Origin of the sequence: Streptomyces sp. NBC_01454, from assembly GCF_036227565.1 — a bacterium.
Classification (GTDB): Bacteria; Actinomycetota; Actinomycetes; order Streptomycetales; family Streptomycetaceae; genus Streptomyces.
This window is the reverse complement of the sequence record NZ_CP109460.1, coordinates 7,588,997-7,819,682: the sequence shown is the minus strand read 5'-3', so window position 1 is coordinate 7,819,682 and position 230,686 is coordinate 7,588,997. Positions and strand designations below refer to the sequence as shown.

Sequence of the window (230,686 nt, the reverse complement as noted above, 5' to 3'; positions counted from 1 at the left end):
CTCGGTGTGCCGGTCACCGACGCCCGGGACGACTTCTTCGCGATCGGCGGCGGCAGCCTTGCCGCCGCCCGGCTCACCACCCTGCTCCGCAACCGCTACCCGGCCACCGCAGTCCGCGATGTCTACCAGCGGCCCACGCTGCGCAAGATGGCCCGGATGCTGGAGCGTTCCGCGCAGGGCGGGAGCGGCACTCGCTGCGTGCTGCCCGTCCCGGCCCGGGCCAAGATCGGGCAGCTCCTCCTGGTGCTCCCGCTCTTCACCCTGGTCGGGCTGCGCTGGATGCTCGCGCTGCTGGCTCTGGGCAATGTGCTGGCGTGGTGCGGCAGCTATCCGTGGGCGCCGACGGCCTCGTGGTGGTGGGTGGCGGCCGGCGGCCTGCTGTTCTTCAGCCCGCCGGGCAGGCTGGCGATAGCCGCTGGTGGGGCCCGGCTGCTGCTCCGGGGGCTGCGGCCGGGCAGCTACCCCCGCGGCGGACACGTACATCTGCGACTGTGGACGGCGGAGCGGCTCGCGGAACTCAGTGGGGCCATCGGTCTGTCCGGGGCGTGGCTGGTCCGGTACGGCCGGGCGTTGGGCGCGCGCATCGGACCGGAGGTGGATCTGCACTCGCTGCCGCCGGTCACCGGGATGCTCAAGCTGGGCCGCGGGTGTGCCATCGAGCCGGAGGTGGACCTGTCCGGCTACTGGCTGGACGGGGACCGGCTGGAGATCGGTCCGGTGAAGGTCGGCTCGGGCGCGGTGGTCGGTACCCGCAGCACCCTCTTCCCCGGCGCCCGGGTGGGCAAGCGGGCCCAGGTCGCTCCCGGTTCCGTCGTCAGCGGCCGCGTGCCGACCGGCCAGAGCTGGGGCGGTGCGCCCGCCGCCGAAAGGGGCAAGGCCGAACGGCGGTGGCCCAAGCGGCGTCCCCCGCGCCAGGCCCGGTGGGCAACCCTCTACGGAGTGAGCGGCCCGGGGTTGGGACTGCTCCAGCTGATGGCGGGGATCCCGGCACTGGCGGTGGCGGGCCGCTTCGTCCACGCCGGGGCAGGTCTCACGGAAGCCGTACGCGGAGCACTCCTCGCTCTCGTGCCCGCCACGCTGGCCTTCGGGCTGGTGTACGCCGCGCTGCTGATCGTCGCCGTCCGGCTGCTGAGCCGTGGTCTGCGCCCCGGCTGGCACCCGGTGCACGGCGGGATCGCCTGGCGGGCCTGGACCGTGAGCCAGCTCATGGACCTGGCCCGTGGCACGCTCTTCCCGCTCTATGCCGGCCTCATCACTCCGCTCTGGCTGCGCACGTTGGGCATGACGGTCGGCAGACGCGTCGAGGTCTCCACCGTGCTGGCGCTGCCCACCTTCACCACGGTGCGCGACGGGGCCTTTGTGGCCGACGACACCCTGCTCGCCCCGTACCAGCTGGGCGGCGGGTGGCTGCGGATCGGTGCGGCCGAGATCGGCGAGCGAGGGTTCCTCGGCAACTCGGGCATGACCGCGCAGGGACGCGCCGTCCCGGAGCGGTCGCTGGTGGGGGTGCTGTCCGCTGCTCCGAAGAAGGCCAAGAAGGGCGGCTCGTACCTGGGGATGCCGCCCATGCGGCTGCCGCGCTCGGCCGACACCGCGGACGACCGCCGGACCTATGACCCGCCGCCCCGGTTGCTCTGGGGCCGAGGGCTGGTCGAAGGGTGCCGCCTGCTGCCGGTGCTGGTCTCCGCCGCCCTTGGCCTGCTGGTGCTGGCCGCGCTCGCCCAACTGGCCGCACGCGGCTCTCCTGCGGGGGCGGCGCTGCTGTCCGGCCTGGTGCTGTTGGCCGCGGGAAGCGCCGCCTGTGGGGTGTCCATCGCTGCCAAATGGCTGCTGGTGGGCCGCTTCCGGCCGGCGGAACGCCCGCTCTGGAGCGGGTGCGTGTGGCGGGCGGAGCTCGCCGACACGTTCGTCGAGGTGCTGGCCGTGCCGTGGCTGGTCGGTGCGGTGCCGGGCACACCGTTGATGAACCTCTGGCTGCGGGCCCTGGGAGCCACCGTCGGCCGGGGGGTCTGGTGCGAGACCTACTGGCTGCCGGAAGCCGACCTGGTCACGCTGGAGGACGGGGTGAGCATCAACCGGGGATGTGTGCTGCAGACCCACCTCTTTCACGATCGCATCATCCGGATGAACAGCGTGCTTCTTCGCGAAGGTGCCACACTCGGCCCCCACGGCATCGTGCTGCCCGGCAGCACTCTTGGGGCGCACAGCACCCTCGGGCCGGGGTCTTTGGCGATGGGCGCGGAAACCGTACCGGACGGCACCCGTTGGCTGGGCAACCCGATCGGGGCCTGGCGAGAATGAGGCACAGCACGACCATGGACCGTCAGCCCGCCGCCCGGGAGGAGGGAGACCGTTGAACCCCCGACAGGATTCCGCTCCCGGCCCGGACCCGTACTTCCCAGATCACGGGGACACCCGCTACCAGGTGCAACGCTACGCGCTCGACCTGGACTACCGGCCCCTGTCCAACCGGCTCAGCGGCTCGGCGCGGCTCAGCGCGCTGACCGGACCCGCCGCACTGAACGAGATCGCACTCGACCTGGCCCCGTTCAGAATTCACCGGGTGCTCGTGGACGGCCGCACCGCGCGCTACACCCACCGGGCGGGCAAGCTGCGCATCCGGCCGGCCCGCGCGCTCGCCCCAGGGGCACCCTTCACCGTCGAGGTGCGCTACACCGGCAATCCCCAGCCGCTGCGCAGCCCCTGGGGCGGCCTGGGCTGGGAGGAGCTGACCGACGGTGCGCTGGTGGCCAGCCAGCCGATCGGCGCGCCGTCCTGGTACCCCTGCAACGACCGGCCGGCCGACAAGGCGTCCTACCGGGTGTCGATCACGACACCGTCCCCGTACACCGCGGTGGTCGGCGGCCGACTGCTCAGCCGTACCATCCGGGCAAGCAGCACCACCTGGGTATACGAGCAGCCGGCCCCCACCTCCACCTACCTGGTCACCGTCTCCCTCGGCAGGTACACGGCCGTGCCACTCACCGCCCCCGCGCCGGCGGACAGACAGCCCCCGCAGGTGCCACAGACCGCCTACCTGCCCGCACGACTGCTGCCCCCATTCACCGTGGACTTCGCTCGGCAGACCCAGATGATGACCTTCTTCGAGGAGGCATTCGGGGCATTCCCCTTCGGGGAGTACGCGGTCGTGGTCACCGACGAGGAACTGACCGTCCCGGTGGAGGCCCAGGGAGTGGCCACCTTCGGGACCAACCACCTCGACGGCGCACGCACCTCGGAGCGCCTGATCGCCCACGAACTGGCCCACCAGTGGTTCGGCAACAGCGTCTCGGTCGCCGACTGGCAGCACATCTGGCTCAACGAGGGCTTCGCCAAGTACGCGGAGTGGCTCTGGTCGGAGCAGGCCGGCAGCACAACGGCGGCCGCGCACGCCGCCGCGGCGCACCGCACGCTGGCCGCGCTTCCGGAGGATCTGCTGCTGGCCGACCCCGGCAAACTGCAGATGTTCGACGACCGACTGTACGAACGAGGGGGGCTGACGGTCCATGTACTGCGCTGCGCCCTGGGAGATGACGCCTTCTTCCGCATGCTCAGGGACTGGACCAGGAAGCACCGCCACGGCGCCGTGACCACCGCTGACTTCACCGCGCACGCCCAGCGGTACGCCGCCTCGCCCCTCGACGGACTCTTCGATGCCTGGCTGCGCGAGCCGTCCTTGCCTCCGCTGCCGCATCCCACGGACCGCACCACCGCTCGACCCGACGGGGCAAGCCTCTCTCGCAAGGGTGATTCCCCGTGAGCAAGCGAACGTGACCGCCCCGTACGAAACCATCGGCACCAGGCGGGACGGCATCGTCCTGAGTGGCCAGGCGGTCCCAGCGGAGGTAGCAAGACCCGGCGCCGACCACAACCTGTGGTGCGCCCTGTGGCCCGACCGTGAAGACACGGTTGTGGACTGCCGTGATACTCGGCTGGGCTCCCACCGACTACAGGTGCCGAGGCCGGGCTCGATGGCACATCGGATGCCGACCGGTGGGTACCCGACCCGGAAGGCGGATGATGCGCCCCCGACTCAAGTCCGATGTCCTGTACGTGCCGACCGGCGACGGTGTCCATGTCTTCGGCGCCGGGGTCGACCTGGCCCTGCGCGGCAGGTCCGCCTACCAGTGGCTGGACCGGCTCGCGCCGCATCTCGACGGTTCGGTCGAGCTTGACGATCTGCTCGGGCGACTGCCGAACGACAAGCGGCAGGTGGTGCACGCACTCGTGGGCCAACTGCGCTCCGCCGGCTGCCTGGTCGACGCCGGGGTGGACCTGCCGCACGGGCTCACGCGGCGGGAGCTGGAGACCTATGCGTCCGAGATCGCGTTCCTCGAGTACCACGGCGACTCCGCCGCGCGGCGGTTCGAGACCTACCGCCACAGCGAGATGGTGGTGGTGGGCTCGGGTCCGGTGTTCGTCTCCCTGGTGTGCTCGGCGCTGCGCTCGGGGGTGCGCAGCCTGCGAGCGGTGTGCACGGACGCGTCCGGCACCCACGCCGAGCGCATGGCGGAGCTCACCGCCGAAGCCACACTGCGCGATCCGCAACAGATCGTGCACCACACGCCGCTGGACGACGGCACGTTGAGCCGGGTGGTCGAGCAGGCGGATGCCGTTCTGCATGTCGCGGACGGTGCGGGCGTCGACCGGGCCGTCCGCCTCGACGCGCTGTGCCGGGAGTCGGGCACACTGCTGGTGCAGGGGCTGGTGCTGGACGACATCGCGTGGCTGGGGCCATCCGGTGCCGCCTGGCGATCGGCGTGGCGGCGGCTCGCTGCACGCGGCCCGTTCCGGCCCAACGCCTTCCTCACCGGGCCGGCCGCCGCGGTGGTGGCGGCGCACCTGGGACTCGCGGCATTCACCGCACTCACCGGGATCGCCTCCGGTCAGGAGGCCACAGTCGGCGCACGGGAGGAGATCACGCGCATCGATCTGGAGACCCTGCGCACCTCCACGCACGCCTTCCTGCCCCATCCCACAGCGCTCCCCGCCCGTCCGGAGACACGGGAGGATTTCACGCGGCGGCTCGAACGGCTCAGCGCCACACCGCCGTTGGACGAGGACACCTTCTCCCGGCGCGCGGCCCGCTGTTTCGATCCGTACGTCGGTGTCCTGCGCGCCCTCGACGAACGGGAGTGCACGCAGGTGCCGCTCCACGTGACCGAGGCGGTGCCGCACGCGTCGGGCGCCGTGCCGGTGTACGGGGCGGGAACGGGCTTCGCCGAGGCGCGCCGGAACGCCGCATTGCGCGGGCTCGCCTCGTACGCCGTGCGCCAGGTCGATGACCGCCGGCTGGGGCCCGGAGGCACCGTGTGGGGGTGGGCGCTCGACGAGCGGCGCGCCGAGGCGGTGGCGGCCGGCCAGGTGTTCGCGGCGGACCACGAGGTCGGGGTGGCCGCCCGATTGAACTGGGACGACGCCGTGGCGGACGGCCTCGCCCAGCACTGTGTACGCCTGGCCCTGCGCGATGTGGCGGAGGGACGGGCGCGGCCACAGCCCCTGCATCTGGATCCCGGGGCCCTGCCCCCCGAGGCGCGGCGCCTCCTCGACCTGCTGCACGCCTCCCGCGGCTCGGCCGAGGTGGCCGATATCGGCGGGGCCCTGGGCCTGCCCGTCCTCGCCTGGTGGCAGGGGGACCGCCCGGTTGCCGTGACCTGCGGGCCTTCGTCGGTCGCCGAGGGTCTCCGTGCGGCCTTGCTCGACCGGCAGTCGGTGATGACGAACGAACCGGCCTATGCACCGGTCCAGTTGGGGAAGCTGCACGCCCCTGCCCCGGGCGGGCGGCACCTCGGGCGGGCGGAGCCGGCGGGAGACGCACGCATGGTCACGGCCCTGCGCTCGCGGGGAAGGCGTCCGCTCGTGGTACCGCTCGATCACGATCCGGCGGTGTACGAGGTGCTGCCCTTCCTGGTGCGCGTCGTCCTCGCCGACGAGGCAGGTGAGGCAGCGGCGGCAGCTGGGCCGCGGGCGGCGGTGCGGGCCCTTGACTAGCGTCGCCGACGACCTGCGGAGCTCTGTCGGCCTGCGGTTCTGGTGGCGGACGTTCGAAGGGGTCCAGGACCTCTTCGCCGAGGGGCACGGTGAGGAGGGCGGCGCGGACGACCCGCTGCCGGTCAAGACATACCGTGGGCTGCCCCGCCACGTCCTGCCCGAGCCGGCGCGACGGATCGGGGACGCGCGCTGGTCCTTCGAGGCGTTCCGCGCCGCTCACCCCCATGAGACCCCCGGCCTCGGCGCCCTGGACCTCCGCACGCTCTCCGCCCTGCTGTACTGGACGTACGGGGTCGGCCGGATCGAGCTCGGTCCGCATGCGGTGTGGCCGTACCACCGGATGGTGGCGTCCGCGCGCTGCTTCCATCCCGTGGAGCTGTATGTGTGGCTGGCCCGTCCGGCGGGCGAGCTGCCCGCCGGGTGCTATCACTACCACCCGGCGCACCACTCGCTGACTCGGTTGCGAGAGGGCGGCGTACCGGACGCCGTACGCGCTGCCGCGGGGGTACGGGCGGACCGCGGACTCCTGGTGGTGTCCGCATGGTTTCGCAAGACCGCCTTCCGTTACCGGGACTACGCGTATCGGCTGTGCGCACAGGAAGCCGGGATGACGGTCGGGAACGCGCTGTTGACCGGAGCCGCGCTCGGGCTGCGCGGGCGGGTGCACCACCGCTTCGACGACGCCGTGGTCAACCGTGCGCTGGGGCTCGACGGCAGGGAGGAGACGGCGTTCGCGGTGATCGACCTGGCCCCGGCCGGAGACGCGGAGCCACTGCCTGCCCCGGCGCGCCATACTCCCCTTCCCACTTGCGCGTTGCCCGTCCTTGACCCTCCCCACGTACGGACCAACCGCTCCCCCTCCCGCACCTGGTCCGGGTTGACCACGCTCGACCTCGCCGCCCGGCTCACCGGCCCCGGCCCGGCCATCGACCCCGACAGCTTTCCGCTGCCTGCCCGGGCACCGGACCCGGACGGTGCCCTTGCGCTCGCGCTGCCGGAGCCCGGTCCCGGCGGCGTGGAGCTGTCCGCGGCGCTGCGCGCCCGCGACTCGGGAGGGCGGATGTTCCTGCCGGCCGCCCGCCCCTTGGCCGCCGGCCGGCTGGCGGCCGCCTTGCGGTACGTGCTGGAGCCCGTGTCCTCGGACCACACCGAGGCGCCGTGCCGCCCCCTGGTGGACGCCTACGTGCTGATCCTCGGTGTGGACGGGATCCGCCCCGGGCTGTACCGGCTGACGGCCGGCGCGGGATCACCCGCGCTGGTGCGGCTGCCGGAGCGGGACTGGCGCGCCGTGGTCGACATGCTGTGCGATCGCACGCCCGCGGTGAACTCGGCGAAGGCGGACGCCCTCGTGTTCCTCACCGCCCACCGGCTGGCCGGGGACCGGTGGTTCGGGGCTCGGGGGTACCGCATCCTGCACCAGGAGGCGGGGATCGTCGCCCAGCGGGTCAGTGTGCTCGCTGCCGCGGCCGGGCTGTCCGTACGGGTCACCAACGGCTACCACGACGCGATGGTCAGGGACCTGATCGGAGTGAGCGCCGCCCACGTGCCCGTCTTCACGCTCGTCATGGGCAGGCGTCGCCCCACCGCCCAGTACGAGCCGCAGCTGATCTGGTGAGCCGCCCTGCGGTACCTGGTGGGCCGGACCTACGGGCGTCCTACGGGCTGCGACCGCGGCTCAGGCCACGGCCGTCCTGCGGTCGGACCGTGAAGACGCCGGACGTCCACGCGCCGCAGGATGCGGAGGGACCAGTGACTGGCCCAACTCTCACCCATCCAAGAAGAAGGGGGAATGCGATGAACGACGACCTCGTCCTCGACCTCGCCGACCTGAGTGTGGACGACCTGGACATCCTGCCGGCCTCGCCGGGCGCGAGCCTGGAGACCGTGAACGTGGGCCACGCCATGGTCGAGATCGGCGCATCCAACTGCACCTCCACCGGGACCCCGGCGAGCTGCTGTTCCTGCTGCTGCTGCTGAATCGAGCACCAGCACAGCCGTGTTCGGCGGGCCCTGGCCCGCCGAACACGGCATCCCGGCGATGACGAGGACGTGACGTTGACCGACGCAGTGACAGCCCCCCGCACCGGACGGCCGCCCGCACCGCTCCCGGCGCGCTCCGGTGACGCGACGACGGCCCCCGCGGCCCGCGTCGCGGTCGTCGGCGAGGGCGTCCTCGCCGCGACGATCCGCACCGCCCTGTCCCGTACCAGTCGGCTGGTACCGGAGGAGGCCCTCGCCTGCGAGGCGGTCGTCACGGCCGAGGATCACTGGGTGACCGCGACCGAGCCGCCGCGCGCCGACATCCGCTGGCTGCCGGTACGGGTCGAGCTCGGCCAGCTCGTGGTCGGCCCGACCACCGTTCCGGGCCGGACCGGATGCGCCCGATGTGCCCGGACGCGCCGGCATCGGGCCTTGGGCAAGGACAGCCCGCGCTCGGCTCTCCTGCAGCGCCACGGCGAACGGCTCGCCGAGCGTGCGTCGCCGGTCCTCACCACCTGGTCGTGCGAAACGGCCGCCACGCTCGTGGCGAGCGAACTGGGCGCCGCCACCGGGAGGTTGACCGACAATGCCCTCGTCTTCCTGTCGCTGACGACCCTCGCCGTCGGCGTGCATCCGTTCCTGCCCGACCCGGCGTGCCCCTGGTGCGGCGGGCTCCCCGAGGACCGGCCGCCCGTCCTCATGGAATGGCCCCGCCCCAAACCCGACCGGGACGTGCCCCGTGTGCGCGACCTGCGGGCCGGCTGGGACGGACTGGTCGCCCGGTACGTCGACGGGCGCACGGGGCTGGTCCGGCAGCTCGACGTGCGCACCGACTACCCCTACCCCATGGTCTCCGCCCCGTTGCACCTGCCGGGCGGCGAGCAGGAGGCCGGGTTCGGACGCGACCTGGGCTACGGGGCCTGCGCCCGCACCGCGCTGGCGGAGGCACTGGAGCGGCTGGGCGGGGCCCGGCCCGGCGGGCGGCGCACGACGGTGCGGGCCGGTTACGCGGAGGTGGCCGACCGGGCGCTGTGCCCGCTCGACCTGGGACTGTACCCACCGGAGCGGTACGCCGAGCCGGGCTTCCCCTATCCGCCGTACGCTCCGGACCTGGTGCTCAACTGGGTGTGGGGACACTCCTTCGCCCGCGATGCCCCCGTCCTCGTTCCGGAGGACTACGCGTACTACCGCACCCGGCACGACAATCCGGCGGCCAGGCCCCTGGCGTACGAGGTGTCCAACGGGTGTGCGCTGGGCGGCTGCCTGGAAGAGGCGGCGCTGCACGGACTGGTGGAACTCGCCGAGCGGGACGCGTTCCTGCTGACCTGGTACGCCCGCCTCCCCGCACCGCGGGTGGACCTGCGGTCGGTGTCGGACCCCTGCGTCGGTGCGCTCACCGAGCGCATCCGCCAGGACAGCGGTCACCGGGTGCTGGCCTTCGCCACCACCCCTGACCACGGCATCCCGACGGCCTGGGTGATGGCCGTGCGCCCCGGCGATGCGGGCCGGCACGACGAGCCCGCCGCGGTCTGCGCCGCGGGCGCGCACTTCGATCCCGAGCGCGCCCTGATGAACGGGCTGTTGGAGCTCACGGCGAATCTGGGATGGAACCGGTCGGCCTTCCGCGAGGAGCGCGACCGCATCGCGGCGATGGTCGACGATCCGGGCCTGGTGCGCGAGATGCGGGACCATGCGCTGCTGTACTGCCACCCGGCCGCGTTCGGCCGCTTCGCCTTCCTGCTCGGCGACGGCGGTGACGCCGAGACGGGCGGCCTGCCCGTCGAGGAGGCGTTCGCGCACGCCACCTGCCGGCCACGTCACCAGGACATGCGCGACGACCTGGCCGAGGCGGTGGCCCGGTTCACCGATCGGGGTCTGGACGTGGTCGTGGTCGACCAGACCACCGATGAGCACCGGGCAGGCGGGCTGGCCTGCGCGAAGGTGATCGTGCCGGGGCTGCTGCCGATGACGTTCGGGCACCGGATGCGCCGCACCCACGGGCTGCCCCGGCTGCTGCGGCTGCCCGCAGAACTCGGCCATCGTGCGGCGCCCCTGGCCGAGGAGGAGATCAATTCGCACCCGCACCCGTTCCCGTGACGTCGCCGTGCCCACGCCCCGCATTTCCGCACCTTCCGTGACTGGAGTCGGCCATGACCGATGAGTTCTCACCATCGGACGCCTTCGGCGTACGGATCGGCGGGCTGCCCGCGAACACGCTGGATGACATGCGCTCGCCGGAGCTGTGGCGCCAGGTCGAGACCGTACGCGACACGGAACGCCAACTGGACTGCCTGGCGGCCGAGTTGTCCGACCTCCTTTACCAGCAGATCGGGCGGGCCGGTTCCGGCAAGCCGCTCCTGGTGGCCGTGCGGCGGGCCATCCACAACCGCCGCCCGCTCGCCGAGCGCCACTGGAACGACGCCGTTCGTGCGCTGCTGCCCCACGCCATCGTCGCCCGGGTGGACACCTGGGCGCGGCTGCGCGCCGGCCATCAGGAGGCGCTGGCCCGACTCGACGACCTGATCGGCCACCACCTGCGCACCCAGCACACACTGCTGCGCAAAGCGGCAGCAGATCCCGGGTTCCAGCACGGCCTCGTCCTGAGCAGTCCGGTGCTCCTCGCCGAGGTTCGCAAATGGCTCGCGCACCCCGACGAGCGGGCACCGGAACGCTCGCTGGCGCTGCGGCTCGCGAAGTACCTCGGGCGGGTGACCATGAAGACCAGCCCGTTCAGCACGTTCACCGCGAGCGGCCTGGGTACCTGGAGCGACGGTGCACGGAGCAGCGCGTCCACCACCGGTCCGGAGGTGCGTACGGTCGCCGAGCTGAACGTATGGGTCGTCCAGCAGATCGTCCGCAGACTCGAAAGCCATCCCGAACTCGCCGGGCGCTGCAGGCTGCGTCTCAACCCCGGCGCCCTGCGCACCGAGGGTGGCTGGCAGTTCCTGGGGGCGGGGGCCGAGGAGCCGCTCCGGACGCTGCCCGAGGCGGCTGCGGTACGGGTGTGCGTGGAGGTGGTGCGCGAGGGCCGCCCCACCCGCGAGGAGGCGGCCCGGTCCGTCGCGCGCCGCACCGGCAGCGAACCGGCAGCAGCCGCCGCGTACCTGGCGCGCCTGGAGGAGCTGGGGCTGCTGGAGGCCGAGCGGCCCTTCGCCGACCAGAGCCTCGATCACGTCGCCGACCTGCGTGCATGGCTGGCCGGCGCGTCGAGCCCGGAGCTCGTCGGGGTCGAGCGGGAACTCGCCGTGATCGCCGGAACGCTGTCGGGCTACCCGGAGATGACGGATCCGGCGCAACGAGTGCGTGCCATCGAGGCCGTCGAGGGCACGCTACGACGGATCAGGGACCTGCTCGGCGCCGATCGCATCAGTCTGCCCGCCAAGAACAGCGTCATCGAGAACGCCCTGCTGGCGGCGCCCCTTCCCGGACCGGACCGAGGCGCGTGGCAACCGGTCCTGAGAGATCTGGACGCCCTGCGGCACTGCTACGCCGTGCTCGACCCGGCCCTGCCCGGCCGGGTCACGCTCGCCGACCTGTTCGCCGAGCGGGTCGGGGCCGGGGAGACAGTGCCGTTCCTGACCTTTCACCGGCAGGTCCAGACGTGGCTGCGCGAGGACCCCGCGCTGCCCGCCCTGCTCTCCGTCGCCGTGCACGGCTACCGGACGATGCACGAGCATCGGCTCCCACGGCTGGGCGAGCTGGCGTCACTGCGGGACGAATTGTGCGAGGTGGTCCGCGCCGCGCCGGCCGATGCGCACGGTGTGGCACGGATCGCCCCCGAGCGGCTCCTCGCGGTGGCCGGGCGCCGGCCCGCGTGGATGCGGGCGCCGGACTCCGTGGCGTACTACGGCCAGCCCCTCGGCACCGGCTCCGTGCCCGAGTTCGTGGTCAACGCCGTCAACTCCGGGCACGGCCGGGGGCGTGACCGTATCGGGCGGCTGCTCACCCAGGCGGGCCTCGGCACGTCGCGGGACGCGGCCGTGGACACCGCCCTCCCGCCTGCCGGCGTCCTCCACGCCGACACCTGCCGCCACTTCGGAAGCAACGTGGGCCTGCGCGCGTCCGCCGTGGCCGCAGAGATCGAGTACCCCGGAGGGCGCAGCCTGCGCGACCCGGAACACCGCATCCCCCTGGGGGACCTGTATGTGCGGCACGACCCCGCACTCGGCCTGCTGACCCTGCACGCCCGCGGGCACGCCGGCGAGCTGCGGCCGGTGCACCCGAACCTGATCGCGGAGCTGTGGCTGCCGCCGGCGCTGCGCCTGCTGATGCAGACCTTCGGCGCCACGTCCAATCTGCTGATCCCGGGACGACGGATGTTCGGCGACCCCTCCCTCGCCGAGGTGCGGGAGGTCCTGGCGGAGCCGCGGGTGGTCGTGGGCCATACGACGGTCAGCCGCCGGCAGTGGGTGCTGCCACCCGACGCCATACCGCGGCGGGCGAAGGGTGAGAGCGACCGGTCCCTGCTGTTGCGGCTCGCCGGGTGGCTGGCAGAGCACGGGATGCCGCAGCGCTGCTTCGTCCGCGCCTTGGACCCTCGGTCGGTGGTCAGCGGGGACGTGTGGCGGGTCAAGTCCCGCAAGCCGCTCTACGTGGACTTCGCCCAGCTGCTGCTGGTCGGGGTCTTCGAGCGGCTGCTCGCCGCCGGTGCGGGTCAGGTGCTCTTCCTCCAGGAGGCCCGGCCCGGCCCCTCGCAGATGCCGGACTACGGAGACAGCGGGCCCCGGGTGACCGAATTCCTCGTCGAGATCAACGAAGGACGGACACGATGAGCATGACGAACGGACATGGCGACGGCCTTCGCCCGGATCCGGCGACCGCGCGGTCGGAGGACTGGGTGTGCGCCCACGTCTTCTACGACACCGACCAGGACGCGCTCCTGACCCGCTGCGTGCAGCCGTTGGTGGCGGAGCTGGAGAAACACGGACTGATCCAGCGGTACTTCTTCCTGCGCTACTGGGAGGGCGGCCCCCATGTGCGCCTGCGCCTGCTCCCCGCCCGCGCCGGCGACCGCGCCGAAGTCGCGGAAGCGATGGAGCGGGGCCTGAGCGCGTTCCTCGCGCTGTCACCCGCTCCGGACGTGGTGGACCGCTCCCACTTCGCGCAGGTCGCGCAGGGACTGGCCGGGCTGGAGGGCCGCGCCGGACACGACGCCGTGGTGCGGGCCAACAACACCGTGGAGTTCCTGCCGTACGCACGCGAGCACGCCGACTACGGCCACGGCGCCGCCATCGCCGCCGTGGAGCGGCACTTCTGCGAGTCGAGCCGGCTGGCGCTGTCGGTGATCAGGGCGGGCACCACCGTGGAGCAGCGGGCGCTGCTGGCGTTCGACCTGGTGGTGGGCGTGTTCGCGCTGTGCGACGAGATCCGCGAGCGGTGGGCGCAGCACGGTGGTCCGCCGCTGCCGTTCGGGAGCGGCCCCGAGGCGGCCGACGTCGAACCGCGCTACCGGCTCCAGCGCGAGCAGCTGCACGCGCGCGCCCGGCGCACCTGGGAGCTCGCCGCCGAACCGGCCGGAACCGGCCAGCGCGGATACTGGCTCGCATCGGTGCGGCACCTGCGCGACGCGCTGCACCGCATGGAGGAGTCCGGCGAGTTCGCCGCCGACTGGGCGGCCTCTCCGCTGGCGGATCCGCTGGACCTGCCGGCGACCGCGCACCCGGCCACCAGCCTGGTGCTGTTGCGCTGCGCCCACCTGGTGAACAACCGGCTCGGGCTGACCCTGTGGCAGGAGAACCAGTTGCGGTTCCTGGTGGGGCGGGTGCTGGCCGAACTGCCCGAGGCGCAGGGCGTCGCATGACCGGGGCCGTCGAGGCGTCCTGGCACAGCCTGCACGTCCACCACCACGACGAGGCCGCGGAGCCGGAACTGATCCTTGAGGCGGTACGTCCCGCGTTCGCCGCGGTGCGGCCCTGGGTGCGTGACTGCTGGTTCGGCCGGCACTGGCTGCGCGGCCCCCACCTGCGCCTCAACTTCCTTACGGACGAGACAGCGTGGTGTGAGCAGGTGCGCCCCGTGGTGCGAAGGGTGCTCACGGACCACCTACGGGTGCGCCCGTCCACCGTCGCACTGGACGAGGCCGCGCTAGCGCCCGTGCACGAGCGGCTCGCGGAGCTGGAGATGGAGCCCGGGCCGCTCCGTCCGTGGGTGGCGGACAACACGGTCGTGGAGCGCCCGTATGACCACCGCCTGCAGGTGCTCGGCTCACTCCGCGCGAGCGAGCTGCTGGCCGGCTTCCTCTCCGACACGACCGACCTCGTGTTCCGGATGTACGAGCAGCTGCGCACCGCTCCCCTATCCGTGCTGGCCCTGGACCTGATGTGGACCACGGCGGCCGCGGCGGCGATCCCGTTCGAGGCCGGCGGGGCCCCGATCGAGAGGGGGGTGCTGTCGCTGCGCTCGCACGCGGACGCCTTTCTGTCCCGCACGAACGATCCAGCGGCCTACCGCACCCGCTTCGACGAGCGGTTCCGCCGGCAGGAAGCCGCCTTGAGCGCACGGTTGCGGGAGGTGGAGGCGGCCCTCGCGGAGTCGGACGGCACCGACGCCACGGGCTCCGGGGTGGCATTCGTACGGGAGTGGGCGCGGGCCGTGCATCGCCACCAGCGCATCGCCCAGCCACTGCTCGCCTCGGGCGAGGTGTCGATGGGCGGGGCGGCGGTGGCTCCGCGCATGCCGACCCGGCAGCTCAGCGAGTTCCACACGCTCCTGTTGTCCGACCACGGGCACCAGGACTTCCTCGTCGACGACGCCTGGTTCGCCTCGTTCCGCCTGGCCATGAACTACCTCTACCTCCACCTCAACCGGCTGGGACTGGCGCCCATGGACCGCGGTCTGCTGTGCCACCTGGCGGCGCGGACCGTGGAGTCGGTGCACGGCACCTCGGCCATCGCCAGCTTCGAGAGATACGTCGCCGCACCGGACGGGCGGGAGGAGCCCAGCTGGCGGCGGATCGGCGCCGAGTGGGCGGAGGGAACGCGATAGGGCCCGCGCCGCTCCGGGTCCGTGGTCAGCCGGCGCTGAACACCTCCGCGAGCTGGCGGCGGCCGGCGATGCCCAACTTGCGGTACGCCCCGGAGAGATGGAATTCGACGGTGCGGACGGCGACGAACAGCCGGCCCGCGATGTCACGGTTGGAGTATCCGTCCCGGGCCAGGTGAAGGATCTTCCGTTCCTGGGGCGTCAGGCTCTTCAGGAGCGGATGGGCGGCGTGCGCGGCGGCGTGACCTGCGGGCACCGGGGGCGCGGCGGGCGCCACCTCACCGGCCGAGCGGGGGCAGGGAGTGGCCGGGAGCGCCCCGGAGGCGGCGAAGGCTTCCAGGCACCTTGCCCGGAGCGGCCCCAGGGCCCTCTGGATGCGGTGCGCCAGCGGATCGGCACCACAGGCATGGGCGAGCTGGAGGGCCGGGAGCAACTCGGCGCGCGCCGCCTCCGCCCGGCCGGCCGCGGAAAGCTCCGCCCCCAAGGCCGCCTGCACCACGGCATGTTGCATACGGTCCGAGGACCGGGCGAGCGTCCTGGCCGCCTCTGCGAGCACACTGATGCGCTGCTCCCCGGTCTCGCTGAGTGCCAGGGCGTGCAGCGCGGTGCCGACGGATTCCGGGGTGCCCCAGCGGCGGGCGTCCGTCAGCTCGGCTCCCGCGAGTGCGGCGGCCTCTTCGCGTTCCCCGCACGCCGCGAGGACCCGAGCGGCACGGGAGCGCCAAGGGAGCACCGCGGGGTTGCGCACCCCGGCCTCGTCCAGGAGGCGCCCCGCCGCGAACAGGTCCTCCACAGCGCGGCCGGGATCGTCGCTCTCGTGGACCGCGGCCCGCGCGGCCAGGGCGTACGCCGAGTCCCGCCGCCAGGGCAGCTGGTGCCGGTCCAGCCTGCTCTCGGCGAGCAGGGAACGCGCCGAGTCCGTCGCGCCCCGCAGGGCCCGTACCTCGGCCAGGGCCGCCACACCGATCACGGCCAAGGGGTGCCCGGCGGCTGCGAAGGAAAGCAGGCGGTCAGCCATGGGGGTCAGGGTGGCGTCGGCGGCATAGAGGTCACCTCGGGCCCGCAGCACCGTCGCGCGCACCAGTGCCAACGTGACCTGCTCCAAGCGGCCGGCTCGGACACCGGAGACCTGGCGCCCGCGGCCGCAGTGTGTCCACGCCTCGGCGACGTCACCGGCCGCCACCAGCGCGCCGCAGGTGTGCCACAGCAGGGTGGCCGCACCGCACCCCTCGCCCCGGGGCAAGCCCTGCCGGGCGTAGCGGGCTGCCGCTCCCCGGTCGGCGCCGGCGTCGACCGCACGGACCGCGCGCAGCGCCGCGAGTTCCCGGCCGGCGACGCCCCGGTGGGGGGCCTGGCAGCTCAGATTGCCCAGCGGATCGGCGGCCCGTGCCAGCCACAGCGGGGCACGCCGGCAGACAAAAGCCTTGTGCAGGCGTAGCCGCAGTTGCCAGGAGCCGTCGCCCGGTGTGCGTCCGAGCCGGGCGGCGGCGTCGTCGAGGACGGTGACGGCGTCCTCGGACCGGCCACACCCGTCCAGCACGGCCGCCAGCGCCAGCGCGTACTCCACGACGATGCCGGGGGGATGGGACTCGCAGCGGGCGGCGTCCAACAGGTGCACGGCCCGCTCGGGGTCGATGACGGCGTACAGCTCGGCGAGTTCCCGGCGAATGGTCAACTTCTCCTGCGGACCGAGGGGTTCGCGAAGGACGCAGCGCCGGTACCGTGCCGCGTCGTGCGGCCTGCCCTCCCGCTCCAGCTGGCGGGCGGCCAGCCGCAGGCAGCGCTTCGCCCATTCCTCTCCCACGGGGCCGGCGGCGAGCAGGTGGTGGGCGACGGAGGTGGCTTCGGCCTGTCGGTCGCGCAGCAGGGCAGCTGCCCGCAGATGCAGGGCGGTTCGGGTGCCGGCGGCGATGCTGCCGAGAACCATCGCCTCCAGGAGCGGGTGGCGAAAGGCCAGCGGCGTGCGGTTGGCGAGCACACAGGCGTCGACGAGTTGATCGACGGCCGCGAGCGCCTCCTCAACCGTGAGGTGTGCCAGTTCAGCGCTGACCGCGACCTCGGCGCCGCCACCGAGCACGGCGACCGCCCGCGCCAGGTCCAGGGCGGGCGCGCCAAGCGGTGCCAGCCACCGGTCGGCTCCCGTCAGGACACCGGATGCCGCGGTGGCGCGGAGGGCGTCCTCCGTGGGCGCACTGTCGGAGTGCGGTGCCAGCAAGGCATGCAGGAGGGCGGGATTACCTCCGGTGAGGTCGCCGCACACCGCGGCGGTCCGGGCGTCGAGCACGACCCGAGACCGTGCGGCGGCCGCTTCGGGCAGATCCTCCGTGCGCAGCCCCGGCATATCGACGGGCTCGGCCGCGGTGAGGAGTACGGAGCCGGGCGCGTGGGAGATGCCCTTCATAAGGGCGGAGACAGCCCTGGCCCCGGTGCCGAAGGTCCGGTCCGTGAGCACGATGGCCAGTGGTACCGGCGGCACTGTCCGGGACAGATCCAGCAGCCATCGGAGCGACCAGCTGTCGACACGGGCCACGTCGTCCACGCACAGGGCGATGGGGGCATCCCTCCCTGTCCGCACCGCGGCAGCCCACCCCTGGACAGGGTCACCGTCCGGTGGGCAGTGCTGATCCACGACGAATGGGCCGTCCCCGGCCCGTAACTGGCCGATGAGCCGATGGACCGCCGCATACGGGCGCTCCCCCGGCCCTGTCCCGCGTACCGCGGCCACGCGGTACCCGACCGCGGAGGCTTCCTCTCCGAACGCGTCCAGCAGCGCCGACTTCCCCGCTCCCGGCTCGCCACGGATGACCGTCAGGTCCGCGCCGCGACGCCTACGGGACTGTTCAAGCACGGCACGGAGCCGCGCCGTCTCGCTCCCGCGGCCGATCTCCCCGAGCGCCATGAGCCCCTCCCGATCGCCGGCCGTCCCACACTGCTCGCGGCACAAAACCGGCGATCAGTCCACAGGATTCGCGATACACATGAAGGGGATACTTCCGCAATTGTCTTGAAAGAAATGCTCTATGGCAGAATGCCTTTACCTGTCCTCGCACCTGCGGTGCGGCGCTGACGCGCTCCGTACTGCCCCCCACCGCCCCACCGCCCTGGCGACCAGGACGGCCGCTCCACGCGATGGATCGCGCGGCACCCCCCTGTTCCGCACCCGCCCCTCGGGAGCGCTCTCATACGGCCTGAGCATGCGCGCACGCCCACAGGTCCACAAGCCACCCACCATGCCGATGAGGCCGATCCGGCCACTCTCGGCCGGCGCTGCTCCGGTACGCCATGCTCTGCCTGCCGGTCCTTGGTCGCGACGGAACTGGCGGCCGGCGCGAGCACGTCCGCCTGGGCGGCTTGGCGGCTGGGCATATAGAGCCCCCGCACTGGTCCGCCGCTTCCCTCGGAGCCGTCCACAGCCCTGACCGCTCGATGCGCCCCGCTGTCACGACTGGCCGCTTGCGCACGACACCACGATCAGGAGGTGACCCTGGCGGTCAGCCCATAGTCCAGCTCTGCACCATCGACGAGCAACGCCTCGACCGTACGCGTGCTGGGGTCGATGTCGGCCACGATCCCGTGCCCGACGTAGCGGGGGTAGCCCGAGGCGCCCATATCGCCTGTCGCCTCGACGACCGCCGATCGCACGGCTGAGTCCTCCACGGAGGCACCGCCTCTGTCCTCCACATGTTCGGGGACCAACAAGATCGTGAAGCGCTGCGGTTCTCTAGTCACACTCCGATATTTAAGCGCCTGTGCCACCAGCAGTGGGACAGGCACACGGCATCGGATGGCACATACGGGCTCCCCGAAGATCTGCCGCCGGGGAATCGGGGCTGGTAGCCGGCCCGCGGGCAGCCGCCCTTGTATGCGTGTTCCCCACCACTGACACGTGGTCCGTGCTGGTCCGTGCTAGTACGCGCTGGTCCGTGCTGGTCCGTGCTGGTCCGTGCTGGTACATGTCGAGCACGACACCGGCGAGGCCGCTCGACAGATGCGGCCGCTGCGCCGGCAGAGGGCGACACGGGCCGACGGTCCGCCTGCCGCGACGTTCCGGGCCTCGCACGTCCCTGCCCGGGTAGTCACCCGCACCAGTGCGGTGACCACGTCGAAGGGGAAGCCGACGGGGGCCACGTGCCGGGTGCCGTCAGGACGGAGAATGTGGCCGAGCGGGGCCGGTCGAGAAACGCCGTTGAGCCGGGCGGACGTTCGGTGATCGCCCGGCTCACTTCTTCTTCACCTCTTCTTCACCCCTTCGTTCCAGATGAGCTTGGCGATGTTCGGCTTGACGGCGGTGGTGATCACGCCCATGGCCGTACGGACGTAGCGCCGTTCCACCAGTTCGCGCAGCATGCTCGCGGCAACGTCGGCACGGGCGGTGAAGACGCCGTCCGCGCTCGTCTCCGCGGTGTGGAAGTCGGTGACGACCGGATGGTCGAAGAGCCCCGAGGGACGGACGAGGGTCCAGTCGAGGTCCGTCTCACGGATCACTTCCTCCATGCGCCGCATGTCTTCGTGGAGCGTGCGGCCCAGGCGCCGGTTCACCAGTGGGTCGAGCACATGGTTGAAGAAGTGCGCACCGGTGGGGCGCCAGTGCGGGTCGGCGATGCTGGAGCTGATGGCGAGCAGCCGCTTGACGCCGTGGCGGGCCATGGCCTCGGTGATGACGGCGGCGCTCGCCGAGTACGTGCTGATGGGCCCCTTGCTGAAGCGTGCGCCCAGCGCGGACAGGACGGCGTCCGTCCCGCCGATCGCGGCGTCGACGGCCGCCTGGTCGGTGGCGTCCGCGACGGCCACGGCGAGGCCCGTACGGGAACTGAGCGAGCCGGGTCGGCGGGTCACGGCGACGACTTCGTGGCCGGCGGCGAGCGCCTGGTCGGTGAGGTGGCGGCCGGTCGGTCCGGCTGCGCCGAAGACTGCGATACGCATGATGTCGGGTCATCCCTTCGTGGGGTTGCTGGAACGCCCTTGACTGTGCGGGTCGCTGAGCACAGGCTCAACGCCGATGAATAACGCCGCCCCTGCCCCCGCCCGCACCCGAGGCCGCCCGCGCGGCAATCCGCCGACCCGCGAGTCGATCGTCCCGGTGGCCCGGGCGCTGTTCCTGGAACACGGCTACCGAAGCACCACGCTGCGTGCGGTGGCCCAAGCAGCCGGCGTCGACCCGGCCCTGATCTCGTACCACTTCGGTTCCAAGAAAGGCCTGTTCGCGGACGTGATGCAGTTCCAGTGCGCCAATGCGCTGGCGGTGGACGACGTCCTCGGCGGCGATCCGTCCACCCTCCCCGAGCGGCTGGTCGACGCGGTGACGGACCTGTGGGAGGACGCCGACTTCCGTCTGCTCACCGCTCGGAACGACGAAGCCGCCGAGGCGGTCCGCGAATACCTGGAACACGAGCTGCTGGGCCGTCTCGTTGAATTTCTCGGCGGCCGGGACGCCACCGCCCGCGCCACGGCGGTGGTGACGATCCTCGGGGGACTCATCTACACCCGCTACCTCAACCCCCTCCCCACCCCCTCGGCGCTCACCCCGTCCCAGGCCCGCCATGTCCTCGCCCCGGCCCTGCACGCGGCACTGGCCCCGAGGCCACGCACCGGGGCGGTTCGCCGGAACTAGAGCGTGTCTTACAACCCGGAAGACCCGGAAGACCACTCCGAAGGACACCCGTGGTTCTGTTCACCCAATCTCGCAACTATGGCGAGAGGTGCCATCGACAGTGGAGACTCGCCGTCGCCGCAACCCGGCTCAGCCACCAAGCCATCTCCTGGTCCGACCGAACCCCATGTTCTGCCCCGCTTCACGCGCCCTCCAGATGGGCCTTGGTGGATTCAGCCAGCGTCATGGACCTTCAGCTCAAGGACAAGGTCGCCGTCGTCACCGGCGCGAGCAAGGACATCGGCCTCGCCCTCGCCGATGCATTCGCCGGTGAAGGCACACACGTCTTTCCCTCGCCTTCCCGCTCGCCGGCAACATCACAAGAGCCTGGGGCCGGCTTCACCCGTCCGGGGCTGATGTACGGGAGCGATCGGCGGCGTTCAGGTTGCGTTCAGGTGGGGGCTGGAAGCGTCAGACGGGGTGCGAGACGATCGCTGCGTGCGGTGCGTCCCGCACCCGCCCCATGCCACCGCTGTGCGCACTTCGCAGGCCTCACGGCACGACGTGAGGAGCGAAGGCGCCACCCAGGAGGGATCGACCTTGCCTGAGCCCAAAGTCCTGACCGACATCGACGTCGCCGGCACCGACAGGTACGTGCTGCGGAAGCTGCCGGAGGTCACGCTGGCCTTCTGGGTCATGAAGGTCGCCGCGACAACCCTCGGCGAGACGGCCGGCGACCTCTTCGCCCAGACACTCAAGCTCGGCTACTTCCTGACCACCATCGCGCTGTTCCTGATCTTCGTGGTCACCCTGGTCGTCCAGCTCCGGTCCCGGCGCTACAACCCCTTCTTCTACTGGACCGTCATCCTGTCCACGAGCATGGCCGGCACCACGATGTCCGACTTCATGAACCGGGACGCCAGCGCCAAGTTCCTCACCGGCGGCGCGAAGTCGCTCGGCTGGGGACCGCAGGGCCTGGGGCTGGGCTACCCCACCGGGGCCGCCCTCTTGATCTCGCTGTTGCTCGTCATCTTCGTCATCTGGAAGTGCACCGGGCTGACGTTCGCCATCCGCGACATCGTCACCTTCCGTGCGGAGGCCCTCTTTTGGGCAGCGATCCTCGTATCGAACACGCTCGGCACCTCGATGGGTGACTTCCTCTCGGACAGCTCCGGACTCGGTTACGCGGGCGGCGCCCTGCTCGTCACCGGTGTGCTCGCCGTACTCGTCGGCCTGATGCGGGTGCCCGCCGTGCCGAACGTCGTGTTGTTCTGGATCGCGTTCGTACTCACCCGCCCCCTCGGGGCCACGGCCGGCGACTTCCTCACCAAGCCGCTCGCCAAGGGCGGCCTCGACCTCGGCACGGCGGGTTCGTCGGCCGTACTCCTCGCGGTCCTCATCGGCCTCATGGGCTACGCCCACGTACAGGAGCGCCGCACCGCCGCCCCGAAGGACACGACCCTGACGGGCGCCTCCTGAGCGGCGGCACGAGGGCCCGGCGGCGCCCCCGCCCGCCGGCTACCGGGCGGGGGCATCGCCGGGCGCGGCCGGGTCATCCGGCGGGCAACCAGACCACGAAGCACGTACCCGGGGCGTGCCCGGCGTCATAGGTCACCTACCTCACCACCAGCCGGCCAGGCCAGGCGCCTCGCGAGCGGCAGCCCGAGGCCCGCGCGGCCATGTCCGTCCGCGGGGTCGGCGCGTAGGCCCGGCTGGAAAAGATCCGCGGGGAACGAGGCCGGGACGCCGGGACCGTCGTCGTTCCAGCAATGCGGCGGGCACCCCGGCCACCAGCGGGACCGGGGACCCACCCTTCGCGCACATGCTTGACGTGATGGCCTCGCACGCCGACGGGGTGGCCTGGTGCGCCGCATGCCTTCACCCAGTCGCGGAACTCCTTCTTCCGGTAACGCCATTCGGGATCCTCGCGATATACGCGAATGCTCTGCCAGACCTTCCACATTCCCGGCTGTCTCCTCAGTTTTTGTACGCGCCGTCCGGGTCGGTCAGCGCAGAGCGCGGCTCGTCGAACGGGCTGTCCGGATGTTCGGCGGTCTGATCGGTCTCGGGGTCGCGGTGCCCTCCTCCGCCGGGTCCGCCGCGCTCGTACCAGGAATCACCAGCGTGCACCGCACCTCCGCCCACCGCGCCGCCGAGGCCACTGCTGCTCAGATCAGGGATGACGCTGGCGCCCAGGGCTCGGCTCGGATCGGCGCGGCACGCGTTCGTCGAGGTCGAGGACGGCGACCCGCCGCCCGCTCCAGAGGGACTGTGCCGTCGGATTCCTTACCAAGCTTGGTGCCGTCACGTCATATACCGGCCGATTACATGTCCGCCAATGACCGGTTCTCACCTGGTTGGGAACGGCCGCTCCTGCGAGGCTCAGGTCTCCGCAGAAGGCCCTATGCCGCATAAATTCCCTTTTAGGGAAAGGAATCCGCATGCGCGTCAGACTCGTCACGGCCGCCGTGGCTCTCTCCGTCGCACTGGGTGGCACCGTGCTCGCCGCACCCGCCGCTCAGGCCTCGGCGCACCGATCCCCCGTAGCAACGGTGGCCAAGGCGGCCGCAGCCGGATTCAACGTCGGAGGGATCTGGACCCTGTACCAGAGCAATTCGTCCAACGCCACGCTCTCCGTGACCCAGGACGCCCAGGGCAAGCTCACCGGTATAGCCAGGACGGGAAGTGCGACAACGGGCACCATCGAACAGGGCTTCGTGGACGGGTCCTACGTCTACTTCGTCATAGCCTGGAGCGACGGCTCGAAGGGGCGCTACACAGGCTCCCGCGGCACTGACGGCCGCCTCAGCGGGGTCACCTCCGACCTGGCACATCCCTCCAGCCAAGCCACGTGGTACACCACCTGGACGTTCTGAAGCCCCATATCTCCCCTGCGGGCCCCGGTGCGGCGCACCGGGGCCCCGCCTCGTGCAGGACAGGGCTCGGTGCCGACATCAGCAACCAGCGGTATCGGCGGCGAGGTGGCCGAGCCGCGGCCCAGCTCCCGACCGCAGGCCGCTCGCCTGGCCCCAGGGGCCTGTACCGCAGCGACCTGGGACCGGGCAGCGTTCATCGTTTCACCAGGGAACGTAGCTGTGCGCCCCAAGCAAGTGCGGCCGGCTCGCATGAACATCCCGATGGGGCCAGGGCCAGGCCGAGCGGCGCCAGGCGGCAGCCAGACATCGGTAGTTGGGGGTAGCGAGTCCACCAGCGTGCCGCGCCCGCCCGCGATGAAGACGTCGTTTCTTATGGCGAGGGCCGGTCGTTGGGCAGCTCATGACGGATCTGGTTGAGCGACTGGTGCCGGACGAGTAGTGGGTAGGGGCAGGAAGAATCCGAACCGCCTGCCCATCACCCCGCCCCAGGTGGCGCACTCAGCCTGAGACATGCCGCGAACGTGGTGGCCGGCTGATGTGCGTTTCAGGCATCGCGTACATAGGCGGTCGGAGCTTGGCCGTTCTGCGCCTGCTGCGCCCGTTCAGCCATCATTCTCGCCAATACTTCCAGCCGTGATGTGGAGAAGGCCTGGTCGTCAGTGTCATCGCCATGGATAGTCACGAGAACGGTGCCGACACGCAGAGCCAGGTAGGCGCCGCCGGAGTACATACTGCTGGCGGGCTCTGTTACGGCCCAGAGTTCATCCCCGATTTTCGGCATCGGGACGCTGATGCCCTTCTTCTCCGCCTGTCCGTCCGGGTCATTCGACTTCTTCACGGCGCGGAGGAAGTCGCTGGCCTTGCCCGCGTCCGTGAAACCGGCGGCAATAATGGACATCTCGGCGTCCGGGTCCCCCATCAGGTAGCCGACGCTCTCGGCCGTGACCAGCCCTGGAGCTTTCCTGTTCATCACGTGCTCGGGCGGCTTGGGCCGTGTCCACTTTGCCGGCAGGCTTCCGGGGCCGGGGATTACCTGACGCAGATCTGCGGCGCTCAGCGCCGTCACAGCTCTTTCCTCACCGGGGTCACCTCCGGTGACCAGCCGTGCCCCACCGTAGATTCCCCAGATGACCAGGGCGAGAAAGACCAAGGCGGCACCGACCAGGGACAGCCGGACATTGCGTGTGTTGTGGAACGTCACGGGCCCGAGGGCGATTGTCTGCTTACCCCGCATCGTTGTGCCGTCAATCGTGATGCTGCCAGAGGCCGAGCGCCAGGAGGCGGCAGGCGGGGGCTCTTCCAAGGCGGCGGAGATCTTCCGGGCGAACTCCGGGTCGGCCTCCAACTCAGCTCGCAGCACGGATCTGAGTGAGGCAGCCGCCTCCGGGCTTCCGGGCTGGTCATCGACTGCCTGTACTGCCGAACGGCCACGTTCATCTGTCGCGAAACGCTCACGCACAAGGTCTGATACCGCTTGTCCCACCCCGGTACCCACCGAAGTCAGAGCCCCGCCAGCCATCTGCGCGAAGATCTGAACCACTGTCTCAACCATCAGCACCCCCAACTGTGTTTGCAACAAAGCCCATTGTTGCCGTGGGAGGGTCGCCCTGGTGCCAAAAGGCTCAGCCCGAGAGAGGAGCGCCACGGACCCGGTACGTATGTCGTGTTCGCCCCCGGCAGCCGGCATCGGCCCCGTACCGAAACGGGCGCACGGATGCTCGGGATCTCCCTGCTGACCAGCTGACCAGCTGACTGACGGGTCGGCGGGCCGGCGGGCTGGACAACCCGCGCTCCTCGCGCCTGCCCAGGGCGATGGCCGGACGCCGACTCGGTCAGTCTGCGGACGGCGCGGGTGCCGGCTTCCGGCTGTGGCGGCCGTTGCCGTTGGACGCCGGGTTCGCGGTCCCGGCCGCCTCCCTCCCCGCATCGCCGGAGTGCCGGCGCAGTGTTGTGGTGGCGATGCCCAGGAAGTCCTGCACGGGGCCCGCGGCGCTGCTCTCCGGTGCCGCCAGGCACGTCTCGACCGGGAGGGCATCGGTGACGGACAGATAGACGAGGTCGGGGCGGGAGTACGAGCCGGCGACGCTGAGAGGGACGAGTGCGATGCGCTGTCCGGAGGCGATGAGCTCGAACTTTTCCTCCAGTGAGGACGTACGCCGTGTCCTGACGTCGAGGATCGACTCACCGTCGAGATCGGTCGACGTGAGTGTGTGACGGCCGGCCAGCGGATGCGTCACGGGCAGGCACGCGACCTTGGTCTCGTGGCCGATGGGGACGGTGTGCAGCCCCGCGTCGTCGAAGGGGCGCCGGAGGTATCCGACGTGCGCGCGGCCGTCACGAAGCGGGGCATCCTGCTCCCACCAGCGCAGCGGAAAGACATCGATCTCGACATCTGGGTGGCTCGCCGTGAACGCCCGGATCGCGTCCGATACATGCAGGCCGGGCGAGAAGGCGACGACGAGCCGCTGCGCGCCCCGGTCCGCCTCGTGCACGCGCCGCAGGGCCGCCTCCACCACCGTGGTGATCCTTCGCGCCTCCTCGTACAACTGCCGCCCCGCGGGGGTCAGTTCAACGCTGCGCGTGGTCCGCGTGAACAGCAGGGACCCCAACTCCTGCTCGAACGCGCGGATTTGCCGACTGAGGACCGGCTGCGCGAGGAACAGCGCCTGTGCCGCCCGGCCGAAGTGCCGATGCTCGGCCACCGCGACGAAATAGCGGAGCTTCCGCAGATCCAAATCCAGATCCATACCTTAACGGTATCAATGTGGTCGGAAGAGTATTGGACGCCCGGCCGGACCACTCGGAGACTTGAAGCATGATCGTCAGCACCGCTCCGACAAACCGCATCGGCAGCCAGGTTCCTGAGCAATTCGCTGGAGGACGCTCCCTCCCACGGCGAAAGGCATAACGGTCCTCGTGCGCGTCCCCGCCACGTTCTCCGACGCCGCCCGTGAGCGCGTCGATGTCCTGGCCGGCTCACGCACACACTCGTCCCCCTGCCGCAGTTGCTCCCCGATGCGACCGTCCGCCGGCGAACGACCGCCGACCGACGACGGCCATGAACGAGGCCCCGCGACTGTCCTGACCCACGACCTGACGCACGACCTGACCCACGACCTGACCCACGATAGGAAGCAAGATGACCGACACCCGCAAGACCGCGCTCGTCGTCGGGGCCTCCCGGACCCTGGGCCTCGCACTCGCCGCCGAGTACCTCCGCCGTGGCTGGGACGTCATCGGCACGGTCCGCGGCAGCCGGCGCACCGGCCTCCACGACCTGGCCGAGGCGTCCGACGGGCGACTGACCATTGAGTCGCTGGAGATGACCGAGCCGGAGCAGATCTCGGCACTGCGCGACCGACTGGCACGGCGCACCCTCGACCTGCTCTTCGTCAACGCCGCCATCACGCGCGGCGATATCCCGATCGGCGAGGTCCCGACGGATATGTTCACCGAGGTCATGATCACCAACGCACTCAGCCCGATGCGCGTCGTGGAGTCCCTCCGCCCACTGGTCACACCGACCGGGACCATCGGCGTGATGTCCTCCGACCAGGGAAGCATCGCTCTGAACACCGAGGGCGGGCAGGACCTGTACAGAGCCAGCAAGTCGGCACTGAACCAGCTGATGCGCAGCTATGCCGCCCGCAATGCCGAGGACACGCGGACGCTGCTGCTCATCGACCCTGGCTGGGTGCGCACCGAACTCGGCGGGCCTGACGCCGATCTCAGCGTGGAGGAGAGCATCCCCGGGGTCGCGGAGACGATCGAGCGCCATCGAGGGAAGCCCGGTCTCCGGTTTCTCGACTACCAGGGGCAGGTCGTTCCCTGGTAGACGGGAGAGGGTGAGCGCGACGGCGGCCATCAACTCAGCAGCAGAGATGGCGATTTCAGCCTGCGGATGTGCGCCGTGACGTCTCATGAACGGAACGGTCCGTGCGCATGCCCCTTCGGTCGCGGCGGGCGAGCAGGCGCTGGGTGCGGCTGAGTACGCCGCTCGCCGACCAGGTGCGCAGGGCCGCGCGTGCGGCGTTGGCGCCCGGTGCGCCGTGCACCCCGCCGCCGGGGTGGGCGCCGGCCGAGGCCAGGTACAGGCCGTTGACGGGGGTCTCGGGGCGCCCGGTCCCGGGTGTCGGGCGGAAGACGAGTTGCTGGTGGAGGGCGGTGGTGCCGCCATTGATCGAGCCGCCGTGCAGGTTGGCGTTCATGGCCTGCAGAGTGGGCGGCGCGAGGATCCGGCGGGCCCGGATCCGGGAGCGGAATCCGGGTGCGTAACGCTCCACCTGGTGTTCCATGCGATCGGCCATGGCCTGCTGCTCGGCCTCGTTCCACTCCCCCGTCAGGCCGTCGTCGCCGGCGTCGCCGCGGACGTGATGCGGTACGTGGGTGTAGGCCCAGGCGGATTCCGTGCCGGCCGGCGAGCGCGTGGCATCGGCGGTGGTCATCTGTCCGAGCAGCGCGAAGGGCCGGTCCGGCACCTGTCCCATGGCGAGTTGGGAGGCGAAGCGGGTCAGGCCGTCGACCCCGTCGGCCAGGTGCACGGTGCCCGCGGTGGCCGCGTCCTCGGCGGTCCAGGGCACCTTGTCCCCAAGTGCCCAGTCGACCTTGAAGGTGGCGAAGTCCCACTGGAACCGGCGCAGATCCGCGAGGAGCCGGCCGGGAACGTACCGGGCGTCGAGGAGTTCGCCGTACAGGGCGGGTACGGAGACGTCCGCCATGACGGCCCGCCCGGCCGGGACCGTCTCGCCGCCGGCCGTGCGCACCGCCACGGCACGGCCACCGCGCACCACGATCTCGACGACACGTTCGTTGCACCGCACCACGCCGCCGCGCCGCTCCAGCCGCCGCACCAGGGCATCGGTGAGCGCTCCGGCACCGCCGGCCGGGACGGGGAAGCCGACGGACTGGCCGAGCATCGACATCAGCCAGCCCAAGCCGCCGCTGCCCGCCGCCTCCGGGGCGAGGTCGGCGTGCAGGGCGTTGCCGGCGAGCAGCAACCGGCCGGCCTCGCCGCGGAATTCCTCCTCGCCCAGGCGTCGTACCGGCAGCAGCATCGTCCGCGCCAGACGCAGTCCACCTGCCCCGCGCAGCCGGGCCAGGAGCCGGGCCCCGGCGCGCACCGGAGGGAAGGGCGTGAACAGGGCGGCGATGAGGTCGTTCCCGACGCGGTCCCAGACCTCGCACAGCTCGCGCCAGGCCGCGCCGTCGCCGGCGGCGAAACCGTCCAGGGCACGGGCGGTGTCCTGCACGTTCCGCTCCAGGAGCGCGCACCGGCCGTCCCGCAAGGGGTGAGCGAGGACCCGGGGCGCATGGCTCCAGGCGAGCCCTTCTTCTTCGAGGCGGAGCGCCCTGAGCACCGGTGAAGCGGCGGCCAGCGGATAGAACGAGCTGCACAGGTCGTTGACGTAGTCGGGGTGGACTCCGCGGTCACTGCGGACCGCGCCGCCCGGCTCCGGCTGGGCCTCCAGCACCTCGACCGTCCACCCGTCGTCCGCCAGCAGGTTCGCGGCGACCAGGCCATTGGGGCCGGCGCCGATCACCACCGCGTCGGGCATCGCTGTCTCCTTGTTCACGGATCAGTGTCTGGCGCTGCGCTCCCGTGGAGAGTTCTCGACCACCGTGGCGAGCCGGCTCAGCATGCTGCGGTGGCGCAGCTGGAGGAAGGCGTCCAGGGCCGCGTTGTGCAGCACCCCGCCGGGCCCGGTCAGGGGGTGCTCGTCGACGATGACGAGGGTGTGCTCGCCCCACGGGCGGACGTCGATGGCGATCCGGGCGGTGCCCAGCGAGCCGCTGTCGACTTCCAGTTCCAGCTCCCGGGGCGGGTCGCAGCGGCGGACGGTGGTGTGACCGTTCAGCGTCCAGGGCCCGACGCGGACGGTGTACGCGAGGGTGGAGCCCGGCTCGGGCCAGACCCCTTCATCGGGCCGTGAACGTGCCGTGCCGACGACCCAGTCCGCGTAACGGGAGGGGTCGGCGAGGACCGCCCAGACCGCGTCCGGAGCCCTCTTGATCAGCTGATGCCTCACAGCCATGCGCTTCGCCCTCCGGCATCTCGATGGAGCTGATCGTCAGCGGTCGTCGTCAGCGGTCGTCGAGTGTCAGCCTAGAGCGGCTCGGCGCACTCGGCCGTCCGCGGTCGACTGGCGGTGCACGCGCCTGCGGCAGGCGTGCGGGCTGCCGCGGGCGCCCCGCACCGGCCTGCTCACCGGCCGCTCACCGGCGTGCGCAGGAACTCCTGACGGTTCGGCATTACAGTGAAGATCCCCCTCACCCAGCCGGCCCTACGGGGTGGGCAGAGCCCGGCGGCAGGCGGAACACGGAGACGTGGCGATGGCCGAAGAACTGCCCCTGCGCGGGCGCATCGCCGTGGTCACCGGCGCCGCCCGTGGCCTGGGCGAGGCCATGGCGCGTGCCCTCGTACGACGGGGAGCCACGGTGGCCCTGCTCGGGCTGGAGGAGGGCGAACTCGCCCGCGTGGCGGCATCGCTGCCCGGCGAGAGCGCGCACTGGCCGGTGGACATCACCGACGAGGCCGCGATGGCACGGACGGCCGCCCAGGTGACCGAACGCCTCGGCCCACCGTCCGTGGTGGTCGCCAACGCCGGAGTGGCGGCGGGCGGGCCCTTCCTGGATACCGCCCCCGCGACGTGGCGTCGCGTCGTGGAGGTCAATCTGCTGGGCAGCGCGGTCACCGCCCGTGTGTTCCTCCCCGGCCTGTTGCGTACGCACGGCTACTACTTGCAGGTCTCCTCGCTGGCGGGGATCGTCGCCGCACCGATGATGTCGGCGTACTGCGCCTCCAAGTCGGGGGCCGAGGCGTTCGCGCACTCCCTGCGTGCGGAGCTGGCGCACCGCGGGGTGGGAGTGGGGATCGCCTATCTCAGCTGGGCCGACACGGAGATGATCCGAGCCGCCGAGGGCCACTCGGCCATGCGGGTGCTGCGCGCCGAGCTGCCGTGGCCCGCCTCGACGACGTATCGAGTGGACCCGGTGGCCGCCCGTCTGGTCCACGGCGTCGAGCGCCGCGCCGCCGTCGTCTACGCCCAGCCCTGGCTGCGGGCCGTCCAGGCCGTGCGGGCGGGCCTGCCGGGGATCATCACGCGCCGTTCCCGGCATCGGTTCGCGCGCCTCACCGGCCGCTCCGACCTCACGGCGACCGCTCTGCTCGGAGCGGGTGGCAAGGCGGCGGAGAGGACACCTGGACAGGGGCCTCCCGACGGCCCGGCCGGCTGACCGCCCAACCGACCGCAAAGCCCTGCTGACCGGCGGCGATTCCGGGATCGGACGGGCGGTGGCGCCGTCGTACGCCCGGGAGCTGACGTCGTCTTCACCCATCTGGCGGCCGAGGAGAACGGGGCGCGAGAGACGGGGCGACGGGTCGAGTTCGACCGGGTGGTGCGAACGCACCCGTACAGGAGGTTCTGGCTGTCGAAGAAGGCGCTGCCCCACATGCCCAAGGGCAGCTGCATCATCAACAACTCCGCGTCCGTGCGGGCCCACAAGCCGAGCCCGCGCCTGCTCGATCACGCCATGGCGAAGGGCGCCTTCGTCACCTGCACGCAGGGGCTCGCGCGGAGGCTCGCCTCGGACGGCAACCGCGTCCACGCGGTCGCACCCGGACCCGTCTGGACGCCCCTCATCCCGGCGACGCTGCCCGATACCGTCGCGGCCGGGGGCGCAGAGCCCGCCCCCGCCTCGGCCTCGCCGGCCTGTGAGGCAGCTGCCGTGCACGCCTTGCCGACGCCCGGGGGAAGCAGGATAAATGTAAGTCATGAGCGGACATTCGGGGCGATTCCGGCGTTGGCTGAGCCGCGCGCCCGGTCGTTCCGCTTTTCCGGGCACGGCCCCTGCCGGGAGCGACACCGGCAACCGCCGGGGTGACCCCTCCACGGAGGCTGGAGAGGGGCAGCGCATACGGCGCTCGTGGGTGACACGCAGCGTCGCCCGGGAGGTCTTCCTCCTCCAGTTGGTGCTCGTGGTGCTGCTCGTCGCGGCGGCAGTGGTGGCCTTCGTCGTGCAGACCCAGCGGGACATCATGACCGACGCCCGGCACCGGACGCTCGCCGCCGCGGAGTCCTTCGCGCACTCCTGGGGGCTCCAGCAGGCCCTGAACAGCGCCGATCCGACCGCGAAGCTCCAGCCGCTCGCCGAGGAGGCCCGGAAGGCCTCCGGCGTCGACGCCCTCATCGTGTACAAGCTCGACGGGATCACCCTCACCCACAGCGACCCGCGGCAGATCGGCAAGCACGTCATCGGCCCGTATGCCGAGGCCGCCCGGGGCAAGCCCTTCACCAGGACCTTCCAGGGCGCCCTGGGCCTCTCCGTGATCTCCGCGGCCCCCGTCAAGGACGCCTCGGGCAGGGTCATCGCCATCGTCGCCGCACCGGTCACGGTGGAGAAGGTGCAGAAGTCGGTCCACCGGCAGCTGCCGCTCTTCCTGGGCACCGCGGTCGTGGCGCTGGCACTCGCGGGAGGAGGCGCGGGGCTGGTGAGCCGTCGACTGCGCCGGCAGACCCACGGCCTGGGGCCGGCCGAGATGACCCGGATGTACGAGCATCACGACGCCGTCCTGCACGCGGTGCGGGAGGGCGTTCTCATCGTCGGCCACAACGGGCGACTGGTGCTGGCCAACGACGAGGCACGACGGCTGCTGGACCTGCCGGCCGACGCGGAGGGACGCCCCGTCGACGACCTGGGGCTGGACCACAGCACCGCCGAACTCCTGGCGTCGGACCGGATCGCCACCGACGAGGTGCACCTGGCCCAGGACAGACTGCTGGCCGTCAACAAGCGGTCCACCAGCCCGTACGGCACCCACCAGGGCAGCGTGGTGACCCTGCGCGACACCACCGAACTGAGGTGGCTGTCAGGGCGCGCCGAGGTGGCGCGGGAGCGGTTGCGGCTCCTCTACGACGCCGGCGTACGGATCGGCTCCACGCTGAACGTCGCGCGCACCGCCGAGGAACTGGCGCAGGTGGCGGTCCCCCGGTTCGCCGATATCGTCACCGTCGCGCTGCAGGACCCGGTCCTGAGGGGCGAGGAGCCGACCGAGGCAGGTACCGACATGCGCCGGACGGCCATCGCCGGCCTGACGCCGGACCATCCGCTGTACCCCGTGGACGAGCTGCTCACGTGCGTCCCGGGCACCTCGGCGGCGGCGAGCGCGGACCAGGCCGGCGCGACGGTGGAGCCGGACCTGGCGGGCTCGTCCGCCTGGCGGTCCCAGGACCCGGAACGCGCCCAGCGCATCCTGGACCACGGGGTGCATTCCCTGGCGGTCGTACCGCTGCGCGCCCGGGGGGTGGTGCTGGGGATGGTGAACTTCTGGCGGTCGGGAAGCTCCGCTCCGTTCGACGACGAGGACCTGTCCTTCGCCGAGGAACTGACGGGGCGGGCCGCGGTGGGGATCGACAACGCCCGGCGCTACACCCGCGAGCGCACGATGGCGATGACGCTCCAGCGCAGTCTGATGCCCCGCGGCCTGCCGGACCAGGACGCCCTGGAGGTGGCGCACCGCTATCTGCCCGCCCAGGCGGGCGTGGGCGGGGACTGGTTCGACGTCATCCCGCTGCCCGGCGCCCGGGTGGCGCTGGTCGTCGGCGACGTGGTCGGACACGGCCTGCACGCGGCGGCCACCATGGGCCGGCTGCGCATCGCCGTGCACAACTTCTCGGCCCTGGACCTCTCCCCCGACGAGCTGCTGGGCCACCTGGACGAGCTGGTGACCCATATCGACGTCCAGGACGAGGACGCCGAGGAGGCGCCGGCGATCACCGGCGCCACCTGTCTGTACGTCGTGTATGACGCCGTCTCCGGACGGGTCACCGCGGCCACGGCCGGCCATCTGCCGCCGGCCGTGGCCTACCCCGACGGGAGGGTGGAGTTCCTGCACTCGCCGGTCTCCCCGCCGCTGGGGCTGGGCACCGGGCTGCCCTTCGAGACCGCTGAACTGTCGCTGCCGGAGGGCTCCCGGCTGGTGCTCTACACCGACGGGCTGGTCGAGGACCGCAACCGCGACCTGGACGCGGGACTGGAAACTCTGCGCGCGACCCTCGCCGGGCCGGACCGTACGCCGGAGGCCACCTGCGCCACCGTCATGCGCGCGCTGCTGCCCGCCCGGTCGGCCGACGATGTCGCGCTGCTGGTGGCCCGGACCCGGCGGCTGGACCCGGCACACGTCGCCGAGTGGGAGGTGCCCCGCGACCCGGCGGCGGTGGGCCCGGTCCGTAACGCCTGCGTCCGCCAGTTGGCTGAGTGGGGTCTGCAGCCCCTCGCCTTCGGCACCGAACTCATCCTCAGCGAACTGATCACCAACGCCATCCGCCACGGTGCCGAGCCCATCCACGTGCGGCTCCTGCACACCCGCACCCTGATCTGCGAGGTCTCCGACGGCAGCAGCACCTCCCCGCACATCCGCCAGGCGAAGGACACCGACGAAGAGGGCCGCGGTCTCTTCCTGGTGGCGCAGTTCGCCGAGCAGTGGGGCACCCGCTACTCTCCCAGGGGCAAGACGATCTGGGCCGCTCAGGCGATCGGCTCCGACGCCCCGCCCCCGGAAGAGGAGCCGCCGGACCGAGGGGGCAGAGTAGGCTAATCCGGACCATTGCCGCAGAGCGACGCTTCGGGCGGTTGAACGCCCGGCGGACCGCCCCTCACCTGGTCCTGCTGGAGGCGTTGTGACGACACATCATCGGGTCCGCGCAGGCGCCCTCCTGTGCGCTCTCGGCCTGGTGACGCTCGGCCTCGGCGCCTGCCAGGAAGGGGGCCCCGCCCGGCCGGTCCCGCCCTCGCGGGCCGAGTCGGCCGCGGACGTGGGCGGGACAGCGGCACTGATCAAGGCGGCGAAGCGGGAGGGCAGGCTCAACGCGATCGCGCTGCCGCGCCAGTGGGCCAACTACGGCGGACTGATCGACGGCTTCGAGAAGAAGTACGGCATCAAGGTCGTCGTCAACGACCCGGACGACCACAGCGAGCAGGAAATCGAGACCATGAAGCGCTACCGCGGCCGGCGGAGTGCCCCCGACGTGATCGACGTCGGGGATTCCTTCGCCCAGTCCGCGGCGCGGCAGCATCTGCTGGCCCCCTACCGGGTCGCGCCGTTCGACCAGATCCCACCGGAGCAGAAGGACCCCAAGGCCCGCTGGTACAACAACTACGGCGGCTACATCTCCCTCGGCTGCGACGCCTCCCGCGTCCGGTCCTGCCCCGATTCCTTCGCGGATCTCCTGCGGCCGGAGTACAAGGGCCTGGTCTCGATGTACGGCCAGCCCACGATCGCGGGATCGGCCTTCGCCGCCGTGTACGCGGCGGCGCTCGCCAACGGGGGGTCGTTCGACGACATCCAGCCGGGCATCGACTTCTTCGCCCGGCTCAACAGAGTCGGCAACTACAACCGAGCCGCCCCCAGCCCGGTCCCGATCGCCAAGGGCAAGACCCCGATCAGCATCGAATGGGACTACCTCAACCTGGGGCACCTCGACCAACTGCGCGGGACCGGCGTGAACTGGAAGGTCTCCATTCCCTTCGACGGCAGCTTCTCGCAGTACTACGCGCAGGCGGTCAACAAGGACGCCCCCCACCCCGCGGCGGCGCGGCTGTGGGAGGAGTACCTGTTCAGTCCGGAAGGCCAGAACCTCCGCCTCGTGGACTACGCCCGCCCGGTGCTGATGGACGCCATGGCGAAGAACGGCACCCTCAACAACGCCCTGGCCGCACGGCTGCCGACGGTCGAGGGCACTCCGCAGTTCCCGACCGAGGCCCAGCTGAACAAGGCGGTGCGCACCGTCCGGGAGAACTGGGCCAAGGCGGTCGGCGGCTGATCCGCCTCTCCCTTTCCCCGGCCGCTAACGGGCTCCGCCCCCGGAGCTCACCGGTCCGGGCGGCCGGTCCCCGGGCTTCCCGAACCAGTCGACGCAGAGCACCAGCGCGTCGTCCGGCGATTCCGCGGCACGGAACTCGGCCAGGTCACGCAGTACGGCGCGGGGCACGGCGGCGGCCGGGAGCAGCCCGCCGGCGTGGAGGGCCCGGGCCAGGGCACGTTCCTCGTACGCCTCCCCCTGGGGCGACTGCGCCGCGTACACGCCGTCGCTGACGACGAGCAGCCGGTCCCCGGACAGCACGTCGAATTCCTGCGCCTTGTAGTGCGTCTCCTCGAACATGCCGAGCGGCATCTGGGGATCGAGTTCTATGCGCTCGACCGCTCTTCCCCGCATGCGCCACAGCTGGGGCGAACCGGCGTCCACGGCCTGGACCCGGCCCGTCGCGAAGTCGAAGCGCAGCAACAGGGTGGAGACGTAGGCGGCTCCCCGGTAGTGGGCGTAGAGGGCCTGATCGGCCAGTGCCGCCTGGTCCTCGATGCTGATACCGGCCCGGCGGGCGTTGCGCAGCGCGCTGACGGCGAGGTGGGTGAGCATCGAGGCATTGACGCCGGTGCCCATGCCGTCGGTGACGGCGAGGGTCAGCTCGTCGGCGTCGCAGGCCCAGTCGTAGTGGTCGCCGTTGGTGTCGTGGGCGGGTTCGAGCTGGGCGCCGATGGCGTACTCCTCGGCGGAACAGGCCCCGGCCGGGAGGAGTTGCCACTGCATCTCGGCGGCCAGGGTGAGCCGGTTGAGGCGCCGTGCCCGTCGGTAGACGTCGGTGTCGCGCTCGGCCACCAGGAGTTCGTGGCCGAGCAGACGGGCCGTGTGGACAAGGTCGTGGACGGCGTCGGGAACGGACCGCTCGGCGGGCAGCCACACCGTGAGGATGCCGGTGCGCTCCCCCCGGACGGCCACCGGGAGGTGGTGCTTGACGATGTCCCCGTGCCGGGTCTGCTGGTGGGGCTGCCGGCTGCCGAACGCTCTGCCCTCGGCGCTGTTGGCGACCGGGACCGGCGCGGCTGCCGCCCCCACGGCACCGAAGGGAGTGAGCGCCGTGGCCCCGTGGTCCGCGAGCAGCAACTCCACACAGAGCGCTCCGTAGCGTTCGGCGAGCACCTCACGAAGCGTGTCCACCAGAGCGTGCGGGGCCGATGCCCGCACGGCTCGTTCTACCTCACGAGGTTGAGTCACGGTCTCTCAGGCATTCTTCGTCCGTGGACGAGGGCAAAGGCGGGGGCTGACGGGGACCGCGCCACAGGACGGAACAGAATGGTCGGGTGGGTCCCGTTACCGTGGCCGGCCGGGCCGCCACGCGCGCGGAAGGGTGGGCGCCCCTTGCGCCGTTGAACCGAGGGGGGCGCATAGGGGTGGGCAGAGAGTCCTCCCGCCGGGAGGGGGCCTCGTGGTCACGGCCGCGTTCCCGTGTGGTGGCGGGGCTCGATGCGTTCCACGCGGCGGCCTCCTCCCCCTCACCGATGAGGGTGACAGCCCACGTGTCGTCGGCGGCCACGCTCATGTTCTGACAGCGTGCAGCGGATCTCAGGCCGCCTTTTCGTCCCCAGCCACGGCAGGCGCAGCCGCCTCGTGATGTGACGAGAACAGATTGTTGCCTTATGGCGAATGTTGTCAAACGGCAACTATCGCTTCTATCCTGGGCCCAGCTGGTCACTTGGTCGTGTGGAACGCCCGGCCCGCTGCATTGTTCCGACCGTCAGCCCCTACAGCGAGGTTCACCGTGCTGCCGCAGCCCAGTGGAGGCCGACCGATCGAGGGAGAGCCGGTCGTGCGGCAGGAGCGGAACGCTCTTGTCGTCGCCGTCACGGGACACCTCGATCTCGACAACATCGCGCCGCTGAGCGAGACCCTGCGGCAGGCGGCCGAGGACGGCGTCGCCCCGGTCGTCGTCGACCTGTCAGCGGTCACATTCGCCGACTCCACCACGGTCAATGTCCTGCTCCAGGCGCACAGCGCGCTGGGCCCGGCCCTGCGCCTCGCGGCACCCTCCACCGTTTTGGAACGGCTCTTCACCCTCACCGGGCTCGACACCGTCCTGCCGCTGCACGCGTCCGTGGCGCAGGCCATCGACGCCGAGCCGTCCACCCCCCTCGGAGCCGGCAGCGGCGACCGCGAAGGCTAGCTCTTTCCTCAGCTCCCTCAGTCCTCATCCGCTCCGCGAACGCCTCGCCCGCGACAGCCGGTGGTTCCGCGGCCTCGCGCCACACCTCAGCGCGCCAGGACCGCCTGGACCGTCTTGCCGCCGCCGGCCCCCGGGAGGACCGTGACGGCGAGGGCCAGCGTGTGCACCATCGGCCAGCCGAAGCCGCCGTGGCTGCCGGACAGGTCGGGGCTGCGCTCTTGTGGAGGCGTGGGGCTGGGGTCCTCGACGCACACCTCGATGCGCTCGCGGTCCGCGCGGAGGTGCAGGGCCGTGACGGCGCCGGCGTGCCGCAGCGCGTTGGCGACCAGCTCGGACACCAGGAGCAGCAGGTTCTGGGTGGTCAGTGCCGGTGGCTCGGGGCAGAGCAGCGCGGCGAAGCTCCGGACGAAATCGCGGGCGTCCGCCGCGGAATCCGGCCGGCAGACACGCTGCACCTGCTGTGACGGGTGGTCGTCAATCGCTAGCCGTCGTTGCATGGCCTTCGTCCCCCCGTTCGTCGGGTCCTGTTCCCGGCTGCTGTCCGAGAGGCGTCTACCCAGACAATCGAGCGGGAAAAGGGCGTGTTCGGTCCGCTGTCGTCCGCGGTGCTCAAGGCTGCCCCGCCAGGGGGTGTCCGCGCTGTGGTTTCTCCGCCCGGCGAACAGCCAGGGCGAGTGTGTCGTCCGGATGCAGGATAACGGTGTGCATGTCCTCCGCGACGGCGCCGGGGATCTCACGCACCGGGCGCCGGGCATGGGCCTGGGCGCTCTTGACGAGTCGCGCCTCACCTTCGATGGGGTCCCGTCGGCTCTCGGTCAGGCCGTCGGTGTAGAGCATGAGGAGGTCGCCCTCGTGCAGGGTGTCCGCCAGCACGGACTCGCTTCCGGGAAGCGGGAACCCGATGCCCCGGCCGCGGAGCTCCAGGTAGTCGGCGCTCCCGTCGGCGCGGACGACCAGGGCCGGCGGGTGGCTGCCGTTGGCCAGACGCAGTGCGCCGGTTTCGGGGTGAATCCGGGCAAGCAGGACGGTGGCCATGATCTCGGGGTCGAACGGCACGAGGATGTCGTGCGTACGGGCCACGATGGATTCCAGCGGATGACCTTCGAGGGCCAGCGTGCGCACGGCGTGCGTGACATTGAGCGCACTGCGGGTACTGCGCACGCCGTGGCCCAGCGCGTCCACGACCGTGATGTGCACCGTGCCGTCGGGAAGCAGGAGCCAGTCGTAGAAGTCGCCTCCCGTGGGTGCGTGCGGATCGGCCGGCGCGTAGTGAACGGCGAGATCCATACCGCTGGCGGCGATCGGCGGGGGCCGTAGCGCGTCCTCCAGCTCACGCAGGATCTGCCCGTGCGCCCGGCGCAACTGCTCGTCCCTCTCCTCCAGTTGGACGTAGAGGGCGAGCACGCCGCTGTTGGTCTCGGCGAGTTCGTCCTTGAGCCGGTGCAGTTCGGTGCTGAGGGTGTCGACGCGGGAGAGCGCGACACCGAGATCGCTTTCGAGCGCCGCGATCTCCGCCTCGTACACCTCGGCGGCCGCCGCCTCGCGGGTACCTCCCGGGGCCGGCGCGGCTCCCTGGGGCGCGGGCAGCGCGGCGGAGGGCGGCGGGCCCTCCCCGGGGCCCGCCCCTTCGCCGAGAGGGAGGTGCCAGGCAACGGTGCCGTCGGGCGCGGCCTGCCCGGGCAGCGGCAAGTCGGCCGGGCTCGGCGACGCCGGTGCCGGTCCGGCCTGCAGCACCACGGCCAGCAGCGACTTGCCACCGGGCGCGGTGTACTCGACGGCCTCCAGGCGGACGGAGCCGCCGGCGTCGAAGGCGGCCGTGGCCACCCGGGACACGGACAGCACCAGACGGGCCCCGTTGCGGGACAACAGCCGGTGCGCTCGGCAGATCCCGCGGACGGCTCGGCGCAGGCTCGGCAGGGTGTGGAAGGTGTGGGGGCTCACGGGAGTCTCTGGCTGGGTCGGGCCGCGATCACGGTCGCGTCGTCGCGGCTGAGGCGGTGGCTGTGGGCGAGGGAGGCGGCAAGGAGGAACGGCGGCAGCCGGTGCACGAAGGCCGAGGGCGACCGGGCCCATCGCTGGTCGATGCCGTCGGAGTGGAGCACCGCGGTGGCGCCGGGCGGTACGGGAAAGGCCCGCACCTGCGGCGTCGCCATGTTCATACCGGCTATACCGGGCTGGCCGGTCAGGCGGTGGCCCACGTCGAGCGGAGTCAGCGTCAGGACACGGACATTGCCGACGCCGCTGTACTCCGCACGGCCGGGGTGCAGGCGCAGCAGGCCCACCGCCGCGCCCCGGGTGCGGCGCAGCGCCCGATGGAGGGCCGTGAGGAGTTCGGGCAGGGGAAGGTCCGGTGCCCGGTGGAAGGAACGAAGGGCCGTCTGGGCGGCCTCGGCCGCCGGCGGGCCGTGACCGAGGCCGTCGACCACGACCGCGGTGCGGGCGGTGCCGTGGTCGACGACGGCGCAGGCGTCGCCGCTGACCTGCTCGCCGTCCGCCGGCAGACAGACGACGCCCACCTCCTGGCCGGCCGGGGCGGTGGCGTCGGGCCCGATGAGGCGTGCGCAGACGAGGGTGCCGGCCCCGGGCTCCGTACGGATGGTGAGGGCGGTGGCTATCCGCTGCACGGCGCCCAGCCCGGCACCGAGGGTGTTGCTGGTGGTGTAGCCGTCGGCGAGGCACCGCTGCAGTTCGACGATGCCGGGCCCGCGGTCCACGGCGACGATCTCCATCCCCCCGCCCAGGGGCAGGGGCTGGAGGTACAGCGAGCCGCCGCTCGCGTGTTTGGCCAGGTTGCTGGCCAGTTCCGAGGCGATGACGGCGGCCTGGTCGGGCAGGGCGCCGGGCAGGCGGCAGCGCCCGGCGACCGCACGGGCGGTCTCGGCGGCGAGATGGACGGCGCTGTAGTGGTCCACCGCGATGTGTGCGGTCGGCGCGCTCTCGGGGGACGTCACCGCCCCGCCCACCGTGTGGCGATCACGGTCGTGCCCTGCCCGGGCTCGGTGTGCAGTGCGAAGTCGTTCATCAGGCGTCGGGCGCCTCCCAGGCCGTGACCGAGTCCCGCGCCGGTGGTGAAGCCGTCGGCCAGCGCCGTGTCGGTGTCCAGGATGCCCGGACCGTCGTCCTTGACCGTCAGACGCAGCCCGGCGTTTCCCCCCAGCGTCAGATGGTCGATGGTCACGGTGCCCCCTCCGCCGTGGATGTAGGCGTTGCGCGCCAGCTCACTGGCGGCGGTGACCACCCGTGTCTGGTCGACGATGCTGAATCCGGCACGCAGGGTGGCCGCCCGCACGGCGTGCCGGACGGTCAGCAGGTCTTCTTCGGTGCGCACGTGGTGGACCGTCCGGTCCGGATTCACCCGGCGGTCGGCGGCGTCGGTCCCCATGGGGGCGAGCGCCACCGCGTGGTCAGTGTTCCGGGTGGAACTCACCCAGGCCCCCTCCGGATGCTTGCGGACTCTGGCGCCAGCCCATCGCAGCCATTCCTTGCTCCGCATTGAGTGCCGTCTCCACCCCGGTGAGCTGGATCCCGAGCTCGACCAGGGTGATGGCGACCGGCGGCCGCATCCCGGCAACGATCACCCGGGCGCCCAGCAGCCGCGCCATGGTGGTCAGCTCCATCAACGTACGGGCCACGAAGGAGTCGACGATCTCCAACCGGGAGATGTCGATGAGCACACCGCGGGCGCCGTCCCTGCTGATCCGGCTGGTGAGCTCCTCGGTGAACGCCACGGCGGTCTTGTCATCGAGTTCATTGAGGAGGCCCGTGACCAGCACGTCCCCCAGACGCAGGATCGGGACACTGCCCGAGGCGGGGGTGCTCATCGCTTGTCCAGCGGCGCGTGGTCCGACGCGGCGGCCTCGGTGAGCTTCACGGCCTCGCCGAGGGCGTCGGCGAGGGTGGCGCGGGTCAGGATCGTCGACAAGTCGATCCCGAGTTGCGCGATGGTCTGGGCGATGGGCGGCCGGATGCCGCTGATGACGCAGTCCGCGCCCATCAGACGCACCGCGTTGACGGTGTGCATCAGGTGCTGGGCGACAGCGGTGTCGACGGTGGGCACGCCGGTGATGTCGATGATGGCGACCAGCGCCTCGTGCTCCTGGATGGCCTGGAGAAGGTTCTCCATCACCACCTGGGTGCGTGCGGTGTCGAGTGTGCCGATGAGGGGGACGGCCAGGACCTGACGCCACAACCTGACGACCGGCGTGGACACCTCAAGCAGCTGCTGGCTCTGCCGGCGGATGATCTCCTCGCGGCCCTCGACGAAGATCTCGAACGCGAGCGCACCGGCGCTGTCCAGCAGCCGGTTGATCAGCACCGCGCTGCGGAAGAGGTCCTCCCCCTCGCGAGTCCGCCGCTGGACGGCCTCCAGCAGGGCTTCCTTCAGCGACAGCACCGCCAGGGAAGTCGCGGTGGGCGAGACACCCCGGCGGGCACGGCGCATGGAGATCTCGGACACCGTCCGGTGCATCTCCTCGTGGGAGGAGACCACGCGCTCGACCGGGAGCCCGAGATCCAGGCCGGACAGCAGGGCGCCGACCAGGGCGTCGGCCTCCTCACCGAGCTCGGCCTCGCTCACTTCCCCGTTCAGCGACGGCTGCGCCAGCTGCAACTGCACCCAGCGGTCCGAGATCTCATCGGCCTCTTCGCGCAGCACGCTCGTGACGCGCTCGCGTGCGGCAGCCTCAGCGGAAACCAACTCGTTGTCCTTTCGGTCCGGCCGGCCCGTGGTGCCCGGCGGACTGCTCGTCCGAGGGGCGGCCGGGCCGAGCCGCGTGCGTCAATAGTTGCCTTCCGGCAAATGTTATCGAGCACGATCAAGCCCCGGAACCCGCGGGCCCCTCTTCACCCGCCGAGGCGGGGAATGGCCGGACGGCCGGATCGGTGCGGTGTTTTTGCGGCCGGAGAGCGGATGTGCGGGCCCCTGCCTCGTCGGGGATCCGGCAGTGCGATCGTCCTGACGGTGGGCATCGGGCCGCCCGAGGTGAGTGATCTCACGGCAGCGACCGGCGACAGGAGCCATCGCCGGTCGGCAGCTACGGTCGGAAGGTCACCCGCGCTCAGTCGAGACCGTCGCCGAACCAGTCAAAACACAGCACCAAGGCATCATCCAGCGTCTCCGCCTCACGGTATTCGGCCACATCGCGCAGGAGCGCACCCGGCACCAGGGCGGCAGGCAGCAGACGCGTGGCGTGCAGCGATCGCGCGAGCGCCGCCTCGACATACTTTCCGCCCCGCGGCGAGGGCGCCTCGTACACCCCGTCGCTCACGAAGAGCAGCCGGTCCCCCGGCTCGACCGTGAAGCTCTCGGCCGCGTAGTGGGACTCCTCGAACATGCCCAGGGGCAGTTGCCTGTCCAGTTCGATGCGCTCGACGGACTTGCCCCGCAGCCGCCACATCTGCGGCGACCCCGCGTCGATGATCTCCATCCGCCCCGTCGCGAGGTCGACGCGCACAAGGAGCGTCGAGACGTGGGACGCGCCCCGGTAGTGGTCGTAGACCGCCTGGTCGGCCAGTGCCGCCTGGTCGGCGAGGCTGACCCCGGCCCGCCGGGCGTTGCGCAGCGCGCTGACGGCGAGGTGCGTCAGGAGCGACGCATCGACGCCCTGCCCCATGCCGTTGGTGACGGTGAGGGTCAGCTCGTCGCCGTCCGAGGCCCAGTCGAAATTGTCGCCGTGCACCGCGTAGGCGGGCTCCAGCTGGGCACCGACGGCGTACTGGGGGGCGGTGCACGCCCGGGCGGGAAGCAGCTGCCACTGCATCTCCGCCGCCAGGGTCAGGCGGCTGATACGGCGTACCCGCTGATAGACGTCGGTGTCCCGCTCGGCGACCAGGATCTCGTGCCCCAGCTGGTCGACCACCTGCCGGAGCGCATCGAGGACCGCGGGGGTGGAGCGGTCACCGGGAAGCCGGACCGTCAGAATGCCGATCCGGTCGCCGCGCACCGTCACCGGGAGATGGTGGTCGACGGCGTCCCCGTGCGGCACCTGCTGCGCGCGGCGCTCCTGGCTCCCCAGCGCGCGCCCTTCCGGGCTGCCGGAGATGGGCAGCGGGCCGTCCTCGTCCCCCGAGGAGTCGCACGGGCTGAGGACGGTGCCGCCGTAATCCGTCAGATACAGGCGCACCGAAGTGGCCCCGTAGAGGGTGGCGAGGTGGTCACGCACGGTGTCGAGCAGGGCGTAGGGTGCCGACGCGCGCAGCGCCCCACCCGCATCGCGGCATTCCGTCATGCTGTCGCGGACCCCCTTCGTGCCGCGCCAAGGGCAGGGTCGGTCTGACAACGGGACGCACAGGGTGACAGAGTGTTCGTGTGTCCCGTTTCACCAGTCGGTCCCCTTCCCGCGAGCAGGCGAGCGCGGCGGCCCTTGCCGCCTCCGAGCTGCTCGAGGTTTTGTGGGGACGTGGGCAGGAAGCGGCGCGCTCGGCGGAGGTCTCCCCTTCCCAGCTCCGCGCGCTCCTCGTGATCGAGAAGCGGGAGGGCACGAATCTGCGCACGCTCGCCGAAGCGCTCGCCTCGCGTCCACCGGCGGTCAGCCGACTCTGCGACCGCCTGGAGGCGATGGGTCTCGCCGAACGGGGTCCCAGCGCGACGAGCCGGCGCGAGGTCGAGCTGAGGCTGAGCCTGCGCGGCAGAGTGCTGCTGGAGGAGTACCGCGCGGCGCGGAGCCGAGAGGTCACGGCCACCCTGGAGCAGATGGAACCCGCCGATGTCGCCAAGCTCGCGGCCGGCCTGGAGGCGTTTCACACGGCGTTCGCCCGGCGCGCGGCCGACGAGGGCGGCGCCTCCGTCCGGGACGACAGCGTCGCGGACAGTGCCTAGCTTCACCTGAACTCCGCCTCTCGAGCCGACATCCCCACCGGAAAACGCTCTGCGCGGACGGGGCAAACGATCTTCGCCGCACGGGCGACGTTATCAAATCGCCATTCCACCACCCGCCGTTCGGACGAACCCAGCTCGGTGTGCGGCGCATCCGAGGTGCAAACCCGGACGGCACAACCGGCGATACCGGCCTTACCTGCCCGCCGGCGTGGGGCGATAGCACCGGTAATCCGGGGTCGGAAAGGAAAAGCGGGGTGCGGCAACAATTTCTGTTGCCGCACCCCTCGATTCCGGTGGACCGGCGCCGTTCGACGCATGGCTACCAGCGATACCACCGGCCGCGCGCGCCACCGGTTCCGGCGGAGCGCATCACGAAGCCCACCAGCCAGAAGGCCAGCACCACCACCGCGACGATCCACAGGGCCTTGAGCGCGAAGCCGGCACCGAAAAGCAGGAGAGCGAGGAGCAGGACGAGGAGCAGGGGAACCATGGTCATCAACCTCCGAACAGCCTTGCGCCCGCACCTTTTTCGCATGGTCCCGAAACCTGCTGTTTCCTCCACCGGAAAGCGGGCACCCGTGAATGCTCGCCTCACGGGCCGGTACGGGGGAGTTTCTCTTCTCCCGTCGCACGGTACGCCCGGCCACCGGAATCAGCGCCGGTCAGTTGGAGGTTTTCCGTGCGCCGGAGAGGCCCTGCGGGCAGAGCTGTCCGCCGGGTGTGCGGGTACTTTTTCCGCTGCGGCACCTCTCCCCGACGGAGCGGCCGGCGCGACGCCCGACGGGGCACCACGAGCCGGGGTCGGCCCGCGTCAAGGTTCTCGGCGGCGTCGTCCGCCCTGCGGCGGAGCTCGGGCCATCGCATGGTGGGAGCAGGGGGCGTAGGGATTCGCGCTCTGGCGCGGCTCGCCGCGAACGCACTCGTGAGGAGTAGCGATGAGGGCCCTGACCTGGCATGGAAAGCGCGACGTACGCATCGACACGGTGCCCGATCCGAAGATCGAGGAGCCGACGGACATCGTCGTCCGGATCACTTCCACCGGTATCTGCGGGTCCGACCTGCACCTCTACGAGGTGCTCGGCCCGTTCCTCGATGTCGGCGACATCCTCGGTCACGAGCCCATGGGCATCGTCGAAGAGGTCGGCCCTGACGTCACGGCCGTCTCCGTCGGTGACCGCGTCGTCGTACCCTTCAACGTCTCCTGCGGCACCTGCTGGATGTGCGAGCGGGGGCTTCAGTCGCAGTGTGAGACCACCCAGGTCAAGGATCGCGGCATGGGGGCTTCGCTGTTCGGCTTCTCCAAGCTCTACGGCCAAGTACCGGGGGGACAGGCGGAGTTCCTGCGCGTCCCGTTCGGGAACACCCTCCCGGTCAAGGTGCCGCACGGGCCGCCGGACCAGCGGTTCGTCTATCTCTCCGACGTGCTGCCCACCGCCTGGCAGTCCGTCGCCTACGCCGGCATCCGGCCAGGAGGGACCGTCACCGTCCTCGGTCTGGGCCCCATCGGTGAGATGGCGGCCCGCATCGCCCTTCACCAGGGCGCGAGCACAGTCATCGGGGTCGACCTGGTTCCCGAACGCCTCGCCCGGGCCCGCAGCCGGGGCGTCCACACCCTCGACCTCGACGAATACGGCAACGAGGTGGGTGAGGAGATCCGCCGGCTCACGGCAGGGCGTGGCACGGATGCGGTCATCGAAGCGGTCGGCATGGAGGCACACGGCGCTCCGCTGGCGAGAACCGCCCAGCGGTTTGCCGGTCTGCTCCCCGACGCGATCGGTGAGAAGGTACTGGGCCGGGCCGGCGTGGACAGCATGGCGGCGTTCAACACCGCTGTCGACGCCGTGCGACGCGGCGGCACGCTCTCTCTCATCGGTGTCTACGGCGGTTCCGTGGACCCCGTACCGATGATGACGCTCTTCGACAAGCAGGTCCAACTGCGCATGGGCCAGGCCAACGTCAGGCACTGGGTGAACGACATCATGCCGCTCCTCAATGACGAGGACGTCCTCGGAGTGGAGAGCTTCGCCACCCACACCCTGCCTCTCGAAGAGGGCCCCCAGGCCTATGAGACCTTCCAAGCCAAGGAAGACGGCATGATCAAAACCGTGCTGACGCCCTGACGGTTCGCCCCGCCACGATGCCTTTCCACGCTGCCGCCGTTCTCCTCACGTCGTGCGGTCGGCCGCCCCCGTTTCAGCCCCTGCCCCACGGGCACGCGTCACACTGATCGCCACGATGACATCTCGGGAAAAGGGACAGCTCGCGCACGAACAGCGGCCGGATGGCACGCTGGGAGAGCGTGCGGAGTGCGAGGCCGACGCACCACCCGACGAACGAGGCCAGCAGTTCGACACCGGGCTCCAGGAAAACGCCGTCCGCAGGTGAGGGCGGACGACAGGAGGATGACCGTGCGAGTGACTGCCCGATCCAGCGGAAGCGGACCTTTCGTACCGAGCGCGGACCAGGTGAAGGGGAACGTCACCCGTGCGGGCGAGGCGCTCCTGCATTCCCTCGATGCGCTCGGCCGCAGCAAAGCGCTGGACGTCATGATCACCCCGATGGAGCGGGTGGTGCGTGCTCTTCCCTTGGGGCGGGCGCGTGATGTGCTGCACGGACTGCCCATCGGCCATCCCCTCCACCCGGTGCTGGTACAGGTGCCGATCGGGGCGTGGCTGTCCTCCGCCGTGCTGGATGTCGTGCCCGGTCATCGCCGCGGGGCCCGCCTGCTGATCGGGGTGGGCGTCCTCGCTGCCGCTCCCGCCTCGTGGGCGGGCTGGGTGGACTGGGCCGAGCAGCACGCGGACCAGAAGCGCACCGGTCTGGTGCACGCGATGTCGACTGCCGTGGCCGTCGGCCTGTACGCGCAGTCATGGGTGCAGCGTGGCCGCGGCCGTACGGCGCTGGGCAAGGTGCTCGGCATGGCGGGCCTGTGCGCGGCGGGCGCCGGCGGGATGCTCGGCGGACACCTCGCGTTCCGCCAGGCCGCGGGTCCCAACAAGGCGGAGCCCGTACCGCACCTGCTGGAGGACACCTGGCAGACGATGGGAAGCGTGCTGGACTTCCCGGTGGGTGAGGCCGTGCGCCGGCAGCTGGGCGAAGTGCCGCTGCTCGTCGTCCGCCAGACGGGCGGGGACATCCGCGTCCTCGCCGACCGCTGCAGTCATCTGTCCGGCCCCCTGTCGGAGGGCACGGTCGCCGAGGGGTGCGTGCAGTGCCCCTGGCACGGCAGCGTCTTCCGGCTCGTGGACGGCGCGAATGTCCGCGGCCCGGCGACAGCTCCGCAGCCCTCCTTCCAGGTGCGCGTCGATGAGGCCGGAACCGTCCAGGTCCGGCTGCCGGGCGCCGGGTGAGGCAGCGAGGACCGCACCACCCGCCTCCCGCTGCCGGCGCACATGCGTGCCGGAGCGCCTCCGGGTAGCGTCGAAGGGGCGAAGCGCACGTCCCTACTGCGGTGCGGCCCGCCCGCCACCTCCGATGGCGGGCGAAGGGCTCGACGGAAGGGCTCCTCATGCAGGTGTTGCCGGCCGCTCCCTCGGTCGAAGGGCTCACCGCCGTGGTCACCGGCGGCTCACGCGGCCTCGGCTTCCTGATGGCCCGTCAACTCCTGTCCCGTGGCTGCGATGTGGTGCTGCTGGCACGCGACGCGGCCGAACTGGACCGGGCGGTCGGCAAACTCACCAGGGCGAGGGGCTGCGTGGTGCGCGGCGTGGTGTGCGATGTGCGCGACGGCGCTGCGGTGCGGGAGTGTTTCGCCGAGATCGCGCGGCCCCACGGCCGGCTGGACATCGTCATCGCCAACGCGGGCATCATCCAGGTCGGCCCGGCGGAATCCCTCGGGGCCGAAGGGTTCCGCGACGCCATGGACGCCATCTTCCACGGGGCTCTGAACACCGCGCTCGCCGCTCTTCCCTACCTCCGGCGCAGTCCGGCGGGCGGCCGGCTGGCGCTCGTCGGGTCGGTCGGCGGCCTGCTGGCGGTGCCGCATCTGTTGCCGTACTCGTGCGCCAAGTCGGCGGTCGCCGCACTGGCCGAAGGGCTGCACGCGGAGGAGGCCGCACACGGGGTGACCGTCACCGGGGTGCATCCCGGACTCATGCGGACCGGCTCGCATCTGCACGCCCGGTTCGGCGGTGACCGGCGGCGCGAGTACGCCTGGTTCCAGGCGCTGGCCGGTGCGCCCGTCCTGTCGATGAACGCCGAGCGGGCGGCGGAGCGCATCGTCTCCGCGGTGCAGCGACGCCGGTCGCGGATCGTGCTCACCCCCGCGGCGAAACTGGGTGCGGTGGCGCACGGCGTGGCACCGGTGTTCACCACTCGGCTGCTGTCGGCGGTGAGCCGGCTGCTGCCTCGCGACGGCGGCTCCGGCACGGCGGAGGGCCTGCGGATCGAGGCGGAGGAACAGCCGCCCGCCCGGCGGTTGCGCGGGGTACTGGGCGTACTCAACGAACGGGCAGCCGGGCGCTTCAACCAGCGGGGGTGAAGCGTCGGCCGGGCGGGGGCACAGGCGGCTCGTCCGCACGGCGGCTCGCCGTCCCTCTCCGCCCCGGAAGGCCAGGACACCGGAAGGCCAGGACACCGGACGGTCAGACGATCAGGGCTCCCAAGAGCGTGACGCCCGCCAGGAACGCCTTGACCCCGGCATGCGCCAGGACGTACAGGGCCACTCCCCCGATGCCCGCCGCGTCGAGCTGCGCCAGGCCGATCAGGAACAGCCCGGTGTGCGCGACCGTGGAGTAGGCGAGCAGCCGCTCGAGGTGGCGTTGCCTCGCCTCCGGCACGATGTGGTTCAAGGGGCAGCAGATCGGCACCGGCCAGGCACCCGTCAAGCGCCACCACCGTGCCCCCGCACCCAGTTCACGGGAAGCACCGTTCAGGGCTGGCAGTGCGGACACCAGACGGTGCGGCGTCCGGCCGTGCGGCCGGAGTTCAGCGGCCGGCCGCACCGGGGGCACAGCGGCGTGCTGTCGTCCCTGCGCCCCGTGAGCCAGGTACGCCGCGGCGGCACACAGCCGGCGCGCACGGAGGTACGCAGGACCCGGCCCATCGCCGCGTGGAGGCGCCGGTCCTCCGTGCCGCTCAGCTCGCGCGCCGGTGTCCGGGGATCGATCCGGGCCCGCCAGAGAATCTCGTCACACAGCAGATTGCCGAGACCCGCGAGCACGGACTGGTCCATCAGCGCACTCTTGACGGCGCCCCGCCGCCCGGACAACAGCTCCGTCAACTCCGCCCGGTCCACGGCCAGCGCGTCGGGCCCCAGCCGGTCCAGAATCCGTTCGACGGCCGCCTCGTCGGCCCACCGCACTCCCTGGAGCTTGCGTTGATCGCGGTAGCGCAGGCTACGGACGTCGTCGAGGGTGAATACGAGGCGGTCATGGGTGGCGTACGGCTCGTCGGGGGAACAGCACCACAGTGATCCCGTCATCCCGAAGTGAAAGACGAAAGCGGGGCCGCCCTCCGTGGGCGCGAACAACCACTTGCCGTGCCGCCAGGCCCTCCCGAGCCGGCTTCCCTCGCCTTCCTTGCACAGCCGCTTCTCGGTGACACCCCGCAGCACCCCGGCGTCACGCACCTCGATGTCGGTGACACACCGTCGGCCACAGGCGACCAGCACCCGACGGAATCCCTCAACATCCGGCAGCTCGGGCATCATTCCTCCGGGTCAGGACACTCCCCGCGGGGACGGACCCAGTGCGGGCCGCCACGGTACGTGTCCGGCCCGTCCCTTTCGGTCATGGTCCCGACCGCCCTTCTTGGCGCCTTCTTCGAAAGCCTCCTCTCTCACTCTGGCGCGCGGCCGGCGGCGGCGCATGTGCACCTGCGGGCTCGCGCCGCCTGCCTCCGGCCGCGACGTCTCAGGCTGCCGTGGGCCGGGTCACCAAGCGCAGTTGCGCCTCGCGCTCCTGGTCACCTGACGTGGAACCGACTCGCTGGACCGAGAACACGGAGGTCAGGCCCGCGTGCAGCCGGTCGACCGCCCACTGGCTGCCCTGGAGGGTGACGGTAACCGGTGCCGTCAGCAGGAGAGGCGCAGCCTCGGCCGGCTCCTCCGATACGTCGGCGGTCGCAGTCCACACGATCGGCCGCTTCCCTTCCGAAGGGCGAGGTGCGTCGTCCTGCGAACGGTCGGACGTGCATACCGAGTTGAGCCCGCTGAAGACCGTCTCCGCGTCCTCGGCGGAGCAGCCGGACACCTGCACCTGAACCCGGGCCGCACCTTGATGGGACTGGGCTGCTTCTTCCGCCATCGTCTTCCCTTCTTTGCGGTTCACGCGCTTCGGGACACGGAGTTCACCGTGTCCGGTCGCGTCGGCCGGAGGCGGGGCGGGACTCGATCCCGTCGCCCTTCAGCTCGTGCGGCTTCCGCCGCCGGTGTGTCCGTGGGAACTCATCGGGTTCCCGGCGCTCCACCACGTCGCCCACCGCCTTGCCGTTCGGCAGTCGCGGTTGCTCCTCGGGGCGGGGCGGGCCCGGTTCCCGGGACCTGACACGCCGCCCCCAGGCGAAGGCGCCGATCAGCAGGGCTACGACCAACTCCCACGAGCGTGAGCAGGACAGCGCTCGCGCCGGGCCGAGCGGCCAGCTGTACGTTCATCTGCGAGGTGGCAAAAGCCTGTTGCATCATTCAAGGCGCGTACCCGGCACACCGGGAGGCAAGCGCCGGGACCACGCGGGGGCCCGGCGCAGGGCTCGCCCCCGTGGAGTCCATGCGCTGGGTGGAAGTGTGTGGGGCCGCTGGCGTCTTGAGAAGGGCGTCGCAGGGCATACGCGGACAATGAACCAACGCAGCGCACCCTCCACGCTCGCCCACCCCGCCTGGGCGGGATGGATCTACCTCGGGCTCGCGGCACTGGCCGGTGCCCAGCTCCTGGCCGCCGTGCTGCAGTCCGGGGCCGGCGATCCCGGCTTCGTTCCCAGCGTGGTCGGGGTCATCGCGTTCCCCGCCCTGGCCGGTCCGGCCTTGCGGCGGCGCCGCACAGGTCGGTCAGGGCAGCACGACTAGCTTCGCGGGTCCTGCGGGTCCTGCGGGTCCCGCAGGTTGCGCGGGTTGCGCTACGTGGCTCGCTGGTCGACGTGGTGCTGGAGTACGTCGCAGGTGTACTGGAATTCCTCCATGAGGCGGGTGGCCTCGAGGACGAGGACTCCGTACGGATGAGCCGGGTCCATGAGTGGCAGGTCGTCCTGCTCGGCCTGTTCGCTCACGCGGTGGCGGCACTGCTGTGCCTGGTCCGACAGCCGGCACAGCTGCGGGGCATGCGCATTCAGCTTGTCCTCGTCGAGTGCGGCGAGGACCTGGTTGATCTCGGCGATGGACTCCATGAAGTCGGCATAACACCGCAGGAAAGACCGGTAGTTGTGGTGTTCCTCGTGTTCCGCCTTGCTCCACTGGTCCAGGCTGCGGGTGAGGGATGCCAGCTGGTAGAGCGTCCGCTCCAGTGCTTCCAGTACCGCGCCATAGCCCTCGAAACTCGTGCGGCCGCGGTGTCGGCGCAGGAGGCGGCGCGGGTTGTACTGGATGCTTTCGCGGGCCGTTCGCAGGCCCGTCCGGGCCTGGGCGACGAGTTCTCCGGTCCGGTCGGCCCGCTCCCGCCAGTGTGCGGCGCGTTCCTCGTCGAGTTCTCCTCGGCGCAGCGCCGGGTACATGTCGCTGACCAGGTCGCGCTGCGCGTCGGCGAGGGAGCGGATGCCGTGTTCGGCGCCGCGAAGCCGCAACGGCGGGAAGACGGTCACGTTCACCAGGACGCCGACACCGCACCCGATGAGGACCAGCAGGATGATCTGTCCGAGCTGGGTGATCTTGTCGAGGTCGGAGGTGGCGGAGAGATAGGTGGAGAACGCGAAGAACGCCGCGGTGGCCACCTGCGAGCCCTGCGAGCCAAGGGCGGGCCACCGCCCGATGGAGAGCGCGACCAACGCCACCAGAGCGAAAGTCAGCAGGTCAGGGCCGCCCAGAAACCCAAGAGCGGCCTGCACTGCCACACCCGCGGCCACCGCCCCCACGTAGCGCGTGGACTGCAGGAGCGACTGGTAGACCGTCACCTGCATGATCAGCACCGCGGAGAACGGCGCGAACGCCGGCGACTGCGCGTGGAGGACGTTGGAGGAGAGCACCCAGGCGAGCGTGGCGGCGAGCGTGCTCTTCCCGATCAGCAGCACCGTGTGACGCTCATGGCCCTCCCACCCCCATGCGCGCCGCCACCACTGAGCGGACCGGGCCGGCCGGCTCTGCTGAGTCGAACCCACCCGCCGCTCGTCTGCCACACCGCTCACATCACTCTCCGCTCTCCCGCTCTCCCGCTGTCCCCCTCTCCTCGAACGCCTGCCGACGGAGGGACGCCGGACTCGCGGGTGGGGCCCGGCATTCCGCCGGGCCCCACCCGCGAGCTCTATGCATGCATCAGTCCTTGAAGGCGTCCTTGGCCTTTTCCTTGGCACCGCGGAGGTCTCCCTTGGATTCCTTCGCCGAGCCTTCAACAGCGGCGCTTTCGTTTCCGACTGCGCGCCCTGCTTCCTTCTTGACCTTGCCGGCGGCCTGCTCAGCCTTGGCCTTGGCCTTTTCGCTGGCGCTCATGAGGCGGTCCTTTCGTAGGCGATATCACTCCGGTGCCCCGTAATTCCTCCGCAAAACCCATACTAATCCGGAACGGGGCGAAAGTGACCTGGGACAGACAACACGTCATTGCCTGTCCCAGGTCATTTCCGTCGCATCCTCGCAGGCAGGGCGGCTACCAGCGGTACCAGCGGCCGCGCTTTCCACCAGCTCCCGCGGAACGCAGCACAAATCCGAGCAGCCACACCGCGAGAACGATCACCGCGACAATCCAAAGGGCCTTGAGAGCGAATCCGGCACCGAAAAGGAGCAGTGCGAGAAGAAGAACGAGCAGCAGGGGAACCATGTTTATCAACCTCCGAGCCCTCATGTGCCCCGTCCCGCGCCGCCCACACGATCGAAAACAATGTTTCTCGGTTCGGATCCAGGGCATTTCCCAGCCGCACACCCCGGGCCTGCCCACCCTGCCCCGGGCCGACCGGCCACCAACCATCACAGCCCGAATTTCGCCGGATTCCAGACCCCAGCCCGGTCCGTACAGGCCGGGCGGCCGCCCCCGTACCGACCGCGGCCGACGGACCCGCTCCGATGGGTAGGACAGAGCGATGTCCCCTGACTGGGCTATGCCGCGCGCGGCGCGTGCCGGGACTCGGCAGGCTGAGGGTATGTCCAAGCCCCGGCCCCGCATCGTCGTTCATCCACCGGCCCCGACGGGCGGCCGCCGTGTGCACGGCGACACCGACATCCTCGGCGTCGCCTACGGCGTGGTCGACCTGTTGGAGTTCCTCCGGCGGGCGGGCCTGGATCCGGAGGAAGTAGGGCTGCGGGACCCGTTGATCAGGTGGCTCGGCGGAGGTCCCGACGTCTGGAGGTGATCCGGAGGCCGGCGACGCCGCTCCGGGCGCACCCACACCAACATGCTGTGCTCCGCTGCCGTTGCGAGCGGCTTCGTCGGGGACATGGCCCTGTCGAACACATCGTGCGAACGGTTCGCGCGGGGCTGCCGGTGCGACGCATGTATCGGGGTGGGAGGGGCATCCGGAGGCGGCGGGTCAGGTTCTCCGCGTCACCGTACGAGAGCCGGCCCTGCCCGAGTCGTCCGCAGGCTCGGCCATTCCCGGCGCGCCCAGGTGGCCATGGTGTGGCTGCGGCGTGTGCCACGGCATCTGTTGCCTGCCTTGGCAGAGGAGACCGACATGCCCCGAACGCCTGGCCGGCCCTGGTGGAGGGCCGTCGCCCGAGTGGCGCCGGCAGTCGCGCGGCGGCCGCACGCCGGGTCTGCACTGAGCGGGGCGGGCTCTGCGCCACTGAGCGGGGCGGGCGCTGCGCCGGGCGGGAACGAGTGCGCGGATGGGTGACGTCAGCACCCCGCTGCCGGCCGATCCGGAATGGCCCGCCGGCCTGGATGAGGGTCGAGTGCTGCGCGCCCCGGACTGTCCCGTCGAGACCTCCAGCCGGTTGCGCCCCAGGGCCGTCGGCGGCTTCGGCCACGATCTGGCGCGATTGGCTGCCGAAGGACGAGCGAGGGACGGCCGCACGTATCACGTGTCAGCAGACGTGCCGGGCTCGCGGCGGAGGCTTCGCCGCGAGCCCGGCACGGGCATCGCCCCGCACTCACAGGGAGACGTCGGGGTGGAGCCGCCCGATGGTCCACACCCGTTGGCGTCGTACGGCGAGGGCGGTCAGGGCGAGAAAGCCGGCCGTGAAGAGGAAGAGGACGACGAAGTCCCGCAGCAGGTTCGCGGTGAGACCGCCCGAGACGGTGACCCGCAGTCCGTCGACCAGGTACGTCATCGGGAGGAGGGGGTTCAGCACCTGGAAGAACGCCGGTTCGGTGGGCAGCGGGTAGAGCCCGCCGGAGGCCGTGAGTTGGAGGATGAGCAGGACCAGTGACAGGACGTCGCCCGGCACTCCGAAGACGGTGCGCAGACAGTGGTCGACGGCGACGAAGGCCGCTGCCGCGGTGACCAGCAGCGCGACCATCGCGAAGCGGTGGACAGGACTGAGGCCCAGGGTGAGGTCGACGACGCCGTACAGCACGAGCGCCCCCACGGCGCCGAGCACCGCGGCCGGCAGCCACCCCGCGACGGCGGTGGTGAACGCGCCGACCCGGCCGGCCAGCGCACGGGCGTTGAGCGGACGCAGCAACAGGTAGGCGAAGAGGCCGAACACCCACAGGGCGATGCCGAAGAAGAACGGGGCCAGTCCGCGCCCGTAGACCCCCGCCGGATGCAGATTGCCGCGATCGATGTGTACGGGTGTGCCCAGTACCTCGGCGGCGTGGGCGACCTGGTCGGGGCTGGTGCGGGGAATCTTGTGCAGTCCGTCGTCCACGGTGCGCGAGACGTCAAAGGCGCCATCGTGTGCCTGGTCGGCCGCGGAGCGCAGGGCCCCGGAGCCCTTTTCCAAGGTGCCGAGCCCGTCGACCAGGCCGCGCGCGCCGTCGGCGGCGCTGTGGGAACCGGTGTCGACGAGCCGGAGCGGGGTGTGCAGGGCCAGCACATCGTTCCTGAGCGAGCCGAGGTCGCCCTGGAGGTGTTCGGCGTCGCGGAGGGAGCGCCGGGCGTTGTTCTCGGCGGCGGCGGCCCGGCCGTCGAGGTCGGTGGCGGTGGAGTCCAGGTCCCGGGCGTGGCTGAGCGCACTGCGGTAGACCGGGTCGTCCCGCAACTCGGGGTGGGAATCGGCGAGATCGGTGAGGTCCGCCACGGCACGCGAGGTGCCCTTGCGGGTGGCGCCGGTGGCGGTGTGCACCGCGTCCAGACCGTCCGTGGTCAGCCGGGCGGTGGTCACCAGGGCGGATACGGCTCCGGGCAGGCGGTCGGCCGCGGCCCGGTCGAGGCGGCCGGAGAGGTCGTCGATCTGCCCGGCGGCACGGGCGATCTGCCGCGCCCCGGCGGAGACGCCCCCGGCGCCGTCGCGCAGCGTGGACGTCGCCGACGTGACCGTGGACGTGCCCTGCTGTGCCACGCGGGTGGCGCCCACCAGCCGGTGGGCGCCGTCAGCCGCGGTGGACAGCTTGTCGCGTACGTCCGACAACTCGCCGTAGATGCCGCGCACATAGGCGGCGTGGGCGGCGGAGTTGACCTGCTCCTGCAGCTTGTTCTGCACCACTTCGGTCATGATGCCGGCGATGTAGTTGTGGGCATCGTTGAGTTCGATATGGATGCCCGCCTGTTGCGGTCGGGTGTCGGCGCCGGTGGCGAGCTTGCGGCTGAAGTCGGAGGGGATGGCGATGGTGAAGAAGTAGCGGCCGTGCTCCAGTCCGTCCCGTGCCTCGTCCGGCCCGACGAAGTGCCAGTCGAAGGTGCCGGACGCCTTGAGCTGCTGGACCAGCTGGTCGCCGGCGTTCACCCGGCGGCCCTGCGGGGCATGCGCCAGCTGGTCCTGGTTGACGACGGCGACCGGCATGCGGTCGGTCTTGCCGTACGGATCCCAGTTCGCCCAGAGGTACATGGCGCCGTACAGCAACGGCACCAGGCAGAGCAGGACGGGGACGAGTCGGCGCATCGGTCCCCGGAAGCGCCGGAGTTCCAGCAGCGCCAGCTTGACGGCTCTCATGTGTCGGCGTCCTCTCGGACAGCGGCCGTCCCGGCCGGGAGGCGGTCCCGGCTGCGCCGCGGCAATAACAGCGTGCTCAGACCGGGAGTGGGCGGGGGCGGACGGAGGCAGCCGACCAGCACGGTGGGGCCGTGCTCCTGGACCCGGCGCAGGGCCTGCCACACGGGTCCGTGCGCGTCGGGCGGCAGGCCGTCGTCGACGTCGTCGACCACGAGGGCGCCGGGCTGTTCGGCGAGGGCCAGTGCGGTCGCCAGCAGCAGCCTGTCGGCCGGGCCGAGGTCCTCGACCAGGTCTTCCCCTCGTGGGGCGAGGTCCAGGGTCTCGAAGGCCTCGCGGATGCGACGCTCCGTCACACCGGGGCTGGTCAGGCAGCGTTCGGCCATCGCTTCGCGCACCCGCAGCCGTCCTTCGAGGTCGACCGCGGGCGCGGCCCGGGCGAGGGCGACCATCCTGCGTACCCGTCGCCCCTCGGCGGGCAGGACGTGCCCACCGACGCGGAGGGCTCCGCCGGAGAGCCGCATCCGTCCGGCGAGCGCAAGCAGCAGAGAGGTACGCCCGGAGCCGGCCGGGCCGTGCGCGGCCAGCAGTCCGCCCGCCGGCACATCCAGGTCCACTCCCTCGAACACCGGGCCTCTCGGCCCCCGCACGCTCACCCCGCGGGCCACCACGTCGACTCCAGCAGCTGTCATGCAGCAAGTCCTAGCCAGGATCGGTCAACTCACCCCTGGCGTACGCCAGTTGTGATGCTCTTCACGTGAGGCGGGCGACACCCGGGCACCCGCTCACGTGAACCTGCCCCTCGCCCCCGCACGCCTCCGTCCCGACCGCTGAGGCGGCCGACAGGTGATCAGTGGCCTCCAGCGCGACGATGGGAGGAAAGAGCGATGTCCGGAGGTACGGATGACGGGAAGAGCACGCGTCCCCGACCGCTGTACGGCCCTGACCTGCGGTGTTCCGTCATGACCGCGGCGCCCGGCGATCCCGGTCCGCCGCCTCGCCGCGATCTCGCCGGCCAGACCGTCGTGGTGATCGGCGCCGGCGCGGGGATCGGCCTCGAGACCGCCCGCCACGTACAGGCCGGTGGCGGCAGGCTCATCCTGGTCGGCCGCAATCCGGAACGGCTGCAACGAGCCGCACACGCACTTCATCCGCTCAGTACGGCAGCGTTCGACGCGACCGACACCGACCGCCTCCAGCAGTTCTTCCAGGAACTGGCCGAACCCGTCGACCATGTGATGGTGACGGCCGGCAGCCCCTCCTACCGGCCCTTGTCCGGCATGGATCTCGACGCCGCCCGCCGGGAGTTCGAGGACCGGCTCGCCCTGACCCTCGGCGTCGCCCTCTACAGCCGGGAAAAGGTTCGCCCCGGCGGCACGCTGCTGTTCATGGGCGGCACCGGCGGCCGGCGCCCCGCTGTCGGCATGACCCTCATGTCCGCCCTGACGGCCGCGCTGTCCGCCCTCACCGCCAATCTGGCGCTCGAACTGGCGCCGATCCGGGTGAACCTCATCGCTGCCGGCTTCGTCGACACACCCCTGTCCGCCTCGCTGCTGGGCGATCAGCTCGAGACCCGGCGCGCGGAGCTGCGCGCCACGCTTCCCATCCGACGGGTGGTCGAGCCGGCGGACGTCGCCGCGCTGGCCGTCCACCTCATGTGCAACGACGCCCTGACCGGCGGCACGTACGACATCGACGGCGGGCAGCAGCTCCTCCCCCGCTGAGGCCCCCGGCCGTGTCCCGGGACGGCGCGTCCGTGTGCCGCCGGCCCCCTGTACGCAGTCGCGCAGCCTTCGGCCGATGGCCTGGAATTTCCGTGAACGGGGACGGGACGGGTGCCGGACCGGGTAAGGAATTTCGCGCATTCCGCGGCGACAAAACCCGAGTGACGGCTGGCCTCGGCTTCACGGGAAGTATGGAGATGATCAGCAGGAGAACCTTCGGGAAGACTGTCGGCAAAGGAGCGGCCGCCGCTTCGGCAGCGGCCCTTTCCACGGCCTGCTCCACGGCCGTGTCCGGCGACCACCAGCAGGCCCGTCAGGCGGCCGACCGCAGCACACAACGCTCGGCAAAGGAAGCGTCTTTCGGCCCGTTGAAGCAGGTCAGGGCCGGCGTCCTGAAGGTGGGATACGCCGAGGCGGGCCCGGCCCACGGCCCTGCGGTCATCCTTCTGCACGGCTGGCCCTACGACATTCACAGCTACGTTGCGGTCGCACCTTTGCTTGCGGCCAGGGGGTACCGGGTCATCGTGCCGTATCTGCGCGGCCACGGCACGACGCGGTTCCTGTCGAGCAAGACATTCCGGAACGCCCAGCAGTCGGTATTCGCCCTCGACATCATCGCTTTGATGGACGCCCTGCGGATCGACAAGGCGATCCTCGCCGGCTACGACTGGGGATCGCGGACGGCGGACATCATCGCCGCCCTGTGGCCGGAACGGGTCAAGGGGCTGGTATCCGTGAGCGGATATCTGATCACGAATCGTGCGGCCAACAAGAAACCCTTGCCGCCGAAGCTCGAGTGGGCGTGGTGGTATCAGTTCTACTTCGCCACGGAGCGAGGCCAGCTCGGCCTCGAGCGGAACCGGCGCGAGTTGGCGCGGCTGATCTGGAAATTCAACTCCCCGACCTGGGATTTCGATGCTGCCACGTTCGATCGCACTGCGGCGGCGTTCAGCAATCCGGACTATGTCGGCATCGTGCTCCATAACTACCGCTGGCGCCTGAGCCTGGCCGAGGGGGACCCGCGCTACGACGGCCTCGAGCGGCGCCTCGCCGAGGGTCCCGTGATCACCGTGCCCACGATCACCCTTGACGGCGCGGACGATCCCTTCACGCCCGCGGGTGGCGGCTCGTCCTACCGCGACAAATTCAGTGGTCGGTATGCGCACCGAACGCTGAAGGGCATCGGACACAATGTGCCCCAAGAGGCACCCGGAGACTTCGCCCAGGCCGTCGTGGACGTGGTGGACGTGGTGGACGTCGATGGCGTTCGCACGGCCGAGCGGCGGCCGTCGAAGTGAAGAAGTCTCACGCGGCGAGGTGCACGCGGGGCCGTCAGCTCATGCCTCTCGCCCATCGAAAGGCGAAGCCGGCGACGGGGAGCCGCACTCCCGAGAAAACCACGACATTCACCCATAGGATGGATATTACCGGCGCACTGGCGTGCCCGACGGGCTCGTGCAGTCGGTGAGGAAGGGCAGGGAAGGGCGAGCGACCCGGGGACGGGATGCCTATGGATCAGGCCACCAGTCCGGCGCGGACCGTCATCCTGACCGTGGACGACGATCCGGGCGTGTCGCGAGCTGTCGCCCGCGATCTGCGGCGACGCTACGGCGCGTCGTACCGCGTCGTCCGCGCGGAGTCCGGCGAGTCCGCCCTCGACGCCCTGCGCGAGCTGAAGCTCCGCGGCGGCCCCGTCGCGGTGATCGTGGCCGACTACCGGATGCCGGAGATGAACGGCATCGAGTTCCTCGAGCAGGCTCTCGACATCTACCCCGACGCCCGGCGGGTGCTGCTGACCGCGTACGCGGACACCGACGCGGCCATCGACGCGATCAATGTCGTCGACCTCGACCACTACCTCCTCAAGCCCTGGGAGCCGCCCGAGGAGAAGCTCTACCCCATCCTCGACGATCTGCTGCAGGCCTGGCGGGCCACCGACCACCGGCCGGTGGCCGTCACCAAGGTCGTCGGGCACCGCTGGTCGGCGCGTTCCTCGGCCGTACGGGAGTTCCTGGCCCGCAACCAGGTGCCGTACCGCTGGTACTCGTCCGACGACCCGGAGGGCCGCCGGCTGCTGTGCGCGGCGGGCCAGGACGGCCTGCGGCTCCCGCTTGTGATCACTCCGGACGGCACGGCCCTCATCGAGCCCGAGGACCGGGAGCTCGCCGCCCGGGTCGGCCTCGCGACGACCCCGGCAACCGACTTCTACGACCTCGTCGTCATCGGCGGCGGGCCGGCCGGTCTGGGTGCGGCGGTGTACGGGGCGTCCGAGGGCCTGCGGACCGTCCTCGTGGAACGCTCCGCGACCGGCGGCCAGGCGGGCCAGAGCTCGCGCATCGAGAACTATCTCGGCTTCCCCGACGGAGTGTCCGGAGCGCAGCTCACCGACCGGGCCCGGCGGCAGGCGGCGAAGTTCGGGGCCGAGATACTGACCACCCGCGAGGTCACCGGGCTGGAGGTCAATGGCGCGTCGCGCGTCGTGCGGTTCTCGGACGGCTCCGCGGTCGCCGCGCACTCGGTGATCCTCGCTACCGGCGTGTCGTACCGGCAACTGGACGCACCCCACGTGACCGAGCTGACCGGCTGCGGAGTCTTCTACGGTTCGGCCCTGACCGAAGCGGCCGCGTGCCAAGGCCACGACGTGTACATCGTCGGCGGCGCGAACTCCGCCGGCCAGGCCGCGATCTACCTGGCCCGGAGTGCCAAGTCGGTCACCGTGCTGGTGCGCAAGCCGTCCTTGACCACGTCGATGTCGCACTACCTCGTCCAGCAGGTCGACGACACGCCCACGATCTCGGTGCGCACCCACACGGTCGTCGACGCCGCCCACGGCGCGCATCAACTGGAACAGCTCACCCTGCGCGACACGGCGACCGGCGACACCGAACTCGTCGACGCCCAGTGGATGTTCGTCTTCATCGGGGCGGCCCCGCGGACCGACTGGCTGGAGGGCACGGTGCTCCGGGACTCCCACGGGTTCATCCTGGCCGGACCCGATCTGACCGCGGACGGAAACCCGCCGGACGGCTGGGAGCTGAGCCGTCCGCCCTACCACTTGGAAACCAACGTCCCGGGCGTGTTCGTGGCCGGAGACGCCCGCGCCGAGTCCGCCAAGCGTGTCGCTTCCGCGGTAGGAGAGGGAGCCATGGCGGTCATGCTCGTCCACCGATATCTGGAGCAGTCATGAACAGCCGGCCGATGCCGTGCAGTCAGGAGGAACTCGGCTCACTGTTCCTGTTCGAGAAGCTGGCTCCCGACCAGCTCGCCCGGCTCTGCCGCGAAGGCCGTGTGGAGGCGTTCGAACCCGGGCCCGTGTACGCGGAGGGCGACACCGCCACGTGCTTCTACGTGCTGCTCGAAGGGACCCTCGTGCTCTCGCGCCGGATCGGGGACTACGACGTGGAGATCAACCGGAGTGCCAGCCGCGGGGTGTACGCGGGAGCCTTCCAGGCCTACCTGGGTGACCGCCTGCGCCAGGTGTACAACAGCTCCCTGAGTGTCATCGAGCCCGCACGCTTTTTCGTGCTGCCCGCGGAGACCTTCGCCGCGATCATGCGTGAGTGGTTTCCCATGGCCGTCCATCTGCTGGAAGGCCTCTTCTTCGGCGCCAAGAGCACGCAGGAGGCCGTCGGCCAGCGAGAACGGCTGCTGGCTCTGGGGTCGCTGTCCGCGGGGCTGACCCATGAGCTGAACAACCCCGCCGCCGCGGCCGTGCGCGCCACCTCCGCGCTGCGCGAGCGGGTCGCCGGAATGCGCCACAAGCTCGGCATCCTCGCCGCGGGATCGTACCGGCGCGACAGCCTGGAGACGCTCATCGAGGTCCAGGAACGCACCGCCGAGCGCGTTGCCAAGGCCACCACCCTGAGCCCGCTGGAGGCCGCGGACCGGGAGGACGCGCTCGCCGACTGGCTGGACGACCACGGCATCGGGGACGGGTGGCAGCTCGCGCCGACCTTCGTCCAGGCCGGCCTGGACGCCGACTGGCTGGACCAGGTCGCCGCGGCCGTGGACCGTGACAGCCTCGAAGGTGCCGTGCGATGGCTCAACTACACCGTCGAGACCGAACTGTTGATGAACGAGATCGAGGACTCGACCACCCGCGTCTCGGCCCTCGTCACCGCGGCCAAGCAGTACTCGCAACTCGACCGCGCGCCCCACCAGGTCGCCGACGTGCATGAACTGCTGGACAGCACCCTGCTGATGGTCTCCGCGAAGATCGGCCCCCACATCACCGTCGTCAAGGACTACGACCGCGGTCTGCCGAAGATCCCGGCCTACCCCGGCGAGCTCAACCAGGTATGGACGAATCTGATCGACAATGCCGTCTCGGCGATGCACAGCACGGGCGCCGACGGCACGTTGACCGTACGCACCGCGCGCGACGGGGAGCTGCTGCTCGTCGAGTTCCGCGACACCGGTCCCGGAGTCCCCGAGGAGATCCGCGACCGCGTCTTCGACCCGTTCTTCACCACCAAACCGGTGGGTGAGGGTACGGGTCTCGGCCTGGACATCTCCTGGCGGATCGTCGTCCACAAGCACAACGGGGACCTGCGGTTCCACTCCGTCCCCGGCGACACCCGCTTCCAGGTCCGTCTCCCACTGGCCGCCGCCGACCCCCGTCCCCCACAGGAGCCGTCATGACATCCCCGAACGGAATCGACCCCTCGGTCCCGCCCAGCGGAACCGGATGCGCCGAGTGCGACGCCGACGGCGGCTGGTGGTTCCACCTGCGACGCTGCGCACAGTGCGGCCACATCGGCTGCTGCGACGACTCCCCCGCCAAGCACGCGACGGCCCACGCTCGGGACACCGGGCACCAGGTGATCCGCAGCTTCGAACCGGGCGAAGCCTGGTTCTACAGCTACGAGACCTCGGAGGTGTACGCCTCGGGCCCGCCCCTGGCTCCCCCTGACAGCCACCCGGCCGATCAGCCCACCCCCGGCCCCGCGGGACGGGTCCCGGAGGACTGGGCCGACCGTCTGGGATAGGCGGACCGCCACCTCTCCTCGTCTCCTCGCGCGGCCACCTGAGCCGGCCCAGGCGTCGTCATCGGCCGGGCCTCCCGGGTGGGTCTCCGCGGCCCGGCGCCCCGACGGTGAGTTCAGGTGAGGCCGGCCAGGGCCAGGAATTCGCTGCGTGAGCGGGCATCGCTGCGCAGGGTGCCCAGCAGGGTGGAGGTGAGGGTGCTGGAGCCGGTGGCCTGGACGCCGCGCAGGGTCATACAGCTGTGTTCGGCTTCGATGACGACGCCCACGCCCTGGGGTTCGAGTTGGGTCTGGAGCCAGTCGGCGACCTGTTTGGTGAGGCGTTCCTGGACTTGCGGTCGGCAGGCGAAGTGCTCGACGGCGCGGGGCTGGCGGCGCTCGCCCTCGACGGACGGGCCGGTATCACCGACCTGGCAGCCGCGGCCGGCCTCACCTCGGGCCGAACCTCACGACGTCTGGACGCACTGCTCTGGGGCGGAGTGGTCCACATCGACGTGGAGACCGCACCGATGGCCCTGGGATACCGCGCCCGGGCGAACCTGTGGATGCGGGTCCACCCGGCCCACATCAAAACTGTCGGGCGGACGATGGCGACGCTGCCCGGGGTGGGCTTCGCCGCCGCGGTGTCCGGACCGTGCAACCTCCACGCCGTCGTCCACTGCAGCGACCTCGACACCCTCTTCGAGTTCACCACCGACCGCGTCGGCACCCTGCCCGGCGTCGAAGGCATGGAGATCAGTCCCGTCTTCCGCCAGATCAAGCAGGCCGGAACCCGAGTGGACGAGGACCGCCTGAGCGACCCGCCCCCCTCATGAACGTCAGGTGGCCGTCACCTTGCTCGGCCGACGTCAGGAGCTTGTGAGGATGACGAGTTGCTGGGTCGCCCGGGTCATCGCGACGTAGCGGTCGACCGCTCCTTCGATGCCGTTGCCACATGCCTCCGGGTCGACGAGGACGACCAGGTCGAACTCGAGCCCCTTCGACAACTCCGGGGTCAGCGACCGGACTCGGGACGTCGCCCGGAACGTGGGATCGCCGATGACGCAGGCGATCCCCTCCGCATGTGTGGCGAGCCAGGTGTCGAGGATCGAGTCCCGGTCCGCCACCGATCCGTGGACGACGGGGATGCCGCTGCGGCGAATGGAGGTCGGCACATTGGCGTCCGGTAGCGCGGCCCGGATGACGCACTCGGCTTCCGTCATGACCTCTTCCGGCGTGCGGTAGTTGATGTTCAGGGAGGCCACGGTGATCCGGTCGAGCCCGACCCGCTCGAGCCGTTCCTGCCACGACTCCGTGAATCCGTGCCTGGCCTGGGCGCGGTCACCGACAATGGTGAAGCTCCGGGACGGGCAGCGCTGCCGCAGCATCTGCCATTCGGCATCGGTCAGTTCCTGCGCCTCGTCCACGATGACGTGCGCGAACGGGCCGGCGAGAGGCTCCGGATCGACGCCGGGCAGGGCGCTCTCGTCGATCAGGGCGTCCTGCAGGTCCTGTCCGTGCAGCATCGTCACCGCGCCTTCACCGTCGTCCTCGGCCCTCAGCAGACCGTCGATGACGACGGCCCTGCGCGCACGCTCGGCGGCGACAAAGGCATCGTGCCGACGCTTGCGCCGTGACACCTCCGGGTCGCCGAGCCGCTGCCGCGCCGCATCCAGGAGCGGCAGGTCGGACACCGTCCACGCCTGGGCATCCGCGCGCTGCAACGTGCGCACGTCATCGAGGCTGAGCCAGGGAGCGCACTTGCGCAGGTAGGCGGGCACCGACCACAGATCTCCGACGAGGTCACTCGCTTCGAGCATCGGCCACGCACGGTTGAGGGTCCGGATCAGCTCCCGGTTCTGCAGCAGCGACCTTCTCAGCAGCTCGGGCGGTGCGTCGCTGGTGTCCTTGTCCATCAGGATCGTGAGCAGCTCCTCCCGGATCTGGTCGCGCGCCTCGTTGTGCGGAGTACCTGGTTCCACCGCTTCGAACGCCGCCGCCCAGTCGTCGGCACTGAGCCAGAGGTGGGACCAGTGGGTCGCGACCGTCATCCCTTCGGTGGGCGGCTCCTCGTAGATGCCGACGGCCGGCTCGATCGCCGTCACCAGGTCCGCGGACGACTTCAGCAGCGCCACTCGCGGATCGGTCTCGGTCGATGCTCCGGCTCCCTCGGTGACGAGGTCGCGCAGGATGCAGGTCTGCACTCCCTCCTCGCCGAGGCTGGGCAGGACGTCGGCGACGTAGGCCAGGTAGGGCCGGCTCGGACCGACGAACAGCACGCCTCCCCGGCGGTGCCCGAGGCGGGGGTCGGAGTAGAGAAGGTGGGCGGCGCGGTGCAGCGCGACGACCGTCTTGCCCGTACCGGGACCGCCGTCGACGACGAGCGCGCCGCGGGATCCCGCCCGGATGACGGCGTCCTGGTCGGCCTGGATGGTGGCGAGCACATCGCGCATCCGGGCCGACCGGTTGCTGCCCAGGCTGGCGATGAACGCGGACTGGTCATCGAGCGCGGCGTGCCCCTCGAGCCCGTCGGCGGTGAACACTTCGTCCCAGTAGTCACTGATCCGGCCGCGGGTCCAGCGGTATCTGCGGCGGCTCGCCAGACCCATCGGGTTGGCGTGGGTCGCTGCGAAGAACGGCTCGGCCGCGGGGGAACGCCAGTCGAGCAGCAGCCGATGGCCCTCGCTGTCGGTGAGGCCGAGGCGTCCGATGTACACGGGCTCGGGGTTGTCCGTAGGGACGAAGTGTCCCAGGCACAGGTCCAGACCGAAGCGACTCAGGGCGCGCAGCCGACCGGTCAGCTGGTGGACCTCCGTGTCCCGGTCCATTGCCGCCCGGCCGAGGCCGCCGGGCTCCTTACGCGCGACATCGAGGCGGTCGGACAGTTCGGCGATCGTCTGCGCCAGGCTCTCCGAGACGGCCGCGAAGTGCTGCTCGTCGCCGTCGATCAGCGCCGGGTCGGCCTTGGCGGCGAGGTGCTCGGGAAGGTCGAACGCGCTGGTGGTCAGGGGGTTCATGTCCTCAGCTCCGTTCCGGGGTCGCTGCCGCGACGGCCGACGGCGCACACACCCGCAACTCGGTGCCGAGCGCCTCCGCGCCCACCTGCACCCGCAGTGCGCGTCCCGCCCCCGGCTCGACGTCGCCGCGCAATCCATGAACCGACCACAACGCACGCACTTCGCGAATCTCCAATTTCTGCAGGTTCTGACCTCGGCCCGCGATTCTGCCCGACCACCGGGGCCTTGCCGCAAGCCCCCCGGTGCGCTATAAGTTGAGAGTGGCAAGGAGTGGGAATTCCTCCTTGCCTCTGTGTTTTCTTGGCCGTGGCCCTTTTTGCCGTGGCCGTTATCGGAGGCTCCTTAAACGGGCCCACGGCGTTATTCCTCCAGCCCGCCTTTCCCTACATACGGGCTGAGGAAATGGGTGATTGCGGTGACCGCGGTGACCGCGGTGACTTGGTGGAGCGGATTTCGCCCTCAAGCGCAGGGTCCCGACCGGGTGCCTCCGTGCGCGCGCAGGCTTCGCCCCGTCGGAAATCGTGCGAGGCCGTGTCGCCGCTCCCGCCGGTTCTACTCCGGAATGACCGCCATGGCCTCGACCTCGACGAGGTACTCGGGCTGCGCCAGGCCCTGCACCCCGATCCATGAGGACGGGGGCGGGTTCTCCGTTCCGAACACGTCGACCAGGACGCGGCCGATCACATCCGCCTCGGGACCGGACTCGAAGTTCGGAAGGTAGAGCCGGAGGATCTGGATGTCATCCGGAATGCCGCCGACGGCTTCGAGAGCGATGAACACATGCTGCAGCGCCTGACGGAGCTGTGCCTCCCGCCCCACCGCCGTCACCTCGTGGTTGCTGTCCCACGCGACCTGGCCCGCGATGTTGACGATCTTCCCGGGCGGGGAAACCGCAACCTGGGAGAACCCCCACGGCCGACTGGGGAACAGGTCCTTGGGCTGGAACGTCGTACGCGGCACAGCACACTTCCTCAGTAGCCATGGAGCAGGCAGGATCACCACTCCGGCCTCATGATTCATTCTTCACTCTACCTACCAGGCGTCATACCTCGGCCGCATGCTCTCGGGCGGCTGTCGGTCGCGGCATCACGGGTGGTGAGGACTTTCCGGTCGGTCAGGGAGCGCGGTGGGCGCCGTCCTTCACGCACCGGCTGACACCGGCGGCCGGTTCATGAATCCCCCTGGGTGCGGCCCACGTAGCGGATGACCTCACAGTCGTCGAGCATCACCAGACCCTCGCTGACCAGTTCATCGAGCTGCGGCAGGAACGCACGGATGCGCTCTTCGTCGTCGACGATGACGACCGCGACCGGCAGGTCCTCACTCAGCGACAGCAGCCGGGACGTGTGGATCAGCGACGAGGCGCCGTACCCCTCGATGCCGCGGAAGACCGAAGCCCCCGCCAGCCCTGCCTTGTGTGCCCGGTGCACGATTTCCGAGTACACCGGCTTGTGGTGCCAGATGTCGTTCTCACCGATGAAAATCGTCACGCGCAGTGCGGTACCGCTCAGCCTCATCGCTGCCTCCCTTGGACTACTCGATGACGTGTTGCTGCGGAGGGACTACTCGACTACGGGTCGCTGCGGAGGCGGCCGGACCACACCGCGCCACGGAGCGAGACCGCTGCCACGAACGATGCCTGCCCCGACGCCGCTCCGCGCGCTGCGCGGGGACACGGGCTCCACGTCCGCGCGGCATTTTGCCGCGAGTGGGGTACGGCGGGCCCCACCGCCGCGCGGTGTCCGACACATCCGAGACAAAGGCACCGCAGGACGCCAGGAGATGGGGCCTGCCGCAGGGGACGCAGAAAGCCTCACCGGACGGCTCGCCCAACACGCGCGCCGCCGGGCCCCCAGGCCCCGGGCCCCCAGGCCCCGGAACCCGCAGGACGCAGCCCGCGCAGGACGCCCACGGCCCCCAGGCGGCAGCGCTGTACCCTGGATGGCGCAGCCACCCCATGAGGGGGGCCGCACGGCGGTGGGGCCCGCCGTACCCAACCGCGGCAGCACCGCCGCCAACGGTCCCTACCTGAACGGCGCGCCGACACCCGCGCGCCGGATCGACGTCAGGTAGGAGATTGCCCGTGACCAGCGAACACGAGGGCGCCGCGCCCCGGCCGAGCGACTGGGCGGCGGAGCCCGTCGACCCGGACACCGCGATCGACCCATGGCCACCCCGGGCAGGCCGGACACCCGCACGCAAGCACGCCGAGATCCTCACCGCGATTGCCGCCGGCGGGGTGATCGGGGCCTGCGCCCGCTACGGTGCCACCCTGCTCTGGCCCACCGCGCCCGCCGCGTTCCCGTGGACCACGTTCTGGACCAACGTCACCGGCTGCGCCGCCATGGGCGTCCTGATGGTCCTGATCACCGAACGCTTCGCCGTTCACCCCCTGATGCGGCCGTTCCTGGGCACCGGCGTCCTGGGCGGCTACACCACCTTCTCCACCACCACCCTCGACACCCAGCGCCTCCTGGAGGGAGGCCATCCCGGCAGCGGACTGCTGTACGCCGCCGCCACGCTGCTGACCGCCTTCGGAGCGGTCTGGGTCACCGCCTCCCTCACCCGCCTCGCCTTCCTTCCGCGCGCCGGCGCAGAGCGGGGGCGGTCGTGAACTGGCTGATGGTCATCGCCGGCGCGCTCGTCGGCGCCCCGCTGCGCTACCTCACCGACCGAGCCGTCCAGGCCCGCCACGACACGGTCTTCCCCTGGGGCACCTTCAGCGTCAATATCGCCGCCTGCGCAGGACTGGGCTTCCTCACCGGCGCCGCGACTGCCACCACCGTCCCCCAAGCGCTGCAGCACCTGATCGGGCCCGGGCTGTGCGCGACGCTGAGCACCTACTCCACCTTCTCCTTCGAGAGCCTGCGCCTGGCCGAGACCGGCGCGAAGTACTTCGCCGCCGCCAACGCCCTCGTCAGCGTCATCGCCGGCCTGGGCACCGCCTACCTCGCCACCGCCCTCGCTTCGGCGCTCCTGGCCTGAGCCGGGCACGAAAGGGCTCAGGCCATCTGGCGGGGTCAGTAGGCACGTGCATGCATGCTGGAAACGGGAGTTGAGTGCGCCCGTCATCTGGGAAGGGGGCGTTCGTGAGGACCAGGTCCGTGAAGCCGCCGGAACGTGTTGCTGTCATCGGAGTCGGCATCCTCGGAGCCGGCGTGGGCTGGCACCTGTCCCGGCGCGGCGCCAAAGTGGTCTTCATCGACGCAGGCCAGCCGGGCGAAGGCGTCCCCAATTGGTCTTTCTCGTGGGTCAACGCCAGCAACAAGACCGCGAGCAAGTCCTACTTCAATCTGAACGTCAAAACGGCCGAGCAGCTGGCTCACTGGGACTACCGGGCTGAGGTGTACACGGGGGCCGAGGTACGCCGCCGCCTCGAACCTGCTCTCACGATGCCCGGTGAGGTTCCAGTCGTGTTCTACCCCGACGAAGCCTGGGTGCACGGACGTCATCTCGTCGGCCGCCTGGTCGGCCAGGCCGTTGCGTCCGGCGCCGGGCTCCGGTCCGACACCGCGGTGTGTGACATCGGCACCGGTGCCGACGGGAGCATCCAGAAGGTTGCTCTATCGGATGGGAGCTGTCTCGACGTCGACATCGTCGTGAACGCGGCAGGCCCCACGCCTCCCACGTCGCCGGGCTCCTCGCACGGCGCTTGCCGATGCGCCGGGAACCCGGCGCCGTCACCCGGATCGACGGTACTCAGGTCCTGGTTCACCGGGCCATGCACGCGCCGCACATCGAGATCCGTCCGGACGGAGACGCTTCGGTGGTGCTCCACAGCCGCGAGGTCGACGCACTCATCGACACCGGCGAAGATCCGGCGCACCTCGCACGGTTGCTCCACGAAGCGGCGCGGCAGGTCGTTCCCGAACTCGGCAACGCCCGCATCGCACAGACACGGGTGGCCCACCGGCCCATCCCGGCCGACGGATTCCCCTCGGTGGGAGCGGTGCCGTCTGTGCCGGGCTACTACGAGGCCGTTTCCCACAGCGGCATCACCCTCGGGCCGGTAATCGGCCGGCTGCTTGCTTCGGAGATCCTCAGCGGGAAGAGGGAGGAGATGCTTGCGGACTTCCGCCCGGAGCGGTTCTCCCCGTGACAGCCCTGGCAAGCGCCACCGGTACCGCGACCGGGCGGGTGCGTCTCCGTGCGCCCGAACCAGTCTCGTAAAGCCGCGCCGCCGCGTTCCCCACCACGGCCCACAACCTACTGACCCCGCCCAATGAGATGACTTCTGGAGGACACGTTCGCGGCGCCTCAGTCGAGACAGAACTCGTTGCCCTCGATGTCCTGCACCACGATGCACGACTCGTTGTCCTCATCGGCAAGGAGTGTGCGCACGTGTACCGCGCCGAGCGCGACCAGTCGTGCGCATTCGGCCTCAAGCGTGGCCAGGCGCTCTTCCCCCACGAGCCCGGTGCCGACCCGCACGCAAAGATGCACCCGATTTTTGACGACCTTGCCTTCGGGGACGCGCTGAAAGAACAGTCGCGGGCCCACACCTGAGGGATCACTGCATGCGAACGCAGAACCCTGTCGCTCAGAGGGCAGCGAGCGATCGAAATCGTCCCACGTAGCAAACCCCTCCGGCGGCGGCGGGACGACGTACCCCAACACCTCGCACCAGAAGCGGGCGACGCGCTCAGGTTCTGCGCAGTCGAAGGTGACTTGGAACTGCTTGATCGATGCCATCGGTCCACCCTCACCCGTGCTGTTCACCGAGACCCGGGTGTCATCGCCGCGTGGAGAACAGACGCACCACCAGGGATGCATCGCTGTCCACCTCGTAGACGTGCAACATGATGATCTCGGTCATGACCGGGCGAGTCTGACACCTGGTCACCCGAGGCTCAAGCAATTTCCCACCTGCGGACCGGGGTCGTGGCTCACGGTTCGTGGCGACTTGGGAAGCCGATGTACCGCCACCGCCGTGTCGCCAAGCAGGTCTACGGGCGGGCGGAACGCGGCTAGTTGGCGGGAGGGCTGGTGCTGTAGGGATATCCGGTTGTGGCGCCAGGGAAACGCCCATAAGGTCCCGGCATGTCCCTTCGTGTTCGAATGCGTCAAGCCCTCCCGGAAGCCATGCGCGCCCGCGACAAGACCGCGGTGAGCGCCCTGCGTGCCACGCTCGCGGCGCTGGACAACGCGGAGGCGGTGCCCGTGGACGAAGCCGACATGCGTGGCCTGGCGCTCGAGCATTCACCGGTCGGTGTCGGTGTGACCGAGGCAGCGCGACGTGAGCTGAGCGAGTGCGATGTGGCGGATATCGTGAGAGCCGAGGCCACCGAACGACTGGACGTGGCGGTTCAGTTGACTGCGCCCGCCCACGCTGATCGCGTCGCGCAGCTCCGCGCGGAAGCTGCTGTGCTGCTGCGCTTCCTCGACGACCACGACACCCCGTAGTGGATCTGAGCATCGCTCTGCACGCACAGCAGCACATCACCAAGACCGACAGCGGCCACTACACCGCATCGAGTCCGAGCAGCTGACCCCGAGGTACGACCGGATCGCGGGCGCGACGATCCGCACGGTCGACCGGCACCACAGGCTGCTCGTCCTGTTCGTCGAACCGACTCCGATCGTCGGCGAGGGGCTGCGTCCCTATGCCCCGCCGTCACAGGCACGCTGCGCACGCAGCACTACGACCCCACTCCGCCAGGTGCCTCCGGACGGGTCACGGTGAGCCTCTCGCCACGGGGCTGAGCGGCACTCCACAGCCTGCTCGACGGGAGGGCCCGCTCCCCCGCGCTGTCCCGCCATCAGGTCCTACGCAGCGCAGAACTCGTTGCCCTCCGGGTCGCGCAGGATCCACCAGTGTCCGGCAGGTCCCTTGTCCACCTCGCTGACGCGGGTCGCGCCCAGGGCCTCCAGGCGGGCTACCAGCGTGTCGAGACCACCGGGTTCCGCATGGATGTCGATGTGCAGGCGGTTCTTGCCGGTCTTGCCCTCGGGTACGTCCTGGAAGAGCAGCCGTCGCCCGCGGCCGATGCCGCTGGTTTCGTCGAACGGGTCGTCGGGGTGGCGGATCGCGGCGTAGCCGCGGAAGGTCTTGTGGCCACGGTGCTCGGTGATCGCTTCCTCGCCGAGGTGGCCGGCGGTCAGCAATTGCTCGATGAGCGCGCCGGGATTCTCCACTTCATAACCCAGCGCCGCGGCCCAGAAGTCCGCGAGCGCGGGCGCGTTCATGCTGTCGATGACGAGTTTCCAGCTCAGTGTCATGCGACTGGTTATAGCTGAGCCGGGGACCGTGCGGTGCTCGGGTGGGGGCGGTTGCGGTCGCCGCATTCCCCGTTGCCCAGCTCGGGCAGCCATTCAGGTGCAGCCGGCGGGTTCGCCGGAGGGATGTCATGCCGGCGTGCGCGGGCCGAGGGCGGTCGCCGGCTCGGCAAACGGTCGTACCGGCGGCCTTATCCGGGAACACGCCCAGGGCACGGGGTACAGGCACCTGGTACCCGCGTTTCCGCAGGAGAGGAGGCCGTGATGGCGGCCGAGCCCGGATCCACCCATGTGATCGGACCCGACAGCGAGCTGAGCCAGATCTTTGAGCTCGCCCAGCAGCTGCGCGTCGACTCCGTGCGCGCCAGTACCTCGGCCGGCTCGGGCCACCCGACCTCCAGCCTGTCCGCTGCCGATCTCATGGCCGTCCTCATGGCCCGTCACCTGCGCTATGACTGGCAGCAGCCGACGAACGCGGCGGGCGACCACCTGATCTTCTCCAAGGGTCATGCCTCTCCCCTGCTGTATGCCATGTTCCTCGCCGCCGGGGCCATCGACGAGCAGGAACTGCTGACCACCTACCGCCGGTACGGCGCCCGCCTGCAGGGCCATCCCACCCCGGTGCTGCCCTGGGTGGACGTGGCCACCGGGTCCCTGGGGCAGGGGATCGCCTACGGCGTGGGGATCGCCCTGACCGGACGCGACCTGGAGAAGCAGCCCTACCGCGTGTGGGTGCTGTGCGGGGACAGCGAGATGGCCGAAGGGTCGGTGTGGGAGGCCCTGGACAAGGCCGGCCGCCACCAGCTGGCCCATTTCACCGCCCTCATCGACGTCAACCGCCTCGGCCAATGCGGGCCCACGGAATGGGGCTGGGACACGGACACCTACGCCCGCCGTGCCGAGGCCTTCGGCTGTCGCGCTCTCGTCGTCGACGGCCACGACCTCACAGCCGTCGACCAGGCCCTGACCACGGCGGCCGACGGGCAGGCGCCCACGGTCATCGTCGCCAAGACGGTCAAGGGCCGGGGGGTTGCGGAGATCGCCGATGCCGAGGGCTGGCATGGCAAAGCACTGCCCGACGACCTCGCCGAACGTGCTGTCGCCGAGCTGGGCGGCGTACGCCGTCTGACCGTCCGCGGGCCGCGGCCCCCCGCCAACACCCACCCCCGCGAGCCCATGGGTGAGGTGACCGTCGAGCTGCCGCGGTTCGAGCCCGGTGACAAGGTCGCCACCCGGGTCGCCTTCGGCAAGGCCCTGGTCGCACTCGGCGCACGCGCCGATGTCGTCGTCCTGGATGCCGAAGTGGGCAATTCCACCCACACCGCGGACTTCGGCAAGGCGCACCCCGAGCGCTACTTCCAGACCTACATCGCCGAACAGCAGCTGATCGCCTCGGCGGTCGCCATGGCCGTCCGCGGCTACCGCCCCTACGCCGCGACCTTCGCCGCCTTTCTCAGCCGTGCCTACGACTTCATCCGGATGGCCGCGATCTCCCAGGTGACCATGGCCCTGTCGGGCAGCCACTGCGGCGTCGAGATCGGCGCGGACGGGCCCTCCCAGATGGGCCTCGAAGATCTCGCCATGATGCGCGCGGTGCACGGCTCCACCGTGCTCTACCCCGGCGACGCCACCTGTGCCGCGGTCCTGACCGCCGCCATGGCCGACCTGGAGGGCATCTCCTACCTCCGCACCACCCGAGGCGCCTACCCCGTCCTCTACCCGGCCGACGAGTCGTTCCCCGTCGGCGGCTCCAAGACACTGCGCGCCACCGACCAGGACCAGGTCACCCTCATCGGCGCGGGCGTCACCCTGCACGAGTGCCTGGCCGCCGCCGATCACCTCGCCGCCGACGACATCCGTGCCCGCGTCATCGACCTGTACTCCGTCAAGCCGGTGGACGCCGACACGCTCGCCCGCGCCGCCCGGGACACTCGTGCCCTCGTCGTGGTCGAGGACCACCACCCCGAAGGCGGCCTCGGCGAAGCGGTCCTGTCCGCCCTCGCCGAGCACCGCCAGGCACCGGCCCTCGCTCACCTCGCCGTCCGCAACCTGCCCGCCTCCGGCACACCCGCCGAACTCCTGGACGCCTCCGGCCTCTCCCACCCCTACATCGCCCGCGCCGCCCGCGACCTCCTCGCACGCTGACTCGCGCGCCCGTGCTGATGGCCCGTCAGATTCAGGACTCGTCCCTGCGGCCGTAAGTCGCCTTCGTATGCGGGTCGTTGGTGGGGTCGTGGCGGCGGGTGGCGTCGAGGCTGCCGAGCAGGGTGAGTGCCTGGGCGCTGGGGCTGCCGGGTTCCGCGTGGTAGATCACGAGTTGCTGGGCGTGCGCTCCTCGTACGTCGAAGGACTGGTAGGTGAGTGACAGGCAGCCGACCTCGGGGTGGTGGAGTTCCTTGGCGTCGCCGTTCTTCGCCTGGATGGTCTGGGCTGCCCAGAGCGTGGCGAATTCGGCGCTCGCCTCACGGAGTGTCCGTACGAGTGCGCGCAGGCGCGGGTAGCGCGGGACGAGGCCGGTGGCCTGGCGCAGGTTGGCCACGGTCGCCTCGGCCGCGCGGTGCCACTGGGTGTAGAAGCGGCGTCCTGCGGGGTCGAGGAAGATCATCCGGGCGAGGTTGTCCGCGGGGCCGAACGGCGAGAACAGCGCGTCGGCCAGCGGGTTGGACGCCAGCAGGTCCAGGGCCGGGTTGAGGACGAAGGCCGGGGTGTGCGGGTAGCCGTCCAGTAGCTGCCGCAGCGTCGGGCTCACGGTCTCCTGCGGGTGCGCCTGGACGCCGACGGGCAACGTATCCGCCAGCCGGTACAGGTGGTCGCGGGTCGCGTCGTCCAGGCGCAGTGCGCCGCTGATGGCGTCGAGGACCTGCGGAGAGGGGCTGGACTCGCGTCCCTGTTCCAGGCGGGCGTAGTAGTCGGCGTTCATGCCCGCAAGGACGGCCACCTCCTCACGCCGCAGGCCCGCCACCCGTCGTCGGCCGTACGACGCCAGCCCCACGTCGCCCGGCAGCAGGCGTGCGCGGTGGGCACGCAGGAAGTCTCCGAGGTCGTTGCTCTTCACCTCGTCAGATTAAGGGCCGCCCCCTTGGCGTTGCCTGGGTGTGCCATGCCCGGGCACAGCCCGTGCTGGCAGCGCCGTCCGCCGGTGCCGAGAGTTGCCGCAGCGCTCCACTGAACGAACGAGGACGAAGCGGTCCTCCACCGAGGGAACGGGAACAGGAATGACACAGCACGCCAAGGTCGTCGCGATCACCGGTGCGAGCAGCGGTATCGGTGCGGCGACCGCACGCCGGCTGGCGGCGGGCGGACACCGGGTCCTGCTCGGCGCGCGCCGTACCGGTCATCTGCGGCAGCTGACCGAAGAGCTGACGGAGCAGGGCGGCACCGCTGCCTTCCGGCGGCTGGACGTCACCGACGCGGCGGACATGCGGGCTTTCGTGGACGCCGCGCGCACCGAGTTCGGCCGGCTCGATGCCCTGGTGAGCAACGCGGGGGTGATGCCGCTGTCGCCGCTGGCGGCCACGCGGACCGACGAGTGGGACCGCATGATCGACGTGAATGTGCGCGGCGTCCTGCACGGGATCGCCGCCGCGCTGCCGGTGATGCGCGAACAGGGCGGCGGCCATTTCGTGCAGATCGCCTCCGTCGGCGCCTACGAGGTCTCGCCGACCGCGGCCGTCTACTGCGCCACCAAATTCGCGGTCCGCGCACTCTCCGAAGGGCTGCGCCAGGAATCCGCCGGAGACATCCGCGTCACCCTCGTCTCCCCCGGCGTGACGGAGTCCGAGCTCGCCGAGAGCATCTCCGATCCGGCAGCCCGGGAGGCCATGAAGACCTACCGCGCGGTGGCGCTGCCCGCCTCCGCCATCGCGGACGCCATCGCCTACGCGCTCTCCCAGCCCCCGCAGGTCGATGTGAACGAGATCGTGGTCCGCCCGAGCGCAAGCGCCCAGTAACCGACCGTGTCAGGAGCCGATATGACCGTCACCACCGACGAGTACCACCGTCTGACGCGCCGCCTGCGCGAACTGGAGGACAAGGAGGCCCTGCGCGCGCTCCTGATCCATGGCTGGCGGGCGCTGGACCGCAAGGACTGGGACACCTGGATCGAGTGCTGGGCCGAGGACGCCGTCCTGGAATTCGGGCCCTGGGAAGAGATCCACGGCAAGGAGGCGGTCCGGGCGAAGGTGGCCGCTGCGGAGTCGCCCTATCCGAGCATGCAGCACCACCTCCTCAACATGCAGTTCGATGTGGAGGGCGACCGGGCGACCGGCCTCGGTTACATGTGGTTCGTCGCGGTGACCGAAGCCGGCCGCACGGCCTCCCCGTACTCGATGGGAGGCCCCTACGACTGGGAGTTCCGCAGGGGCCCCGGGGGCTGGCTGCTGACCCGGCAACGGCTGGGGGTCCGGTGGACCCACGGCGAGGACGCCGTGCGGGCCTTCGAGTAGGCGTCCGTACGTGCCCGTCCGTTCCGCGGCGGGGGCCGTGCGGGGTTCTTGCCGGGGAGCGGACGGGCCGGGCGGGCTTGCCGGACCGGCCGCGCCTCGCCGGCCGCCGAGGGGACCGAGTGGCTCTTGCCCCGCGGCGGCCGCTCCGATCACTCTGGAGATGCGGGGCAGTGCGCCGGCCGCCATGACGACGCGTCGTCCCGGCCGCCGAGGACCCGACACCGCTCCTGGGTGGCCCGCCCCGCCGCATCCGCCGGAGGAGGCTGAGCACGTCATGACGAACCTCATCACCGTCGGTCTGGACGGCACCCCGCAGTCGCTCGCCGCGGCCGTGTGGGCCGCGCGGGAGGCGACGCTGCGGCAGGCCCGGCTGCGGCTCCTGCACGCCTGGGTCCTGCTCGTTCTCGCACCGGACGGCACGCTGTCGAAGGACGCGGAGCAGAACTACTGGCCGCGCCGGATCATCGAGGAGGCACAGGCGGCGATCCGGTCGTCCTGCCCGGATCTCCCCGTGGAGGTCGGTGCGGTGCGCAAGGACCCGCTGGACGCCCTGACCGAGGCCGCCGGGCAGTCGGATCTGCTGGTGATGGGCTCCCGGGGGCTGGGTGCCGCGGCGCGTTTCACCCTGGGGGAAACCGGCATGGAGCTGGTGACCCGGACCGAGACACCGATGGTGCTGGTGCGCACCCGGCAGGACGCGCCCGCCGACAGCGCGCACGGGAAGGTGACCGTGGGTATCGGCCTGCACGCCGCCTGCGAAGAGCTACTCGCGTTCGCCTTCGAGACCGCGGCGCGGCGGGCGGTCCCGCTGCACGCCGTGCACGGCAGGCATCTGCCCTCGTACGCCTACAACCGCGGGGGCGGGGTGGAGCAGAGCGCCGCGGATGAGGCGGTGGGCGACGCACGGCACGAGCTGGCCGGGGCGTTGCAGCCGTGGCGGGAGAAGTTCCCGGATGTCGCGGTGCACGAGGAAGTGGTGATGGAGAATCCGGCCTCCGCACTCCTGCACAGCAGCGCGAACGCGGAACTCCTGGTGGTCGGCCGCCGGCACCGGGGGCGGCTGCTGCCCCCACGGATCGGCCATGTCGTACAGGCTGCCGTCCACCATGCCCCGTGTCCCGTGGCGATCGTCCCGCACACCTGACGAGCGGGAACGGCTGGTGCGCCACCCGCGCGTCGTGCGGTGCTCCCGGACCTCGCCTCGTTCGAGGTGAGCCGCCCGCCCGCGGTCACTACCGTGGACGGTGTGACCGCCCCTGGCGCGGCCGCACCGGAGGGCGCCGTGGGTGACGAGAGACCTGGCCGAGCCGGCAACGCGCCGTCGCAGCTGGGTGCGCTGCCGGACGAGCTGCAAGAGCGCCTCCGGGCGGTGGAGCGGAGCGGGGGCGGACCGCCGCATCTGCTGCTGGAAGCGGTGCTGTCCGTGGGCCGGGGGCTGGAGCTGCCGCAGGTTCTGCGCCATATCGTCGAGGCCGCGGTCGTGCTCGTGGACGCCGAATACGGGGCGCTCGGCGTGCTCGGGGACGACACCCGGATCGCGCAGCTCCTGACGGTCGGCAGCTCGGAGGAAGAGGAGGAGGCCGCGGCGGCCCTCGGGGGGCTGCCGGCGGGCCACGGGGTCCTGGGTGAGCTGATCCGGCATCCCGCACCCTTGGGCCCGGCCGAAACGGTCGAGCGCCCCGCGTCGTACGGCGTCCCACCGGGCCACCCGCCGAGGGGGTCGTTCCTCGCGGCGCCGGTCAAGGTCCGCGACAAGGTCTTCGGGAATCTCTACCTCAGCGAGAAGCGCGGGGGCGGGGAATTCGACGCCGACGACGAGACCGTGCTGTCGACGTTCGCGGTGGCGGCCGGTGCGGCCATCGAGAATGCCCGTCTGTACCAGGAGGCCCGCTACCGTCAGCGGTGGCTGGCGGCCAACGGCGAGATCGTCGCCGGTCTGCTGCCCGGCGCGGGCGGGGCCGACGTCCTGGAGACGATCGTGGACCACGCCGTGCGCATCCTGTCCGCCGATCTCGGCGTGCTGGCGCTGCCCGAGGGCGACGACAGTGTGCGGGTGGCGCTCGCCGTCGGCGTGGCTGCCGAGGCGCACCGCGGTCTGGTCCTGCCCCGCCGCGGCTCGTTCGTCGGCGCGGCGTTCACCGCCCGAACTCCCGTGACCAGCCTCGACGTTGAGCACGACCCCCGGATCACCGCCGGCCCGCCGCGCTGGGCGGGCCTGGGCCCCGCGGTCGCCGTTCCGATGATCACCGGCGAGCGGGTGCACGGCGTGCTGTTGCTGGCGCGGCTCCACGGCCGTGAGCCGTTCACCGAGCCGGAGACCGCGCCGCTGCCGACGTTCGCGGGTCAGGCGGCCCTCGCCATGGAGATGGCCGAACAGCGGCGGAGCGCCGAGCAGTTGGCGCTGCTCAAGGACCATGAGCGCATCGCCCGCGACCTGCATGACCTGGCCATCCAGCGGCTCTTCGCGACGGGTATGACGCTGCAGGGCGCGCTGCGTTTCGTCGATCATCCGCAGGCCAGGGAGCGGCTGTTGCGGGCGGTGGACGATCTGGACGAGACCATCAAGATCATCCGGTCCACCATTTTCGGGCTCCGCGCGCACGAGACCGACCGGGCACCGCACGGCCTGCGGGTCCAAACGGTCACCGCGGCGGAGCAGGCCACCCGCACGCTGGGATTCACCCCGGCCCTCCACATGGAGGGCCTCATCGACACGGACGTACCGGCCGGCATCGCCGAGCAGGTGCCGGCCGTCCTCGGCGAAGCGCTGAGCAATATCGCCCGGCACGCCCACGCGACCGCCGCGGACCTCTCCCTCGTCGTCCGCGGCGGGAGCCTGACGCTGACGGTCACGGACAACGGGGTGGGCATGCCGAGGGGCGGCCGGCGCAGCGGGCTGGACAATCTGGCCGGGCGGGCGGAGAGCCTGGGCGGCGCGATGACCGTCGAGGCGTTCCCTGAAGGCGGCACCCGCCTGGTGTGGCGCGTACCTCTGCCCTTCCCCTAAGGGGGGATAAGGGGGGACGCCCGCCGGAGGGGGCCCCGTAGGCAGGCAGGCGGTGGCGCCGGCCCCACGGCTCAGTGCGGGCCGGCGGCCACGTCGGATGGTCCGGCGGTGGCCCGGGTGGCGAGGACGGCGGCCTGGATGCGCCGCTCCACCCCGAGTTTGGCGAGCAGCCGCGAGACATAGTTCTTGACGGTCTTCTCGGACAGGTAGAGCCGCTTACCGATCTGACGGTTCGTCAAACCCTCGCCGACCAGGCCGAGGATCTCCCGCTCGCGCGGGGAGAGTACGGACAGCGCGTCCGCCGCGGGCTCCGCCTCGGTGTCCTCGCCCCGCAGACTGCTCATCAGCCGTCTGGTGGTGGCCGGATCCAGCATCGAACGGCCGGAGGCGATCGTCCGCACCGCGGTGACGAGGTCCGCCCCCTTGATCTCCTTCAGCACATAACCGGCCGCACCGGCCATGATGGCGTCCAGCAGCGCCTCGTCGTCGTCGAACGACGTGAGCATCAGACAACCCAGCCCCGGCATGCGCGAGCGCAGCTCACGACACACGCAGACGCCGTCGCCGTCCGGCAGCCGCACGTCCAGTACCGCCACATCCGGCCGCAGGGCCGGGCCGCGGGCCAGCGCATGGCCGGCCGTGCCGGCGTCCCCCACCACGTCGATGTCGGGTTCGGCATCGAGCAGGTCCTGCACACCACGCCGGACCACCTCGTGGTCGTCGACGAGGAACACCCGGATCGGCCGCTCCGGCGAGAAGCCCTCCGCGTTGCCCATGGCGCCCTCCGGTGGGTACGAGGTCCGCCCCGCTTCCCATCGTGGCCCCTGTCGTATCGGCGTGCCAAGGATGGGCTCTCTACACGGATTGCCGGTAGGGGGCCTCGTGCCGGTAGCTGAGGCGGTTGACGACCGCGGTGACGCCGTCGACCTGCCGCATCATCCGTACGGCGACGGCCACTTGGCCGCTGCTCTCCAGGCTCCCCGCCACGGTCACCAGGCCGTCATGGACCGAGACCTGCACGCTCTGCGGGCTGAGCCACAACGCCCGCACCACGATCTCGTCCATCACCTCGTCGCGGATGGCGGAGTCCGGCCGGGCGAAGAGCCGCAGCACATCGCGCCGCGTGACCATGCCGACGAGCCGCGCCTCCTCGTCCACCACGGGAAGCCGCTCCATGCCGCCGGCGCTCATGAGGCGCGCTGCACGGACCACGGAGTCATCGGCGCGGACCGTACGGGCCGGAGCCGACATCAACTCCCCCGCCACCGGACCCGCCGCCGCACCGGCGGCCCTGTGCCGCACAGCGGCCAGATCCGTCGCCGAGACGACCCCGATCACCTTGTCATCGCCATCTACCACCGGCAGGCCGCTGATGTCGTACTTCCGCAGCCACCGCGCCATGTCCGCGGCCGGTGTCCCGCGGTACGCACGGACGACGTCCCCGGTCATGACGCTCCCGACCCGTCGGCGCTTCATCTGTGGCCTCTCTCCGTCCGTACCGGGGCCGCGCGGCCTCCACGACACACTGGCGCAGCCGTCCGGCCGGCCGGCGCGATACGGCCCCGCTCACACTTCCAGCGTGGAGAGGGACGCCGGAGCCGGACAGGGGCCGTCCGGTCCCTTCCGGTGCCGTCCGGTCGGCCCCTTCAGTGCCCGGAGCCCTCGGAGGAGGCCGCGGGGGACGAGGCCGCGGGGAAGGTCACGGTGAACGCCGTGCGTCCGGGACGGCTGGTCATGGCGACCGAGCCGCCGTGCGCGGTCACCACCGCGTGCACGATGGCGAGCCCGAGCCCGGTGCCGCCCGCGGCACGCGAACGGCTGTGGTCCGCCCGGACGAAGCGGCCGAAGATCTCGGGGCGGACCTCGTCCGGAATTCCCGGCCCGTCGTCCGTCACACTCAGCCGAGTGGCCTGCTCATCCGCCACGAGCCGCACCGTGACCGCGGTCCCGGCGGGCGTGTGACTGCGGGCGTTGGCGAGCAGATTACCGATCACCTGATGCAGCCGGTGTTCGTCTCCGGTGAGGGTCACCACCGTCTCGGGCAGCTCCAGCAGCCACCGGTGGTCAGGGCCCGCCGCCCGCGCATCGTCCGTCGCGTCGAGCACCAGGCGGGTCAGATCCACCGGGGTGCGTTCCAGAGCGCGGCCCGCGTCGAGACGGGCGAGCAGCAGCAGATCGTCCACCAGCCGGCTCATCCGCTCCGACTCCGACTGGATGCGGTCCAGGGCGCGCCGCACCTCCCCGGGGACCGGCCCTCGGTGCCGCAGGGCGAGTTCGGCGTGGCCGCGGACGTTGGCCACCGGGGTGCGCAGCTCGTGGCTGGCGTCGGCGGCGAACTGACGCAGCCGCTCCTCGCCGGCCTGACGGCGTTCCAGGGCGTTGCCGACGTGGCCGAGCATGCGGTTCAGGGCGGTGCCCACCTGCCCGACCTCGGTGCGCGGGTCCGCCACCGGAACCGGCCCGGGCATGGCCACCTCGCCGCCGGCCAGGGGGAGCTCGGCGACCCGCGTGGCCGTGGCGGTCACCCGTCGCAGGGGGCGCAGGGACAGCCGTACCCACATCGCCCCCACGACCCCGGTGACCAGCAGGGCCCCGCCGAAGACGCCGGCCTCCACGGCCTCCAGCCGGTGCACGGTCTCCTCGACCGGATGCAGCGGCAGCCCCGTGACGAGGACGTCGCCGTCGTCCCCGGACACGGCGTTGACGCGGTAGCGCCCCAGTGTGGACAGCCGGATGCCGTGCCCCGTGCCGTCCGGGGGAAGTGCGGCCAGCGCCCGGCGGTCCTCGGCGGTGAGCGGCACCTTGGCGTCCGTCTGCGCGCGCACCACGGCCGCCTGTGTCGTGATGCCGCGCAGCAGCCGTGCGCCGAAGGTGCCCTCCGACTGGCCGCGGGTGTCGGGCCGGTTGTCGGTGTCCGGCCGCGCCTCGTGTTCCAGGCTCGCCGCGAACCGGCCGCCCGACGCGGACAGCTGCTGGTCCAGCCGTCCTACGAGAAAGCCGCCGAGCGCGAAGACCGTGGTCACCCCGACCGCCAGGCAGGCCAGCGCGAGGAGCGCGACCAGGCCCGCGGTGAGCTGGCTGCGCAGGGTGCGCGGAAGCAGCCGTCTCATGCCGCCTCCGGTTTCAGGACGTAGCCGACGCCCCGGACCGTGTGGATCATCGGTGCCCGGCCGGCGTCGATCTTCTTGCGCAGATAACTGATGTACAGCTCGACGACGTGTGACCGGCCGCCGAAATCATAGGACCAGACCCGGTCGAGGATCTGTGTCTTGGACAGCACCCGCCGCGGGTTACGCATCAGGAAGCGCAGCAGCTCGAATTCGGTGCGGGACAGTTCCACCAGGTCACCGCCCCGGACGACCTCCCTCGCCTCCTCGTCCATCACCAGGTCGCCGACGGCGAGCCGGTTGCCCTCCGGCTCGCGCGCCATGCCGGCCCGGCGCAGCAGACCACGCAGCCGCGCCAGCACCTCCTCGAGGCTGAACGGCTTGGTCACGTAGTCGTCACCGCCCGCGGTGATCCCCGTGATGCGGTCCTCGACGGAGTCACGTGCGGTCAGGAAGAGCACACAGACGGTTTCCAGTTCCTGGCGCAGCTGGTGCAGCACCCGCAGTCCGTCGAGGTCGGGGAGCATCCAGTCCAGAATGACGGCGTGCGGGCGGAAGGTCCGTGCCACCGCGAGCGCGGTGGCGCCGTCGGCCGCGGTGCGCACCGCCCAGCCCTCGCCGGACAACGCGCCGGACAGCACTTCGGTGAGGTCCGGCTCGTCGTCGATCACAAGGACGCGGACCGCTGATCCGTCGTCGCCGCGCAGGTGGCCGGTGGTGTGGTGGTTGTCCATGGTCACTCCAGGATCCCCCGTGCCGGGGGGTGCGGAGTTACTGCTCCGCTCTGAGTTTCCTCTGAATCCGGCGGGCCCGGTCTCCGTGCTGGGTCACTCAGAGAGTCTTCAGAGGTTGCGCTGCCACGGTGGCACCCACCACGGAAAGGGAGCCGCATGACCACCCTCTCGCACCCCCGCCGCGGGGCGGCCCGGAGCCTGCGCCCCCGCCGGCCGGCCTCCTTCGTGCCCTTCGCGGCACAGGTCGCCGTCTGGGCGGGTGCCGCCGGCGTGCTCGGCCTGTGGTGGGCGGGCACCGCGTCCGTGGTGAGCCCGGCGGACTGGCTGACCGGCGCCGGCCGGATCACCGGGCTGCTCGCCGGATACGGCTGCGCGGTGCTGGTGGCGCTGATGGCCCGGGTTCCGCTGCTGGACCACCGCGTGGGCACGGACCGGCTGGCCCGCTGGCACGCCATGGGCGGGCGCTACACCCTCTCCCTCGTCCTCGCCCACGTCCTGCTGATCATCTGGGGGTACGCGCTCGCCTCACACAGCGGCGTGGTGCACCAGACGACCACACTCGTCCTGGACTATCCCGACATGCTCAAGGGCACCGCGGCCTTTCTGCTCCTCATCGCCACCGCCGTCGTCTCGGCGCGGGCCGCCCGGCGCAGGATGAGTTACGAAACCTGGCACTACCTCCACTTCGCCACCTATCTGGCCGTCTTCCTCGCCTTCGGCCACCAGCTCTCCAACGGCGCCGACTTCGTCGGCAACCGGCCCGCCCAGCTCGCCTGGTACGCCCTCTACCTCTCCGTGGCGGCACTCATCGCCTGGTTCCGCTTCCTGCTCCCCGTACGCCGGGCGCTGCGCCACCGCCTCCGCGTCGCCGAGGTCCGCCAGGAGGCACCGGGGGTGGTCTCGGTCCATCTCACCGGCCGGCATCTGACCGAACTGGGCGCCGAGTCCGGCCAGTTCTTCCGCTGGCGCTTCGTGACACCGGGGCTGTGGTGGACCGCCAACCCGTACTCGCTCTCCGCACCGCCGCTCCCCGGCCACCTGCGCATCACGGTGAAGGAAGCCGGCAAGCACAGCGCGGCCCTGGCACTCCTGCGGCCCGGAACCCGGGTGTGGGCCGAAGGGCCCTACGGTTCCTTCACCGCCGTGCGGCGCAGAGCCGACAAGGTGCTGCTGCTCGCGGGAGGCGTCGGCATCACCCCCCTGCGCGCCCTGTTCGAGACCCTCCCCGGCGAGGTCACCCTGATCTACCGGGCGCGGCGGCCCGAGGACCTCGCGCTCCGCTGCGAACTCGACGCCATCGCCGCGGCCCGCGGGGCGAGGGTGCACTACGTCGTCACCGAACCGGGCGGCCGGTCCTCCCCGTTGACGGCTCGCGCCTTGCTCCGCCTGATACCTGACCTGGCCGCGCACGAGGTGTACCTGTGCGGCCCGCCCGGCATGACCGAAGCCGCCCGGCGTGCCCTGCGGGGCGCCGGCATACCGCGCCGTCACATCCACCACGAGTCGTTCGAGTTCTGAGGAGCCACCGCGTGCGCCGAGCCGCTCTCACCACCGCGTCGACCAGCGCCCTGGTCGTCCTGCTGCTCACTCTCAAGCCCCACCACAGCACCGGTCCGGCCGGCGGGATACCGCAGACGGGGGCCGCTCCGGCACCGGCACCGACCGGGCCGGCACACCGCAACACCGGCCACGGAAACGGCACCTACACCGGGGCCCCGGTTCCCACCCAGTACGGCACCGTGCAGGTCGCCATCACCGTCAAGGCCGGGCAGCTGTCGGCCGTCAAGGTGCTGCGGGCGCCCTCCGGGAACGGCCGCGACCGTGAGATCGCCGCCTACGCCCTGCCGCGTCTGACACATGAGGCCCTGAATGTGCACAGCGCGCATATCGACGCGGTGTCCGGCGCCAGCTACACCAGCGCGGGCTACGTCCGGTCCCTCCAGAGCGCACTGGACGAAGCCGGTGTCTGAGCAACCGCGCGGGCTGCGCCATGCCGAGCGGGCGATGGGCACCGTGTTCTCCTTCGACATCCGCGACGCACCCACCGCCGCCGTCGCCGCCGCCCTGCGGGACGCCGTCGCCTGGCTCCACCACGTCGATGACGTCTTCTCCACCTATCGTCCGGGCAGCGTCATCAGCCGGCTCGCCCGGGGCGACATCGGACCCGACGACTGCTCCCCCGAGGTACGGGAGGTCCTCGGCCTCTGCGCACGGACCCGCCACGCCACCGACGGCTGGTTCAGCCCGACACCGGGCGGCACCCTCGACCCGTCCGGCCTGGTCAAGGGGTGGGCCGTGGAACGCGCCGGGCAGATGCTGCGCGCGGCGGGCGCACGCCACACCTGTGTGAACGGCGGCGGCGACCTCCAGCTCAGCGGGGAGTCCGCCCCCGGCGTCCCCTGGCGCATCGGCATCGCCCACCCCCTGCGCCCCGGCGCACTGTGCACCGTCGTCACCGGTCGCGACCTGGCCATCGCCACCTCGGGGACAGCGGAACGCGGTGCCCACATCCTCGACCCGCACACCGGCGCGCCCGCCGACGGGCCCGCGTCGGTGACGGTGGTCGGCCGCCGGCTGACGCTGACCGACGCCTACGCGACGGCGGCCTTCGCCATGGGGGACCGTGCCCGCGACTGGCTGGAAGACCTGGACGGCTACGAGGGTTTCGCCGTCCTGCGGGACGGACGGACGTGGCGGACCAGCGGGTTTCCCGACGCGGAAAGCCGGCGTCCGCCCGGTGGTCAGGCGCGATGGACGTCGGCGGTGACGATCTCGCCGTTCTGAACGGTGTACGTACCGGTGAACCGGCCGTGCGAGCCGTCGGTCTGTGTCGCGTCGAAGGTCACCGTGATCTTGTTGCCGACCACGGAGTCGACGGAGACGACGTCCTGGTCGGTGCCTTGGGTGGCCGTCACGAAGCCGTCGTACGGCCGCCCCGAGGTGTTCTTCCCGCCGAGCGCCCACGCCGCTTCGAATTCATCGTTGTTGAGGGCCGCGAAGTACGCCTGGACCACGTCGATGGGATCGGGCTGTTGCCGGGCCGGGGCGGCCGCTGGGTGGGCCGCGCTCCCGACGGCGTGCGCCGGGGCGGTCGTCGTGGCCGTGACCGTCGGTGCCGCGGCGCCGGCGGGCGGCACGACGCCGAACAGGGCGCCGGCACCGGCAAGGGCCACGACCACCGCTGCCCGCACGAGCGTCACCCGCACGGTCTTCACCACGGAGGTCTCACATCCTGGAAGCTCCGTCATCGGACATCCCGGGGATTTGAGGGAGTGGGGGTGGGTTCTCGTTCCCATCGTGCGGTACGTGTGCCGGGGATGCACCTGCGGCCGGGAGCGGGGTGACGTGGCGCGTGCGCACGGTCACCGGACCGGCGTCGCGGTTGCGTGTGCTGCCCGCTCCCCGCCGGTCCCGCGCACGGTTCCCTCCGGTGCGCTCGCGTCATCCGCCCACCGCGCGATGCATCCGCCGGAAGCCGTCGAGCCCCGTTCCGCGGCGGTCGTGCCGTTCGCCCTGCGACTCGAATCCGAGACGCTGGTACAGCGCCCAGGCCCGGGTGTTGGAGCAGGAGACATCCCCTTCGAGATGGGTCAGGCCGGAGGCGCGGGCCAGGCGTTCCGCCTGTTGCACCATCAACGAGCCGTAGCCCTGGGAGCGGTGGGCCGGCCGTACGGACAGGTTCGCCATGAAGAGGGCGTGCGCGCTCGGCGGGGCGAACAGCCGGGAGACGGCCGCGCTCCGGCGCAGCACCGACCCCAGGCAGCGGGGCCCGAACCGGGCGGCGGACAGCAGGGTCTGCAGGCTCAGCGCGCCGTAGCGCTTCCCCCGGTACAGCGTCATGGTGGCCAGCACCTCGCCCTGGGGTGCGACCGCGAGGATCTGCTGGGCGTGCCCGAAGATTCCGCGTCCGCGCAGGAAGTCCCGCCGAAGCAGGGCCGCCGGGCCTCCCGGCACCCCGCCCATGGTGCGGTCGAGGAGGTCGCGGGAGGAGTCCCACATCAGGGGGACGACCTGGTCGGCGTCCGTCGGGCGGGCGGTGCGGAACTCGACGGTGAGGGGGGTGTTCATGGGTGCTCCGTGGGTCGGGTGGTGAGCGCCGTGCGCGCGGCGGCGCAGACGTGGTCCAGGGTGGGCCGGCGGATCAGGTCGCGCAGTCGGGCGTCGAAGGCGGGCTCGCCGGCGGGGCCGACCACGTCGGTGGCGACCGCGGCGAGCATGCGCAGCAGCGTCAGTGAGTCGCCGCCGAGCCGGTGGAAGTCGTCCTCCGGTGCGAGGCGCAGGCCCGGGTCGCCCAGGACGCGCGACCAGATCGCGGCGACGGCCGCTTCCACCGCGTCGGCGCCGGGGCCGGACGGCCGGTGCCCGTTCGCCGCCTCGTCGGGCCGCCCGGGCTCCGCTCGTGCGTCGTCGGCCGGACGGGCGCGGGTGAACGGGTCCGGGAGCGCCCGGACGTCGACCTTGCCGTTGACCGTCCACGGGAAGGCGTCCAGCACATGGACGGCCGCCGGGACCAGGTAGGGCGGCAGGTGCCGGGCGGCGTGCGCCCGCACGGCGTCCGGGGCGGCGGTGCCGGTGACGTAGGCACACAGCACGGGTTCGGCTCCCGCGCGCGGCGGGCGGGCGGTGACCACCGCGCGGCTCACGCCGGGGTGCCCTTCCAGCGCCGCCGCCACCTCGCCCGGCTCGATCCGGTGGCCCCGTACCGACAACTGGTCGTCGGTACGGCCGAGATAGCGCAGCACCCGGTCGGGCGTCAGCTGTGCCAGGTCGCCGGTGCGGTACACCCGGGTGCCGTCGGCGAGGTGCAGGAAGCGCTCCCGGTCGAGGTCCGGCCGGCCGAGGTAGCCGCGCGCCAGCTGGGCGCCCGCGAGGTGGAGCTCGCCCACCTCGCCCGGCGCGGTGAACCCGCCGTCGGCGTCCAGCAGGTACGCCTCGGTGTTGTCCACCGGCAGGCCGATCGGTACAGCCGGGAGGTCGCCGTCGCGCGCGGGGTCGAAGGTGTGCACGACGCAGCCGATGGTCGCCTCGGTGGGGCCGTACTCGTTGACGATCCGGCAGTCCGGGCCGAACATCCGCTGCGCCCGCGCGGCCACCGGGCCGCGCAGCTGCTCGCCGCCCACCACGAGCACCCGGAAGGGGTGCGGCTCGAGGCCGAGGGTGGTGATCAGGTCGAGGTGGGCGGGGGTGAGCTTGAGGGCGTTGGCGCCGGAGCGGGTCAGCAGGTGCCGGAGCGTGCGGTGGTCGGGCTCGTCCGGCACCAGGGCGATGCTGCCCCCGGCGGCCAGCGGCGCGAAGAGCGTGGTGCCGGTGAGGTCGAAGGCCAGTGACGTGAACAGCGCGAAGCGGGTGGCGGCATCGAGGTGGTACCGGTCGGTGGCCCAGTGCGTGTAGTTGACCAGCGCCCGGTGCTCGACCAGGACGCCTTTCGGGCGGCCCGTCGAGCCGGAGGTGTAGATGATGTAAGCGGCGTCGTCCGGCGCGGCCGCCCCGGGGTGCGGCCGTGCGCCGCTCACCGGCAGGTCGTCCAGGACGATCACGGAGCGGTCCGGGCCCGGCAGCGTCCGGTACTCCCGGCCGGCCAGACAGTGCGAGGCGCCCGCGTCGGCCAGGACCGCGGCGATCCGGGCCGGCGGATGCGCCGGATCCAGCGGCAGGTAGGCGGCACCCGCCTTGAGCACGCCCCACAGGCCGGCGACGGCCTCCGCGCTGCGGTCGGCGAGCAGCCCCACGACCGCTCCGCGGCCCACGCCCCGGCCGCGCAACTCCGCGGCCACCACGTCGGAACGGTGGTCCAGCTCCTGGTAGGTCACCGTGCCGTGGGGCCCGGTGAGCGCCACCGCGTCGGGGGCGCGGTCGACCTGCCGCCGCAGCAGGTCCGTCAGCGTCAGCGGGGGAACGGCACGCCGCGGGCCCACGGCCACCGGGCGGCGCCGGGCACGGGGCGACAGCGCTTCGCATACCGCGTCCAGCAGCGCCGCGGCCCGGGTGTCCGCACGGGGGCCGCCGGGGTGGGACATGACCAGTTCGGTACGGCCGGCGCATTCGACGGCGGTGAACGACAGCGGCACGAACGGCGCCTGGACCGGCAGTGCATACACGGTGCGGGCCTCGAAGCCCGGGGCGCTCACCTCGTGCGGGGCGATCCGTCCGAGGGTGGTGACCAGGGCCGAGCAGGGGTGGCGGCCGGCCGCCGTGGTGGCCGTGTGCGCGGCCGTCAGCAGTCCGGCGAGCGGGCCGAGCGGCAGCCGGATCGCCGACTCCTCCTCGCCGGCGGACAGTTCGCGCCGCTCCGCCAGGGCCCGCAGCAGCAGCTCGTGCCACTGTTCCCAGGGGTCGCCCGCCGTTCCGTCGAGGAAGACGGGGAGGCTGAGATTGGCGGTGGAGCGCAGCTGTGGGCGGTGCCGGCGCAGGTCCACCGGCACCATCACCCGGGTGTCGCCCGGGGTGAGGTCCGCGAGGGCGGCGGCGGTCTTCGCGACCAGGCCGGGGTGGGTGCCGTGCAGGGTCCGCCGCTGCCAGCGCGGTGGGTGGCTGCGGCGGACTCCCGCGAGCGGGGAGCGCCAGCGCGGGGTGACCGGCTCGCGCCGGGTCCCGCCGAGCGCGTCGAGCAGGGCGAGGTCGTGGACCGGTGACGGGGCCCCGACGGGTGCCTCGCCCCGCAGCGCCCGGAACACGTCCGCCATCCAGGCGAGCGCGCCCCGCGCGTCCATGACCGCGTGGTGGACGCGGAAGATCAGCGTGCTGGTGGCGCCCCCGGTGAGGACGGCCACCTCGCAGCTGCGGCCGTCGCCCGGGGCGAGCGGGGCGCCGAGGGCCGCGCCGAGGCGGTCCACGGTCCGTACGGCGGGGGGCCGTCCGGTGTCGGTCCAGATCCGGCCCCGGCGGCGCAGGCGTGCCCCGGGGCAGGCGTCGGACGCCTCGCCGACCGCCCGGCGCAGCGCGTCCGGGCCGATGCTGCCGCTGCCCTCGATCACGATCTGGACGGCGAACGGCGGAGCGAGCCGGCCGCCGGCGAGGTAGAGCCACTCGGTGGGTGAGACGGGCCGCTCGAAGCGGCCGCTCCCGGGCGGGCGGGCCGGTGCGGGCACCGGTTGCCCGTCAACGCGGGCCTGCTGGAGGGGGGTCATGACGATCCGTTTCGTGGTGCTCGGCTGCCGCGGTCGGTCCGGGCGGCAGCCCCGTGCGCTGTGCCGGGGAGCGGTCCCCGGTGCCGCTCGCGGCTCACCGGACGGCGCGTACGAAGGTCTCGGCGCCGCCGGCCGATTCGACCCAGGCGGCCAGCTGCCGCAGCCCGGTCTCCTGGTCGGTCTCCGGGGTGTATCCGAAGTCGCGGGCCGCGGCGCCGGTGTCGTAGGTGGTGGAGCGGGTGAGCAGGGCGACGGTGTAGCGGCTCAGCGGTGGGGCCACCCGGGCCCGCAGCGGGGGCAGTTTCCAGAGGTGGTCGACGGCCTCGGCCAGGGCGTCCCTGACCCGCGGCGGGACCGGGCGGCTGGGCGGCAGGCCGCCGAACATTCCCGCGAGCCGGGCCAGGAAGGCCCACAGGTCCGTGCGCTCCCGGTCGGCGAGGAAGTAGGCCCGGCCGCCGACCCGTTCGGGCGGGGCTGCGGCCGCCCGCAGGCAGGCCGCCACCGCGTTGTCGCAGTGGCACAGGGACACCTCGACGCGCTTGCCGGCGGCGAGGTCGGGCAGCCGGCCCGACCGCATCTTGGCGACCAGGCGCGGCAGGAAGCCGGAGTGGTCGCGCGGCCCCCAGATGCCGCGCGGGCGCAGCGCGACCGTGGTGAAGTCCGGCGCGTCCGCGGCCAGTACCCGCCGTTCCGCCGCGGCCTTCGTCTCGGAGTACAGATTGAGGAACCGGTCGGGGTAGGGGGTGCTCTCGTCGATGTCGAACCGGTCGCCGTCCCTGACCCGCATCAGCGCGCTGGGGCTGCTGACGAACACGAAGCGCTGGGCGCCGGCCCGCCGGGCGGCGTGCAGCAGCCGCTCGGTGCCGGTCACGTTGGCCTGCCAGAACTGGGCGCGGGTGCCGAAGTCCACCACCCGCGCCGCGCTGTGGTGCACGACGTCCACGCCCGCCACGGCACGGCGCAGCGAGTCGGCGTCCTCCAGGGAGCCGTGGACGAGTTCGACGCCGTCCAGGGTCCGCAGCCGGGAGAGGTCGCTGCTGCCGCGGACGAGGGCGCGTACGTGATGGCCCTCGGCCAGACAGCGGTCCACGAGGTGCCCGCCGAGGAAGCCGGACGCACCGGTCACCAGGACCTTCATGCCGCCTCCTCCCCCGCGTCCACGCTCCGGTGGGCGGGGGTGGCCGGGGGCAGGGTCCGCCACCAGGTCGCCCCGTAGAGCATGGTGAGGCCCACCGTCGCCGCGGTGCCCCGGCCGGCGGCACGTCCCCGCGGCAGGGCCTGGGGAAGCTGGGCGGCGTGCACCACGACGCTGAGGAAGGCATCGGCCCACCACAGGGCCGTCAGCACCGGGGAGTGGAACGGCCGTACGGCGCCGAGCAGCAGGAACGCCCAGCCCGCCAGCGGGATCGCGCGCAGTGCCGTGCGCCGGTGCCCTCTCCCGCGGCCGAGGTGCCGGCCGGCCCAGCGGGCCAGCTGTTCGCGGCCGATCTTCGCGTTGTGGCGGGGGTCGACGGGGAAGCCCGGGTGCCGCAGGAAGTCCTGTACGTGCCGGGTCTGCGGGTTTCCGGCGGCCAGTTCCCGCAGTTCGGGGACGAGGGTGCGCCACTGCTTCCGGCCGGTGCCCGGCTCGGTCTCCACGCAGAGCACCGGCCGTTGTGCGCCCGCCGCGCCGACGCCGACCAGCGCGGTGCGCCGGACGAGCGGGTGGGCGTGGAAGACGCCTTCGCAGCGGACGGTGTGCAGGTCGCCGTCGGCGGTGGTGACCCGCTGGGTGCGGCGCCCGGCGAACCACAGCCGGCCCTTGTCGTCCAGGCTGCCCAGGTCTCCCGTGCGGTGCCAGATCCGGGCCGCACCGCCGTCGCCGGGAGGCTCCTGGATCTTGTGCTGGGCGTCCGCCGCCGGGGCCGCGTGGTAGCGGCGGCTGACCGCGGCCCCGGCCACGGCGATCTCGCCGACCTCGCCCGGCCGGACGCGAAGTGCTCGCTCCCAGAGCGGCAGCGGCCCGTCGGTGGTCCGCACGATCCGGACGTCGACGCCGGGCACCGGCCGGCCCACACAGGTGCCGTCGCCCCGCGCCGCGCGCGCGGCCGTTTCACCCAGCAGTTCGGCGGACTCCAGGGAGGAGATCGGCAGCGCCTCGGTCGCGCCGTACGTCGTGTGGATCTCGGCCGCGTCGTCCAGCACGTCGCGCAGCAGGGCGACGAGCTCCGCGGGCACCGGCGCGCCACCGGAGACCACACAGCGCAGCTCCGGCAGTGCGGTGGGGTGTTGGCGGAGGTGCTCGCCGAGCACCCGCAGCAGCGCCGGGGAGGCGAACATGGTCGACACCCCGAACCGCTCCAGCGCGGCCACGACCGGGCCCGGGTCGGCGCCGGCCACCCGGGCGGGGGCCACCGGGGCCACCACCAGGGTGGAGCCGAAGACCAGGTCGAGGATGCCGTAGAGGGGCAGTGTGACCAGCGAGACCTCCTCGCGGCTGCGCCGGTGTGCGGAGGCGATGCCGCGGGCCATCGCGGCGGCCATCCGGTGGGTGTATTCCACGCCCTTGGCCGGCCCGGTGCTGCCGGTCGTGAAACCGATCATCAGCAGGTCGTCGGCGGCCGGCCGGCGCTCCGCCGCCTTCGGGGCGCCCGCCTGCTCGGCCGAAGGGGCAGGTCGGCGCAGCTCGTTGAGGGTGTGACCGCCCCAGAACCACCTGCGGCCCACGGTCACCCGGATCCGGGCATCGGCGAACGTACGGCGGCTGAGCACGCGGACGGCGTGCGCGGCCGGCGGCCCGATGAACGCCTCCGCGCCCACGGTGCGGTAGCAGTGCAGCATCCGACGCACGCCCATACCGGGGTCGACCACGACGGGCACGGCACCGATCCGGAACAGGGCGAAGGCGAGCGCGAACAGGTCCGGGCCCGGGGACGCCATCAGGACGGTCTTGGTGCCCCGCCCGATGCCGCTGCGGAGGAAGCCGGCCGCCAGGGTCTCGACCTGCTCCTGGAGCGCGCCATAGGTGAGCGTGCGGTAGTGGATGGTGCCGCCGGGCTCCGTGCCGTCCGGGTGGCGGATCGCGGGCTTGCCGGGGAAGGCCCGGGCGTGGTGCTCCAGGTATGAGGCGAGGTCCGGCAGCACCTCTTCCTGACGCTCTGTCAGCATGGCCATGGTGTCGTCCTCACCTCCCCTGGAGCGCATAGCTCGCGCACGCCGCGCTCGGCCCGGCGCCCACGGAGAGGAAGAGCAACTCCTCGTAGGCGTGCGGCAGTCCGCCGTCGAGGGCCGCGAGGTAGCCGAGGACGGGTGCCGCGGTGTGCGGCTCACCGGACCGCTCCGGGTCGCCGCCGGGCACACCTGCGGCCACGACGGAGGCAGGGTCGAGGTCCAGGCGCGCGGCGAGCCGGGCCGCGAAGTCCGGGGCCGGGCGGGAGCAGACGATCATCGTGCGCTCCGGGTCCAGGCCGTGCTCCGCGAGGTACTCCGTGACGGTGGCGGCCGCGAGGTCGAGCAGCCTCTCGGTCCGGTCCGCGTCCTGCTCGACGGTGATCAGGCCCCGGCCCCCGGCCCCCATCGCGGCCGTGTCCAGATACCCGGAGGTGCCCGCCGGGCCCTCCCCGCTCCGCAGGTGCACCGGCCCGAAGCCGGCCCCGGGATCGGTGGAGCGCTCCAGCAACAGCGCCCCGCCCAGGTCCTCGTACGGGTACGCCGGGTCATCGGCGGCCCGCCCGCCGGGATGCACGTCCGCCGCGGTCACCAGCACCCGGTCGGTGCTGCCGGTATCCAGCAGGGCCTGCGCCACCTGTACGGCGTTGAGCAGGCCGCAGGCGCCGTTCATCAGGTCGAAGGAGAAGCCGGCGCTCGGCACGGCGTCGGCGAGATAGTCCAGGTTGATGCCCGCCTCCTTCTGCACCATGGCCGCGAGGGCGGGTTCGAAGGTGTTGGACTCGCGGTAGACGCCGACGTTGATGAGCACCCCGACGGAGTCCGGTGACAGTCCCGTCCCGGTCAGACAGTCCCGGGCGGCCCGCCCGGCGAGTTGCACCGTGGTGGCGCGGGCGTCGGCGGGACGCGGCAGCGCGACCGAGGCAGCGGCGATGACGGTACCCATGGTTCACACCCCCATCGTGGAGATCGTTGCGGACAGGGCCCCGGCGACCACGCCCGAGGCGGCGGGCACCAGCAGGAACTTGCCGCCCTGCCGGGCCGTCCCGGCCTTCAGGTGCTCGCGCAGCGTCAGGAAGTGGGAGGTGGTGGCGGTGTTGCCGAACCGCTCGACCACCGACAGCGACCGGGGCATTTCCGTGCCGAACACCTCCTCGCCGGTGCGGTTGACGAACTCGACGAAGCGGGTGCCGACCTGGTGCTGCACGATGTAGTCGAACTCCTCATCGGCGAAGGTGCGGCCCTGCTTGGCCAGCACGTCCCCGTGGAAACTGGGCCAGAGCCGGAGCCGGTCCCGCTTGTGCATCTGTTTGTTGTCCGTGTAGAGCGCGATGCCGTCCGTGCGGTCGCTGGGCATGCCCAGGCACAGATGCGAGTACTCCGAGCAGGTCATCATCTCCACGTAGTGGATGCGGTCGGCCTCGTCGACCGACTCGTCGAGGATGACGGCCGCCGCCGAGTCGCCCACCGAGAGCGAGGCGAACTGCGGATCGTAGGAGTCGGTGATCTCGGCGGCCGCGGTCTGCGCCACCTTGGTGGCCTGCTCGCCGCTCACCACCAGGCCGTTCCTGGCCACACCGGCCCTGATGAGCCGGTCCAGCAGATACACGCCGGTCAGCATCCCGGCGCAGGCGTTGGACACATCGAAGTGGATCGCCTGGCGCGCACCCAGCTCACCGGCCAGCTGCCGGGCGAAGGACGGCTCGAAGGCGAACCGGCCGCCGTCCTGGAAGCGGGTGATGGACGCGGAGATCACCACGTCCAGCTCGCCGGCCGCGTAACGGGAGTTGCCCAGGCAGTCCCGGGCGGCCCGCAGCGCCAGACCGTAGGAGTCCTCGCCCGCCTCCGGCCGGTGGTCATGGACCCTCCGCTCGGCCACGCCCGTGATGCGCTGCAGGTCGAATTCCTGCGTACCGGACACCTGCGCCACCAACTCCGCAGTCGTCTGCACGGTGGGCGGCAGATAGGCGCCGAGCGCCTCTAATCGGCTGCTCCTGCTGGTCATCGTCCTCACTCCTTCTTTTCTTTGCCCCTGTGACGGGTACCGACGGCAGAGCCGGCAGGCACCGCAGGGGGCCGCACGGCGGGAGGTTCCTCCCGCACCGCCACCGAGGCAGCGCGAAGCGGGTGCCGGCCGTCGCACGACCGGGCACCGGCCGGCGGCGCGGCGATTCTCGGTGGAGGCCCTGCCCGGGGTCATGGCCCCGTTCGCGGCAGGAAGACTGCTGATTCCTACGGAGGCGGCGTCAGCGGCGCACCCCGCGATGCCGCGACCGGAGGGGACCGTCGGGTCCTGCCTCTCTGGCGCGGCGTCGATATTTACCGTATCCCGTGATCTGCCGGCATGACCTGACATGGCGCATGAGGTTGATCACTGAGGCGATTGCGTGGGTGCCCGGAACCAAAACCCCGCCACGAACGACGTGGGTGTGCGCCGCCCCTCGCGCCCTCAGCCGGGCGAATGCGAGGGGGCTCAGTGTGTTACCGGGGCGACGTGAGCCCCGGTGGTCACAGGAAAGCCGAGACGAGTTCCGTCACGGCGTCGGCCTGGGTGTCCACGAAGAAGTGGCCGCCCTGGACCGGGTGGAGGGCGAACGACGCGGTCGTCCGGGTGGCCCAGCCCGCCATCTGTTCCGCGGTGGCGCGGTCGTCCTCGGTACCCGCCAGCGCGAGGATCGGCACGTCGAGCGGCGGCTCGTCGCGGTCGCGGTAGGACTCCACGATCGCGAAGTCGGCACGCAGGGCCGGCAGCAGCAGGCTCATCAGATCCGGCTGGGCGAGCACCGCTTCGGGCGTCCCGCCCAGCTCACGCAGCGCCGCGGTGAACTCGTCGTCGGGCAGCCCGCTGACCCGACGGAACCGCCACGGCAGCGCCGGTGCCTGGCGGGCGGACACCACCAGGCCCTGCGGCATGGGCAGACCGCGCCGCCTGATCTCCAGGCACAGTTCGTAGGCGACCGTGGCCCCGAGGCTGTGGCCGAACACTGCGTACGGCCGCTGCGGTATCCGCGGGAGGGCGTCCGCGAGCGGCGTCAGCAGCGACGGCAGATCACGGCAGGGTTCCTCGGTGAAGCGGTGGCCGCGGCCCGGCGGCGTCATGGCGCGCACCTCGACCGACGGGCCGAGCAGTTCCCCCCAGCGCCGGTAGGTCTGGGGACCGCCGCCGGCATAGGGGAGGCAGAGCAGGGACCGCTCGGCGAGCGGGGCGGGCTCTCCGGTCCACCAGGGAGCGGCAAGGGAACCTGTGATGCCGAACATCTGCGCGTCCTCGTTCCGACGACGGCGGGCCGGCCGCCAAGTGGACTACTGCTCCTCGTGGTTCACCACGACAAGGAAGCCGGCAAGCGCTTCGCGCCCGATCACTTCGCCCGGCATTTTACACGTCCGGGGAGCAGGCGACCCGGGCCAAGGCAGCCCGGAGGAACCGGACTCGGAGACCTCGGACGGCCGACCACGACGCCGCCGGGTCAGGCACGGTGTGCTTCGTCCGACGTCAGTGCGGCGTAGGCCTGGAGCCGGTCGGGGTCCCGTACGGAAACGTCGACGCGCAGGGCCGTGAACGGCCCCTCCAGTCCTACCAGGCACGGTGCCTGATGGAGCGTCAGTCGGTCGCCGGGAGAGAGGGTGCCGTCGAGGACGGCCTCGGACAGCAGATGGTTGAGGTGTACCAGGCCGGCGCCGAGCGTGACGCCGGCCGTGGCCACATGGAGTGCGTGGTGCACCGGGGCGCGTTCGCCGGAGCCGGCGCCGGGCGGCAGTTCCACCACCGTGGGCGGGGCGACGGGCAGGCCGGCCGGGGCGGTGAAGAGTTTGAGCAGGCGCCGCAGGGCCGTGCTGTCGCCGGCCGGCGCGGGCCCGAACCACGCGGCTGCCCCGTCGTCGGCGACATGGCCGAACCTGAACCGCTCCGCGAGGTTCTCCGGATTGCCGGCCAGGAAGACGGTACGGGTGAAGTCCCGGCGCCAGGCCGCGGCCGCGGGCGGGGCGACCCGGTGGGCGAACGCGCAGGTGGCGCGGATCCAGGCGGGCAGGTCCAGGCTCCGCAGCACGCAGACCGTCAGCACCCGGGGCTCCTCGGCGTCCCGGGCGAGCTCCTGCCGGGCGGCCATCAGTCCGGTGGCGCTCAACAGGTCGCTGCGGGGGGCAAGTTCGGGCCGCGCTTCACGGATACGGCGGGCCGCCTCGGCCCGCAGCAGGTCCTGGGAGATGATCACAGGTAGACCGCTTTCAGGAGGTCCGGAGCGGGTGGCGGGCGGCGCCTGGCGAGCAGGGCGGCGGTCAGCCGGTAGGGGTTGACGTGGAGGTGATCGCCGCGGTGGCGCGCCAGCACCTCGGGAAGCGGCGCGGGGTCGGGGGCCCGGTCCGTCGACAGCAGCCGCTCGGCACGCGCCAGGCTGTGCCGGAGCACCTCGTGCCGGAAGGACTGCTGCTGGCCCGCGCCGAGCACGGCGATGAAGTACAGGCGCATGCCCAGACGCAGCACCGGGTCGTCATACTCGGCGCCCACCCGCTCCAGCAGGGCCCCGACGGTGTAGCCCTGCCAGCCGCCGTGGCGTGCAGAGCGGATGTGGCCCTCGATGGGGACCCGGCCCAGGGTGACCCGGCGCACCGTGGCCCCGTACGCGGACAGGACGCGTTGCAGCAGCAGGTAGTCGGCCTCCAGTTCACGGTCGCAGAGCAGCACGACCTCGTCGAACCCGGGTACCAGCGGCAGAAGTTCCCGCAGGACACAGGCCAGGTAGTTGGGCCGGCCATGGGCGTCGGCGATCTGGCGCAGGGGCAGCCCGTCGCGGGTGGCGTCGAGGAACACCGGGCTGCCGTAGGCGCGCAGATCGAGGCAGCGGCCGCGCGAGGCGAGGGCGGCGATGGTCTCCTCCAGCCCCAGGGCGGGCGGCTGGTGGGCCCGCAGCCCGGGGTCGTGCATGCCCAGGCGCCGGTAGTGCGCGGCCCACAGTTCGAGCACCCTGGCGCCGGCCGGATGGACCCAGCCGTGCTGCTCCACCGCTTCGGCGTACGGCCGCAGGGCGGTGGCGTCCGGCCGGTGCCCGGCGGCGCGGTGGGCGACGTACAGCTCGCCGATCTGCTCCTCGGACAGGGCCGAGTAGTCGGCGTCCCCCTCGGTGCGGTCGAGGTACTCCCAGAAGCCGAGGGTCTGTTCGGTGAGGTGGTAGGTGGTGGGGCTGTAGCGGTAGGTGACGTCGGTCAGCCCGGCGCTGGCCCGGTACATGACGTCGGTCCACAGCAGACCCTTGAGGTGGCTGGGGGTCAGCGGTTTGGAGGGGGTGACGGTGATCGGGGCCAGCAGGACGCGGGGGCGGCCCGTCGCGGGTTCCTCGGCGTCATCGCGGCACCGGACGCCGTCGGCTCGTTCCCGTTGGTGCACGGCGGACATCTACGCGGCTCCGTCCGTCGTCGTCGGGGTGTGGGGCGCTTCCCCCTGGCCAGGCGCCCGCGGCGGCACCGGGGCGGAGTCGCGGACGGCCGTGCCCGCCTCCGCGTCCCCCTCCGCGTCCCCCTCCGGCCGACCGGACGGCGCGGGGGCCCGTGCCAGGAGGCGTAGCCGGCGTCCGTCGCTGCTCAGCGCGACGACGGTGGCCGGACCGGTGGCCGCACCGTCGACGCTGCCCTGGACGATCACGGGGCCGGCCATGTCACTGCCTCACTCCGTGCACGAAGAACACCCGTCGCACGCCGGTCTCGGTGCGCGGCGGCACCGGGTCCGGCCAGCGGCCGAAGTCCGCGCCGGGCTCTCCCGGCTGGAGTGCCTCGGCCCGGAATCCGTGGTCGCCGAGGACCGCCTCGGGCTCGTCGGTGCCGAACCGCCACGGGCAGCCCCAGCCGGCGAACACCTCGAGCAGCGCGCGCATGTCGGGCCGGGTCAGTGCCGCCGTGTTGACGAGGTCCGCGGCGATCCGGCTGCCCGGCGCCATGAGGGCCGCCACCCGGCCCAGGATGCGGTGCACCTCGTCGTGGCGGAGGTAGTAGAGGAGACCTTCCAGCAGCCAGACCGACGGCCGGGCGGGGGTGTAGCCGGCCGCCAGGAGCGTGTCCTCCCAGTCGGGAGCCGTGAGGTCCACGGCCACCGTGCGGTGCTCGACGCGCGGCGGCACCCCGCGCAGCCGCTGCTCCTTGAGCGCGAGCACGGCCGGCCGGTCCAGTTCGAAGTAGCGGGTGTGGGCGGGCCAGTCGAGGCGGTAGGCGCGGGAGTCCATCCCCGCCGGTGCGAGCACGACCTGGGAGGTCTGCGGGTCGTGTGCCTCCCGTTGGAGGTAGTCGTCGAAGAAGCGGGTGCGGAGGGCGTTGTAGTCGGGTGTGCTCGGCACGCCGCTCCGGTCGTCGCGCGGTGCGGTGGCGTCGCGCATCTCCCCCAGCAGCTGGCGGCCGGTGTCGCCGGCCAGCCGGGCCGCGTAGGGATCGGTGTAGAGCCGGTCCGCGCGGCCGCTCTCCACCGCGCGCAGGGCGGCCGTCAGCAGCGCCGTCCGCTCGACGGCGTCCAGTGTCCCGGTCATCGCTGTCCTCCCCGGCCGGTCCGTGCCGAGCCGGTCAGTCGTTCCCACAGTGCGGGGGCTTGCCGGAAGAGCCGGTCCTTCACCTGCGTCGGCCGGATGCCGGAGGCGACTGCCGTGTGCCAGTCGTGCAGGAAGGCGTCCTCGGCCAGCAGCCGCACGGTCAGGGGCCGCAGGCGTCCGGCGGACCGGGCCGCGCGGTAGGCGGGTGCTTCGGCACCGATCGCGGTGTCGAGCAGGGCCGCGAAGCGGGTGGTCTCGGCGTCGGACCAGGCGCCACGGGGTGCCAGGGCGAACTCGTAGTGCGGCTGTGCTCCGTTCGCCTCCCGCACCCGGCAGGCGGCATTGCGCAGATCGAGTCCGGTCCCCCGGGCCGCGGCGGCGAGCGCCCGGAGGACCTGAGCCTCACGGAGCCGTTCGCCCGCCGCGTCCGAGCGGGTGGCCCGGCCCGCGTAGGCGACGCGCGGTACCCCGTCGACGTGGTCGACGACCCGCACCACATCGCCCACGGCATAGCGGTACAGCCCCCCGATGTGGCTGAAGACGACGTGGTAGTCGCGTCCCTGCTCCAGCTCGTCGAGGGTCAGCGTCGCGGCGTCCGGCCCGATGTCGTCATCGGCGTCCAGGAACTCGTACGCCGCGGCGGTGACCGTGAGGGAACCGGCGGACTCGTGGCGGTCGAGGGCCACCGCGACCGGACCCTCCGAGGCGGCGACGGGCGCCGGCAGCGAGGCCACGCCGGTGCCGAACTCCTCGCGCAGGCGCGGCAGGTACAGCGAGGCCATGCCGGTGGTCCAGCAGAACAGCGCCCGCATGTGCGGCCACACATGGGCCGGGCGGATCGCGCCGAAGTGGCCGGCGAGACGCTCCAGTGCGCGGGCCCGCTCGGGGTCGGGGGTGGTGTGCGGCAGGCCGCCCAGGGTGCCGTCACGGATCTCCTTGACCAGCCGCGGCCACCACAGGGTGAGCTGGTGCGGCAGGGCGGCGACCATGGCCGGGTTGATGCCGATCACACAGCGCACATCGCGCTGCACCGCGAGCCGCAGCCGGAGATACGCCTTCTCCAGGTGGTCGTTCGGCTCGACCGCCGGCGGCAGGGTGCCCCAGGGGGCTCCGGTGCCGGGCTCCGCCGACAGCGGCTCCCCGAACTTCGCGCCGAAGTCCACCTGGCTGGCGCCCACATGAAGACGCCCGGAGGCGGTGGTCGGCGGGGCGGACAACGGATCGTGCTTCAGGTTCAGCACCGCGTCCGGGCGGGCGAGCACGTCGGGAAAGTGCTCGGCGAGGGGTGCCCAGGCCGCGTAGTAGAACGGGAAGAAGGTGGACCGCATGAAACGGGGGGTGACCGGGATCTTTTTGTGCGCGCCGGTGGTTCCGCTGCTGGTGAAGTACACGGCCGGATCGTCGGCGCTGAGCACATTGCGCTCCCCCGCCGCCATCCGCTCGATCCGGGACGACAGGGCCGCATAGTCGTTGATCGGTACGGCCTTGCGGAAGTCGTCCAGCGTACGGACCGAGGAAAAATCATGGGAACGGCCGTATTCGGTGCCGGCGTTGAATTCCAGGAGCTCGGCCAGCACCCGTTGCTGGTGGGCCGCGGCCTCGGTGAGCGCGGCGCGGATCGTGTCCCGCTCGCCGAAGACCCGGCGGCGATAGCGGTGGATTCGGTCCGGGTCGGCCCAGGTGTCAGAGGCAGGCATCGGCGACCGCCTCCCGGATGTCCTGGGCGACCCGCGACGCCTGCCCGTTCCCGGCCTCCGCGAGGCCGGTCACGGGCAGCGGTTCGATCTCTTCCCAGAGGGTTTTGTGCAGGTCCGACTGGAAGCTTTCGAACGCCATCCGGTCCGCCTTTTCGCCGTAATACTCAAGGGGGTTGAGGTCGCGTCCCTTTCCGCAGCGACGCCAGGCCGTCTCGGGTGACACCTCGAGATAGAGGACCCGGCGCGGCCGGGGAAAGGTCCGCCACCAGTCGTACAGGGGGTGTTCGTCCACGCCGGAAAGACGGCACTTGGCGAGAATCTTGTAGAAGTACGAGTCCACCACGATCGGTGTGCCGTCCGTGCTGCGCAGGATGCTGTCCCGCAGATGGAGCACCGCGGTCTGCAGCAGCGTCAGCATGAAGTCGGCCGAGTAGGCACGGTGCAGGGCCGGCACCACCTCACCGACCAGTTCCCGCCGGAGCCGGGAGATCAGGGAGTGACCGGGGGTGAGGAATGCGTCATCGGCGGAGACGATCCGCCAGTCGGGTTCGCGGCGCGACAACTCCGTCAGCGCGGAGGATTTTCCCGCGTAATCCGGGCCGAGCACGACACAGAATGTGGGGACCGGCCGGGACCCGCCCGACTCGCTCCCGTACGGCGGAAGTCCCGCACCCGCATCGGAATCAACTGCACTCATACAAGGTCGACCGTCCATTTCTGGGAACCGGACCATCCGAACGGCGGGCGCCACCCGAGCGCCCGACGGAATCGTCAGCCGGCCGGCAATGGGCCCCGGGCACCATTCGTCCAGCCGATGCGGCCGTACCTCAAGAGTTGGGCAAACTGTTTAGTTGTTTTGTTGAAGATCCCCCTGTGCTGTTCACCCCCGTGCCCGATTGCCCCGGAGAGCCACGCGTGCCGGCACGCGCGCACGGGTGGCCGGTCCAAGCCCTCTGCGGGCCCGCTCGTGGTATGCCCGTAGGGAGGGAGCGGTCCTGACGAGGCAGAGGTGAGCGTGTGAGAGAGGTTCGGGCATCCGGGGTGCGGGGCCTGCTGAGAATCCGTCCGACGCCGCGGTGGGTCGTTCCCCTTTTCACCGGGCTGGGGTTGGCACTCGTTCCCTGGACCCTCTATCTGGCGATCACCCTCCCCCGGCGGGCCACCCTGGATTCGTACGACGCACCGTGGGTGGGATTCGACATCGGGCTGGCCGGGCTCATTCTGCTCACGGCGGTACTCGCCCACCGCCGGCACCGGCATCTGAATCTCGCGGCCGTGGCGGTCACGACCATGCTGGTGGCCGACGCCTGGTTCGATGTGATGACCACTCCCGGCGGAGCGGCGGGTGGCATCGCCATCGCCCTGGTCACCGCGTTCGCCATCGAACTTCCCCTGGCGGGACTGTCGTTGTGGATCGCGTTGACGGCCGGCGAGCGGATCGGCGCGAAGACTCCCGGATCGTCCCGCGGTGACGGCACTGCCCGGCGGGATGCCCCCTCGGATCCGCCGGGCTGACGACGACACCGGGCGCCTGCGCCCCGCCGGCCGCCGCTCACGGCCACGAGAACTGCTGACGGGTCAGAGCTGCGCGAGGCCCGGCATCAGGTGCAGCGCGTTGTCCCGGTTGATGCCGCGCCGCTGGCTGTCGGTGAGTGCCGGATCGCGGTCAAGGGCCGGGGCGACGACATCGGTGATGAGGTCGGCCGAGGTGGGGGGCCAGTCGGTGCCGTAGAGGATCCGGTCGGGGTCGACGGTGGAGATGAGTGTGGGGGTGGCGGAGGGGGACATCGGGGCGGCGGTGTCGTAGTAGAAGCGATGCAGGTAGTCGCGGACACGGGCGGGCTCGATTTTCGGGGTGAGCAGGTGCCCGAAGAGCTCCAGGCGCGTGGCCATGTAGGGCAGGAAACCACCGCCGTGGGGAAGGATGAACGAGAGGTTCGGGTAGCGGTCCAGGGTCCCGTTCAGGATGAGGCTGATGGCCGCGCGGGTGGTGTCCAGCAGGAAGTCGCACAGGAAGGGCGGCAGCCCCGGCATCACCGGCCCCGAGGGCATCTCCATGGGGTGGGTGCTGACGACCGCCGCTCGTTCATTGAGTTCGGCGAGCAGCGGTTCGTGGGCCGGGTTGCCGAGGTATTCGCCCTTCATGCTGGTGCGGGTGCTCACACCGACGGCGCCGTGGTCGTCGAGGCCCTTGCGCACGGACCAGCTCGACGTCTCGAGGTCGTCGAGGAAGACCGGGGTGAAGAAGGCGAAGCGCCGGGGGTGGGCCTGTGCGAGATCGGACATCGCCTGCAGCGAGATGTGCAGGCCTTCCTTGCGCTGGTGGGGGTCCTGCGAGGGGCTGCCCGGCATGGCAGCGGTCAGAATGCTGGTGCTGATCCCCGCCTTGCTCATCATGCCAAGCGTGGTGTCCTCGTCCCAGTGAGCCCACCAGGGCAGCTTTTCGCGTCGCGTCAGGCCCTTGTTCTCGGCCCAGTCGATCCAGGCCGGTGCCGTGAAGTGGTGGTGTACGTCCACCCGGCCCTGCCCGGTGCTGTGGTCGCCTCGGGGCGCGTTCCCTGCCCGTCGCTCGGCACGGCCGGGAGCGCTGCTGGGGTGCTGCTCGGGCGAGGTCACGTGAATCTCCTTGGTCTGACGGGTCGGTGGGGCGGCGGGGCGACGGCGCGGTGCGTGGATGCCGGGGCGGGGGGGGTGCCGGACCGAGGCGCTATGCGCGGTGCAATACCTTCTTGAGGACCTCCCTCAAGACCTGGTGCGGATCGGCTTCGCCGTGGTCCGACTTCCATGCCACGAAGCCGTCCGGGCGCACGAGTACCGCACCGTCGTCGTGCGTGCCGTGCAGGTGCGCCCAGTCCACCCCCGGTTCCGGAAGCAGGTCGCAGTCCGCGGCGGTGCCGATGAGGTATCCGGCGAGGGGGACGTCCAGCTGTTCCGCCGCGGCGCGCGCCGCGGCGCGCCACGGGCCGCCCGCGGCACCGCTGAGGAGGGTCAGGGACTTCTCGTAGAGGTCCAGCGTGGAGATCCTCTTGCCGTTCCGCTCGACCCACATGTGGGGAGCCCGGCTGCCGAGCGCTCCGCCCAGTGCGAAGTGGCGGGGGACGACCTCGGCGGCCGGATCGCTGCCCAGGATCGACTCCGAGGCGTAGCGGTAGCACAGCGCGACGGTGAGGAGGTCGGCCGGATCGTTGTTCCGGGAGGCCGCCGCGGTGTAACCGGGATGCTGTTCCTCCACGGCCTGCTGGGAGGCGCGGAGGGTGGTGGCCAGGGCGACCGACCGGCGTTCCGGCTGATAGGTGTCCAGCAGGGCGGGGCCGGCCCAGCCGTGGAGTACGGCCGCCATCTTCCAGGCCAGATTGTGCGCGTCCTGAATTCCGGTGTTCGAGCCGAAGGCGCCCGTCGGCGGCATCTCGTGTGCCGAGTCGCCGGCCAGGAACACCCGGCCCCGGCCGTAACTGTCGGCCACTCTGTTCGCCGCGTGCCAGGGGGCCTTGCCGGTGATCTCCACATCGATGTCGGGGACACCGGCCGCGGCGCGGATATGGGCGGTGAGGCGCTGGTCGGTGAAAGCGTCCAGGGTCTCACCGCTGTCGTAGGCCCAGGGGACGTGGAAAACCCACTGCTCATCGTTGTCGACCGGCAGCAATGCGCCCTCGCCGTCGGGGTTGGTGATGTAGCAGACGACGAACCGGCGGTCGCCCACGACGTTCTTGAGGTTCTTGCTGCGGAACGTGACGCTGACGTTGTGGAACAGGGTTCCCGGGCCGGAGTGCGTAATGTCGAGGGTCTTGCGCACCGGGCTCCGGGGCCCGTCGGCGGCAATGAGGTATTCCGCGTGTACCGATTGCGACTCGCCGGTCTCCCGGTTGCGCAATTGGGCGTGGATGCCGCTGTCGTCCTGTGTGTACGAGGTGAGTTCCGTGCCGAACCGCACATCGCCGCCCTGACCGCGGGCGTACTTCAGCAGCACCGGCTCCAGGTCGTTCTGGCTGCACAGGCACCATCCGGACGGGGTGATGCTGGAGAGTGTGGAGTCGGGATCGATACGCGGGATGATCCATCGCTGCTCGTCGCCGGCGAGACTTTCCGTCTGCAGCACACCGTCGTTCCCCGAGAGCGCGGACGCCGCCCTGCGGATGTCCGGCTCGACACCCGCGGTGCGGAACAGCTCCATGGTGCGGATATTGTTTCCGCGGCCCCGCGGGTGAATGGACGTCTCCGCGTGCCGCTCGACCAGGAGGTGTTTCACCCCCAGGCGACCGAGGAACACCGAGGCGGACAGTCCGACCAGAGATCCCCCCGCAATGAGTACCGGCACGGATTCTGCAGCGCTGTCACTCATGTTCGATCCTCTGGTCGGCGTCCTGAAGGCCAGGGCTGATGGGTGCGGGTCCTGTTGGCTCAACTCTCGATCGGCGGCCATTTGACGCGCGAGTTCTGCTGCTCCGATCGGGACACCGACACGCCGGGCCCCGTTTTCCCGGCGCAGGCCCGGAGATGGCGTCCCGCGAGGCACGGGAGACCTCTCGAACGGGCTAATGCCCATGTTTCGCGTGTGACGGCCCCGGGAACTTTTCGAACGGCCCTCCGCATTCATTCCGCAGCGAATGCAGAGCCCTCTCTCCCCGAATGCAGCATTCCTCTCGGCTGCAGTTCCAGCGGCAGCCCCTACTCCAGGATGAGCCGTGACAGACGTACATGAGTCCTCAGACGCCGCAGCTGCCGCTTCCGCGTGCACGCCGGAGTTCCGCACGAACCCGCACCCCGTCTACGCCCGGCTGCGGGAGGACACTCCGGTCTGTCCGCTGCTCCCGCCGCACGGCGTGGAGACGTACCTGATCACCCGGTACGACGACGCGCGAGCCGCGCTGGCGGACCCCCGGTTCAGCAAGGACATGTACGGGGCCATGGACGCCTACCAACGGATCTTCGGCGACTCCTCGGTGGCGCTGGACGACAACATGCTGTTCTCCGACCCGCCCAAGCACACGCGGCTGCGCCGGGTCGTCAACGGCGCGCTCACCCCGCGCCGGGTGGAGGCACTGCGCCCCCGGGTGCAGGAGATCGCGGACGCGCTGCTCGACCGGTGCTCGACCACCGAACCGGTGGACCTGCTGTCCTCCTTCGCCTTCCCGCTGCCGCTCAATGTGATCTGTGAACTGCTCGGCGTACCGGAGGACGAACGCGAGCAGGCCCACACCTGGTCCGTCACGGTGGCCAAGACCGGATTCGGGCCCGAGGCGAAGAAGGCGCTCGAAGAAGCCGAGGGGAATCTGCGCAATTATCTGGTGGATCTCATCGCGCGCAAGCGGCGCAGCCCCGGCGAGGATCTGCTGAGCGCACTGATCACCGCTCAGGACCAGGACGGGGCGTTGACCGACAGCGAATTGGTCTCGACCGCCTGGGTCCTGCTCTTCGCGGGCCACAAGACCACGGCCTACCTGATCGGGAACTCCGTCTACCATCTGCTCACCCAGCAAGAGCAGCTGCGCACGGTGAAGCAGGATCCTGCCCTTTTCCCGCAGGCCATCGAGGAATTGCTGCGGTATGAAGGGTCCGTCGAGAACTCGACGTTCCGCTACGCCACCGAAGACGTCAAGATGCGCAACGTCCTCATCCCCAAGGGCGCGCTCGTGCAGATCGCCATCGCCTCCGCGAACCGGGACCCGGAGGCATTCGCCGAACCGGACCGGCTCGATCTGACCCGCGAGGGCGTGCAGAGCACGCACATCGCGTTCGGCCACGGTCCGCACTATTGCGTCGGGGCCCCGTTGGCCCGGCTCGAAATGCAGATCGCACTCACCACGCTGTTCAGCCGGTATCCCGACATCGCGATGGCCGTACCGCCGGGGGACGTGCAATGGCTCACGGTGCCCTTCCCCGCGTTCCGTGGACTGGTCGAACTGCCCGTGTCACTGGAGCCGGGCCGGGCGCGCTGACGGATGGTGTGAAGCGTGGCGCGGGCTGCGCGTAGCGGCGGGTCAGCCGGCCGAAGGGGGCCGGCGGGCCGGCGGGCGACGTCACGGCAGCCCGGCCACGGGGTCCGGCGGACCGGTCCTCAGGCGCGGACACCGACCGGTATCACCACCATCTTCGTCACCGTGCCGTCGTCCCCGACGACATCGCGTAGGTGGCGCGAGCCCATTTTGCCGGCCAGGCCCAGGCAGGCGGAGTTCTCGGCGCCGACCATGCCGTAGACCTCGGTGACCTTCAAGGTGTCGGCGGCGTAGTCCAGCAGCCCTTGCACGAGTTCGGTTCCCAGGCCCTTGCCCCAGTGGTCCCTGACGAGCGCGGCGACGGCCTCGTAGCCGTCGACGTTGCCGGTCTTCTTGATCTCCGCGTGGCCCACGTACGCGCCGCCGGACCACACGGCCCATACGTCGAACATGTTCTTCGCGTAGACGTCGGTGAGGATGGACCGGAATATCGATCGGATCTCCATTTCCGGTGATCTCTCCTGACCCATCCACCGACAGACGACTTCATCTCGGAGCAGAGCCACGAAGACCTCCTCGTCCTCGGGCCGGTAGGGGGCGAACACCAGGCGGTCGGTGTGCAGGGTAGGGGTCATGGCAGAGTCCTTCTCATTCGTGGGAACCGGGAGATCCCGGTGGCGTGAGAAACGATGCCGAGCCAGTGGGGAGCCGGCAGAAGTTCGGGGAAGTGCACCGTTCCGGAGCGGTCAGGGACCGTTCACCGGGGATGAGCGTGGAGGCGTAAGTCCTTCTTCACCGGCCGGCGGCAGAACTGCTCCGCGTTCACCGCAGCCCCCTCACCCCGTCAACGTCCTGAATTCCGCACTCAGGTACGTGTTCTGCGCGTGATGCACTCCACTGGTATAGCGCAAGAGGCCATCTTTCGTCACTAGCCAGCACCTAAACGGAATGACCGTCAATTTGGACGTACGTCAGCGTCAGTAGGGGATGACTTACGAGAGCGGTAGGAGAGCGGTATTCAGCGGAACTTCGCCACTCACTTCTCGGGAACGAGAAACGTGCGGACGGTGAATGTGCTAGCCCGAGTGCGGTGCTCGCGGGAGCAGGAGCGGGAGCAGGAGCAGGAGCAAGCTCGGTGCGGTGCCCGTGCGTTGTGTGGGGGGTGGCAGCGGTGGGCAGCCGGTGGGCCGGGCAACTCCCGGACGTGGCTGCTGACTTCAGCGTCGGTCGGTCGCGTGCGGCCATCGGCAGGACGGGCGCGCGCACGGGGCCTCCGGGGCACGGTGGCTCTCCGGGGCGTGGGGGCCGGGGGCGCTGCCTTCGGGGCCGGGCGGAGTTGCGGGGCCCGTAGGGAGGGGGCGGAGAACGCGCGGGGCGCGGCGGGCGGCCGCGCCCCGCGGGGCGGTTCAGGAGCCGGCGTTCTCCATGCGCTCACGCAGGCTGCGCGGCCGCATGTCGGTCCAGACCTCGTCGACGTAGGCGGAGCACTCGTCCTGGGTGCCCTCCTTGCCGACGGCCTGCCAGCCGGCGGGGATCTCCAGGTCGGCCAGCCACAGCGAGTACTGGTCCTCGTCGTTGCGCAGCACCTGGTAGCGGGCGTTCTCGTCCATGTCGTGCTCTCCGATCGTCGGTTGCTTCACTCGGTTGTTCACTCGGTTGTTCACTCGGTTGTTTCACTCGGTGGTGTCACACGGTGGTTGGTGCACGGTGGTTGGTGCACTCGTGGGATGCACCGAGCGGTTCATCGCGCGGCTGCGCGGGCCGGGCCGGCCGGGAGGACCGGTCCGGTTCGCCGGGCGCGCAGTCGACGACGTTCTGGGGGTCTTCGGCAGCCGGTGCGCGAAGACGGGTGCGGGAGACCGGTGAGCCGCGCGAGGGGCGGCCAACGCCGGTCTCCCCCGGGGTCACACGCTGTCCCGGGCGTGCCGGGCGATCTGGCGGAGCGCTTCGGCGAAGTCCCCGGCGACCGCCCCCACGGTCGCCTCGTCGTGGACGCCGGGGCGGTAGTGCCAGGTGAAGGCGAGCCGGCCGTCCTGCACCGCGCCGACCGCCTCCAGCAGATGGGAGCCGCCGTCGCGCGGGTCGTGGTCCTGGCCGAAGGAGCCGTGCTCGGCGCGGACGAGTCCGCCGCCGGACCCGCCCGGCCGGGCGTCCCACTGGCCCAGGTAGTTGAACACGACCTGCCCGCGGCCGGTGCGTGCGAGGCGCTCGCGCACCTCGGCGGGGCCGCGGGTGCGCAGCGCGCCGAAACCGAGGCCGTTGCCGGGGACGGCGCGCAGCTGCCGCCGGACCGACTTGACCAGGGCGCGCCAGTCCCGGGACGGACCGAGGTCGTCGCGGTCGGACACCTGGAGGCCGACCGGGTAGACGGTGGTGAACCAGCCGACCGTGCGGGAGAGGTCGACCCCCTCCAGGAGGTCCTCACGGCCGTGTCCTTCCAGGTCCACGCAAACCCGGTCGCGGCCGGTCCAGCGGGCCAGGGCCAGGGCGAGCGCGGCCAGCAGGACGTCGTTGATGCGGGTGCGGTAGGCGGTGGGGGCCGCGCGCAGCAGGGCGGTGGTGTCCGCCTCGTCCAGCGTCACGGTCACCGTGCGGGCCTGTGCGGCGGGCGCGGCACCGGCGTGATCGACCGGGAGGGGGGCGGGGGCCACCGCGTCCTGCCAGTACGGCAGTTCGTGGTCCAGGCCCCCTTCGGCGACGTAGGCGGCGAGGCCCCGCGCCCAGTCCCGGAATGCGGTCGTGCGCTCGCCGAGGGACACGGCCTTGCCCTGTACGGCCTGCTGGTAGGCGGTCTCCAGGTCGTCCTGGAGGATGCGCCAGGACACGCCGTCGATGACCAGGTGGTGGGCCACCAGGAACAGGAAGGCGGGGCGGTCCGGACCGCCGGTGAAGAGTGCCGCCCGCAGCAGGGGGCCCCGGGCGATGTCGAAGCCCGCGTGGAGGTCGTCGGCGGCCTTCTCCATGGCCGCGTCGGCCGCCTCGGGCGGCAGGCCGGTCAGGTCGTGGCGGGTCAGTACGCGCGGGTCGGTGGTCGGCGGCGGGTTGTGCTGGCGCCGGCGGCCACCGTCCTCGGTGAAGCGCATCCGCAGCGCGTCATGGTGGGTCAGGAGCGCGGCCAGGGCGGTCTCCAGGGCCGGGATGTCGGGTGCGCCGTCGAGTTCGAGGAGCACCGACTGGTTGAAGTGGTGGGGGTTGGCCCGGGGGGTGGCGAAGAACCAGTCCTGGATGGGGGTGAGCGGCAGGTCGCCGGTCACCGGGCCGTGGTCGGAGCGCTCGGGTTCGGTGGTGACGACGGTCGCCAGCGTGGCCACCGTCTGGTGGGTGAACAGGTCCTTGGTGGCCAGGTGCAGTCCGGCCCGGCGCAGCCGGGAGACCACCTGCATGCTGAGGATCGAGTCGCCGCCGAGGTCGAAGAAGTTGTCGTCGGCCCCCACCGTGTCGAGGCCGAGGACATCGGCCCAGATCTGGGCGATCCGGCGTTCGGTGTCGGTGCGCGGGGCGACATGGGTGGCGGTGGAGCCGGACACCGGCTCGGGGTCGGGAAGGGCGCGGCGGTCGGTCTTTCCGTTGGGGGTGAGCGGGAGTGCGGCCAGCGGGACGAACACCGACGGCACCATGTGCGGCGGGAGGCTCGCGGCCAGGAAGTCGCGCAGCGCGGGGACGGGCAGCGGCTCCGCCGTCCCGGCGGCCGGGACGACATAGGCGACCAGACGTCCGGGGCCGGCCGGGCCGGTGGCGCGGACGGCGACCACGGCGTCGCGCACCTGTGGGCTGCGCCGCAGCGCGCTCTCGATCTCGCCGGGCTCGATGCGGAAGCCGCGCACCTTGACCTGGTCGTCGGCGCGTCCGGCGTAGCGCAGTTCGCCGTCGGCGCCCCAGCGCACCAGGTCGCCGGTGCGGTACATCCGGCTGCCCGGGGCGGCGAACGGGTCGGCGACGAAGCGGGCCGCGGTGAGCCCCGGGCGGGCCAGGTAGCCGCGGGCGAGTCCGGCGCCGGCCACGTACAGCTCACCGGTCACCCCGACCGGTACGGGGCGCAGGGCGGCGTCCAGGACGTAGGCCCGGGTGTTGTCGACGGGGCGGCCGATGGGCGGCGCGCCGGCCTCCGGGGCCAGCGGGCCGGTCCAGGTGGCGACCACGGTGGCCTCGGTGGGGCCGTAGGAGTTGATCATGCGGCGGCCCGGGGCCCAGCGCTCCACCAGATCGGCGGGGCAGGCCTCGGCGCCGACGATCAGGGTGCGCAGCTCCGGCAGGGCGTCGGCGGTCCCGGGCGGCACGGTGGCCAGTGCCGCGGGCGGGATCAGGGTGTGGGTGATGCGGCGCTCGGCGAGCACCCCGGCGAGGCGTTCGCCGAGCAGCGGCCCCTCCTCCCCCGCGATCAGCGTCGCCCCCGCGAGCAGGGAGATGCTCAGCTCCAGGAAGGAGGCGTCGAAGCTGGGCGAGGCGAACTGCAGGACGCGGTCGCCGGGTTGTACGTCGTAGCGGGCCGCGGCGGCCGAGACGAAGCCGGCCAGTCCGGCGTGGGTGACGACCACCGCCTTGGGGGTGCCGGTCGAGCCGGAGGTGTAGATGACGTAGGCGGGGTGGCCGGTCCGCAGCGGCGCGCGGCGGTCCCGGTCGGTGGGTGCCGCATCCGGGCCGTCGGCGCTCCAGACGGCCTCCGGGTCGTCGAGGACGATGGCTGCCGCGGAGTCGCGGACCATGAAGTCCCGCCGCTCGGCCGGGTAGGCCGGGTCCACGGGCAGGAACGCGCCGCCGGCCTTCGCCACGGCCAGCTGTGCCACGGTCATCTCCGCCGAGCGGGGCAGTGCCAGGGCCACCAGGCGCTCGGGGCCGACGCCTTGGGCGATCAGCCGGTGGGCCAGCCGGTTGGCCGCGCTCTCCACCTCGGCGAAGGTCAGCTCGCGTGCGCCCTGTACGAGCGCCACCGCGTCGGGGGTCCGGTCGGCCTGCCGCTGGAACAGCTCGGGCAGGGTGGCCGGGGGCACCGGGCGCACGGCGCCCTGCCGGTCGGTGAGCAGGCGCCGCAGTGCGTCGGCGGGTGCCAGGGGCAGGGCGCCGAGCGGGCGGTGGGGGTCGTCGGCGATGCCGGTCAGCAGGGTGGTGAGCTGGTCGGCCATCCGCCGGGCGGTGTCGGGGTCGAAGAGGTCGGTGTTGTAGGTGAGCAGGCCGTGGAGGGCGCCGGAGTCCGTTTCGGCGAATTCCAGGGTGAGGTCGAAAGCGGCGTCATCGCGGTCCGCTTCGATGTCGCTCACCTGGAGGCCGGGCAGGTCCATCTCGTCGCCGGGCGCGTTCTGGAGCACCACCATGGCCTGGAAGAGCGGGGTGCGGCTGGTGTCGCGGGCGGGCTGGACCTCGTCCACCACCCGCTCGAACGGCACGTCCTGGTGCGCGAAGGCGTCCAGCACGGTGGTGCGGACGTCCGCGAGGAACGCGGGGAAGTCCTGTGCGGGGTCGACCGTCGAGCGCAGGACCAGGGTGTTGACGAAGAAGCCGATCAGCCGCTGGGTCTCGGCGCGATCGCGGCCCGAGGTCACGGTGCCGACCGCGATGTCCTGCTGTCCGGACAGCCGCGCGAAGAGCGTCTGGGCCGCGGCGAGAAGCGTCATGAACAGGGTGGTCCGCCGGGACCGGCCGAACTCCCGCAGCCGCTCGGCCGTCTCCGGCGGCAGCACGAGGCCCGTGGTCGCGCCGTTTCTGCTCTGCACGGCCGGGCGCGGCCGGTCGGCGGGCAGCTGGAGGGGCTCGGCCCCGCTCAACCGCTCCTTCCAGTAGTGCAGTTGGTTGTCGGCCGCCGGGCCGGTGCGTGCGGTCCGCTGCCAGTGTGCGACATCGGCGTACTGCACCGGCAGCGGGGGCAGCGCGGCCGGTGTGCCGTGCAGCGCGGCCCGGTAGAGGTGGGAGAGGTCGCCGGTGAGGACGCCGGTCGACCAGCCGTCGGTGATGATGTGATGGAGCGTCAGGGTCAGGACGTGGTGGTCGTCGGCGAGCCGGACCAGTCCGGCGCGCAGCAGGGGGCCGGAGCGCAGGTCGAAGGGGCGGGTGCGCTCCTCGGCCAGCAGTCGCTCCAGCGCGACCGGGCGGCCGGCGGCGGGCAGTGCGGTCAGGTCGTGCAGCGGCAGGGGGACCTCCGACGGCGCATGGACGATCTGGACGCCCTGGCCTTCCACGCTGTCGAAGGTGGTCCGCAGCGACTCGTGCCGGGCCGCCAGCGCCGTCAGGGCGGTGGCGAGCGCGGTGGTGTCGAGCCGGCCGCGCAGCCGCAGGGCGAGCGGGGTGAGGTACTCGGTGCTCTCCGGGGTGAACGCGTCGAGGAACCACAGGCGTTGCTGGGCGAAGGACAGCGGCAGCGGGGTGTTCCGGTCCACGGGGAGGAGGGCGCCGCCGTCCTCGGCGGGCGTGTCCCCCGCGGTGAGCAGCGCGGCGAGGGCGGCCGGGGTGGGATGGGTGAACACCGCCCGCGGGGTCAGCTCGGTGCCGAACGTCTCCGTCAGCCGGGAGGTGAGCCGGATGCTCAGGATGGAGTCGCCGCCCAGCGCGAAGAAGTCGTCCTCCACCCCGACCCGTGCCAGGCCGAGGACCTCGGCCCAGACCTCGGCGGTGCGGCGTTCGGCCTCGGTGCGCGGGGCGACCGGCTCCGGCCGGTCCGTGGCGTCGGCCGGGGCGGGCAGCGCCGAGCGGTCCACCTTGCCGTTGGTGCTCAGCGGCAGCGCCGCCAGGGGTACGAACGCCGTCGGGACGAGGTAGTCGGGCAGGGTGTCGCGGGCGTGGCCGCGCAGCTCCAGGGGGTCGAGCCCGTCGTGGCCGACCACGTAGGCGACCAGGTGCCGGGCTCCGGGCCGGTCCTCGCGGGCCACGACGGCGACGTCCGCGACGCCCGGGTGGGCGGCGAGCGCCGCCTCGACCTCGCCGGGCTCGACGCGGAAGCCGCGGATCTTGACCTGGTCGTCGGCGCGGCCGAGGAACTCCACGGTGCCGTCGGGCCGTCGGCGGGCGAGGTCCCCGGTGCGGTACATCCGGGCGCCGGGGGGTCCGGACGGATCCGCGACGAAGCGGTCCGCGGTGGCTCCGGGGCGGCCGAGGTAGCCGCGGGCCACGCCCTCGCCGGCCAGGAAGAGTTCGCCCGCGGTGCCCGGCGGGACCGGGCGCATCCGGGGGTCGAGGACGTGGACGCGCATGTCGTCCAGCGGGTGGCCGATGGGTACCGCGGCGGGGACCGCGGCGGCGTCGGTCATGGCGAAGGACGTCGCGAAGGTCGTGGTCTCGGTCGGGCCGTAGCCGTCCACCACGGTCAGACCGGGGCAGGCGGACAGCACCCGGCGCACGGCGGCGGCCGGGACCACGTCGCCGCCGGTCCACACCTGGCGCAGCCCCGCGAAGCAGTCCGGCGCGTCCTGGGACAGCAGCCGGAACAGCCCGGCCGTCAGCCACAACGCCGTCAGCTCTCCCCCGGCGGCCAGCCGCCGCAGGAGCGAGGCGTCCACCGGTCCGGGCGGTGCGACCACGATCCGGCCGCCGTTCAGCAGCGGCGCCCAGACCTCGAAGGTGGCGGCGTCGAAGGCCACCGGCGAGTGGAGCAGCACCCGGGCGAAGCCGGGACCGGCGAACCGGCTGTCGGTGGCGAGCGCCGCCACGTCGCGGTGGCGCACCCCGACCGGCTTGGGGGTGCCGGTCGACCCGGAGGTGAACATCACGTACGCCAGCCGGTCCGGGTCGGCGGGCGGCAGCGCCGGCTCCCCGGACGGGGCGTCGGTGCGTGCGGCGGTGACGTCCTCGGCGGTGAGCCGTGCCGTCACCCCCGCCTGGTCGAGCAGCATCCGGCGGCGTTCCGCGGGGGCCCGGCCGTCCACGGGCAGGTAGGCGCCGCCCGCCTTGAGCACGGCGAGCTGGGCTACCACGAGCGCGGCCGAGCGGTCCATGAGCAGGGCGACCCGGTCCTCGGCGGCCAGGCCGCCGGCCAGCAGCCGGTGGGCCACCCGGTCCGACCAGTCGGCGAGCTGATGGTAGGTCAGCTCTGTGCCGTCGTGGTCGGTGAGCGCGGGCGCGTCCGGGGTGCGGCGCACCTGTGCGGCGAACCGGTCCACGGGCGAGCCGCCCGGGACGTGGCGCGCGGGGGTGTTCCACCGGCGCAGTACCGCGCGGTCGGCGTCGGTGAGCAGGTCGAGGTCGTCCAGGGACCGGTCGGTGCCGTCGGCGACCGCGGTCAGCAGGGTCTCCAGGCGGTCGGCGGCCCGCTCCACGTTCGCCCGGTCGAACAGCGCCCCGTCGTAGGCGAGGTCGAAGCCGAGGCGGTCGGCGAGGTAGGCGCGCAGGCACAGCGGGAAGGTGGTGGCGTCCTCGGCGCGCACGTCCTGGATGCGGATGCCCGCGCCGGTGGCGGCCGCCTCGTCGAAGGGGTAGTTCTCGAAGACCACCATGCTGTCGAACAGCGCCTCGCCCGGGGGGAGTTCGCCGAGGGACTGGATGCGGGCGAGCGAGACGAAGTCGAAGCGCCGCGAGTCGCTCTGCTGCTCCTGAAGATCGCGCAGCCAAGGCAGGACGCCCTGGGTCCCGTCGATCAGGGCACGGGTCGGGACGGTGTTGATGAACATGCCGACCATGGCCTCCACGCCCGGCAGTTCGGCCGGGCGGCCGGAGACCGTGGTGCCGAACACGACGTCCTGGCGGCCGCTGTAGCGGGCCAGCAGCAGCGCCCAGGCGCCCTGGACCACCGTGTTGACGGTCAGTCCGCTGCGCCGGGCCGTCGCGCGCAGCCGCTCGGAGACCTCGGGGGTGAGCTCCAGGTGCACCAGGGCGCCCGAGCGGGCACGGTGCGCCTCGACGGGCTGTCGGTCATAGGGCAGCGGGGTGCGGGCGGTGAACCCGGCGAGGGTGTCCGTCCAGTGCCGCTCGGCCTCCTCCTGGTCCTGCGCGGCCAGCCACTGCAGGAAGTCCCGGAACGGGCGGCGGGCCGGCGGCCGGACGGTGCGGCCCTCGACGGCCGCCGCGTACTGCGTGCACACGTCGGCGAAGAGCTGTCCGGTGCTCCAGCCGTCGAGCATCAGGTGGTGCGAGGACCACACCAGCACGATCTCGTCGCCGGGCAGTGCCGCCACCGCGATCCGGGTCAGCGGTGCGCGGGTCACGTCCAGGCCGGCCGCCCGGTCCTCGGCGAGCAGTTCCTCGAGCGCGCGGTCGCGGCCGTCGGGGGTCAGGGTCCGCCAGTCGTGGTGGGTGACGGGCAGGACGGCGTGCCGGTGCACGACCTGCACCGGGTCGGGCAGGCCCTGCCAGTGGACGCTGCTGCGCAGCGCCGGGGTGTGGTCGGCGACTCTCTGCCAGGCCGCGGCGAACGCCTGCGGGTCGGCGACCCCGGCGATCCGCAGGGCGACCTGGTCGAAGTAGGCACCCGCGTCGTCGACCAGCCCGTGGAAGAGCATGCCGGCCTGCAGCGGGGTGAGCGGGTGGATGTCCGCCACGTCCCGCCCGTCGCCCGCGACCAGGTCCACCTGGCGCTGGTCGAGCCCGGCGAGCGGGAAGTCGGACGGGGTGCGCCCGCCGGTGTCCGGCCGGGCGCAGTGCGCGACGATCTCGGCGAGCGCGGCGAGGGTGTCCTCGGCGAGGCGGCGCACGGTGGACTCGTCGTAGCGTGCGGGCGGGTAGGTCCAGCCGAGTTCGAGCCGGCCGTCCTGGACGACGCCCGTCACGTCGAGCAGGTAGGTGCGCTCCTCGCCGGGGTCGGTGTCCGCTCCGGCGGGCGGCAGGGCGGCGCGGAAGAGTCCGTCGCCGGCCGGCCCGTCGCCGGCGGAGATGTCCCACTGGCCGTGGTAGTTGAAGCCGATCTGCGGGGACGGCGCGTCGGGCAGGGTGCCGACGAGGTGGCGCAGCGCGCCGTAGCTCAGGCCCTTCAGCGGTACGGCGCGCAGCTGTTCCTTGACGGACCGTACGGTCTCGCGCCAGTCGGCGTCCGGGGCGACGGTCAGGGCGAGCGGGAATTCGGCGGTGAACCAGCCGACGGTGCGCGACAGGTCCAGGTCGTCGAAGAGGTCCTCGCGGCCGTGGCCCTCGACGCCGAGGAGCACGGTGTCCCGGCCGCTCCAGCGGGCCAGGGTGCGGCCGAGGGCGCTCAGCAGGATGTCGTTGACCTGGGTGCGGTAGACGTCCGGGACCCGGCGCAGCAGGGCGTCGGTCTCGGCGCGGCCCAGGCTCACGGTGAGCGTGGCGGCCTCGCCGTGGGTGTTGCCGCCCTCCCGGTCGGTGGGGAGGCCGGCGGGGGCCGCGCAGGTGCCGGTCCAGTACGCCAGGTCGCCGTCGAGGGCGCCGGAGCGGGTGTGCCGCGTGAGGCGGGCCGCCCAGTGCCCGTAGCCGCTGCTCGCCGGGGGCAGACCGGCCGGCCGCCCGGCGGCGGCGTTGCGGTAGGCGGTCTCCAAATCGCCCAGCAGGATGCGCCAGGACACCCCGTCGACCGTCAAGTGGTGGACGGTGAGCAGGAGTTGTGCGGCACGGCCGGGGCCGCGGTCGAAGTACAGGACCTGTACGACCCGGCCCTCGGTGACGTCGAGGGAGACCTGGGCGGCGGCGGCCGCGCGCTGGGCGGCCTCCTCCTGGGCCGGCTCGTCGAGTCCGGTCAGGTCGTGACGGGCGAAGACCTCGCCGGGGGCGGCGGGCAGCACCTCCTGGTGCCAGGCGCCGCCGGTGCGGCTGAAGCGGGTGCGCAGTGCCTCGTGGTGGGCCACCAGGGCGTCGGTGGCCTGCCGCAGCGCCGCCTCCGCGCAGTCGGGGGCCAGTTCGAGCCGGTGGGTCATGGTGAAGCGCAGCGCGTCGCCGGGGCGGCGGCCGTCGAGGTACCAGTGCTGGATGGGGGTGAGCGGGGCCGGCCCGGTGGGGGCCGGGGCGGCCCCGTCGGGCGGCGGGGTCACGGAGCCGGTGCGCAGGGCGAGTTCCGCGATGGTCTGGTGGCGGAAGACGTCCTTGGAGGTGAGGGCGAGTCCGGCCCGGCGGGCCCGGGAGACGATCTGGATGCTGAGGATCGAGTCGCCGCCCAGGGCGAAGAAGTTGTCCTCGACTCCGACGCGGGGGATGCCGAGCACCTCCGCCCAGATGCCGGCGAGGCAGCTCTCGGTGTCGTTGCGCGGGGCCACGTGGCAGGTCGCGGTGTCCGGCTGGGCCGGGGGCTCGGGCAGGGCGCGCCGGTCGGTCTTGCCGCTGCTGGTCCGCGGTACCCGCTCCAGCGCGACGAACGCCGCGGGGACCATGTAGTCGGGCAGGCTGCGGCGCAGATGGACGCGCAGCTCCTCGGCCGGGGGTGTCCGCTCCCCGGCGGGGACCACGTAGGCCACCAGCCGTGCCCGGCCGTCGTGTTCCCGCGCCACCACCACGGTGTCGGTGACCTCGGGGTGGGCCAGGAGGGCCGCCTCGATCTCGCCGGGCTCGATGCGGAAGCCCCGGATCTTGACCTGCTCGTCGGTGCGCCCCAGGAACTCCAGCAGCCCGCGGGCGTCGTGGCGGGCGCGGTCGCCGGTGCGGTACATCCGGGTGCCGGGCGGGCCGAACGGGTCGGCGAGGAAGCGGCCGGCGGTGAGCCCGGGCCGCCCCAGGTAGCCGCGGGTGACCTGGGCGCCGGCGAGGTACAGCTCGCCGGGCACCCCGGCCGGCACCGGCCGCAGCAGCCCGTCGAGCACATAGGCGCGCAGGTTGCGGCCCGGCCGGCCGATGACGGGGCGCTCGTCGTGGTCGGTGAAGCGGCCGTAGACGGCGTCGACGGTGCACTCGGTGGGGCCGTAGACGTTGTACGCGGTGACGCCGGCGGTCTCCCGCAGCTCCCGCCACAGCGGCGTGCCGACGGCCTCGCCGCCCACCATGACGACGCGGGGGCGGTGGCCCCCGCCGGTGAACAGTCCGGCGGCCATCAGCTCGTGCAGGAAGGACGGGGTCACATTGACGCAGTCCAGGCGGTGCGCGGCGACCTGCGCGACGAACGCGGCCGGGTCCAGGCGGACGTCCTCGTCGATGAGGTGGACCTGCTGGCCCAGCGCCAGCAGCAGCGGGCCCTCCCACGAGGTGTCGAAGGAGAAGGCGGCGCTGAGCGCGAAGCGCAGCTGCCGTCCGCCGGTGGCGTGCGGTGCCACGAGCCCGGCCTGATGGTCGTGGCAGAGGTTGACCAGCTGGCGGTGTTCGACGGCGACGCCCTTGGGCCTGCCGGTGGAGCCGGAGGTGTAGTTGAGGTACGCGGTATGGGCGCCGCACAGCGGCGAGAGGCGGTCGGCGTCGGTGGGGTTGTGGGTGGGCAGCCCGTCCAGGGGGGCCTCGCGCAGCGTGCCGGGCGTCAGGACGGTCTGCGGCGCGGCGTCGGCGAGCAGGAACGCGAGGCGCTCCTCGGGCAGGTCCGGGTCGATGGACAGCTGGGTGCCGCCCGCCTTGAGGACGGCGAGGAGGGCCACCAGCATGTCCGAGGTACGCGGCAGCCGGACGGCGACCACCCGCTCCGGGCCGACGCCGAGGCCGATGAGGTGGTGGGCCAGCCGGTTGGCGCGGGTGTTCAGGGTGGCGAAGTCGAGGGTGGCGTCCCGTGCCACCAGGGCCGTGGCGTGCGGGGTACGGGCGGCCCGGTCCTCGAACAGCGCGGTGAACGTGGTGTCCGGTACGGGCAGCGGCTCGCCCTGCCACTCCTGAAGCACCTGCCGGCGCTCCGCGTCGGACTGCAGCGGCAGTGCGCCCACCGTCCGTCCGGGGTCGTCCGCGACCGCCTCCAGCAGCAGCCGGAGCCGGCCGGCCACCCGCTCGACGGTGGCGGCGTCGAAGAGGTCGGTGTTGTACTCCACGAAGGCGGTGAGGCCGCCGTCGCGCTCGACGAAGTCGAAGCCGAGGTCGAAGGTGGCGTTGCGGACCGGCGGCTGGATCGTCTCGACGTCGAGGCCGGGCAGCCGCGGCGCCTCGCCGCCCAGGTTGTGCAGCGCCACCATGACCTGGAAGAGGGGGGTGCGGCTGGTGTCGCGCTCCGGCTGGAGGACGTCCACGAGCCGTTCGAAGGGCACGTCCTGGTGGGCGAAGGCGTCCAGCACGGTGCCGCGCACGTCCGCGAGCAGTGCGCTGAACGGACGGTCCGCGGGTACCCGGCTGCGCAGCACCAGGGTGTTCACGAACATCCCGGCCAGGTGCTCCAGTTCGGGGCGTTCCCGTCCGGAGGCCACGGTGCCGACCGCGATGTCCTCCTGGCCGGCCCAGCGGGCGAGGAGGACCTTGCAGGCCGCGAGCAGCGTCATGTACAGGGTGGCGTCGGCGCGGCGGCCCGTCTCCCGCAGGCGCTCGGTCAGCCCGGCGGGCAGCGAGAACTCCAGCAGCGCGCCGTTCTTGGTGCGCACCGCGGGCCGCGGCCGGTCGGTCGGCAGTTCCAGCGGGGTCACCTCGGCCAACTGCGTGGTCCAGTAGGCGAGTTGCTCCTCGGCCTCGGCGGTGCGCGCGCGCTGCCAGACCGCGTAGTCGGCGTACTGGACGGGCAGCGGGGGCAGGTCGGGGCGGCGGTCGTCCAGGGCCGCCGCGTACAGCTCGCCCAGGTCCCGGCCCAGCACGGCGGTGGACCAGCCGTCGGTGACGATGTGGTGCATGGCCAGGGTCAGCACGTGCTCGTCGTCGGCGAGGCGGATCAGCCGGGTGCGCAGCAGCGGCCCGGTTCCCAGGTCGAAGGGGGTGGCGCCCTCATGTGCCAGCAGCTCGTCGAGCGCGGCGCCGCGGGCCTGCGGCGGGGTGGCCGACAGGTCGTGCCGCGGCAGGTCCACCGGGGCGGGGGCGTGCACCTGCTGGTGGGCGCGGCCGTCCTGTGCGGCGAAGGTGGTGCGCAGGGGTTCGTGCCGGGCCACCAGGGCGTCCAGGGCGGTGCGCAGGGCGGCCTCGTCGAGGTGGCCGCGCAGCCGCAGGACGAAGAAGGTCAGGTACTCGGTGCTGTCCGGCTCGAAGCGGTCCAGGAACCACAGGCGCTGCTGGGCGTACGACAGCGGCACCGCGGCGGCGCGGTCGGCCGCCGCAATCGCGGCGGCCGGCGCCGTGCGGCCCTCTGCCGGGCCGGGCAGGGCGGCGGCGAGCGCGGCCACGGTGGGGTGGGTGAACAGCAGGCGGGGCGAGACCTCGGCGCCGAGGGCGGCGCGCAGCCGGGAGGTGACACGGATGGCGAGGATCGAGTCGCCGCCCAGCGCGAAGAAGTTGTCCTCCGTACCCACCTCCCCGGCCTCCAGGACCTCGGCCCACACCCGGGCGACCAGGCGCTCGGCCTCGGTGCGCGGGGCGGTGCGGTCCTCGCCGGCGGCGTAGCCGTCGCGGCCGGGGGCGGGCAGCGCCCGGCGGTCGAGCTTGCCGTTGACGGTCAGCGGCAGCGCGTCCAGGGCGACATAGGCGGCCGGCACCATGTGCGACGGGAGGGTGCGCTCCAGGTGGGCACGGAGTGCGGCGGCGGGCGGCGGGGCGTCCTGGCCGGTGCCCACGACGTGGGCGACCAGCCGCCGCACGCCGGGGGTGTCTTCGCGGACGCCGACCACGGCAGCGCCGATGCCGGGGTGGGCGTGCAACGCGGCCTCGATCTCGCCCAGTTCGATGCGGAAGCCGCGGATCTTGACCTGCTGGTCGGCGCGGCCGAGGTACTCCAGGGTGCCGTCGGGCCGCCACCGCGCGCGGTCACCGGTGCGGTACATCCGGGTGCCGGGCGGGCCGAAGGGGTTGGCGACGAACCGCGCGGCGGTCAGGCCCGGGCGGTGCAGATAGCCGCGGGCCAGTCCCTCCCCCGCGACGTACAACTCGCCGACGGCGCCGTGCGGCACCGGGGCGAGGTCGCCGTCCAGGACGTGGACGCGCAGGTCGGGGATGCCGGAGCCGATGGCGCTGGCGGTGGCTCCGGTCACGGTGGCGCGGTCGAGCGGGGCGTAGGAGACATGCACGGTGGTCTCGGTGATGCCGTACATGTTGACCAGGGCGGGTGCGGTGTCGGGGTGGCGCGCGTACCAGTCGGTCAGCCGGGCCAGGTCCAGTGCCTCGCCGCCGAAGATCACCGTGCGCAGGGCCAGGCGCGCGCCGGTGGCGGGGTGTTCGGCGTCCGCGCGCATCAGGGGGTAGAACGCGGAGGGCGTCTGGTTGAGCACCGTGACCCGTTCGTCCGCCAGCAGGCGCAGGAACTCCTCGGGGGCCCGCGCGGTGTCGTGCGGGACGACGACGAGCCGGCCGCCGTGCAGCAGCGCGCCCCAGATCTCCCAGACGGAGAAGTCGAAGGCGTAGGAGTGGAAGAGCGTCCACACGTCGTGCTCGTCGAAGCCGAACCAGTGGCGGGTGCGGGAGAACAGCCGCACCACGTTGGCGTGCGGGACGACCACGCCCTTGGGCAGGCCGGTGGAGCCCGAGGTGTAGATGACGTAGGCGGGGGTCTCCGGCAGCGGGCGGCGGGCCGTTTGCGGGCCGGTGGCGGGGCGCCGGGCCAGGTCGTCGCGGACCGCGGGGTCGTCGAGCAGCAGCCGGGGTGCGGTGGTGGCGGTGAGCCGGCCGGTGACGGCGGTGGTGGTCACCAGCAGGGCCGGGTCGGCGTCGGTGAGCAGGTGGGCGATGCGGCCGGCGGGCAGCTCGGGGTCGACGGGGAGGTAGGCGGCGCCGGTCTTCAGCACCGCCACGATCGCCACGAGCAGCTCCGCCGAGCGGGGCAGGGCGAGCGCCACGAAGCGCTCGGGGCCGGCTCCGTACTCGGCCAGCCGGTGGGCCAGCCGGCCCGCCCGCGCGTCGAGTTCGGCGTAGGACAGAGCGGCGCCCGCGCAGGTCACGGCGGTGGCGTCGGGGGTACGGGCGGCCTGCGCCTCGAAGAGGTCCACCAGGGTCGCCGCGGGCCGGCCGTGCTCGCTGCCGTTCCAGTCGACCAGCATCCGCCGGCGTTCCCCGGCGGTCGTCCACGCCAGGTCGCGCAGCGGGCGGTCCGCGTCGGCGGCCAGTTCCGCGAGCAGCAGGCACAGCCGGTCGGCGAGCGTACGGACGGTGGCGGCGTCGAAGAGGTCGGGGTCGTAGGCGAGGTCGAAGCCGAGACGGTCGCTGTGGTGGGCGCGCAGCACCAGCGGGAAGTTGGTCGCGTCCCGGGAGGTGACCTGCGCGAGGCGCACCCCGGCGCCGGACGTCCGGGCCTCGTCGAAGGGGTAGTTCTCGAAGGCGACCATGCTGTCGAACAGGGCGGTGCCGGCCGGTACGTCGCTGAACGAGGTGAGCTGCGCCAGCGAGACGGCCTCGAAGCGCCGGGACTCGGACTGGGCATCCTGGAGCTCGCGCAGCCAGGCGGTGGCGGTGCGCCGCCCGTCGACCCGTACCCGGGTGGGCAGGGTGTTGATGAACATCCCCACCATCGACTCGACGCCGGGCAGGGTGTCCGGACGGCCGGAGACGGTGGTGCCGAACACCACGTCCGGCTCCCCGCTGTAGCGGGCCAGCAACAGCGCCCAGGCACCCTGGACCACCGTGTTGAGGGTCAGTCCGCCGCGCCGCGCGGTGTGCAGCAGCTCCGTGGAGCGCTCGGCGGACAGGCTCACCGCCAGCACCTCGGCGGAGCGGGCCCGGTGGGCTTCGCGGGGCGGGCGGTCGCAGGGCAGCGGCGTCGGGGTGGCGAAGCCGGCGAGGACGGCGCGCCAGTGCTCCTCGGCCTCGCGGCCGTCGGCGCCGGCCAGCCAGCGGACGTAGTCGCCGAAGGGACGGCGGACGGGCGGCGCCGGTTCGCGGCCGGCGACGAGCGCGGCGTACTCCTCGCAGACCTCGGTCAGCACCTGGGCCAGGCTCCAGCCGTCCAGGATCAGATGGTGCGAGGTCCACAGCAGCCGCAGCGCCCCGCCGCTCAGCTGGATCAGGGTGAGCCGCATCAGCGGGGGTGTGCCGAGGTCCAGGCCGCGTGCCAGGTCCTCGGCCTGGAGCCGGGCGAGTTCGGCGCTCTGCCGCTCCGCGTCCGCCGCGCGCAGGTCGACGTGGACGACGGGCACGGTCGCGCGGCGGTGCACCACTTGCAGCGGTACGGGCACGCCCTCCCAGACGACCGAGGTGCGCAGCACCGGCGTCCGGTCGGCCACCCGCTGCCAGGCCAGGGCGAACGCCCGCGGGTCGGCCACCCCGTCCAGCAGCAGGGAGGCCTGGTCGAGGTAGACGTCGTCCGCGCCGCCCACCAGGCGGTGGAAGAGCATGCCCTCCTGGAGCGGGGTCAGCGGGTAGAGGTCCTCGATGCCGCGCCCGTCGCCGGCCAGCCGGTCCACACCGGCCTGGTCGAGGCGGGCCAGCGGGAAGTCGGAGGGGGTGCGGCCGCCGGCGTCCGGCCGGGCGCAGTGGGCGGCGAGCGCGGTCAGGGCGCGGACCGTGCCGTCCGCCAGGTTCCCCACCGTGCTCGCGTCGTGCACCTGGTCGCTGTAGTGCCAGGTGAGTTCCAAGGCGCCGTCGGCCACCACGGCCGAGACGTCCAGCAGGTGGTCGAGGACCTCATCGGCGGCCAGGTCGCGCCCGGGGACCTCGCCGGCGGGGGTGAAGTCGCCGCCGTCCGCGCTCTCCCACTGGCCGTGGTAGTTGAAGCAGACCTGAGGCAGCGGCACCTCGCGCAGGGCGCGGGCGGCCGGGTCGGGTGAGCCCAGGCGGGCGAGCGCCTCGTAGCCGAGACCGCGCCGGGGGACGGCGCGCAGCGCTTCCTTGACCGCCTTGAGCGTGGCGCCCCAGTCCGGCTCGTGCGACGGGCCGGCCGGGGTGAGCGTCACGGGGTACTGAGTGGTGAACCAGCCGACGGTCCGGGACAGGTCGGCGCCGTCGCCGGCCGCGGCGGCCGCCTCGTCGGTGTCGTGGAGGTCCTCGCGCCCGTGCCCCTCCAGGGCCACGGTGACCCGGTCGGTGCCCGCCCAGTCGGCGAGCACCCGGCCCACCGCGCTGAGCAGCACATCGTTGATCTGGGTCCGGTACACGCCGGGCACCCGGCGCAGCAGCGCCTCGGTGGTGTCGCGGTCGAGGCGGGTGCGGACGGTGCGGACCGATCCGGCCAGCGGGGTGCCGGGGCGGTCGGCCGGCAGCGGGGTGCGCGCCGCCCCGGTCTCGGCCTGCCAGTACGCCAGGTCGCCGTCCAGCAAGCCGTCCTTGACGTGGCGGGAGAGGGCGGTGGCCCAGGTGGTGAACGGGGTGGTGGCGGGCTCCGGCACCACCGGCTCGCCGGCGGCCGCCTGGTGGTAGGCGCGCTCCAGGTCGGTGAGCAGGATGCGCCAGGAGACGCTGTCCACGGCGAGGTGATGGGCCGTCAGGAAGAGCTGTGGCCGGTCGCCGGGGTCGGGCAGGAACAGCGCGGCGCGCAGCAGCGTGCCGGTGGCGAGGTCGAGGGCCTCGCGGGCGGCGTCGGCGGCCGCGGTGCGCGCGGCGTCCCGGGCGGCGCCGGTGGTCCCGGACAGGTCGTGCCGGGTCAGCAGGCCGGGGGCGACGGGCGCGCCGGGGTGCTGCTGCCAGGTGTCGCCGGTGCGGACGAACCGGGTGTGCAGCGCCGGATGGTGGGCGGTCACGGCGTGCAGGGCCCGCTCCAGGGCGTCCCGGTCGAGGTCGCGGGGCAGGTCGAGCAGCAGCGACATGGTGAAGTGCCGCAGCGGTCCATGGGTGGCGAAGAACCACTCCTGGATGGGGGTGAGCGGGGCCGGCCCGGCGTCCTCGGGCTGCCGGGGCGCGGGCAGCGGGGCGCTGCGCCGGTCCACGGCCGCGGCCAGTTCGGCGACGGTCTGGTGCTGGAAGACGTCCCGGGAGGTCAGGTGCAGGCCGGCGGCGCGGGCCCGGGAGACCGCCTGGATGCTGAGGATCGAATCGCCGCCCAGCTCGAAGAAGTTGTCGCCGACGCCCACCCGCTCAAGGCCCAGCACCGCGGACCAGATCCCGGCCAGGGTCCGTTCGGCGGGGGTGCGCGGGGCCACGAACTCCTGTGCGCGGGGGGCCGCGTCGAGGTCGGGGGCGGGCAGTGCGCGGCGGTCCAGCTTGCCGCTGCTGTTCAGCGGCAGGACGTCGAGGACGACGAAGGCGGCGGGCACCATGTGGCCGGGCAGCGCGCGCTGGAGGGCGGCCCGCAGCTCGGCGGCGTCGGGCGGCCCGTCCTGGGCGGCGGGGGTCACATAGGCGGCGAGCCGCGCGTGGCCGTGCGCGTCGTCGACGGCGACGACGGCCGCCTCGGCGACGGCCGGCAGGGCCAGCAGGGCCGCCTCGATCTCGCCGGGTTCGATGCGGAAGCCGCGGATCTTGACCTGGTCGTCGGCGCGGCCGAGGTAGTCGAGCCGTCCGTCGGCGGTCCAGCGGGCGAGGTCGCCGGTGCGGTACATCCGGCTGCCGGGGGGACCGTACGGGTCCGCCACGAAGCGGGCGGCCGTCAGGCCCGGGCGGTGGAGGTAGCCGCGCGCGAGCTGGTCGCCCGCGAGGTAGAGCTCCCCGCCGACGCCGGGCGGCACCGGCTGGAGCCGGTGGTCGAGGACATGGGCGCGGACATTGGCCAGCGGCCGGCCCACCAGGGGCCGTCCGGTGCCGTCGATGCGGCAGGCCAGCGCGTCGACGGTGCACTCGGTGGGCCCGTAGAAGTTGTACGCGGCGACGTCGGGCAGCGCGCCCAGCTCCCGCCAGAGCGCGGAGCCGACCGCCTCGCCGCCCAGCATCAGCAGCCGGGGGTGGTGGCGGGCGTCGGTGAGCAGCCCGGCCGGCAGCAGCTGGCGCAGATAGGAGGGGGTCAGGTCGAGGAAGTCGATGCGGTGGGCGACGACGTACTCGACCAGGGCGGCCGGGTCGAGCCGGGTCGCCTCGTCGACCAGGTGCAGCCGGTGGCCGTCCGCCATCAGCAGCACGCCCTCCAGCGAGGTGTCGAAGGAGAACGACGCGGTCAGGGCGACCCGCAGCGGGCCGCCGCCCGCCGCGGCGACGAAGCCCTCGCGGTGCCCGGCGAGCAGGTTCATCAGGGACCGGTGGGCCACGGCGACGCCCTTGGGGCGGCCGGTGGAGCCGGAGGTGTAGAGGACGTAGGCGGTGTGGCCGGGCAGCAGCGGGGCGCGGCGGTCGGCGTCGGTGGGGTCGGTCGCGGGCGCCGAGGCGGGCACCTCGCGCAGCGCCGCCTCGTCGAGCACCAGCAGCGGCCGGGCGTCCGCGAGCAGGAAGTCCAGCCGCTCGGCGGGGAGTTCGGGGTCGACCGGCAGGTATCCGGCGCCGGACTTGAGGACGGCGAGGATCGCCACGACCATGTCGGCGGTGCGCGGCAGCCGCAGCGCGACGAGCTGTTCGGGGCCCGCGCCGCGGTCGATGAGGTGGTGGGCCAGCCGGTTGGCGCGGGCGTTGAGCGCGGCGTAGTCGAGCGTGGTGTCCCCGGCGACCAGTGCCGTCGCGTCGGGGGTGGCGGCCGTCCGCGCCTCGAACACCTGGGGGTAGGTGGTGGGGGTGACGGGCAGCGCGGTGTCGTTCCACTCGGTGGTCAGCCGCTGCCGCTCGCGCGGCGAGAGCAGGGACAGCTCGCCCAGCGGGCGGTCCGGTTCGGCGGCCACGCCGTCGAGCAGGAGCAGCAGTTGCTCCGCCATCCGCGCCGCCGTCGAGGCGTCGAACAGATCGGTCCGGTACTCCAGCAGGCCGGTGAGCGCCTCGCCGTCGGGGACGAACTCGACGCTCAGGTCGAAGGTGGCGGCCTGCCGCGGCACGGTGACGTTCTCGGCGGTCAGCCCCCGCAGGCCAGGGGCCGCGGGCGGGGCGGGGTGCAGCAGCACCATGACGTCGAAGAGCGGGTTGCGGCCCGCCTGACGTACCGCCCCCACGGCCTCCACCAGCCGTTCGAAGGGGGTGTCGTCGTGGGCGAAGGCGTCCAGGACGGTGCCGGCGGCGGTGTCCAGCAGCTCACGGTAGGGGCGTGCGGTGTCGACGGGGCAGCGCAGCACGACGGTGTTGACGAAGAAGCCGACCGCGCGCTCCAGTTCGGTGCGGCCGCGGCCGGGGGTCAGCGACCCGACGGCGATGTCGTCCTGCCCCGACCAGCGGGCGAAGAGCGCCTGGCAGGCCGCGATCAGCGCGGTGAACAGGGTGGTGTGCTGCTCGGTGGCCAGCTGCCGCAGCCGGGCCGCGGTCCGCGGCGGGACACGGAACTCGTGGATCGCGCCGCTGCCGGACTCCGCGCCGCTGCGGGGACGGTCGAGGGGCAGCTCCAGCGGCGCGGCCTGGTCCAGCTGCTTGGTCCAGTAGGACAGCTGCTCGGCCGGCAGGGCGCCGGTCAGCCGGCCGCGCTGCCAGACGGCGAAGTCCGGGTACTGGGTCGCCACCGGCGCGAGCGCGGGCGTCTCGCCGTGCGCCAGCGCGTCGTAGGACGTGCACAGTTCGTCCAGCAGCACCCCCATGGACCAGCCGTCGGTGACGATGTGGTGCGCGGTGAGCAGCAGGACGTGCTCCTCGTCGGCCAGGCGCACCAGCAGGGCCCGCAGCAGCGGTCCGGTGCGCAGGTCGAACGGGCGGGAGTATTCCGCTTGCAGCAGCGCGTCCAGCGGCCCGGCGCCGTCGCCCCCGGGAACCTCTTCCTGACGCTCCGTCAGGTCGCGTACCGGCAGCGGCACCGGGGCGGCCGGGTGCACGGTCTGCACGGGCCGGCCGTCGATGTCGTCGAACGTGGTCCGCAGCGCCTCGTGGCGCTCCAGTACGCCGTCCAGCGCGCCGGACAGCGCGGCCCGGTCCAGGCCGCCGGTCAGCCGCAGCGCGACCGCGCTGTTGTAGCGGCAGTCGCCGGGGCGGAGCTGGTCGAGGAACCACAGCCGCTGCTGGGCGAAGGAGAGCGGCAGCGGCTCGGAGCGGTCCGCCCGCGGGATGGCGTCCCGGGCCTTGGTGGCCGCCGGTGCGCCCTTGCCGGCCAGGCGGCGGCGCAGCGCGTCCTGCAGTTCCTGCGGCAGGGCCGCGGCGCGGCCCTTCTTCGAAGACGTCATGGGGTCGGTCCTCACCGTTCGTCGTGGTCGCTGTCGCCGTGTACGGCGTCTTCGAGTTCGCGCAGGATGTGTTCCTCCACCAGGTCCGCCAGGGCGGCGACCGTTCGGGAGGCCAGCACGTCGCGGGGTGTGAGGGCCACCCCGAAGGTCTCGTTGGCCCGGGAGGCGATGAGCAGGCTGCGCAGCGAGTCGCCGCCCCGTGCGAAGAAGTCGTCCTCGACGCCCACGGCCGTCTCCAGGGCCGTGGACCAGATGTCCGCGAGGAGTTCCTCGGTGGGGGTGCGCGGCGCGACGTGCCCGGCCGGCTCCGCCGTGTCCCGCCCGGGTGCGGGCAGGGCCTTGCGGTCGGTCTTGCCGTTCTCGGTGAGCGGGAAGCGCTCCAGCACGACGAAGGCCGAGGGCACCATGTGGCCGGGCAGGCCGCGGGCGGCGAAGGCGCGCAGCTCCGGGCCGGCCGGCACGTCGGCGCCGGGTACCGCGAGCAGATGGGCGACCAGTCGCGGCAGCCCGGGCTCGTCCTCCCGTACGGTCACCACCGCGTCCAGGACGGCCGGGTGCCGGGTCAGGGCGGCCTCGACCTCGCCCGCCTCGATGCGGTGGCCGCGCAGCTTGATCTGGTGGTCGGTGCGTCCGAGGTGGTGGAGGTCGCCGCGGGCGTCGCGCCGGACCAGGTCGCCGGTGCGGTACATCCGGGTGCCCGGCGGGCCGTACGGGTCGGCGGTGAAGCGGGTGGCGGTCAGGCCCGGCCGGTTCAGATAGCCGCGGGCCAGCGAGGCCCCGCTGATCCAGAGTTCGCCGGGGACGCCGTCGGCGACCGGGCGCAGCCGCCCGTCGAGGACGTACACCCCGGTGGCGGGCAGCGGGCGGCCGATGGGGGGCGCGCTGCCGTCGGGCCGGAGCGGGCCGGACCAGGTGGCGACCACCGTGGTCTCGGTGGGGCCGTAGGAGTTGATCATCCGGTGGTGCGGGGCCCAGCGGCTGACGAGTTCGGCGCCGCAGGCGTCCGCGCCGACGATGAGCGTGCGCAGGTCCGGCAGGGTGCCGGCGGTGGCGGGCGGCACGGTGCCGAGCGCGGCGGGCGGCAGCAGGGTGTGGGTGATGCGCTCCTCGCGCAGCACCGCGGCCAGGTGTGCACCGAGCAGCGGGCCGGGCGGGGGCACCACCAGGGCGGCGCCGGCCGGCAGGGACATGCACAGCTCCAGCACCGAGGCGTCGAAACTGGGGGTGGCGAAGGCCAGGACCCGGTCGCCGGGGCGGACCTGGTAGTGGCCGGCCTCGGCGGCGGCGAAGTCCGCCAGGCCGCGGTGGGTGACGACGACACCCTTGGGGGTGCCGGTGGAACCGGAGGTGTAGATCACATAGGCCGGGTCGTCCACGTCGAGCGGGCGGACGCGGTCGCGGTCGGTGGGCCGGTGGGCGGGTGCGGTGTCCTCCCCGGCGTCCAGGAGGCGGCCGACCTCCGCGGCGTCCAGGGTGACGGCCGGGGCCGCGTCGCGCAGCATCAGCGCGATCCGCTCCTCGGGGTAGCCGGGGTCCACCGGCAGGTACGCGGCGCCCGCCTTGGCGGTCGCGAGCTGGGCGACGACCATCTCGGCCGATCTCGGCAGGACCAGGGCGACGAGGTCGCCGGGGCCCGTCCCGCGGGCGAGGAGTCGGTGCGCCAGGCGGTTGGCCCGCGCCTCCAGCTGCGCGAAGGACAGCGTCTCTGCCGGCCCGCTCACCGCCGGCGCGTCGGGCCACCGGTCCACCGCCGCCTCGACGAGTGCGGCGAGGGTGGCCGGCGCGGCGGCGGCTGCCGCCCGTTCCGGACGGCCGGTGAGCCGGGCGCGCTCGTCCGGCGGCAGGACGTCGATCCCGTCCACGGACGCGGCGGCGTCGGGCGCCGCGAGGGCGGCGAGGGTGTGCATCAGCTGCGCGGCCAGGGAGCGTGCGGTGGAGTCCTCGAAGTACCGCGGGTCGTAGCCGAGTTCGACGCTGAGTTCGTCGTCGGGCGAAATCACCACCGTGAGCGGGTAGTTGGTGGCCTCCAGCGCGTGCAGATCGCGTATGCGCAGGCCGTGCGCGTCGGCCGCGGTGTTGTTGATCGGGTAGTTCTCGAAGACCACCAGGCTCTCGAACAGCGGCGTCCCGGCGTCCAGTTCGCTCCAGCCGTGCAGGTCCGACAGCGGGACGTGGTCGTAGCCGCGGGCGTCGGCCTGCGTGGACTGCAGGCCGCGCAGCCAGTTGGCCGGGGCGGCGGTGCCGTCCACGTCGACGCGCACCGGCAGGGTGTTGATAAACAGGCCGGTGATGGCGTCGGCGCCGGGCAGGTCCGTGGGCCGGCCGGAGACCGTGCTGCCGAAGCACACCTCGCGCTCCCCGCTCCAGCGCGACAGCAGCAGGCCCCAGACCCCCTGGACGACGGTGTTGAGCGTGAGGTGGTGGCGCCGGGCGAAGTCCGTCAGCGCGGTGCTCCGTTGTGCGTCGAGCCGCTGCGAGTGCCAGGTGCCGGCCCGGGTGGCCGCGCCCTGGGCCGGGCGCCGGTCGTAGGGCAGCGGGGTGGGGGCGGACAGCCCCGCCAGCACCCGGCGCCAGTGCGCTTCGGCCGGGGCGGTGTCGTGGGCGGCGAGCCAGCCGGCGTAGTCCGCGAACGGCCTGCGGTCCGGCAGCCGGGGCTCGGTGCCCGCGGCGAGCGCCGCGTGGCAGGCGAAGACGTCCGAGAGGACCTGGAAGACGCTCCACCCGTCGAGCAGCACATGGTGGAAGGTCCACACCACCCGCACCTCGGCCGGGGCGAGCCGGATGAGGGCGACCCGCAGCAACGGCGCCCGGTCCAGGGCGATGCCGCGGGCCCGGTCCTCGGCGAGCAGCCGCTCCAGCGCGGCGTCCCGCTCGTCCGGTGTCAGGTCGCTCCAGTCGTGCTCCGTCACGGGCAGGGTGACGGAGCGGTGCACGGTCTGGAGCGGCACCGGCACCTCGCGCAGCACCACCGCGCTGCGCAGCACGGAAGTGCGGTCCACGACCTGCTGCCAGGCGGCGGCCAGCAGCCGCAGATCGCGCACGCCGTCCACGACGAAGGTGGCCTGCTCCACGTAGAGCCCCTGGTCGGGCTCGTCCATGCCGTGGAAGACCAGGCCCGTCTGGGTGGGGGTCAGCGGGTAGATGTCCGTGACGTCCCGGCCGTTGCCGGCGAGCCGGTCGACGCCCTCCTGGTCCAGGCGGACCAGCGGGAAGTCGGAGGGGGTACGGCCGCCGGCGTCCGGCCGGGCGCAGTGCCGCACGATCCCGCGCAGTTCGGCGGCCATCTCCTCGGCCAGGCGGGCCACGGTCTCCCGCCGGTGCAGGTTCTTCGAGAACGACCAGGTGAACTCCAGCCGCTTGTCCGCGACCAGGCCGACGACATCGATCAGATGGGGCCGCCCGGCCGCCGGGTCCATGCCGCCCTCCAGGGCACCGTACGGTGCGTGCAGGAGGCCACCGCCGGCCGCGGCGCTCCAGTCCTGCTGGCCGAGGTAGTTGAAGCCGATCTGCGGCAGGGGCGGGAGCCCGTCGGCCGCCAGGGTGCGCAGATGGCGCAGCGCGCCGTACCCCAGACCGTGCCGGGGCAGCCGCCGCAGCCCCTCCTTCGCGGACTTCAGCGCCGCCGCGAGGCCGGCCTGCGGCGGCAGGTCCAGGGCGAGGGGGAACATGGTGGTGAACCAGCCGACGGTACGGGAGAGATCGACGTCGTCGAAGATCTCCTCACGGCCGTGCCCCTCCAGCCCGATCAGCACCCGGTCGTGTCCGGTCCAGCGGGCCAGCACCCGGCCCAGGGCGCACAGCAGGACGTCGTTGACCCGGGTGCGGTAGGTGTCCGGCACTTCCTGGAGCAGCCGGCGGGTCTCCTCGGCCTCCAGGCGGACGGTCACCGTGTCCTCGGAGTCCGCGGTGTTGCGCCCTTCGCCGTCGGTGGGCAGCTCGGCGTGGCCCTGCGGCCCGTTCCAGTAGGGGAGTTCGTCGTCGAAGCCGCCGGCGGCGGTGTGCTCGTGCAGCCGCTGCGCCCAGGCGCGGAAGGAGGTGGTCTTGGGGCCGAGTGCGGCCCGGCCGCCGGCGTGCGCCGCGCGGTAGGCCGTGTCCAGGTCCTCCAGGACGATGCGCCAGGACACCGCGTCGACGACCAGATGGTGGGCCGCCAGCAGCAGCACCGGGCGCTCCTCGTCGCCGAGCCGGCACAGCACGGACTTCAGCAGCGGCCCGTCGGCCAGGTCGAAGCCGGCGTTGAGGTCGCGGGCCAGCGCACGCAGCGCCTCGGCCCGCTCCCCAGGTGCCCGGTGGGACAGGTCGCACACCTCCAGCGCGGGCGCCGTGGCGGGCGCCGTGCCGACCTGGCGCTGGCGGCCGTCGTCGGTGTGCTCGTAGCGCATCCGCAGGGCGTCGTGGTGTTCCCAGACGGCGGCCAGGGCGGCGCGCAGCGCCTCCTCGTCGGCCTCGGCGGCCAGGTGGAAGGACAGCGACTGGGTGAAGTGCCAGGGGCTGTCGGGGACGGTGTCGAACAGCCAGTGCTGGACGGGGGTGAGCGGGACCTCGCCCACCACGGGGCCCTGTTCGGCGGCGGTCACCGCGGCCGGCAGGCCCTCGGCAGCCGCGGCCAGGGCGGCGACGGTCTGGTGGACGAACAGATGCCGCGGGGTGAGCTCGATGCCCGCGCGGCGGGCCGCGGAGACGATCTGGATGCTGAGGATCGAATCGCCGCCCAGGGCGAAGTAGTTGTCCTCGGCGCCCACCCGGTCCACGCCCAGCACCTGGGCCCAGATGCCGGCGAGCGTCTTCTCGGTGTCCGTGCGCGGCGGGACGTGGCCGCCGGCCGGGGCCGCCCAGTCGGGAGCCGGCAGGGCGCGCCGGTCGAGTTTGCCGGTCGCGCCCAGCGGCAGCCGCTCCAGCGGGACGATGACCGCGGGCACCAGGTGTCCGGGCAGGCTCTGCGCGAGGAAGGCCCGCAGCGCGGCGGGGTCGGGGCACCCCGCGCCGCGGCCGACCGCATAGCCCACCAGACGCTTGTGGCCGTCGGTCTCGACCACCCGGGCGGCCGCCTCGGCCACCTGCGGATGGCGGGCCAGCGCGGCCTCCACCTCGCCCAGTTCGATCCGGAAGCCGCGCACCTTGACCTGGTCGTCGGTGCGGCCGAGGTACTCCAGCTGTCCCTCGGTGTCCCAGCGCACGAGGTCGCCGGTGCGGTACATCCGCTCGCCCGCGGGGCCGAACGGGTCGGCGAGGAAGCGGCGGGCGGTCAGGCCGGGGCGGGCGAAGTACCCGCGCGCCACGCCCGTTCCGGCGAGGTAGAGCTCGCCGGGCACCCCGACGGGCACCGGCTGGAGATGCGGATCGAAGACATAGGCGCGGGCGCCGGTGACGGGGCTGCCGATCGGCGGGGTGCGGCCGGGGTCGTCGGGGTCGCAGTGCCAGGCGGTGGCGTAGACGGTGGCCTCGGTGGGGCCGTAGATGTTCACGACCCGGCAGCCGGGGACGGCGGCGCGGACCTCTTCCACGGTGCGGGCGGCGAGCCCCTCGCCGGCCAGCACGACGGTGTCCGCGCTGACGCGGACGGTGTCCTCGGCGAGGAGCCGGCCGAGGGCGGAGGGGACGGCGCTGAGCAGGCCGGCGGTCCAGGGGCCGCGGCGTTCGGCCAGGGCGAGCAGGTCACCGACCAGCTCGACGCAGCCGCCGGACAGCAGCGGGCAGACGATCTCGAAGACCGACACGTCGAAGTTGAGCGAGGTGGACGCCACGACGTGGGACAGGCCGCGGCCGCCGAACTCGGCGGCCGCCCAGTCGGCCAGTGCCACCACCGAACCGTGGGTGACCACCACGCCCTTGGGCAGGCCCGTCGACCCCGAGGTGTGGATGACGTACGCGGGGTGGGCGGGCAGCAGCGCACCGGCCCGCTCGGCGTCGCCGAGGTCGGCGGCGGACCGCACCGCGAGCCGCTCCGCGGTCCCGGCGTCGTCCAGCACCAGGCGCGTGGCGGGCCCCTCGGGCAGCCGGCCGGCCAGCGCGGTGGTGGTGAGCACGATGTCCGGGCCGATGTCGTCGAAGAGGAAGGCGATCCGCTCGGCCGGGTACGTGGGGTCGACCGGCAGATATCCGGCGCCGCTCTTGAGCACCGCCAGCAGCGCCACCATCAGGTCGGCCGTGCGCGGCAGCGCGAGCGCCACGAAGCGCTCCGGGCCGGCGCCGGAGTCGATCAGCAGCCGGGCCAGCCGGTTGGCGCGCTCGTTCAGCTCCCGGTAGGTCAGCCGGTCCGCGCCGGCCAGGACGGCCGGGGCGTCAGGGGTGCGGGCCGCCTGCTCCTCGAAGACCGCGGGCAGCACCCGGCGCGGCGCGCGCAGCGCCGCTCCGCCGAACCGCGACAGGATGCGCCCGCGTTCGTCCCCGGTGAGCAGGGGCAGATCGGCCAGCCGACGGTCCGGGTCGGCCGACATCTCCGTCAGCAGGACGCGCAGGCACTCCCCCAGCCGCTCGACGGTGGCGGCGTCGAAGGCCGCCGGGTCGTAGTCGAGCGTGATGGTGAGGCGCTCGCCGGGGGCGACGACCACGCTGAGCGCGTAGTTGGTCGGCTCCAGGTCGCGTTCCTGCTGGATGCCCAGGCCGTGCCGGGCGAGCCCGTCGCTGTCGAAGGGGTAGTTCTCGAAGACCACGATGCTGTCGAACAGGCCGGTCCCGCCGGGGAGTTCGCTCCAGGTCTGGAGCTGGGCCAGCGAGACGAAGTCGAACCGCCGGGACTCCGACTGGGACGTCTGCAGCGCGCGCAGCCACTCCAGCAGGGGGCGCTGTCCGTCGATCCGCACCCGGGTGGGCAGGGTGTTGATGAACACGCCGACCATGGACTCGACGCCCGGCAGTGCGGCGGGCCGGCCGGAGACGGTGGTGCCGAAGACCACGTCGTCGCTGTGGCCGTAGCGGGACAGCAGCAGGCCCCAGGCGCCCTGGAGGACGGTGTTCATGGTCAGCCCGGCCTGCTGCGCGGTCTCCCGCAGACGGGCGGATTCCTCGGCGCCGAGCGTGATGCCGACCGAGCCGGACGAGGCGGTGCGGTGGGCCTCCAGCGGCACCCGGTCGCGGGGCAGTTCGGTGGGTGAGGTGAATCCCGCCAGAGCGGTGCGCCAGTGCCGCTCGGCCTGTGTGGTGTCCTGCTCCGCCAGCCAGCGCAGATAGCTGCCGAAGGGGGCACGTGCGGGGAGTTCGGGGCGGCGGCCCGTGGTGAGGGCCGCATACCGCTCGCAGATCTCGTCGAAGACCTGGGCCGCGCTCCAGCCGTCGAGCAGGGTGTGGTGGAAGGTCCAGACGAGGCGGACCCGGTCGGCGGAGAGGGTGATCAGGTTCAGCCGCATCAGCGGGGCGCGGGTCAGGTCGAGGCCGGCCGCCCGGTCCTCGGCGAGCAGCGTCTCCAGGGCGCGGGCGCAGCGGTCGGGGGCCCACCCGGTCCAGTCGTGGTGGGTGACGGGAACGGTGGCCCGGGTCTGCACGATCTGCAGCGGCCGGTCGGTCTCCTCCCACACCAGACGGGTGCGGAGCATCGGGTTGGCGTCGGAGGCCTGCTGCCAGGCCGTGGCGAGGGCCGCGGCGTCCCGGACGCCGGAGAGCACCAGCTGGACCTGGTTGAAGTAGGCCTGGGACGAGGGGTCCATCAGGCCGTGGAACAGCATGCCCGCCTGCATCGGGGTCAGCGGGTAGATGTCCTCGACCGCGTGCCCGTCCGCCGCGATCCGGTCCACGGCCGCCTGGTCGAGGCCGGCCAGCGGGAAGTCGGAGGGGGTGCGGCCGCCGGCGTCCGGGCCGGCGCAGTGGGCGACGATGTCCTCCAGCGCCGTGCGCATGCCCGTGGCCAGGGCGGAGACGGTCTCCTCGCGGTGCACACCACCGCTGTAGTACCAGGTGAGTTCCAGCTGCCGGTCCTCGACCCGGCCCACCACGTCCAGCAGGTGCGGGCGGATCGACTCTGGCGCGGCGGCGCCGTCCAGCCCGCCGCGCACCCCGCGGATCAGGCCGTCGCCCTCCGCGGACCAGTCGAACCGGCCGAGGTAGTTGAAGCTGATCCGGGGCTGCGCTGCGGCGGCGAGCTCCGGGACCCCCGCGAGGTGGCGCAGCGCCCCGTGCCCGAGGCCCCGGCCGGGCACGGCGCGCAGCTGCTCCTTGACGGACTTCAGCGCCGTGGCCCAGTCGCCGTCCGGGACGTCGAGGGCGACGGGGAACAGGGTGGTGAACCAGCCGACCGTACGGGACAGGTCGACGTCGTCGAAGAGGTGGTCCTCGCGGCCGTGGCCCTCCAGGCCGACGGCGACGGTGCGCCGGCCGGTCCAGTCGGCCAGTACCCGGCCGAGCGCGGTGAGCAGCACATCGTTGATCCGCGTGCGGTAGACGCCGGGCACCTGCTGCAACAGGGCGTCGGTGCGCCGCCGGTCCAGGCGGACGGTGACCGAACGGAGGTCGGCGATGGTGTTGGTCCCGGCGGAGTCGACGGGCAGCGCGGATGCGGAGTGTGCGGCCACCGCGGTCCAGTGGGCGCTCTCGTCGCCGAAGCCGCCGGCCTCGGTGTGGGCGCGCAGCCGGTCGGCCCATTCCTGCATGGAGGTGGTCCGGGCGGGCGGGGTCACCGGTTCGCCGGCGTGTGCCTGCCGGTAGGCGCTCTGCAGGTCCTCCAGCAGCACCCGCCAGGAGACGCCGTCGACGACCAGGTGATGCACCGTCAGGAACAGTCGTGGCGGACGGTCCTGGGCGCCGGTGAAGAGGCGGGCGGCGAGCAGCGGTCCGGTTGCCAGCCGGAAGCCCGCGTGCGCCTCGGCGGTGGCGGCCCGCACCGCGGCGTCGCACTCGTCCCCGGTCAGCCCGGTGAGGTCGTGTGCCCGCAGCAGATGCGGGTCCGCCGCGTCCGGTGCCGGGCAGTGCTGGTGCCAGGTGCCGTCCGCCTGCTGTACGAAGCGGGCGCGCAGGGCGTCGTGGTGCGACCACAGGGCGTGCAGGGCCACCTCCAGGGCCCGCGGGTCGGGGTCCTCGGCCAGTTCGATGACCACGGACTGGTTGAAGAACTCCGGGCGCTCGGGACCGGCGTCGAGGAACCAGTGCTGGATCGGCAGCAGGCCGATGTCCCCGGTCACCGGGCCGGTGCCGGTGACCTGGGCGGCGGCACCGGTGGCGGCGGCCAGCGCGGCGATGGTGGGGTGCCGGAACAGATCCCGGGGGGTGAGCGTCAGGCCCGCCCGGCGGGCGCGCGAGACGACCTGGATGCTCAGGATCGAATCGCCGCCCAGCATGAAGAAGTTGTCCTCCACGCCCACCCGGTCGATACCGAGGAGGGCGCACCAGATCTCGGCGAGGATCCGCTCGGCCTCGGTGCGCGGTGCCCGGTGCACGGCCGCGGTGGCGGCCGTCCAGTCGGGGGCGGGCAGCCGGCGCCGGTCGACCTTTCCGTTGCGCGTCAGGGGCAGCGCGTCCAGGGTGACGAACGCGGCGGGCAGCATGTAGTCGGGCAGCACCTCGGCGAGGAAGGCGCGCAGCTCGGCCGCCGGCGGCACCGTCGTCCCGGGGGCGGGCACGAGGTGGGCGACCAGGCGCTTGCGGCCGCCCTCGGCGAGGACGGTCAGTACCGCTTCGGCGACGGTGTCGTGGCGGGTGAGGGCGGCCTCGATCTCGGCCGGTTCGACGCGGAAGCCCCGGATCTTGATCTGGTCGTCGGCGCGCCCCACGAAGTGGAGTTCGCCGTCCGCGCCCCAGCGCACGATGTCGCCGGTGCGGTACATCCGGGTGCCGGCCGGGCCGAACGGGTCGGCGAGGTAGCGCTCGGCGGTCGCGCCGGGGCGGCCGCCGTAGCCGCGGGCCACTCCGGCCCCGGCGATATAGAGCTCTCCGGGTATGCCCGGCGGCTGCGGCTGGAGCGCGTCGTCCAGCACATAGACCCGCATGTTGTCGAGGGGACGCCCGATGGGCAGCGCGGCGGGCAGCGTCTCGCCGGCGCGGAAGGCCCGCCGGGTCGCGAAGGTGGTGGTCTCAGTGGGCCCGTAGCCGTCGACGACGGTGAGGTCCGGGCAGGCGGCGAGCAGGCGGCGGACCGCGGCGCCCGGTACGGCCTCGCCGCCGGTCCACACCTCGCGGGCGCCGCGCAGGCACCCGGGGTCCTCCTGGGCCAGCAGGCGGAACAGTCCGGCGGTCAGCCACAGGCAGCTGACGCCCTGTTCGGTGATCGCCCGGCGCACCGTGGCGGCGTCCACCTCCGCGGGCGGGGCCAGCACCGCCCGGCCGCCGCGCAGCAGCGGCACCCACAGTTCGTAGGTGGCCGCGTCGAAGGCCTGCGGGGAGTGCACCAGGACCCGGTCGTGTGCGGCGAAGGCGCGGTCGAAGGCGAGCGCGACCACGTCCCGGTGGCGCACCGCGACGCCCTTGGGGCGCCCGGTGGAGCCGGAGGTGAACATCAGGTACAGCGCGTTGTCGGGGTGGACGGCGGGCAGCGGCGCGCCGGCCGCGGCGGGGGTCTCCGCGGCGCCGGGCGGCACCGCGGCCGCTCCGTCACCGGTGAGGAGCAGGGTGCGCCCGCCGGGTGCCGCCTCCCGGGCGCTCTCCTGCCAGGAGGCGTCGGTCAGGACGAGGTCCGCCGCGCTCTCCTCCAGGACCTGCCGCAGCCGCTCCCGCGGGGCGCGGCCGTCCAGAGGGACGTACACGCCGCCGATTCTGGCGAGCGCCAGCTGGGCGACGACCAGCGCGGTCGAGCGGTCCATGAGGACGGCGACCGGGCGCTCGGGCCGGATGCCGAGACCGTGCAGCCGACGGGCCAACGCATCGGCCTTGTCCTCCAGTTGACGGTAGGTCAGGGTCAGCTCTCCGGCGTCCAGCGCCATGGCGTCGGGGGTGCGCCGGACCTGGTCGGCGAACAGCTCGGCCACCGTGCCCTCGGGCAGTGCGGCGGCGGTGTCGTTCCACTCCTCGACGACCTGGCGGCGGTGTGCCGCGCCGAGCACCGGCAGCCGCGCGGGCGGGCGCCCGGCGTCGGCGGCCATGCCCTCCAGCAGCACCGTGAGGTACTCCCCCATCCGCTCGACGGTGGCGGCGTCGAACAGCTCCGGGTCGTAGCCCAGCCGCAGCGCCAGCTCCGCGCCCGGGTAGGCGACCAGGCTCAGCGGGTAGTTGGTGGTCTCGATGCCGTCGAGGCCGCTCAGCCGCAGGCCGTGCGCGGCGGCGAGGTCGCCGCCGACCGGGTAGTTCTCGAAGACCACGATGCTGTCGAACAGGGCGACCCGCTCGGGCAGTTCGCTGAACGCCGTCAGCCGGGTGAGCGGGACGAAGTCGAAGCGCCGGTCGTCGGTCTGGATCTCCTGCACGCCGCGCAGCCAGTCCCGCAGGGTGCCGTCGCGGGGCACGGTCAGCCGGGTCGGCACGGTCGCGATGAACAGGCCGTTCATCGCCTCGACGCCGGGCAGCTCGGGCGGCCGTCCGGAGACGGTGGTGCCGAAGACGACCTCGCGGCGGCCCGTCTGGCGGGCCAGCAGCAGCGCCCAGGCGCCCTGCACCACGGTGTTCACGGTCAGCCCGGCGCTCTTGGCCAGCTCCTCCAGTGCGCGGGTGGTGCCGGCGGACAGGGTGCGGCGCACCGCCGCGGTGGACTCGGCGCGGTGGGTCTCTCTGGGCTCGCGGTCGTAGGGCAGTGCGGTGGGCTCGGTCAGGCCGTCGAGCCGGTCCCGCCAGTGCCGTTCGGCCTCCGCCCAGTCGCGGTCGCGCAGCCAGGCCACATAGTCGCGGAAGGGGCGGCGGACGGGCAGGGCCGTCCCGGCCCCCGCAGTGTCCGCGCCGGCCGGCAGCGCATGGCAGCGGAAGACGTCGGACAGCACCTGGAACAGGCTCCAGCCGTCGAGCACCAGATGGTGGAAGGACCACACCACCTGTACCTCGGTGTCCGACAGCCGGGCCAGGGCCAGCCGCTGGAGGGGGGCGGTCTCCAGGTCGATCCCGCGCCGCCGGTCGCCGTCGAGCAGCTCCCGCAGCCGCGCGCGGCGCTCCTCGTCCGGCAGGGCGCGCCAGTCCAGGTGGGTGACCGGCACGGCGGCGTCGCGCTCGACCACGAGCAGCGGCTCGGGCACGTCCTGCCACACCACCCGGCCGCGCAGCACCGGGGTGCGGTCGGTCACCCGCTGCCAGGCCGCGGCGAGGGCCCGGGGGTCGGGCACGCCGTCCAGCACGAAGGTCAGCTGCTGGAAGTAGACGCGTCGGTCGTCCTGCGACAGCCCGTGGAAGAGCATGCCGGACTGGGTGGGGGTGAGCGGGTGGATGTCCTCGACGGCGGCGGCGTCCTCGCCCACCAGCCGGTCCACGGCCGGCTGGTCGAGCGCGGCCAGCGGGAAGTCGGACGGGGTGCGCCCGCCGGCTCCCGGCCGGGCGCCGTGCCGGGCGATGTCGCCCAGCGCCGTGGCGAATTCCCCGGCCAGCGCGGTGACGGTCGCCTCGTGGTGGAGGTGCGCCGAGTAGAACCAGGTGAACTCCAGCGCGTCGCCGTCGAGCCGGCCGACGACCTCCAGCGCGTGCGGGCGCGCCGCCGACGGGTCGGCGTCCAGCGACAGTGCGCGGTGCGGGCCGCGGTAGAGCCCGCCGTCGCCGCCGGGCAGGCCGAACTGGCCGAGGTAGTTGAAGCTGATGCCGGCACTGGGGGTGTCCGGCAGGCCCTCCGGCCGGAGCAGATGGCGCTGGACGCCGTAGCCCAGACCACGGCGCGGCACGGCCCGCAGCTGCTCCTTGACCGACTTGAGCACGGTGCCCCAGTCCGCGTCCGGTGCCACGGTCAGGGCGACGGGGTAGCGGGTGGTGAACCAGCCGACCGTGCGGCTGAGGTCCACGTCGGGGAAGAGTTCCTCGCGGCCGTGGCCCTCCAGGTCCACCGGGACCCGGTCCTGGCCGGTCCACGCGTGCAGCACCCGGCCCAGCGCGCTCAACAGCACGTCGTTGACCTGGGTGCGGTAGGCGCCGGGCAGGGTGTGCAGCAGGACGGCGGTGTCCTGCGGGGTGAGGCGCACGGTCACCGAGCGGGCCGACGCATAGGTGTTGGCGCCGTCGAGGTCGGTGGGCAGCTCCGGGTCGCAGGAGCGGGCCAGCGCGGTCCAGTACGCCGTCTCGTCCTGGAAGCCGCCGGTGGCGGCGTGCTCGGTGAGCCGCCGGGCCCAGTGCCGCAGCGGGGAGGACTTCGCCGGCAGCCCGGCGCTCCGCTCGCCGCGCCGCCCTGCGCGGTAGGCCCGGTCCAGGTCCTCCAGCAGGATGCGCCAGGAGACGCCGTCGACCACCAGGTGGTGGACGGTCAGATGCAGCACTCGGGGCCGTCCGGCACCCCGGTCGTGGAGCACGGCGCGCAGCAGGGGGCCATGGCGCAGGTCGAACGGGCCGAGGTGCGGTGCGTCGTCGTCGGGGCCCGAGTGGTGGTGCAGCACGGCGGCGGGCGCGTCGGCGTCGATGTGCTGGAGCCGGTGGCCGTCGCCGTCGTGCGTGAAGCGTGAGCGCAGCGCGTCGTGGTGGGTGACGACCTCGCGCAGGGCGGCGTCCAGCACCGTGGCGTCCACGTCGTCGGACAGCTCGACGGACAGCGTCTGGCCGAAGTGGCCGGCCCGCTCGGTGTCGCTCTCGAACAGCCAGTGCTGAATGGGGGTCAGGGGCGCGGTGCCGGTGGCCGTCGCCTCGGGGGCCGGGCCGGCGGCCGGGCGCCCGGCGGCGTCCACGCACTGCGCGAGGGCGCCGACCGTCTGGTGCCGGTAGACGTCACGGGAGGTGACGGCCAGGCCCGCCTGCCGTGCCTGGGCCACCACCTGGATGCTGAGGATCGAGTCGCCGCCCAGCGTGAAGAAGTTGTCCTCCAGGCCGACCCGCTCCACCCGCAGGACGTCGGCCCACACGGCGGCCAGCGCCCGCTCGGTGGCGGTGCGCGGCGCCACGTACTCCGTGGTGCCCGCGGCCATCCGGTCGGGAGCCGGCAGCCGGTCCCGGTCCAGCTTGCCGTTGGGGTTGAGGGGCAGCGCGGGCAGGACGACGACCGACGAGGGCACCATGTAGTCGGGCACACTGCGGCCGAGCAGCCGGCGCAGCGCGCCCGGGTCCAGCTCCGCCCCGGGAGCCGGCACCACATAGCCGATCAGGCGCTTGTGGCCGTCGCTCTCCCGGGTGGCGGCGGCCGCCTGGGCCACCCCCGCACAGCGCACCAGCGCCTCCTCGACCTCTCCCAGCTCGATGCGGAAGCCGCGCACCTTGACCTGCTGGTCGGCCCGGCCGACGTACTCCAGCTCGCCCTGGGCGGTCCACCGCACCAGGTCGCCGGTGCGGTACATCCGGCTGCCCGGCCCGGCGAAGGGGTCAGCGACGAACCGGGTGGCGGTCAGACCGGGCCGCCGGAGGTAGCCCCGGGCCAGACCGCCGCCGCCGAGGTACAACTCACCTGTCACGCCCGGCGGTTGAGGCCGCAGCATGCCGTCCAGGACGTAGGCGCGGGTCCGGGCGACGGGCCGGCCGATCGGCGGGGCCTGCTCGGGGGTGCCGTCGCCGGAGAACCACGCGGTGGCGTACACGGTGGCCTCGGTCGGCCCGTAGATGTTGGCGACCTGGGAGGACGGCATGGTGCGGCGGATGTCGCGCACGGTCTGCGCGGGCAGTGCCTCGCCCGCCAGCACCACCGTGTCGGCCTGGACGGGTGCGGCATCCGTGGTGAGCATCCGGGACACCACCGACGGCACCCCGCTGATGAGGCCGGCCCGCCGCGGGGCGCTGCCCGCCCGGTCGGCGAGGGCCGGCAGATCGGCCACCACCTCGATGCTGCCGCCGGACAGCAGCGGGCACAGCAGCTCGAAGACGGACACATCGAAGTTGAGTGAGGTGGAGGCCACCACATGGGTCAGCCGCTGCCGCCCGAACTGCTCCCCCGCCCACACCGCCAGGTCGGCCACGCTGGCGTGCGAGACGACCACGCCCTTGGGCCGGCCCGTCGAGCCCGACGTGTAGATGACATAGGCCGGGTGACGGGGATCGAGCGGCCGCGCCCGTTCGGCGTCGGTCAGATCGTGCTCCGGGTGGCCGGGCAGCGCCGCCAGGGTCGCCGGGTCGTCCAGCACCAGCCGCTCGGTGCCCTCGGGCAGGCAGCCGGCCGTGTCACGCGTGGTCAGGACGGTGGCCGGTGCGGCGTCGGCCAGCATGAACCGGATGCGCTCGGCCGGATAGCCGGGATCCACCGGCAGATATCCGGCGCCCGCCTTGAGCACCGCCCAGAGGACGGCGACCAGGTCGGCCGAGCGCGGCAGCGCCAGCGCCACCAGGGACTCCGGGCCCACCCCGCGGCCGGTCAGCAGCCGGGCCAGCCGGTTGGCCCGGCGGTTGACCTCGTCATAGGTGAGCTCCGTGCCGCCGCAGACCACGGCGGTCCGGTCGGGCGTACGGAGGGTCTGCGCCTCGAAGAGTGCGGGCAGCGTCGTCGGGGCGGCCTCCTCCTGCTGCGGCGCGTTCCAGGCGTCGAGGATGGTGCGCCGCTCGTCCTCGGTCAGCAGCGGCAGTTCGGCCACGGTCCGGTGCGGGCCGTCCGCCATGCCCTCCAGCAGGAGGTGCAGATGCCGGCTCATCCGGGTCACGGTCGCGGCGTCGAACAGGTCGGTGTTGTACTCGACGGTCAGCCCGAAGGAGCCGTCGCCGCGCGGCAGGAACTCCAGCACGAGGTCGAACCGTGCGGCCGGACGCGGCAGCGGATGCTCCTCGATCCGCACGCCGCCGGTCTCCTGCGGGTGCACCATGGCGGTCTGCTGGACGACCAGGACCTGCACCAGCGGCGTGCGGCTGGGGTCCCGCGGCGGGGCCAGCTCCTCGACGACCCGGGCGAACGGCACGCCGTCATGGCTGAAGGCGTCCATCAGCGTCGCCCGCATCGTGTCCAGGAACCGGTCGACGGTCACCGTGCCGTCGACATCGCTCCGCAGGACCACGGTGTTGACGAAGAAGCCCGTCACGTCCTCGAGTTCGCGGCGGTGGCGTCCGTTGGTGACGGTGCCGAACGCGATGTCCCGCTGGCCGGTGTAGCGGGAGAACAGCACCGCGGCCGCACCGGAGAACAGGGTGAAGGGGGTGGTGCCCTTGGCGCGGGCGAGTCTGCCGAGCCGCGCCACCAGGTCCGCGGGCAGCTCGTGGCGGTGCGCCGCGCCGGCCGTGGTGCGCACCGGCGGCCGCGGCCGGTCCGTGGGCAGGTCCAGCTGCGGGGTCCCGGACAGATGCCGCTTCCAGTACGCGAGGTCCTCGGCGTGCCGGGACGGCGCCGGACACCCGCGCTCCCACACGGCGAAGTCCGGGTACTGCAGGGCCGGTTGCGGCAGTCCATCCGGTTCCCCGGTGGCCTCGGCGGCGTACAGCGCGGCCAGTTCCCGCACCAGGATGCCGACCGACCAGCCGTCGGTGACGAGGTGGTGCTGGGCCAGCAGCAGCAGCTGCTCGTCGTCGGCGAGCCGGACCAGCAGCGCGCGGGTCAGCGGGCCCTCGCCCAGGTCGAAGCGGCGCTCCAGCTCCTCGGTCAGCAGGCACTCGGCCTCCGCCTCGCGCCGGTCGGCCGGCACGGGGCGCAGGTCGGCGGTGCGCAGCGGCAGCGCGGCGGTGTCGTCGATCCGCTGCACGCCGCGTCCGTCGACCGTGGTGAAGGTGGTGCGCAGGGCGTCGTGGCGGGCGGCGAGCCGGTCCAGGGCACGGCCGAGCGCGGCATGGTCCAGCCGGCCGCGCAGCCGCACCCCGACGCCGGTGTTGTACTCGGTGGAGCCGGCGGTGAGGTCGTCGAGGAACCACAGCCGCTGCTGGGCGGCGGAGAGCGGCAGCGGGTGCTCGCGCGGGGCCGGCGGGATCGGCGTCGCGGGGTCCGTGGCGGCCGCCCCGTCGAGCAGTGCGGCCACGTCGGCGACCGTCCGGGCGGTGAACAGGTCCCGGACGGTCAGCCGGACCCCCCGCTCCTCGCGGATCCGGGAGAGGACCCGCACGGCGAGGACGGAGTCGCCGCCGAGCGCGAAGAAGTCGTCCTCGGCGCCGACGGGGTGCACGTCCAGCACGTCGGACCAGATGCCGGCCACGGTCCGCTCGGCGTCGGTCCGGGGCGCGAGGTGGCTCGCGGTGCGCTCCGGGCCGGGCGCAGGGAGGGCCTTCCGGTCGATCTTGTGGTGGGCGGTGAGCGGGAACGCTTCCAGGACCACGACGGCGGACGGCACCATGTGCGCCGGCAGGATGCGGGAGACCGCCGCGCGCAGCGGGGCGGGCTGCGGGGCGGGCTGCGGCGGCCGGCCGGTGTCCGCCGGTGTCACATAGGCGACGAGCCGCTGCCGTCCGGGCTCGTCCTCACGCACCAGGACCACCGCTTCACCGACGTCGGCGTGGTCCGCCAACACCGCCTCGATCTCACCGAGTTCGACCCGGAAGCCGCGGATCTTGACCTGCCGGTCGAGCCGCCCGAGGAACTCCAGCTCACCGTCGGCGTTCCAGCGCGCCAGGTCCCCGGTGCGGTAGAGCCTGCTGCCGGGCGGTCCGTACGGGTCGGCCACGAAGCGCGCGGCGGTCAGGCCCGGACGGTTGAGGTAGCCGCGGGCCACCCCGTCGCCGCCCACGTACAGCTCACCGCTGGTGCCCGCCGCCGCCGGCCGCATCGCCGCGTCGAGCACCCGCAGCCGGGTGTGGGGCAGCGGCCCGCCGATCGTCGGGGTACCGCCGCCGACGGCCAGGGGCCCGGTCCAGGAGGCGACCACCGTGGCCTCGGTGGGCCCGTAGGAGTTGACCATCCGGCGGCCGGCGGCCCAGCGGTCGACCAGGTCGGCCGGGCAGGCCTCGGCCCCCACGATCAGGGTCCGCAGGTCGGGCAGGCCGCGGTCGCCGGCCGGGGCGGGCAGCGTGGCGAGCGCGGCGGGCGGGATGAGGGCGTGGGTGATGCGGTGCGCGGTCAGGACGTCGGTGAGTTCGTCGCCCAGCCACGGGCCGTCCGGCGGCACCACGAGGGTGGCGCCGGACAGCAGGGAGACGCACAGTTCCAGGACGGCGGCGTCGAAGCTCGGGGAGGAGAACTGCAGGACGCGGTCCCCGGGTTCGACGGCGTAGCGGTCGGCCGCCGCCACCGCGAAGCCGGCCAGCCCCGTGTGGGTGACCGTCACTCCCTTGGGGACGCCGGTCGACCCCGAGGTGTAGATGACGTACGCCGGGTGCCCGGTGTGCAGCGGCGCGCACCGGTCCGCGTCCTGCGGAGTGTGCTCGGGACCGCCGGCGGGCCGGGTGCCGGCCACGTCGTCGAGGACCACGGCCGGATCGGCGTCGGCGAGCATCAACGTCCGGCGTTCGGCGGGGTAGGCCGGGTCGACGGGCAGGAACGCGCCGCCGGCCTTGGCCACGGCCAGTTCCGCCACGATCAGTTCGACCGAGCGGGGCAGCACCAGCGCCACCGTACGCTCGGGCCCCACCCCGCGTCCGATGAGGTGGTGCGCGAGGCGGTTGGCCCAGGTGTCGAGTGCGCGGTAGGACCAGGTCCGCCGCCCGTCCGTGACGGCGGGCGCCTCCGGGGTGCGCGCCACCCATGCGGCGAAGAGGTCACCGAGCGAGCACGGGGGCACCGGACGGACGCCGCCGGACCCGCGGACCGGCGATGCGGTCCGGGTCTGCGCCGATGCGGACGCGGGTGCGGAGTTCTCGTGCGGGTCCGTCATGGAGGTCAGTCCTTCGAAACGGGGACGGGCAGGACAGCAGGACGTGCGGCCCGGGGCGAGCGGTCCGGGGCAGGGCAGGGCGAAGGTCCGGTCGGGCCGGGCGCGGGAGCGGGGAGGCGCGCGGGCCGCCGGCGGCGGAGCCGGGGTCAGGCGGTGCCGGTACGGCGGGCGGTGCGCCCGGAGATCTGCAGCCGGTCGATCGCGCCGGTGTCCGGATCCCGGACGAAGCTTCCGCCGGGGACCCGGCGGCCGTTCGCGGGGTCCACCAGATCGCAGCTCAGATCCGCGTAGCAGACGAGCGGCGCCGGGGTGTCGCCGTTCACGGACAGCGCCAGGGAGCCCGCCGCGTCGGCCGTGACGCGGTACTCGACGGTGCCGTTGTGATAGGTCCCGGCGCACTGGGGAAGTGCGAGGGGACGGCCGGCCTCCCGCGGGCGCGGTGCCGCGGGCACGCCGACGCCGGTGATCTCGGCGAGGTCGTCGGCGAGTGCGTGCCACAGGGCGGTGCCGCTGTTGGCGTTGCTGGTGAAGGCGACCACGGTGCCGCTCTCGGGTTCGGCCCGCAGATGGCAGGAGGTGCCCTGGGCGTTGCCGTCATGGCCGCACCACTGTGCGGTGCCCTGCTGGAAGAGGGCGAGGCCCAGTCCCCAGGCGTCCGCCAGAACTCCCGGGACGGCGCCGGGAACCGGGCGGCGCATCTCCTCTGCGGCGTCGTGCGGCAGCACCGCGCGGGGACCGTGCCCGATCAAGTCCCGGCCCAGGGCGACCAGGTCGAACGCGCTGGCCAGCAGGGCGCCCGCGGGGGCCTCCACCGGCGCCAGGGTCTGCTGCACCGGGCGCACCCGGCCCGAGAGCGCGTTGGCGGAGTGGCCGCTCGCCACCGGTCGGGCCGGCGCGGGGTCGCCGAGGAAGGCGGGAGCGGTGCCCAGGGGTTCGAGCAGGAAGGCGCGCACCGCTTCCTGCCAGGTCATGCCCGTCACCGATTCGATCAGCCGGCCGGCGGCTATGAACCCGGCGTTGGAGTACGAGAAGCCGGTCCCGGGCGCGCAGACGGTGTCCCGTTCGGCGCAGTGCGCGGACAGATAGCGCGACGGCGTCAGCGTCGTCACGTCGTCCGAGTCGGGCCCGGTGGGGAGTCCGGCGGTGTGGCTGAGCAGCTGACGCACGGTCGCCTGCGAGGCCCGCAGCTCCGGCACGTACGTGGCGACCCGGTCGGTCAGCGCGAGGTCGCCGTCGGCGGCGAGCAGCATGACCACCGCGGCGGTGGCGCACTTGGTGACGGAGCCCAGCGGGACCGCGGTGTCCGTGGTGAACGGCCGGCCCGTGGAGACGTCCGCCTCGCCGGTGTGGACGGTGTACGTGACCCCGTCGGTGTGGACGGCGAGTTGGGCCCCGGGCACCTGATGGGCGCGGGCGAGCGTGTGCAGGCGCTCTTGTAAGCGGGGACGTATCTGCGTCTGCTGCCGGCTTGCGACCGGAGCGCTCGTGACATACGGCATGAGAAAACTACTCCCGGATCTCGAAACTCACGAGGCATGGATGTGCCGGCTCACCGTGAACCGGTCGCGGTCACGGCGTCGGCGCACCGGCCTCCGGACCTGTTCGCCGAGGTGTGCTCGACGGCTGGACTCCTCGCGCGCCCGCGGCCGTTGCGGCCGAGCGCGCTCGCCTGGGGACGGCGCTAGGACCTCCGTACCTCCAGCGGCAGTCGGCGCACGCTGACGATGACGGCGGGATTCTGGATCTCGACCTCGCTGCGACGGGCCACGGCGATATCAGGGAAACGTTCCAGCACCAGTCGGAGCGCGATCCGGGCCTCCAGCCTGGCCAGCGGGGCACCGAAGCAGAAGTGGATGCCGTGGCCGAAGGTCAGGTGGGGGTTGGGGCTGCGGGTCACGTCGAAGTCGTCGGGGTGGGCGAACCGGGACGGATCGCGGTTGGCGGCGGCCAGGTTGGCCATCACCACCGACTCGGCGGGAATGGTCCGCCCCCCGAGCTCGACCTCACGGGTGGTGCGGCGTCCGAGCTCGGGGAAGGGCGGCAGCCAGCGCAGCACCTCTTCGAGGGTGTCCGGCAGCCGGCCGGGCTCGGCACGCAGCAGCGCGGCCTCGTCGGGGTACTGGTCGAGGCTGAGCACGGCGTTGCCCAGCAGGGCGGTGGTGGTGATGTGCCCGGCGACCAGCAGCAGCGCCACAAAGCCGACGATCTCCTGGTCCTCCAGGCGCATGCCGTCCACCTCGGCCTGCACCAGCTTGCTGGTGAGCCCCTCGCCCGGGTGCTTCCGGTGGTGGCGGATGTGGTCGAGGATGTAGCCGTTCATTTCGCGCACGGTGGGCGCGATGGACTCCAGCGCGCGCTCGATGTCGGCCATGTCCAGCGAGTCGCCGATCTCGTCCCCGCCGAAGAGGGTGGCCGCCCACTCCTGGAACAACGCCCGGTCGCCGGCCGGGATGCCCAGCAGTTCGGCGATGACGATGATGGGCAGCGGGTAGGCCAGCGCGTCGACCATGTCGAAGCGGTCGCGGTCCTCGACAGCGTCGAGCAGCTCCGTGGTGATGGCGTGGATCCGCGGTTCGAGTGCGGCCACGACGCGCGGGGTGAAGGCCTGGCTGACCAGGGTGCGCAGCTTGCGGTGCGCCGGCGGGTCCATGCCGACGAAGTTGCCCTGGCGGAAGGTCTCGAAGTCCGCCTGGGTGGGGGCCAGTCCGGAGAAGTCCGAGGAGTACGAGGCCGGGTCGGCGAGCACCGCGGCCACGCTCTCGTGGTCGAGCACCTGCCATAACTTCTGCTGCTCGTCGTAGCGGACGGGCCCGGCCTGCCGCGCGGTGCGCCACCCTTCGACGAGCTCGTCGAAGGCGAAGGGGGCCTGTATCAGTTCGTTGCTGGTCACCGGTTCTCCCTGGAGAGCGGACCCGGGAGGATGCGCTCCTCGCCGGAAGTGGTGCACGGGACCGGTAGGCGGTCATGTGCCCCGGAACAATGGTTCACCCAATGGCACAACGGACTCACGGTCACCGCCTTTCCCTGACCTTGATTGGTTTCTTGCGTTGTTTTCCGGGTTTTCCGGTGCAGGCGAAATCGCCGCTCGGAACTCCTGCATACGGTGCTTGCGGTATCGCGGGTCACCCCGGGGGACGCGGCACCCGGAGTTGCCCGACGGCACGGCCGCTCAAGGGGACGCGCGGACGTGAACACCGGCTCACGGCATGCCGAAGCGGCCGAATGCCGGGTCGCACCACAAAGCGACAGCACAGGGCACCGCATTCGCCTTCCAGATCATCACGGACGAGAGCGACACCGAGCGCCACGGCATGGCGAGCGGCACGGGCGGGACCCCGGTGCCGCCGCGGCATGCGGCGGACGGCAGCGAGAGGACTGCCTTGGCGGCCGGCCGGATCCCCACCCGGGCCGTACCGCCGGCCGTTCACGGACGGCGGGCGGTCCGACATGACGCCGGCCCGGCCCTGGTGTCCCCCGGCGAATCCCGCCGAGGAAATGCAGCCGTTTTCGCCCGCCCACTCGGTGAACAAGTCCGCGAGAACCCTCCCCCACCATCCATCACTGCACGGACAAACGGTAGCAACCGCACAGTTGACCTTCTCGATATCACTGATCCCCCACCGAAGACCCTTCGCACGTGACACGAATGAGACTTCCCCGCCCGAGCAAAAATGGCTGATCCAAGACTTCAGCCACCGCTGCCGAAAAGGAGAACGAGAGAAGAGTACGCATTACTGGCAGGTATCGCTTGTTGTTGTCAGTGATTCGTACCCCTGGAAGCTTTCGCGCCAGTTTGGCGTGGCCACAGTCTTCACTCCCAGTCATACGATAGCAACCCCCCAAGGCTTCACTGAGCGTAATTTTGCACCTCAATAGGCTTAACGCACGGGTACGTTGCGCGGGACTCCCGTTACCCGTGGGGCCAGTGATTCGACTTTCCGTTCGACCCTTGCGCGGCAAATCGGAGGTCAGCCCGCACGGAAAGGCGCAAAACCCCTCCCGGGGCATCCATCGCCGCCGCCGGGCGACGCCCCCCACCGCTCCGGCAACCCGGCTGCCCAGGGCCCGAATTTTGCTGACGTAGCGTCAATTCAGCGTATTCAAACGCGTCTTGTTCGCCACCTTCGACAGGGAGACGGATCCCGCGACATCACCGGACCGCGCCACGCCGGCGCCCGGCAGGTCCCGACAGATCCACAGCGGCGACCCGGCCTGATGCAGCAACCGTCGGTCGGCCAGGGAGACCCTCCACGGGATGTCTGACTTTCGACGGCCGCACGATTGGCTGGAATTGACGCCTCGTGGCCGATGCACGCACCACGGAAATTAACTCTCCGTCAAATAGCAGGGGAAAGGGTGGCCATGAGTCCCACCGGGATCACGGCTACACCCGCCGACGCCCCCCCGGCGCGGCCCGCCGGCGGCGGCCGGGCCCGGTTTCTTCCGGCCCGCCCGCACAGCACACCCGCATATGCAGACGCGAAGCGGCACGCTCCACGGGCTGACGCACGCCCCCACTGGTCGAGCGCAGCGCCATATCGGGCCAATGAGGACGGAAACGGGAGCAGTGGGGAGACCGACGGCCGGGAGGCGAGGCCGGCGGGCAGGCGCGAACCGGGCAGCTCTCGCACATCGAGGCCGAAAAGGGTGTACAAGTGTGCGACTGAGGCGCGCTGCGGGATATCTTGTCTGCGATCCAGCGCGTGATGACGGAGCCGGGAAGCGAAATGCACCCCGACAGCACGAAGGCACCGACGGTGCACCGTGCGAGGGAGTCGGCCGAGGTCCTCCGCGTCTGTGTCAGGGGCTGAGGTGCCCCGGGCGGTCCGCCGGGCAACGACGCACGACGGCATCGCGACCGCCGGCTGAGGCGTCCCCGCACCGAAGGCGCACCCGTGTCCGGCGGCGCGCGATCCACAGCCGGGCCGTCGCCCACGCCTCGCCCCTCCCCTCCCCTTTCCTCACCCACCTCGACACCTCGGCCGGTTCCGGCCGAGGTCACGACGACAACAGAAGAGTTCATGAGACGAATACCCGGTACGCGCACCGCCACCATGGGCGTCTGCGCCTCCCTTGCTTCGTTCGCCGTGGCCGCTCCGGCGTCCGCGGTCCCCGACCATGCCGACCGCGCCACCACCTCCGCCACGCGGAGCGTCGCACCGGCGCCGTCGCACCCCGCGCCTCCCGCGCCCTCGGCCGGACCGACCCCGCCACCCCCGTCGGGCGCACCCGTGCGGCCCTCGAAGGGCGTGACGCCGGCAGAGATCCGCAAGGCGCAGGAGGTGGAGCGGTACTGGACGCCCGAGCGCATCCGCAGCGCCGTCCCCGTCGAGGCCCCGGACACCGGCGGGTCGAGTCCGGACGCGCAGCGGGTGCCGGCGGTGCGCGGCAAGCCGTCGTTGCGGGAGCCGAGTCACGAGGTCGGCGCGGGCGTCGCCACGGTCGGGGTGTTTCTGATCCGCAACGACGACGGATCGCCGACCCCCAACCAGTTCTGCACCGCCAACTCCGTGACGTCGCCGACCAGGAGTCTGATCATCACGGCGGCACACTGCCTCAAGGGCAACAGGTCCGCCAGCAAGATCGCCTACGTCCCCGGCTACCGCTCCGGCGCCTCGACGGCCGGCCAGGCCGGGGAGACGCCGTACGGAATCTTCCCCCTGGTGGAGGGCAAGGTCTGGATCGACGGGCGATACCTCGCCCCCACCCCCAACGACGATGTGGACTTCGCCTTCCTGCGGGTCGGGCCGAACTCCCGCGGCCAGCTCCTGGAGGACGCCACCGGCAGCGGCAACACGCTGACCACCTCCACGTCCGCGAGCCTCGCGCGCAAGAACGTGACCCTCATCGGCTACCCCGGGGGCCAGAAGACGCCGCTGCAGTGCACGAATGACACCAGCGCCGTCCTGAACCGGTTCATGGAAATCAAGTGCGACCGCTTCCGTACGGGTGTCAGCGGCGGCCCGTTCCTGGACCACTTCGACGGCAGTCGCGGCAACCTGGTCGGAGTCATCGGCGGGTGGCACACCGGTGGCCTCTCCGACGACATCTCCTACGCCTCGCAGTTCGACGAGGACGTCGTCCGGCTCTACCAGCAGGCGGTCGCCGACACGGAGCCGGACGAACCCAACCTCCTGGGCAGCGGCGGCACCTGGCAGCACGCCGCGGTCATGACGTCCGGCAGCTTCCACACCGCCTCGGTGCGCGACCACGTCGGCGACCTGGTCGTGCGCTGGTCCGACGGTGAGGTCTCCCTCTATCCGGGCAACGGCACGTTCGGATTCCGTCAGGAGATCCAGCTCGCCAAGAAGAGCAAGGAGTGGCAACAGGCGCAGGTGGTCACCGCCGGCGACTTCACCGGCGACGGCACCGACGACCTCCTCGTCCGCTGGGCCAACGGCAAGCTGACCCTCTACCGGGACGTCAACGAGACCCGCAAGCTCACCGACGGGATCCAGCTGCGCGGCCCCAACACCACCTGGACGCACGCCACACAGATCACGGCCGGCCGCTTCGGCGGCGGCGACACCCGCCGGAATGACCTCGTGGTGCGCTGGGCCGGTGGCGGGGTGACCCTCTACCCCGACGTCGACGCGGCCGGCATCCACACCGAGAAGCAGCTCGCCAAGAGCAACACGACCTGGACGCACGCCGCGGACCTCACCGCCGGCGACTTCAGCAACCCCTCGGGAAACCAGGATCTGTTCGTCCGCTGGAACGACGGTGAAGTCACCGTCTATGAGAACGTCGCGGCCGCCGGCCTCAAGAAGGAGCATCAGCTCCGCCCCGCGAAATCCGCCTGGCGCAACGGTCTGCTGACCACGGCCGGCGCGTTCGGCGGCGGCTCCCGGCAGGACGACCTCATCGCCCTGTGGCCCAAGGGCAAGCTGAGCCTGTACGCCGACACCACCGCCACCTCCCTGGCACGGGAGCACAAGCTCGTCGCGCCGGCCGGCTGACCGGCCCGGCAGATGTGCTGCGGCGCCGGCCGGGACGTCCCGGCCGGCGCCACGCCGTGCGGTCAGCTGACTCAGTCGGACCGAGTCAGCTGGTCAGTTCGACGCCGGAACGGCCAGGTGAGCCGTCCCCGGCGGGCGTGAGGGCGATGCCCGCCACGATCCGGGCGGCTTCCCGCGGGGAGGGCGCGGGGGTGCGCACGGCGAGCGGAAGAGGCGCGGGGGCCAGGCCCTGGCTGCCGAGGAAGACCCGGCCCACCACCCGCTCGGCGGCGTGGCCGTCGTCCCACATGCAGAAGCGCGCGCGGAACGCGGCGCGCAGCCCGGCGGCCGTCTCGTCGTCCCACCGGCCGCTGCGGAACACCTCGATCAGCTCGTCCTCGCTGGTGGCGATCGCCCCCGGGGTGTCGCCCGGCTCGCCGGAGAGCAGGTCGAAGGTGACGCCGCGGGAGCGGACGTAGGTCTCCCAGTCGTCCGCGTAGGTGATGAGGGGCCGGTCCAGGTTGGCGTAGTCGAACATGATCGACGAGTAGTCCGTGATCAGGGCGTCCGCGGCGAGGCACAGCTCCTCGACCGACGGGTGCCGGGAGACGTCGATCAGCGCCCCGCGCTCCTGGAGTTCCTGCAGGTGCGGGTCCTGGCCGTAGAAGTAGTGGGTCCGGACCAGGAGGACGAAGTCGGGGCCGAGTTCCCTGGTGATCTTCTCGAGGTCCAGCTGCGGCACATAGCCGACCTGGTAGTCACGCACGGTCGGGGCGTAGAGGATCGCCGTGGCACCGGGTGCGATGCCCAGCCGGGCACGGATGTCGAGGACGTCCTGGGCGCCGGTCCGGTAGAAGACGTCGTTGCGCGGATAGCCGGCGTCGACCGACTCGAAACCGCAGGGGTAGACCCGCTCCCACTGCTCACTGGTGTGCTGGTTGGCGGAGACCGACAGGTCCCACCGGTCGGCGCGGGCGAGCAGCTTGCGCATGCTCATGCCCTTGGCGGCGGCCGGGTACTGCTGCTGGTCGATCCCCATCCGCTTGAGCGGAGTGCCGTGGTGGGTCTGGAGATGGATCTGGCCCGCGCGCTTGACCACGGTGTCCGCGAAATTGACGTTGTTGACGAAGTACGTCGCGCGCGCCATCAGCTCCCAGTAGCGCGGCGTATCGACGACGACATGGTCCATGCCGTCGGGCACGGTGTCCACGAGGTCCTCGCGCACGACCCATACGCCGTGGAGGTGGGGCGCCAGCTCCTTCGCCTTTTCGTAGATCGCCAGCGGATTGCAGGACGGGGTGCGGTTCCAGTAGGCGCTGAAGACGGCCAGGTGCGGGTCGAGGGGGCGCTTCAGCTGCCTCCGGTAGAAGCTGTCGGACGCCCTCTTGCTCACTGCGCTCCGGGCCTTGCGCAGCCGCTCCTGGCCGGTCTTTTGCGTACGGCTCATCAGATTCACGGCCTGGAAAAGACGGTACGAACCGCGTTCCAGTGCCTGGAACTGAAGGGCGTCGACCTCCGCGGGCGGGGTGAACCCGGCGGGCTTGTGGCGCCGGTACATCGCCGCGGCACGACGGAAGAACTCCGGCCGGTCCTGGACGAGGACGCGGCTTTCGCGAGCGCCGGTGAACAGGAAATGGCTGATCATTCGCTCGAAGAACAGCGGCCGCAGCCCAGCGAGGTCGGGCCGGCCGTCGAGGAAATCGAAGAGCCGCTGATACTGCTCGAATATCGTGAAGTGCTTCCGGCCGGGCGTCTTCATGGAATTGCCGTGGCGGCGCTGGCGGTAGTCCACACAGGCGTGGTCCAGACACACGGCACGCTCAGCGGTGAGCATGGTGACGTAGACCATGAGGGCGTCCTCATAGAGCCCGTCGGTGTAGCGGAAGCCGTTGTCGACGAAGAAGCGACGACGAAACGCCCTGTTCCACACGACGGCGAACATCTGGAAGAACTGCGTGCGCTCGGCGGGCCGGAACACCTCCGCCCCGGCCTCGGCGAGGAGTTCGCGGGCGGCACTGGGCTGGACCGCGTGCCACCAGTAGCTGCGCACATGGTCGAAGAGCAGCAGGTCCGGGTCCGCGGTGCCGGCCAGGCGGTCGGCCATGGCCCGCAGCGCGCCCGTGGTGAGGGTGTCATCGCTGTCGAGGAACAGCAGATAGTCCCCGCTCGCCCGCTCCACCCCGGTGTTGCGGGCCGCACCGATGCCACGGTTCTCCTCGTGCCGCACGGTGATCACCCGCGGGTCGCGGGCCGCGTACTCCGCCAGGATGTCGCCGCTCCCGTCCGGCGAGCAGTCGTCGACCGCGATGACCTCGAAATCGGTGAAGTCCTGCTCCAGCAACGAGTCCAGGCACGCGCGAAGGTAGCCCTGCACGTTGTACACGGGAACGACGACGCTGAAACGCGGGGCGGATCTGAGGCCCGTTTCGGGCATGGCGGGGTTACTCCTAGAAGAGGTCGGCCTCACGACGCAGGCCTGAATTCCTGTGACTGTGGGTGTGACAATCGGGAGGACCCGCAGGTTGCGCCCGACCTGGGCGCCCCTTCTGTTGTGTCCATCACACCGAGGTCGCCCACGCGGTGCCGGCGGCATCACCGCGCGCCGTGCCGCCGCGCCGCTTGCCGCGCGCCGGTGACGTATTTCACGGCGCACAAAAGAACGGTCCGCTCGCGTCACGCGTCCCTCTGTATACACCTTTATTTGCCAGGAATGCCGACGAATCCTCCCGCGGACCGGCTTACGATCGCCGCTGTCGCGAGGGTTTCCGGGAGGCGAACACCCGGAAGGACGGTCTGCGCGTGTCGCTTTCCCTCGCCTTTGCTGCCGGCGTCCTCGGCAGCGTGCTGATCGCTGTATGGACCACGCTGGCCGATCGCCCCCGGCGTATTGCGCACCGCGTGGTGGCGGCTCTCGGGTGGCTGTGGGTCGCCTGCGTCATCGGTCTCACCTTCGGCACCCGGTCCGGCGGCGGCCAGGCCGTGAATCTGGCGCTGCTCGATCTGGGCAATCCCGCGGACGTCCTCGATTTCCTGCTGAACATGGCGATGTTCGCACCCGGCGGCATTCTTCTCGCCGTGCTGCGCACGGGGCTGTGGCCGGCCGCCGCGCTCGCTTTCCTCGGTTCCCTGGCCATCGAGGTCACGCAGTATCTGACCGCGTCCGGCCGGACCGCGGACCTCAACGACCTCCTCTCCAATACCTTGGGCGGCATGGCCGGTTATGTGTGCGCGGCGGCGGTGGGAAAGGTCTCGCACGAAATCGGGCGGCGCCACCGCTATGCACATGAGGTCGAGAGGCTTTCCCGCCTGTAGCGCACGACCGGCCGCCGGCGCGGGAGACCTACGGCCGGCCGGGATCCCGGGCGATCCGGGGCCCCGACCCGGTATCGCCGCCGGGTCGGCCGCGTCTCGCGGACCGCGCCCCGTACGCTTCCCCCGTCGAGGCGGCGTGCGGGAGAGGAGCGGACTGCGGTGCGCGTACTGCTGGGCATCGCCGGTGCGGTGATCGTGCTCGGGATCTTTTCCTCGGTGCTGCATGCGCTGGTGATTCCACGGCCGACGCGGCACGGCTTCAGCCGCTCCGTCCAGCGGCTGGTGCAGTGGCCGTTCCGGCTGCTCGCCGACCTCCTGCCGAGCGTCGAGGCCAAGGACCGGGTGCTCACTCCCATGGCACCGCTGGTCATCGTCGCCACCCTGATCAGCTGGCTGGTGGCCTTCCTCGCCGGCTATGCGCTGCTGGAGGCGGCGGTGAGCCGGCTCGGCCCCAGGGAGGCGCTGATCGAGGCGGGTTCCTCGCTCTTCACGCTGGGCTTCGCCAGCGGAAACCGCGTGACACTGAACGTCATCGACTTCTGCGCCGCCGCCACCGGCCCGATCGTGATCGGTCTGCAGGTGGGCTATCTGCCCACGCTCTACGGCGCCTATCAGCGCAGGGAGACCGAGGTCACGCTGTTGCAGGCGCGGACCGGGAGCCCGCCGTGGGGGCCGGAGATCCTCGCCCGCTATGCGCAGGTCGACCTGCTGGACCGCCTCACCGAGCTCTTCCGGAACTGGGAACGCTGGAGCGCCGATGTGAGCGAGAGTCACACCACCTATCCGATCCTGATCCACTTCCGTTCCCCGAAGGTGTCCCGCAGCTGGCTGATCGCCCTGCTGGCCGTGCTGGACGCCGCGGCCCTGCAACTGGCGTTCAACCCGTCCCTGCCGCAGGCCGAGGTGCGGATGGCGCTGCGGGCGGGCTTTGTGTGCCTGCGCGAGATCGCCGATACCGAGGGCATCTCCTACGACCGTGATCCCCACCCGGACGACGCGCTGCGGTTGGACTACGAGGACTTCCTGCGGGGCGTGGAACGGATGCGGGCCCAGGGCTACCCCATGGAGCGCACACCGCGGGAGGCGTGGCCGCATTTCCGTGGCTGGCGGGTCAACTACGAGCCGCTCGTGCACCGTCTGGCACGCGACATCGAGGCGGTTCCGGCCCCGTGGTCCGGGACGCGCCGCACGGCGATGGACGCCTACGCCCCGCGCACCCCGGTCGACCGCCGCCCCGTCGGGTAGGGCGGTGCGGCCTCAGTCGCGGGGCAGCAGCGAACCGAGCGGTCCGAGGTCGAGGTTGAGGTCCTCCAGCCGCAGACCGTGCTGGTCGCACAGCTCGGTCATCCGTGCCTCGAGGTGCATCAGCGTCTCCCCGATCCGCTCCACCTGCGCGTCGCTGAGGTCGCCCTGTTCCACCCGGCGAATCGCCTGACGTTCCATCAGTTGCCGTAGGAGTTCGACGACGGTGAGCACCAACGAGACCAGATCGCGGCCGACTTGGTCCCGGTCGATGTCGAATCGGCCGGGAGCGCGGTCCGTTCTGCCGGGGGCGAGGCCCGTCCGCCCGCTCACAGCGGGCCCCCGTCCGCCCACGGGGCGGGCATCCGCTCGCTGACCGACGACAGCAGCGCGTGCAGCGAAAGCCGCACCAGGGGCACATCCGCGATGGCGATGACCAGGTCGCCGCTCACCACGACCCCCGTGGACAGCAGACGGTCCAGCAGGTCGACGAGCGGGACGCCGAGGGGGCCCACGAGCGGACCGGGCGTCTCCCAGGGCACGGGCTCGTGCGCGGACACGCTCACACCTCCCCGACGAAGGAGTACGGCACCCAGGGCCCGGACAGCTCGATCTCGGCCCCGGTCCGTGCACGCCAGGCCGCCACCGCCGCCGCCAGGTCCTCCGTGCGTTCGTGCGGAAGCAGGTAGGCGGCATTGAGGATCTGCCGCCGGGCCGCGGTCCCCGTCATCTCCTGGCCGTGCGTGCGCAGCCGGCGGGCCGCGGTGGCCAGGCGGCTCAGCGCGGCATCGACGTCTTCGGCGGTCTGCAGTGCGCGGTCGTGGCGGTGTTCCCGTGCCCGGTGGAGTCCCCGCTTGCGTTCCAGATAGGCGCGGCCCGCGCCGGGGGCGGACTTCGCGTCGGGCTGCGGACCGTCCGGGGGCGGGTCGGCGGGCGGCCGGGGGGACCCGGCGGGAAGCGACACCTTCACGCCCCACTCGGCGTGTCCCTCGATGCGGTCCAGCACCGCGGCGAAGCGGGCCGCGTCCTCCCCGAGGGCCTCGCGCGCCCGCTCGTCGCTCCGGTAGAGGGTGGCGAGCGCCAGCGGTGCCGTGGGCCCGCCGGCGGCGGCCGCGACCACCACCTCGTGGTGTGCCCGTGCGCACCGTTCGAGTTCCGTACGGTCCGCGAGCCGCTGCTCCCAGGCTTCCTGGGAGAAGTCCGCCGCGGGGACGTGCTGGACGACCGCCGTGAGCGTGCCGCATCGCAGAGCCCGTACGGGGAAGCCTTCGGCGAGCCCCGGCAGCGCGGACAGCCCGGCCGGCGCGAGTTGCCGGCACACGGCATAGACGTAGGTGGCGGTCTCGTCGGTCGTCCCGTTCGCCGGGGTTGCGGCGTGCTGCGTCGTCGTCATGTGCCGGCCGTGTCCCTCGTCCGTGCGGAGTGTGCCGAGCCGTTTCCGTCGGCGGACTCCAGCGCCTGCACCCGCTCGCGCAACTCGCGGTTCTCCGCGCGCAGTTCACTGTCCGCCGCCCTGGAACTGAGCGCGGGATCCGTCTCCCACCAGTCGATGCCGGCCTTCCTGGCCGTCTCCACCGAGGACACGAACAGCCGCAGTCTGATGGTGAGGAGCTCGATGTCCAGCAGGTCGATCTTGATGTCGCCGGCGATGACGATGCCCTTGTCCAGGACGCGTTCGAGGATGTCGGCGAGGTTGGTGGTGCCCGGGCCGTTGGCGGGCGGAGCGCCCGGCCGGTGGTCGACATCGGTCATCGGGTCACTCGCCTCCCCGGCGCCCGGCCGCGGCCCGGGGCGGCGGCGCAGGGTTCCTCGGTCGGCCTCACGGTCTGTCCCCTCTCCTTCGGCACGCGGCCGGTCAGCACCCGTGCAACAGGTCGAGCAGCTGCTCCTCTTCGCGTTCGAAGGCCTCGGCGCTGAGGTGGCCGGCTTCGAATTCGTGGTTCAGGGCGGCGAGCCGGGCCCGCACCAGCGACGGGTCGTGCAGCTCGTTGTCCGCCGCCTGCGCGAGCTGATCGGCCACCCAGACCACTCCGCGCACCGGCGCGAGCGGCAGCGTGAGCACCGCGCTGATCAGCCCCATGTCAGACCCCGAGCGGTGTGGCGGAGGGGCGCGGCTCCAGAAAGCTGTAACACGGCAGGGGCCCGGCCACCCGCAGGACGACGCGGTCCTGCCGCCGGCGGGCGAGGAGCTCGGCCGCCGCGACGAAACCGGCGCTGTCACCGCGGTCCACCAGGAACGACACATTCACCTGGCAGCCGGAGACCTCCGGCCCGGCGCACACGGCGTGCGCCGTGGACGACAGTTCCCGCACGATCTCCCGGCCCGCTTCGGCCGCCCGGCGCGCCAGCGCGGTCGCCACCGCCTCGCCCAGTCGGACGTTCGCCTCGTAGCTGGGCCGTCGGCGCACCGCCTCGCGCAGCTGGCGGATCGTGGCGTCGCCCTGGACGAGCGCGGGCAGTGCCTCGTCGGCCGGCAGCGCCTTGACGTTGATCTCGACGCGGCCCGCGACGCCGTCCAGCGCGGCCAGATGACGGTCCTCGGCCTCGCTCAGCTGCCGGCGGATCACCGTCTCGTCCGGTGCCACCATGCCGAAGCGCATCGGGAGGACCGGTCCGTCCGCCGCCAGCGCCAGCAGCAGCTCCTGGTGTGCGAGCAGATCGCGGCGGCGGGCCCGCAGCCGCGGCGGTGCCGGGCTGATGACCGCGGCGAGCCGCCCCTCCGCGAGCGTTCCCACGGCCCCGGGAGGGTCCCCGACTCCGACCGGGGCGGAAGGCAGGGGGTGCCCGGCGCGGACGATGCCGTAGACGTAGATGCCGTCGTCGGTCACGGTGTTCAGTCCTCCTCTGCGCGCCGCCGGCGGGAAGCGGCGCCCGTGCGGGCGGTACTGCGGCGGCGCCGCTGCGGCTCCTTCTCGGAGTCCTCGTCCGAGTCGTCGCCCGCGCCCACCGCGGAGCGGACGGTCTCACCCACGGATTTGGCGGCGTCCTTGACCTTGCGCTTTCCGATGCCCTTGGCGGCCTGGCCGCTGAACAGCTCGGGCACGGTGACGCTTCCCGAATCCCGCTCCAGATCGAGCCGGTTGCACGCCTCCGCGAACCGCAGATACGTATCGACGCTGGCGACCACGATGCGGGCATCGATCTTGAGGATCTCGATCCCCACCAGGGACACCCGTATGAAGACGTCGATGACCATGCCCCGGTCCAGGATCAGCTCCATCACGTCGTACAACGTGCCTGCCCTGGGCGGGCAGGGAACCACCTCACCGGACAGTCCGGCATACGTCGTGGTGCCCATCTGAGGTGTCCTTTCAGCAGGTGGCGGCGGTGTGCTCACTCATCTGCCGCACCGCGCCGATAGCGGCGGGTGCGGTAGTACTCGAGCAGCTCGCCGTCGGCGTCGAGCCGCACCTCGTACGTCGCGAGGAGGCTGGTGGTGTCGGGGATGCGGAGCAGCTCCAGCACGTCCACCTCGACGCACCAGCCGTGATCGGTCCGGCGCACCGCCGTGACGCCCTCGGCCTGATGGCTGATCAGGCTCTGCAGCAGTTCGGCGGCGCGGCGGGCCATCTCCCCGGGCGCGTTCCCGGAGTCCTTGGTGCGCTTGCGGGCAGCCGTCGACGATGACCGAGTCCGCGTGCGGGATTGCTCTGCCATGCACCCCAGTCTCATCGCCCTGCGGGCCCGCGCATCCTGAGCGCGGCCGGATGGTGACAGGGGGTGGCCACCGGGCGTCACCGGTCACCGGACAACGCCGGTCACCGCACGCCCCGCCGTCGCCGAAGGAGCACGGCGACGCTGATCACCTACACTCGGCGGATGGCAAAGTATTTCGACGTGCACCCGGAAAACCCGCAGCGGCGCACCATCAGCAATGTGGCGGACAGTATCCGCTCCGGCGCGCTCGTCGTGTACCCGACGGACTCCTGTTTCGCCCTGGGATGCCAGCTGGGCAGCCGGGACGGCATCAGCCGGATCCGGTCGATCCGCAATCTCGACGACCGTCACCACTTCACCCTCGTGTGCCAGAACTTCGCCCAGCTGGGGCAGTTCGTACACATCGACAATGATGTGTTCCGCGCGATCAAGGCGTCGACCCCCGGCAGTTACACCTTCATCCTCCCCGCGACGAAGGAAGTGCCCCGCCAGCTGCTGCACCCGAAGAAGAAGACGGTCGGGGTCCGGATTCCCGACCACGCCGTCGCCCAGGCCCTGCTCGCCGAACTCGGCGAGCCGCTGCTCTCCAGCACCCTGCTCCTGCCCGACGAGGAGGAGCCGATGACCCAGGGCTGGGAGATCAAGGAGCGGCTCGACCACGTGGTGGACGCGGTACTCGACTCGGGTGACTGCGGCACGGACCCGACCACGGTCCTCGACTTCTCCGGCGGCGTACTCGACATCGTCCGCCGGGGCGCGGGCGACATCACGCGCTTCGAGTAGGCGCCCTGACGGGGCCGGCCACTTCGAGGGGGCCGTCCTCAGCGCCTGGCCAGGTAAAGGCCCAGGGCCTTGTGCAGGACCTTGTTCAGCGGGTAGTCCCACTCTCCGAGGTATTCGACGGCCTGGCCCCCGGTGCCGACCTTGAAGCGGAGCAGCCCCAGGAGGTGGTTTCCCTCTTCGAGGGTGTCTGTGATGCCGCGGAAGTCGTAGCGGCCCGCGCCGAGTTCGTAGGCGTCGGACATCATCCGCCATTGAAGAGCGTTGTTCGGCTGGACCTCGCGCTTGCGGCTGGTGGAGGCGCCATAGGAGTACCAGGCGTGTGCGCCGACCGTGAGCATCGTGGCCGCCGCGAGGAGCTCCCCGTCGTGGTGAGCGAGGTACAGGCGCATACGGTCCGGGTCCTCGGCCCGCAGCACGGCCCACATGCGCTGGAAGTAGGCCAGCGGACGTGGGATGAACCGGTCCCGCTCAGCGGTCTCGACGTAGATCTGATGGAACGCGGGCACATCCTCGTAGTCACCCTGGACGACCTTGACGCCGGCGCGCTCCGCCTTCTTGATGTTGCGGCGCCACTGCTGGTTGAGGTCGCGCCGGACCTCCTCCAGCGACCGCCCGGCGAAGGGGACCTGGAACACATGGCGCGGCTGGCCCGCGGCGAAGCCGTCCTCGCCGTCAGGCTCGGCCTGCTGCCAGCCCATCCGACGCAGCCGGTCGGCGAGGTCGAAGGCCCGCGGCTCGTGCACGGTGGCCGCCACCTCCCGCAGTCGCCGTGCCTGCGGGTCGGCGATCGCCGCCTTGACCACCTCGGCGCTCCAGCGGCGGGTCACCACCGGCGGCCCCATCCTGACCGAGAACGCACGCCGCGACTTCAGATGGGCGAGCATCGGCTCCAGCCACTGCTCCAGATCGGGTGCGAACCAGTCGATGACCGGTCCCTCGGGCAGATAGGCGAGGTAGCGCCGCAGCTTCGGCACGGGGCGTAACAGCACCAGTCCGGCCCCGGCGAGGCGGCCGCCCTCGTCGAACCAGCCCAGGCTCTCCGCCCGCCAGTCCGGCTTCACCTCCCCCCACGCGGGCACCTGCATATGGCTCACCGAGGGCTGGGCCTTGACGAAGGCCAGATGCTCCTCGCGGGTGATCACCTTCAGGCGACAGCTCATGCGCAGTGCTCCTTTGTCCGAGACGCAAGCCTACGGAGACATGCACGGCAGGGGCGGAAGCTCGCCGGTGGCACGCCCCGTCATCCGGATGCCGCACACCCTCAACGGACCTACCCCACAGGGGCCTTGGCGTTCCCGTAGGGCGCGGATGATAGATTCTCAACACGTGTTGAGTTTCTTGGAACCGGCCGTGAGGCCCGCGGCGGGGCGCCGTTCGTGGTGCTCGGGCCGCATCGTGGAGAGCGAGCATCATGCGCATTCTCATCACCGCACAGGCGAGTTATTCGCACCTGGCCCCCCTGGTGCTGCCCGTGGCGGAAGCTGCCCAACGGGCAGGTCATGACGTAGCCGTCGCCACCGGGGCCGATGTCGTCGGGCACATAGAGAAGCGGGGGATCACCGCGTTCACGCTGCCCGACGTCAAGGCGCTGGGGGACGTGCTTCAGGGGGGTGCGCTCCAGCGTCCGCCGGGCATGGAGAACGTCGGTTCGGTGACGGTGGTACTGCAGCCGGAGTTCTTCGCGGCGGGTTTCGTCGGGCACTTGGCCGCTCCCTGCGCACAGGGCGTCCTCGACCTGGCACGGGAGTGGCGGCCGGATCTGATCCTGCACGAGTCGACCGAGTACGGCGGCTACCTGGCGGCCGAACGCCTCGGCATTCCGCACGGGGCGCTGGACATCGCCCCGATGGCGCCCTATGCCCATCCGGCCGTCAAGGACGCACTCAACCAGCAGCGCACGGAACTCGGCCTGGAACCGGTTTCCGACCCCTGGCACCCCTTCCGCGCCTTCCGCGCCGGGGTCGTTCCGGAGGACTTCTACCCCACGGTCAGCCGGCTGCCCGGCGCGCGCCACTACCGGGTGCCCGCCCAGGCGTCGCGGGGCACCCTCGACCCGGACATCGCCCGGCTCCCCGTGGACCGGCCGCTCGTTCTGGCCACGCTCGGCTCGAACGCCCCGCGGCTTCCCGGCGGTGCCTCCACTCTGCTGCACACCATCATCGAGGCACTCGGGGAGCTGCCGGTCACCGGTGTCGTGGCACTGGGCGCGGACCGCGATCCGCAGCTGTGGGAGGGGCCGCGCGCCGACAACGTCCATTTGACGTCGTTCGTCCAGCAGGAACTCCTGCTCCAGTCCAGCGACCTGTTCCTGACGCATGCGGGCTTCAACGGGACCCGCGAGGCGCTGTCGGCCGGTGTGCCCATGGTGGCCGTGCCGTTGTTCGCCGAGCAGTCCCACAACGCCGCCCGGCTCCAGGAGCTGGGTGTCGGGCTCCGGCTCAACGCCGAGGACGTCACCCGCGAGACGCTGTCCACGGCCCTGCGCACCGTGCTGGAGGACGACTCGTACCGGTCCCGCGCCCAGGGCTTCCAGCGCCGCACCCATGCGCTGCCGGACCTCGACCGGCTGGTGGAGGACGCGGCGGCGCTGGTCGGCTGAGCCGGGCGACCGTCGCAGCCCGAGGCCCCGGTGCCGCGGGCAGGTGCTTGTAGCATCGGGTCCCGGCACCGGAAAGGGGACCGACTGTGGCCTGCGCCGATGCAGTGACGAATGCGCCCGGACGGGCCGCGCCGCAACAGACCGGGCCGCGCGGCCCGTCCGCGGAGGCAGCCCTTCCGGAGCGGAAGGGCGAACGCACACGTCGGCGCATCCTGGCGGCCGCGCGGCGCAGGTTCGCGGAGGTCGGCTACGAGCGCGCCACCATCCGTGCCATCGCGGCCGAGGCCGATGTCGACAAGTCCTCCGTCATGCAGTATTTCGGCAGCAAGCAGGAGCTGTTCCGCGAGGCCGTGCGCTGGCACATCCCGCACGACGCACTCACCTCCGACGACCCCGGCCAGGTGGTGGAGAACCGGCTGCGCGCCATGCTGGACAACTGGGCGGCGGATCGGGACAGTCCGATGGCGGTGCTCCTGCGGACCAGCATGACGAGTGAGGAGGCCGCGGAGCTGCTGCGCCGGCACGTGACCGCGGAGGTGACCGATCATCTCGCCGCCACCCTCGACGGCCCGGACGCACGGCTGCGCGCGGCGCTGTTCGGCGCGATGATGATGGGCATCGCCTCGCAGCGTCATCTGCTGCACCTGCCCGACCTGGCCGAGGCCGACGTGGAGGACATCGTGCGGCTCGCGGCTCCCCTGCTCCGCGGCCTCATCGCCCCGGAGGCGTAGCCCGGCGGCGCCCGGTCCGGGCGGGCGCGCTCACACCAGCGCGTCGAGCGTGAGGGGCAGCGAGCGGATGCGCTTCCCCGTCGCGTGGTAGACGCCGTTGGCCACCGCGGCCGCGATGCCGACGAGGCCGATCTCGCCCACTCCCTTGGTGCCGATGGGGCTGCCGCGGTCCGGTGCGCCGACGAACACCACGTCGATCTCGGGGATGTCCGCGTTGACGGGGATGAGGTAGTCGGCGAACGTGGCGTTGGCGATGCGTCCGCTGGGGGCGTCGGTGACCGTCTCCTCGAACAGCGCCATGCCGATACCGCCGACCGTGCCGCCGACGATCTGGCTGCGGCTGGTCTTCTCGTTGAGGATGCGGCCGCCGTCGATCGCCGACACGACCCGGGCGACGCGGATCAGACCCAGGTCGGCGTCCACCCGGACCTCGACGAACTTGGCGCCGAACGCTCCCGACAGGGCCATGCCCAGCTCGTCCTGGGAGGCCGGGGTGCTGGAGCCGTGGGCCGTCAGCTCCGGCAGTCCGTGTCTGCGGAGGATGTCCGCGTACGACTCCCCGTGCGCCGGCTGCCCGGCCAGGTGGACGCGCCCGCCGGTGACCTCCACCGTGCCGGGCGTGGCACCGTACAGCGGGGAGTCCTCGTCCTTGCCGGCGAGGCCGACGAACAGACCGATCAGCTGTCGGCACGCGTCGAAGACCGCGTTGCCGAGCGAGGCGGTCAGTCCGGAACCGCCGGCCGCCGGTGCGACGGGCATGTCCGAGTCGCCCAGATCGAAGCGGACCCGGTCCGGCGCGAGGCCCAGACACTCCGCGGACAGCTGCGTCATCACCGTGTACGTGCCGGTGCCGATGTCGGCCGCGGCACTGCGGACCAGCGCGCTTCCGTCGAGGCTGACCGTGGCCTGGGCCCGGCAGTCGCTCGCGTACCAGGGATAGCTGACGCCGGCCATGCCGTACCCGACGAGCCAGTCGCCCTCCCGCATGGAGCGCGGTTCGGGGTCGCGGGCCGCCCAGCCGAACCGCTCCGCGCCCACCTCGTAGCACTCGCGCAGCGCCTTGCCGGACCAGGGCAGGCCCAGCCGCGGGTGCACCTCCGCGTAGTTGCGCATCCGCAGGTCGAGCGGATCCATTCCCAGCACATAGGACAGTTCGTCAAGAGCCGATTCCCGTGCGAAATTGCCCTGGGCCTCGCCGGGGGCGCGCATGGAGGTCGGATCGGGGAGGTGCAGCCGGGCCTGACGGTCCTGGGTGAAGACGTTCGGGCACCGGTAGGCGTCCCCCGACCCTGCCGCGAGCGGCTCGAAGTCGTCGTCCTCCCTCGCCACCGGGGAGATGCCACGGTGGTCGATGCCCACCAGCTCTCCGCTGCGGGTGGCGCCGAGGGTGATCCGCTGGACGCTCTTGGGGCGATGCCCCACCGACGTGAACATCTGCGGGCGGGTGAGCACCATCTTGACCGGCCGGCGCAGCAGCCGGGCGGCGGCGACGGTCAGGATGACATGCGGCCACACCCGCAGACCGGCGCCGAACCCGCCACCCACGTACGGCACCAGCACCCGCACCGCGCTGTCGGGCACCTCGAAGACCGCGGCCAGCGTGGTGCGCACCAGCGACGGCCACTGGGTGGTGTCGTGCACGGTCAGGCGGTCCCCGTCCCAGGCCGCGAGGGTCGCGAACGGCCCCAGCGGATTGTTGGTGTGGTCCGGCGTCGTGTAGGTCGCCTCGACGGCGAACTCGGCCGACGCCAGGGCGGCGTCGATGTCGCCCCGACTGTGGTCCATCCCCCACGGGTCGTCGACCTGTGGCGCCCGCGGGTCCAGCACGTCCAGCAGCGGCTCGGTGCACTGGTACTCGGCCGACACCAGCCGGGCGGCGGCGGTGGCCTGTTCCTGGGTACGGGCGACCACCAGCGCGATGTGCTGGCCGTGGTGCAGAATCCGGTCGTCCTGCATCGGGGCGGGAGGGGAGGCGCCGATGGCCGTCATCGGCCCCCGCGCAAGTCGGGGCATGGTGGCGTGCGTCAGCACGGTGAGCACGCCAGGAGCCGCCTCGGCGGCCGCGGTGACCATCCGCACGATCCGGCCCGCCGCGATGGTGCTCTGCACCAGCGCGCCGTAAGCCTGTCCCGGGAAGCCGAAGTCCATCGGATAGGGCGCCGCACCGGTGACCTTGCGCGGACCGTCCACACGGTTGACCCCGGCGCCGACCACCGGAGCGCTCTCGAGCGTCCTCATGCCGCCACTCCTGCCACCGTCCGCAGCGCACGGACCAGCGTGCGCTGCGCCAGCTCGACCTTGAACGCCGTTCCGGGGACCGTCCAGGCCCCCTCCACGGCCCGTGCCGCCGCCCGGCGAAAGGTGTCAAGGGTGGCCGGCGCGTCCCTCAGTTCCCGTTCCGCATCCCGGGCCCGCCAGGGTGCGGAGGCCACACCGCCCAGGCCCACCCGGGCGTGCCGGATCACCCCGCCGGACACCACCAGCGCCACCGCCGCGGAGGTCAGGGCGAATTCGTACGACGCCCGGTCGCGCACCTTCAGATAGCCCGACGGCGTCCCGGCCGGCGGCAGCGGCACCTCCACACCGGTGATCAACTCCCCGTGCGCCAGGACGTTTTCCGACTCCGGGCTCTGCGCCGCGGTCCGGTAGAACTCCGTCAAAGGCACCTCCCGGCGGCCCGACAGCCCCTGGACTTGCACCACGGCGTCCAGTGCCACCAGCGCCACCGCGAGGTCGGAGGCGTGCACGGCGATGCACCGCTCGCTCACCCCGAGGATCGCGTGCATCCGCGCCGTACCGTCCACCGCCGCACACCCCGAGCCGGGCTCACGCTTGTTGCACCGCGGCACAGCGGGGTCGCGGAAGTAGCGGCACCGCGGGCGCTGGAGCAGATTTCCCCCGATCGTCGCCATGTTCCGCAGTTGTGTCGACGCCCCCGCCAGCAGTGCCTCCCGGACGACGGGAGCCCGTTGTGCGAGCACCGGGTCCGCCGCCAGCTCCTCCATCGTGACCAGTGCCCCCACCTGCAGCACCTCGCCTTGGGGCTCGATGCCCCGCAGCGGCAGCCGTGTGATGTCCACCAGAAGTCCCGGGTTGAGCACCCCGTCCTTCATCAGATCGAGCTGTGTCGTGCCGCCCGCGAGAAACGCGGCCCGCGGATCGCCGGAGACCAGCTCCACGGCCTCAGCGGCATCCGCCGCCCGCACATACTCAAGTGCGCGCATCGCCACCACCCGCCACCTCGCGGATGGCGGCCACCATGTGCGGATAGGCACCGCAGCGGCACAGATTACCGCTCATGAACTCGCGGATCTCCTCGTCCGAACCGGCTCGCCCCTCCTTGAGCAGGGCCACCGCGGACATGATCTGACCCGGAGTGCAAAAGCCGCACTGGAACCCGTCGTGGTCCATGAAGGCCGACTGCAGCGGATGCATCCCGTCCGGGCCGCCGATCCCCTCGATGGTCGTCACGGCACGCCCCTCGCACTGGGCCGCCAGCGACAGGCACGCCAGCACCCGCTTCCCGTCGACATGCACCGTGCACGCCCCGCACGCCCCCTGGTCACAGCCCTTCTTCGTGCCCATCAGCCCCAGATGGTCACGCAGCGCATCCAGCAGGGTCACCCGCGGATCCAGGCCCACCGTGTACGCCCGCCCGTTCACCACGAGGGTGACCACCCTGTCAGCGGGATCTGCGGCGCTTTCCGCATCGGTCACGTCCACCATCAGGCACCCTCCGAGCGCCGCCTCGCCCTGTGACTGCGTGCACGCGGTGCAGCACCCCGAATGCCCACCGTTCACGCGGCCGGGAAATCCGCGAAATCCCCGTTCCCTGACGGACGGCACCCGGACCGCACATGAGCCGGTGCACGCCGCAGGAAATCAGCGAACTCTTCCCACGGTACGTCCGGCGGCGCACGGCGGCACCATGTGCACGAGCCGGTTGGCGCGGGGCGGAACGGACTTCAGCTGGGCTTCAGGTGGGCTCTGACACGGTCCTGAACACGGCCGCCGGACCACCGGCGGCCCGTCCCGCGTGTCGACAGACCGAAGGAGCCGGCCGACGTGCAACTGCTCATGGAACACGCCAGGAGATTCGGCGAGCGGGCCGAGGAGTTCCGTCAATTAGCGGACGGACAGGCACCGCAAGCGCTCTTCCTCACCTGCTCGGATTCCCGGGTCATTCCCTCGCTGTTCACCGGCGCCGGGCCCGGGGAATTGTTCGAACTCCGCACCGCCGGCGGCATTGTGCCGGCCTACGACGCCGAGCGGTACTCGGGCGAGGCCGCCACGATCGAGTACGCCGTCCAGGTTCTCCCATGTCCTGACCCAGATCGAGCGGCTGCGCGGCTATCCGTGCGTGGCGGCCCGCGCCGCGGACCGTCCGCTGCAGATCCACGCTGGTGCTACGAGGTCCACACCGGCCGGGTCACCGCCCGTCGCGCCGGCCAGGACGTGTTCGGGCCCCTGTGAGCGTGCCGCGGCACCGCGTTCCCCCTCGCCACACCGACGAAAGGTTCTGATGCTTCCCCCTGCTCCCGGACGCGACCTCGGCGCATCCGTCGTCGTCCTTCTGGTCGCTCTTCCCATGAGTGTCGGCGTGGCGGTGGCCTCCGGCCTGCCCGCCGAGGCCGGTCTGCTCACCGGCATCGTCGGCGGTCTCGTCGTCGGGCTGCTGCCCGGCAGCAGCCTGCAGGTCAGCGGCCCGACCGCCTCGCTGACCGTTCTGGTCTTCGAGGCCGTCAAGACCTACGGCGTCGCGACGCTCGGTGTCATCGTCATCGCCGCCGGCCTGCTCCAGGTGCTGCTGGGCGCGCTGCGCTGGGGCCGGTGGTTCCGGGCGGTGTCGGTCTCCGTGGTGGAGGGGATGCTCGCCGGCGTGGGACTGGTCATCATCGCGGGCCAGTTGTACGCCCTGGCCGACCGGACGGCCCCGGCGAGCGGACTCGGCAAGATCACCGCCATACCGGGGCTGGTGGCCGGGGTGTTCCAGTCCCCGCAGGCCCTGTCCGCGCCGGCGATCGGTGCCGCGACGATCGCGGTCATGGTGCTGTGGCGCCGGGCGCCGCGGACCCTGCGCGCGGTGCCCGGCCCGCTGGTGGCCGTCGCCCTGGCCACCGGCGCCTCGGCGCTCCTCGGCCTGAAGGTGCAGAAGGTACAGGTCCGCGGGCTCCTGGACTCCGTGCACCTGGTCGGTCCGGGGGACTTCGGGCAGCTGGCACAGGCCGGGGTCCTGGGGAGCGTGGTGGCCATCGCCCTGATCGCCTCGGCGGAGAGTCTCTTCAGCGCCGCGGCCGTGGACCGGCTGAACAGTGGCCCGCGGACCGACTACGACAAGGAACTGATGGCCCAGGGAGCGGGCAACACCCTGTGCGGCATCCTGGGTGCGCTTCCGCTGGCAGCGGTCATCGTCCGCAGCTCGGCCAATGTCGACGCCGGAGCACGCACCAAGGCGTCCCGGGTGCTGCACGGGGTGTGGCTGCTGCTGTTCGCCGCGCTGCTCCCCTTCGTCCTGTCCGTCATCCCCATGGCGGCGCTGGCCGGTGTGCTGGTCCACGCGGGCTGGAAGCTGCTGCCGCTGGGCCGGATCCCCGCCATGTGGCGCGAGCACCGCTCCGAGGCGGTCGTCCTGGTCGTCACCGCGCTGGCGATCCTCCTGGTGAACATGTTCGAGGGGGTGCTGATCGGTCTCGCCCTCTCCGTGGCCAAGTCGGCCTGGGAGACCTCGCATCTGCGGATCCGCACGCGGGACACCGGCACCGGCCCGATCACCGTCTCGCTGAGCGGCAATGCCACCTTCCTCCGGCTGCCGCGGATCCTCGACACCCTGGAGGAGCTGCCGTCGGACCGGCCGGTGGAACTCGAGCTGTCCGGCGTCCGCCACCTCGACCACGCCTGCACGACGGCACTGGCGGCCTGGACCGAGCGGCACAACCGGTCGGGCCCGGAAGCGCACATCGTCAAGGAACCGGTGAACCGGTGAACCGATGAACTCCCTCTGATACGGCATGAGTTGACGCCTGGGCCCGTCGTCGTCCGACGTCGGGCCCGTCGTCGTCCGACTCCGCGTCCGTCGCCCGTCGCCCGTCGCCCGTCGCCCGGATGCTCAGTAGGCGGGGAAGGCCCAGCCTCCGGGGTAGAAGGGCTCCCGGGCGCCGCGGAAGGCGGTGGAGGCGTGTGCCAGTGCGCCCGGCCGGAGTTCTTCGACGAGTCCCGCGCCGGCGAGGGCGGTGAGGGTGGTGCCGCCGAGGTAGGCCGCCCCCAGCTCGGCCGAGGTGAGCCGCAGGTCGGGGGCGGCGGACGTGCGCTCACAGCGGGCCGCGTCGCCGTCCGCCTGCAACCGGTAACGGCCGGCGTTCCACGGGCAGAAGCTGTCCTGGACGTCCAGGACCACCTCCAGCGCCGTGCTGTACCGGCGCCCCGCCAGCGCGCGGTCGACGTCGACGAGCCGTACCCACAGGCGGTCCACCTCGCTGGAACGTACCGTCCGGGGGTCGGTCAGCAGGTGCGGCAGGGCCTCGTCCACCGCCGCCTCGTACGCGATCCACGGCACCAGGTCGATCCCGGCGAGGAAGCGCCACAGCGCGGCGTACGCCGTCCGGGAGACCGCCGCCAGCTCCACGACCTGCACGACGCCGGCGTTCGCGCCGAAGCTGTCCCGTTCGCTTGTGAGCCGGTAGAGGGCGTACCCCGTTGCCCGGCCGTCGGGTTCCCGGTGCACGGCGTACCGCAGGGCGCCGGCTCCGTCCCGCGCCTGCGGCTCGTCATGGAGGCGGACGTCCCACAGGCGGGCGGTACGGCCGGGCCAGCTGACCGTGAGGAGGCGCACCCGCTCGTACACCGCCTCGATCTGCGGACGGGCCGTCGCGCGCTCCAGCAGCCGGATGTGTCCCGCCCCGAAATCCGTGCCGGGACGGAAGTCCATGGCGCGCTTGTCGCCGCGCAGTTGTGCCCCACGCGACGACGGGCCGTAGCCGAACCGGCCGTAGATGCCGGCCTCGGCGGGACGGAGGACGGCGATCGGCTCGCGGCCGCCCTCGTGCAGTTCGGTGAGCTGTCTGCGCGTCATCGAGGTGAGGATGCCGCGGCGGCGATGGGTGGGGGCCACGCCGACCCAGGTGACACCCGCCACCGGCAGCACGGCGCCGGGCACCGTCAGCGAGCGGGTGCAGGCCGCGGTCCCGGCCACGGGATTGTCGCCGTCGAATGCCGCGAGGGTGCGGTCCAGTTCGATGGTGTCGCGTTCACGGGCGAGGTCTTCGTCGGACCGGTCCTCGCCGTAGGTGTCGGCGATGACGCGGGCCCAGGTCGCGAACTCGGCATCCGTGACGGGGCGAAGGGGAAAGGAATGGGGCACGGGGCCTGTGTAGTCGATGGGGCGGCACGGGCGCGAGGGAATTTCCCGGGCGGCGGGCCGAGCCGGGGCCGGCCAACGGGCGCGGCTCGGCATCCGCGGGGCCGTTGCGGGCCTGCCGACGACAGGCCCGCAACGGGGTACGCGTGCGGAGCGGAATCAGAGCCGGTCGAGGATCGTGCGCATCGTCGCGACCTCGGCGGTCTGGTGCTTGATGACGTCACCGGCGAGCTTCTTGGCCGTCGCATTACGGCCGTTGCGCCGCTCGTCCCTGGCCATGGTGACCGCACCGTTGTGATGGCCGATCATCATCCGCGCGAACTTCTTGTCGAAGTCCTTGCCCCGGGCGGCCTTGAGGTCCGTCATGTCCTTCGCGGACATCATCCCGGACATGCCGTCCATGCCTCCGGCGCCGTGGTCCATGCCGGGCATGTCGTGCGCGGACGACGCCGGTGCGCCCCACGCCTTGAGCCACGCCCGCATGGTCGTGATCTCGGGGCCCTGGGCCTTCTCGATCGCCGCCGCCAGGGACTTGATCTCCGTGTCGGAGGCCCGGCCGTCGGCCAGTCGGGCCATGGCGACGGCCTGCTGGTGGTGCGGGATCATGCTCTGCGCGAAGGTGATGTCCGCGTCGTTGGACGCCCCCGGGGCAGGGTTCGCCCCGGCCTTCTGCGCGGCGGTGGGTGCGTGGCTGCTCCCCCGGCCCGTGGTCTTCGAGTCGTCGCTGCCGCACCCGGCGAGCAACAGAGCCCCCGAAGCGATGACCCCGACGGCCGCGAGGCGGCGGTTGCGGGGACGTCGGACGGCGTGCTGGACGGAACTCATGTGGATACACCTCATGTTGTCGATGGTGCGGATGTCTGGCGTTCGCGGCGTCGCGGACCGCGCGCAGTGCGCGGCCGCGAGTCGGGTCGGCCTAGATCCGCAGAACGGACAACCGGGTGAGATCGGGAGGGGCCGGCGGTGGGTTGGGCCGCAGCAGGACGACGGCCTTCGCGAGGAGGTCCGCCACCCATCCCGGGGTCCGGGTGAGCGCCGCGCCCAGCAGCATCATGAGCGCCCAGGTGCCGAGCACCGCCATGCACAGCGAGGCCATGTTCATACCTGTGCCGGGCCCGGGGGTGTAGTGCGGGGACGGTGCGGCGGGCGTCCCCCGGTCCGCGGAGTGGGCGGGCGCCCCCTGCTGCGTCGGGGTGTCGGCGACGGCGGATGTTCCCGTCATCGCCGCCATGCCGGTGGTGTGGCCCTGGGCCGTGGCATGCGCACCGGGGCCCGCGGCCCCATCGGGATGGCCGACCGTGTGCATCACGAAGACACCGAACGCGAGCACCACGACCAGCAGCAGACGCGCCATGGCGCCCCCTGCTCGCACGCACCGTCTCGTGTTCACCGCCGCCGGACCTCCCGGAAAGGAGCGTACCCAAGCCGACGGATCGAGTCGCGCTTCGGGGGGGGCCTGCGGGCCTGGGCGGCCGGGAGCGGCGGTGTCAGCCGAGGTGCCGGGCAAAGAACCGTAGCGTGCTGTCCAGCTCGAATTCCGGGATCTCCCCGTGCTTGCCGGGGTTGGCGTGCAGCGTCTTCTCGGCCGAGGCCAAGGCGTCGAACAGTGCCAGGCTCTGGGCCCGCGGCACCCGCTCATCGTCCCACTGCACCAGGAACTGCACCGGGACGGTGATCCGCGCGGCGGCCTCGGCCGATGCCGCCGCCCCGCCCAAGCCCAGCACCGCGGCGCGGACCCGGGGCTCGGCGGCAACGAACGGAACACCAAGTCCACAACCCAACGACACACCCCAATAGCCCACCGGGCCGGTGCCGACGTGATCGAGTTCCTGGACCGCGCCCAGGAACGCTCGCCATTCCGGGACGGTCTGGCGAGCTACCAGCATCTGGAAATCAGCGATCAGCGGGGCCAGTTCCTCTCCGGCCTCCACGCGAGCCTGGTTCTCGGTCGCGATCCGGTCGTACTCTTTCTCCTTCGGCCGGTCGCCATGGCCGGGCACGTCGAGCGCCGCGACCGCGAAGTCACCTTCGGCTACGAAGCAGCGCGCACGGGCCACCATTCCGGGGGCCTTCTTGTGCTGGCAGCCGCCGTGTCCCATCAGGATCAGGGGACGAGTACCGGCGGCACCTTCTGGCGTCCACAGCACGCCGGGAATCTCACCGAGGGTGAAGAGCTGTTCGCGGACGCCGTCGGACGACGTCTGGGAGGTGAAGCGCATAGTGTTGCAAGCCTTTCGGGATGCCTTCTGCGGGCACTCCCCAGACCCTGCGCGGGAGGGAGCCCCGACCTGTCACAGCGTTGATCGGTCTCACCTCCTCAGTTCGCAGCGGCGCACGGCGGCGCCGAACGTATCACAAGAGCTGCACCCGACAGGGTCAACGTTGCCTGACACGGGACGAGTTGCCGGCCGGCGGTTCCCAAAGGGCACCGTCATGGGCGAAGAGCACACGCCGTGGGTCGAAGTCGGCGAGGCGGTCCCACCAGCGGTGGGCGGGAGGCGGTACGTCCGCACCGTCCTGTGCGGCGCGATGGGCGAGGTGGTCCGCGGCGAAGTCGGACGCACGGTCGTGGGCCTGGCCGGCGAGGATCACGGTGCCGTCGCCGCGGCGGACCACGAGGGACTGGTGTCCTTCGGTGTGGCCGGGTGTCGGGACGATCCAGATGCCCGGCCGGACCTCGGCCTCGCCGGAGAGTTCCTCGTAGGAGGCGCCGGGGAAGTCGATGAGGTCATCGACCGTGTAGTCGCCCCGGCGGGCGGTGGCCAGCTCCACGTCCTGCACCAGGATCGGCTTGCCGCCCAGCAGGGGATTGCCTCCGCAGTGATCGAAGTGGAGGTGGCAGTTCACCACCAGGGAGATGTCGGCGAGGGTGGCGCCGGCCGCCGAGAGGGCGTCCCGCAGCGCGCGGCGCCGGGGGCGGTAGTGCGCCTCGGTCTCGGGGCCGGCGTGGCCGATACCGGTGTCGAAGAGGAGCAGTCCCCGATCGTGCCGGACCAGGTAGGCCAGAGCGGGCTCCACGCGCGGGAGCGGGCCGCCGGTCTCCGAGGCGGGCCGGATGAAATATCCCAGGTCGAGTCGGCGTACCGCAGTGTCGTGTGCCATCGGGTCATCCTGACAGTCCGTCACGCCGGTCGGCCGGCCGTTCCGCCGACGGCGGACATGAGTGCACCGCGGCGAGGGAGGAGGAGGCGCGGCAGCCGCCCCGCGGGCGCGGGCGCCGGGACCGTTCCCGCACAATGGGGCACTGGTGCACTGCCGTCCAAGTGCAGTGCCGTAACGGGGGGTTGGCAGCTGTGCTGAGTACGAACGGCGGGTCCGCACTCGTCATGGCCGTGGTCGTCGGGCTGGTGGTGCGGCAGCAGTTGCGTACCCGGCCGGTGCGACGCACCGGGTCGCTGGTCACCCCGGCCCTCCTCGGCGTCCTGGGCGTCGTGGGGATCGCCTTCGGTGTCGCGTCGGTCCGCAAGGACCATCCGCTCAGCGCCCTGTCCGTCGTCCTCCTGGTGGTGAGTCTGGCTCTCGCGGCGGGCTTCGGTGCGGCCCGGGCACGGACCGTACGGGTGTGGCACGGCAGCCGGGACGAGGTGCTGCGCAAGGGGACGGCGGCCACCACCGGGCTCTGGGTGGCGTCGGTGGTGACGCACTACGGGCTGGGCCGGTGGATCGACCATGCGGCCGGGGCCGGGGTGCTGGGCACCGTGTCGCTGTATGCGTACCTGGCGATCGGCCTGGGGACGCAGAACGTCCTGGTGCGCCGGCGGGCCGTCGCACGGGAGCCAGGAGGCGTGACCGGTCCGCAGCCGACCAAGGTGTGACCCGGGGTGGGCGGGAGTCGTCCCACGCCCCGGAACGCGGCGTCGCCCCCGCCGCTTCACACAGCGGCGGGGGCGACGGGACGCAGCGGGGAACGGCCGGACGTCAGCGGGAGTCGTGGAGCACCATGGCCGACCCGCCGCCGCGGCGCTTGGGTTCGGCCACCGCGGTGATCTTGCCGCGGGGCAGGAACTCCAGCGCGGCCACCGCCCCGATCTCCGGTGACGGCGTGAAGGCCTTCGGCGCCAGGACGAACCGGTGCCCCATCGCCTCCAGCTTCTTGCGCTCCGGAGTGTCGAAGAAGGCCGGTTCGGCTTCCGTCTGCGCCGCGTTGCGCTGCGAGAGACGTGGCGCGGCGACCGCCGCCGGCAGTGACATGCCGAGGTCCAGGCGGTTGACCAGGGTCTGCAGCACGGTCGTGATGATCGTGGCGCCGCCCGGCGAACCGACGGCGATCATCGGCTTGCCGTCCCGCAGGACGATCGTCGGCGACATGCTGCTGCGCGGACGCTTGCCCGGGCCCGGCAGGTTCGGGTCCGGCGTCCCCTTGGTCAGCGGCGCGAAGTCGAAGTCGGTCAGCTCGTTGTTGAGCAGGAATCCGCGGCCGGGCACGGTGATGGCCGAGCCACCGGTCTGCTCGATCGTCAGGGTGTAGGAGACGACATTGCCCCAGCGGTCGGCGGTGACCAGGTGGGTGGTCGACGGTCCCTCGTGCGGTTGCTTGTTCCCGGTCTTCCGCGTGCAGCCGGAGTCCGGGTGTCGGGGGTCCGCGGGAGCCAGCGGGCTGGTCAGTGCCTTGTCGGAACGGATCAGGCAGGCCCGGCTCTTGGCGAACTCCTTGGAGAGCAGGGGCTTGGTGGGCACGTCCGAGGACGCCGGGTCGCCCACCCAGCGGTTGCGGTCGGCGAAGGAGATCCGGCTGGCCTCCAGATAGTGGTGCAGGGCCTGCGTCTTGTCGGCCTTGGAGAGGTGGAAGTTCTCCAGGATGTTCAGCGCCTCACCGACCGTGGTGCCGCCCGCCGAGGACGGGGCCATGGAGTAGACGTCCAGCCCGTGGTACGTGGTCCGGGTCGGGTCCCGGCGTTCGGTGGTGTAGCGGGCCAGGTCGCCCTGCTTCATCAGGCCGGGCCGGGCCTTGTGCTGGGCGCCGGAGGCCACCGGCGGCTTCTGGACGGTCCGCACCACATCGCGGCCTATGCCGCCGTGGTAGAGCGCACCGACGCCCTCACCGGCGAGCTGCCGGTAGGTCCGGGCGAGGTCCGGGTTGCGGAAGCGTGAGCCGACGACCGGGAGCTTGCCCTTGGGCAGGAACAGGTCCGTGGTGGACTTGATGTCGCGGAAGCGCTTCTCGTTCATGGCCGTCTGGGCCCGGAACTCCTTGTTGACCACGAAGCCGTCGTCGGCGATCCGGGTGGCCGGGCTCAGGGCCTTGGACAAGGAGACCGTGCCCCAGTCCTTGAGCGCCGTGTCCCAGGTGGCCGGCGTGCCGGGGATACCGACCGACAGCCCCGAGTTGATCGCGTCCTCGGTGGGCAGCGGCTTGCCGGTCTTGGGGTCGCGGAACGAGTCCGCGCGCATGGTGGCCGGTGCGGTCTCCCGCCCGTCGATGGTGCGTACCTTCTTGGCCTTGGCGTCGTAGTAGACCAGGTAGCCGCCGCCCCCCACTCCCGCGGAGTAGGGCTCGACCACGCCGAGGGCTGCGGCGGTGGCCACCGCCGCGTCCACGGCGTTGCCTCCCTTGCGCAGCACCTCCAGCCCCGCACGGGAGGCATAGGGGTTGACGCTGGACACCGCGCCGCCGCTGCCGGTGGCGACCGCCTGCTTCGCGGGCGCCGACGGCGCGGATGCGGCGGCGGCCGCAGTCCCGTTGGTGGTGCAGGACGTGGCCAGCAGGGAAAGACTGAGCGCTGCCGCGGACGCGGCGGCGACAGCGGCACGACGGACAGCCATACGGCCTCCAGGATTCGCTGAGGTGGCGTGCAGGAGAATTCCCGAAACCCTGGCACCGTTCGGGTGGCGGATCAACGCTGAGCTGCAAGGTTTGCGTGAGATCTGAGGTTTCCACTCAGTAACCAGCCAGGGCGGGAGAAGGCGCGCCGGTCCGGCTCGCAGGCGGGGGCGGAGGCGTGGGCCGGGGCACGCGAACGGACAACTGCGGGCCCTCCAACGCCCGTTGACGACTCCGACGGTCCGTTGACGACCCCCATGGCCCGTTGCCGGCTCCGCCGCGCGATCACCTGTGCCACCGGAGCCCTGCCCCCACTCCGGTGGACACGCGGCCGCCACGGCGGCGACACCCCGGCGAGCGGGCCGCGGATGCGTACGCTGACCTGGCCGTCGCGTCGATGGCTTGATCCTTTCGCGGTACGACAGCGATACGACAGGAGCACACGATGGCCGCCTCCGCCCCTGCCGGTTCGTCCAGGACCGCAGTGCGGCATCGCTTCCGGGCGTGGATGCTGGAGGGGCTGGCCGATATGGCCAAGCACCATCCCGGCCCGCACGCCGCCCCGCAGCGCGCCGACCGGGGACAGCGGTGGTGGCGCGTGATGTGCCTGACCGGAGTGGACTACTTCTCCACCCTCGGCTATCAGCCGGGCATCGCCGCCCTGGCCGCGGGGCTGCTGTCACCGGTCGCCACCCTCGTCCTGGTCGTGGTGACGCTCGCCGGGGCGCTGCCGGTGTACCGGAGGGTGGCCAGGGAGAGCCCGCACGGCCAGGGTTCGATCGCGATGCTGGAGCGGCTGCTGTCCTTCTGGAAGGGCAAGCTGTTCGTCCTGACCCTGCTGGGCTTCGCCGCCACCGACTTCCTCATCACCATCACCCTGTCGGCGGCCGACGCGGCCACCCACCTGGTGGAGAACCCACACGTCAGCAGCGTCCTGCACGGCCGGGAGGTGGTGATCACGCTGGTCCTGATCGCCCTGCTCGGCGCGGTGTTCCTCAAGGGGTTCCTGGAGGCGATCGGGGTGGCGGTCGCCCTCGTGGCCCTCTATCTGGGGCTCAACGTGGTCGTGGTCGCCGTGGGGCTGTGGCATGTGGTCACCGCCGCGCACCTCATTCCCGACTGGTCCCAGGCGCTGACCGCCGAGCACGGCAACGTGCTGGCGATGGTCGGTGTGGCGCTGCTGGTCTTCCCGAAGCTGGCGCTGGGCCTGTCCGGGTTCGAGACCGGGGTGGCGGTCATGCCCCATATCGAGGGCGACCCCGACGACACCGAGGAACGGCCCGCGGGGCGGATCCGGGGCGCGAAGAAGCTGCTCACCACGGCTGCCGTGATCATGAGCGTCTTCCTGATCATCACCAGTTTCGTGACCACCCTGCTGATCCCCAAGGAGGCGTTCCAGCCCGGGGGTTCGGCCAATGGGCGCGCCCTGGCCTATCTCGCCCACGAGTATCTGGGCTCCGCCTTCGGCACCGTCTACGACGTGTCCACCATCGCCATCCTGTGGTTCGCCGGCGCCTCGGCCATGGCCGGACTGCTCAACCTGATGCCGCAGTATCTGCCGCGCTACGGGATGGCGCCCCACTGGGCGCGGGCGGTCCGGCCGATGGTGCTGGTCTTCACCCTGGTCGCGTTCCTCGTGACCTGGCTCTTCGACGCCGATGTGGACGCCCAGGGCGGCGCCTACGCCACCGGTGTCCTGGTCCTGATCAGCTCCGCCGCCATCGCCGTGACCATCGCCGCCCGGCGCGCCCGTGAGCACGGCTGGTGGATCGCCTTCGCCGTGATCGCCGTGGTGTTCCTGTACACCACGATCGCGAACGTCATCGAGCGCCCCGACGGCGTCAAGATCGGCGCCTGCTTCATCACCGGCATCATCCTGCTGTCGTTCCTCTCGCGCCTCGCCCGTGCCTTCGAGCTGCGGGTGACCAGCGTCGTGCTCGACGGGATCGCGGAACGGTTCATCCGCGACATCGCCCAGCGCAGGATCCGATTCATCGCGAACGAGCCCGACCGGCGCGATGTCGCCGAGTACCGCGACAAGCTCCAGCAGATCCGCACGGACAACGACATCCCGGCGTCCGAGGACTTCGTCTTCGTCGAGGTCACCGTCGGCGACCCGTCCGAGTTCGAGAGCGAACTGCACGTACGCGGCGAGGTGCTGCACGGCCGCTACCGTGTGCTCTGCCTGGAGAGCCCCGCCGTCTCCAACGCGCTGGCCGCTCTGCTGCTGCACGTCCGCGATGTCACCGGAGAGCGGCCGCACATCTACTTCGAGTGGACCGAAGGCAACCCCTTCGCCCAGTTCCTGCGCTTCTTCCTCTTCGGCCAGGGCGAGGTCGCCCCGGTCACCCGCGAGGTCCTGCGCGAGGCCGAACCCGACCGGGCCCGCCGCCCCCGCGTCCACGTCGGCTGAACACACCCGCCCACACACCGCCGCCGCCTCGGCCCCACTCTGCCCACGGCCGTCATGGTGCCGTCAGGGTCCCCGTTCCCCGCGTAAGGAAGACGCCAAGGCCGCGCCTGCGCCCCGCCGTCGGTCGTTCGATGAATGCGAGGAAGCAGGCAGGGACAACACAGCACAAGGAGCATGCCCCATGGACAGACCGGGCGGTCGGCGCGTCGTGGCCGGTGTGAGCGGTTCACTGGGGAGTCTGACGGCGCTGCACCGGGCCGCCGCCGAGGCCCGTCGCACCGGTGCCGAGCTGCGGGCCGTCCTGGCCTGGGAGCCGCCCGGCGGCACCATCGTGCACCGCGGCGGGCCGTGCCCGGCACCGTTGGCCGACTGGCGCCGGATGGCCTGCACGCGGCTGCTGACCGCACTGGAGGACGCCTTCGGCGATGCCGGGCCCGGCGTGCCCCTGGAGTGCCTGGTGGTGCTCGGAAAGCCGGGCACCGTGCTGCTGGAGGCCGCCGACCGGAGCGACGACCTCCTGGTGGTCGGGGCCGGCGCCCGCGGCAGGCTGCGGCGGGCCGTGTGGCCCTCCGTCGCCCGCCACTGCCTCGCGCGCGCCCGCTGCCCGGTGCTGGCCGTGCCGCCCTCTCCCCTGCACCACGCATTCGAGACCGCACACCGCCGCAACATCTGGAAACTCCCGCTCGACACAAGGGAGTTGGCGGAGTGAACGGCCCGCCCCCGACCTGCGCCGCCGCCGCTCCCGACCCCGCCGTGCGCCACCCCGACTGAAGGGGGGCCGAGTGGGTACACGAGGGCCACCGTTGATCAGTGGCGAAGGGATGAGGCGCGCATGGTGAGCACCGATGAGTTGAGCGTCGAGGTGTCCGTCATCGATCCGCAGGTGGCGGTCGTGGCCGTCCAAGGGGATATCGACGCGGAGACCGGCACCATGCTGCACCACCAGCTCGCCAATCAGCTCGTGCACGGCCGGCAGCATCTCGTGCTCGATCTGCGGGCGGTCCCGTTCATGGATTCCTCCGGCCTGAACGTCCTCATCCGTGCGGGCAACGACACCAAGCGGGTGGCGGGCAGTCTGCGGCTGGCCGCGGTCTCCCCCGTGGTCCTGCGTCTGCTCGACCTCACCGGGCTCAGTGTGTCCATGCCGGTGCACGCCAGCCCCGAGGAGGCGCTCTTCGCGATCGCGGCGGCCTCGCTGCCGCGGGCGTCGGGGTCCGGGCCGGAGGCCGGCCCGGACGCCGTGGGGTGAGCGGGGGCATGGGCTCCGGTGCGCGGCGGGTGCGGCAACTGTCGGTGGGGCCCTGCTGGTCCTGGCCGCCGGCCTCGTGGGTGCCGCGGTGCTGTGGTCGCCCTGGTACTGGCCGCCGGCCGGGTTCTTCCTGGCGCTCGGCGTTCTCGGGGTGGCCGATCTGACCCGGCGCAGGCACTCCGTGCTACGCAACTATCCGGTCCTCGGGCACCTGCGCTTCGCGCTGGAGGCGATCCGGCCGGAGTGGCAGCAGTACTTCGTCGAGCGCAACTTCGACGGCCGGCCCTTCGGCCGTGAGGTGCGCAGCCCGGTGTAGGAACGCGCCAAGGGCGTCGACGCGGAGGAACCCTTCGGTACCGAACGGGACGTCTGTGCCACCGGGTACGAGTATCTGGTGGCGTCCATGGCGCCCGTGCCGGTGCCCGGGCAGCCGCCCACGGTGCGGGCCGGCGGCCCCGACTGCACCCAGCCGTATGACATGGCGTTGCTGAACGTCTCGGCGATGAGCTTCGGGGCGCTGTCGGCCAACCATGTTCGCGTGGAACAAAGTTGAACAAAGGGGCGGCGCTGGGTGGTTTCGCCCACGACACCGGCGAAGGCGGGCTGTGCGAGTACCACCTGCGGCACGGTGGCGATCTCCTCTGGGAGATCGGGACCGGCTCTTTCGGATGCCGCACCGAGGACGGGGAATGCGCGCCGTCCGAGTTCGCCGACAAGGCCGCGCACGAGCGCATCACGTGCCTCTCGCTGAAGAGATCCCAGGGCGCCAGGCCCGGCACCGGCGGCGTGCTGCCCGGCAGCAAGGTCAATGCCGAGATCGCCCGGATCCGTGCGGTGCCCCAAGGCCGGACGATCATCTCCCCGCCCTCTCACCGGACCTTTGCCACCCCGCGTGAGCTGGTTCTTTTCCTGGCGAGGAGGCGCGAGCCGGCGGGCGGCAAGCCGACCGGATGCAAGCTGTGCGTCGGTGCGAGGCGGGAGTTCCTGTCGGTCTGCAAGGCCAGGCCGGCGGAGGGGGTGACCCCCGATTTCCTCGTCGTCGACGGCGCGGAGGGCGGCACCGGGCCGCTCCCCTGGAATTCGCCGACCATCTCGGCGCCCCGCTGACCGAAGGCCTGATCACCGTGCACCACGCGCTGGTCGGCTGCGGACTGCGCGACCGCATCAAATCGGCGCGAGCGGAAAGGTCGCCACCGGCGCAGATATGGTCAAGCGCCTGGTGCAGGGCGCGGATTACACGAATGCGGCGCGCGCCATGATGATGGCCGTCGGCTGCATCCAGGCACAGCGCTGCCACACCCACACCTGCCCGTCGGTGTGGCGACCCAGGACCCGCGCCGGGGCCGGGCCCTGGACGTCGGTGACAAGTCCGCGCGCGTGCACCGGTTCCAGCGGGCGACCGTGGACAGCGCCCGGCAGATCCTGGGCTCCGTGGGAGTCCAGGACCCGGACGGCCTGCGGCCCTGGATGCTGCGGCGGCGGATCGATCCGCTCACCGTCCGGTCGTACGAGGAGCTCTACGACTGGCTGCGCCCCGGTGAGTTGGTGGCCGGCCCGCCGCAGGGCTGGGCCGCGGACCGGGCGGCGGCCGACCCCGACCGCTTCGGTGGCCAGGCGTGATCGTGACGGGCACGTCACACGCATGGAAGTGTTCATGGTGGGTAGGCGGGCGCTGTGCGTTCGCGTGTGACGGACGCACGGGGAGGCATGATGACCACCGTCGTGAACGACACCACTACCGAGCAGCACTCCGACCTGGCCGCCGCACTGCCGGCGGTCGAGTGCCCGAGCACGGTGGCCCCCAGGGACGCGCGGGAGCTGTCGAAGCAGTTCTTCGATCGGCTGCGGTTCCTCGAAGAGGGCACGCACGAGTACCAGTACGCGCGGAACACCCTCATCGAGATGAACATGTCGATGGTGCGGTACGTCGCGCGTCGCTACCGCAATCGTGGCGACGACATGGAAGACATCATCCAGGTCGGCACGATCGGACTGATCAAGGCCATCGACCGCTTCGACCTCTCCCGTGAGGTCGAGTTCTCCACGTTCGCCGTGCCGTACATCCTCGGCGAGATCAAGCGCTTCTTCCGCGACACCGGCTGGGCGGTGCACGTCCCGCGCCGGCTGCAGGAGCTGCGCAGCGATCTGGCGAAGGCCAAGGAAGCGCTTCACCTCCGGCTCGACCGCGACCCGACGGTCCATGAGCTCGCCACCCATCTCGACCTGTCGGAGGACGAGGTCATCGAGGGGATCGTCGCGGCCAACGGCTACTCCGCCGGCTCGCTGGACACCCCCACCGACCCCGACCCCTCCCACCAGCGCCGCGCCCTGGCCGACGTCCTGGGCGAGGAGGACCCGGCCATGGGAACCGTCGAGGACCTCCACACCCTCGCGCCGCTGCTGCAGCAGCTCGACGCGCGCGAGCGTCAGCTGATCGAGCTGCGCTTCGGCCAGGAGATGACCCAGTCCCAGATCGGCGAGGAGCTGGGCGTCTCCCAGATGCATGTCTCGCGTCTGCTCACCCGCACCCTGACCAAGCTGCGCACCGGCATGCTCAGCGAGCGCTGAGCGGGATCGTCGTTCCGTGGGCGGGCCCCGGCCACCATGGCCGGGGCCCGCCCCCGTTCGTCGGTACCGCTTTCTCCCGCCGTGTCCCGTCAGAGCCGGCGCCACCGGGCCATGGCGAGGGAGAACGCACCGAACAGGGCGAGGCCCACCGCGATCGCCACCAGGAGCCAGGGGCCGGCCGAGGTATCGGCGAAGGAGCGGAGCGTGTCGTCCATGCCCTTGGCGCTCCCCGGGTCGTGGTGGATCGCGGCGCGGACGGCGAACACCCCGGCCGCGGCGAACACGCAGCCCCGGGCGGCGCCGCCCGCGACGCCGAGCACATCGACGGCCTGCCGCCCGCGCCGCGACATCCCCTCCCGCCGGAGGTTCTTGTGGAACCTGCGGAGGACGGCGCGCACCGCGATCCACACCCCGGCGACGGCGATGCCCACCCCGGCGACCGCCACCAGCCACGGTCCGGCGGGAAGTTCGAGCACCCGGGCCGTCGCGTCCCGGGACTGCCGGTCGCCGGCCCCGCTTCCGTCGCCCTTGCGGCCCGCGGCGAACGCCACGACGGAGGACGACACGGTGGCGTAGAAGAGGAAGCGGGCCAGTGACAGCAGCCGCTTGTGGGGCTTGTGCCCGTCGGGTCCCGAGGCGCCGATCAGCGCCTCCGTGAGACGCCACAGCGCCATTCCCGCCAGTCCGAGGCCGAGCGCCCATATCAGCGGGCTGCCGAACGGCCGGGGGGCGAGTTCTGCCAGCGCCCCGCCCCGGTCCGCCTGTTCATGGGAATCGCCGAAGGCGATCCGCAGGGCCAGTACGCCGACGAGGAGGTAGATCACGCCCCGTGCCGCGAATCCGCAGCGGGCCGCGGTGCGGATCGCGGTGCTGCGCGCACCCCGCCGGGCCAGGCGTCTGCCCGCACCGGGTATCGCGGTTGTCGCGTCCATGTCGCCTGCTGAAAGCCTCTGCCCCGCCGTCGAGGATGTACCGCCGTCTGCCCCGGGCCCGCGGCACGAATCCCGGCCGCGCACCGGCGGCATGCGGGCGGTGCGCGGTCCGCCGTCCGTACGGGCAGCGGCGCAGGGAGGGGGTGCATGATGGAGGTAATCGAATAGACGCACGTGAAGAGGCGTAATTCGTGAGCGAAGGATTCCTGGAGACCGGTTACGAGGACGACGAGACCGGCACCGAGGGCGCACGGCCCGACCGCGAGGGGCAGGCCGAGGCGTTCGATGCGATCGGTGACCGCTATGACGAGGCGTTCCCGTTCAAGGAGGGGCAGCTGGCGGCCGGCGCGTGGCTGATCGGCGCGCTGCCCGGCGGCTCCCGCGTACTGGACCTGGGCTGCGGAACGGGCCTGCCGACCGCCCGGCAGCTGGTGGACGCGGGGTGCGAGGTGGTCGGCGTCGATCTCTCCCGCGGGATGATCGACCTCGCCCGGAAGTATGTGCCCGATGCAACGTTCCACCGTCGGGACATCGCCGACCTGACGCCCGGCGGCCCCGACGGCCTGGGCCGCTTCGACGCGGTCGCGGCCTTCTTCACCCTGCTGATGCTGCCGCGGGCCGAGATCCCGCCCGCGCTGCACGCGATCCACGACCTGCTGGTGCCCGGCGGTCTGTTCGCCCTCTCGATGGTGGAGGCCGACGTGGACTACTTCACGATCCCGTTCCTCGGCAACACCATCCGGGTGTCCGGCTATCTGCGGGAGGACCTGCGCAAGGTCATCGAGGAGGCGGACTTCGAGGTCGTCGAGGAGACCTCGTACACCTACGCCCCCGCGACCTCGGACGTACCGCCCGAGGAACAGCTCTTTCTCCACTGCAGGCGGCGCGACTGAGGCCGCCGCGCACCTCCTGGCCCCCACCGGACGGACACCCACGAGTGATGGAGCCCCGCACTCCCCGCCAAGGACCCGGCAGGCTCTCCGCCGGGCCCGGGGACGAGTCTGCGGAGGGTGCCCGGGGGGATGCGGAACGTGGCCCCGAGGCGCAGACCGACCGCCTGCGGTACCTCGAATCCGCGACGCGGCGGATCGCCTGGGGCAGCGACCGGGACGAGACGCTGGGGGAACTGTGCCGGGCCGCGATCCCCGCGTTCGCCGACACGCTCCTCGTCCATCTGCGGGATCCGCTGCCGACCGGGGAAGCGCAGCCGGCCGAGCCGATCATCCTGCGGCTGCACAGCATCGCCCAGGGGCCGAAGGCCTCAGTCACCGAGGCGCCCGCGGGGGACGCCGAGTTCGCACCACTGACGGTGACCGGGCGGCTCGTCGGGATACTGCTGGCCGGGCGGCCCGTGTTCGGCGACGCCCCCGGGCTCGGGCCCACCGTGACCGCGCTACTGGCGCCGGTGACGAGCCCGCCGGCGACTCCGGCACCGGGCCGGCGGCTGATCCTCGCCCCGCTGTACGGCCGCCGGCACGTCCTGGGCACCGTCGCCCTGCTGCGCGGGGCCGGCCGGCCCGCCTTCACGGACGACGATCTGCTCGTCGCCTCCCAGCTGGCCACCCACACCGCGCTGGGCATCGACAAGGCGATCGTGTACGACCGCGAGGTCTCCATGGCCGACGCGCTGCAGCTGACAATGCTTCCCTCGTCGCTCCCCACGACCACCGGCGTCCGGCTGGCCAGCCGGTATCTGCCGGCTGCCGCCACCTCCCAGGTGGGCGGCGACTGGTACGACGCGATCCCGCTGCCCGGCAACCGCGTCGCGCTGGTCGTCGGCGACGTCATGGGGCACTCCATGACCTCCGCCGCGATCATGGGGCAGCTGCGCACCACCGTGCAGACCCTCGCCGGGCTCGACCTGCCGCCGGAGGAGGTGCTGCACCATCTCGACGAGCAGGCCCAGCGGCTGGGCAGCGCGCACATGGCGACCGTGCTCTACGCGGTCTACGACCCGATCGCGCAGCGGCTGCTGATGGCCGACGCGGGACATCCGCCGCCGCTGCTGCTGCACCCGGACGGATTCGGGAAGGTGCTCCAGATCCCGCCCGGTGCGCCGATCGGGGTGGGCGGCGTGCCCTTCGAATCCGTGGAGATGCCCGCACCCACCGGAGCGACGCTGCTGCTGTACACCGACGGCCTCGTCGAGTCCCGGGAACAGGATGTCTGGGCGGGGGTGGAACTGCTGCGCGCCCGGCTGCAGGCCGCCGCCGACATGCTCGGCTCCCCGCCGCTGGACGTGCTCTGCGACGCGGTACTGAACGTCCTGGACCCGGGGAGCCTGGACGACGATGTGGCGCTGCTCGCCGCCCGGTTCGACGGGTTCCCGCCGCTCAACGTCGCGTACTGGTTCCTCAGCCCCCAGCCGCAGACGGCGGGCCGGGCCCGGCAGCTGACCCGCCGGGCGCTGCGGCGCTGGGGTCTGGACTCGCTGCTGGACGCGACCGAGCTCATGGTCAGCGAGGTGGTGACGAACGCGGTGCGCTACGCGTCGCGGCCGATCGCCCTGCGGCTGCTGCGCACCGATGTGCTGCGGTGCGAAGTGGGCGACGACTCCCCGCAGGTGCCCCGGATGCGGCGCGCTCAGTCGGGCGACGAGGGCGGCCGCGGCCTGTTCCTGGTCAACCAGCTGGCGCAGCGCTGGGGAGCGACGCGGCTGAGCACCGGCAAGGTCGTCTGGTTCGAGCAGCAGATGCCCGAGGAGCGCGGACAGCCCGAGCCCAGCGCACCGTAACGTCCGGCCACGGGCCGCGCCCGGGTTCAGATGGCCATCGCCTCCTGGATCCACCGGTTCACCCGGTACGGCAGCCACCACACCAGCGGTCCGGTGCGGGCGATCAGCCGTTCCGCCAGGAAGTCGGCGGTGATGGACTCGGGCACCGCGGACAGCGGGGCGCCATAGGCCAGCCGGCCGATCGCCTCCCGGTACGCGGGCTCGTCCGCGGTGAAGCGGCGCAGGTCGCCCCACCGCCGGTCACGGATCTGGACGAAGCCCGGGCCCTGGCGCCAGAGGCATTTGCAGAGGTAGTGCTCGTCGCGCCACCGGGCGAGGGCGGCGGCCGGGTCGGCGGGACCGGTGAGGGTCCGGGGCGGCTGGAGGTGGCTGAGGTCGCGCCAGCCGTCGTCGGGGTCGGCCGGCAGCCGCAGCTGCCACTGCACCAGGACCGCACGGGCCGTCAGATCCCGTATCAGGCACAGCTGTTGGACCGCACGGGCGGCGGCGCCGGGCTCGTCGACCGCGGCCAGGTCGATCTCCTCGGCGAACCGCACCCGGCGTACCCCGAGTTCCCACAGCCGGCCGGCCTGCTCCTCCGGCGGGCCGCCCGGATCGAGGGCGCCGAGGCTCATGCCCGGCAGGGTGCAGGCGGCCTCGTCGTAGTCGCGCCAGGCGCTGAGTGCGGGCCCGGTGGGGGTGGCGGTGGTGTGCATGGTGTCTCCTCGGGGACCGGCGTCAGACGTGGGCGACGGTGCGGGCGGTGTCGTCCGGCTGCTCCTGCGGGGCGGCGGCGGCATGGGTGTGGCGCATGAAGTCGAGGCGCAGCAGGTCCTCGTTGACGGCCGCGGGGGCGAGATGGACGTACTGACCGCCGTCGGTGAAGACCAGCCCGAGCGTCACCCAGCGCTGGAGGAGGGCATGGACGGCGGGCTCGTCGACGGTGTGGTCCGGCAGCCGCGCGGCGAGTTTGCGGGTCAGGGCGGCGGGGGCGTGCGGCTGGTCCAGGAGGCGGAAGGCCGCGGTCTCCAGGGGGTCGGTGAGTTCCCTCACGCCCCAGTCGAAGGCGCGCCGGCGGCTGACCAGCACGATGCGGTCGCCGAGGTCGGCGTGGGTGAGCCGGGCGTCCGCATGGTGTTTCTTCCAGGCGCCGAGGGCCTCGTTGAGCGCGGTGACCGTGGGCTCGGTGATGCCGCGTTCGGGTGCCTCGAAGACGTAGGCCAGATCAAGCAGTTCGGACTCCGGCAGGTCGTAGGTGAAGCGGTAGTGCTCCTCGGGGCGCAGTCCGGTGAAGCCGAGTTCGGGCCGGTTGAAGTAGGGGCTGAAGCGTTCGATGGCGATGCGGGCGGACAGGTCGACCGGCGGGTTGAGGTGTTCCAGGGCCGGTATCTGGGCGATGACGGGTTCGTAGTCGGCGGCGGTCTCGCCGGGGAAGCCGTGGAGGTAGTTCCAGGAGACGGAGAGTCCGGTCTCGGCTCCGTCGCGCAGCATCCGGACGTTCTGACAGCCGCTCACGCCCTTGTCCATCAGGTCGAGCACCCGGCTGTTCAGGCTCTCGATGCCGGGCTGGACGTAGATCATTCCGGCCTCGGCGAGGGTGCGCAGCTGGGCCCGGCGCATATTGGCCTTGATCTCGATGTGCATCCGCAGGTCGTAGCCGCTGTCGATGATGCGGGGCAGGACGGTGGTGAGGTAGCCCATGTCGAGGATGTTGTCGACGAGGTACATGTCCAGCACCCGGTGGCGGCGGGCCAGGTCCATGATCTCGTCATAGAAGGTGTCGGGGCTCTTGCTGCGGAACTGCATGAAGGAGCCGTTGAGGCCGCAGAAGGTGCAGTGGTGCTTCTCGCCCCACCAGCAGCCGCGGGCCCCCTCGACGACGAGCTTGGGCTCCACCCAGTTGCGCGCCACGGACGACGCCAGCCGCTCGAAGTAGCCGCTGTAGTCGGGCGGGAGGATGGTGGCGGGCGGCAGCGGGCTGGTGCTCATCGGGTTGGCCGTGCTGGTGCCGTCGGGCTGCCGGTGGCAGAGCCCGGGGACGGCGGACAGCTCGGTGCCCTCGTCGAGGGCGGTCAGCAGCTGCGGGAAGGCGGCCTCGCCCTCGCCGCGGACCACGAAGTCCAGGAAGGCGAAGTTGCGGTGCGCGGCGGCGCCCTGCTCGGCGTCGCAGTTGGCGCCGCCCATGACGGTCTTGATGTGCGGGGCGAGGCGTTTGACGTACTTGGCGGCGGCCAGCGCGGCGGTGTTCTGCTGGAAGGTGGAGGTGAAGCCGACGACATCGGGGCCGGCCGCGACGATCCGCTCGGCGATCTCCTGGACGAACTCCGGTACCACGCGGTGCAGTTCATGGGACATCCGCAGTCGTTCCGCGCGCAGTTTGCCACGCATGGAGGTGGCGAACTCCTCCGCGCGCCACTCGGGATCGTCGTAGAGGGCGGAGGAGAACACCCAGTCGCCGCAGCCCATGAAGTACGAGGAGAGCGCATAGAACTGGTAGTCCTCCCCGGTGAAGGTGCAGCGCCGGGTGATCCAGTCGGTGAACTCCAGGTTGGCGTGCAGGACCTCGGCGTGCCCGGAGGTGCGCTCGTCGACGCTGCGCCGCAGGATTCCGAGGGCGAGCGAGGGCAGATCGATCGGGGACCAGGGCATGTTGACCAGCAGGACGCGCATAGCGGCTCCACGTGCGGCGGCGGATGGGGCGGGAGACGGCCGGCGGCCGGCCGGTGCGGTGCACGGGTCCGGCCGGCCCGGGTGGCGCCGGGCCGGCCGGGGAGGTCAGTCCTCCTCGGTGTCCTCGGCGGTGCGGAACGGCACGGTCACCGTGATGCCGATGCCCGGCCGGCGGTTCTCCTCGTCACCCTCGAGCGGGTCGTTGTGGATGATGTCCTTCTGCATGACTGTGCTCCTCTTCTGGCGAATTACGGAACGTGCGTCGTGCACTCCGGGGCACCCGATGGTGCGGTGTCCCCGAAGACCCCGTCCGCTGCGGAACGGGGAGTTCGACGGGCCGCGGGGGCGCGGCGCAGATGCCGGTCCAGGAAGCCCATGGCGCGCCGCAGTACGGCGACATGGTGGGCGCCCGTGTATCCGTCGTGGCCGGTCTCCAGCCACTCGGACTCGTGCGGCACTCCGGCCTCCCGCAGGGCCGTGAGATAGCCGCGTACCTGGCCGGGCGGGCATTTGGCATCGAGGGTGGCGGCGATCACCAGCAGCGGGGCGCGGACCCCGGCGACGTGGTGGAGGGGTGAGCTCCGGGCGTAGCGTTCGGGCACCTCGTCGGGGGTGCCGCCGAACAGCCGCTCGTCCAGGGCCCGCAGCGCGGGGGTGCCGGTACGGTGCGCCGCCGCGCAGTCGGCGACCGGTTTGACGGCGACCCCCGCCTGCCACAGGTCCGGCCGGGTACCGAGCGCCAGCAGCGTCAGATAGCCGCCCCAGGAGGTGCCCCACAGACCGATCGCGTCCTCGCGGGCCAGGCCGCGGCGCAACAGATCGGTACGGACCGCGGCGAGGTCGGCGACCTGGGTGAGCCCGACGCCCTCGCGGTAGGCGGCGCGCCAGCGGGGCCCGTATCCGGTGGAGCCGCGGTAGTTGACCCGGGCGACCGCGAATCCGGAGGCGACCAGGGAGTGCACCTCCGGGTCGTAGGCGTCCCGGTCGTGGTCGGCGGGGCCGCCGTGCACCAGGAACACCAGCGGGGGCCGCCGGCCGGCGTCGGCGGCGTCCGGCTCGCTGAGCAGGGTGTGCACGGGCCCGTCCGGACCGGGGGTCCACAGTTCGCGGTGCCGGCCGGGGGCCCGGGCGGGCAGCGTGGCGAGCGCCGGGAGCCGGGTGCCCGCGGTGGAGCGCATCTGCGGCGGGGTGGCCGTATCGGTCCAGAGGCAGTGCACGTCGTCACCGGGGCGGGGGGCGGCGTCGAGCAGGGTGCCGGGCGGGGAGGGCACCGGGGTCAGGGTGCGCCGGTCGAGGTCGGCGGCGGCGAGGGTGGAGCGGCCGTGGCGGTCCTGGCGGACGAGGACCCGGCGCCCTTCGGGGTACCAGCGTGCGGTGATCTCGGTGTCGAAGCGGCACCAGTCCTGGGCCCGCAGGCCCGCGCCGGGCCGCCAGGTGGCCAGCCGGTAGTGGTCGTCGACCTCCTGGACCAGCAGCAGTTCGGTGCCTGCCGGGGACGGTGCGAAGCCGAGCGACCACAGGCGGCCGCTGCGTCCGGACAGTGTGTCGAGCGGTGCCCCGGAGCAGGTGAGGAGGGTGACCGCCCGTTCGGAGCCGGCCGTTCCCGTCAGCGCCAGCAGCCCGCCGGACGGTGAGATGCCCGCCAGCAGCGCATGACCGTCGACGGTGTGCACCGCCCTGGCCGGGCCGCCCGCTCTGCCGAGGTGAATGGTCATGCCGTGGCCGTCGCCGAGGCCGATGGCCACCGTCCCGGCGTGGCTGACGGCGAGTCCGTGCGGCAGGCCCGGGGGCAGGCCGCTCAGACCGGGCCGGCGCGGTCCGCCGTCGAACTCCTGGAAGTACCACCGGCCGGTGCCGCGCCGGTCCTCGGCGAACCACCACACCCGGGCGTCGGCGTCGAGGGCGCAGTGCAGGGTGCCGTCCGGGCTGTCGGTGACCTGGCGTGCGGTGCCGGTGGCGGCGTCCCAGGTGAAGATCTCGCAGCGGCCGCCGGCGTCCGCGGCCAGGGCCATCCGGGCCGGGTCGCGCGGGCAGACCTCGGGGAGCGCCGGCCGGTAGACCCGGAAGCCGGTGACGGTGGGCGGGGCCGCGGCGGGGCGCGGCGCGTGCGGGCTCATACGGGCTCCTCCCCCGGGCCGCGGGTGTGTGCCGGTGCCGACCGGGTCGCGTGGAGCGCGAGCACGGCCAGCAGGGCGGCGCAGCCGACGAGGGTGGCGCCGGGTCCGGCCCGGTCGGCGGCCAGCCCGGCGAGGGCCGGTGCCAGTGCCGCGGCCGCGCCGGACACGGTGGCCAGGACGGTGCCGGTGCGCGCCTGGAGTCCGGGCGGCGTCACCTGGATGATGCGGGCCTGGAGTGCCACCGTGGCCAGCGGCGTGAGCAGGCACAACAGACCGAAGAGCAGGCCGAATTGCCAGGCCTCGCGGGCCACGGCCAGCGCCGCGGCGGGCGGCACCAGCAGCCAGGACACCGCCACCAGCACGCGCGCCGGGGCGCGCCGGCCGGCCAGCCGGGGGGCGAGCAGCGCACCGGCCAGTCCGGCCGCCCCGGCGAGCGCGAGGACAAGTCCCAGCCCGGCGGCGCCGCGGCCGTGGTCCTGCAGGGCGAAGACCGTCGTGTAATACAGCGCGACGAGCAGCGCGTTGACGGCCGAGATCCACCCGAGCGCCAGCCGCAGGAAGGGGTCCCGGCGGATCAGGGCCACCCCCGCTCCGGCTTCCGCGGACAGCGCGCGCCAGGTCCGGCGGGGGCCGCCGGCCGGCGGCCGCTGGTCCCGGGGCGGGGACAACTCGGTGCGCAGGGCCCGGATGCAGAGCGCCGCGACGGCGTACGAGAGGGCGTCGGCGAGGAACGGCAGCCAGCGTCCGGCCTGGAAGAGCAGGCCGCCGAGGGCGGGCCCGAGGACCAGGGCGCCCCGCTCCCCCGCTTGTAATCGCGCCAGCACCCGTCGGTGCTCCGAGGCGGGACACACCAGGGCGACGGTGCCGAGCGACGCCGCCTCGTAGCAGGACGTCGCGGCCCGCTCGACGAGAACGGCGCCGATGAGCACGGCCATCGGGACCGCACCGGACCGGACGGCCAGCGCGACGCCGGTCATCGCGGCGGCGGACACCAACGCGGCACCCACCATCACCTGTTTGCGCGCCCCGCGGTCGGCGGGCACCGCGGCGACCGGGCCGAGGAGCAGGGTGGCGGCCGCGCCGAGCCCGGCGACGGCCCCGACCTCGGCCGGTGTCCGGCCCAGGCTCAGCAGCAACAGCGGCAGGACGAGTCCGGAGGTCTGGCTGCCCAGCGCGTCACAGGTGCCCGCCCACCAGACCAGCCGCATGTCGCGGCGTACTCGGGGCAGCGGAACGGCGGCCGCCGCCACCGGGGCGGGCCCCGTCACCGGACACGGCCCGGGGCCGGTCTCGCACCGCCGGGGCCGAAAGCGACGCGGCTGTCCGCCGGAGCGGTCCGTGCTGACGCCGGGGGTAAGCCGTGCGGTGAGTCATCCGCCGGGGGTGCCGATGTGCGCCGTTCCATGCGAAGCCACCTCATATCCGTGGGCCGCCCACGAAGACGGCCTCACCAAAAGGTCAACTTGCGGAGGAAATGTGTCCGAAGTGTGCCGGAGCTTAACCAGACGGTGACACAGGCCACAAGGTGTCGGAGAGGAACACCTTCCGTCCGCCGACCGCCCGCCCCCGACGGTCGGCGGGCACCGGCCGCAGCGGCCGCCCCGTACCCCAGGACCGGGTCGCGCGGGAGAGCACGCGAGAGCACCGCCGGGCGGCGGCGGCGCCACCGCCGGCCCGCTCACTACTCACGGCGGTGTACGCGGGCGAGGAGCAGGACGGTGTCGTCGGCCGGGGAGCTCGGCACCAGGCGGGCCAGGATACGGTCGGCAGCGGCCTCCAACGAGCCGGGGATCCGGGCGAGTTCCTCGTGGAGCGCGTGCAGACCCTCGTCGATGTCGTGGCCCCGCGCCTCGATGAGGCCGTCGGTGTACAGGGCGAGGACGGCGTCGTCGGGCAGGTGGGCCTCCGCCGTACGGAAGGCGCTGCCGCCGACCCCGAGCGGCACTCCCAGCACGTCGTCGAGGAGTTCGACCCGGCCGTCGGGGTGCCGGACGAGGGGCGGCGGATGCCCGGCGCTGGCGAGCCGGGCGCGCCCCGTGGTGGGGTCGTAGCGGATGTAGAGGCAGGTCGCGAGCTCGATGCCGGCCTCCTGGGCGCACTGGTCGAGTTCGCCGAGCAGCGCGGCCGGTTCCTGGTCGTGCCGGGCCAGCGCCTTGGCCGTGATCCGCAGCCGGCCCATCGCCGCGGCGGCCGAGACACCGTGCCCCATCACGTCGCCGACGACCAGGGCGACCCGGTGGTCGGGCAGCGCGATCACGTCGTACCAGTCGCCGCCGACCTCGGTGACGCGGCTGCCGGGCAGATAGCGGTGCGCGAGGTGCAGATAGGGGCTGGGCGCCAGGAAGCTGGGCAGCAGGGCCCGTTGGAGGGTGAGCGCGATGTCCCGCTCCCGGCTGTACAGCCGTGCGTTGTCCAGGCACAGCGCGGCACGGGAGGCCAGCTCGCCGGCCAGGCTGAGGTCCTGCTCGGTGAAGGGGGTCCGGCGGGCGGACCGGCCGAAGATGGCCAGGCCCTGGACCGTTCCCCGGGCGATGAGCGGGGCGAGGAGGAGCGTGCTCAGCCCGCTGTCGGCCATCAGCCGGGCGCGCGAGGCGTCGAGCACCGTCCGCGCCAGGAAGTCGTCGTTCACCGGCACACAGACCGGGCGGCCGGACCGCAGCATCTGGTGGATGGCCGAACCCGGTGGATAGTGCACCACTTTCCGCCCGCTGACCAGCTCCGTCGCGGGCGCGGGCAGCACCGTGCCGGAGGCGATGCGGCGGGTGTCCACGGGCAGCGCCGGATCGAACACCTCGCTCTCGCTGCGCCAGTCCACGAGCTCGACGACGGCTCCGTCACAGAAGTCCGGTACCGCGGCGTCGACCAGTTCCTGGGCGGTGACCTCCACGTCCAGGGTGGTGCCGATGCGGGCCGTGGCGCGGTCCAGCAGGGCCAGCCGCTGGCGGCTGGCGGTGGCCTCCACCACGGCCTGCTCCTGGTCGGTCACGTCCACCAGCAGCCCGCCGACGCCGGAGCGGCTGCCGACGGCCTGGGTGAGCGGGAAGAAGCTCACCGACAGCACCGTGTCCCGGTCCGGGTGGCCCCGGGTGCGCATTCCCACCCGGACGCCCCGGACGGTCCTGCCCTCGGTGGCGACGGAGCGCAGCATGCGCTCGTACTCCCCGTCGTCCGAGGTGATCATGATGTCGGCGAGGCGGCGCCCGAGGTGTTCCTCGATGGGCAGTCCGTTCATGTCGGCGAGTGCCTGGTTGAGGTGGCGGTAGCGCAGCTCCTCGTCGAGCATCACCAGGCCGATGGGGCAGGTCGCGAAGAGGGCGTCGAGGAAGGCGAGGTTGGTCTTGACCCGGTCCAGTTCGTCGCCCCGGCTCGCCAGGGCCATCACCACCGTGCGGCCCGCCTCGCCGGTCACCGGGAAGACCCGGAATCCGCAGTCGAAGTCCGTGCCGTCCCGGTGGGTGACGCGCTGGCGGCCGCGCCAGTAGCCCTCGGTGCGGCCGCGCTCGGCCATGCGGGCGCAGACGTCGGCGCCGCCGCCGGCGGACCCGCGGAACAGGAGTGCGCCGGGCCGCGTCAGCGCCTCGGCGGCGCGGTAGCCGAACAGGTCGTGGGCGCCCGGTCCCCAGTAGCAGATCCGGTTGTCGTCATCGATGCCGCACACGGCCACGGCCACGTGTTCCAGCAACGACCCGGGCTCGGACCAGAGCGGACCGCGGGCCTTCGCGAAGCTCGGCCGATCTGAGGGCACCGGCTTTCCTTCCCGGCCGCCGCACAGGGAGGCTGGTCCACTCTGCGCGGCGGAGCGGCTCTCTCAATTCTGCGCCCGTCCCCCGCGTACGGACACCTCGGCCCGCGTGGGGGCCCGCCGGGGTGCCGGGGCCGCCGCTCACCGCCGGGCACCCATTGAGGACAAAGCTACGCAAAAGACTGTAAAGCCATACAAAGCGGGCGTAGGCTGACCGCGACGCCGCAGTGCACCGCGAGCGAGCGATGGAGGCGTCGCATGACCGACCCTTACGGCTTCCTCAAGACCCCCCGCCGGCCGGTCGCGGGCCGCCCCGTCCAGGAGCGGCTGCACGACTGGCACGAGGTCTACGCGGGGCAGGCGCTGCTGCCGCTCATCTCGGAGCAGGCAGGGCGGTGCATGGACTGCGGCATACCGTTCTGCCACAGCGGCTGCCCGCTGGGGAACCTCATACCCGAGTGGAACGCGTACGCGCGGGCGGGCGACTGGCGGGCCGCGGCCGAGCGGCTGCACGCGACGAACAACTTCCCCGAGTTCACCGGGCGGCTGTGCCCGGCGCCGTGCGAGGACGCCTGTGTCCTGGCCCTCAACGCCGACCCCGTGACGATCAAGAACGTCGAGCAGGCCATCGCCGACGAGAGCTGGGAGCGCGGATTCACCGCGCCGCATCCGCCGCAGCGGCTCAGCGGAAAGACCGTGGCCGTCATCGGCTCGGGGCCCGCGGGACTCGCAGCGGCCCAGCAGCTCACGCGGATCGGGCACACCGTCGCGGTGTATGAGCGCGCCGACCGCATCGGCGGGCTGCTGCGCTACGGCATCCCCGAGTTCAAGCTGGAGAAGTGGCATCTGGAGCGGCGCCTCGCGCAGATGCGGGCGGAGGGCACCAAGTTCCGCACCGGCGTGGCCATCGGCCCCGATCTCGACGCCACCGAACTGCGGAAACGGTATGACGCGGTGGTCGTCGCCGTCGGTGCCACGGAGCGGCGCGAGCTGCCCGTCCCGGGCCGTGAACTGCGCGGCATCCATCAGGCCATGGAGTATCTGACGCTCGCCAACCGTGTCCGGGAGGGCGACTTCGCCTCGCCGCCGCTCACCGCCGAGGGCAGGCATGTGGTGATCGTCGGTGGCGGGGACACCGGCTCGGACTGTCTGGGCACCGCGCTGCGGCAGGGCGCGGCCTCGGTGGTGCAGCTCGACATCAACCCGGAGCCGGGCGACGACCGGCCGGACGCCGAGCCCTGGCCCGTCTACCCGAAGGTGTACCGGATCTCGCACGCCCACGAGGAGGCCCGCGGCAGGGCGGGCACCGATCCCCGGCTCTTCGCCTCCGCCACCCTCCGCTTCGAAGGGGATGCGTCCGGCCGGGTGCGCGCACTGCATCTGACGGAGGTGGAACCCACGGCGCGAAGGCCGCGGCCGGACACCGAGCGGGAGATCCCGGCGGAACTGGTGCTGCTCGCCCTGGGTTTCTCCGGTCCCGAACGCGGCGGCGGACTGATGCGCCAGCTCGGGCTCACGCTGGACGGCCGGGGGAATTTCGCCCGGGACGCCGGTTTCGCGGCCGAGGCGGCGCAGCACGACGCGTGGCCCGTCCGCAGCAGGACGGACGGGGTGTTCGTCGCGGGTGACGCGGGGCGCGGCCAGTCGCTGGTGGTCTGGGCCATCGCGGAGGGCCGGTCCGCCGCGGCGGCCACCGACCGCTATCTCACCGGATCCAGCGAACTCCCCTCCCCCGTCTCCGCCGAGGACCGGCCACTGGTGGCGTGAGGGGCCCGGCCCGGGGCGCGCCGGAGAAGCGGGCGCCGGGAGACCGACGGCTCCCACCCCGGTGCACGGCTACGGGGAGTGAGAGACGATCAGGTGGATTCCGTAGCCGCCGAGGGCCGCGCAGAGCGCGAAGCAGAGCATCGCGGTGGCCATCGCCAGCGGCTGCGCCACGCTGCCGCGTCCGGCCGTGTCCATCCGCAGCCTGCGGGAACGGACCAGCGCGATGATCCCGAGCGAGAAGACCACCACGAGCAGGGTGACGACAACCAGGCTGACGACGCAGACCTCGACGAGACCGTGCCAGTCGATGTGCATGTGCTTACGCCTCCTTCTGTGCTGCCGCGACGGGGTTTCGTGCCGCCCCGGGGGGCGCCGGGCGTGCTCCCGGCCGCGCGGACCGGCCGCCGGTGTCACGGTCACGCCATGAGGTCGTCGGGCTGGTCCTGCTGCGCCTCGGGGACGTCATTGACGTTCTTCGCGTGCACGGGGTGGCGTCGGGACAGTGCGTACATCCCGCCGACCGCGGCCAGGGCCACCCCCGCCGCCAGCACGAGACCGGTGGTGCCGTGCCCGGCCAGCCACGCCGAACTGCCTCCGACCGCGGCGGCGGCCGGCAGCGTGAGGACCCAGGACACCGCGATCCGGCCGGCGATCCCCCACCGGATCTCGGCCAGCTTCCGGCCCAGGCCCGCGCCGAGGATGCCGCCCGCACACACCTGCGTGGTCGACAGCGGGAACCCCATGTGCGAGGACGTCAGGATGACGGTGGTGGCCGTGGTCTCCGCGGTGAACCCCTGGGGCGACTGGATTTCTGTGAGCCCCCTGCCCATGGTCCGGATGATCCGCCAGCCGCCCGCATACGTGCCCAGCGAGATCGCCAGCCCCGCGCTGAGGATCACCCACCACGGCGGTCCCGCGCCCTGGCCCAGCACATCGGCGGAGATCAGGGCCAGCGTGATCACACCCATGGTCTTCTGCGCGTCGTTCGTCCCGTGCGCCAGTGCGACCAGCGAGGCGGAGCCGATCTGCCCCGTCCGGTACGCGCGGGTCACGGGCCCCTTCGGCGCATGACGGGTGATCACATAGGCGAGGTACGTCGCCAGCAGGGCCGCCACACACGCCAGGGCCGGAGAGATCAGGGCGGGGAGCACGATCTTCTCCACCACCTCCCCGAAGTGGACCGCGCCGGCGCCCGCCGCGACCCACACCGCCCCGATCAGCCCGCCGAACAGCGCATGCGAGGAACTCGACGGCAGTCCGGCGAGCCAGGTGAGCATGTTCCACAGGATCGCCCCGAGCAGCCCGGCGAAGATCATCGTGAGACTGACCTTGCTGTCGTTCACGATCCCGCCGGAGATCGTCTTGGCGACGGTGGTGGACAAGAACGCGCCCGCCAGGTTGAGGACGCCCGCGATCAGCACGGCGACCCGCGGAGCCAGTGCCCCGGTGGCGATGGAGGTGGCCATCGAGTTGGCCGTGTCATGGAACCCGTTGGTGAAGTCGAAGGCGAGCGCCGTGACGATCACCGCAATGAGCAGGAGCGAGACGCCACCCACCGATACCTCCAGTCCAGAAACGCACATTCCGGACAGGCGACGTTACAGTAAGTAACGGCTGGGGAGCGCCCAGCCTCGCCGTGGGGCGGCGGCCGACCACTGCATCAGCCGTCATGATCCCGGCCCGCGCCGGGGCACGCCGCACCCCGTCGGGCCGCGTACCCGAACGGGAAGCCGATGGGCCCGACCGGGGTGTCCGGCCGGGCCCATCGGCTTGCGGGGCGTCAGTTCAGATCATGACGCGGGATCAGTGACCGCCCTCGTCGACGACGGCGACCTCCTCGATGTTCTGCTCGATCGCCTCCTGCGACACCGCGGTGCTGCGGGCCCAGTAGTAGATCCCCAGGGCGAACACCGTGACGATCGCCATGTCCCACCACAGCGGGATGGTGCCCTGGCCGCCGAAGCCGCCCAGCCAGGAGACCAGACCCATGCCGAGCAGGTACACCGGAAGCCACTGGGCGGCCTTCCAGTCCAGGCGCGGGGCGTTCGGCAGCTGCTTCTTCGTCGCGTACCAGGCGTAGCTGCCGAGCAGCACATACCCGAGGATGATCGCCCAGCCGAGGCGCTGGAGGGTCTCCCAGCCGGCCCAGTAGATGATCAGGCTCGCGACGATGAAGGACAGCGGCGAGATCACGTTGCCGCCGGGCAGGCGGTAGGGACGCGCGTGGTTCGGCAGCCGGTTGCGGAACACCCCGAAGGCCAGCGGGGCGCCGGCGTACATCAGCACGCTCGCCGAGGTGATGAAGGAGACCAGCTCCTGCCAGCTGGGGAACGGCAGGAAGCAGATCACGCCGGTCACGAACGAGATGATCAGGCCGAACCACGGCACGCCGCGGCCGTCGGTCTTCTCGAAGAGCCGGGGCGCATAGCCGTTCTTGCTCAGGCCGTAGGAGATGCGCGAGGTCGAGGTGGTGTAGATCAGGCCGGTGCCACCGGGAGAGATGATCGCGTCCGCGTACAGCACCCAGCCCAGCCAGCCCAGGCCCACGACGGTGGCCAGACCGGCCCACGGGCCGCTGATGCCGGCGTAGTTCAGCTTGGCCCAGCCGTGCATGAAGGACGCCACCGGCAGGGCACCGATGTAGACGACCTGGAGCAGGATGTAGATGACCGCACCGATCAGGACCGACCCGATCGTGGCGCGCGGCAGGTCACGCTTGGGGTTGCGGCTCTCGCCCGCCAGCTGGATGGCCTGCTCGAAGCCGAGCAGCGCGAAGATGATGCCGCTGGTGCTGATGGCGCTGAGCACGCCCTTGGCGCCGAACGGCGCGAAGCCGTGCGAGGTGAAGTTGTGCGGGTGGAAGTTGGTGGCCGCGATGACGAAGATCGCCCCGAGCGGTACCGCGATCTTCCACCAGGTCGCCGCACTGTTGGTGTGCGCCAGCACCTTCACGCCGAGGAAGTTCACCGCGACGAAGATCGCCATCAGGAAGACGGCGACGATGAAGCCGCTCGTGGTAAGTGTCCCGTTCGCGTGCAGGAAGCCCTGGGCCCAGGACCAGTGACCGGCGTAACCGATCATGGCCTCGACCTCGATGGGGGCCACCGTCGCCGCCTGGAGCCAGGAGAACCAGCCGAACGACATACCGGCCAGACCGCCGAAGGCGTAGTGCGGGTAGCGCGCCGTGCCGCCGGCCACCGGGAAGAGGCCGCCGAGCTCGGCGTGCACCAGTGCCAGCAGGACGATGGCGACCGCACCGATACACCAGGAGATCAGCGCCGCCGGGCCTGCCACCACTACGGCCTTCTGAGCTCCGTACAGCCAGCCGGATCCGATGATGGAACCGACCGACGCCCACATCAGCCCGATGAGTCCCACATCCCGGCGAAGGGAGCCGGATTCACGTGGCCTGACGGGAGCGATCTCGTCAACGCTTGCCATAAGAGGCCTTTCAAGACAGGACTGGCTCAAAATTTGCCTCAGAGTAGGGAGCATTCAGAGCCCTGCAAAGAGTCATTGGCTGAATAGTTATATTCCAAGACGTTCCTTTGGAAAGTCATTACCTAACGCTCGACTCGACACTGTGGACATTCCGAGGAATGTACGCAGGGGCAGGCTCAGCGGGCCGCTTTTGTAGCCCTCAGCAACGGACCGGTCACCGATCCGACCCCCGCCGCCACCCCCATTTGAGGAAATCTTGAGCTTTCTCCGCGGGGCATTGCCGTAACCCGGAAAAGCCCTGCTCCAGCGGCTGGGAATTCCATAACGGATCATCGCCGGGCACGCCCCGCACGCCCCCGCCCGACCCTGGACCGGGCGGGCGAGAACCACCCCCATATCGGGCATACCGGGAGATCAGGCCGCCGCGGTGGGCCCGAACGCACGGCCCGCACGCCCGGACCCACCCCATACCCCCACTCCCCCACGCCTGTCACGACACCCCTCCCGGCAAATAGGAGGACGAGGGGCCCAAGGGGGGAAGTAACACCGAAGAAGGGGGGACTTCGTGTGTCCGGACACCCCCGCCAACCACGCCCGGCCGCCTCCGGAATTCTCCGCGCCCCCGACGCCCTTCCGCCCGAAGAAGGTTTCCGAGTTCCGGCCGCCGAAGAGACGGACGGGTTCTCCGGCGGCGCCCCGATAAACGATGTAGATGCCATCAAGACTTTCTTCACGTATACGGCTCGCAGGCACGTTCGCGGGGGAGTGATGAAGTTCCGGGCCGCACGCGACACCCGTCCACACATGGCCGAGTGGCCAGAAATGCCCCACGGCACTCAACTGGGCCACCGCACAGTCGAGTTGACGCACCCTTCCGTCACTGCATCCCCACACCGTCATCACCAGGCCCCCACACACTCCTCACCGGCCCCGGACCCCGGTGACCGCGGAACCGGATCAACTTCGCCGGGCCCGACGTTCGTTGCACATGGCGTGGACCCGTGTTCGATATCCGGGTACGAGGTGTGGCGGCACCACCGTCACGCCCGCCCGAGGCGACACCGGCGGCGAAAATGAGCGTCGCACAGCCATGCGATATCCCGGCGTGGTGTGGTCAGGTGCAAGAGTGCGCGAGGTACACATGGAGCATGGCCCGAATCTCCGGCCGCTTCCCGTGGCTAACCTCGGAGCGCAGGTTCACCGGTCGGCACCCGGACGATGACGGTCGGCGTGGCGGCTCGCCGACGGCATCGGCGGGGCGCCTGCGCGCGTTGGCGAGTATCCGCAGCGTCGCCGGTCAGATGTTCCTCCTCCAGGTCCTGATCGTGCTGCTGCTCATCGTGGCGTCGGTGACCGCATTGCTGCTCCAGTCCCGCAGCGACAGATTCCAGGGGGCCCGGGACCGTTCGGTCGCCGCGGCCGAGGCCTTCGCCCACAGCCCGGGTCTGGTGGCCGCGCTGCGCAGCCCCGACCCGAGCGCGGTGCTCCAGCCGCTGACCGAGGCGGCGCGCAAACGGGCCGGCGTCGACTTCATCGTCGTCATGAACCGTGCCGGGATCCGCTATACGCATCCCAAGCCGCAGGAGATCGGCAAGCACTTCATCGGCACCATCGGGCCCTCGCTCGCCGGCCACGTCACCATCGAGAGCGTCGTCGGCCCGCTCGGTCACGAAGTGCAGGCGGTCGTCCCCGTGACGGACGCCCGGGGCACGGTGGTGGGCCTGGTGTCGGCCGGGATGCGGGTCAGCCGGGTGAGCAGCGCGGTGGACCGGCAACTGCCGGTCGTACTCGGCGCCGGGGCCGCCGCCCTCGCGCTGACGACGGCCGGTACGGCGTTGGTGACCCGCCGGCTACGGCGCCAGACCCACGGGCTCGGTCCCGTGGAGATGACCCGGATGTACGAGCACCACGACGCGGTGCTGCACGCGGTGCGTGAGGGCGTGCTGATCGTCGACGCGGACGGGCGCGTCCTGCTGGCGAACGACGAGGCGCGCCGGCTCCTGGACATGCCCCCCGAAGCGGAGGGGCACCGCGTCACCGCCCTCGGGCTCGCCCCCCGGGCCGCCGAACTGCTGGTCTCCGGGACCGTGGTCACCGATGAGGTGCTCGAGGTCAAGGACCGGCTGCTGGCGGTGAACATCCGGCTCACGGACCCCCGCGGCGGACCGGCCGGCACGGTGGCCACGCTGCGGGACTCCACCGATCTGCTGGCCCTCGCGGGGAAGGCGGAGGCCGCCCAGAGCCGGCTGCGGCTGCTGTACGAGGCGACCGTCGCCATCGGGACCACTCTCGATGTGCAGCAGACCGCCGAGGAACTGACCCAGGTCGCGGTGAACTGGTTCGCCGACTACGCCACGGTCGATCTCGCCGAGCCCGTACTGGCCGGCGAGGAGCCGCCGGCCGGGGCGTACAGCGAGGCGCCGGAGCTGCGCCGGGTGGCGCTGTCCGGCCTGCCCGAGGATCACCCCCTGTACCGGGTGGGCGAGCTCCACCGGTACGCCGTGCCCAATCCGATGGCCACCGGGTTCGTCACCGGACGGTCCGTGCTGGTCCCCGATCTGCGGGAAGCCGAACAGTGGCGCGCGCAGGAGCCGGAGCGCTTCCGACTGGCCCTCCAGCACGGAGTCCGGTCCCTGATCACCGTGCCGCTCCGGGCGCGCGGTGTGCTCATGGGGGTCGCCAACTTCTGGCGCTCGCGCGAGAACACGCCTTTCGAGGAAGGTGACCTCTCCCTGGCCGACGAGATGGCGGCCCGGGCGGCCGTGTCCATCGACAACGCGCGCCGCTTCACCCGCGAGCACGCCATGGCCGTCACCCTGCAGCAGAGCCTGCTCCCCCGCGGCCTGCCCGAACAGGACGCCCTCGACCTCGCCCACCGCTATCTGCCCGCGCAGACCGGGGTGGGCGGCGACTGGTTCGATGTCATCCCGCTGCCGGGGGCCCGGGTCGCGCTGGTCGTCGGTGATGTGGTCGGTCATGGGCTCCATGCCGCCGCCACGATGGGCCGGCTGCGTACCGCGGTGCAGAATTTCTCCAGCCTCGACCTGCCGCCCGACGAGTTGCTGAGCCACCTGGACGAGTTGGTCCACCGCATCGACCATGAGGGGATCGCGGCGGAGGACGAGGCCACGGTCGCGGGCGCCACCTGTCTGTACGCGATCTACGATCCGGCGTCCGGCCGCTGCACGATGGCCCGCGCCGGCCACCTCCCGCCGGCGCTCGTCCACCCCGACGGCACCGTGGAGTTCCCCGATCTCCCGGCGGGGCCGCCGCTCGGCGTCGGGAGTCTGCCCTTCGAGGCCCTGGATCTGCACCTGCCCGAGGGCAGCAGCCTCGTCCTCTACACCGACGGCCTGGTCGAGGGCCGCAACCACGACATCGACACCGGCATGCAGAACCTCGCCACGACCCTGGCACAGCGCGGCCGGACCCCCGACGAGATCTGCGAAACCGTGCTCAGCGGCCTGCCCCCGGCCCGGCAGCGCGATGACATCGCCCTGCTCGCGGCGCGCACCCATCTGATGGACCCCGACCGCATCGCGGAGTGGGAGGTCCCTTCCGACCCCGCGGCGGTGGCCGAGGCCCGCGCGAACATCACACAGCAGCTGGCGCGGTGGGACCTGGAGGAGATGGCCTTCGCCACCGAACTCATTCTCAGCGAACTCATCACCAACGCCATCGTCTACGCCACCGGTCCGATCCGGGTGCGCCTGGTCCGCGACCGCACCCTGATCTGCGAGGTCTCCGACACCAGCAGCACCTCCCCACACCTGCGCTACGCCGCCGAGGAGGACGAGGGAGGCCGCGGCCTCTTCCTCGTTGCCCAACTGGCAGAGCGCTGGGGCACCCGGTACATCCCGGAGGGCAAAATCATCTGGGCGGAACAGGCGCTGCACGAGCTTGTCTAGCCGCCGAAGCGGCGGGCGCCGCCTGGTCCTGGTGGTCGTGTGCACGCACGTACGCGGCGTCGCCCGCCCTGCTCCTGTCACCCGGTCTTGCCGCCTTTGACGTCCACCGGCCGGTCGTCGTTGAGCTCGCTGAAGAGCTTGCGTGCCTGTGCCTTGTCCCAGAGCACGGCACTGCCCTTGGGGGTGTGGAAGCCAAGGTTCGCCACCGGGACGTTGATCTGCTTGCCGTGCCCGCCCGTGACGCCCTGGACCGCGCGGAACATCGTCGCGAGATCCAGCAGGCTGGTGTCCCGGTCGACAATGAGCGTGTCCAGCCCGGCGTTCAGCGCGCCGTAGAGCGAGATCGGGTTGAGCACGGTGCCCGGCTTCGCCGCCCGGTGCGCGAGGGCGGCGAGGAACTTCCGCTGGTTCTTGCTGCGTCCCAGGTCGCCCTGGGCCTCCTGGTGGCGCTGGCGGACGAAGGCGAGCGCCGCCCTGCCGTCGAGGGTGTGGCAGCCCTTGGTGAAGTTGGCCCCGGACTTCTTGTCCCGCAGGTTGCGGTCCAGGCAGATCGGGACGCCGCCGACCGCGTTGACGAGGTTCACGAAACCCGCGAAGCCGACTTCCACGTAGTGGTGGATCGTCACGCCGGTGTTGCGCTCGATGGTGCGGACGAGCATCTTGGGGCCCCCGAGGGCGAACGCCGCGTTCAGCTTGTTCTTGACCGGGCCGTAGTGCTTGCCGGTCATGGGGCTGGTGTGGCCCGGCACGGTCAGCCAGGAGTCACGTGGCAGGCTCACCATGCTGGTGCCGCCCGCGCCGGTGTGCAGCAGGATCATCGAGTCGGTGCGCCGGCCGCCGGCCGATCCGGTGTGCAGATCCCGTTTCTCCTGGTCGGTGAGGCCTTCGCGGCTGTCGGAGCCCACGATGAGGTAGTTGGTGCCCTTGCCGGCCCGCTGCCCCTGCCCGGGCGTGCCGAGGTCGACCTCGCTGTTGAGCTTGCTGTCGGCCCAGGCGAGGGTGCCGGCGGGGACGCCCAGGAGCACGACGAGCACCCCGATGACGAGACGCCGTACCGGCCGCCGGCGCCGGGATCGGTGCGAGCGCCGCCCGCCGCCGGGAGCGCCGCCGCCCCCTCCCGGCTCCGCACGGCCCGCGCCGCGCTCCGCACCGCTGTCGTCGTGCAATAACGGGGGTGGGCCCGGGGGGTCGTCGTACCCGTCCGGGAGGGTGGCGGCGGGGTGCGGGTGCCGGGGCGGGTCCTCGCGCCACAGCGGTTGCCGCACGTCCACCACCTCCCCGGCCACGATGCGGCGGCGGGCCCGGGATCCGCGCGGCTCCCACACGTCGTCCCTCTCGTCCGGCCCGTCCCCCGCTCCGTACGACGGGGACCCGTCCGGACCGAACGGGCCCGCGCCGGGTATGTCGCTGCCGGCCCAAGGGCCTGGCGAGTTGCTCATGTGTGCACTCTCCTCGGTCACTTCGACGACAGACCGCTCGGCTGGGGGATGGGCTCCTTGAGCAGGTGCTGATTTGCGGTGCCGGAGCGCTGCATGCGGTGCCACTTCAGCCGGGTGCCGAGCAGGGCGGTGACCACGGACTGGATGACGACGAGATACAGCAGCTGCCGGTAGAAGAACAGTTGGAGCGGCAGGGCCCACAGCTCCCGGAGCTTCTCGTTGTCCAGCCGCAGCGCGTACGCGGCGGTGATCAGCTGGATGACGAGGAAGCCGAGCCAGACCCCGACCGCCTGCGCGGTGTCGCCGAAGCACAGGCCGTACAGGGCGAAGACGTCGACGACCGGCGCGAAGAGCGGCAGCACGATCTGGAACAGGGCGAGATAGGCGAGCCCCCGGCGGCCGAACCGTCCGGCCGGGCCGACCTCCACCACGGCGTGGCGGTGCTTCCACATCGACTGCAGCGTGCCGTAGCACCAGCGGTAGCGCTGCCGCCACAACTGGCTCAGGCTGCTGGGTACTTCGGTCCAGGCGATGGCCGTCTCCTCGTAGACCACGCGCCGTCCCACCCGCCACAGGGCCATGGTGAGATCGGTGTCCTCGGCGAGGGTGTCGTCACTGACACCGCCGATGGCCAGCAGCGCGTCCCGGCGGAAGGCACCGATGGCGCCGGGAACCGTGGGCATGCACTCCAGCACCTCGAACATGCGCCGGTCCAGGTTGAACCCGAGGACGTACTCCAGATGCTGCCATCTGCCCAGCAGCCGCCGCCTGTTGCCCACCTTGGTGTTTCCGCTGACCGCGCCGACCGTCGGATCGGCGAGCGGCTGGATGAGGCGGTACAGGGCCTCCGGCTCGAAAACCGTGTCCGCATCGATCATCACGATGATCTCGCAACGCGCGTAGCGCAGGCCCGTGCTGAGCGCCCCGGGCTTGCCGGAGTTGGGCTGTTCCACCACGGTCACCCGCGGATCGGTGATGCCGCGGGCGATCTCCACGGTCCGGTCCGTCGACCCGTCGTCGATGACGATGATCTGCAGGTCGCGGTGGGTGGAGGCGAGCAGGGAGCGCACCGTGGCCTCGATGCCCGCCTCTTCGTTGAACGCGGGAACCAGCACCGTCACCGGATCGGTCACCTCGCGCAGCCAGGGCGCGCCGGACCGGTGTCTGCGCCGGCGCCGCACATGCACCCGGGCGAGGAAGGCGAGCAGCACCAGCCGGAGCATGCCCAGTGCGCCCGCGATGCCCAGCGCCCAGGTCATCGAGCGCGCGAAGGTGTGCCCGACGGACTGGGTCCACATCATGGCCTCGCCCTGCGCCCGCTCGGCCAGGGAGGCGGTGGAGGTGAGCGAGGGCCGTCCGAGTCCGCCCGTGACGGTGGTGAACTGGCCGACGTCGGGGTCGTCGAGCAGCTTCTTCGCCTCCTGGTATCCCAGCGCGGTATGGCTGTACTGCCGCACCACCCCCAGCGGGGGCTTGCGCGACCGGGCGGTGGCGGCCACCACGACATATCCCTGGTCGGAGGCGCGCCGTGCGGCGGACCACTCGGCGCCGCACAGCGTGTCGGCGGTGGTGGTGTGCGGCAGGCGCAGCAGCCGGGTGTTGACGTCTGCGGCCCCCGCCAGGACGGTCTGGGTGAGGGAGAGTTCCAGCTGCGCGCGGACGTGCGAGGCACTGCCCAGGTCGCCGCCGGTATAGGTGTACGAGCCGATCTCATGGCCCTCGTCGCGGATCCGCCGCACCAGTTCCGGATGGCGGGCCGCTTGGTCGCCGTAGAGGAAGAAGGTCGCCCGCGCGCGGCGGGCACGCAGCAGGTCGAGCAGGCGCGGCGTCCACACCGGGTCGGGCCCGCCGTCGAAGGTGAGCGCGGCGGTGCGGAACGGCATCTGCGCGGTCTCGGCTCCGCGGCCGGTGACCCGCAGTACCGGGTCGCCGTTGTCCGCGGCCTTCGGGATGGGGCTCGTACAGGCTCGCCTGTTCCGGGCTCCGTCGACCTCATGGGTCGTCCAGCCCTCGAACAGCAGTGAAGCGGCGACGATGGGGAGGATCAGCAGCAGCAGTAACCAGTGCCAGCGTGGGGGGCGGCGCAACGCATGCCGCCCCTGCCCTGACAACGCCACAATGAGCCCTTTCTGTCGAGCGGACATGCCACGTGAGAGGCGTGCGTCCGCGCGGGCGCCATGGCGCCCGCGCGGACGGACACGCCTCGGGTCAGTGCCGGGGAGGCTTCACCCGCGGGGGGAAGCGCACCGGTCCGGCAGGGGTCACGGGGCAGGAGTGGTGCGGGAAGGGGCCCTGGAGGTGTGGTGACCGGCGGGCACAGCCCGTCCGGAGGTGTCGGACGTCGCCGCCGGCCCGGCACCGCCCGGAGCACTGGGCACCGGGCGCGCGGTGTGGTCCGGGAGCGGGTCGGCCTTTCCCGGCGCCGGCTTCGCGGCCGGCTGCAGGAGGCCGCCGAACACCACGGCGAGGAGGACGAGATATCCGGTGCACATGCACCCTACGGTCAACGCTGCATGCCCCAGGAAGCGTCTGCGCCGACCTGAGTTGTCGACAAATACGGGACGATTCCCTTGCTTACCGGGGCGACTGCTGTGGGGGGTAGCGGTTCGCATGGAGCGTGAGTGTAACCAGTTATCAGCGAATGAGAATAGGCAAGGTCAGCCAGCGTCTTCCATCCTCCGATGACGGCGGCAAAGACCACCGGGCCAGCCAGGACTCCAGCTCCCCCTTATGATCTCACTCGTCAACATACCTATTCACGCGTGCCGACGGTTCACAGCGGGCCCGATCGGCGCCCTCGCGGTGCCCGACACACCCCGTCCGGGACGATTCATACTGTGAAGTAACTCACGCCGGGCAGCGAAGCGGAAAGTAATTGAACTGCTTACCGTGCACCATGTTCGTTTTGCTCCCCGCTGACCGGGAACGAACCTCTTGCGCCGTCCGGCACCGCACCGCCGCCCGGCCTCCCGCGCGGCCGCCGCGCCACCGTACCCGCCACCACCGGGGTGCTCCGCGCGACCTCCGGCACGCCCCACAGCAGGCGATATGACGTCGCCGCACCGCACCACCGGGGAGGCGGACCCCGCGCGCGACCGGGAGCCGAAGTCGCTCAATTCCACCCAATGGTGAAATACCCTGAGATGCCCCGGCCCGACGTCTGCCGATAACCCAGGTCAGCCGCACACCAACCCAAAGAGAAATACCGCGCGAGAAGCCCGCCCTATCTCACGCAATTCTCCACCCAAAAGAATTTCCGCATCCCTTTACGGTTGAGAAGCGGCCGAATGAAAACTCGGCATCCCCTTGCCCTGGATGACGACTGCCGATCATGGCTGGAATGTGTGTGCCGCACGCTCCACCGGTTTCTCCCGGATGCCGCACTATCGGCACCTGTGATCAACAGAGTTCGCGCCGTTTCCTCGGCGACCCGGTATCGACGGAGTGTTACGGGAGAATTTCCTGAACTTGGCGCCGGGCTCGCCGGCCGGAGGCTCCCGCAGGGCGCCGCACGCTCGCACGCGGGGGCCGATCACCCGCCTCACCTGCCCGCACCGATCAGCGGAGCGGGCGAGGGCGGGGCGCGGGCGCCCGGCCGCCGGCCGTCCGCGGCGTCGACCGCCGTTTACCTGCCGTATCCCCCATGTTTCGTACGAGGTCATGGCAGGGACGGAAGAATGGGCGCCTAAGCAGCCCGGATGCGGCCCGTTCGCCCGCCTTTCCCGCCTTCCGGCAGCCGCGCACAGCCATCCGGCAGAAGTCACCGGAAGTCGCCGGCAACAGTACGGACCGGACTTCGAACGGCCTCCCGGCGGCTTCCGCAGAACCAGGACACTCCCACCATCCGGCCCGTCGAAACCATCAATCCCCGCTCAGCACAATGCCGTTGGCGGGGGAACTGGGGACGGAGTTCTCGGGAGTGCGCCCGCCTGGTGCCGGGCATCGGAGGATGATCACAGGAGAACCGCGAATTCCCTGTCACTCAGTGCCTCTTGGCCGCCGCGTCCCGCTCGGCGAACTTCTTCAGCGTCAGCAGCTGTTTGCGCATCATGACCAGGTCCCCCCAGGCAAGAAGCCGCCGCTGCAGCCGGCGGCTCAGCGGACGCCGCGATTCGCTGGCGACCTTCACCAGGAGCCGGCAGCCGTCGCCGCGCGGAAGGACGACATAGCTGACGGCCATCTGGCCGTGCCGCCGCGCCGGCTCCGCGGGCAGCACCCCGGTGATGTGCTGGTCCGTGGCGAAGTCCACGAGGTCGAAGACCATAAACCGCTGTCCGGCCTCCAGGGGGGCCAGCCCCGGGGTGAGCCGGTCGGGGCTCTTGCGGCCGTGGAAGTCGATCCAGTCGTAGCTGTACGGCGCGACCGTCAGCTGGCGGACCCAGCGGAAGACCGTGGCGCAGGGCGCTGCCACGTCAACGGCCCGGATCCAGCCTTCACAGGGGACCGCCAAAAGCTCGTCGCACGGATAGTGCGCCTCCTGCTCGGCGGCGGTCGCGCCCCAGACTCTCCCGGTGAAATCCATGTCAGGACAATACGCCATGTGAGGGAGAGAGGGCGGATTGCGGGCAGAATACCGCGGAAGGCACATCTGGAGCGGCCCGCTCCGCTTCTGCCCAGGGGCCGGACGAGGCGGGCTTCGTGATGCTCGGGCCGCAGGTTGACCAAGCACCGGGCAAAAATTGGGCAAGAGCGCGACAAAGGCTGGGCAAGGCCCGGCATGACGGCTGTTCTGCCGTGCTGCACGCCACGGGGGTCATGCACCCTGAAGCCATCGGCGGCACCGTTCGACGGATGCGGGGCCTCGGCCGTCGTGTCGAGGGAGGGCCGACTTGTGGCGGCCGCGAGCTCAACGGGGGTGATGGCACGGCGAATTCAAACGGTTCGATGATCACTCGGGGCAGTAGGCTGACCGAATCCGTTCGGTCCATCGACCCGTTCCGGTCATCCCGGGCGAGCTCGCGTCGGACGGTCTTCCGCCCCGCCCGGAAGAAAATGACACACATGGATGTCGTTCGTCGCGGAACAGGTCGGCCGGCCCATGGGTTGAGGGGGGAGGGGACGGTGCGCCGCTCGGAGCAGGACGCCGGCGGCGGGCGGCGCAGGGACACCGTACGCCGTCGACTCACCGAGAGGACAGGGAAGTTGAGCGTGCCGCGCCCGGTCTTCGCCGTACCGCAGTGCCGGCAGGTGCGCACCGGACCCGGGCAGCCGCCGGGCGATCGCGCCGGCGAGCCCGTCGCTTTGCTCTCGGGTGAGCAGGGAGAACCGACGCCCCAAGGGGGCCGGGGTCCGACCGCCTCTGCCCGCCGACCAACAACATGTGCTCGCGTGAGACAAGTTCTCTGGAAGAACGGGGGATGCGGTGCTGGAGGAAACGCACTTAGAACGGTGGGGCACCCGGAGGTACGGGAGCGTCACGGGGCAGGACCCGGAGGCCGGGCGGGGCGCGCCCGGGGAGCCGTCCTCCCACCCCGCGGTGCGGGTGATGCTGGTGGCGGAGCAGTCGGTGACCCGGGCCGGGCTCCGTACGATTCTGGCCTCGGCACCGGAGTTGCGCGTCACCAGCAGCTTCGGCGACCCGGAGCAGGCCGCGGACGCCTTCCGCGAGGAACAGCCGGATGTCATCCTCGTCGGCACGCGTGAGGGTCTCGCCTCGGACGCGGCCGCCGCACAGAAGCTGCTGTCGGTCCATGCCGCACCGGGTGCGAAGGTGATTCTGCTGCACCCCGCCGCCACGAGCGTGGAGGTCTCCCAGGTGCTGACGGGCGGGGTGCACGGCTGTATCGATCCCGCGATGGACGAGGACCAGATCATCCGGGCCGTGACCACGGTCGCGCTGGGCGGCGCGGTGTTCCTGCCGGCGCCCACGGTCCAGCCGGTGGAGGTGACGCTGGCGATCGACGGGCCCTCCCCCGCCGAGGCCCGGCTGACGGAGCGCGAACGCGCCGTACTGGGCAAGCTCGCCCGCGGTCTGAGCAACTCGGAGATCGCCTCCGAACTGTTCCTGGCCGAGGCCACGGTGAAGAAGCATCTGACCCAGGCCATGCGGAAAATCGGCCAGCCCGACCGGCTGCGGGCCGGTCTGTACGCCTACCAACATGGCATCTTCGGATAGTTGGGCGTGGTATCCGGCGGGCGACCATTGGAGTATCCCGGGGTGACCAACGACGAAGCGCAAGCCTCCGAAGGTGTGTTCTGCCGGATGCCGGCCAGCAGTTAATTTGGCTGCACTCTTTCGTTCGGCTTGCGCTCCCTTCCCGATGGGGTGGCGGGCCGTGTCTCGCACTACCCAGCGGGGGTTTCGTTGAGTGACTTAAGCGTCAGCCATGTGGAATTCTTTGTCGGGGACGCCCGGCAAGCCGCCTTTTACTACCGCACTGCATTCGGATTCGAGGCGATCGCCGAGGGCGGTCCGGAAACCGGCCTCGCGGACCGCAGATCGATTCTGCTCGCCCAGGGGGACATCCGTCTCCTCATGACCTCGGACCTGACCTCCGACGGGACGGTCGCGCGGTACGTGGCCCGCCACGGGGACGGGGTGGCGAACATCGCGCTGCGGACCGCGGACGCCGAGGGCGCGTTCCGGCGTGCGGTCGGGCAGGGTGCCGAGCCGTTGGCCGCCCCGTCCGTCGTCGAGCAGCCGGACGGCACGGTCACCACCGCCACGGTCGCGGCGTTCGGCGATCTCGTCCACTCCTTTGTGCAGTACGAGCACGAAGGGCAGTTGCCCGGTCCCCAGCTGCGTACGCTGAAGACCGCCGGGGATTCCGAGGGCGGCGAACAGCTGCATACTCTCGACCATTTCGCGGTCTGTCTCCCGGCCGGTGAACTGGCCCGCACCATTTCCTTCTACCAGCACGCGCTGGGATTCGACGAGGCCTTCGAGGAGTTCATCGAGGTCGGCGACCAGGCAATGGAATCCAAGGTGGTGCGCAGCGCATCCGGTGCGATCACCTTCACGTTTCTCGAACCCGATGTGCGGCGCAAGCCCGGCCAGATCGACGCATTTCTCGAAGCCCACGGCGGAGCCGGCGTCCAGCATCTGGCTTTCGGCACCTCGGACATTGCCACGGCGGTGAAGAAGCTCTCGGCCCACGGCGTCGAGTTCCTGCACACCCCTGCCCCGTACTACGAGGCGGTGGAAGGCCGGGTGGGTTCCCTCGGTGGCGATCTGGACGTACTGCGCGAGCTGTCCGTGCTCGCCGACCGGGACGAATGGGGCCTGCTGTACCAGATCTTCACCCGCTCCCCGCACGCCCGGGGGACGTTCTTCCTCGAACTCATCGAGCGGCGCGGGGCACAGACCTTCGGCAGCGGCAACATCAAAGGGCTGTACGAGGCGGTCGAGCGGGCCCAGGCCGGCGCCGGTGCTCGGTGACCGGCGGCACGCCCGTCCGGCCGCTGACGGTCGGCGAGTACGCTCCGCTCGCCCAGGCGCAACTGCCCGCGGCGACCTGGCACTACGTCGAAGGCGGCGCCGGCACGGAGAGCACCGTTGCGGCCAACCGCGCCGCCTTCGGCCGGCTCCGGATCCGGCCCCGGGTGATGGTCGATGTCGCCCGGTGCGAGCTGTCGGCCACGGTCCTGGGCGACCCGGTCGGGGTACCGCTCGGCGTGGCCCCCATGGCGTACCACGAACTCGCCTGCAAGGAGGGCGAGGTGGCGACGGTGCGGGCCGCCGGCAGCCTGTCGGCGCCCACCGTGGTCAGTATCTTCGCCAGCCGGACCTTCGAGGACATCGCCGCGGAGGCCGCCGGCCCTCTGTGGCTGCAGCTCTACTGGCTGCACCGGCGTGACGTCCTGCAGAAGGTGGTGCGACGTGCGGAGTCCGCCGGGTTCCGCGCCCTGGTGCTCACCGTGGACACCCCGCGGCTCGGCAGGCGGCTGCGCGAGGCGCGCCACGGCTTCCACCTGCCGCCGCACATCGCGGCGCGCAATCTGGACGGTGAGGTCACCGGCTTCCTGCACGACCGGCGCGACGGCAGCTCGGCCCTGTCCCGGCATGCCGACGCCTTCATCGACCCGTCGCTGAACTGGACGGACCTCGACTGGCTGCGGTCGCAGACCCGGCTGCCCCTCGTCCTCAAGGGCGTGCTCACCGCCGAGGACGCGGCGCACGCCGCCGAACTCGGAGTCGACGGGCTGGTGGTGTCCAACCACGGCGGGCGCCAACTCGACGGCGTCACGGCCACGTTGGACGCGCTGCCGGAAGTGGTGCGGGCGGTCGGCGGGCGCTGTCCGGTGTTCCTCGACGGCGGCGTCCGGCACGGCACCGACGTGCTCAAGGCGCTGGCCCTGGGGGCGCAGGCGGTCTTCGTCGGCCGACCGGTGCTGTGGGGCCTGGCCGCCGACGGAGAAGCGGGCGCCCGCCAGGTGCTCAGCACGCTGCGGGACGAACTGGAGGACGCCATGGCGCTGTCCGGCTGTCCGTCCCTCAAGGACCTCGACCCGACGCTGCTGGCCCGCGGGCCGGCCACGGCAGCGCAGTACGGATTCCACGGCCCGGCGGAAGGATGAACGATGACCACTGACGCATTCCAGCTCAGCCCCGACGACCGGAAGCTGCTGCCCTCCGAAGAGGAGGTGGCGTTCTATCAGGAGCACGGCTGGTATCTGTCGCGCAAGCTGCTCACCGACGACGAGGTCGACACCCTGGTGGAGGCGAGCGAGCGGTTCTACGGCGGTCACCGCGACCGGACCCTTCCGGTCCGCCCGCCGCGCCTGGCGTACTGGGAGCCGTCCCAGGGCGATGTCCACCGGCACAACGACTACATCTTCCACGAGGACGACACCGTCCGCCGCATCCTGTCCAAGCCGGTCATCGCCGCGGTCGCCGCGCGGATCGCCCGGACCAGCCAGATACGGCTGTGGAACAGCACCCTCATCTACAAGCCCCCGCGCCCCGAGGACGAGGGCACCATCGTGCCCTGGCACTTCGACCGGCACTACTGGCAGACCTGTACTTCCGACGAGATGCTGACCGCCTTCATCCCCTTCCACGACTGTGACGAGGAGATGGGCACCATCACGATGGTCGACGGCAGCCACCGCTGGAAGGAGGTGGGCGGGAACGACGCGACCACGCGGCACTTCGCCGAGCGGGACCGGTCGGAGCTGGACGAGATGCTGGAGGAGAACGCCGCCTTCAACAACGAGACGGTGCGCAAGGTCCCCGTCGTCATTCCGAAGGGGCACATCAGTTTCCACCACTGCCGGACGTACCACGGCAGCGGCGTCAACCGCAGCGACCGCCCCCGCCGCGCGGTCTCCTTCCACCTCCAGGACCGGACGAACCAGTGGCGGCCGTTCCAGATCTCCACGGGCGAGCAGGTCGTCTACAACAACGACGTACTGGTCCGGCGGACGCCCGACGGCCACCCCGACTACACGGACCCGGAGTTCTGCCCGGTGCTCTGGCAGGAGCAGGCGTAATGCGGCGGCCCGGACCGGACACCGGGCTGCGGGCGGCCGATCTCCACTCGTCGCTCTCGGACCCGCTGCTCGACGTGATGAACTTCCTCAACGAGGTGACGCTGCGCTACCCCGACGCGGTCTCGTTCGGTCCGGGCCGTCCCTATGACGGGTTCTTCGAGGTGGACCGGATCAGCACCTACCTCGACACCTATACGCGGTACCTGGAACAGGACCTCGGACGCACTCCCGAGGAGGTGCGCACCGCGCTCTTCCAGTACGGACGGACCAACGGGCAGATCCACGAGCTGGTCGCCCGGACGATCGCCCACGACGAGGGGATCCACACCGATCCGTCGGGCATCGTGATCACCGTGGGCTGCCAGGAGGCGATGGTCCTGGTGCTCAGGGCCCTCCTCGCCGGCCCGGATGACGTGCTGCTGGTCACCGACCCCGGGTACGTGGGGATCACGGGCGCGGCGCGGCTGCTGGGGGCCGAGACGGTGCCGGTTCCCGAGGACGGGGCCGGGCTGGACCTCGCCGCGCTGCGTTCCACACTCGCCGCGGTGCGCGCCGAAGGCAAGCGGCCGCGGGCCCTCTATGTGATCCCGGACTTCTCGAACCCGTCCGGGACATCGATGCCCACCGCCAAGCGGCATCAGCTGCTCGACCTCGCCGCCGACGAGGAGCTGCTGCTGCTGGAGGACAACCCCTACGGGTTCTTCAGCCGCACCGGGGAGCGCCGGCCCACCCTGAAGTCGCTCGACTCCCGGCACCAGGTGATCTATTTCGGCTCCTTCGCCAAGACGTGCTTCCCGGGGGCGCGGGTCGGCTACGTCCTCGCCGACCAGCCGGTCACCGGTGCCGACGGGGTGCGCACCCTCCTCGCGGACGAGCTGTCGAAGATCAAGAGCATGGTCACGGTCAACACCCCGGCGCTCGCCCAGGCCGTCATCGGCGGCATGCTCGTCGCCCACGACTGCCGGCTGCGGGACGCCAACAAGGACCTCATCGACTTCTACCGCGGGAACATGGAGGCGCTGCTGGGCGCGCTCGCTCGGCATCTGCCCCAGGACCGGTGGCAGGTGCGGTGGAACGTGCCGGACGGCGGGTTCTTCCTCGTACTGACCCTTCCCTTCGCCGCCGACAACGCGTTCCTGGAGGAGGCGGCGCGCGACTACGGCGTGATCTGGACGCCCATGAGCTACTTCTACCTGGGCGACGGGGGCGAGCGTCAGATCCGGCTGTCGGCCAGCTATTTGACGCCGGATCAGATCGAGGAAGGGGTACGACGGCTTGCCTCGCACCTCACCCACCGGATGGGCCAGGGATAGCAAGTGGCCCTACCAGAGCTGCGCACCGCCGCGGTCGTCGGCACCGGCCTCATCGGCACCTCCGTCGCCCTCGCCCTCACGGCACGGGGCGTGACCACCTACCTCATCGACCGGGACGAAGCCGCGGCCCGCACCGCCGCCGCACTGGGGGCCGGCACGGTCGGCGCTCCCCCGGCGCCGGTGGACCTCGCGGTGCTCGCGGTGCCGCCGGGGACGGTGGCACAGGTACTGGAGGAGCACCAGAAGGACGGTCTGGCGCAGGCATACACCGATGTGGCCGGCGTGAAGGCCCGTACCCAGGCCGATCTGGAGGCCCGCGGGTGCGATCTGACCTCTTTCGTCGGCGGCCATCCCATGGCGGGGCGGGAGCGCTCGGGTCCGCGGGCGGGCCGGGCGGACCTCTTCGACGGGCGGCCCTGGGTGCTCACGCCGCATCCGGCGACCGAACCCGCCGTACTGCGCCGTGGACTGGAGCTGGTCAGGCTGTGCGGCTCGGTGCCCGTGGTGCTGGGCCCGGACGCGCACGACCGCGCCGTCGCGCTCGTCTCCCATGTGCCCCATCTCCTCGCCACGCTGATGGCGGCCCGTCTGTGCGACGGCGAGGACTTCGCGGTACGCCTCGCCGGCCAGGGGCTGCGTGATGTCACCCGGATCGCCGCGGGCGACGCCGGACTGTGGACGGACATCCTCGCGACCAATGCGGAGGCCGTGGCGGAGGTCCTGGGCGGGCTCGCCGAGGACCTCGACGTGGCGCTGCGGGCGCTGCGGGCGCTGGCCGCGCATCCCTCCGGTCCGGCGCGGTCCGACCCGGCGGCGGAACTGACCGCTCTGCTCCGCCGGGGCAACACGGGGCGTGCCAGGATCCCCGGCAAACACGGCGGAACTGCCCTACCATACTCATCAGTTCGGGTCGTCCTGCGGGACCGGGCGAACGAGCTGGCCCGGCTGCTGGCCGACGCTTCGCTGACGGGGGCGAACATCGAGGACATCCGCCTCGAGCACGCGACCCACAAGGACGCGGGCCTGGTGGAACTCCTCGTGGCAGGCGAGTCGGCCGGCCGGCTCGCGGCCGGGCTCACGCGCCGCGCGTGGACCGTCCACGTAGAGCGGCCGGGTGCGCGGCGACCGAACGACAGCGGGCCCAAAGGGCCTTGGCAAGCGATTCCAGGAGTGCGACTGTGCGGGCAGCAGTGATGTTCGGGGCAGGGGACGTCCAGGTGAGGGAGGTGCCCGACGCCCGGCTCGACCGGCCGACCGACGCGTTGGTGAAGGTCACCCATGCCGCGATCTGCGGAAGCGACCTCTGGCGCTACCAGAAGCTCGCACCGACGCCGGACGGCATCCGGCTCGGGCACGAATTCCTCGGGGTGGTCGAGGAAACCGGCGCGGAGGTCACCTCCGTACGCCCCGGCGACCTGGTGCTCGCCCCCTTCAAGTGGTCCGACGGCAGCTGCGAGTTCTGCCGTGCGGGGCTGCACTGCTCGTGTCTCCACGGCGGATTCTGGGGCGGGGCCCTGGACGGCGGCCAGGGCGAGCGGGTGCGGGTGCCGCAGGCGGACGGCACGCTCGTCCCGCTGCCGATGGAGCCGGAGGACCCCCGGGTACCGGCGGTCCTGGCGCTGGCCGATGTGCTGTGCACGGGGCATCACGCCGCCCTTTCCGCGCGGGTGGGTCCCGACAGCACGGTGGCCGTCATCGGTGACGGCGCGGTCGGGCTCTGTGCGGTCCTGGCCGCTGCCCGGCTCGGTGCGCGGCGCCTCATCGTGCTGGGGCGGCACCCCCGGCGTACCGACCTGGCCCGCCGGTTCGGCGCCGTCGAGGTGGTGGCGGAGCGCGGCGCGGCGGCCGTCGAGCGGGTCAAGGAGCTCACCGGCGGCCATGGCGCGGACGCGGTGCTGGAGTGCGTCGGAACCGGCGCGGCGCTGCGGGACGCCCTCGACATGACGCGTCCCGGTGGCGCGGTCGGCTATGTGGGCGTGCCGCAGGACGGTGAGGGCGTCGACGTACGGCGGTTCTACCGCCGCAACATCACCTTGTCCGGCGGTGTCACCCCCGCCCGGGCCTATATCCCCGAGCTCCTGCCCGATGTGCTGTCCGGGCGGCTCGACGCCGCTGCGATCTTCGACCGCACCGTCGGGCTGGACGGGGTTCCGGACGGCTACAAGGCCATGGCCGAGCGCGAGGCCCTGAAGGTGCTCATCCGCCCCTGAGCGCGCGGGCGCCGGCAGTGAGCCCCGCCTCCCGGTACAGCCGGGAGGCGGGGCTCACGAGCGTGTGTCGCGGCGTACGCGGGTACCCCGGCGTACGCCTCAGGACGAGAGCTCTCCGTCGAACACGGTCACCGCGTGGCCCAGCAGCGTGACCCGGTCGTCGCACAGCTCGACGCCCACCCGCCCGCCGCGCGCGGACAGTTGCACACCGGTCAGCGTGGTACGCCCGAGCCGTCCGGCCCAGTGCGGTGCGAGGACGCAGTGGGCGGCGCCGGTGACCGGGTCCTCGGGGATACCGGCGGCGGGGGCGAAGACCCGGGAGACGAAGTCGTGGTCGTCGCCCTCCTGGGCACCGGCGGTCACGATCACCGCCCGTCCGCTGAACCCGGCCAGCGCGGCGATGTCCGGGGCCAGATCCCGCACTTCTTCCGCCTTCGGCAACTCCACGAGCAGATCGTGCCGGGCCCGGCCCGTCCACACCGGCTCGGCGCCGAGGGCCTCGGCGAGCCGGGACGGCACGGCGGTGGCGGTCGGCGGGTCCGTGGGGAAGTCCAGGGTGAGGGCGCCCCGGTGGTGCCGGCGGGCGGTCAGCACTCCGCTCAGGGTCTCGAAGCGCAGCTCCGTGCCAGGGGCGGTGGGCCGGCTCCGGTAGAGGATGTGGGCGGTGGCCAGCGTGGCGTGGCCGCACAGATCGACCTCCACGGTCGGTGTGAACCACCGCAATCCGTAGGTGTGGTCCCCTGCGGGATGGACAAAGGCCGTTTCCGACAGGTTGAGTTCGGCGGCGACCCGTTGCATCCAGGCGGCGTCGGCCGGCTCGTCCAGCAGACAGACGCCGGCGGGATTCCCGGCGAACGGCCGGTCGGTGAAGGCATCGACGATGAAGGCACGCATACCTCCGACGCTACTGCCGGCGGTCCGTCCCGGGGGAAACGCGCACCGGTTGGCGCTGTTCGGACCACCTCGCGGAGCCCAACGGGGCAGGGGCAACGGTCCGAGAGGAGGGTGTCCTCCAGCATCGCGATCATTAGGCTTTCTCACCGATCGTTGTACGAGACAGCAACCGGCCCGGCCCCGTCGTCCAGGCGGCGGGCCCAGGGCGCACCGGCGTCCGGAAGGGCAGGCATGGACAACACCGAGGCCAAGGTCCCGCCGTTGCTTCTCGCGGTGCTCATCTCGCTGAGTGTGGGCGGGTTGATGTCCTCGGACATCAACCTTCCGGGGCTGGCACAGACCGCCCACGCCCTGGGCACGTCCGTCTCGGCGGTGCAGGCGACGTTCAGCCCCTACCTCGTGGGGCTGCTCGTGGCGCAACTGCTGTACGGACCCTGGTCCGACGCCCTCGGCCGACGGCGCCTGGTCATCGGCGGCTTCTCCCTCTATGCGGTGGCCTCGCTGGCCTGCGCGCTCGCGCCGAACATCGCCGTCTTCGCCGCGGCGCGGCTGCTCCAGGCGCTCGGCGCGGGCGCGGGACTCGTGCTGGCCCGCGCCATCGTCGGCGATCTGTACGGCCAGCAGACCGCGGCACGCGTCTTCACCACGATCATGCCGGTGGTCGGCGCCTCACCGGCCATCTCCCCGCTGATGGGCGGCTATCTGACCACCCTGCTGTCGTGGCGCTCGCCCTTCTTCCTGACGGCCCTGATCGCGGTGGCCACCGTGGTTGCCGTCGTCCTCAGGGTGCCGGAGTCGCTGCCTCAGGAGCGCCGGGCGCGGCGGCTGCGGACGACGGTGGGGAACTACCGGCATCTGCTGGCGAGCGCCAAGTTCTGGGGCTTCGGCCTCAACCTGGGCGTGGGGTACGCGGTGTACACCGGCTACCTGGTCGCCTCCCCGGTGATCTTCCAGCGCCTGGGCATGAGCACCGAGATCAACGGCTACTGCTACATCAGCATCGCCGCCGCCTACATCACGGGCAACCTGCTGTCGCGTCGTCTGGTCGCACGGTACTCGATCGACCATCTGCTCGTCCGGGGTCATGTCATCTTCTCCGGCGGGGCGTTGGTGCTGCTGGCGCTGGGGCTGACCGATCCGCAGACGCCGTGGCCGCTGCTGGTCATGATGACGGTGGTGACCATCGGCAACGGCTTCCTGTTCCCGATGTCCGTGGCGGGCGGCGTGACCTCGTTCTCCGCCATGGCGGGCGCGGCCTCCGGTCTGCTGGGGGCGGTGCAGATGGCCGGCGGCAGCCTTTCGTCACTTGTCGTGAGCAGGATTCCGCCGGACGTCCGGTCGTTCTCGATTCTGGTGACGGTCTTCGCCGTCGCCGGCCTGCTCGCGTTCCACTCCCTGCGGGCCTTCGCCGCCCGCCCCACCACCGGGTCCGGCACGGCGCAGGGTGCGCCTGCCGCGCCCGTGGCCTCCGCAACCCCGAACGAAGACTGAGGAGAAAACCGATGGGTCAGGTCTCTCGCCGGCTGGAAGAACTCGGGCTGGCATTGCCGCCGCTGCTGCCGAAGCTGGCGAATTACGTGCCGGCGAAGACGGTCGGCGAGCTGGTCTTCGTCTCCGGACACGGTCCGCTCAACCCCGACGGTTCGGTGAAGTACCGGGGGCGGCTGGGCGCCGACTTCACGGTGGAGGACGGCAAGGAAGCCGCCCGGCTGGTCACGATGAACATCCTCTCCGCACTCCAGGCCGAACTCGGTGACCTCGACCGCATCCGGGAGTTCGTCAAGCTGCTGGTCATGGTGCAGTCGGCGCCCGACTTCCAGGAGCAGCACGTGGTGGCGGAAGGCGCCTCGGATCTGCTCACCGAGGTCTTCGGGCCCGAGTGCGGCTCGCACGCCCGTTCGGCCGTCGGCATGATGAGCCTGCCGTTCGGCATCGCGGTCGAGATCGAGGCCGTGGTGCGCATCGCCCCCTGACCCGGCCGGCGGCGCCCCGGCCGGGCGTGCCCGCCGTTCGGGTGAGCGGGGCGGCGGAGGGGAGCCCCGGCGCTGCCGTGCCGTGTGCCGCCCCGGGAGCGGCGGGGGTGCGAAGCGGCGCTCCCGGGCTGCGGTGGCCCGGGGCCGTCCGGCGGGCGAAGGCGCCGGGCCTCTCTTAGATTGGCCGGGTGGGGGCCCGGAGCCGGCCGAGAGGGGGCAGGAGCGCGTGCGGAGACCGGACCTCGACCATGCGGCGCTGTTCGCCGCGACCCCCAGCGCATGCCTGGTCCTCGATCCTGATCTGGTGATCGTGGACGTCAATGAGGCCTACCTCCAGGCGACCGGGCGCACCCGGGACGAGCTGGTGGGCCAGTTCGTCTTCGACGCCTTTCCGGACAACCCCGCGGACCCCGACGCCGAAGGGGTGCAGAACCTGTATCCCTCGCTGCGCCGTGTCCTGGCCACCGGGGAACCGGACACGATGGCGGTCCAGCGGTACGACATCCCCCTGGTGAACCGGCCGGGCGATTTCGAGGAGCGCTGGTGGTCCACGATCAACACCCCGGTCATCGGACCGGACGGCACGGTGGCGTGGGTCATCCACCGGGTGGAGGACGTGACCGCGTTCGTGCTCTCCCGCCGTTCGCGCCGGCTGCCCGGCGGGCAGCTGAGCGAACGCGAGGAGGCGATGGAGGCGGAGCTGTACGTCCGGGCCCGGGCGCTGCAACACCTCAACGAGGAGCTGCGCCGGGCCCACGCCCGCGAACGCCAGGTGGCGCTCACGCTGCAGGAGGCGATGCTCCACTCCCCGGACCTCGCCCGGCACCACGATGTCGCCGTGCGCTATCTCCCCGCCATCGGGTCGCTGAACATCTGCGGTGACTGGTACGACGTCGTCGACCTCCCCACCAATGGATTCGCCGTCGCGGTCGGCGATGTCGTTGGCCACGGGCTGGAGGCCGCCGCCGTCATGGGCATGCTCCGCAGCGCCCTCAGCGCCGCCGCCCGCTCGGTCAACGGCCCCGCCCAGGCACTGAAGGTGCTGGGACTGTACGCCCGGTCCGTCGACAAGGCCCTGGCCACCACCGTGGTGCAAGCGCTGATCGACATCGCCGGCCGCCATCTCACCTACAGCTGCGCCGGTCACCCCCCGCCCGTCCTGCTGCACCCCGACGGCAGCCACGCACTCCTGGACCAGGCCACCGACCCGCCCCTGGGCGCCCACCCCGAACAGGTGCCTCGCCTCCAGGCCCACGTCCCGTACACGCCGGGCGACACCCTCGTCCTCTACACGGACGGGCTGATCGAACGCCGCGACGAGGACATCGACGTCAGCCTCGCCCGCCTCACCGACGCCCTCGCCCCGTTCAGCAGATTCAGCCCGGAGCGCCTCGCCGACGCGCTGCTGGCCCGTCTCGGCGTCAGCGCCGGCGCCACCGACGACATCGCCCTCGTCGTCGTCCGGCTCTAACGCAGCGTCGGGTAACTACTGGCGCAGGGAGGGAAGTTGAGGCCCCGGTCCGGCGGCGCCCTTCCCCGACTCGTCTTCGGCCGGGGCGGCGTACCTCACCGTCGGGCCGGACCCGCGGTTCGGGTGTGGTGGTGCGCGGCCGGCAGGCCGACATCTCCGGCGTCACCCGGCGGGGTGGTGGCGGTCGGCGGTCCGGCCGCGGAGCCGGATTACGGTGGGCCGGTGACAGCGAGTGCAGACAAGCGGGAGTGCCGTCGCGATCTGTGGGCGGTTGCCGGTGCGGTCGCGCTGTTCGTGCTGGCGGCAGTGGTCGGGCGGGTCCTCAACCGGACCGTTTACGGGTCCGAGGGCATTCTGCGGCTGGCGTGGCCACCGCTGAACGCGTGGTGGCTGCCGCACCTGGGCCCCGGTACCCCGGCGGCGCTGGCCGTGGCCGCGCTGGTGGTGATCTGGGGGCCGACGGCCGCACAGCGGCTGCCGTGGCGGGTACTGCCGGTGGCCGCGTGGGGCGCGGCGATGGCCTGGACGTGGTCGCTCGCGCTGGTCGACGGCTGGGACCGTGGCGTCGCCGGGCGGCTGACCACCGGCCTGGAGTATCTGCAATCGGTGGACAGAGTCCATGACCTGGGCGCCTTTCTGCGGGACTTCACCCACCACATCCTGGTCGGCTCCCCGGGCCTCTGGCCGGCGCATGTGGCCGGCCATCCGCCGGGTGCGCTGCTGACGTTCGTCGGGCTGGACCGGATCGGGCTGGGCGGCGGCGCCTGGGCGGCCGCCTGGTGCATCACCGTCGGGTCCTCGCTCACCGCAGCCGTCCTGGTGACCGTCCGGGCGCTGTGCGGTGCGGCGCCGGCGCGCCGGGCCGCCCCGTTCCTGGTGCTCGCCCCGGCGGCGGTGTGGATCGGGGTCAGCGCCGACGGGTACTTCGCGGGCGTCGTCGCCTGGGCGGTCGCGCTGCTGGCGCTGGCGGCCACCCGCCGTACCCGGGCGCCCCGGCTGACCGCCCTGGGCGCGGGGCTGCTGCTGGGCTGGGCCTGGTATCTCTCCTACGGCCTGACGGTGTGCGTGGTGCTCGTGGCCGCGGTGCTGCTGATCGCGCGCTCGGCCCGCCCGTTGCCGTACCTGGGGGCGGGTGTCCTGGTGTGGGTGGTGGCCTTCACCTGGGGCGGATTCTGGTGGCCGGAGGGCTATACGACGCTGGTCGAGCGGTACTACCAAGGTGCCGCGAAGGTACGCCCGTACGGCTATTTCGTGTGGGCGAATCTCGCGGCCCAGGTGGTGAGCGTGGGTCCGGCGGCCGTGGCCGGGCTGCGCCGGGCCGCGGGTGCGGTGTGGCCGGCGCTGCGCGGGGCGCGGCACACGGCGCCGGCCGGGCGTGACGCTCTCGCCGTTCTGGTCGCGGCGGGGCTGTGCATGGTGCTGCTCGCGGATCTGTCCGGGATGAGCAAGGCGGAGACCGAGCGGATCTGGCTGGCCTTCGCGGTGTGGCTGCTGCCGGCGTGCGCCCTGCTGCCGGCCCGCACCCACCGCGGGTGGCTGGCCGCGCAGGCCGTGGTCGCCCTGCTGGTCAACCATCTGCTGCTGACCGCCTGGTGAGCGGGCACGGCCGCGGGGCGGGGCCCTGGCGGCGGAGCCGGGGCGCGGTCCGGGCTACTCCGGCGCCTTCTGCGGCTCGAGCGGGATGTCGTCCCGTTGTGCGGTGAGCCGGTCGATCACCTCGACCACCCCGTCGACGCCCTCGCACATCCGCACGGCGATGCGGACCAGGCTGGTGCGCTCCAGGGTGCCGGTGAGGGTCACGGAGCCGTTGGAGACATCGACGGTGACCGTGGACGGTGACACACCGAGCGTGCGCGTGAGCACCTCTTCCAGCACCTCTTCCTGGATGGCGCGGTCGCGGCGCAGGAAGAGCCGCACGAGGTCGCTGCGGCTGATCACGCCGATCAGCCGCCCGGCGTCATCGACCACGGGCAGCCGCTTGACCTTCTTCTGCTCCATGAGCTTGGCCGCCTCCACGACGCTCCACGCCGGCCGTGCCACCACGGCGGGGCTCGTCATGATCGCTTCGGCGGTGGTCGCCCCGAGCTTCGCGATCTGCCGGCGCAGCAGATCGGCTTCGGAGACCACTCCCACCACCTCCTCGTTCTCACCGAGGACGGGGACGGCGGTGATCTCGTAATCGTCGAGCAGCCGGGCGATCTCCTTGAAGGTCGTGCCCCGTCGGGCGACGACGGCATGGGGGGTCATCAGGTCTGCCACACAGCGGTGCGTCATTTTCGGCAAGTCCCTCCGGGTCTGCCCGGGCCGCCTCCGAGGGCGCCACGGGCGGGAAGTCCGGTACCGGCAAGCCTGCCTCGCAAGGGGCGGGCCTGTCTCGTACCGGTCGTCATGAGTGGGGTGAACGGGGCCCGGGGAGGGCGAACCGTCCCGGGGCCGGGCGGATGCCAGGGCCGGCGGTGGGGGCCGGTGGGCCGGTGCCGCGCGCGTCGCGCTCAGTCATCGGGGACCACGGCGACCGGGCAGGCCACGTGGTGGATGGCGGCGTGCGCCACCGGTCCGACGCGCGGTGCGAGCAGCGGACGGTGCAGCCTGCGGCCGACCGCGAGGAGTTCGGCCCCGAAGACCGTCTGGACCAGGGCCCGGGTCGGGCTCTCCGGGAGGACTGTCTGCTGGACCAGCACCTCGGGAAACCGCTCGCACCACGGGCGCAGGGCCTCCCCCATCTCGGCCTCCGCCTCTTTGGTCAGTTCCTTCTCGGCATCGGGGTCGAGGCCCCAGGGGGTGTAGGCGTGCAGGGGCAGCGGGCGCCCGTGCACGGCCTGGAGGGGAAGGCCGCGGCTCGCCGCGGCGTCGAAGGCGAAGGCGAGCAGCCGCTCGCAGGGCACGTGCAGGCCGAGGCCGACGACCACCCGTGCGTCGGGAGCGGGCGCACTGCCGGGCGCGCGTCCGTGACCGGGTGTCGCCGCCCGGTCGCCGGCCCGGACGAGGACGACCGGCCCCCTCGCCCGGCCCACCACGTCCAGACTCACATCGCCGAGCACATAGCTTTCCCAGGCCCCCAGGGCACGCGACCCGAGCACCAGCATCTGCGAGGCGGCGGCCGCCCGCACCAGTGCGTCCTGTGCCTCGGACCCCACCAGATCCTCGACGATCCGCAGCCCCGGGTGGCCCTCCCGTACCTCGTCGCGGGCCCGGCGCACGATCTGCCGGGCGCCGGCGTTCTGGTCCCGGTCCGGCGGCGTGTCCGGCGCCTCGGCGGCCAGCAGTATCCAGGCATGGAGCAGCCGCAGCACCGACTGCCGCCGGTCCGCCTCGTCAGCCGCCCACTGCGCGGCCGCCAGACTCTCCGGCGAGCCGTCGAGCCCGACGGTGATGATTTCCGGCTCCATGGCTGTCCTTCTTTCGCGCTCCGGGCTCCGCCCGCACCGGCCCGTCAGGCCGTCCGCGGCGGTCCCGTGGGAGGTGGCTGCGGGGCCCACGGAAAGGCGGCGTACGGGTGGCGACGGGTCGAGGGG

Annotated in this window: 163 protein-coding genes and 7 pseudogenes (1 of these 170 only partly in view); 76 read left to right on the top strand and 94 right to left on the bottom strand. The window is 72.1% G+C overall.

What is annotated here, in order from left to right; genetic code table 11:
* The 9 genes from OIU81_RS34445 to OIU81_RS34405 all read left to right on the top strand — a co-directional run.
* Nucleotides 1–2,301, top strand: the 3' portion of a protein-coding gene (locus OIU81_RS34445; RefSeq protein WP_443074180.1) for a Pls/PosA family non-ribosomal peptide synthetase. The gene continues 1,584 nt to the left of window position 1, outside the view; only the last 2,301 of its 3,885 coding nucleotides appear in the window; its start codon lies off the left edge, out of view; its stop codon occupies nucleotides 2,299–2,301.
* Nucleotides 2,302–2,353: 52 nt separating this feature from the next.
* Entirely contained in the window at nucleotides 2,354–3,760 is a 1,407-nt protein-coding gene (locus OIU81_RS34440; RefSeq protein ID WP_329154150.1) for a M1 family metallopeptidase, read from the top strand.
* A 257-nt stretch (nucleotides 3,761–4,017) separates the two neighbouring features.
* The gene (locus OIU81_RS34435; protein ID WP_329154149.1) at nucleotides 4,018–5,991 is read left to right on the top strand and encodes a hypothetical protein; all 1,974 of its coding nucleotides are present in this window, start codon (nucleotides 4,018–4,020) and stop codon (nucleotides 5,989–5,991) included.
* Nucleotides 5,984–7,606 carry a SagB family peptide dehydrogenase gene (locus tag OIU81_RS34430; RefSeq protein ID WP_329154147.1) on the top strand — a complete coding sequence of 541 codons (1,623 nt, stop codon included), beginning with the start codon at nucleotides 5,984–5,986 and terminating at the stop codon, nucleotides 7,604–7,606. The genes OIU81_RS34435 and OIU81_RS34430 overlap by 8 nt, the downstream gene beginning before the upstream one ends.
* A gap of 179 nt (nucleotides 7,607–7,785) precedes the next feature.
* Nucleotides 7,786–7,968, top strand: coding sequence for a hypothetical protein (locus OIU81_RS34425; protein WP_033265174.1), 183 nt, complete (start codon nucleotides 7,786–7,788; stop codon nucleotides 7,966–7,968).
* Nucleotides 7,969–8,046: 78 nt separating this feature from the next.
* The gene (locus OIU81_RS34420; RefSeq protein ID WP_329154144.1) at nucleotides 8,047–10,068 is read left to right on the top strand and encodes a TOMM precursor leader peptide-binding protein; all 2,022 of its coding nucleotides are present in this window, start codon (nucleotides 8,047–8,049) and stop codon (nucleotides 10,066–10,068) included.
* 53 nt (nucleotides 10,069–10,121) lie between these two features.
* Complete coding sequence (locus OIU81_RS34415; protein WP_329154142.1) at nucleotides 10,122–12,743, top strand: lantibiotic dehydratase; 2,622 nt, start codon at nucleotides 10,122–10,124, stop codon at nucleotides 12,741–12,743.
* Nucleotides 12,740–13,771 (top strand): thiopeptide-type bacteriocin biosynthesis protein, encoded by a 1,032-nt coding sequence (locus OIU81_RS34410; RefSeq protein WP_329154141.1) that lies wholly within the window; start codon nucleotides 12,740–12,742, stop codon nucleotides 13,769–13,771. Before OIU81_RS34415 ends, OIU81_RS34410 begins: the two co-directional genes overlap by 4 nt.
* Nucleotides 13,768–14,955 carry a thiopeptide maturation pyridine synthase gene (locus OIU81_RS34405; protein ID WP_329154139.1) on the top strand — a complete coding sequence of 396 codons (1,188 nt, stop codon included), beginning with the start codon at nucleotides 13,768–13,770 and terminating at the stop codon, nucleotides 14,953–14,955. The genes OIU81_RS34410 and OIU81_RS34405 overlap by 4 nt, the downstream gene beginning before the upstream one ends.
* A gap of 25 nt (nucleotides 14,956–14,980) precedes the next feature.
* On the opposite strand, the gene OIU81_RS34400 is transcribed toward OIU81_RS34405, so the two are convergent.
* From OIU81_RS34400 to OIU81_RS34390, 3 genes are all read right to left on the bottom strand, one after another.
* Complete coding sequence (locus OIU81_RS34400; RefSeq protein WP_329154138.1) at nucleotides 14,981–17,851, bottom strand: helix-turn-helix transcriptional regulator; 2,871 nt, start codon at nucleotides 17,849–17,851, stop codon at nucleotides 14,981–14,983.
* 572 nt (nucleotides 17,852–18,423) lie between these two features.
* On the bottom strand, nucleotides 18,424–18,681 hold the full coding sequence (locus OIU81_RS34395) for a hypothetical protein (protein WP_329154137.1): 258 nt from the start codon (nucleotides 18,679–18,681) through the stop codon (nucleotides 18,424–18,426).
* A gap of 501 nt (nucleotides 18,682–19,182) precedes the next feature.
* On the bottom strand, nucleotides 19,183–19,875 hold the full coding sequence (locus OIU81_RS34390) for an NAD(P)-dependent oxidoreductase (protein ID WP_329154135.1): 693 nt from the start codon (nucleotides 19,873–19,875) through the stop codon (nucleotides 19,183–19,185).
* A gap of 76 nt (nucleotides 19,876–19,951) precedes the next feature.
* On the opposite strand from OIU81_RS34390, the gene OIU81_RS34385 reads away from it, so the two are divergent.
* Together OIU81_RS34385 and OIU81_RS34380 are read left to right on the top strand one after the other, a co-directional pair.
* The gene (locus OIU81_RS34385) at nucleotides 19,952–20,563 is read left to right on the top strand and encodes a TetR/AcrR family transcriptional regulator (protein ID WP_329154133.1); all 612 of its coding nucleotides are present in this window, start codon (nucleotides 19,952–19,954) and stop codon (nucleotides 20,561–20,563) included.
* Nucleotides 20,564–21,142: 579 nt separating this feature from the next.
* On the top strand, nucleotides 21,143–22,021 hold the full coding sequence (locus OIU81_RS34380; RefSeq protein WP_329154131.1) for a COG4705 family protein: 879 nt from the start codon (nucleotides 21,143–21,145) through the stop codon (nucleotides 22,019–22,021).
* A gap of 73 nt (nucleotides 22,022–22,094) precedes the next feature.
* Here the strand turns inward: OIU81_RS34380 and OIU81_RS34375 are convergent.
* Nucleotides 22,095–22,302 (bottom strand): annotated as a pseudogene (locus tag OIU81_RS34375) (ATP-binding protein); the annotation flags it as partial.
* Nucleotides 22,303–22,519: 217 nt separating this feature from the next.
* Nucleotides 22,520–22,672, bottom strand: coding sequence for a hypothetical protein (locus OIU81_RS34370; RefSeq protein ID WP_329154129.1), 153 nt, complete (start codon nucleotides 22,670–22,672; stop codon nucleotides 22,520–22,522).
* Between the two features lie 311 nt (nucleotides 22,673–22,983).
* On the opposite strand from OIU81_RS34370, the gene OIU81_RS34365 reads away from it, so the two are divergent.
* Nucleotides 22,984–23,418 (top strand): hypothetical protein, encoded by a 435-nt coding sequence (locus tag OIU81_RS34365; protein WP_329154126.1) that lies wholly within the window; start codon nucleotides 22,984–22,986, stop codon nucleotides 23,416–23,418.
* A 544-nt stretch (nucleotides 23,419–23,962) separates the two neighbouring features.
* On the opposite strand, the gene OIU81_RS34360 is transcribed toward OIU81_RS34365, so the two are convergent.
* Nucleotides 23,963–24,958 (bottom strand): hypothetical protein, encoded by a 996-nt coding sequence (locus tag OIU81_RS34360; protein WP_329331544.1) that lies wholly within the window; start codon nucleotides 24,956–24,958, stop codon nucleotides 23,963–23,965.
* 96 nt (nucleotides 24,959–25,054) lie between these two features.
* Here OIU81_RS34360 and OIU81_RS34355 point away from each other — a divergent pair.
* Nucleotides 25,055–25,162, top strand: a pseudogene (locus OIU81_RS34355) (cupin domain-containing protein); the annotation flags it as partial.
* An 88-nt stretch (nucleotides 25,163–25,250) separates the two neighbouring features.
* On the opposite strand, the gene OIU81_RS34350 reads toward OIU81_RS34355, so the two are convergent.
* Complete coding sequence (locus OIU81_RS34350) at nucleotides 25,251–26,159, bottom strand: LysR family transcriptional regulator (RefSeq protein WP_329155564.1); 909 nt, start codon at nucleotides 26,157–26,159, stop codon at nucleotides 25,251–25,253.
* A gap of 398 nt (nucleotides 26,160–26,557) precedes the next feature.
* On the opposite strand from OIU81_RS34350, the gene OIU81_RS34345 reads away from it, so the two are divergent.
* On the top strand, nucleotides 26,558–27,253 hold the full coding sequence (locus OIU81_RS34345) for an SDR family oxidoreductase (protein WP_329154123.1): 696 nt from the start codon (nucleotides 26,558–26,560) through the stop codon (nucleotides 27,251–27,253).
* A 55-nt stretch (nucleotides 27,254–27,308) separates the two neighbouring features.
* Here the strand turns inward: OIU81_RS34345 and OIU81_RS34340 are convergent, their stop codons facing one another.
* Nucleotides 27,309–28,973: a phytoene desaturase family protein gene (locus OIU81_RS34340; protein ID WP_329154121.1), complete on the bottom strand. Its 1,665-nt coding sequence runs from the start codon at nucleotides 28,971–28,973 to the stop codon at nucleotides 27,309–27,311.
* A gap of 21 nt (nucleotides 28,974–28,994) precedes the next feature.
* The gene (locus OIU81_RS34335; protein WP_329154119.1) at nucleotides 28,995–29,450 is read right to left on the bottom strand and encodes an SRPBCC family protein; all 456 of its coding nucleotides are present in this window, start codon (nucleotides 29,448–29,450) and stop codon (nucleotides 28,995–28,997) included.
* 298 nt (nucleotides 29,451–29,748) lie between these two features.
* Between OIU81_RS34335 and OIU81_RS34330 the strand changes: the two genes are divergently transcribed.
* The 4 genes from OIU81_RS34330 (at nucleotide 29,749) to OIU81_RS34315 (ending at nucleotide 35,237) form a co-directional block, all read left to right on the top strand.
* Entirely contained in the window at nucleotides 29,749–30,651 is a 903-nt protein-coding gene (locus OIU81_RS34330) for an SDR family oxidoreductase (protein WP_329154117.1), read from the top strand.
* A gap of 102 nt (nucleotides 30,652–30,753) precedes the next feature.
* Complete coding sequence (locus tag OIU81_RS42435; RefSeq protein ID WP_443074179.1) at nucleotides 30,754–31,299, top strand: SDR family oxidoreductase; 546 nt, start codon at nucleotides 30,754–30,756, stop codon at nucleotides 31,297–31,299.
* A complete protein-coding gene (locus OIU81_RS34320; RefSeq protein ID WP_443074092.1) occupies nucleotides 31,190–34,012 on the top strand; it encodes a SpoIIE family protein phosphatase in 2,823 nt (940 codons plus the stop codon). Before OIU81_RS42435 ends, OIU81_RS34320 begins: the two co-directional genes overlap by 110 nt.
* An 82-nt stretch (nucleotides 34,013–34,094) precedes the next feature.
* Nucleotides 34,095–35,237, top strand: a complete 1,143-nt coding sequence (locus OIU81_RS34315) for an ABC transporter substrate-binding protein (protein WP_443074091.1) — start codon at nucleotides 34,095–34,097, stop codon at nucleotides 35,235–35,237.
* A gap of 24 nt (nucleotides 35,238–35,261) precedes the next feature.
* Here the strand turns inward: OIU81_RS34315 and OIU81_RS34310 are convergent, their stop codons facing one another.
* Nucleotides 35,262–36,410 (bottom strand): PP2C family protein-serine/threonine phosphatase, encoded by a 1,149-nt coding sequence (locus OIU81_RS34310; protein WP_443074090.1) that lies wholly within the window; start codon nucleotides 36,408–36,410, stop codon nucleotides 35,262–35,264.
* Nucleotides 36,411–37,059: 649 nt separating this feature from the next.
* Here OIU81_RS34310 and OIU81_RS34305 point away from each other — a divergent pair.
* On the top strand, nucleotides 37,060–37,413 hold the full coding sequence (locus OIU81_RS34305) for an STAS domain-containing protein (RefSeq protein ID WP_329154112.1): 354 nt from the start codon (nucleotides 37,060–37,062) through the stop codon (nucleotides 37,411–37,413).
* Between the two features lie 86 nt (nucleotides 37,414–37,499).
* Here the strand turns inward: OIU81_RS34305 and OIU81_RS34300 are convergent, their stop codons facing one another.
* The 7 genes from OIU81_RS34300 to OIU81_RS34270 all read right to left on the bottom strand — a co-directional run bounded on the left by OIU81_RS34300 (nucleotide 37,500) and on the right by OIU81_RS34270 (nucleotide 43,640).
* Complete coding sequence (locus OIU81_RS34300) at nucleotides 37,500–37,910, bottom strand: ATP-binding protein (protein ID WP_329154110.1); 411 nt, start codon at nucleotides 37,908–37,910, stop codon at nucleotides 37,500–37,502.
* 112 nt (nucleotides 37,911–38,022) lie between these two features.
* A complete protein-coding gene (locus OIU81_RS34295; RefSeq protein WP_329154108.1) occupies nucleotides 38,023–39,354 on the bottom strand; it encodes a PP2C family protein-serine/threonine phosphatase in 1,332 nt (443 codons plus the stop codon).
* Nucleotides 39,351–40,364 (bottom strand): SpoIIE family protein phosphatase, encoded by a 1,014-nt coding sequence (locus OIU81_RS34290; protein WP_329154107.1) that lies wholly within the window; start codon nucleotides 40,362–40,364, stop codon nucleotides 39,351–39,353. The genes OIU81_RS34295 and OIU81_RS34290 overlap by 4 nt, the downstream gene beginning before the upstream one ends.
* Entirely contained in the window at nucleotides 40,361–40,795 is a 435-nt protein-coding gene (locus tag OIU81_RS34285; protein ID WP_329155559.1) for an anti-sigma regulatory factor, read from the bottom strand. The genes OIU81_RS34290 and OIU81_RS34285 overlap by 4 nt, the downstream gene beginning before the upstream one ends.
* Before the next feature lie 22 nt (nucleotides 40,796–40,817).
* Nucleotides 40,818–41,234 carry an STAS domain-containing protein gene (locus OIU81_RS34280; protein ID WP_329154105.1) on the bottom strand — a complete coding sequence of 139 codons (417 nt, stop codon included), beginning with the start codon at nucleotides 41,232–41,234 and terminating at the stop codon, nucleotides 40,818–40,820.
* Entirely contained in the window at nucleotides 41,231–42,109 is an 879-nt protein-coding gene (locus OIU81_RS34275) for an STAS domain-containing protein (protein WP_329154103.1), read from the bottom strand. Before OIU81_RS34275 ends, OIU81_RS34280 begins: the two co-directional genes overlap by 4 nt.
* A 361-nt stretch (nucleotides 42,110–42,470) precedes the next feature.
* Nucleotides 42,471–43,640 (bottom strand): PP2C family protein-serine/threonine phosphatase, encoded by a 1,170-nt coding sequence (locus tag OIU81_RS34270; protein ID WP_329154101.1) that lies wholly within the window; start codon nucleotides 43,638–43,640, stop codon nucleotides 42,471–42,473.
* Nucleotides 43,641–43,720: 80 nt separating this feature from the next.
* On the opposite strand from OIU81_RS34270, the gene OIU81_RS34265 reads away from it, so the two are divergent.
* Complete coding sequence (locus OIU81_RS34265; RefSeq protein ID WP_329154099.1) at nucleotides 43,721–44,230, top strand: MarR family winged helix-turn-helix transcriptional regulator; 510 nt, start codon at nucleotides 43,721–43,723, stop codon at nucleotides 44,228–44,230.
* Between the two features lie 319 nt (nucleotides 44,231–44,549).
* Here the strand turns inward: OIU81_RS34265 and OIU81_RS34260 are convergent, their stop codons facing one another.
* Nucleotides 44,550–44,720: a hydrophobic protein gene (locus tag OIU81_RS34260; protein WP_329155557.1), complete on the bottom strand. Its 171-nt coding sequence runs from the start codon at nucleotides 44,718–44,720 to the stop codon at nucleotides 44,550–44,552.
* Between the two features lie 445 nt (nucleotides 44,721–45,165).
* On the opposite strand from OIU81_RS34260, the gene OIU81_RS34255 reads away from it, so the two are divergent.
* The 4 genes from OIU81_RS34255 to OIU81_RS34240 all read left to right on the top strand — a co-directional run bounded on the left by OIU81_RS34255 (nucleotide 45,166) and on the right by OIU81_RS34240 (nucleotide 48,710).
* Nucleotides 45,166–46,350 carry a zinc-dependent alcohol dehydrogenase gene (locus OIU81_RS34255; protein WP_329154097.1) on the top strand — a complete coding sequence of 395 codons (1,185 nt, stop codon included), beginning with the start codon at nucleotides 45,166–45,168 and terminating at the stop codon, nucleotides 46,348–46,350.
* A 115-nt stretch (nucleotides 46,351–46,465) separates the two neighbouring features.
* Nucleotides 46,466–46,615, top strand: coding sequence for a hypothetical protein (locus OIU81_RS34250; protein WP_329154095.1), 150 nt, complete (start codon nucleotides 46,466–46,468; stop codon nucleotides 46,613–46,615).
* 161 nt (nucleotides 46,616–46,776) lie between these two features.
* Nucleotides 46,777–47,580, top strand: a complete 804-nt coding sequence (locus OIU81_RS34245) for a Rieske (2Fe-2S) protein (RefSeq protein WP_329155556.1) — start codon at nucleotides 46,777–46,779, stop codon at nucleotides 47,578–47,580.
* A gap of 158 nt (nucleotides 47,581–47,738) precedes the next feature.
* The gene (locus tag OIU81_RS34240; RefSeq protein ID WP_329154094.1) at nucleotides 47,739–48,710 is read left to right on the top strand and encodes an SDR family NAD(P)-dependent oxidoreductase; all 972 of its coding nucleotides are present in this window, start codon (nucleotides 47,739–47,741) and stop codon (nucleotides 48,708–48,710) included.
* Nucleotides 48,711–48,837: 127 nt separating this feature from the next.
* On the opposite strand, the pseudogene OIU81_RS34235 reads toward OIU81_RS34240, so the two are convergent.
* From OIU81_RS34235 to OIU81_RS34220, 4 genes and pseudogenes are all read right to left on the bottom strand, one after another.
* Nucleotides 48,838–48,993, bottom strand: a pseudogene (locus OIU81_RS34235) (proton-conducting transporter transmembrane domain-containing protein); the annotation flags it as partial.
* A 107-nt stretch (nucleotides 48,994–49,100) separates the two neighbouring features.
* Nucleotides 49,101–49,877: an Fpg/Nei family DNA glycosylase gene (locus OIU81_RS34230; RefSeq protein WP_329154092.1), complete on the bottom strand. Its 777-nt coding sequence runs from the start codon at nucleotides 49,875–49,877 to the stop codon at nucleotides 49,101–49,103.
* 205 nt (nucleotides 49,878–50,082) lie between these two features.
* Nucleotides 50,083–50,475, bottom strand: coding sequence for a hypothetical protein (locus OIU81_RS34225; RefSeq protein WP_329154091.1), 393 nt, complete (start codon nucleotides 50,473–50,475; stop codon nucleotides 50,083–50,085).
* A 43-nt stretch (nucleotides 50,476–50,518) separates the two neighbouring features.
* Nucleotides 50,519–50,761, bottom strand: coding sequence for a DUF6479 family protein (locus tag OIU81_RS34220; RefSeq protein WP_329154090.1), 243 nt, complete (start codon nucleotides 50,759–50,761; stop codon nucleotides 50,519–50,521).
* Nucleotides 50,762–51,002: 241 nt separating this feature from the next.
* On the opposite strand from OIU81_RS34220, the gene OIU81_RS34215 reads away from it, so the two are divergent.
* Nucleotides 51,003–51,230: a hypothetical protein gene (locus OIU81_RS34215; RefSeq protein ID WP_329154089.1), complete on the top strand. Its 228-nt coding sequence runs from the start codon at nucleotides 51,003–51,005 to the stop codon at nucleotides 51,228–51,230.
* Between the two features lie 50 nt (nucleotides 51,231–51,280).
* Here OIU81_RS34215 and OIU81_RS34210 read toward each other — a convergent pair whose 3' ends face one another.
* The 3 genes from OIU81_RS34210 to OIU81_RS34200 all read right to left on the bottom strand — a co-directional run bounded on the left by OIU81_RS34210 (nucleotide 51,281) and on the right by OIU81_RS34200 (nucleotide 53,124).
* Nucleotides 51,281–52,489 (bottom strand): FUSC family protein, encoded by a 1,209-nt coding sequence (locus tag OIU81_RS34210; protein WP_329155555.1) that lies wholly within the window; start codon nucleotides 52,487–52,489, stop codon nucleotides 51,281–51,283.
* Between the two features lie 136 nt (nucleotides 52,490–52,625).
* Entirely contained in the window at nucleotides 52,626–52,799 is a 174-nt protein-coding gene (locus OIU81_RS34205) for a CsbD family protein (protein ID WP_329154087.1), read from the bottom strand.
* Nucleotides 52,800–52,953: 154 nt separating this feature from the next.
* The gene (locus tag OIU81_RS34200; RefSeq protein ID WP_086716166.1) at nucleotides 52,954–53,124 is read right to left on the bottom strand and encodes a hydrophobic protein; all 171 of its coding nucleotides are present in this window, start codon (nucleotides 53,122–53,124) and stop codon (nucleotides 52,954–52,956) included.
* A 319-nt stretch (nucleotides 53,125–53,443) separates the two neighbouring features.
* Here OIU81_RS34200 and OIU81_RS34195 point away from each other — a divergent pair, with 319 nt between their 5' ends.
* The gene (locus OIU81_RS34195; protein ID WP_329154085.1) at nucleotides 53,444–53,653 is read left to right on the top strand and encodes a hypothetical protein; all 210 of its coding nucleotides are present in this window, start codon (nucleotides 53,444–53,446) and stop codon (nucleotides 53,651–53,653) included.
* 739 nt (nucleotides 53,654–54,392) lie between these two features.
* On the opposite strand, the gene OIU81_RS34190 is transcribed toward OIU81_RS34195, so the two are convergent.
* Both OIU81_RS34190 and OIU81_RS34185 read right to left on the bottom strand, forming a co-directional pair.
* Nucleotides 54,393–56,336 carry a YhgE/Pip family protein gene (locus OIU81_RS34190; protein WP_329154084.1) on the bottom strand — a complete coding sequence of 648 codons (1,944 nt, stop codon included), beginning with the start codon at nucleotides 56,334–56,336 and terminating at the stop codon, nucleotides 54,393–54,395.
* Nucleotides 56,333–57,025: an ATP-binding cassette domain-containing protein gene (locus tag OIU81_RS34185; RefSeq protein WP_329154083.1), complete on the bottom strand. Its 693-nt coding sequence runs from the start codon at nucleotides 57,023–57,025 to the stop codon at nucleotides 56,333–56,335. Before OIU81_RS34185 ends, OIU81_RS34190 begins: the two co-directional genes overlap by 4 nt.
* A 270-nt stretch (nucleotides 57,026–57,295) precedes the next feature.
* Here OIU81_RS34185 and OIU81_RS34180 point away from each other — a divergent pair, with 270 nt between their 5' ends.
* The 5 genes from OIU81_RS34180 (at nucleotide 57,296) to OIU81_RS34160 (ending at nucleotide 63,045) form a co-directional block, all read left to right on the top strand.
* Nucleotides 57,296–58,057, top strand: coding sequence for an SDR family oxidoreductase (locus tag OIU81_RS34180; RefSeq protein ID WP_329154081.1), 762 nt, complete (start codon nucleotides 57,296–57,298; stop codon nucleotides 58,055–58,057).
* 197 nt (nucleotides 58,058–58,254) lie between these two features.
* The gene (locus OIU81_RS34175; RefSeq protein ID WP_329155554.1) at nucleotides 58,255–59,355 is read left to right on the top strand and encodes an alpha/beta fold hydrolase; all 1,101 of its coding nucleotides are present in this window, start codon (nucleotides 58,255–58,257) and stop codon (nucleotides 59,353–59,355) included.
* Between the two features lie 212 nt (nucleotides 59,356–59,567).
* Nucleotides 59,568–61,244, top strand: coding sequence for an FAD-dependent oxidoreductase (locus OIU81_RS34170; protein ID WP_329155552.1), 1,677 nt, complete (start codon nucleotides 59,568–59,570; stop codon nucleotides 61,242–61,244).
* Nucleotides 61,241–62,698, top strand: a complete 1,458-nt coding sequence (locus tag OIU81_RS34165; RefSeq protein WP_329154079.1) for an ATP-binding protein — start codon at nucleotides 61,241–61,243, stop codon at nucleotides 62,696–62,698. Before OIU81_RS34170 ends, OIU81_RS34165 begins: the two co-directional genes overlap by 4 nt.
* A complete protein-coding gene (locus OIU81_RS34160) occupies nucleotides 62,695–63,045 on the top strand; it encodes a UBP-type zinc finger domain-containing protein (RefSeq protein ID WP_329154078.1) in 351 nt (116 codons plus the stop codon). The genes OIU81_RS34165 and OIU81_RS34160 overlap by 4 nt, the downstream gene beginning before the upstream one ends.
* Nucleotides 63,046–63,158: 113 nt before the next feature.
* Here the strand turns inward: OIU81_RS34160 and OIU81_RS34155 are convergent.
* Nucleotides 63,159–63,407, bottom strand: a pseudogene (locus OIU81_RS34155) (GTP cyclohydrolase I); the annotation flags it as partial.
* Between OIU81_RS34155 and OIU81_RS34150 the strand changes: the two are divergent.
* On the top strand, nucleotides 63,327–63,857 hold the full coding sequence (locus OIU81_RS34150) for an Lrp/AsnC family transcriptional regulator (protein ID WP_443074178.1): 531 nt from the start codon (nucleotides 63,327–63,329) through the stop codon (nucleotides 63,855–63,857). The pseudogene OIU81_RS34155 and the gene OIU81_RS34150 sit on opposite strands and share 81 nt — an antisense overlap.
* Nucleotides 63,858–63,890: 33 nt before the next feature.
* Here OIU81_RS34150 and helR read toward each other — a convergent pair whose 3' ends face one another.
* From helR to OIU81_RS34135, 3 genes are all read right to left on the bottom strand, one after another.
* Nucleotides 63,891–66,038, bottom strand: a complete 2,148-nt coding sequence (gene helR / locus OIU81_RS34145) for an RNA polymerase recycling motor ATPase HelR (protein WP_329154075.1) — start codon at nucleotides 66,036–66,038, stop codon at nucleotides 63,891–63,893.
* 552 nt (nucleotides 66,039–66,590) lie between these two features.
* Nucleotides 66,591–66,998 (bottom strand): RidA family protein, encoded by a 408-nt coding sequence (locus OIU81_RS34140; RefSeq protein ID WP_329154073.1) that lies wholly within the window; start codon nucleotides 66,996–66,998, stop codon nucleotides 66,591–66,593.
* Nucleotides 66,999–67,207: 209 nt separating this feature from the next.
* Nucleotides 67,208–67,555 carry a DUF190 domain-containing protein gene (locus OIU81_RS34135; RefSeq protein ID WP_329154072.1) on the bottom strand — a complete coding sequence of 116 codons (348 nt, stop codon included), beginning with the start codon at nucleotides 67,553–67,555 and terminating at the stop codon, nucleotides 67,208–67,210.
* A 566-nt stretch (nucleotides 67,556–68,121) separates the two neighbouring features.
* On the opposite strand from OIU81_RS34135, the gene OIU81_RS34130 reads away from it, so the two are divergent.
* From OIU81_RS34130 to OIU81_RS34115, 4 genes and pseudogenes are all read left to right on the top strand, one after another.
* Nucleotides 68,122–68,652, top strand: coding sequence for a fluoride efflux transporter FluC (locus OIU81_RS34130; protein ID WP_329154071.1), 531 nt, complete (start codon nucleotides 68,122–68,124; stop codon nucleotides 68,650–68,652).
* Entirely contained in the window at nucleotides 68,649–69,023 is a 375-nt protein-coding gene (locus OIU81_RS34125; protein ID WP_329154070.1) for a fluoride efflux transporter FluC, read from the top strand. The genes OIU81_RS34130 and OIU81_RS34125 overlap by 4 nt, the downstream gene beginning before the upstream one ends.
* 74 nt (nucleotides 69,024–69,097) lie before the next feature.
* Nucleotides 69,098–69,595, top strand: a pseudogene (locus OIU81_RS34120) (NAD(P)/FAD-dependent oxidoreductase); the annotation flags it as partial.
* 101 nt (nucleotides 69,596–69,696) lie between these two features.
* Nucleotides 69,697–70,137, top strand: coding sequence for an NAD(P)/FAD-dependent oxidoreductase (locus tag OIU81_RS34115; protein WP_329154069.1), 441 nt, complete (start codon nucleotides 69,697–69,699; stop codon nucleotides 70,135–70,137).
* A 158-nt stretch (nucleotides 70,138–70,295) separates the two neighbouring features.
* On the opposite strand, the gene OIU81_RS34110 is transcribed toward OIU81_RS34115, so the two are convergent.
* Nucleotides 70,296–70,730 carry a VOC family protein gene (locus tag OIU81_RS34110; protein ID WP_329154068.1) on the bottom strand — a complete coding sequence of 145 codons (435 nt, stop codon included), beginning with the start codon at nucleotides 70,728–70,730 and terminating at the stop codon, nucleotides 70,296–70,298.
* 390 nt (nucleotides 70,731–71,120) lie between these two features.
* Between OIU81_RS34110 and OIU81_RS34105 the strand changes: the two genes are divergently transcribed.
* On the top strand, nucleotides 71,121–71,441 hold the full coding sequence (locus OIU81_RS34105) for a hypothetical protein (protein ID WP_329155550.1): 321 nt from the start codon (nucleotides 71,121–71,123) through the stop codon (nucleotides 71,439–71,441).
* A gap of 363 nt (nucleotides 71,442–71,804) precedes the next feature.
* Here OIU81_RS34105 and OIU81_RS34100 read toward each other — a convergent pair whose 3' ends face one another.
* A complete protein-coding gene (locus OIU81_RS34100; protein ID WP_329154066.1) occupies nucleotides 71,805–72,257 on the bottom strand; it encodes a VOC family protein in 453 nt (150 codons plus the stop codon).
* A gap of 261 nt (nucleotides 72,258–72,518) precedes the next feature.
* On the opposite strand from OIU81_RS34100, the gene OIU81_RS34095 reads away from it, so the two are divergent.
* Nucleotides 72,519–74,399 (top strand): transketolase, encoded by a 1,881-nt coding sequence (locus tag OIU81_RS34095; RefSeq protein ID WP_329154064.1) that lies wholly within the window; start codon nucleotides 72,519–72,521, stop codon nucleotides 74,397–74,399.
* 31 nt (nucleotides 74,400–74,430) lie between these two features.
* Here the strand turns inward: OIU81_RS34095 and OIU81_RS34090 are convergent, their stop codons facing one another.
* The gene (locus OIU81_RS34090) at nucleotides 74,431–75,309 is read right to left on the bottom strand and encodes a helix-turn-helix transcriptional regulator (protein WP_329154063.1); all 879 of its coding nucleotides are present in this window, start codon (nucleotides 75,307–75,309) and stop codon (nucleotides 74,431–74,433) included.
* A gap of 160 nt (nucleotides 75,310–75,469) precedes the next feature.
* Between OIU81_RS34090 and OIU81_RS34085 the strand changes: the two genes are divergently transcribed.
* The 4 genes from OIU81_RS34085 (at nucleotide 75,470) to OIU81_RS34070 (ending at nucleotide 79,706) form a co-directional block, all read left to right on the top strand.
* Nucleotides 75,470–76,204 carry an SDR family oxidoreductase gene (locus OIU81_RS34085; protein WP_329154062.1) on the top strand — a complete coding sequence of 245 codons (735 nt, stop codon included), beginning with the start codon at nucleotides 75,470–75,472 and terminating at the stop codon, nucleotides 76,202–76,204.
* A 21-nt stretch (nucleotides 76,205–76,225) separates the two neighbouring features.
* Complete coding sequence (locus OIU81_RS34080) at nucleotides 76,226–76,699, top strand: nuclear transport factor 2 family protein (RefSeq protein ID WP_329154059.1); 474 nt, start codon at nucleotides 76,226–76,228, stop codon at nucleotides 76,697–76,699.
* Between the two features lie 274 nt (nucleotides 76,700–76,973).
* Nucleotides 76,974–77,843, top strand: coding sequence for a universal stress protein (locus tag OIU81_RS34075; protein WP_329154057.1), 870 nt, complete (start codon nucleotides 76,974–76,976; stop codon nucleotides 77,841–77,843).
* A 102-nt stretch (nucleotides 77,844–77,945) separates the two neighbouring features.
* The gene (locus tag OIU81_RS34070; protein WP_443074089.1) at nucleotides 77,946–79,706 is read left to right on the top strand and encodes a GAF domain-containing sensor histidine kinase; all 1,761 of its coding nucleotides are present in this window, start codon (nucleotides 77,946–77,948) and stop codon (nucleotides 79,704–79,706) included.
* A 71-nt stretch (nucleotides 79,707–79,777) separates the two neighbouring features.
* Here the strand turns inward: OIU81_RS34070 and OIU81_RS34065 are convergent, their stop codons facing one another.
* The 4 genes from OIU81_RS34065 to OIU81_RS34050 all read right to left on the bottom strand — a co-directional run bounded on the left by OIU81_RS34065 (nucleotide 79,778) and on the right by OIU81_RS34050 (nucleotide 83,547).
* A complete protein-coding gene (locus OIU81_RS34065) occupies nucleotides 79,778–80,482 on the bottom strand; it encodes a response regulator transcription factor (protein ID WP_329154054.1) in 705 nt (234 codons plus the stop codon).
* A gap of 79 nt (nucleotides 80,483–80,561) precedes the next feature.
* Complete coding sequence (locus OIU81_RS34060) at nucleotides 80,562–81,182, bottom strand: CBS domain-containing protein (protein ID WP_329154052.1); 621 nt, start codon at nucleotides 81,180–81,182, stop codon at nucleotides 80,562–80,564.
* A 170-nt stretch (nucleotides 81,183–81,352) separates the two neighbouring features.
* Nucleotides 81,353–82,816, bottom strand: coding sequence for a sensor histidine kinase (locus OIU81_RS34055; protein WP_329154050.1), 1,464 nt, complete (start codon nucleotides 82,814–82,816; stop codon nucleotides 81,353–81,355).
* Entirely contained in the window at nucleotides 82,813–83,547 is a 735-nt protein-coding gene (locus tag OIU81_RS34050) for a response regulator transcription factor (RefSeq protein WP_329154048.1), read from the bottom strand. The genes OIU81_RS34055 and OIU81_RS34050 overlap by 4 nt, the downstream gene beginning before the upstream one ends.
* A gap of 156 nt (nucleotides 83,548–83,703) precedes the next feature.
* On the opposite strand from OIU81_RS34050, the gene OIU81_RS34045 reads away from it, so the two are divergent.
* The 3 genes from OIU81_RS34045 to OIU81_RS34035 are packed head-to-tail and all read left to right on the top strand — an operon-like array spanning nucleotide 83,704 to nucleotide 86,331.
* Nucleotides 83,704–85,065, top strand: coding sequence for a ferredoxin reductase family protein (locus OIU81_RS34045; protein WP_329154047.1), 1,362 nt, complete (start codon nucleotides 83,704–83,706; stop codon nucleotides 85,063–85,065).
* Between the two features lie 11 nt (nucleotides 85,066–85,076).
* Nucleotides 85,077–85,517: an FMN-binding protein gene (locus OIU81_RS34040; protein ID WP_329154046.1), complete on the top strand. Its 441-nt coding sequence runs from the start codon at nucleotides 85,077–85,079 to the stop codon at nucleotides 85,515–85,517.
* Between the two features lie 34 nt (nucleotides 85,518–85,551).
* Nucleotides 85,552–86,331: an FAD:protein FMN transferase gene (locus OIU81_RS34035; RefSeq protein WP_443074177.1), complete on the top strand. Its 780-nt coding sequence runs from the start codon at nucleotides 85,552–85,554 to the stop codon at nucleotides 86,329–86,331.
* Here OIU81_RS34035 and OIU81_RS34030 read toward each other — a convergent pair.
* The 14 genes from OIU81_RS34030 to OIU81_RS33965 all read right to left on the bottom strand — a co-directional run bounded on the left by OIU81_RS34030 (nucleotide 86,289) and on the right by OIU81_RS33965 (nucleotide 102,634).
* Nucleotides 86,289–86,795 carry a hypothetical protein gene (locus tag OIU81_RS34030; protein WP_329331534.1) on the bottom strand — a complete coding sequence of 169 codons (507 nt, stop codon included), beginning with the start codon at nucleotides 86,793–86,795 and terminating at the stop codon, nucleotides 86,289–86,291. The two genes, OIU81_RS34035 and OIU81_RS34030, sit on opposite strands and share 43 nt — an antisense overlap.
* A gap of 193 nt (nucleotides 86,796–86,988) precedes the next feature.
* Nucleotides 86,989–87,615 carry a GNAT family N-acetyltransferase gene (locus OIU81_RS34025; RefSeq protein WP_329154041.1) on the bottom strand — a complete coding sequence of 209 codons (627 nt, stop codon included), beginning with the start codon at nucleotides 87,613–87,615 and terminating at the stop codon, nucleotides 86,989–86,991.
* Nucleotides 87,612–90,674 (bottom strand): non-ribosomal peptide synthetase, encoded by a 3,063-nt coding sequence (locus OIU81_RS34020; protein WP_329154040.1) that lies wholly within the window; start codon nucleotides 90,672–90,674, stop codon nucleotides 87,612–87,614. The genes OIU81_RS34025 and OIU81_RS34020 overlap by 4 nt, the downstream gene beginning before the upstream one ends.
* A 94-nt stretch (nucleotides 90,675–90,768) precedes the next feature.
* Nucleotides 90,769–91,812: an NAD-dependent epimerase/dehydratase family protein gene (locus OIU81_RS34015; RefSeq protein ID WP_329154038.1), complete on the bottom strand. Its 1,044-nt coding sequence runs from the start codon at nucleotides 91,810–91,812 to the stop codon at nucleotides 90,769–90,771.
* Complete coding sequence (locus tag OIU81_RS34010; RefSeq protein ID WP_329154036.1) at nucleotides 91,809–93,827, bottom strand: fatty acid CoA ligase family protein; 2,019 nt, start codon at nucleotides 93,825–93,827, stop codon at nucleotides 91,809–91,811. The genes OIU81_RS34015 and OIU81_RS34010 overlap by 4 nt, the downstream gene beginning before the upstream one ends.
* Nucleotides 93,828–93,837: 10 nt before the next feature.
* Nucleotides 93,838–94,767, bottom strand: a complete 930-nt coding sequence (locus OIU81_RS34005; RefSeq protein WP_329154034.1) for a hypothetical protein — start codon at nucleotides 94,765–94,767, stop codon at nucleotides 93,838–93,840.
* Between the two features lie 3 nt (nucleotides 94,768–94,770).
* On the bottom strand, nucleotides 94,771–95,826 hold the full coding sequence (locus tag OIU81_RS34000; RefSeq protein WP_329154033.1) for a 3-oxoacyl-ACP synthase III family protein: 1,056 nt from the start codon (nucleotides 95,824–95,826) through the stop codon (nucleotides 94,771–94,773).
* Between the two features lie 503 nt (nucleotides 95,827–96,329).
* Nucleotides 96,330–97,079, bottom strand: a complete 750-nt coding sequence (locus OIU81_RS33995) for a thioesterase II family protein (RefSeq protein ID WP_329154031.1) — start codon at nucleotides 97,077–97,079, stop codon at nucleotides 96,330–96,332.
* A gap of 209 nt (nucleotides 97,080–97,288) precedes the next feature.
* On the bottom strand, nucleotides 97,289–98,035 hold the full coding sequence (locus OIU81_RS33990; RefSeq protein WP_329154030.1) for a DUF6182 family protein: 747 nt from the start codon (nucleotides 98,033–98,035) through the stop codon (nucleotides 97,289–97,291).
* Complete coding sequence (locus tag OIU81_RS33985; RefSeq protein ID WP_329154029.1) at nucleotides 98,032–99,213, bottom strand: hypothetical protein; 1,182 nt, start codon at nucleotides 99,211–99,213, stop codon at nucleotides 98,032–98,034. The genes OIU81_RS33990 and OIU81_RS33985 overlap by 4 nt, the downstream gene beginning before the upstream one ends.
* Complete coding sequence (locus OIU81_RS33980) at nucleotides 99,214–99,471, bottom strand: hypothetical protein (protein ID WP_329154028.1); 258 nt, start codon at nucleotides 99,469–99,471, stop codon at nucleotides 99,214–99,216.
* A 1-nt stretch (nucleotide 99,472) separates the two neighbouring features.
* On the bottom strand, nucleotides 99,473–100,330 hold the full coding sequence (locus tag OIU81_RS33975; protein WP_329154027.1) for an SAM-dependent methyltransferase: 858 nt from the start codon (nucleotides 100,328–100,330) through the stop codon (nucleotides 99,473–99,475).
* Nucleotides 100,327–102,027, bottom strand: a complete 1,701-nt coding sequence (locus OIU81_RS33970; RefSeq protein WP_329154026.1) for a GH3 family domain-containing protein — start codon at nucleotides 102,025–102,027, stop codon at nucleotides 100,327–100,329. The genes OIU81_RS33975 and OIU81_RS33970 overlap by 4 nt, the downstream gene beginning before the upstream one ends.
* Nucleotides 102,014–102,634: a hypothetical protein gene (locus OIU81_RS33965; RefSeq protein ID WP_329154025.1), complete on the bottom strand. Its 621-nt coding sequence runs from the start codon at nucleotides 102,632–102,634 to the stop codon at nucleotides 102,014–102,016. Before OIU81_RS33965 ends, OIU81_RS33970 begins: the two co-directional genes overlap by 14 nt.
* 500 nt (nucleotides 102,635–103,134) lie before the next feature.
* Here OIU81_RS33965 and OIU81_RS33960 point away from each other — a divergent pair, with 500 nt between their 5' ends.
* Nucleotides 103,135–103,542, top strand: a complete 408-nt coding sequence (locus tag OIU81_RS33960; RefSeq protein WP_329154024.1) for a hypothetical protein — start codon at nucleotides 103,135–103,137, stop codon at nucleotides 103,540–103,542.
* Between the two features lie 63 nt (nucleotides 103,543–103,605).
* Here the strand turns inward: OIU81_RS33960 and OIU81_RS33955 are convergent, their stop codons facing one another.
* Together OIU81_RS33955 and OIU81_RS33950 are read right to left on the bottom strand one after the other, a co-directional pair.
* On the bottom strand, nucleotides 103,606–104,544 hold the full coding sequence (locus OIU81_RS33955; protein WP_443074176.1) for an amidohydrolase family protein: 939 nt from the start codon (nucleotides 104,542–104,544) through the stop codon (nucleotides 103,606–103,608).
* 190 nt (nucleotides 104,545–104,734) lie between these two features.
* The gene (locus tag OIU81_RS33950) at nucleotides 104,735–106,366 is read right to left on the bottom strand and encodes an FAD-dependent oxidoreductase (RefSeq protein ID WP_329154019.1); all 1,632 of its coding nucleotides are present in this window, start codon (nucleotides 106,364–106,366) and stop codon (nucleotides 104,735–104,737) included.
* A gap of 343 nt (nucleotides 106,367–106,709) precedes the next feature.
* Here OIU81_RS33950 and OIU81_RS33945 point away from each other — a divergent pair, with 343 nt between their 5' ends.
* Nucleotides 106,710–107,963, top strand: coding sequence for a cytochrome P450 family protein (locus OIU81_RS33945; RefSeq protein WP_329154017.1), 1,254 nt, complete (start codon nucleotides 106,710–106,712; stop codon nucleotides 107,961–107,963).
* Nucleotides 107,964–108,082: 119 nt separating this feature from the next.
* Here OIU81_RS33945 and OIU81_RS33940 read toward each other — a convergent pair whose 3' ends face one another.
* The 6 genes from OIU81_RS33940 to OIU81_RS33915 form a co-directional block, all read right to left on the bottom strand.
* Nucleotides 108,083–108,595: a GNAT family N-acetyltransferase gene (locus OIU81_RS33940; RefSeq protein WP_329154015.1), complete on the bottom strand. Its 513-nt coding sequence runs from the start codon at nucleotides 108,593–108,595 to the stop codon at nucleotides 108,083–108,085.
* A 771-nt stretch (nucleotides 108,596–109,366) separates the two neighbouring features.
* Complete coding sequence (locus OIU81_RS33935; protein WP_093488359.1) at nucleotides 109,367–109,570, bottom strand: MbtH family protein; 204 nt, start codon at nucleotides 109,568–109,570, stop codon at nucleotides 109,367–109,369.
* Nucleotides 109,571–109,864: 294 nt separating this feature from the next.
* Entirely contained in the window at nucleotides 109,865–129,871 is a 20,007-nt protein-coding gene (locus OIU81_RS33930) for a non-ribosomal peptide synthase/polyketide synthase (RefSeq protein ID WP_329154013.1), read from the bottom strand.
* 11 nt (nucleotides 129,872–129,882) lie between these two features.
* Entirely contained in the window at nucleotides 129,883–148,542 is an 18,660-nt protein-coding gene (locus tag OIU81_RS33925) for a non-ribosomal peptide synthetase (RefSeq protein ID WP_329154011.1), read from the bottom strand.
* Between the two features lie 146 nt (nucleotides 148,543–148,688).
* A complete protein-coding gene (locus OIU81_RS33920) occupies nucleotides 148,689–150,041 on the bottom strand; it encodes a serine hydrolase domain-containing protein (protein WP_329154009.1) in 1,353 nt (450 codons plus the stop codon).
* 182 nt (nucleotides 150,042–150,223) lie between these two features.
* Nucleotides 150,224–151,432: a cytochrome P450 gene (locus OIU81_RS33915; protein WP_329154007.1), complete on the bottom strand. Its 1,209-nt coding sequence runs from the start codon at nucleotides 151,430–151,432 to the stop codon at nucleotides 150,224–150,226.
* A gap of 2,131 nt (nucleotides 151,433–153,563) precedes the next feature.
* Between OIU81_RS33915 and OIU81_RS33910 the strand changes: the two genes are divergently transcribed.
* Nucleotides 153,564–155,501, top strand: coding sequence for a trypsin-like peptidase domain-containing protein (locus OIU81_RS33910; protein WP_329154005.1), 1,938 nt, complete (start codon nucleotides 153,564–153,566; stop codon nucleotides 155,499–155,501).
* An 85-nt stretch (nucleotides 155,502–155,586) separates the two neighbouring features.
* Here OIU81_RS33910 and OIU81_RS33905 read toward each other — a convergent pair whose 3' ends face one another.
* Complete coding sequence (locus OIU81_RS33905) at nucleotides 155,587–157,914, bottom strand: bifunctional glycosyltransferase/CDP-glycerol:glycerophosphate glycerophosphotransferase (protein WP_329154004.1); 2,328 nt, start codon at nucleotides 157,912–157,914, stop codon at nucleotides 155,587–155,589.
* 170 nt (nucleotides 157,915–158,084) lie between these two features.
* Here OIU81_RS33905 and OIU81_RS33900 point away from each other — a divergent pair, with 170 nt between their 5' ends.
* The gene (locus OIU81_RS33900; protein WP_329154003.1) at nucleotides 158,085–158,792 is read left to right on the top strand and encodes a VanZ family protein; all 708 of its coding nucleotides are present in this window, start codon (nucleotides 158,085–158,087) and stop codon (nucleotides 158,790–158,792) included.
* Nucleotides 158,793–158,951: 159 nt separating this feature from the next.
* Nucleotides 158,952–160,037 carry a hypothetical protein gene (locus OIU81_RS33895; protein WP_329154002.1) on the top strand — a complete coding sequence of 362 codons (1,086 nt, stop codon included), beginning with the start codon at nucleotides 158,952–158,954 and terminating at the stop codon, nucleotides 160,035–160,037.
* 12 nt (nucleotides 160,038–160,049) lie between these two features.
* Here OIU81_RS33895 and OIU81_RS33890 read toward each other — a convergent pair whose 3' ends face one another.
* The 8 genes from OIU81_RS33890 to gvpO all read right to left on the bottom strand — a co-directional run bounded on the left by OIU81_RS33890 (nucleotide 160,050) and on the right by gvpO (nucleotide 163,691).
* Nucleotides 160,050–160,367 carry a gas vesicle protein K gene (locus OIU81_RS33890; RefSeq protein ID WP_329154000.1) on the bottom strand — a complete coding sequence of 106 codons (318 nt, stop codon included), beginning with the start codon at nucleotides 160,365–160,367 and terminating at the stop codon, nucleotides 160,050–160,052.
* Entirely contained in the window at nucleotides 160,364–160,594 is a 231-nt protein-coding gene (locus OIU81_RS33885; RefSeq protein WP_329153999.1) for a gas vesicle protein, read from the bottom strand. The genes OIU81_RS33890 and OIU81_RS33885 overlap by 4 nt, the downstream gene beginning before the upstream one ends.
* Nucleotides 160,595–160,596: 2 nt before the next feature.
* Entirely contained in the window at nucleotides 160,597–161,427 is an 831-nt protein-coding gene (locus tag OIU81_RS33880; RefSeq protein ID WP_329153998.1) for a GvpL/GvpF family gas vesicle protein, read from the bottom strand.
* Nucleotides 161,424–161,786, bottom strand: coding sequence for a gas vesicle protein (locus OIU81_RS33875; RefSeq protein WP_329153995.1), 363 nt, complete (start codon nucleotides 161,784–161,786; stop codon nucleotides 161,424–161,426). Before OIU81_RS33875 ends, OIU81_RS33880 begins: the two co-directional genes overlap by 4 nt.
* 103 nt (nucleotides 161,787–161,889) lie before the next feature.
* A complete protein-coding gene (locus tag OIU81_RS33870) occupies nucleotides 161,890–162,114 on the bottom strand; it encodes a gas vesicle protein GvpG (protein WP_006606768.1) in 225 nt (74 codons plus the stop codon).
* A gap of 1 nt (nucleotide 162,115) precedes the next feature.
* Nucleotides 162,116–162,862, bottom strand: a complete 747-nt coding sequence (locus OIU81_RS33865; protein WP_329153986.1) for a GvpL/GvpF family gas vesicle protein — start codon at nucleotides 162,860–162,862, stop codon at nucleotides 162,116–162,118.
* A 5-nt stretch (nucleotides 162,863–162,867) separates the two neighbouring features.
* Nucleotides 162,868–163,332, bottom strand: coding sequence for a gas vesicle protein GvpJ (gene gvpJ, locus OIU81_RS33860; protein WP_329153984.1), 465 nt, complete (start codon nucleotides 163,330–163,332; stop codon nucleotides 162,868–162,870).
* Between the two features lie 35 nt (nucleotides 163,333–163,367).
* Entirely contained in the window at nucleotides 163,368–163,691 is a 324-nt protein-coding gene (gene gvpO / locus OIU81_RS33855; protein ID WP_249635973.1) for a gas vesicle protein GvpO, read from the bottom strand.
* 162 nt (nucleotides 163,692–163,853) lie between these two features.
* Here gvpO and OIU81_RS33850 point away from each other — a divergent pair, with 162 nt between their 5' ends.
* Complete coding sequence (locus tag OIU81_RS33850; protein ID WP_329153980.1) at nucleotides 163,854–164,474, top strand: L-threonylcarbamoyladenylate synthase; 621 nt, start codon at nucleotides 163,854–163,856, stop codon at nucleotides 164,472–164,474.
* A gap of 38 nt (nucleotides 164,475–164,512) precedes the next feature.
* On the opposite strand, the gene OIU81_RS33845 is transcribed toward OIU81_RS33850, so the two are convergent.
* Complete coding sequence (locus tag OIU81_RS33845; RefSeq protein WP_329153978.1) at nucleotides 164,513–165,634, bottom strand: lipid II:glycine glycyltransferase FemX; 1,122 nt, start codon at nucleotides 165,632–165,634, stop codon at nucleotides 164,513–164,515.
* A gap of 251 nt (nucleotides 165,635–165,885) precedes the next feature.
* Between OIU81_RS33845 and OIU81_RS33840 the strand changes: the two genes are divergently transcribed.
* A complete protein-coding gene (locus OIU81_RS33840) occupies nucleotides 165,886–167,073 on the top strand; it encodes a glycosyltransferase (protein ID WP_329153976.1) in 1,188 nt (395 codons plus the stop codon).
* A gap of 104 nt (nucleotides 167,074–167,177) precedes the next feature.
* Entirely contained in the window at nucleotides 167,178–167,804 is a 627-nt protein-coding gene (locus tag OIU81_RS33835; protein WP_329153974.1) for a TetR/AcrR family transcriptional regulator, read from the top strand.
* Nucleotides 167,805–167,834: 30 nt separating this feature from the next.
* Here OIU81_RS33835 and OIU81_RS33830 read toward each other — a convergent pair whose 3' ends face one another.
* Genes OIU81_RS33830 through OIU81_RS33820 form a run of 3 tightly spaced genes read right to left on the bottom strand, consistent with a single transcriptional unit; the run spans nucleotide 167,835 to nucleotide 171,530 of the window.
* Nucleotides 167,835–170,042, bottom strand: a complete 2,208-nt coding sequence (locus OIU81_RS33830) for a xanthine dehydrogenase family protein molybdopterin-binding subunit (RefSeq protein WP_329153972.1) — start codon at nucleotides 170,040–170,042, stop codon at nucleotides 167,835–167,837.
* The gene (locus OIU81_RS33825; RefSeq protein WP_329153970.1) at nucleotides 170,039–171,028 is read right to left on the bottom strand and encodes an FAD binding domain-containing protein; all 990 of its coding nucleotides are present in this window, start codon (nucleotides 171,026–171,028) and stop codon (nucleotides 170,039–170,041) included. Before OIU81_RS33825 ends, OIU81_RS33830 begins: the two co-directional genes overlap by 4 nt.
* Nucleotides 171,015–171,530, bottom strand: coding sequence for a (2Fe-2S)-binding protein (locus OIU81_RS33820; protein ID WP_443074088.1), 516 nt, complete (start codon nucleotides 171,528–171,530; stop codon nucleotides 171,015–171,017). Before OIU81_RS33820 ends, OIU81_RS33825 begins: the two co-directional genes overlap by 14 nt.
* 339 nt (nucleotides 171,531–171,869) lie before the next feature.
* Between OIU81_RS33820 and OIU81_RS33815 the strand changes: the two are divergent.
* Together OIU81_RS33815 and OIU81_RS33810 are read left to right on the top strand one after the other, a co-directional pair.
* Nucleotides 171,870–172,277: pseudogene (locus OIU81_RS33815) on the top strand (carbonic anhydrase).
* A 49-nt stretch (nucleotides 172,278–172,326) separates the two neighbouring features.
* A complete protein-coding gene (locus OIU81_RS33810; protein WP_329153967.1) occupies nucleotides 172,327–173,787 on the top strand; it encodes a SulP family inorganic anion transporter in 1,461 nt (486 codons plus the stop codon).
* A gap of 123 nt (nucleotides 173,788–173,910) precedes the next feature.
* Here the strand turns inward: OIU81_RS33810 and OIU81_RS33805 are convergent, their stop codons facing one another.
* The 5 genes from OIU81_RS33805 to OIU81_RS33785 form a co-directional block, all read right to left on the bottom strand.
* Nucleotides 173,911–175,161: a GNAT family N-acetyltransferase gene (locus tag OIU81_RS33805; RefSeq protein WP_329153966.1), complete on the bottom strand. Its 1,251-nt coding sequence runs from the start codon at nucleotides 175,159–175,161 to the stop codon at nucleotides 173,911–173,913.
* Between the two features lie 156 nt (nucleotides 175,162–175,317).
* Nucleotides 175,318–175,983 (bottom strand): DUF305 domain-containing protein, encoded by a 666-nt coding sequence (locus OIU81_RS33800; RefSeq protein WP_329153965.1) that lies wholly within the window; start codon nucleotides 175,981–175,983, stop codon nucleotides 175,318–175,320.
* Between the two features lie 91 nt (nucleotides 175,984–176,074).
* On the bottom strand, nucleotides 176,075–176,512 hold the full coding sequence (locus OIU81_RS33795) for a DUF6153 family protein (RefSeq protein WP_329153964.1): 438 nt from the start codon (nucleotides 176,510–176,512) through the stop codon (nucleotides 176,075–176,077).
* Nucleotides 176,513–176,645: 133 nt separating this feature from the next.
* Nucleotides 176,646–177,377 (bottom strand): dienelactone hydrolase family protein, encoded by a 732-nt coding sequence (locus OIU81_RS33790; RefSeq protein ID WP_329153963.1) that lies wholly within the window; start codon nucleotides 177,375–177,377, stop codon nucleotides 176,646–176,648.
* Nucleotides 177,378–177,534: 157 nt separating this feature from the next.
* Nucleotides 177,535–178,260: an N-acyl homoserine lactonase family protein gene (locus tag OIU81_RS33785; protein WP_329153962.1), complete on the bottom strand. Its 726-nt coding sequence runs from the start codon at nucleotides 178,258–178,260 to the stop codon at nucleotides 177,535–177,537.
* Nucleotides 178,261–178,451: 191 nt separating this feature from the next.
* On the opposite strand from OIU81_RS33785, the gene OIU81_RS33780 reads away from it, so the two are divergent.
* Nucleotides 178,452–178,973 carry a hypothetical protein gene (locus tag OIU81_RS33780; protein WP_329153961.1) on the top strand — a complete coding sequence of 174 codons (522 nt, stop codon included), beginning with the start codon at nucleotides 178,452–178,454 and terminating at the stop codon, nucleotides 178,971–178,973.
* Between the two features lie 103 nt (nucleotides 178,974–179,076).
* Here OIU81_RS33780 and ggt read toward each other — a convergent pair whose 3' ends face one another.
* Nucleotides 179,077–180,921, bottom strand: coding sequence for a gamma-glutamyltransferase (gene ggt / locus OIU81_RS33775; RefSeq protein ID WP_329153960.1), 1,845 nt, complete (start codon nucleotides 180,919–180,921; stop codon nucleotides 179,077–179,079).
* A gap of 443 nt (nucleotides 180,922–181,364) precedes the next feature.
* Between ggt and OIU81_RS33770 the strand changes: the two genes are divergently transcribed.
* From OIU81_RS33770 to OIU81_RS33750, 5 genes and pseudogenes are all read left to right on the top strand, one after another.
* Nucleotides 181,365–183,332 carry an amino acid transporter gene (locus tag OIU81_RS33770; protein WP_329153959.1) on the top strand — a complete coding sequence of 656 codons (1,968 nt, stop codon included), beginning with the start codon at nucleotides 181,365–181,367 and terminating at the stop codon, nucleotides 183,330–183,332.
* 181 nt (nucleotides 183,333–183,513) lie between these two features.
* A complete protein-coding gene (locus OIU81_RS33765) occupies nucleotides 183,514–184,041 on the top strand; it encodes a universal stress protein (protein ID WP_329153957.1) in 528 nt (175 codons plus the stop codon).
* Between the two features lie 123 nt (nucleotides 184,042–184,164).
* Complete coding sequence (locus tag OIU81_RS33760; protein WP_329153955.1) at nucleotides 184,165–184,581, top strand: STAS domain-containing protein; 417 nt, start codon at nucleotides 184,165–184,167, stop codon at nucleotides 184,579–184,581.
* A gap of 52 nt (nucleotides 184,582–184,633) precedes the next feature.
* Nucleotides 184,634–186,201 (top strand): annotated as a pseudogene (locus OIU81_RS33755) (FMN-binding glutamate synthase family protein).
* Between the two features lie 90 nt (nucleotides 186,202–186,291).
* Nucleotides 186,292–187,149, top strand: a complete 858-nt coding sequence (locus tag OIU81_RS33750) for an RNA polymerase sigma factor SigF (RefSeq protein ID WP_329155546.1) — start codon at nucleotides 186,292–186,294, stop codon at nucleotides 187,147–187,149.
* Between the two features lie 89 nt (nucleotides 187,150–187,238).
* On the opposite strand, the gene OIU81_RS33745 is transcribed toward OIU81_RS33750, so the two are convergent.
* Nucleotides 187,239–188,081: a DUF1206 domain-containing protein gene (locus OIU81_RS33745; protein ID WP_329153953.1), complete on the bottom strand. Its 843-nt coding sequence runs from the start codon at nucleotides 188,079–188,081 to the stop codon at nucleotides 187,239–187,241.
* A 191-nt stretch (nucleotides 188,082–188,272) separates the two neighbouring features.
* Here OIU81_RS33745 and OIU81_RS33740 point away from each other — a divergent pair, with 191 nt between their 5' ends.
* Nucleotides 188,273–188,974, top strand: a complete 702-nt coding sequence (locus OIU81_RS33740) for a class I SAM-dependent DNA methyltransferase (protein ID WP_329153952.1) — start codon at nucleotides 188,273–188,275, stop codon at nucleotides 188,972–188,974.
* Nucleotides 188,975–189,021: 47 nt separating this feature from the next.
* On the top strand, nucleotides 189,022–190,815 hold the full coding sequence (locus OIU81_RS33735; RefSeq protein WP_329153950.1) for an ATP-binding SpoIIE family protein phosphatase: 1,794 nt from the start codon (nucleotides 189,022–189,024) through the stop codon (nucleotides 190,813–190,815).
* Nucleotides 190,816–190,841: 26 nt separating this feature from the next.
* Here OIU81_RS33735 and OIU81_RS33730 read toward each other — a convergent pair whose 3' ends face one another.
* From OIU81_RS33730 to OIU81_RS33710, 5 genes are all read right to left on the bottom strand, one after another.
* Complete coding sequence (locus OIU81_RS33730) at nucleotides 190,842–191,510, bottom strand: DUF5825 family protein (protein WP_329153949.1); 669 nt, start codon at nucleotides 191,508–191,510, stop codon at nucleotides 190,842–190,844.
* A 22-nt stretch (nucleotides 191,511–191,532) separates the two neighbouring features.
* Complete coding sequence (locus OIU81_RS33725; RefSeq protein ID WP_329153947.1) at nucleotides 191,533–193,464, bottom strand: RiPP maturation radical SAM C-methyltransferase; 1,932 nt, start codon at nucleotides 193,462–193,464, stop codon at nucleotides 191,533–191,535.
* Nucleotides 193,465–193,712: 248 nt separating this feature from the next.
* The gene (locus tag OIU81_RS33720) at nucleotides 193,713–195,581 is read right to left on the bottom strand and encodes a S9 family peptidase (RefSeq protein WP_329153945.1); all 1,869 of its coding nucleotides are present in this window, start codon (nucleotides 195,579–195,581) and stop codon (nucleotides 193,713–193,715) included.
* Entirely contained in the window at nucleotides 195,578–196,849 is a 1,272-nt protein-coding gene (locus OIU81_RS33715) for an MFS transporter (protein WP_329153943.1), read from the bottom strand. Before OIU81_RS33715 ends, OIU81_RS33720 begins: the two co-directional genes overlap by 4 nt.
* Before the next feature lie 413 nt (nucleotides 196,850–197,262).
* Nucleotides 197,263–199,326 carry a SpoIIE family protein phosphatase gene (locus OIU81_RS33710; protein WP_329153941.1) on the bottom strand — a complete coding sequence of 688 codons (2,064 nt, stop codon included), beginning with the start codon at nucleotides 199,324–199,326 and terminating at the stop codon, nucleotides 197,263–197,265.
* Nucleotides 199,327–199,581: 255 nt separating this feature from the next.
* Between OIU81_RS33710 and OIU81_RS33705 the strand changes: the two genes are divergently transcribed.
* On the top strand, nucleotides 199,582–201,090 hold the full coding sequence (locus OIU81_RS33705; protein ID WP_329153939.1) for a glutamate synthase subunit beta: 1,509 nt from the start codon (nucleotides 199,582–199,584) through the stop codon (nucleotides 201,088–201,090).
* 69 nt (nucleotides 201,091–201,159) lie between these two features.
* On the opposite strand, the gene OIU81_RS33700 is transcribed toward OIU81_RS33705, so the two are convergent.
* The 3 genes from OIU81_RS33700 to OIU81_RS33690 all read right to left on the bottom strand — a co-directional run bounded on the left by OIU81_RS33700 (nucleotide 201,160) and on the right by OIU81_RS33690 (nucleotide 204,531).
* Nucleotides 201,160–201,405 carry a hypothetical protein gene (locus OIU81_RS33700; protein WP_329153937.1) on the bottom strand — a complete coding sequence of 82 codons (246 nt, stop codon included), beginning with the start codon at nucleotides 201,403–201,405 and terminating at the stop codon, nucleotides 201,160–201,162.
* Nucleotides 201,406–201,506: 101 nt separating this feature from the next.
* The gene (locus tag OIU81_RS33695; RefSeq protein WP_443074087.1) at nucleotides 201,507–202,673 is read right to left on the bottom strand and encodes an inorganic phosphate transporter; all 1,167 of its coding nucleotides are present in this window, start codon (nucleotides 202,671–202,673) and stop codon (nucleotides 201,507–201,509) included.
* 220 nt (nucleotides 202,674–202,893) lie between these two features.
* Complete coding sequence (locus OIU81_RS33690; RefSeq protein ID WP_329153935.1) at nucleotides 202,894–204,531, bottom strand: APC family permease; 1,638 nt, start codon at nucleotides 204,529–204,531, stop codon at nucleotides 202,894–202,896.
* A gap of 1,148 nt (nucleotides 204,532–205,679) precedes the next feature.
* On the opposite strand from OIU81_RS33690, the gene OIU81_RS33685 reads away from it, so the two are divergent.
* A complete protein-coding gene (locus tag OIU81_RS33685) occupies nucleotides 205,680–208,439 on the top strand; it encodes a SpoIIE family protein phosphatase (protein WP_443074086.1) in 2,760 nt (919 codons plus the stop codon).
* Between the two features lie 77 nt (nucleotides 208,440–208,516).
* On the opposite strand, the gene OIU81_RS33680 is transcribed toward OIU81_RS33685, so the two are convergent.
* The 3 genes from OIU81_RS33680 to OIU81_RS33670 form a co-directional block, all read right to left on the bottom strand.
* Nucleotides 208,517–209,878, bottom strand: a complete 1,362-nt coding sequence (locus OIU81_RS33680) for an LCP family protein (protein WP_329153934.1) — start codon at nucleotides 209,876–209,878, stop codon at nucleotides 208,517–208,519.
* A gap of 17 nt (nucleotides 209,879–209,895) precedes the next feature.
* Nucleotides 209,896–212,022: a bifunctional polysaccharide deacetylase/glycosyltransferase family 2 protein gene (locus OIU81_RS33675; protein WP_329153932.1), complete on the bottom strand. Its 2,127-nt coding sequence runs from the start codon at nucleotides 212,020–212,022 to the stop codon at nucleotides 209,896–209,898.
* Nucleotides 212,023–213,860: 1,838 nt separating this feature from the next.
* Nucleotides 213,861–214,400: a hypothetical protein gene (locus tag OIU81_RS33670; protein WP_329153930.1), complete on the bottom strand. Its 540-nt coding sequence runs from the start codon at nucleotides 214,398–214,400 to the stop codon at nucleotides 213,861–213,863.
* A gap of 963 nt (nucleotides 214,401–215,363) precedes the next feature.
* Here OIU81_RS33670 and OIU81_RS33665 point away from each other — a divergent pair.
* From OIU81_RS33665 to OIU81_RS33635, 7 genes are all read left to right on the top strand, one after another.
* The gene (locus OIU81_RS33665) at nucleotides 215,364–215,993 is read left to right on the top strand and encodes a response regulator transcription factor (protein WP_329331514.1); all 630 of its coding nucleotides are present in this window, start codon (nucleotides 215,364–215,366) and stop codon (nucleotides 215,991–215,993) included.
* 213 nt (nucleotides 215,994–216,206) lie between these two features.
* Nucleotides 216,207–217,256: a 4-hydroxyphenylpyruvate dioxygenase gene (hppD, locus tag OIU81_RS33660; RefSeq protein ID WP_329153926.1), complete on the top strand. Its 1,050-nt coding sequence runs from the start codon at nucleotides 216,207–216,209 to the stop codon at nucleotides 217,254–217,256.
* On the top strand, nucleotides 217,253–218,395 hold the full coding sequence (locus tag OIU81_RS33655; RefSeq protein WP_329153924.1) for an alpha-hydroxy acid oxidase: 1,143 nt from the start codon (nucleotides 217,253–217,255) through the stop codon (nucleotides 218,393–218,395). Before hppD ends, OIU81_RS33655 begins: the two co-directional genes overlap by 4 nt.
* 3 nt (nucleotides 218,396–218,398) lie before the next feature.
* The gene (locus tag OIU81_RS33650) at nucleotides 218,399–219,310 is read left to right on the top strand and encodes a phytanoyl-CoA dioxygenase family protein (protein ID WP_329153922.1); all 912 of its coding nucleotides are present in this window, start codon (nucleotides 218,399–218,401) and stop codon (nucleotides 219,308–219,310) included.
* Complete coding sequence (locus tag OIU81_RS33645; protein WP_329153921.1) at nucleotides 219,310–220,623, top strand: aminotransferase-like domain-containing protein; 1,314 nt, start codon at nucleotides 219,310–219,312, stop codon at nucleotides 220,621–220,623. The genes OIU81_RS33650 and OIU81_RS33645 overlap by 1 nt, the downstream gene beginning before the upstream one ends.
* Nucleotides 220,624–220,641: 18 nt before the next feature.
* Complete coding sequence (locus OIU81_RS33640; protein WP_443074175.1) at nucleotides 220,642–221,817, top strand: prephenate dehydrogenase; 1,176 nt, start codon at nucleotides 220,642–220,644, stop codon at nucleotides 221,815–221,817.
* On the top strand, nucleotides 221,802–222,833 hold the full coding sequence (locus tag OIU81_RS33635) for a zinc-binding dehydrogenase (RefSeq protein ID WP_443074085.1): 1,032 nt from the start codon (nucleotides 221,802–221,804) through the stop codon (nucleotides 222,831–222,833). The genes OIU81_RS33640 and OIU81_RS33635 overlap by 16 nt, the downstream gene beginning before the upstream one ends.
* 99 nt (nucleotides 222,834–222,932) lie before the next feature.
* Here the strand turns inward: OIU81_RS33635 and OIU81_RS33630 are convergent, their stop codons facing one another.
* Entirely contained in the window at nucleotides 222,933–223,727 is a 795-nt protein-coding gene (locus tag OIU81_RS33630) for a PhzF family phenazine biosynthesis protein (protein WP_329153916.1), read from the bottom strand.
* A gap of 231 nt (nucleotides 223,728–223,958) precedes the next feature.
* Here OIU81_RS33630 and OIU81_RS33625 point away from each other — a divergent pair, with 231 nt between their 5' ends.
* From OIU81_RS33625 to OIU81_RS33610, 4 genes are all read left to right on the top strand, one after another.
* A complete protein-coding gene (locus tag OIU81_RS33625) occupies nucleotides 223,959–225,218 on the top strand; it encodes a multidrug effflux MFS transporter (protein ID WP_329153914.1) in 1,260 nt (419 codons plus the stop codon).
* Between the two features lie 11 nt (nucleotides 225,219–225,229).
* Entirely contained in the window at nucleotides 225,230–225,700 is a 471-nt protein-coding gene (locus OIU81_RS33620; RefSeq protein WP_329153912.1) for a RidA family protein, read from the top strand.
* Nucleotides 225,701–225,926: 226 nt separating this feature from the next.
* A complete protein-coding gene (locus OIU81_RS33615) occupies nucleotides 225,927–227,171 on the top strand; it encodes a PP2C family protein-serine/threonine phosphatase (RefSeq protein WP_329153911.1) in 1,245 nt (414 codons plus the stop codon).
* A gap of 222 nt (nucleotides 227,172–227,393) precedes the next feature.
* Nucleotides 227,394–228,767 (top strand): hypothetical protein, encoded by a 1,374-nt coding sequence (locus OIU81_RS33610; protein ID WP_443074084.1) that lies wholly within the window; start codon nucleotides 227,394–227,396, stop codon nucleotides 228,765–228,767.
* Nucleotides 228,768–228,821: 54 nt separating this feature from the next.
* On the opposite strand, the gene OIU81_RS33605 is transcribed toward OIU81_RS33610, so the two are convergent.
* Both OIU81_RS33605 and OIU81_RS33600 read right to left on the bottom strand, forming a co-directional pair.
* Nucleotides 228,822–229,445 (bottom strand): CBS domain-containing protein, encoded by a 624-nt coding sequence (locus OIU81_RS33605; protein ID WP_329153909.1) that lies wholly within the window; start codon nucleotides 229,443–229,445, stop codon nucleotides 228,822–228,824.
* Nucleotides 229,446–229,663: 218 nt separating this feature from the next.
* Complete coding sequence (locus tag OIU81_RS33600) at nucleotides 229,664–230,560, bottom strand: universal stress protein (protein ID WP_329153906.1); 897 nt, start codon at nucleotides 230,558–230,560, stop codon at nucleotides 229,664–229,666.
* Nucleotides 230,561–230,686 lie beyond the last annotated feature (126 nt).

Bases quoted from the DNA above. Each gene is read 5' to 3' on its own strand.
- OIU81_RS34435 (WP_329154149.1), top strand. From the start codon at position 4,018: ATGATGCGCCCCCGACTCAAGTCCGATGTCCTGTACGTGCCGACCGGC.
- OIU81_RS34425 (WP_033265174.1), top strand. From the start codon at position 7,786: ATGAACGACGACCTCGTCCTCGACCTCGCCGACCTGAGTGTGGACGAC.
- OIU81_RS34415 (WP_329154142.1), top strand. From the start codon at position 10,122: ATGACCGATGAGTTCTCACCATCGGACGCCTTCGGCGTACGGATCGGC.
- OIU81_RS34410 (WP_329154141.1), top strand. From the start codon at position 12,740: ATGAGCATGACGAACGGACATGGCGACGGCCTTCGCCCGGATCCGGCG.
- OIU81_RS34405 (WP_329154139.1), top strand. From the start codon at position 13,768: ATGACCGGGGCCGTCGAGGCGTCCTGGCACAGCCTGCACGTCCACCAC.
- OIU81_RS34400 (WP_329154138.1), bottom strand. From the start codon at position 17,851: ATGGCGCTCGGGGAGATCGGCCGCGGGAGCGAGACGGCGCGGCTCCGT.
- OIU81_RS34390 (WP_329154135.1), bottom strand. From the start codon at position 19,875: ATGCGTATCGCAGTCTTCGGCGCAGCCGGACCGACCGGCCGCCACCTC.
- OIU81_RS34385 (WP_329154133.1), top strand. From the start codon at position 19,952: ATGAATAACGCCGCCCCTGCCCCCGCCCGCACCCGAGGCCGCCCGCGC.
- OIU81_RS34365 (WP_329154126.1), top strand. From the start codon at position 22,984: ATGCGCGTCAGACTCGTCACGGCCGCCGTGGCTCTCTCCGTCGCACTG.
- OIU81_RS34345 (WP_329154123.1), top strand. From the start codon at position 26,558: ATGACCGACACCCGCAAGACCGCGCTCGTCGTCGGGGCCTCCCGGACC.
- OIU81_RS34340 (WP_329154121.1), bottom strand. From the start codon at position 28,973: ATGCCCGACGCGGTGGTGATCGGCGCCGGCCCCAATGGCCTGGTCGCC.
- OIU81_RS34335 (WP_329154119.1), bottom strand. From the start codon at position 29,450: ATGGCTGTGAGGCATCAGCTGATCAAGAGGGCTCCGGACGCGGTCTGG.
- OIU81_RS34330 (WP_329154117.1), top strand. From the start codon at position 29,749: ATGGCCGAAGAACTGCCCCTGCGCGGGCGCATCGCCGTGGTCACCGGC.
- OIU81_RS34320 (WP_443074092.1), top strand. From the start codon at position 31,190: ATGAGCGGACATTCGGGGCGATTCCGGCGTTGGCTGAGCCGCGCGCCC.
- OIU81_RS34300 (WP_329154110.1), bottom strand. From the start codon at position 37,910: ATGCAACGACGGCTAGCGATTGACGACCACCCGTCACAGCAGGTGCAG.
- OIU81_RS34285 (WP_329155559.1), bottom strand. From the start codon at position 40,795: ATGGGGACCGACGCCGCCGACCGCCGGGTGAATCCGGACCGGACGGTC.
- OIU81_RS34280 (WP_329154105.1), bottom strand. From the start codon at position 41,234: ATGAGCACCCCCGCCTCGGGCAGTGTCCCGATCCTGCGTCTGGGGGAC.
- OIU81_RS34270 (WP_329154101.1), bottom strand. From the start codon at position 43,640: ATGACGGAATGCCGCGATGCGGGTGGGGCGCTGCGCGCGTCGGCACCC.
- OIU81_RS34260 (WP_329155557.1), bottom strand. From the start codon at position 44,720: ATGGTTCCCCTGCTCCTCGTCCTGCTCCTCGCTCTCCTGCTTTTCGGT.
- OIU81_RS34255 (WP_329154097.1), top strand. From the start codon at position 45,166: ATGAGGGCCCTGACCTGGCATGGAAAGCGCGACGTACGCATCGACACG.
- OIU81_RS34250 (WP_329154095.1), top strand. From the start codon at position 46,466: ATGACATCTCGGGAAAAGGGACAGCTCGCGCACGAACAGCGGCCGGAT.
- OIU81_RS34245 (WP_329155556.1), top strand. From the start codon at position 46,777: ATGATCACCCCGATGGAGCGGGTGGTGCGTGCTCTTCCCTTGGGGCGG.
- OIU81_RS34240 (WP_329154094.1), top strand. From the start codon at position 47,739: ATGCAGGTGTTGCCGGCCGCTCCCTCGGTCGAAGGGCTCACCGCCGTG.
- OIU81_RS34230 (WP_329154092.1), bottom strand. From the start codon at position 49,877: ATGCCCGAGCTGCCGGATGTTGAGGGATTCCGTCGGGTGCTGGTCGCC.
- OIU81_RS34225 (WP_329154091.1), bottom strand. From the start codon at position 50,475: ATGGCGGAAGAAGCAGCCCAGTCCCATCAAGGTGCGGCCCGGGTTCAG.
- OIU81_RS34215 (WP_329154089.1), top strand. From the start codon at position 51,003: ATGAACCAACGCAGCGCACCCTCCACGCTCGCCCACCCCGCCTGGGCG.
- OIU81_RS34205 (WP_329154087.1), bottom strand. From the start codon at position 52,799: ATGAGCGCCAGCGAAAAGGCCAAGGCCAAGGCTGAGCAGGCCGCCGGC.
- OIU81_RS34200 (WP_086716166.1), bottom strand. From the start codon at position 53,124: ATGGTTCCCCTGCTGCTCGTTCTTCTTCTCGCACTGCTCCTTTTCGGT.
- OIU81_RS34195 (WP_329154085.1), top strand. From the start codon at position 53,444: ATGTCCAAGCCCCGGCCCCGCATCGTCGTTCATCCACCGGCCCCGACG.
- OIU81_RS34190 (WP_329154084.1), bottom strand. From the start codon at position 56,336: ATGAGAGCCGTCAAGCTGGCGCTGCTGGAACTCCGGCGCTTCCGGGGA.
- OIU81_RS34185 (WP_329154083.1), bottom strand. From the start codon at position 57,025: ATGACAGCTGCTGGAGTCGACGTGGTGGCCCGCGGGGTGAGCGTGCGG.
- OIU81_RS34180 (WP_329154081.1), top strand. From the start codon at position 57,296: ATGACCGCGGCGCCCGGCGATCCCGGTCCGCCGCCTCGCCGCGATCTC.
- OIU81_RS34175 (WP_329155554.1), top strand. From the start codon at position 58,255: ATGATCAGCAGGAGAACCTTCGGGAAGACTGTCGGCAAAGGAGCGGCC.
- OIU81_RS34170 (WP_329155552.1), top strand. From the start codon at position 59,568: ATGGATCAGGCCACCAGTCCGGCGCGGACCGTCATCCTGACCGTGGAC.
- OIU81_RS34165 (WP_329154079.1), top strand. From the start codon at position 61,241: ATGAACAGCCGGCCGATGCCGTGCAGTCAGGAGGAACTCGGCTCACTG.
- OIU81_RS34160 (WP_329154078.1), top strand. From the start codon at position 62,695: ATGACATCCCCGAACGGAATCGACCCCTCGGTCCCGCCCAGCGGAACC.
- helR (WP_329154075.1), bottom strand. From the start codon at position 66,038: ATGAACCCCCTGACCACCAGCGCGTTCGACCTTCCCGAGCACCTCGCC.
- OIU81_RS34135 (WP_329154072.1), bottom strand. From the start codon at position 67,555: ATGAGGCTGAGCGGTACCGCACTGCGCGTGACGATTTTCATCGGTGAG.
- OIU81_RS34115 (WP_329154069.1), top strand. From the start codon at position 69,697: ATGCGCCGGGAACCCGGCGCCGTCACCCGGATCGACGGTACTCAGGTC.
- OIU81_RS34110 (WP_329154068.1), bottom strand. From the start codon at position 70,730: ATGGCATCGATCAAGCAGTTCCAAGTCACCTTCGACTGCGCAGAACCT.
- OIU81_RS34105 (WP_329155550.1), top strand. From the start codon at position 71,121: ATGCGCGCCCGCGACAAGACCGCGGTGAGCGCCCTGCGTGCCACGCTC.
- OIU81_RS34100 (WP_329154066.1), bottom strand. From the start codon at position 72,257: ATGACACTGAGCTGGAAACTCGTCATCGACAGCATGAACGCGCCCGCG.
- OIU81_RS34095 (WP_329154064.1), top strand. From the start codon at position 72,519: ATGGCGGCCGAGCCCGGATCCACCCATGTGATCGGACCCGACAGCGAG.
- OIU81_RS34085 (WP_329154062.1), top strand. From the start codon at position 75,470: ATGACACAGCACGCCAAGGTCGTCGCGATCACCGGTGCGAGCAGCGGT.
- OIU81_RS34080 (WP_329154059.1), top strand. From the start codon at position 76,226: ATGACCGTCACCACCGACGAGTACCACCGTCTGACGCGCCGCCTGCGC.
- OIU81_RS34075 (WP_329154057.1), top strand. From the start codon at position 76,974: ATGACGAACCTCATCACCGTCGGTCTGGACGGCACCCCGCAGTCGCTC.
- OIU81_RS34065 (WP_329154054.1), bottom strand. From the start codon at position 80,482: ATGGGCAACGCGGAGGGCTTCTCGCCGGAGCGGCCGATCCGGGTGTTC.
- OIU81_RS34060 (WP_329154052.1), bottom strand. From the start codon at position 81,182: ATGAAGCGCCGACGGGTCGGGAGCGTCATGACCGGGGACGTCGTCCGT.
- OIU81_RS34055 (WP_329154050.1), bottom strand. From the start codon at position 82,816: ATGAGACGGCTGCTTCCGCGCACCCTGCGCAGCCAGCTCACCGCGGGC.
- OIU81_RS34050 (WP_329154048.1), bottom strand. From the start codon at position 83,547: ATGGACAACCACCACACCACCGGCCACCTGCGCGGCGACGACGGATCA.
- OIU81_RS34045 (WP_329154047.1), top strand. From the start codon at position 83,704: ATGACCACCCTCTCGCACCCCCGCCGCGGGGCGGCCCGGAGCCTGCGC.
- OIU81_RS34035 (WP_443074177.1), top strand. From the start codon at position 85,552: ATGGGCACCGTGTTCTCCTTCGACATCCGCGACGCACCCACCGCCGCC.
- OIU81_RS34030 (WP_329331534.1), bottom strand. From the start codon at position 86,795: ATGACGGAGCTTCCAGGATGTGAGACCTCCGTGGTGAAGACCGTGCGG.
- OIU81_RS34025 (WP_329154041.1), bottom strand. From the start codon at position 87,615: ATGAACACCCCCCTCACCGTCGAGTTCCGCACCGCCCGCCCGACGGAC.
- OIU81_RS34020 (WP_329154040.1), bottom strand. From the start codon at position 90,674: ATGACCCCCCTCCAGCAGGCCCGCGTTGACGGGCAACCGGTGCCCGCA.
- OIU81_RS34015 (WP_329154038.1), bottom strand. From the start codon at position 91,812: ATGAAGGTCCTGGTGACCGGTGCGTCCGGCTTCCTCGGCGGGCACCTC.
- OIU81_RS34010 (WP_329154036.1), bottom strand. From the start codon at position 93,827: ATGGCCATGCTGACAGAGCGTCAGGAAGAGGTGCTGCCGGACCTCGCC.
- OIU81_RS34005 (WP_329154034.1), bottom strand. From the start codon at position 94,767: ATGGGTACCGTCATCGCCGCTGCCTCGGTCGCGCTGCCGCGTCCCGCC.
- OIU81_RS34000 (WP_329154033.1), bottom strand. From the start codon at position 95,826: ATGACCAGCAGGAGCAGCCGATTAGAGGCGCTCGGCGCCTATCTGCCG.
- OIU81_RS33995 (WP_329154031.1), bottom strand. From the start codon at position 97,079: ATGTTCGGCATCACAGGTTCCCTTGCCGCTCCCTGGTGGACCGGAGAG.
- OIU81_RS33985 (WP_329154029.1), bottom strand. From the start codon at position 99,213: ATGTCCGCCGTGCACCAACGGGAACGAGCCGACGGCGTCCGGTGCCGC.
- OIU81_RS33980 (WP_329154028.1), bottom strand. From the start codon at position 99,471: ATGGCCGGCCCCGTGATCGTCCAGGGCAGCGTCGACGGTGCGGCCACC.
- OIU81_RS33975 (WP_329154027.1), bottom strand. From the start codon at position 100,330: ATGACCGGGACACTGGACGCCGTCGAGCGGACGGCGCTGCTGACGGCC.
- OIU81_RS33970 (WP_329154026.1), bottom strand. From the start codon at position 102,027: ATGCCTGCCTCTGACACCTGGGCCGACCCGGACCGAATCCACCGCTAT.
- OIU81_RS33950 (WP_329154019.1), bottom strand. From the start codon at position 106,366: ATGAGTGACAGCGCTGCAGAATCCGTGCCGGTACTCATTGCGGGGGGA.
- OIU81_RS33940 (WP_329154015.1), bottom strand. From the start codon at position 108,595: ATGACCCCTACCCTGCACACCGACCGCCTGGTGTTCGCCCCCTACCGG.
- OIU81_RS33935 (WP_093488359.1), bottom strand. From the start codon at position 109,570: ATGGACGAGAACGCCCGCTACCAGGTGCTGCGCAACGACGAGGACCAG.
- OIU81_RS33930 (WP_329154013.1), bottom strand. From the start codon at position 129,871: ATGACGTCTTCGAAGAAGGGCCGCGCCGCGGCCCTGCCGCAGGAACTG.
- OIU81_RS33925 (WP_329154011.1), bottom strand. From the start codon at position 148,542: ATGACGGACCCGCACGAGAACTCCGCACCCGCGTCCGCATCGGCGCAG.
- OIU81_RS33920 (WP_329154009.1), bottom strand. From the start codon at position 150,041: ATGCCGTATGTCACGAGCGCTCCGGTCGCAAGCCGGCAGCAGACGCAG.
- OIU81_RS33910 (WP_329154005.1), top strand. From the start codon at position 153,564: ATGAGACGAATACCCGGTACGCGCACCGCCACCATGGGCGTCTGCGCC.
- OIU81_RS33905 (WP_329154004.1), bottom strand. From the start codon at position 157,914: ATGCCCGAAACGGGCCTCAGATCCGCCCCGCGTTTCAGCGTCGTCGTT.
- OIU81_RS33880 (WP_329153998.1), bottom strand. From the start codon at position 161,427: ATGACGACGACGCAGCACGCCGCAACCCCGGCGAACGGGACGACCGAC.
- OIU81_RS33875 (WP_329153995.1), bottom strand. From the start codon at position 161,786: ATGACCGATGTCGACCACCGGCCGGGCGCTCCGCCCGCCAACGGCCCG.
- OIU81_RS33870 (WP_006606768.1), bottom strand. From the start codon at position 162,114: ATGGGGCTGATCAGCGCGGTGCTCACGCTGCCGCTCGCGCCGGTGCGC.
- gvpJ (WP_329153984.1), bottom strand. From the start codon at position 163,332: ATGGGCACCACGACGTATGCCGGACTGTCCGGTGAGGTGGTTCCCTGC.
- gvpO (WP_249635973.1), bottom strand. From the start codon at position 163,691: ATGGCAGAGCAATCCCGCACGCGGACTCGGTCATCGTCGACGGCTGCC.
- OIU81_RS33850 (WP_329153980.1), top strand. From the start codon at position 163,854: ATGGCAAAGTATTTCGACGTGCACCCGGAAAACCCGCAGCGGCGCACC.
- OIU81_RS33845 (WP_329153978.1), bottom strand. From the start codon at position 165,634: ATGAGCTGTCGCCTGAAGGTGATCACCCGCGAGGAGCATCTGGCCTTC.
- OIU81_RS33840 (WP_329153976.1), top strand. From the start codon at position 165,886: ATGCGCATTCTCATCACCGCACAGGCGAGTTATTCGCACCTGGCCCCC.
- OIU81_RS33830 (WP_329153972.1), bottom strand. From the start codon at position 170,042: ATGAGGACGCTCGAGAGCGCTCCGGTGGTCGGCGCCGGGGTCAACCGT.
- OIU81_RS33825 (WP_329153970.1), bottom strand. From the start codon at position 171,028: ATGCGCGCACTTGAGTATGTGCGGGCGGCGGATGCCGCTGAGGCCGTG.
- OIU81_RS33820 (WP_443074088.1), bottom strand. From the start codon at position 171,530: ATGGTGGACGTGACCGATGCGGAAAGCGCCGCAGATCCCGCTGACAGG.
- OIU81_RS33810 (WP_329153967.1), top strand. From the start codon at position 172,327: ATGCTTCCCCCTGCTCCCGGACGCGACCTCGGCGCATCCGTCGTCGTC.
- OIU81_RS33800 (WP_329153965.1), bottom strand. From the start codon at position 175,983: ATGAGTTCCGTCCAGCACGCCGTCCGACGTCCCCGCAACCGCCGCCTC.
- OIU81_RS33795 (WP_329153964.1), bottom strand. From the start codon at position 176,512: ATGGCGCGTCTGCTGCTGGTCGTGGTGCTCGCGTTCGGTGTCTTCGTG.
- OIU81_RS33790 (WP_329153963.1), bottom strand. From the start codon at position 177,377: ATGCGCTTCACCTCCCAGACGTCGTCCGACGGCGTCCGCGAACAGCTC.
- OIU81_RS33785 (WP_329153962.1), bottom strand. From the start codon at position 178,260: ATGGCACACGACACTGCGGTACGCCGACTCGACCTGGGATATTTCATC.
- ggt (WP_329153960.1), bottom strand. From the start codon at position 180,921: ATGGCTGTCCGTCGTGCCGCTGTCGCCGCCGCGTCCGCGGCAGCGCTC.
- OIU81_RS33770 (WP_329153959.1), top strand. From the start codon at position 181,365: ATGGCCGCCTCCGCCCCTGCCGGTTCGTCCAGGACCGCAGTGCGGCAT.
- OIU81_RS33765 (WP_329153957.1), top strand. From the start codon at position 183,514: ATGGACAGACCGGGCGGTCGGCGCGTCGTGGCCGGTGTGAGCGGTTCA.
- OIU81_RS33760 (WP_329153955.1), top strand. From the start codon at position 184,165: ATGGTGAGCACCGATGAGTTGAGCGTCGAGGTGTCCGTCATCGATCCG.
- OIU81_RS33750 (WP_329155546.1), top strand. From the start codon at position 186,292: ATGACCACCGTCGTGAACGACACCACTACCGAGCAGCACTCCGACCTG.
- OIU81_RS33745 (WP_329153953.1), bottom strand. From the start codon at position 188,081: ATGGACGCGACAACCGCGATACCCGGTGCGGGCAGACGCCTGGCCCGG.
- OIU81_RS33735 (WP_329153950.1), top strand. From the start codon at position 189,022: ATGGAGCCCCGCACTCCCCGCCAAGGACCCGGCAGGCTCTCCGCCGGG.
- OIU81_RS33730 (WP_329153949.1), bottom strand. From the start codon at position 191,510: ATGCACACCACCGCCACCCCCACCGGGCCCGCACTCAGCGCCTGGCGC.
- OIU81_RS33725 (WP_329153947.1), bottom strand. From the start codon at position 193,464: ATGCGCGTCCTGCTGGTCAACATGCCCTGGTCCCCGATCGATCTGCCC.
- OIU81_RS33720 (WP_329153945.1), bottom strand. From the start codon at position 195,581: ATGAGCCCGCACGCGCCGCGCCCCGCCGCGGCCCCGCCCACCGTCACC.
- OIU81_RS33705 (WP_329153939.1), top strand. From the start codon at position 199,582: ATGACCGACCCTTACGGCTTCCTCAAGACCCCCCGCCGGCCGGTCGCG.
- OIU81_RS33700 (WP_329153937.1), bottom strand. From the start codon at position 201,405: ATGCACATCGACTGGCACGGTCTCGTCGAGGTCTGCGTCGTCAGCCTG.
- OIU81_RS33695 (WP_443074087.1), bottom strand. From the start codon at position 202,673: ATGTGCGTTTCTGGACTGGAGGTATCGGTGGGTGGCGTCTCGCTCCTG.
- OIU81_RS33690 (WP_329153935.1), bottom strand. From the start codon at position 204,531: ATGGCAAGCGTTGACGAGATCGCTCCCGTCAGGCCACGTGAATCCGGC.
- OIU81_RS33685 (WP_443074086.1), top strand. From the start codon at position 205,680: ATGGCCCGAATCTCCGGCCGCTTCCCGTGGCTAACCTCGGAGCGCAGG.
- OIU81_RS33680 (WP_329153934.1), bottom strand. From the start codon at position 209,878: ATGAGCAACTCGCCAGGCCCTTGGGCCGGCAGCGACATACCCGGCGCG.
- OIU81_RS33675 (WP_329153932.1), bottom strand. From the start codon at position 212,022: ATGTCCGCTCGACAGAAAGGGCTCATTGTGGCGTTGTCAGGGCAGGGG.
- OIU81_RS33670 (WP_329153930.1), bottom strand. From the start codon at position 214,400: ATGGATTTCACCGGGAGAGTCTGGGGCGCGACCGCCGCCGAGCAGGAG.
- OIU81_RS33665 (WP_329331514.1), top strand. From the start codon at position 215,364: ATGCTGGTGGCGGAGCAGTCGGTGACCCGGGCCGGGCTCCGTACGATT.
- OIU81_RS33650 (WP_329153922.1), top strand. From the start codon at position 218,399: ATGACCACTGACGCATTCCAGCTCAGCCCCGACGACCGGAAGCTGCTG.
- OIU81_RS33645 (WP_329153921.1), top strand. From the start codon at position 219,310: ATGCGGCGGCCCGGACCGGACACCGGGCTGCGGGCGGCCGATCTCCAC.
- OIU81_RS33630 (WP_329153916.1), bottom strand. From the start codon at position 223,727: ATGCGTGCCTTCATCGTCGATGCCTTCACCGACCGGCCGTTCGCCGGG.
- OIU81_RS33625 (WP_329153914.1), top strand. From the start codon at position 223,959: ATGGACAACACCGAGGCCAAGGTCCCGCCGTTGCTTCTCGCGGTGCTC.
- OIU81_RS33620 (WP_329153912.1), top strand. From the start codon at position 225,230: ATGGGTCAGGTCTCTCGCCGGCTGGAAGAACTCGGGCTGGCATTGCCG.
- OIU81_RS33605 (WP_329153909.1), bottom strand. From the start codon at position 229,445: ATGACGCACCGCTGTGTGGCAGACCTGATGACCCCCCATGCCGTCGTC.
- OIU81_RS33600 (WP_329153906.1), bottom strand. From the start codon at position 230,560: ATGGAGCCGGAAATCATCACCGTCGGGCTCGACGGCTCGCCGGAGAGT.